Source organism: Micromonospora sp. NPDC093277, assembly GCF_044765245.1.
In the GTDB taxonomy this organism is placed as follows: domain Bacteria; phylum Actinomycetota; class Actinomycetes; order Mycobacteriales; family Micromonosporaceae; genus Micromonospora.
Map to the genome: position 1 here is coordinate 282,091 of NZ_JBIWJO010000006.1, position 196,952 is coordinate 479,042.

General features: G+C 71.7%; 146 protein-coding genes and 3 pseudogenes (1 of these 149 running past the window's edge). 87 read left to right on the forward strand and 62 right to left on the reverse strand.

Annotation, left to right across the window (positions count from 1 at the left end):
- The 18 genes from ACIRG9_RS15795 to ACIRG9_RS15880 all read left to right on the forward strand — a co-directional run.
- Positions 1 to 1,836, forward strand: partial view of an AAA family ATPase gene (locus tag ACIRG9_RS15795; RefSeq protein WP_402855633.1) — the 3' portion only. The gene continues 261 nt to the left of window position 1, outside the view; 1,836 of the gene's 2,097 nt are visible here — the last part of the coding sequence; its start codon lies beyond the left edge, outside the window; its stop codon occupies positions 1,834 to 1,836.
- 108 nt (positions 1,837 to 1,944) lie between these two features.
- Positions 1,945 to 2,700 carry a DUF4157 domain-containing protein gene (locus tag ACIRG9_RS15800; protein ID WP_402855636.1) on the forward strand — a complete coding sequence of 252 codons (756 nt, stop codon included), beginning with the start codon at positions 1,945 to 1,947 and terminating at the stop codon, positions 2,698 to 2,700.
- Positions 2,701 to 2,857: 157 nt separating this feature from the next.
- Entirely contained in the window at positions 2,858 to 3,829 is a 972-nt protein-coding gene (locus ACIRG9_RS15805; RefSeq protein ID WP_402855639.1) for a metallophosphoesterase, read from the forward strand.
- A gap of 484 nt (positions 3,830 to 4,313) precedes the next feature.
- Positions 4,314 to 7,880 carry a hypothetical protein gene (locus ACIRG9_RS15810; protein WP_402855641.1) on the forward strand — a complete coding sequence of 1,189 codons (3,567 nt, stop codon included), beginning with the start codon at positions 4,314 to 4,316 and terminating at the stop codon, positions 7,878 to 7,880.
- Between the two features lie 12 nt (positions 7,881 to 7,892).
- Positions 7,893 to 8,510, forward strand: a complete 618-nt coding sequence (locus ACIRG9_RS15815; RefSeq protein WP_402855644.1) for a hypothetical protein — start codon at positions 7,893 to 7,895, stop codon at positions 8,508 to 8,510.
- A gap of 140 nt (positions 8,511 to 8,650) precedes the next feature.
- Positions 8,651 to 10,186 carry a phage tail sheath family protein gene (locus tag ACIRG9_RS15820; protein WP_402855647.1) on the forward strand — a complete coding sequence of 512 codons (1,536 nt, stop codon included), beginning with the start codon at positions 8,651 to 8,653 and terminating at the stop codon, positions 10,184 to 10,186.
- A 24-nt stretch (positions 10,187 to 10,210) separates the two neighbouring features.
- Entirely contained in the window at positions 10,211 to 10,654 is a 444-nt protein-coding gene (locus ACIRG9_RS15825) for a phage tail protein (protein WP_402855650.1), read from the forward strand.
- A gap of 4 nt (positions 10,655 to 10,658) precedes the next feature.
- Positions 10,659 to 11,108, forward strand: a complete 450-nt coding sequence (locus ACIRG9_RS15830; protein ID WP_091118469.1) for a hypothetical protein — start codon at positions 10,659 to 10,661, stop codon at positions 11,106 to 11,108.
- A complete protein-coding gene (locus ACIRG9_RS15835) occupies positions 11,105 to 11,263 on the forward strand; it encodes a DUF6760 family protein (protein WP_089006791.1) in 159 nt (52 codons plus the stop codon). The genes ACIRG9_RS15830 and ACIRG9_RS15835 overlap by 4 nt, the downstream gene beginning before the upstream one ends.
- Before the next feature lie 4 nt (positions 11,264 to 11,267).
- Positions 11,268 to 13,832: a hypothetical protein gene (locus ACIRG9_RS15840; RefSeq protein WP_402855654.1), complete on the forward strand. Its 2,565-nt coding sequence runs from the start codon at positions 11,268 to 11,270 to the stop codon at positions 13,830 to 13,832.
- Positions 13,833 to 13,917: 85 nt separating this feature from the next.
- The gene (locus tag ACIRG9_RS15845) at positions 13,918 to 14,355 is read left to right on the forward strand and encodes a phage tail protein (RefSeq protein ID WP_402855656.1); all 438 of its coding nucleotides are present in this window, start codon (positions 13,918 to 13,920) and stop codon (positions 14,353 to 14,355) included.
- Positions 14,356 to 14,359: 4 nt separating this feature from the next.
- On the forward strand, positions 14,360 to 15,136 hold the full coding sequence (locus ACIRG9_RS15850; protein ID WP_402855659.1) for a LysM peptidoglycan-binding domain-containing protein: 777 nt from the start codon (positions 14,360 to 14,362) through the stop codon (positions 15,134 to 15,136).
- Positions 15,126 to 16,961 (forward strand): VgrG-related protein, encoded by a 1,836-nt coding sequence (locus ACIRG9_RS15855; RefSeq protein WP_402855662.1) that lies wholly within the window; start codon positions 15,126 to 15,128, stop codon positions 16,959 to 16,961. The genes ACIRG9_RS15850 and ACIRG9_RS15855 overlap by 11 nt, the downstream gene beginning before the upstream one ends.
- A gap of 32 nt (positions 16,962 to 16,993) precedes the next feature.
- Positions 16,994 to 17,275 carry a PAAR domain-containing protein gene (locus ACIRG9_RS15860; RefSeq protein WP_402855665.1) on the forward strand — a complete coding sequence of 94 codons (282 nt, stop codon included), beginning with the start codon at positions 16,994 to 16,996 and terminating at the stop codon, positions 17,273 to 17,275.
- A gap of 5 nt (positions 17,276 to 17,280) precedes the next feature.
- Complete coding sequence (locus ACIRG9_RS15865; RefSeq protein WP_402855668.1) at positions 17,281 to 17,691, forward strand: GPW/gp25 family protein; 411 nt, start codon at positions 17,281 to 17,283, stop codon at positions 17,689 to 17,691.
- Positions 17,691 to 19,646 carry a putative baseplate assembly protein gene (locus ACIRG9_RS15870; RefSeq protein ID WP_402855671.1) on the forward strand — a complete coding sequence of 652 codons (1,956 nt, stop codon included), beginning with the start codon at positions 17,691 to 17,693 and terminating at the stop codon, positions 19,644 to 19,646. The genes ACIRG9_RS15865 and ACIRG9_RS15870 overlap by 1 nt, the downstream gene beginning before the upstream one ends.
- Before the next feature lie 31 nt (positions 19,647 to 19,677).
- A complete protein-coding gene (locus tag ACIRG9_RS15875) occupies positions 19,678 to 20,202 on the forward strand; it encodes a phage tail protein (RefSeq protein ID WP_402855673.1) in 525 nt (174 codons plus the stop codon).
- The gene (locus ACIRG9_RS15880) at positions 20,199 to 21,470 is read left to right on the forward strand and encodes an NADase-type glycan-binding domain-containing protein (protein WP_402855676.1); all 1,272 of its coding nucleotides are present in this window, start codon (positions 20,199 to 20,201) and stop codon (positions 21,468 to 21,470) included. Before ACIRG9_RS15875 ends, ACIRG9_RS15880 begins: the two co-directional genes overlap by 4 nt.
- Here ACIRG9_RS15880 and ACIRG9_RS15885 read toward each other — a convergent pair.
- Positions 21,385 to 24,318 carry a BTAD domain-containing putative transcriptional regulator gene (locus ACIRG9_RS15885; RefSeq protein ID WP_402855679.1) on the reverse strand — a complete coding sequence of 978 codons (2,934 nt, stop codon included), beginning with the start codon at positions 24,316 to 24,318 and terminating at the stop codon, positions 21,385 to 21,387. The two genes, ACIRG9_RS15880 and ACIRG9_RS15885, sit on opposite strands and share 86 nt — an antisense overlap.
- 813 nt (positions 24,319 to 25,131) lie before the next feature.
- Here ACIRG9_RS15885 and ACIRG9_RS15890 point away from each other — a divergent pair.
- Entirely contained in the window at positions 25,132 to 26,229 is a 1,098-nt protein-coding gene (locus ACIRG9_RS15890; protein ID WP_402855682.1) for a glycoside hydrolase family 11 protein, read from the forward strand.
- Between the two features lie 615 nt (positions 26,230 to 26,844).
- Here the strand turns inward: ACIRG9_RS15890 and ACIRG9_RS15895 are convergent.
- The gene (locus tag ACIRG9_RS15895) at positions 26,845 to 28,428 is read right to left on the reverse strand and encodes a PQQ-dependent sugar dehydrogenase (protein ID WP_402855685.1); all 1,584 of its coding nucleotides are present in this window, start codon (positions 28,426 to 28,428) and stop codon (positions 26,845 to 26,847) included.
- Positions 28,429 to 28,618: 190 nt separating this feature from the next.
- Here ACIRG9_RS15895 and ACIRG9_RS15900 point away from each other — a divergent pair, with 190 nt between their 5' ends.
- The gene (locus tag ACIRG9_RS15900; RefSeq protein WP_402855687.1) at positions 28,619 to 29,164 is read left to right on the forward strand and encodes a YciI family protein; all 546 of its coding nucleotides are present in this window, start codon (positions 28,619 to 28,621) and stop codon (positions 29,162 to 29,164) included.
- Between the two features lie 33 nt (positions 29,165 to 29,197).
- On the opposite strand, the gene ACIRG9_RS15905 is transcribed toward ACIRG9_RS15900, so the two are convergent.
- The gene (locus ACIRG9_RS15905; protein WP_402855689.1) at positions 29,198 to 29,491 is read right to left on the reverse strand and encodes a hypothetical protein; all 294 of its coding nucleotides are present in this window, start codon (positions 29,489 to 29,491) and stop codon (positions 29,198 to 29,200) included.
- Positions 29,492 to 29,670: 179 nt separating this feature from the next.
- On the opposite strand from ACIRG9_RS15905, the gene ACIRG9_RS15910 reads away from it, so the two are divergent.
- The 3 genes from ACIRG9_RS15910 to ACIRG9_RS15920 all read left to right on the forward strand — a co-directional run bounded on the left by ACIRG9_RS15910 (position 29,671) and on the right by ACIRG9_RS15920 (position 32,084).
- The gene (locus ACIRG9_RS15910) at positions 29,671 to 30,027 is read left to right on the forward strand and encodes an ArsR/SmtB family transcription factor (RefSeq protein ID WP_402855692.1); all 357 of its coding nucleotides are present in this window, start codon (positions 29,671 to 29,673) and stop codon (positions 30,025 to 30,027) included.
- A gap of 74 nt (positions 30,028 to 30,101) precedes the next feature.
- The gene (locus ACIRG9_RS15915) at positions 30,102 to 31,742 is read left to right on the forward strand and encodes a SulP family inorganic anion transporter (protein ID WP_402856081.1); all 1,641 of its coding nucleotides are present in this window, start codon (positions 30,102 to 30,104) and stop codon (positions 31,740 to 31,742) included.
- Between the two features lie 30 nt (positions 31,743 to 31,772).
- Positions 31,773 to 32,084: a hypothetical protein gene (locus ACIRG9_RS15920; protein ID WP_402855695.1), complete on the forward strand. Its 312-nt coding sequence runs from the start codon at positions 31,773 to 31,775 to the stop codon at positions 32,082 to 32,084.
- Positions 32,085 to 32,192: 108 nt separating this feature from the next.
- On the opposite strand, the gene ACIRG9_RS15925 is transcribed toward ACIRG9_RS15920, so the two are convergent.
- A complete protein-coding gene (locus ACIRG9_RS15925) occupies positions 32,193 to 33,269 on the reverse strand; it encodes a glycerophosphodiester phosphodiesterase family protein (protein WP_402855698.1) in 1,077 nt (358 codons plus the stop codon).
- Between the two features lie 517 nt (positions 33,270 to 33,786).
- Between ACIRG9_RS15925 and ACIRG9_RS15930 the strand changes: the two genes are divergently transcribed.
- The 3 genes from ACIRG9_RS15930 (at position 33,787) to ACIRG9_RS15940 (ending at position 35,302) form a co-directional block, all read left to right on the forward strand.
- Positions 33,787 to 34,131 (forward strand): ArsR/SmtB family transcription factor, encoded by a 345-nt coding sequence (locus tag ACIRG9_RS15930; RefSeq protein ID WP_402855702.1) that lies wholly within the window; start codon positions 33,787 to 33,789, stop codon positions 34,129 to 34,131.
- Between the two features lie 113 nt (positions 34,132 to 34,244).
- A complete protein-coding gene (locus ACIRG9_RS15935; protein WP_402855705.1) occupies positions 34,245 to 34,367 on the forward strand; it encodes a hypothetical protein in 123 nt (40 codons plus the stop codon).
- An 11-nt stretch (positions 34,368 to 34,378) separates the two neighbouring features.
- Complete coding sequence (locus ACIRG9_RS15940) at positions 34,379 to 35,302, forward strand: siderophore-interacting protein (protein WP_402855708.1); 924 nt, start codon at positions 34,379 to 34,381, stop codon at positions 35,300 to 35,302.
- A 70-nt stretch (positions 35,303 to 35,372) separates the two neighbouring features.
- Here the strand turns inward: ACIRG9_RS15940 and ACIRG9_RS15945 are convergent, their stop codons facing one another.
- Positions 35,373 to 35,921, reverse strand: a complete 549-nt coding sequence (locus tag ACIRG9_RS15945) for a GNAT family N-acetyltransferase (RefSeq protein ID WP_402855710.1) — start codon at positions 35,919 to 35,921, stop codon at positions 35,373 to 35,375.
- Positions 35,905 to 37,953 carry a penicillin acylase family protein gene (locus ACIRG9_RS15950; RefSeq protein WP_402855713.1) on the reverse strand — a complete coding sequence of 683 codons (2,049 nt, stop codon included), beginning with the start codon at positions 37,951 to 37,953 and terminating at the stop codon, positions 35,905 to 35,907. The genes ACIRG9_RS15945 and ACIRG9_RS15950 overlap by 17 nt, the downstream gene beginning before the upstream one ends.
- A gap of 212 nt (positions 37,954 to 38,165) precedes the next feature.
- Here ACIRG9_RS15950 and ACIRG9_RS15955 point away from each other — a divergent pair, with 212 nt between their 5' ends.
- The 5 genes from ACIRG9_RS15955 to ACIRG9_RS15975 all read left to right on the forward strand — a co-directional run bounded on the left by ACIRG9_RS15955 (position 38,166) and on the right by ACIRG9_RS15975 (position 47,109).
- Positions 38,166 to 39,725: a pyridoxal phosphate-dependent decarboxylase family protein gene (locus ACIRG9_RS15955; RefSeq protein WP_402855715.1), complete on the forward strand. Its 1,560-nt coding sequence runs from the start codon at positions 38,166 to 38,168 to the stop codon at positions 39,723 to 39,725.
- A 49-nt stretch (positions 39,726 to 39,774) separates the two neighbouring features.
- On the forward strand, positions 39,775 to 41,070 hold the full coding sequence (locus tag ACIRG9_RS15960; protein WP_402855718.1) for a lysine N(6)-hydroxylase/L-ornithine N(5)-oxygenase family protein: 1,296 nt from the start codon (positions 39,775 to 39,777) through the stop codon (positions 41,068 to 41,070).
- Positions 41,067 to 41,669, forward strand: coding sequence for a GNAT family N-acetyltransferase (locus ACIRG9_RS15965; protein WP_402855721.1), 603 nt, complete (start codon positions 41,067 to 41,069; stop codon positions 41,667 to 41,669). Before ACIRG9_RS15960 ends, ACIRG9_RS15965 begins: the two co-directional genes overlap by 4 nt.
- Positions 41,666 to 43,501, forward strand: coding sequence for an IucA/IucC family protein (locus tag ACIRG9_RS15970; protein ID WP_402855724.1), 1,836 nt, complete (start codon positions 41,666 to 41,668; stop codon positions 43,499 to 43,501). The genes ACIRG9_RS15965 and ACIRG9_RS15970 overlap by 4 nt, the downstream gene beginning before the upstream one ends.
- A 137-nt stretch (positions 43,502 to 43,638) precedes the next feature.
- Positions 43,639 to 47,109 carry a phosphodiester glycosidase family protein gene (locus ACIRG9_RS15975; RefSeq protein WP_402855727.1) on the forward strand — a complete coding sequence of 1,157 codons (3,471 nt, stop codon included), beginning with the start codon at positions 43,639 to 43,641 and terminating at the stop codon, positions 47,107 to 47,109.
- Positions 47,110 to 47,164: 55 nt separating this feature from the next.
- Here the strand turns inward: ACIRG9_RS15975 and ACIRG9_RS15980 are convergent, their stop codons facing one another.
- Positions 47,165 to 48,439 (reverse strand): low temperature requirement protein A, encoded by a 1,275-nt coding sequence (locus ACIRG9_RS15980; RefSeq protein WP_402856084.1) that lies wholly within the window; start codon positions 48,437 to 48,439, stop codon positions 47,165 to 47,167.
- A gap of 223 nt (positions 48,440 to 48,662) precedes the next feature.
- Positions 48,663 to 49,625: an FAD-dependent oxidoreductase gene (locus ACIRG9_RS15985; protein ID WP_402855730.1), complete on the reverse strand. Its 963-nt coding sequence runs from the start codon at positions 49,623 to 49,625 to the stop codon at positions 48,663 to 48,665.
- Positions 49,626 to 49,731: 106 nt separating this feature from the next.
- On the opposite strand from ACIRG9_RS15985, the gene ACIRG9_RS15990 reads away from it, so the two are divergent.
- Positions 49,732 to 50,634, forward strand: a complete 903-nt coding sequence (locus ACIRG9_RS15990; protein WP_402855733.1) for a LysR family transcriptional regulator — start codon at positions 49,732 to 49,734, stop codon at positions 50,632 to 50,634.
- A gap of 177 nt (positions 50,635 to 50,811) precedes the next feature.
- A complete protein-coding gene (locus ACIRG9_RS15995) occupies positions 50,812 to 51,831 on the forward strand; it encodes a hypothetical protein (RefSeq protein ID WP_402855735.1) in 1,020 nt (339 codons plus the stop codon).
- 6 nt (positions 51,832 to 51,837) lie between these two features.
- On the opposite strand, the gene ACIRG9_RS16000 is transcribed toward ACIRG9_RS15995, so the two are convergent.
- On the reverse strand, positions 51,838 to 52,521 hold the full coding sequence (locus ACIRG9_RS16000) for a VOC family protein (RefSeq protein ID WP_402855738.1): 684 nt from the start codon (positions 52,519 to 52,521) through the stop codon (positions 51,838 to 51,840).
- Between the two features lie 171 nt (positions 52,522 to 52,692).
- Here ACIRG9_RS16000 and ACIRG9_RS16005 point away from each other — a divergent pair, with 171 nt between their 5' ends.
- From ACIRG9_RS16005 to ACIRG9_RS16015, 3 genes are all read left to right on the forward strand, one after another.
- Positions 52,693 to 54,183, forward strand: a complete 1,491-nt coding sequence (locus ACIRG9_RS16005) for a long-chain fatty acid--CoA ligase (RefSeq protein WP_402855740.1) — start codon at positions 52,693 to 52,695, stop codon at positions 54,181 to 54,183.
- A 215-nt stretch (positions 54,184 to 54,398) separates the two neighbouring features.
- The gene (locus ACIRG9_RS16010; protein WP_402855743.1) at positions 54,399 to 55,145 is read left to right on the forward strand and encodes a lysozyme; all 747 of its coding nucleotides are present in this window, start codon (positions 54,399 to 54,401) and stop codon (positions 55,143 to 55,145) included.
- A 114-nt stretch (positions 55,146 to 55,259) separates the two neighbouring features.
- Positions 55,260 to 55,931, forward strand: coding sequence for a peptidoglycan recognition family protein (locus ACIRG9_RS16015; RefSeq protein WP_402855746.1), 672 nt, complete (start codon positions 55,260 to 55,262; stop codon positions 55,929 to 55,931).
- Positions 55,932 to 56,037: 106 nt separating this feature from the next.
- Here the strand turns inward: ACIRG9_RS16015 and ACIRG9_RS16020 are convergent, their stop codons facing one another.
- Positions 56,038 to 56,421: an ADP-ribosylation/crystallin J1 gene (locus tag ACIRG9_RS16020; RefSeq protein WP_402855749.1), complete on the reverse strand. Its 384-nt coding sequence runs from the start codon at positions 56,419 to 56,421 to the stop codon at positions 56,038 to 56,040.
- 123 nt (positions 56,422 to 56,544) lie between these two features.
- Between ACIRG9_RS16020 and ACIRG9_RS16025 the strand changes: the two genes are divergently transcribed.
- Positions 56,545 to 57,126, forward strand: a complete 582-nt coding sequence (locus ACIRG9_RS16025) for an NADAR family protein (protein ID WP_402855752.1) — start codon at positions 56,545 to 56,547, stop codon at positions 57,124 to 57,126.
- A 28-nt stretch (positions 57,127 to 57,154) separates the two neighbouring features.
- Positions 57,155 to 57,670, forward strand: coding sequence for an NUDIX domain-containing protein (locus tag ACIRG9_RS16030; RefSeq protein ID WP_402855755.1), 516 nt, complete (start codon positions 57,155 to 57,157; stop codon positions 57,668 to 57,670).
- 97 nt (positions 57,671 to 57,767) lie between these two features.
- Here the strand turns inward: ACIRG9_RS16030 and ACIRG9_RS16035 are convergent, their stop codons facing one another.
- A complete protein-coding gene (locus ACIRG9_RS16035) occupies positions 57,768 to 59,813 on the reverse strand; it encodes a S8 family serine peptidase (RefSeq protein WP_402855758.1) in 2,046 nt (681 codons plus the stop codon).
- 466 nt (positions 59,814 to 60,279) lie between these two features.
- On the opposite strand from ACIRG9_RS16035, the gene ACIRG9_RS16040 reads away from it, so the two are divergent.
- The 3 genes from ACIRG9_RS16040 (at position 60,280) to corA (ending at position 64,310) form a co-directional block, all read left to right on the forward strand.
- On the forward strand, positions 60,280 to 60,861 hold the full coding sequence (locus ACIRG9_RS16040; protein ID WP_402855760.1) for a LemA family protein: 582 nt from the start codon (positions 60,280 to 60,282) through the stop codon (positions 60,859 to 60,861).
- 16 nt (positions 60,862 to 60,877) lie between these two features.
- Positions 60,878 to 62,755, forward strand: a complete 1,878-nt coding sequence (locus ACIRG9_RS16045) for a DUF2207 family protein (RefSeq protein WP_402855763.1) — start codon at positions 60,878 to 60,880, stop codon at positions 62,753 to 62,755.
- Between the two features lie 409 nt (positions 62,756 to 63,164).
- Positions 63,165 to 64,310, forward strand: a complete 1,146-nt coding sequence (corA, locus tag ACIRG9_RS16050) for a magnesium/cobalt transporter CorA (protein WP_402855765.1) — start codon at positions 63,165 to 63,167, stop codon at positions 64,308 to 64,310.
- Positions 64,311 to 64,400: 90 nt separating this feature from the next.
- Here the strand turns inward: corA and katG (ACIRG9_RS16055) are convergent, their stop codons facing one another.
- Both katG (ACIRG9_RS16055) and ACIRG9_RS16060 read right to left on the reverse strand, forming a co-directional pair.
- On the reverse strand, positions 64,401 to 66,632 hold the full coding sequence (katG, locus tag ACIRG9_RS16055; protein ID WP_402855768.1) for a catalase/peroxidase HPI: 2,232 nt from the start codon (positions 66,630 to 66,632) through the stop codon (positions 64,401 to 64,403).
- Between the two features lie 33 nt (positions 66,633 to 66,665).
- Positions 66,666 to 67,070 carry a Fur family transcriptional regulator gene (locus ACIRG9_RS16060; protein ID WP_402856087.1) on the reverse strand — a complete coding sequence of 135 codons (405 nt, stop codon included), beginning with the start codon at positions 67,068 to 67,070 and terminating at the stop codon, positions 66,666 to 66,668.
- Positions 67,071 to 67,290: 220 nt separating this feature from the next.
- On the opposite strand from ACIRG9_RS16060, the gene ACIRG9_RS16065 reads away from it, so the two are divergent.
- Together ACIRG9_RS16065 and ACIRG9_RS16070 are read left to right on the forward strand one after the other, a co-directional pair.
- Entirely contained in the window at positions 67,291 to 69,165 is a 1,875-nt protein-coding gene (locus ACIRG9_RS16065) for a Xaa-Pro dipeptidyl-peptidase (protein ID WP_402855771.1), read from the forward strand.
- Positions 69,166 to 69,445: 280 nt separating this feature from the next.
- On the forward strand, positions 69,446 to 70,528 hold the full coding sequence (locus ACIRG9_RS16070; RefSeq protein WP_402855774.1) for a trypsin-like serine peptidase: 1,083 nt from the start codon (positions 69,446 to 69,448) through the stop codon (positions 70,526 to 70,528).
- A gap of 49 nt (positions 70,529 to 70,577) precedes the next feature.
- On the opposite strand, the gene ACIRG9_RS16075 is transcribed toward ACIRG9_RS16070, so the two are convergent.
- From ACIRG9_RS16075 to ACIRG9_RS16105, 7 genes are all read right to left on the reverse strand, one after another.
- The gene (locus tag ACIRG9_RS16075; RefSeq protein WP_402855777.1) at positions 70,578 to 71,633 is read right to left on the reverse strand and encodes a hypothetical protein; all 1,056 of its coding nucleotides are present in this window, start codon (positions 71,631 to 71,633) and stop codon (positions 70,578 to 70,580) included.
- A gap of 273 nt (positions 71,634 to 71,906) precedes the next feature.
- Entirely contained in the window at positions 71,907 to 73,370 is a 1,464-nt protein-coding gene (locus tag ACIRG9_RS16080) for a hypothetical protein (RefSeq protein WP_402855780.1), read from the reverse strand.
- Between the two features lie 17 nt (positions 73,371 to 73,387).
- On the reverse strand, positions 73,388 to 73,945 hold the full coding sequence (locus ACIRG9_RS16085) for a hypothetical protein (protein ID WP_402855783.1): 558 nt from the start codon (positions 73,943 to 73,945) through the stop codon (positions 73,388 to 73,390).
- On the reverse strand, positions 73,942 to 74,484 hold the full coding sequence (locus ACIRG9_RS16090) for a hypothetical protein (RefSeq protein ID WP_402855786.1): 543 nt from the start codon (positions 74,482 to 74,484) through the stop codon (positions 73,942 to 73,944). The genes ACIRG9_RS16085 and ACIRG9_RS16090 overlap by 4 nt, the downstream gene beginning before the upstream one ends.
- Positions 74,485 to 74,639: 155 nt before the next feature.
- Complete coding sequence (locus ACIRG9_RS16095) at positions 74,640 to 76,799, reverse strand: BTAD domain-containing putative transcriptional regulator (protein ID WP_402855789.1); 2,160 nt, start codon at positions 76,797 to 76,799, stop codon at positions 74,640 to 74,642.
- Between the two features lie 301 nt (positions 76,800 to 77,100).
- Positions 77,101 to 78,138: a hypothetical protein gene (locus tag ACIRG9_RS16100; RefSeq protein WP_402855792.1), complete on the reverse strand. Its 1,038-nt coding sequence runs from the start codon at positions 78,136 to 78,138 to the stop codon at positions 77,101 to 77,103.
- Positions 78,139 to 78,521: 383 nt separating this feature from the next.
- A complete protein-coding gene (locus ACIRG9_RS16105; protein WP_402855795.1) occupies positions 78,522 to 79,052 on the reverse strand; it encodes an adenylate kinase in 531 nt (176 codons plus the stop codon).
- A gap of 212 nt (positions 79,053 to 79,264) precedes the next feature.
- On the opposite strand from ACIRG9_RS16105, the gene ACIRG9_RS16110 reads away from it, so the two are divergent.
- Positions 79,265 to 80,641 (forward strand): glycosyl hydrolase family 18 protein, encoded by a 1,377-nt coding sequence (locus ACIRG9_RS16110; RefSeq protein ID WP_402855798.1) that lies wholly within the window; start codon positions 79,265 to 79,267, stop codon positions 80,639 to 80,641.
- A 68-nt stretch (positions 80,642 to 80,709) separates the two neighbouring features.
- Here ACIRG9_RS16110 and ACIRG9_RS16115 read toward each other — a convergent pair whose 3' ends face one another.
- On the reverse strand, positions 80,710 to 81,555 hold the full coding sequence (locus ACIRG9_RS16115) for a DUF4253 domain-containing protein (RefSeq protein WP_402855801.1): 846 nt from the start codon (positions 81,553 to 81,555) through the stop codon (positions 80,710 to 80,712).
- A gap of 208 nt (positions 81,556 to 81,763) precedes the next feature.
- On the opposite strand from ACIRG9_RS16115, the gene ACIRG9_RS16120 reads away from it, so the two are divergent.
- Positions 81,764 to 82,444 (forward strand): lytic polysaccharide monooxygenase, encoded by a 681-nt coding sequence (locus tag ACIRG9_RS16120; RefSeq protein ID WP_402855804.1) that lies wholly within the window; start codon positions 81,764 to 81,766, stop codon positions 82,442 to 82,444.
- Positions 82,445 to 82,556: 112 nt separating this feature from the next.
- On the opposite strand, the gene ACIRG9_RS16125 is transcribed toward ACIRG9_RS16120, so the two are convergent.
- The 5 genes from ACIRG9_RS16125 to ACIRG9_RS16145 all read right to left on the reverse strand — a co-directional run bounded on the left by ACIRG9_RS16125 (position 82,557) and on the right by ACIRG9_RS16145 (position 87,876).
- Positions 82,557 to 83,759 (reverse strand): amidohydrolase family protein, encoded by a 1,203-nt coding sequence (locus ACIRG9_RS16125; RefSeq protein ID WP_402855807.1) that lies wholly within the window; start codon positions 83,757 to 83,759, stop codon positions 82,557 to 82,559.
- Positions 83,756 to 84,454: a GntR family transcriptional regulator gene (locus ACIRG9_RS16130; protein ID WP_402855810.1), complete on the reverse strand. Its 699-nt coding sequence runs from the start codon at positions 84,452 to 84,454 to the stop codon at positions 83,756 to 83,758. The genes ACIRG9_RS16125 and ACIRG9_RS16130 overlap by 4 nt, the downstream gene beginning before the upstream one ends.
- 73 nt (positions 84,455 to 84,527) lie before the next feature.
- Positions 84,528 to 85,910: an aldehyde dehydrogenase family protein gene (locus ACIRG9_RS16135; RefSeq protein ID WP_402855813.1), complete on the reverse strand. Its 1,383-nt coding sequence runs from the start codon at positions 85,908 to 85,910 to the stop codon at positions 84,528 to 84,530.
- Between the two features lie 39 nt (positions 85,911 to 85,949).
- Positions 85,950 to 86,960, reverse strand: coding sequence for a proline racemase family protein (locus ACIRG9_RS16140; protein WP_402855816.1), 1,011 nt, complete (start codon positions 86,958 to 86,960; stop codon positions 85,950 to 85,952).
- A gap of 19 nt (positions 86,961 to 86,979) precedes the next feature.
- Positions 86,980 to 87,876: a dihydrodipicolinate synthase family protein gene (locus ACIRG9_RS16145; RefSeq protein ID WP_402855819.1), complete on the reverse strand. Its 897-nt coding sequence runs from the start codon at positions 87,874 to 87,876 to the stop codon at positions 86,980 to 86,982.
- Between the two features lie 233 nt (positions 87,877 to 88,109).
- Between ACIRG9_RS16145 and ACIRG9_RS16150 the strand changes: the two genes are divergently transcribed.
- Genes ACIRG9_RS16150 through ACIRG9_RS16160 form a run of 3 tightly spaced genes read left to right on the forward strand, consistent with a single transcriptional unit; the run spans position 88,110 to position 91,041 of the window.
- Positions 88,110 to 89,306 (forward strand): NAD(P)/FAD-dependent oxidoreductase, encoded by a 1,197-nt coding sequence (locus ACIRG9_RS16150; RefSeq protein WP_402855822.1) that lies wholly within the window; start codon positions 88,110 to 88,112, stop codon positions 89,304 to 89,306.
- Complete coding sequence (locus ACIRG9_RS16155; protein ID WP_402855825.1) at positions 89,303 to 89,572, forward strand: (2Fe-2S)-binding protein; 270 nt, start codon at positions 89,303 to 89,305, stop codon at positions 89,570 to 89,572. Before ACIRG9_RS16150 ends, ACIRG9_RS16155 begins: the two co-directional genes overlap by 4 nt.
- Entirely contained in the window at positions 89,569 to 91,041 is a 1,473-nt protein-coding gene (locus ACIRG9_RS16160; RefSeq protein ID WP_402855828.1) for an FAD-dependent oxidoreductase, read from the forward strand. Before ACIRG9_RS16155 ends, ACIRG9_RS16160 begins: the two co-directional genes overlap by 4 nt.
- A 78-nt stretch (positions 91,042 to 91,119) precedes the next feature.
- On the opposite strand, the gene ACIRG9_RS16165 is transcribed toward ACIRG9_RS16160, so the two are convergent.
- From ACIRG9_RS16165 to ACIRG9_RS16175, 3 genes are all read right to left on the reverse strand, one after another.
- Complete coding sequence (locus tag ACIRG9_RS16165; RefSeq protein WP_402855831.1) at positions 91,120 to 93,717, reverse strand: M64 family metallopeptidase; 2,598 nt, start codon at positions 93,715 to 93,717, stop codon at positions 91,120 to 91,122.
- A gap of 95 nt (positions 93,718 to 93,812) precedes the next feature.
- The gene (locus ACIRG9_RS16170) at positions 93,813 to 95,894 is read right to left on the reverse strand and encodes a Xaa-Pro dipeptidyl-peptidase (RefSeq protein ID WP_402855834.1); all 2,082 of its coding nucleotides are present in this window, start codon (positions 95,892 to 95,894) and stop codon (positions 93,813 to 93,815) included.
- A 298-nt stretch (positions 95,895 to 96,192) separates the two neighbouring features.
- Positions 96,193 to 97,266, reverse strand: coding sequence for a GNAT family N-acetyltransferase (locus tag ACIRG9_RS16175; RefSeq protein WP_402855837.1), 1,074 nt, complete (start codon positions 97,264 to 97,266; stop codon positions 96,193 to 96,195).
- A 301-nt stretch (positions 97,267 to 97,567) separates the two neighbouring features.
- On the opposite strand from ACIRG9_RS16175, the gene ACIRG9_RS16180 reads away from it, so the two are divergent.
- The gene (locus ACIRG9_RS16180) at positions 97,568 to 99,247 is read left to right on the forward strand and encodes a Na+/H+ antiporter (protein ID WP_402855840.1); all 1,680 of its coding nucleotides are present in this window, start codon (positions 97,568 to 97,570) and stop codon (positions 99,245 to 99,247) included.
- A gap of 226 nt (positions 99,248 to 99,473) precedes the next feature.
- On the opposite strand, the gene ACIRG9_RS16185 is transcribed toward ACIRG9_RS16180, so the two are convergent.
- Positions 99,474 to 100,214 (reverse strand): YcnI family protein, encoded by a 741-nt coding sequence (locus ACIRG9_RS16185; RefSeq protein ID WP_402855843.1) that lies wholly within the window; start codon positions 100,212 to 100,214, stop codon positions 99,474 to 99,476.
- A gap of 183 nt (positions 100,215 to 100,397) precedes the next feature.
- Between ACIRG9_RS16185 and ACIRG9_RS16190 the strand changes: the two genes are divergently transcribed.
- Complete coding sequence (locus ACIRG9_RS16190; protein WP_402855846.1) at positions 100,398 to 100,601, forward strand: hypothetical protein; 204 nt, start codon at positions 100,398 to 100,400, stop codon at positions 100,599 to 100,601.
- A gap of 57 nt (positions 100,602 to 100,658) precedes the next feature.
- Here the strand turns inward: ACIRG9_RS16190 and ACIRG9_RS16195 are convergent, their stop codons facing one another.
- Entirely contained in the window at positions 100,659 to 101,342 is a 684-nt protein-coding gene (locus ACIRG9_RS16195) for an NBR1-Ig-like domain-containing protein (RefSeq protein ID WP_402855849.1), read from the reverse strand.
- A gap of 144 nt (positions 101,343 to 101,486) precedes the next feature.
- On the opposite strand from ACIRG9_RS16195, the gene ACIRG9_RS16200 reads away from it, so the two are divergent.
- Both ACIRG9_RS16200 and ACIRG9_RS16205 read left to right on the forward strand, forming a co-directional pair.
- The gene (locus ACIRG9_RS16200; RefSeq protein WP_402855852.1) at positions 101,487 to 102,188 is read left to right on the forward strand and encodes an SH3 domain-containing protein; all 702 of its coding nucleotides are present in this window, start codon (positions 101,487 to 101,489) and stop codon (positions 102,186 to 102,188) included.
- A gap of 963 nt (positions 102,189 to 103,151) precedes the next feature.
- A pseudogene (locus ACIRG9_RS16205) lies at positions 103,152 to 103,586 on the forward strand (NAD-binding protein); the annotation flags it as partial.
- 329 nt (positions 103,587 to 103,915) lie between these two features.
- Here ACIRG9_RS16205 and ACIRG9_RS16210 read toward each other — a convergent pair.
- The 3 genes from ACIRG9_RS16210 to ACIRG9_RS16220 form a co-directional block, all read right to left on the reverse strand.
- A complete protein-coding gene (locus tag ACIRG9_RS16210; RefSeq protein WP_402855855.1) occupies positions 103,916 to 105,307 on the reverse strand; it encodes a glycosyltransferase 87 family protein in 1,392 nt (463 codons plus the stop codon).
- On the reverse strand, positions 105,304 to 106,713 hold the full coding sequence (gene mptB / locus ACIRG9_RS16215; RefSeq protein ID WP_402855858.1) for a polyprenol phosphomannose-dependent alpha 1,6 mannosyltransferase MptB: 1,410 nt from the start codon (positions 106,711 to 106,713) through the stop codon (positions 105,304 to 105,306). Before mptB ends, ACIRG9_RS16210 begins: the two co-directional genes overlap by 4 nt.
- 126 nt (positions 106,714 to 106,839) lie before the next feature.
- Positions 106,840 to 107,505, reverse strand: coding sequence for a class I SAM-dependent methyltransferase (locus tag ACIRG9_RS16220; RefSeq protein WP_402855861.1), 666 nt, complete (start codon positions 107,503 to 107,505; stop codon positions 106,840 to 106,842).
- Positions 107,506 to 107,918: 413 nt separating this feature from the next.
- On the opposite strand from ACIRG9_RS16220, the gene ACIRG9_RS16225 reads away from it, so the two are divergent.
- Positions 107,919 to 109,250 (forward strand): hypothetical protein, encoded by a 1,332-nt coding sequence (locus ACIRG9_RS16225; RefSeq protein ID WP_402855864.1) that lies wholly within the window; start codon positions 107,919 to 107,921, stop codon positions 109,248 to 109,250.
- Between the two features lie 761 nt (positions 109,251 to 110,011).
- On the forward strand, positions 110,012 to 110,605 hold the full coding sequence (locus ACIRG9_RS16230) for a hypothetical protein (RefSeq protein WP_402855867.1): 594 nt from the start codon (positions 110,012 to 110,014) through the stop codon (positions 110,603 to 110,605).
- A gap of 347 nt (positions 110,606 to 110,952) precedes the next feature.
- Here ACIRG9_RS16230 and ACIRG9_RS16235 read toward each other — a convergent pair whose 3' ends face one another.
- The 3 genes and pseudogenes from ACIRG9_RS16235 to ACIRG9_RS16245 form a co-directional block, all read right to left on the reverse strand.
- Entirely contained in the window at positions 110,953 to 111,858 is a 906-nt protein-coding gene (locus ACIRG9_RS16235; RefSeq protein ID WP_402855870.1) for a hypothetical protein, read from the reverse strand.
- 118 nt (positions 111,859 to 111,976) lie between these two features.
- Positions 111,977 to 112,450: pseudogene (locus tag ACIRG9_RS16240) on the reverse strand (SigE family RNA polymerase sigma factor); the annotation flags it as partial.
- A gap of 461 nt (positions 112,451 to 112,911) precedes the next feature.
- Positions 112,912 to 113,724 (reverse strand): hypothetical protein, encoded by an 813-nt coding sequence (locus ACIRG9_RS16245; protein WP_402855873.1) that lies wholly within the window; start codon positions 113,722 to 113,724, stop codon positions 112,912 to 112,914.
- Positions 113,725 to 114,334: 610 nt separating this feature from the next.
- On the opposite strand from ACIRG9_RS16245, the gene ACIRG9_RS16250 reads away from it, so the two are divergent.
- Positions 114,335 to 117,580 carry a S8 family serine peptidase gene (locus ACIRG9_RS16250; RefSeq protein WP_402855876.1) on the forward strand — a complete coding sequence of 1,082 codons (3,246 nt, stop codon included), beginning with the start codon at positions 114,335 to 114,337 and terminating at the stop codon, positions 117,578 to 117,580.
- Positions 117,581 to 117,633: 53 nt separating this feature from the next.
- Here the strand turns inward: ACIRG9_RS16250 and ACIRG9_RS16255 are convergent, their stop codons facing one another.
- Entirely contained in the window at positions 117,634 to 119,022 is a 1,389-nt protein-coding gene (locus ACIRG9_RS16255) for an FAD-dependent oxidoreductase (RefSeq protein ID WP_402855879.1), read from the reverse strand.
- Positions 119,023 to 119,213: 191 nt separating this feature from the next.
- On the opposite strand from ACIRG9_RS16255, the pseudogene ACIRG9_RS16260 reads away from it, so the two are divergent.
- Positions 119,214 to 120,068, forward strand: a pseudogene (locus ACIRG9_RS16260) (IS5 family transposase).
- On the opposite strand, the gene ACIRG9_RS16265 reads toward ACIRG9_RS16260, so the two are convergent.
- Positions 120,026 to 120,283 carry a hypothetical protein gene (locus ACIRG9_RS16265; RefSeq protein ID WP_402855881.1) on the reverse strand — a complete coding sequence of 86 codons (258 nt, stop codon included), beginning with the start codon at positions 120,281 to 120,283 and terminating at the stop codon, positions 120,026 to 120,028. The pseudogene ACIRG9_RS16260 and the gene ACIRG9_RS16265 sit on opposite strands and share 43 nt — an antisense overlap.
- A 47-nt stretch (positions 120,284 to 120,330) precedes the next feature.
- Here ACIRG9_RS16265 and ACIRG9_RS16270 point away from each other — a divergent pair, with 47 nt between their 5' ends.
- The 5 genes from ACIRG9_RS16270 (at position 120,331) to ACIRG9_RS16290 (ending at position 126,487) form a co-directional block, all read left to right on the forward strand.
- Positions 120,331 to 120,897: a TnsA-like heteromeric transposase endonuclease subunit gene (locus ACIRG9_RS16270; RefSeq protein ID WP_402855884.1), complete on the forward strand. Its 567-nt coding sequence runs from the start codon at positions 120,331 to 120,333 to the stop codon at positions 120,895 to 120,897.
- 295 nt (positions 120,898 to 121,192) lie between these two features.
- The gene (locus tag ACIRG9_RS16275) at positions 121,193 to 121,777 is read left to right on the forward strand and encodes a PadR family transcriptional regulator (protein ID WP_402855887.1); all 585 of its coding nucleotides are present in this window, start codon (positions 121,193 to 121,195) and stop codon (positions 121,775 to 121,777) included.
- Positions 121,774 to 122,499, forward strand: a complete 726-nt coding sequence (locus ACIRG9_RS16280) for an ABC transporter ATP-binding protein (protein ID WP_402855890.1) — start codon at positions 121,774 to 121,776, stop codon at positions 122,497 to 122,499. Before ACIRG9_RS16275 ends, ACIRG9_RS16280 begins: the two co-directional genes overlap by 4 nt.
- Positions 122,496 to 124,961, forward strand: a complete 2,466-nt coding sequence (locus ACIRG9_RS16285) for an FtsX-like permease family protein (protein WP_402855892.1) — start codon at positions 122,496 to 122,498, stop codon at positions 124,959 to 124,961. The genes ACIRG9_RS16280 and ACIRG9_RS16285 overlap by 4 nt, the downstream gene beginning before the upstream one ends.
- A 680-nt stretch (positions 124,962 to 125,641) precedes the next feature.
- Positions 125,642 to 126,487: a S1 family peptidase gene (locus ACIRG9_RS16290; protein ID WP_402855895.1), complete on the forward strand. Its 846-nt coding sequence runs from the start codon at positions 125,642 to 125,644 to the stop codon at positions 126,485 to 126,487.
- Between the two features lie 46 nt (positions 126,488 to 126,533).
- Here the strand turns inward: ACIRG9_RS16290 and ACIRG9_RS16295 are convergent, their stop codons facing one another.
- The 5 genes from ACIRG9_RS16295 to ACIRG9_RS16315 all read right to left on the reverse strand — a co-directional run bounded on the left by ACIRG9_RS16295 (position 126,534) and on the right by ACIRG9_RS16315 (position 141,540).
- Complete coding sequence (locus ACIRG9_RS16295) at positions 126,534 to 131,603, reverse strand: DNA repair ATPase (RefSeq protein WP_402855898.1); 5,070 nt, start codon at positions 131,601 to 131,603, stop codon at positions 126,534 to 126,536.
- On the reverse strand, positions 131,596 to 133,617 hold the full coding sequence (locus ACIRG9_RS16300) for a flotillin family protein (RefSeq protein WP_402855901.1): 2,022 nt from the start codon (positions 133,615 to 133,617) through the stop codon (positions 131,596 to 131,598). The genes ACIRG9_RS16295 and ACIRG9_RS16300 overlap by 8 nt, the downstream gene beginning before the upstream one ends.
- Before the next feature lie 161 nt (positions 133,618 to 133,778).
- Positions 133,779 to 134,417 (reverse strand): hypothetical protein, encoded by a 639-nt coding sequence (locus ACIRG9_RS16305; protein WP_402855904.1) that lies wholly within the window; start codon positions 134,415 to 134,417, stop codon positions 133,779 to 133,781.
- Positions 134,418 to 134,499: 82 nt separating this feature from the next.
- Complete coding sequence (locus ACIRG9_RS16310; RefSeq protein ID WP_402855907.1) at positions 134,500 to 135,816, reverse strand: glycosyltransferase; 1,317 nt, start codon at positions 135,814 to 135,816, stop codon at positions 134,500 to 134,502.
- A gap of 237 nt (positions 135,817 to 136,053) precedes the next feature.
- Positions 136,054 to 141,540, reverse strand: coding sequence for a carboxyl transferase domain-containing protein (locus tag ACIRG9_RS16315; protein ID WP_402855910.1), 5,487 nt, complete (start codon positions 141,538 to 141,540; stop codon positions 136,054 to 136,056).
- Between the two features lie 293 nt (positions 141,541 to 141,833).
- Between ACIRG9_RS16315 and ACIRG9_RS16320 the strand changes: the two genes are divergently transcribed.
- From ACIRG9_RS16320 to ACIRG9_RS16330, 3 genes are all read left to right on the forward strand, one after another.
- Positions 141,834 to 143,816: an ATP-binding cassette domain-containing protein gene (locus ACIRG9_RS16320; RefSeq protein WP_402855913.1), complete on the forward strand. Its 1,983-nt coding sequence runs from the start codon at positions 141,834 to 141,836 to the stop codon at positions 143,814 to 143,816.
- A gap of 74 nt (positions 143,817 to 143,890) precedes the next feature.
- The gene (locus ACIRG9_RS16325) at positions 143,891 to 145,228 is read left to right on the forward strand and encodes an SWIM zinc finger family protein (protein WP_402855916.1); all 1,338 of its coding nucleotides are present in this window, start codon (positions 143,891 to 143,893) and stop codon (positions 145,226 to 145,228) included.
- The gene (locus ACIRG9_RS16330) at positions 145,225 to 147,879 is read left to right on the forward strand and encodes a DUF6493 family protein (RefSeq protein ID WP_402855919.1); all 2,655 of its coding nucleotides are present in this window, start codon (positions 145,225 to 145,227) and stop codon (positions 147,877 to 147,879) included. Before ACIRG9_RS16325 ends, ACIRG9_RS16330 begins: the two co-directional genes overlap by 4 nt.
- A 71-nt stretch (positions 147,880 to 147,950) precedes the next feature.
- Here the strand turns inward: ACIRG9_RS16330 and ACIRG9_RS16335 are convergent, their stop codons facing one another.
- From ACIRG9_RS16335 to ACIRG9_RS16350, 4 genes are all read right to left on the reverse strand, one after another.
- Positions 147,951 to 149,042 carry a hypothetical protein gene (locus ACIRG9_RS16335; RefSeq protein ID WP_402855922.1) on the reverse strand — a complete coding sequence of 364 codons (1,092 nt, stop codon included), beginning with the start codon at positions 149,040 to 149,042 and terminating at the stop codon, positions 147,951 to 147,953.
- A gap of 31 nt (positions 149,043 to 149,073) precedes the next feature.
- Positions 149,074 to 150,183, reverse strand: coding sequence for an SPFH domain-containing protein (locus ACIRG9_RS16340; RefSeq protein ID WP_402855925.1), 1,110 nt, complete (start codon positions 150,181 to 150,183; stop codon positions 149,074 to 149,076).
- Between the two features lie 155 nt (positions 150,184 to 150,338).
- Complete coding sequence (locus tag ACIRG9_RS16345) at positions 150,339 to 150,740, reverse strand: hypothetical protein (RefSeq protein ID WP_402855928.1); 402 nt, start codon at positions 150,738 to 150,740, stop codon at positions 150,339 to 150,341.
- Positions 150,741 to 150,913: 173 nt separating this feature from the next.
- Entirely contained in the window at positions 150,914 to 151,705 is a 792-nt protein-coding gene (locus ACIRG9_RS16350; RefSeq protein ID WP_402855931.1) for a rod shape-determining protein, read from the reverse strand.
- A gap of 300 nt (positions 151,706 to 152,005) precedes the next feature.
- Here ACIRG9_RS16350 and katG (ACIRG9_RS16355) point away from each other — a divergent pair, with 300 nt between their 5' ends.
- From katG (ACIRG9_RS16355) to ACIRG9_RS16365, 3 genes are all read left to right on the forward strand, one after another.
- Positions 152,006 to 154,201: a catalase/peroxidase HPI gene (gene katG, locus ACIRG9_RS16355; protein ID WP_402855934.1), complete on the forward strand. Its 2,196-nt coding sequence runs from the start codon at positions 152,006 to 152,008 to the stop codon at positions 154,199 to 154,201.
- A 62-nt stretch (positions 154,202 to 154,263) separates the two neighbouring features.
- Positions 154,264 to 154,908 (forward strand): YdcF family protein, encoded by a 645-nt coding sequence (locus tag ACIRG9_RS16360; protein ID WP_402855937.1) that lies wholly within the window; start codon positions 154,264 to 154,266, stop codon positions 154,906 to 154,908.
- Between the two features lie 296 nt (positions 154,909 to 155,204).
- On the forward strand, positions 155,205 to 155,486 hold the full coding sequence (locus ACIRG9_RS16365; RefSeq protein WP_402855940.1) for a hypothetical protein: 282 nt from the start codon (positions 155,205 to 155,207) through the stop codon (positions 155,484 to 155,486).
- Positions 155,487 to 155,506: 20 nt separating this feature from the next.
- Here the strand turns inward: ACIRG9_RS16365 and ACIRG9_RS16370 are convergent, their stop codons facing one another.
- Positions 155,507 to 155,677 (reverse strand): hypothetical protein, encoded by a 171-nt coding sequence (locus ACIRG9_RS16370; RefSeq protein WP_402855943.1) that lies wholly within the window; start codon positions 155,675 to 155,677, stop codon positions 155,507 to 155,509.
- Positions 155,678 to 155,702: 25 nt separating this feature from the next.
- On the opposite strand from ACIRG9_RS16370, the gene ACIRG9_RS16375 reads away from it, so the two are divergent.
- From ACIRG9_RS16375 to ACIRG9_RS16385, 3 genes are all read left to right on the forward strand, one after another.
- A complete protein-coding gene (locus tag ACIRG9_RS16375) occupies positions 155,703 to 156,224 on the forward strand; it encodes a CGNR zinc finger domain-containing protein (RefSeq protein ID WP_402855946.1) in 522 nt (173 codons plus the stop codon).
- 145 nt (positions 156,225 to 156,369) lie between these two features.
- Positions 156,370 to 156,603 carry a hypothetical protein gene (locus tag ACIRG9_RS16380; RefSeq protein WP_402855949.1) on the forward strand — a complete coding sequence of 78 codons (234 nt, stop codon included), beginning with the start codon at positions 156,370 to 156,372 and terminating at the stop codon, positions 156,601 to 156,603.
- A 68-nt stretch (positions 156,604 to 156,671) separates the two neighbouring features.
- Positions 156,672 to 157,073: a VOC family protein gene (locus ACIRG9_RS16385; protein ID WP_402855952.1), complete on the forward strand. Its 402-nt coding sequence runs from the start codon at positions 156,672 to 156,674 to the stop codon at positions 157,071 to 157,073.
- On the opposite strand, the gene ACIRG9_RS16390 is transcribed toward ACIRG9_RS16385, so the two are convergent.
- The 4 genes from ACIRG9_RS16390 to ACIRG9_RS16405 form a co-directional block, all read right to left on the reverse strand.
- Entirely contained in the window at positions 157,066 to 157,617 is a 552-nt protein-coding gene (locus tag ACIRG9_RS16390) for a hypothetical protein (protein WP_402855955.1), read from the reverse strand. The two genes, ACIRG9_RS16385 and ACIRG9_RS16390, sit on opposite strands and share 8 nt — an antisense overlap.
- Before the next feature lie 247 nt (positions 157,618 to 157,864).
- On the reverse strand, positions 157,865 to 162,841 hold the full coding sequence (locus ACIRG9_RS16395; RefSeq protein ID WP_402855958.1) for a carbohydrate-binding protein: 4,977 nt from the start codon (positions 162,839 to 162,841) through the stop codon (positions 157,865 to 157,867).
- Between the two features lie 14 nt (positions 162,842 to 162,855).
- Complete coding sequence (locus ACIRG9_RS16400; RefSeq protein WP_402855961.1) at positions 162,856 to 163,632, reverse strand: cobalt transporter; 777 nt, start codon at positions 163,630 to 163,632, stop codon at positions 162,856 to 162,858.
- Positions 163,629 to 164,345 (reverse strand): hypothetical protein, encoded by a 717-nt coding sequence (locus ACIRG9_RS16405; protein ID WP_402855964.1) that lies wholly within the window; start codon positions 164,343 to 164,345, stop codon positions 163,629 to 163,631. The genes ACIRG9_RS16400 and ACIRG9_RS16405 overlap by 4 nt, the downstream gene beginning before the upstream one ends.
- Positions 164,346 to 164,692: 347 nt before the next feature.
- On the opposite strand from ACIRG9_RS16405, the gene ACIRG9_RS16410 reads away from it, so the two are divergent.
- Together ACIRG9_RS16410 and ACIRG9_RS16415 are read left to right on the forward strand one after the other, a co-directional pair.
- Entirely contained in the window at positions 164,693 to 165,490 is a 798-nt protein-coding gene (locus ACIRG9_RS16410; protein ID WP_402855967.1) for an SAM-dependent methyltransferase, read from the forward strand.
- Between the two features lie 232 nt (positions 165,491 to 165,722).
- Positions 165,723 to 166,922 (forward strand): LCP family protein, encoded by a 1,200-nt coding sequence (locus ACIRG9_RS16415; RefSeq protein WP_402855970.1) that lies wholly within the window; start codon positions 165,723 to 165,725, stop codon positions 166,920 to 166,922.
- A 90-nt stretch (positions 166,923 to 167,012) separates the two neighbouring features.
- Here the strand turns inward: ACIRG9_RS16415 and ACIRG9_RS16420 are convergent, their stop codons facing one another.
- A complete protein-coding gene (locus ACIRG9_RS16420) occupies positions 167,013 to 168,263 on the reverse strand; it encodes an NRAMP family divalent metal transporter (protein WP_402855972.1) in 1,251 nt (416 codons plus the stop codon).
- A 150-nt stretch (positions 168,264 to 168,413) separates the two neighbouring features.
- On the opposite strand from ACIRG9_RS16420, the gene ACIRG9_RS16425 reads away from it, so the two are divergent.
- The gene (locus ACIRG9_RS16425) at positions 168,414 to 171,326 is read left to right on the forward strand and encodes a BTAD domain-containing putative transcriptional regulator (RefSeq protein WP_402855975.1); all 2,913 of its coding nucleotides are present in this window, start codon (positions 168,414 to 168,416) and stop codon (positions 171,324 to 171,326) included.
- A 59-nt stretch (positions 171,327 to 171,385) separates the two neighbouring features.
- On the opposite strand, the gene ACIRG9_RS16430 is transcribed toward ACIRG9_RS16425, so the two are convergent.
- Entirely contained in the window at positions 171,386 to 171,991 is a 606-nt protein-coding gene (locus tag ACIRG9_RS16430) for a hypothetical protein (protein WP_402855978.1), read from the reverse strand.
- A 298-nt stretch (positions 171,992 to 172,289) separates the two neighbouring features.
- Between ACIRG9_RS16430 and ACIRG9_RS16435 the strand changes: the two genes are divergently transcribed.
- Positions 172,290 to 174,773 carry a M14 family metallopeptidase gene (locus ACIRG9_RS16435; RefSeq protein ID WP_402855981.1) on the forward strand — a complete coding sequence of 828 codons (2,484 nt, stop codon included), beginning with the start codon at positions 172,290 to 172,292 and terminating at the stop codon, positions 174,771 to 174,773.
- 130 nt (positions 174,774 to 174,903) lie between these two features.
- Here the strand turns inward: ACIRG9_RS16435 and ACIRG9_RS16440 are convergent, their stop codons facing one another.
- On the reverse strand, positions 174,904 to 175,881 hold the full coding sequence (locus ACIRG9_RS16440; protein WP_402855984.1) for a hypothetical protein: 978 nt from the start codon (positions 175,879 to 175,881) through the stop codon (positions 174,904 to 174,906).
- Complete coding sequence (locus ACIRG9_RS16445; protein ID WP_402855987.1) at positions 175,878 to 177,320, reverse strand: hypothetical protein; 1,443 nt, start codon at positions 177,318 to 177,320, stop codon at positions 175,878 to 175,880. The genes ACIRG9_RS16440 and ACIRG9_RS16445 overlap by 4 nt, the downstream gene beginning before the upstream one ends.
- Before the next feature lie 124 nt (positions 177,321 to 177,444).
- Between ACIRG9_RS16445 and ACIRG9_RS16450 the strand changes: the two genes are divergently transcribed.
- Positions 177,445 to 177,855 carry a VOC family protein gene (locus ACIRG9_RS16450; RefSeq protein WP_402855990.1) on the forward strand — a complete coding sequence of 137 codons (411 nt, stop codon included), beginning with the start codon at positions 177,445 to 177,447 and terminating at the stop codon, positions 177,853 to 177,855.
- 193 nt (positions 177,856 to 178,048) lie between these two features.
- On the opposite strand, the gene ACIRG9_RS16455 is transcribed toward ACIRG9_RS16450, so the two are convergent.
- A complete protein-coding gene (locus tag ACIRG9_RS16455; RefSeq protein ID WP_402855993.1) occupies positions 178,049 to 178,480 on the reverse strand; it encodes a helix-turn-helix transcriptional regulator in 432 nt (143 codons plus the stop codon).
- 180 nt (positions 178,481 to 178,660) lie between these two features.
- Here ACIRG9_RS16455 and ACIRG9_RS16460 point away from each other — a divergent pair, with 180 nt between their 5' ends.
- Positions 178,661 to 179,908 (forward strand): MalY/PatB family protein, encoded by a 1,248-nt coding sequence (locus ACIRG9_RS16460; protein ID WP_402855996.1) that lies wholly within the window; start codon positions 178,661 to 178,663, stop codon positions 179,906 to 179,908.
- Here ACIRG9_RS16460 and ACIRG9_RS16465 read toward each other — a convergent pair.
- On the reverse strand, positions 179,834 to 180,634 hold the full coding sequence (locus tag ACIRG9_RS16465) for a DUF998 domain-containing protein (RefSeq protein WP_402855999.1): 801 nt from the start codon (positions 180,632 to 180,634) through the stop codon (positions 179,834 to 179,836). The two genes, ACIRG9_RS16460 and ACIRG9_RS16465, sit on opposite strands and share 75 nt — an antisense overlap.
- A 478-nt stretch (positions 180,635 to 181,112) precedes the next feature.
- On the opposite strand from ACIRG9_RS16465, the gene ACIRG9_RS16470 reads away from it, so the two are divergent.
- The 11 genes from ACIRG9_RS16470 to ACIRG9_RS16520 all read left to right on the forward strand — a co-directional run bounded on the left by ACIRG9_RS16470 (position 181,113) and on the right by ACIRG9_RS16520 (position 193,056).
- Positions 181,113 to 181,625: a flavin reductase family protein gene (locus ACIRG9_RS16470; RefSeq protein WP_402856001.1), complete on the forward strand. Its 513-nt coding sequence runs from the start codon at positions 181,113 to 181,115 to the stop codon at positions 181,623 to 181,625.
- Positions 181,626 to 182,690: an ABC transporter substrate-binding protein gene (locus ACIRG9_RS16475; RefSeq protein ID WP_402856005.1), complete on the forward strand. Its 1,065-nt coding sequence runs from the start codon at positions 181,626 to 181,628 to the stop codon at positions 182,688 to 182,690.
- A complete protein-coding gene (locus tag ACIRG9_RS16480; protein WP_402856008.1) occupies positions 182,687 to 183,523 on the forward strand; it encodes an ABC transporter permease in 837 nt (278 codons plus the stop codon). The genes ACIRG9_RS16475 and ACIRG9_RS16480 overlap by 4 nt, the downstream gene beginning before the upstream one ends.
- Positions 183,499 to 184,236 (forward strand): ABC transporter ATP-binding protein, encoded by a 738-nt coding sequence (locus tag ACIRG9_RS16485; RefSeq protein ID WP_402856011.1) that lies wholly within the window; start codon positions 183,499 to 183,501, stop codon positions 184,234 to 184,236. The genes ACIRG9_RS16480 and ACIRG9_RS16485 overlap by 25 nt, the downstream gene beginning before the upstream one ends.
- On the forward strand, positions 184,233 to 185,570 hold the full coding sequence (locus ACIRG9_RS16490; RefSeq protein ID WP_402856014.1) for an LLM class flavin-dependent oxidoreductase: 1,338 nt from the start codon (positions 184,233 to 184,235) through the stop codon (positions 185,568 to 185,570). Before ACIRG9_RS16485 ends, ACIRG9_RS16490 begins: the two co-directional genes overlap by 4 nt.
- A gap of 22 nt (positions 185,571 to 185,592) precedes the next feature.
- Positions 185,593 to 186,654 (forward strand): aldo/keto reductase, encoded by a 1,062-nt coding sequence (locus ACIRG9_RS16495; RefSeq protein ID WP_402856017.1) that lies wholly within the window; start codon positions 185,593 to 185,595, stop codon positions 186,652 to 186,654.
- Positions 186,651 to 187,193, forward strand: a complete 543-nt coding sequence (locus ACIRG9_RS16500) for an NAD(P)H-dependent oxidoreductase (RefSeq protein WP_402856020.1) — start codon at positions 186,651 to 186,653, stop codon at positions 187,191 to 187,193. Before ACIRG9_RS16495 ends, ACIRG9_RS16500 begins: the two co-directional genes overlap by 4 nt.
- A 27-nt stretch (positions 187,194 to 187,220) precedes the next feature.
- On the forward strand, positions 187,221 to 188,453 hold the full coding sequence (locus ACIRG9_RS16505) for a vanadium-dependent haloperoxidase (protein WP_402856023.1): 1,233 nt from the start codon (positions 187,221 to 187,223) through the stop codon (positions 188,451 to 188,453).
- A gap of 34 nt (positions 188,454 to 188,487) precedes the next feature.
- The gene (locus tag ACIRG9_RS16510) at positions 188,488 to 189,546 is read left to right on the forward strand and encodes an LLM class flavin-dependent oxidoreductase (RefSeq protein ID WP_402856026.1); all 1,059 of its coding nucleotides are present in this window, start codon (positions 188,488 to 188,490) and stop codon (positions 189,544 to 189,546) included.
- A 259-nt stretch (positions 189,547 to 189,805) separates the two neighbouring features.
- The gene (locus tag ACIRG9_RS16515) at positions 189,806 to 192,118 is read left to right on the forward strand and encodes a lantibiotic dehydratase (protein ID WP_402856090.1); all 2,313 of its coding nucleotides are present in this window, start codon (positions 189,806 to 189,808) and stop codon (positions 192,116 to 192,118) included.
- 233 nt (positions 192,119 to 192,351) lie between these two features.
- Positions 192,352 to 193,056 (forward strand): DUF4386 domain-containing protein, encoded by a 705-nt coding sequence (locus tag ACIRG9_RS16520; protein ID WP_402856029.1) that lies wholly within the window; start codon positions 192,352 to 192,354, stop codon positions 193,054 to 193,056.
- A 95-nt stretch (positions 193,057 to 193,151) separates the two neighbouring features.
- Here the strand turns inward: ACIRG9_RS16520 and ACIRG9_RS16525 are convergent, their stop codons facing one another.
- The 3 genes from ACIRG9_RS16525 to ACIRG9_RS16535 form a co-directional block, all read right to left on the reverse strand.
- Positions 193,152 to 193,670: a hypothetical protein gene (locus ACIRG9_RS16525; protein ID WP_402856031.1), complete on the reverse strand. Its 519-nt coding sequence runs from the start codon at positions 193,668 to 193,670 to the stop codon at positions 193,152 to 193,154.
- Positions 193,671 to 193,883: 213 nt separating this feature from the next.
- The gene (locus ACIRG9_RS16530) at positions 193,884 to 195,152 is read right to left on the reverse strand and encodes an ATP-grasp domain-containing protein (RefSeq protein ID WP_402856034.1); all 1,269 of its coding nucleotides are present in this window, start codon (positions 195,150 to 195,152) and stop codon (positions 193,884 to 193,886) included.
- Between the two features lie 216 nt (positions 195,153 to 195,368).
- Entirely contained in the window at positions 195,369 to 196,325 is a 957-nt protein-coding gene (locus ACIRG9_RS16535) for a sulfotransferase family protein (RefSeq protein WP_402856037.1), read from the reverse strand.
- Positions 196,326 to 196,952 lie beyond the last annotated feature (627 nt).

The following is a 196,952-nucleotide window of genomic DNA, read 5'->3' on the forward strand; positions in this document are numbered from 1 at the left end:
GCCGACGGACCGTCGGCGATCCGATCCGGTGACCGGTTGGCCGCCCTGGCCACCACGGCCGGGCTGACCCCGTTGGACGAGGCGCTGCTGCTGGTGGCCCTCGCCCCCGACGTGGACAGCCGGTTCGAACAGTTCTACGGGTACCTCAACGACGACGTCACCCGCCGCCGCCCGTCAATCGGCCTGGCGCTGCGGCTCTGCGGGCTACCCGAGGCGGCCACGTCGGCCCGGCTCCGGCTGGCCGCCGGAGCGCCGCTGGTCGACCTGGCGCTGCTGCGGGTGGACTCCCCCGACCGGCCGGTGCTCAGCCGCGGCCTGTGGGTGCCGGACCGGGTGGGCGGTTGGCTGCTCGGCACGGGCGCGCCCGAGCCGCTGCTGATCGGCCTCGCCGAACCGGTCACCCCGTCCGCGCCGTCGCCATCCGACGCGGAACCGCTCGGTCGCGCCCTGGATCGGGCCGGGGTCCGCCTGGCGTACCTGCGGGAGAGTCCCGGCGGCAGCGCCCGCGCGCTGGCGGCGGCCGCGCTCGACCGGGCCGGGCGTGGTGCCCTGGCCGTGGACCTGCCCCGGCTGGCCGCCGAGGCACAGCCGGCGGAACTGGCCACCCTGCTGGTACGGGAGGCGCTGCTCACCGGGGCCGGCCTGGTGGTCGGGCCGGTGCACGGCGGTGAACCGTGGGCCCTCTGGTCCCGGCTGACCGCCGGCCCGGCACCGGTGCTGGCCTACGGGACGCAGCCGTGGGATCCGACGTGGACGTCGCTGGCGCCACTGCAGGTGGACGTCGCGCCGCTGACCGCGGACGAGCGGGCGGCCGTGTGGCGATCGGCGCTGCCCGACCGGCTCGCCGACGGACTCGACCCGGCCGCCGCCACCGCGCAGTTCGTGCTGGGCGCACCGGCGATCCGGCGGGCCGCCGCGGTGGCCGTCCAACTCGCCGCCGCGTCCGGCGAGCGGGTCGACGAGGCGCACCTGCGGGCGGGCGCGCGTACCCAGAACGCGGCGGGCCTGGAGCGGCTGGCCCGGCGGATCGTGCCGGAGGTCGGCTGGGACGACCTGGTGCTGCCGGCACCGGCGCTGTCGCTGCTGCGCGAGCTGGCCGGGCGAGCCCGGCACCGGGACCGGGTGCTGCGCGAGTGGCGGATGCGCCCGGGCGGTGGGCGCGGGCACGGGGTGACGGCGCTGTTCGCCGGTGACTCGGGCACCGGCAAGACCATGTCGGCCGAGGTGGTCGCCGGCAGCCTCGGGCTGGACCTGTACACGGTCAACCTGGCCACCGTGGTGGACAAGTACGTCGGGGAGACGGAGAAGAACCTGGAGCGGATCTTCGGCGAGGCGGCCGGGGTGAACGGGGTGCTGCTCTTCGACGAGGCGGACGCGATCTTCGGCAAGCGCTCCGAGGTACGCGACGCGCACGACCGGTACGCCAACATCGAGAGCGCGTACCTGTTGCAGCGGATGGAGACCTTCGACGGGCTGGCGGTGCTGGCCACGAACCTGCGGGCCAACCTGGACGAGGCGTTCACCCGGCGGCTCGACGTGGTGGTGGATTTCCCCGTGCCCGACGAGGCGGCCCGGCGGGCGCTCTGGGACCGGTGCCTCGGTGACCGGGTGCCCCGTGACCCCGACATGGACCTGGACTTCCTGGCCGGCGCCTTCGAACTGGCCGGCGGCCACATCCGCTCCGCCGCGGTGACCGCCGGCTACCTGGCCGCCGAAGCGGGCCGGCCGGTGGGGATGGCCGAGCTGGTCGGCGCGGTCGGCCGGGAGTACCGCAAGCTCGGCCGGCTGACCCTGGAGAGCGAGTTCGGACCCTGGCTGCCGTTGGCGGTCGGCTGACTGCCCCTTCGGGCAGGCGGCGGTGCCCTCGCGACGGCCGGGCAGGGCTGGCCCGCTCCCCCGCCGAGGGTGGACGGTCGAAACAGGCCCGGCGTGAGGGGGTACACCATGCGCGGACACCGTGAATTCGACTCCGATTCGGCCGTACGCCCGGCCGGTGACCGTCCGGCCGGCGGCGAACGGGACAGCGAGTCGCTGATGTATGCCGCCGCCACCGCCAGCCGGCCCGACGTGCTCGGCGCGTCCGGGCTGCTCGGCCTGCAACGGGCGGTGGGCAACCAGGCCGTCGGCGAGCTGCTGGAGCCGACCGGGGACCGCTCCCCCGTGCACGACGTCGTCAACTCCGGTGGCGGGTCCCCGCTGCCGACCGACGTCCGGACGGACATGGAGACCCGCTTCGGCGGGCAGGACTTCTCCGACGTCCGGGTGCACACCGACGGAGCGGCGCACGAGTCGGCGAAGTCCGTCAACGCGCAGGCGTACACGGTCGGGTCGAACATCGTCTTCCAGCGCGACAGCTACGACCCGGCCTCGCCGACCGGCCAACACATGCTCGCTCACGAGCTGACCCACGTGGTGCAGCAGCGCAGCGGGCCGGTGGACGGCACCGACACCGGCGGCGGGGTGAAGGTCAGTGACCCGTCCGACCGCTTCGAGCGGGAGGCCGTCACGAATGCCGACCGGCTGATGTCCACCCCCGCCTCGCCCGCCTCGGCGCCGGCGGTCCAGCGGTCCGCGGAGCACGACGGGCACGACCACCCGTCGGTGCAGCGCGAGGAGGAGATGTCCGAGGAGGACGAGTCGGCGCAGACGTACGTGCAGCGGCAGGAGGCCGGCGAGGAAGAGGAGGAGGCGGCCGCGTAGGCGGGCCCGGATCTCAATCGCTTCCGGGTGCCCACCTTCGTGCGAGACGACGGTCGAACGCCTGGAGTCGAACCGTCGGCGGCGACGTCGGTTATTCGTCACCGGTTGGCCCTCGGTCGGTAACCCTGACGTGGCGGCGTTCTGCGGCAATCAGGTCATGAAACGTACTCTTGCCGCCGCCGTCGCGGCCGGTGCCGCGTTGGCCGGCGTCGTCACTCCCGCCGCCAGCGCCGCCCCCGGCGGTTCCGGACCCGCCGCTGCGGCCGCCGCGCCGGTGACCTTCGCCCTGCTCGGCGACACCCCGTACGGCGACGCCCAGCGGGCCGCCTTCCCTGCCCTCGTCAACCAGATCAACGCCGCCCCGGACATCCGGTTCGTGCTGCACGCCGGCGACATCAAGGACGGCTCCTCGACCTGCGACGACGCCCGGTTCGCGGATCTGGTCGACCTTTACGGGACGTTCGCCGACCCGTTCATCCTCACCCCCGGCGACAACGACTGGACCGACTGCCACCGCGCCGCGGCCGGCCGCTACCTCCCCACCGAGCGGCTGGAGGCGGTTCGCCGGACCTTCTTCCCGAAGCCCGGGTGGACCCTCGGGCAGCGGTCGACGCCGGTGCGGACCCAGGCGACCGACCCGCGGCACGCCGCGTACCGCGAGAACGTGCTGTTCGAGCGCAGCCGGGTCGTGTTCGCCGCCGTACACGTCATCGGCAGCGAGAACGATCTCGTGCCGTGGTCGGACCTGCCGGGCGGTGACCAGCCCGAGGTGCGCCTGGCCGAGTTCGCCGCGCGCAAGGCCGCGGCCCTGGACTGGATCGACACCACGTTCGACACCGCCGAGGCCAGCAACGCCGCCGGGGTGCTGCTGCTGATGCAGGCCGAGCCGACGGAGACTCCCGGATTCGCCGAGATCCGGGCCCGGATCGTCGAGCGGTCGCTCGCCTACGGCAAGCCGGTGCTGCTGGTGCACGGTGACGAGCACCGGTACGAGATCGAGCCGACCTACGCCGGGGTGGCGAACCTGACCCGCCTGGAGACGTTCGGGGCGACCGCGAGCGAATGGCTCTCGGTGACCGCCGATCCGCGCACCCGGGGCGTCTTCAGCTGGACCCCACGGACTGTGTAGACCGTCCTCCTCCGACACCAGCAAGCGGTTGTGTGCGTGCCTGCCGGCGCTGCCACAACCGCTTGCTGGCACTTATGGGCAATGACGACTGCCCTTCCCGTGACCCCTTGTGCCGCGAAGACTAACCAAAGGTCGCGAAGACTCGTTCTCACGGTGAGCTTTGGTGGCGTGTCCCGGTCGGGGGGTACGAGTGAAGGCACCGGCCGAGGAGCGTGACGGGCGTCGGGATGCCGTACGCCGCCCTGCCCTGCCAGTGTCGCAGCGGGCCGCGAGTGACCCGCCAGCCCTCGCCGAACCCGCGGTCGACCCTCAGCGAGAATCGCCGGCCCGGCCGATGAGCCCGGCCACGGCGCAGCGGTTGCAGGCCGCCGCCGGTAACCGTGCGGTTTCCGCCCTGATAGCGCAGCGACGGACGGCCTCGGCCAAGCCGGCCAAGCCAAGTCGCGCGGCGCCGACAGGCAGCCGGAAAGCCAGTTCGTCGGGGATGGCTTCGCCGACCGCCCAGCGGTCGGCGAAGGGATCGGCGACGACGGGCGACCTGGCCAGTACCGGTGGCGCTCTGACCGGCGAGGCGCCGGTGCAGCGGCTGGCGACCGATGCGGGTCCGGTTCGCCGTCCTGGGCCGCAGGCGGATCCGAAGTTCGCCACTCTGAAGGCGGATGTGCGGGGCAAGCAGGACCTGCTCGCCGCGCATCCGCCCGCAAAGTCGGAGGCGGCCAAGGCGCAGGGTGCGGCGAAGCCGCCGCAGGACGACAAGGAGGCCCAGGGCAAGGCGGCGAACGCGGAGAAGATGAATGCCGCGAAGCCGGGTGAGTTCGACAAGGCCGCGTTCGTTCGGGCGGTGAACGAGGCGATCGCGGCGCAGGCGCCGAAGAACCTCGACGAGGCCGACAAGTTCGGTGATTCGGGTAAGGCCGACGCGGTCAAGGGGCAGGTGCAGGGCCGGGTCACCGACGGTAAGAAGGCGTCGGCGAACGCGATCGAGACCACCACCAAGGCTGCCCCGGACACGTCGAAGGCGGTGGAGAAGCAGGTCACGCCGTTGGTGTCGGACAAACCACCGGCGACCCCGGGCACGCCGGACCCGGCGAAGGCCGTGCCGGACAAGGCCCCACCGGCGGCGACGGACTTCTCCGATGGGCCGAGGCAGGTCGACCAGCAGATGGCCGATGCGCAGGTCACTGAGGAGCAGTTGGCCAGGTCGAATGAGCCGGAGTTCACCGGGGCGTTGAAGGAGAAGAACACCGCCGAGCAGCACGCCGCCACCGCCCCCGGTCAGGTGCGGGCCGCGGAGGCGCAGACCCTGGCCGGGGCGAAGGCCGCAGCCGGGCAGGCGGGGGCGGCGGCGATGACCGCCCTCGCCACGGACCGTAAGAAGGCCGGCGCGCAGGTCGGGGCGGGCAAGGAGCAGGCGAAGTCCGCCGACGAGGCCAAACGGGCCAAGGTCACCGGCATCCTGCAGAAGGTCTTCGACGCCACGAAGACCGACGTCGAGGGCATTCTGTCCGGGCTGGACAAGAAGGTCGACGACCAGTTCAGCAAGGGCGAGAAGGCGGCGCGGGACGCGTTCACCGCCGAGCACAAGCAGCGGATGGACGCCTACAAGGACAAACGCTACTCGGGACTGCTCGGTAAGGGCCGGTGGATCAAGGACAAGTTCGCCGGCCTGCCGGAGGAGGCCAACCAGATCTTCGTGGTGGCCCGTAAGGGCTACGTCGACCGGATGCAGCAGGTCATCTCCGCCGTCGCCGACACCATCGGCGTCGAGCTGGGCCGGGCCAAGCAACGCATCGCCGCCGGCCGCGACGAACTGCAGGCCGAGGTCCGCAAGCTTCCGGCCGACCTGCAGGCGATCGGCAAGGAGGCGGCGGGCGAGTTCGCCGGGAAGTTCGACGAGCTGACCGAGCAGGTCAACAACAAGGGCACCGAGCTGGTGCAGACCCTCGCGTCGAAGTACAACGAGGCGCTCAAGTCGGTGGACGAGGAGATCGCCGCCGAGAAGGAGAAGAACAAGGGCCTGGTCGCCAAGGCCGTCGACGCGGTCGCCGGTGTCATCAAGACCATCATGCAGCTCAAGGACATGCTGATGGGTGTCCTGGCCAAGGCCGCGCAGGCGGTCATGGCGATCATCAAGGACCCGATCGGCTTCCTCGGCAACCTCGTCTCCGCCGTCGGCGCCGGGCTGAAGCAGTTCATCGCGAACATCGGCGAACACCTGAAGAAGGGCCTCGTCGGCTGGCTCACCGGCGCGATGGCCGGCGCCGGCCTGGAACTGCCCGCGAAGTTCGACCTGCGCGGCATCGTCATGATGATCGGCTCCCTGCTCGGCCTGACCTGGGCGGCCATCCGTGGGCGGATCGTCAAGCGTGGGGTGCCCGAACAGGCGATGGGCGCGGTCGAGCAGTCCGTGCCCCTGGTGCAGAAGGTCCAGGCCCAAGGGCTCGGCGGTATGTGGGAAGAGATCAAGGAGAAGGTCGGCGACCTGAAGGCCAACCTGTTCTCCAAGATCAGCGAATACCTGATCCCGACGATCCTGATGGCCGGCATCACCTGGATCATCAGCCTGCTCAACCCCGCCTCGGCGTTCATCCGCGCGGTCAAGATGATCATCGACTTCGTCACGTTCATCGTGACCCAAGGCGCCCAGATCATCGAGTTCGTCAACTCCGTCCTCGACGCCATCATCGCCATCGCCGGCGGCGGATCCGGCGGAGTCCCCGCCCTGATCGAGAAAGCCCTCGCCCGGTCCGTGCCGGTGCTGATCGGGGTCCTCGCCACCGTACTCGGCATCAGCGGCATCGCCCAGAAGGTCCAGAAATTCTTCAAAGCCCTCGCCAAACCCGTCATGAAAGCCGTCGACTGGGTCGTCGGGAAGATCGTCGGACTCGGCAAGAAGCTCTGGGCGAAGCTCAAGAGCAAATTCGCAAAGAAGGACAAGGGCCAGGACGGCAAGCCCGGCACGGCCGATGAACGGGCCGACATCGAGACACCAACGCGATTGGTCGAACCCTCGGCGTTCCACCTGAAGGAGCCAAGCCCGGCGTTGTCCGCCGAACTCGCGCACACCGCCTCGGGGCAGGTCATCCACCAGACCAGCGGTGACCCCAAGCAGGTGACCAAGTCGGTGCTCGCGCAGCACGGCGACGCCCGCTACGACAGGGCGAGCAAAACCCTGACCCTGCCGAAGGCCACGGTCGCCTCACCGGACTCCCTGTCGGCGCTCGGGGCCCAGATCGCGGCCGACACCGGGGTCTCGAAAGTGTCCGTCAAAAAGAGCAACCAGGTGGTCGAGATCCGGGGCGGAATCAACCCGGAGACCACGGTCGGCGTGGTCGCCGCCCCGCTCACCGAGCAGGAGGCCGTCCGGGCTGCGATCAGCGAACACACAGTCATCCCGTTCCTTGAGGCGATGGCCACGGGCCAAACGCTGGCGTTCACCAAGGACGGGGTGGCGGGCAGCATCGACCTTGCCGGGTTCGAGAAGGCGTGGAAAGACAAGAAACTCGCGCTGCACGTAAAGGACAAGTTCCGCGCCGTGCTGGACGGTCACCACGAGTGGGTCCCCAGCGACTACATCCTCGAAGTGGTGCTCAAACAGCACGCCGCCAACCTCGCGAACAATGGCGAGAAATGGATTGAGCTCCAGAACAAGATGCGGAGCAACACTTTCCAGGTCGTATTCAGCCCGGCCATGTCGCCACCCAAGAAGGTAACGGACAAACTCCCCGGCGACGCGGCAGAGCGCGCCTATTCTGTCCCCAACGGACACGTCGGCGCCGTCTACTATCCTACCGTGACCCGATCGAACCAGCGGACGACGGGCACGAAGGCTTTCCATGACGCCCTGCGGACCGCGTTTGAGAGTGGCAGCACCCCGCAGACCAGCGCGCAGGCGGCGCACAACGTTGCCAAGCAGTGGATCTGGAACTCCACACCCATCACCCCGGAGATCCACCCGGCATGCCAGGACAAGGATGGCAACCCGGTGACCCCGGCCGGGCAGTCCGCACACGCCCAGGCCATCGAGGCCCTCTTCCAGCAATTCATCTGACAGGAGCGCACGATGACCGATTCCGCCGAAGGCCGCCACCCCGTCAACGGCGACGCCGCCGCCGCCCGCTCGTGGATTGAGCAGTCCACGCTGCCGGATGAGGACAAGGCCGGCCTGCGCCGGTTCGTTGACCACTTCCCGTCGCTCACGTTCGTCAGGGAGGACAACGCCGCGCTGAGCCACTACGAGGAGACCGACGAAGTTACGCTGCCGCCGTGGTTCCGCGAAACCCGTTCGGCGCTCGCGTTCACGGTCCCCGGCGCCCAAGTACGCGTTGACGGGTTCCGCTGGGACGACTCACCGCGCTCCGACGACCAGGAGGACCACTGGTACGAGGTGGAGCCCGGCTACGTCAATGAGGAAAACCGCGAGACCATGTTCGACCTTGCGCGGCTCTACCCCATCGGCCAGTGGTTCGCCAATGACCGTTCGTACCTCGCGGTGGACCTGGAGGATGTCAGCAACCGCAGGATTCTGGAGTTCGCTCTGGAGGACCTGTGGGACGACGAGGCCAAGGGCGAGCCGCTGCGCGAGTCGACCTTCCCGGCCTACTCCTCATACGCCGACTTTCTCGGCCACGTCGTGGCCGTGAAGCTTCCGGACGGCACCCTTGTCGAGGCGCAGGACTGAGAGGACGCGACCCGCTGCCAAGGGCCCTGGTTCTGCGCCAAAGGGCAGCGAAAGCTTCCCGATCAAGCGGCCCGCCGGACGTTTGATCCGCAACGGGTACGCGGGACGCTCGACTCGACCCTGAGGGACGAGGAGGCGTGATGCCCAACTACCTGGCACCGGGCGTGTACGTCGAGGAAGTGGAGTCCGGCTCCCGCCCGATCGAGGGCGTCGGCACGGCGGTCGCCGCGTTCGTCGGCTTCGCCGCGCAGGGGCCGTTCAACACCCCGACTCTGGTGACCAACTGGAGCCAGTACTCGCAGATCTTCGGCGAGTTCGCCCCGGACTGCTACCTGGGCCACGCCGTCTACGGCTACTTCATGCAGGGCGGCGGGGCCGCGTACATCGTACGGGTCGGCGGCGACCGGGCCAGCGAGGAGGCACTGCCGACGGCGCCCGCGCCGGCAGCGATCCTCGGCACGTACCGGGTGGTCGCCCGCGCCCTGCCCGAGGGCACCCCGGAGGACGTCACGGTCGAGGTCGCCGACCCGCCGGAGGGCGCCGGCGAGGACCGGTTCAACCTGGTGGTCAAGCGCGGCGGCCAGGTGGTCGAGACGTTCGAGTCGGTGACCACCAGACGCGGCAAGGACAACGTGGTGACCGTGGTCCGCGAGCGGTCGAAGCTGATCACGATCGAGGAGGCGGCGCCGACCGGCCAGCTGGCCCGTCCGTCCGGCGGCGAGGTGGCCCTCACCGCCGAGCCGCCCACGGTCGGCGCGCCGGAGACGGTGTCGGCGGACGAGTACGTGGGTGACGCGGCGGAGCGTACCGGGTTCGGTGGCCTGGAGGCCGTCGACGAGGTGACCATGGTCGCGGTGCCCGACCTGATGGGGGCGTACCAGCGCGGCGCGATCGATCTGGAGTCGGTGAAGGCCGTGCAGTCGGCGATGATCGCCCACTGTGAGCTGATGGGTGACCGGATGGCCGTCCTGGACCCGCCGCCGGGCCTGTCGCCGCAGCAGGTCAAGGAGTGGCGCACCGACCAGGCCGGCTACGACTCGAAGTACGCCACGCTCTACTACCCCTGGATCAAGGTGTTCGACCCGCTGACCGGCACAAACCGGTTCATGCCCCCGTCGGGGCACCTGGCCGGCGTGTGGGCGCGCAGCGACGGCGCGCGGGGCGTGCACAAGGCCCCCGCCAACGAGGTCATCCGGGGCGCGGTCGCGTTGGAGACCCAGCTGACCCGCGCGGAGCAGGAGTTGCTCAACCCGCTCGGCATCAACTGCATCCGCGCCTTCCCCGGCAGGGGCATCCTCGTGTGGGGCGCCCGCACCCTGTCGTCCGACCCGGCGTGGCGCTACCTGAACGTGCGACGGCTGTTCAACTACCTGGAGGAGTCGATCCTCAACGGCACCCAGTGGGTCGTCTTCGAACCCAACGACGACATGCTCTGGGCCCGCATCCGCCGCACCATCAGCGCATTCCTGATCAACGAGTGGCGGCGGGGCGCGCTGTTCGGGCTCACCCCCGACGAGGCGTTCTACGTCAAGTGCGACCGCGAGACCAACCCGGCCGAGAGCATCGACGCCGGCCAGGTGGTCTGCCAGATCGGCGTCGCACCGGTGAAACCCGCCGAGTTCGTGATCTTCCAGCTGGCGCAGATGTCCGGCGGCACCAGCCTGGTCAACGAGTAGTCCCCGTAGCGTCAGGAGGCAGTCGTGCCGCTCCCCGATTTCGACTCCGCCGTCGGCCACTCGTTCGGCCTGGAGGTGGACAGCATCGTCATCCGCCAGATCACCGAGGTCACCGGCCTCAAGATGGAGCAGGACGTCATCGAGTACAAGTCGAACACCGCCGACGGCAAGTTCGTGGTCCGCAAGGCGCCCGGCGCGCCGAAGGCCGGCGAGGTCACGCTGACCCGGGGTCTCACCGCCGACAACAGCTTCGAGCGGTGGATCAAGGACTGCCGCTTCGGCAAGATGGGCGACGCCCGCAAGGGCGGCGCGATCATCGTCTTCGACTACGAGGGCATGCCGATCAAGCGGTACAAGCTCACCAACGCGTGGGCGAAGAGCCTGGAGATCAGCTCGCTCAAGGCCGGCGACACCAGCGTGCTCACCGAGAAGCTCGTGGTGACGTACGAGGCGATGGAGGTCGAGTAGCCTCATGCGCCGTACGTCCTCGCTCGTCCCACCGCCCGGCCCCGAGCTGGCCGAGCCGCCCGCCGTCGCGCCGCGGCGCGAGACGCTGCGCACGGAGTTCCCGTTCGAGCTGCCCCGCGGCTACGTGGACGGCTCCGGCACGGTGCACCGGGACGGGGTGATGCGGCTGGCGACCGCGCGGGACGAGCTGGTGCCGCTGCGCGACGACCGGGTACGGGAGAACCCGCCGTACCTCACCGTCGTGCTGCTCAGCCGGGTGATCACCCGGATCGGCACAGTGGTGGACGTGCACCCCGGCGTGGTGGAAGACCTGTTCGCCTCCGACCTGGCGTTCCTGCAGGACATGTACCGGCGGATCAACAGCGAGGGGCACACCCGCGCGAGCGTGGTGTGCCCGGAGTGCCAGCACCGCTTCGCAGTCGACCTCGCCGGTGGGCGCCTGGGGGAATCGTGACGTACGCGGCCGACCGCATCTACTCCGAGGTCGCGTACGTCGCATACCACTTCCACTGGTCGCTGGACGAGATCCTCGACCTCGAACACGGCGAACGGCTGCGGTACGTGGCCGAGATCGCGAGCATCAACACCCGGATCAGTCAGGGACGGTGACCCGATGTGGCCGTGGCGCCGGCGATCGCAGCGGACCGTGCAGCGGTCCACCGCCGACGCGCCCACCCCGGACGACGGCGAGACCGGTGGTGCGTCGGCGGGAGCCACGCCAACCGACGACGCGGCGGCGGGACGCACACCTGCCGGTGCCCCAACGCGTGGCCGGGACGAGCCGCCCGCCTGGCTGAGTCTGCCGCCGATCCAGCGGATCACCCCCGACGAACCGCGGCTGAACCTGCCGGACACCTTCACCGGCTCGCTGGCCGCCTGGCGCGACCCCTCGTACCTGGCTCCCCTCGGCCATGTCGTCGGAGCGGCCGAGCCGGCGGGCGTGCTGCACGGCGCGGCGGCGCCGGTCAGCGAGCCGACGCAGGCGGACCCGGAGCCCATCGGAGGGCCGCGCAGCGACGATCCCGCGCCGCTGCCGCTCGCGACCGCGGCGTCAGACACCGGAAGGCCCAGGCCCTCCCTGCAACGGCAGGTCTCCGGCCCGGCCCCGAGCCAACGCCAGGAAATCGCCTCCCCCGCCCCGGACCACCGGCAGTTCACCGACGCCTCGGCGCAGGAGCGTCGGATGGTGCCCGACCCGCCGGCCATGCCACTCCCGGTCCGGGCCGAACCGGTGGAGCCGGTGCCGGTCAGCCAGCCGGTGCCGCTCGAACCGGTGACGATGGAGTCCGTGCCGACGGAGCTGGTGCGGCCGGAACCCGTGCCGGCGGAGCCGGTGACGGTCAGTCGGCTGCTGACCGCGCCCCCGCTCGCGGTGGAGCTGCACCTGCCCACCGTTGACCGGCCGACCGACGCGTCCCAGCGGGCCGTCGATGCCGACCCGTCCGATGCCGTCGACGCGCCGGAGGTGCCGACCCTCGGGCGGGAGGTCCCGGCGGCAATGGAGGCGACTCCCGCCGAGCAGCGCGGCCCGGACGTGGCACCGCCCGCGCCGTCGCAGTCGGCGGGGATCGCCGGACCGCTGCCATCCGGCACCCGTCAGTTCGCGTCCGACCTGCCCGTGCAGCGGGTTCCGGCGGATGCCCCGAGGCCGCCCCGCCGGCTCGGCCTGGGCGAACCGATCGTGTCCCCACTGCTCCCACCGCCCGAGGCCGCGGCCCCGGCGAAACCCGACTCCACCGGCGCACGGGACGCCGCGCCGCTTCAACGCCTCCCGGCCGGGGACAGCACCCCGCCCCTGGCCCACCGGCCATCGGCCGGAGCGGACCAGGCAGCCATCGCGCCTGCAGCCGACGCTGGTGGACCGGACGGCGGGAGCGACGGCCCGGTGGAGAGCACGACGGCGCCGGGCTCGCAGACCGGATTGCTCGGCGAGGTCCCCGTCGCCCGCCTCGCCGCCGACGCCCCCACGACCGCCGTCGATCCGGGATGGGTCCACGGTGACTTCGAAACCGGTGGCGCCCCCTCCACGCCGGTCGGCGACCTGCCGGTCGCCGGCACGGCGACGGGCCGGACATCACAGGGCGGCACCGTGCGATCTGGCGACGACGCGGCGTCGGGCGGCGACCCGGCAGGATCGGGTACGGGTGGGTTGCCCGCGCAGACGTTCGTGCCGCCGGACGACGTACCCCCCGCCGGGGCGCACGTGGTGCCGCTGCTCGCTCAGCCACCCGCCCCGATGCCCTCCGGGATCGACGGAGTACCGGCCGAGACCGCGGATCGGGGCGGCCGGGCGGCGGACCCGGCCGGCAGCCGGGAAACCGGGGCACGAGGTCCCGACCTGCCGGTGGTGTCCCGCCTGGAGGCACCAGCGGCAACGTACCAGCCGGCGGTGGACTCGGCGTCCAGCCTGGTCGGCGGCTACGGCGACACGTCGGACGTGCGGGGCGACGCGGTCGGCGGCGGGCGACCCGACGGGGTCCCCGCTCCCCTGCCCCTGGTCGTGGCGCGGTTGGTCGGCGACCGCCCGGTACGGCTGCTCACCGGGGAGGTGCCCGCCATGCCCGCGCCGCCCGGCCGGAGCGTGCAGCGGGTGACCTGGCAGCGCGACGACGAGCCGGTATCCACTGTGGCGGCGTCGATCGCCGGGTCCGAACCGCAGCGCCCGAGCCTCCTCGCGGACGTGCCGGACCTGCCCGGCACCCCGGCGGCCGCCCACTCCGGACCGCCTGCGGCAGGCGGGCCGGCGCCGGTCCAGCGATGGGTGGGGGCGCTCCCCGGCTCGCCGCCGCCCGGATCACCCGCTCGGACGGGATCGGGAGGCGACAGCCCGCCGATGGCGTACCTCGCCGGCGGGCTGGCGTCGGCGGCTACCGCGCCGGACCGGGACCCACCCGCCCCGGTCCTGCAGCGGGCCGAGCCGGCCGAGGCACCGCCACCCGTCGAGGCGCCGCCACCGGCCGACGTACCGCCGGCCGCCGCGCCGGGCCCGGTCTCGACCCCACCGCCGGGCGGCGAGCCCGCCGCGGCCGGCCAACCGGCGCCACCAGGCGCGATGCCGGCCGGCGGGACGGAGCCGGAGGAACTGCTGAAGAAACTGTACGACCCGCTGCTGCGCCGGCTGAAGACCGAGCTTCGCCTCGACCGGGAAAGACACGGGGTGCTCGGCGGGCCGGGCTGACCCCGCCCGGCCCGCACGTTTCGTCGCAGGGCAGGACGGGCAGCGGCCAGGACCAGAGGACGCGCCGACCGACCAGGAGGTATGGATGGCCAAGGACGAGGTCGCCGTCGCGATCGCCTTCGTCGTGAAAATCGACGATCAGGATCTCGGCGCGTTCAACACCTGCGACGGGCTGGGCTGCGAGGTGGTTGTCGAGCAGCGGGAGGAGGGCGGCAACAACGGGCACGTCTGGCAGCTGCCCACCCGGATGAAGTTCTCCAACGTCAAGCTCTCCCGCCCGATCACGGCGGACAGCGTCAAGCTGATGCGATGGTTCTCCGGCATGGCCAACGGAATCAAACGCAAGACCGCCACCATCGAGGCGCGCACCCTGGAGGGCACCGTGATCGCCCGCTGGGGCCTGCTCGACGTCATCCCGGTGCGCTGGACCGGGCCCCAGCTCAGCCCGGACAGCCCGAAGGTGGCCGTGGAGACCCTGGAGCTGGCGCACCACGGCTTCTTCGGCCCCGGGACCGGGGGGTGACGGCGTGAGCGCTTCCCCGGTCACGTTCACCGCCGCGGGCAGCCCCGCCGGCCCGGGTGGCGGCGCGCCGCCGCAGCTGACGCACGCATACCTGCAACTGCACGAGCCGCCCCGCAACGGAGGAACGGCGAGCCCCGGCCCGCAGCTGGGCCGGATTCCGTTCCAGTTCAACCCGAAGGAGCTGGCGCTGACGAAGACCGCCAAGTGGAAGCGGGACGCGCAGCGCAACGCGCAGAAGAGCGGCGTGCCGGAGTTCACCGGCTCCGATCCGTGCAAGCTGACCCTGGAGATGTTCTTCGACGCCACCGACACGATGGACAGCTCGGTGGTGAAGCGGGTCGAGGAGCTGTTCGGCTGCTGTGTGCCGACCGACGCCAGCCGGCAGCAGAAAAAGGGGTCACCGCCGTGGGTGGTGTTCCACTGGGGCGGCATGGTCGGCTTCCCGTCCTTCGTGGCCAGCGTCAGCGCCAAGTACACCCTGTTCACCCCGGGCGGCACGCCCGTACGGGCGCTGTGCACGGTCGCCCTGGAGGAGATCTCCGGCGAGCAACCCGGGCAGAACCCGACCTCCGGAGCGCTGGCCGCCCGGGACATCCACGTCGTGGTCGCCGGAGACACCCTGCACTCGGTGGCCTACCGGGCATACGGGCGGGCCGGGCTGTGGCGGCAGATCGCCGAGGCCAACGAGATCGACGACCCGATGCGGCTGCGCCCCGGCACCGCGCTGCTGGTGCCCGCTCCGGAGGAACTGACCGCCCCGGGCGGTGCCCGTGGCCAATGAGCAGTTCGCCAACGCCCTCCTGGTCGAGGTGGGCGGCAGCCCGCTGCCCGCGGAGGTCGCGTCGCTGCTGACGTACGCGGCGGTGGACGACAGCCGCAACCTGCCCGACCGGTTCGTGCTGCGGTACCGGGACCCGGACCGGACCGTGCTGGCCAAGGGCGGGTTCGCCATCGGCGCGCCGGTGCGGCTCAGTGTGCAGACCTCCGACCCGGGCGGCCCCGCGCTGCTGCTCACCGGCGAGGTCACCGCCCTGGAGTGCGAGCTGGACGCCACCGGCACGTTCACCGAGGTTCGCGGCCTCGACCTGGCCCACCGGCTGCTTCGCGGCCGGCGGGTGGCCGCGTACCCGGGGATGAGCGTGCCCGACATCGTGCGGAAGGTGGCCCAGCGGGCCGGGCTGAGGGCGGGCCGGATCGATCCGGTGACCGGCATCGGGGGCGAGCCGGAGGCCCAGCTCAGCCAGGACAATGTCAGCGACTGGACGTTCCTGCACCGACTCGCGGAGCTGGTCGGTGCGCAGGTGACCGTGCTCGACGGGGAGCTGCACCTGCGGATGCCGGAGCCGCCCGCCGGTGCCCCGGACCCGTCGGCGCGGGCCACCCAGGACCCGCTGGTGCTGGAGTTGAACCGGAACCTGATCACGCTCCGCGCCGGCGTCACCGCCACCGCTCAGGTGCCTGAGGTGAATGCGCGGGGCTGGGACCCGGCCACCAAACGGGCGGTCAACGCGACCGCCTCCCCGAAGGTGCCGGGTGCCGAGGGGATCGGCGTGGATCCGGCCGAGTTGGGGAAGAAGCTGGGCAGCCCGCCGTACCTGGTGGCCGACCCGACCCTGGACACGGACGCCGCGGTCCGGCTGGTGGCCGGGGCGCTCGCCGGTGATCTGGGCGGCGGGTGCGCAGAGATCGAGGGGGTGGCGAAGGGCAACGCCCAGCTGCACGCGGGCACGCCGGTCGCGCTGGCGAACATCGGCGAGCCGTTCCAGGGCAGGTACGTGCTGACCAGCACCCGGCACGTGTTCAGCGAGCAGGCCGGATACACCACGGCGTTCACCGTTTCCGGCCGCTCGGACCGCTCGCTGTACGGGCTGACCGCCGGTGCGGCCGGGGCCGAGCGGGCCGGCCACGGGCTGGTCCCGGCGGTGGTCAGCGACGTGAAGGACCCCAAGAAGCTCGGCCGGGTCCGGCTCACCCTGCCGTGGCTGGACGAGACCTACACCACCGGCTGGGCGCGGGTCGTGCAGCCCGGTGCGGGTGCGGACCGGGGTGCCGTGCTGCTGCCGGAGGTGGGTGACGAGGTGCTGGTCGGGTTCACCGACGGCAACCTGGACGCCGCGTACGTCCTCGGCGGACTGCACAACGGCACCGACGCGCCCCCGAAGTTGGACACCGACCCGGTGGACGGCAGCAGCGGCCGGATCGCGGCCCGGGCGCTGGTCTCCCGTACCGGCCACCGGCTGGAGCTGCTGGAGGCCGGCAGCGGCCCGGACGGTGTGCTGCTGGCCACCGGGGACCGGAAGTTCACCGTGCGGCTGGACCGCACCGGCCGGCAGATCGAGATCGTCAGCGACGGCAAGGTGAGCGTCCAGGCCCAGAACGGGATCAGCCTGGACGCCGGCTCCGGGCCGCTGGAACTGGCCGGGCAGAAGGTCACCGTCACCGCGAAGGGCGATGTGGGAATAGAGGGTCAGGGCCGGGTGAGCGTCCGCGGCTCGGCCGGCGCGTCGGTGGAGGGCGCGACTGTGAAGGTCAACGGCCAGGGCGGCGCGGAGCTGACCGCCGGCGGCCCGGTCACGGTGCGCGGTGCCGTGGTGCGCATCAACTGAACAGCCGTCGGATCGACCGAAGGGAGAGTGCCGTGCCACCAGCCGCTCGCGTCGGCGACCCCACCGCCCATCCGGGGACGGTCGGCGGCCCTGGGGTGCCCACCGTCCTCATCGGCGGGCAGCCCGCCGCGACAGTGGGGACCATGCACGCCTGCGCCTTCCCGGGCACCCCGCCGCACCCGCCGTCTCCCCTGTTGCCGCCCGGGTGCCCCACGGTGCTCATCGGCGGCCAGCCGGCCGCGCGCCTCGGCGACCTCGCCGGCTGCGGCGCGCCGATCATCGCCGGCTGCCCGACCGTACTGATCGGCGGGTGATCCGCATGGCCACGGACTTCGTCGGCGCCGGATGGGCGTTTCCGCTGCGTACGGGCCCGACCGGCGGGATCGCCCTGGTGCGCGGGGACCGCGAGGTGGTGGAGAGCATCCGGCTGATCCTCGGTACCGCCCCGGGCGAGCGGCCGGGCCGCCCCGAGTTCGGGTGCGCCATCCACGAGCTGGCATTCGCCCCCGCCGACCCGTCCACCGCCGGCCAGATCGCCTACCAGGTGCGGCTGGCGCTGGAGCGGTGGGAGCCCCGCATCGAGCTGGACGACGTGCTGGTCGACTTCGCCGATGTCGCCAGCGGGACGCTGCACATCGACATCCGCTATCGGCTTCGTCAGGACAACGACCCTCGCAACCTGGTCTTCCCGTTCTACGTCATCCCCGCGCACGACCCCGGAGCCCCGTGATGGCCCTGCCCGCACCCCACCTCGACGACCGCCGGTTCCAGGACCTGGTGGACGACGCGAAACGCCTGGTGCAGCGGCGCTGCCCGGAGTGGACGGACCACAACGTCTCCGACCCGGGGGTGACCCTCATCGAGACGTTCGCGTACATGGTCGACCAGCTGCTCTACCGGCTCAACCGGGTACCGGACCGGCATTACGTGAAGTTCCTCGACCTGCTCGGCATCACCCCGTTCCCGCCGGCGGTGGCCTCGACCGACGTGACGTTCTGGCTGTCCGCGCCGCGCGACGCGCCGGTCGTCGTCCCCGCCGGCACCCACGTGGCGACCGTCCGGGCCGAGCAGGTCGAGCCGGTGACGTTCGAGACGCTGCGTGAGCTGACCGTGCCGCCGTGCCGACTGGTCCGGGTGGTGACCGTACCGGCCGGAGGCCAACCGACGGACCGGACGGGTGACCTGGGCGGCGCGGACCGGGTGCCGGCGTTCGCCGACCCGCCGGCGGCCGGCGACGCCGTGCTGTTCGGGCTCGACGGTCCGGTGCCCGGCTGCGCGGTGCTGCTCACCATGGACTGGATGGTCGCCGGACGCGGCGTGGACCCGACGAACCCGCCGCTGGTCTGGGAGGCGTGGACCGACGAAGGCTGGATGGAGTGCCCGGTGGAGCGGGACAGCACCGGCGCACTCAACCGGGCCGGCGAGGTGGTGCTGCACGTACCGGCCGGGCACGCCGCGTCGGTGGTGGCGCGCCAGCGCGCCGGCTGGCTGCGCTGCCGGTTGCGGGAGCCTGCCGTCGGGCAGCCGTACTTCCACGCCCCACCACGGTTGGGTCGGGCCGAGGCGGCCACCATCGGCGGGACCGTGGCGGCCTGTCACGCGGAGCTGATCGCCGGGGAGAGCCTCGGCGCGTCCGAAGGGGTGCCCGGCCAGCGGTTCACGGTGCAGCGAGCGCCGATCGTGGCGGCCGACGGCGCGGTCGAGGTGGAGGTGGGCACCGCCGAGGGGTGGCAGACCTGGCGCGAGGTGGCCAGCTTCGCCGACTCCGGGCCCGATGACCGGCACGTGTGCGTGGACCGAGCCGGCGGGGAGATCTCCTTCGGGCCGGCCGTGCGGCAGCCCGACGGCACGGTACGCCGGCACGGGGCGGTGCCGCCGAAGGGGGCGGTGATCCGGATTCCGGCGTACCGGACGGGTGGGGGGCGGCGGGGCAACGTGGCCGCCCGCGCGCTGAGCGTACTGCGCGACCCGGTGCCGTTCGTCTCCACGGTGACCAACCGGACAGCGGCCACCGGCGGGGTCGACGGCGAGTCGCTGGCCGAGACGTCGGTGCGGGGGCCGCTGACCGTGCGGACCCGGGAACGCGCGGTCACCGCGGAGGACTACGAGCAGTTGTCCCGGCAGGCCGCGCCCGAGGTGCTGCGGGTGCGGTGCGTGCCCGCCGGCGCCGACTCGGCCGCCGTGCGGGTGTTGGTCGTGCCCGCGCTGGGTGAGCACCAGGACGCCGACGACGACGCGGCCCGTTTCGCCGCACTGCGGCCCCGGGAGGAGACCCTGGAGCGGATCCGGTCCTTCCTCGACGCGCGCCGCTGCGTCGGTGCCCGGGTGCTGGTGGAGCCGCCGTTCTATCAGGGGGTGACGGTGGTCGCCCAGGTCCGTGCCCGGCCCCGGGCCACCGCGTCCGCCGCCGACCTGCGCCGTCGGGCGCTGCGGGCCCTCTACGACTACCTGGACCCGGTGCGGGGTGGGCCGGACGCCTCCGGGTGGCCGTTCGGCCGGCCGGTCCAGTCGGGTGAGTTGTACGCGGTGCTCCAGCGCGTCGACGGGGTCGACCTGGTGGAGGACGTCCGGCTGTTCGGGGCCGACCCGACCACCGGGGAACGGGGTGAAGCCGTGCAACGGCTCGAGCTCGGTGTCAACGCGCTCGCCTTCTCGTACGGCCACCAGGTGCGGGTAACCGGGTGAACAGCCGGTTCGCCGAGGTCAGGAGGGAACCATGCGGGGTTCGTTACCGGGGCTGGTCAGCCCGCACCCGATCGGGCAGCAACTGCCGGCGGTGTACCTGGAGGACGACTTCGCGCAGCGGTTCACCGCCGGGCTGGACGAGGTGCTGGCACCGATCCTGCTGACCCTTGACTGCCTCGACGCCTACTTCGATCTGGGGCTCGCCCCGCCGGACTTCGTGGACTGGCTGGCCGGCTGGGTGGCCGCGCCCCTGGACGGGGACCGGCCGCTGGACGTACGCCGGGAGCTGGTCCGGCACGCCGTGGAGGTGCACCGCTGGCGCGGCACGGCCCGTGGCGTCGCACTGGCGCTGCGGGTCGCCACCGGCACGCAGGTGGAGGTCACCGACAGCGGTGGGGTGACCTGCTCGGCGACGCCGACCGACACGCCGCCGCCCGACGAGGCGCCGGAGGTTCGGGTGCGGCTCCGCGGGGAGGTCGATGAGACGCTGGTACGCCAGGTCCTGGCGTCCGCCGTGCCGGCCCACGTTCGGGTGACCCTGGAGACACAGTCATGATCATCTGCGCGGAGTGCGGCGCGACCAACAGCGACGGCGACCAGTTCTGCGGCACCTGCGGCGAGTTCCTGCACTGGGAGGCGGAGGCCGGAACGCCGACCGCGCGGCCGGCCGAGGCCGGGGAACGTCCGCGGACGGAAGCAACCGGCGAACGCCCACGGACGGGATCAGCCGACGACCGCCCACGGAGCGGCGAGGGCGCGCCAGGACAGCCGGACAACAGCCGGACCGGCGGCGGGCGGACCGAGACGGGGCGGGCCACCGACCGGCCGGCGGAGCCCGAGGCCGACATCGCCTCCCACCCGCCGGCCGTCGCGACCGGCGTCCCCGTCGACGTGGCAGCGACCACCGGCCGGCCCGCCCCGGACGTGAAGCCCCGCCAGCCCACCGACAGCTCCGTCCCGACCGACCGGGCCGGCGGGGGTGTCCAGCCTGTTCCTCGGCAGCCCGGAGCGCCCGACCAGCGCGGGCAGTCGTCCGACGAGCGGGAGCCGGTGGACCCGGCCGACCTCCCGCCCCGCCCGGCGCGGCCCGGGCCGGTCTGCCCGTCCTGCGGCGTGGACAACGCCCCGGGCCGGCGCTTCTGCCGGTCGTGCGGTGCACAACTGGCCGCCGCGGTCGGGCCCGCACCGAAGCGCACCTGGTGGCAGCGGTGGTGGGACCGGCTTCGCCGCCGGACGCCCCGCCGACGTTCGCCGCGGGCTGACCGCCCCGCCGCCCGGGCGACCCGCCGAACGTTGCTGATCGTGCTCGCGCTCTGCCTGGTCGCGGTGCTGGCCGTCGTCGGGCCGCCCCTGGCGAGGCTGGCGGTGGAGGCGGTTCGCGACCGCATTCAGGACCCGGTGCCGCTGGTCCCGGCGGCGGTGACCGCGTCGTCGGAGGCACCCGGGGCCAGCGCGGCCCGGCTCACCGACGGGGCCACCAACCGTTACTGGGCGCCGAACGGGAAGGCCGCCGACGCCTGGGTGGAGGGCCGGTTCACCGAGCCGGTGCGGCTGCTCACCGTGGTGATCACCCCCGGCGTCAGCCCGCGACGACAGGCGTACCTCGCCGCCGGGCGGCCCCGCGCGCTGACCGTCGTCACCGTCGACGCCGACGGAAAGCAGCACGAGACGGAGATCGAACTGCGCGACGAGCCCGGCGAACAGCACTTCGACGTGGCGGCGTCGAACGTGGTGCGGATCAGGCTGGTGGTCCGGTCGACGTACGGGCCTGGGTTGATCCCCTCGGTCGCGATCGGGGAAGCGGAATTCTTCGGTCGACGCTGATCGAAGTGGACGGTGGGAATCCCGCGATCAGGGACGGGTCCAGCCCGAGGGAGACGAGCACGTCGGCGTACCGGCGGCGGGCGTGTTCGGCGGCGGCGGCATTGCCCGCCTGGTCGTGTGCGGCGATCAGCAGCCGCCAGCCGGCGTCGTGGCAGGGGTCGATCTCGACGCAGCGGGCCGCCATCGCCACCGCCGGTTCGACCGAGCCGGCCCCGCGCACGGCGACCCCGGCGTCCGCCGCCTCGCGCAGGGCGGCCTCGGCGAGCCGGGCGGCCGCGTCCGCCGCCTGCCGGCGCACGGTCTCCCGCTCGGCCACCACCCACTCCGCCGGGCCGTCCTCCGGCAACAGCTCACCGGTGTACGCGTCCACCGCCGCCCGCAGGTCGTCCAGCGCCCGCGGGTCGCGGGTGGAACCGCGCCGGGACGCCCGTTCCAGCGCCCGCCGGAACTCGGTGACGTCGCACCACCCGTCCGCGGGAAGAGCCAGCAGGTACGCGTCCCCGTCGCGATGCAGCAGTGTCTCCCTGTCGCCGGCCGGCAGGTGGGTGTCGAGGAACCGGCGCAGGCTGGACAGGGCGACGTGCAGGGTCCGGGTGGCCGTCGCCGGGTCGGTGTCCGGCCAGAGCCAGTCGAGGAGTCGGTCGCGGTGCACGGCACGGCCGGCGTGCATGGCGAGGATCCGGGCCACCGCCCGGGCCCGGGGGCGCAGCGGCGACCAGTTCAACGGCTCGCCGTGCAGGCAGACCCGGAAGCGGCCGAAGCAGCGTACGGTGAGCGGTGCCGTGTCCGGCGTGGCGGGCGACGGGTGGGGCTCCGGAGTGAGCCAGGCGGTCACCGCCGCCCGGGGCAGCCCGGCCTGTTCGGCGGCGGAGTGCACGGCGGACAGCGCGACCGCTCGGCCGGGTGCGGCGGGCACCCCCGCGGCCAGGGCGAGCACCCGCGCCCCCGGTACCCCGGCGCCCCGGGCGGTGCCCTCCGCTCGGCGAACCTCGACCTCGGCGTCTGGCAGCCGGGTGCGCACGGCGGCCAGGGCCAGCAGGGACTGCGCCCAGGCGGCGAGCACTCCGCTGTCCACCTCGCGGGCCCGGTCGAGCAGTTGGCCCGCCGCCGCCACATCCGGCCCGCCGCGCAGCGAGCGGGCCAGTGCGGCGCAGCCGGCCGCGAGCAGGGCGCCCCACCGGTCTCCCAGCCGGTCGCACTCCTCCACGACGGCGTCCGCCTCCTTGAGGTCGGCCTCCGCCCCGGCCAGGGCGGGCACCGCCCGGGCGAGTCGGGCCAGCCATGGCAGGCCGGCGTGGTCGGCCGCCAGGCCGACGGCGGCGACGGCGGCCGACGCCTGCTGATCCCCGCCGATCAACGCGACGGCGGCCCGGAGCAGCTGCCCGGCGAGGCCGACCAGGCCGGAGTGGCCGGGCCCCGCCCGGTCCAGGACGCGCAGCGCCTCGGCGGCGTGGCCGGCCAGCAGCAGCGCGCCCGCACGGACCAGCCCGTCCTCGGCGCCGGTCAGCCGCTCCGCCTCGCCGACGACGACCATCGGGTGCCGGCGGGTTGCGGTGCGCAGCCAGCCGGACCAGTGCCCGCGCCAGTGCGGGCCTTCCGGCAGCCAGGCCGTCACGTCGGCGCGCAGCGCCCGGCAGCGGGCCGCACCAGGCCCGCCGCCGAACATCTCCTCGGCGCGGCGTAGCAGTGGCACCGCTGCCGCCAGCTGGCCCTCGTTGATCCGGTGCTGGGCGTCGGCCAGCACCAGCCACGGGTCCTCGGCGATGAACCAGGCCGGCAGCAGGTCGGACCACGGGTCGAGGCCCCGCACGGCGACGGCGCTGCCGGCGGCGTCGAGCAGCCGGTGCACCTCGTGCCACAGCTGGGCCCGGGCGAAGCACCGGGCCGCCTCCAACGCCGCGCCCTCGTCGGCGAGCAGCCGCCCGGCGCGGGCGTGCCAGGCCCGGGCCTCGACCTCCCCCAGGTCTTCGACCAACGCCGTCGTCAGGTGGGCGCGCAACACCTCGTGATACGCGAAGGAACGGCCACCGTCGTGGGAGACGGTGAACGCCTGCCGGCGTTCCAGTTCCTCCAACGCGGCCTGCCCGGCGTCGGCCCCCAGCAGCCGATCGCACCGCTCGGCGGTGAGGACCTCGAACACGCAGGTACGGACGAGGAAGCGGCGCAGGGGCGGAGCCAGCTCCGCCAGCACCGTACGGGTGAGGTAGTCCCGAGACAGCGCCGAACGCATGGCCAGCGAGGCCACGGCGCGGCGCCGGTCGGGCAGCGGTTGACCGTGGGTGGAGAGGTAGTAGAGCTGCAGGCCGGCCGCCCATCCCCCGAGCCGCCGGGCCAGGGCCGCCACGTCGTCTGCGGGCAGCGGCTCCCGGTAGACGTCCCGCAGTAGCCGTTCGACCTCCCAGGTGCGAAAGCGCAACTGCTCGGCGTCGACGATGACGCAGTCGGAGAACTCGTGGCGGGCCAGGATCGGCGACGGGGCGCGGCGGGTGCCGACCAGCACCCGGACTCCCGCGCGGGTCAGGGCGAGCGCCCGATCCAGCAGCACCGTCTCCCCCGGTGAGCCCTCGATCAGATGCAGGTCGTCGATGACCAGCAGCCCGCCGTCGCCGTCGGGCAGCGCGGCGTCCATCCGGCGCAACACCAGCGCCGGGTCCGCGTCCGACGGCACGGTACGCAACCAGCCCACCGGTCCGGCCACGCTCGTCGCGTACTGGGCGAGCAGAGTGGTCTTGCCGGACCCCGCGGGGGCGACGACCAGGCCGAGGGAACGCGGCCGCACGTTCAATGAAGTGATCAGCCTCGATCGCACGAGGCTCAGCGACGGATCGCGGGCGGGTTCCGTCGGCACCACGCGCACCTCCCCGAGGCCGACATCCGTCGGACCGGCAGTCGTGATGGGACCACCGCTCATGGTAGCCAGCGAAGCGCTCCGACTGCGGTACGTAATCGGACACATACCAGTTGCTGGATCCCCTGTTTGACGCTCGAGTCGGATCCGGGCGGCGCCGACACCGCGGCCTCCGACACCTCGCACCAGCGCGCCAGGGCGGCGTTCGCGGTGGCCAGCACGGTCGCGCGGCGAGTTCGGGCCAGCGCCCCCGCCCGTCGGCTCCTGTGGAGACCACCGGCCGTCTGGTCGTCGACTCCGTTCGGGCTGATGTCGTGGGCGGTTCAGCGCCCGACGATCCGCCGCCCGTCCACCGCGCCCCACCGGCGAGCGTTCGAGTCGTTGGTGGACTCACCTCGAAAGCGACCGAGCGGCACACCCCGGGTGCGGGACGGCGACGGAGCTGGCGATGCCTGGCAGGTGACACGCGGGTGGCCCAAAAGGCTCGAATCCGGTCCGAAACTTTCGGAGGTATCGACGAAAATGTCAACCACCCGCGCGGCTCCAGTCGACGGATACATCATTTCGCGCTACGCGGGCGGGCCGAATGACCAGGCCGAATACCATCCGGGGGCAGCAGAGTCGACATACGAGTTTTCGCAACGCTTCCGGAAATTGTTGACAACCCCCCAGGGTGGACCAATACTGCCAGCATTGATGAGCTTCAACGACTGCCCGACCCAGGCCACCGCCACGCGCGACGGCAATTCACCACACCGTCGAGTCGCGTCGCACAGTCCTGGTCTTCGGGCCGATCTCACGAGAGGAGCGCACATGAATGACATCCCCACCCAGCCGAAGCGCCGTGGGCGCGACCGGATCAGGCTGCTCATCGGCAGTGCCTGCGCCGTCGTGCTGGCTGCGGCCTCGCTGACCGTGGCCGGCATCGCCCACGCCGAAGCCGACCGGACCGTCACGTCGAACTCGACCGGCACCCACAACGGGTACTTCTACTCGTACTGGAAGGACAACGGCAACGTCACCATGACCCTGGGCGCCGGCGGCTCCTACAGCGTCCAGTGGAGCAACATGAACAACATGGTCGTCGGCAAGGGCTGGAACCCCGGCTCCAGCCACACCGTGAACTACTCCGGCTCATTCAGCCCGAACGGCAACGGCTACCTCGCACTGTACGGCTGGACCAGAAACCCGCTCATCGAGTACTACGTCGTGGAGAACTTCGGCAGCTACAACCCCAGCTCCGGCGCCACCCGACTCGGCTCGGTCACCACCGACGGCAGCACCTACGACATCTACCGCACCCAGCGGGTCAACCAGCCCTCCATCGAGGGCACCGCCACGTTCTACCAGTACTGGAGCGTCCGCCAGTCGCACCGCAGCAGCGGCACCATCACCACCGCCAACCACTTCAACGCCTGGAAGAACCTCGGCCTGAACCTCGGCTCCCACGACTACCAGATCATGGCCACCGAGGGCTACCAGAGCAGCGGCAGCTCCAGCATCACCGTGAGCGAGGGCTCCGGCGGCAACCCCCAGCCGACCCCGACCACGGCCTCGCCGCGGCCGACGACGTCGTCGACCCCGCCGCCGAGCGGCGGCGGCGCCTGCCGAGTGACCAACGACGTCAACGCCTGGAACAACGGCCTGACCGACAACATCACCATCACCAACACCGGTAGCAGCGCCATCAACGGCTGGTCGCTGAAGTTCAACCTGGCGTCCGGGCAGACCATCACCTCTGGATGGAACGCCAACTACTCACCGAGCAGCGGTCAGGTGACAGCAACCAACGTCAACTTCAACGGCTCCATCCCACCGGGTGGTTCGACGACCATCGGCTTCCAGGCCACCCATAACGGCAACGGCGCCGCACCGACAGGATTCAGTCTCAACGGCTCCGCCTGCAGCTGAGCACCCCCGCTGTGCCGGGCCCGGTATCCCCGGGCCCGGCACTCTGCGTTCGGCCCGCTGACGAAGCAGCCCCCTCGCAACCCCAACGGCTGGCCCTGGGGACCGTGTGCGTGTGTGGGTGCGAGACTCCCCACGCACCGACGCCCACTTCACCGGACCTCGGCCGAGTGGCTCCACGTCCGACCTGCGCGGCGACCTTGTTGAACGGGCAGCGGTGGGTGACCGCCCGCGGCGGCAACGTCCGACCGGTGTCCCATGCGCGACCGGCAGGCGGACCCACCGTCGTACGTCGGCCGGCACCGCGTCCCGCGCGGGAGCGCCAGGTTGGGCGGCCACGGCACTCCGCGGTCAGCCCTGCGGGCCTGGGCCTGAGCCCGCGGTTCGAGCTGGGCTCGTTGACGGAATCCGCGCCCAGCCTGAGGGCCCACGCGCCCCAGCCGGAGCGGGTCTGCGCGCCTCAGCCCGAGGGTCACGGGAAGGATCGACCGACCCTGTCCCCACGACGGATCGGACCCTCGGGCTGCGAATCTGGACCACCACAAATACCGAACCTGCCTCGCCGCTCCCCTCCGCCCGAAGAGGACGAAGGGGAGCGGCGGGATCCTCGTGAGCGCGTCAGCGGCAGGGCTTGCCGTTGAGGGTGAAGCTGGTCGGCGCGGGGTTCGGCCCGGTGTTCGAGGCGAGGAAGCCAAACTCGGCGCTGCCTCCGGGTGGGATGTTCGGATTCCAGTCGGCGTTGCGGGCGGTCACCACCGCGCCCTGCTGGCTGCCCGTGGCGTTCCAGAAGGTGTCGGCGCGCTGCGTGGCGGCGAAGCTCCAGCCCACCGTCCAGCCGTTGATAGGCGCGGTGCCGGTGTTGGTGACAACCACCGTGGCGGTGAAGCCGGTCCCCCACTGCTGGTCGACCCGATAGCTGATCGCGCAGGTCGAAGGCGGGGCGGTGGTGCCGAACGAGATCCGGTGCAACTGACCGGGCAGGTCGTTGACCAGGTAGAGCTCGCCGTTGGCGTCCTGGCCCAGGCTGGTCGGCTGGATGGTCAGCTCAGTCAGCGCCCGGGTCGCGTACGCCCCGCCGGGGCTGGCCGGCGGGCGAACCACGAACGCCGTACCGGAGCAGTAGTCGGTGGCCAGGTACGTCCCGCCGGCGATGTCGGCGTACACCCGACCCCGGTAGACGAAACCGCCGATGATGGCGCAACCGTCGAACGAGGTGCGGTAGGAGTGCACCGGCTCGATGTAGGTGGCGCCGGCCTTGCACCGGTCGGGGTTGAAGATCTGCGGGCCCTCCCGGCAGGACCAGCCGAAGTTGGCTCCGCCCTGGTTCCCCGGCACGTGATCGATCTCCTCGAAGGTGCCCTGTCCGACGTCGGCGATCCAGAGCGAGCCGTCGCCACGGAGGTCGTGCGAGAACTTCCACGGGTTCCGGAGCCCGTACGCCCAGATCTCCGGCCGCGCCCCGGCGGTGCTGACGAACGGGTTGTCGGCGGGTACGCAGTAGTTCCGCCCGTTGCAGGAGCGGCTCACGTCCAGCCGGAGGATCTTGCCGAGCAGGGTGCCGAGGTTCTGCCCCGAGTTGAGTACGTCGTCGGCCCCGCCGCCGTCCCCGATGCTCCAGTAGAGATAGCCGTCCGGGCCGAAGGTGACGTTCCCCCCGTTGTGGTTGGAGAACTCGACGTGCGGCTGGGTCAGCAGCACCTGCTCCCGGGCGGCCGGGATCGGCGTCTGGCCAGCGGTGTCCAGGGTGAACCGGGACAGCGTCACGGTGCCCTCGGGCAGCGCGGTGTAGGTGACGTACAGGGTGCGGGTCTGGGTGAAGTTCGGCGAGGTGACCACGCCGAGCAGGCCGCGTTCGTTGCCGGAGGTGTCGACCCGGTCCCGGATGTCGAGCAGTGGTTCCGTCGCCAGCCCGGTGTCCGGGCGATAGACCCGGATCGTGCCCTGCTTCTCGGTGATCAGCAGCCGGCCGCTGCCGTCGTCGGGGGCGAAGATCGCAGTGGGTCGTTGCAGCCCGAAGGCGACCTGGGTGGTGCTGACCGTGAGCTGGTCGAGCGGCGGCACGGCGGCGGCCTCGACGCGGTCCGGCGCGGCCTGGACCGGCGCGGATCGCCCCGCCGCGGATGGCCCGGTCGCCACGAGCGGGGCGAGCAGGGCGGCCACGCCGGCGACGCAGAGCCGCCGGAGAGTAGAACGTCGCAGCATATTGACTCCCATCCCTTAACAGGACCGTAATGCCGTCGACGGCTCCAAAATCCACGTGTCCCGCAGTATGGGAACGCTCCCAGCGCCACTGGATCAGTGCCGCAGCGGTGGGACCTGCCGACCTGCCCGCCGCGGCACCGGTGTGGTCCCGTTCGCATCGACGTCCGGCATGGCGGCCAGACTCTGGGGCATGGAGTTCTTCTGCTACCACCGCGACCGGCCCGGCTCGATGGCGCTGCGCGACGAACTGCTGGCGGAGCACTGGTCCTACATGGACCGTTACTCGGCGGAGCTGATCGCTCGCGGCCCGACCCTTGCCGGTGACGCGGCCACCGGCAGCGTGCACATCGTCGACCTGCCCGATCCGGCCGCCGCGCGCGCGTTCGCCTTCGACGAGCCCAACTATCAGGCCGGCGTGTACCGGGACGTGCTGCTACGCCGGTGGCGCAACGTGCTGGGGCGTACCATGTGGGACTTTCCGGGAGGCCGAACCGGCGGCGACCGGTACCTGGTGCTCGGCCTCGGCGCGGGGCAGGCCGCCGACCTCGTGGTGCCGGCCGACCGGGACGAGCTGATCGCGTACGGGCCGTTGCTGTCCGACGACGGCAGCAGCTGGCTGGGTACGGCGGCGCTCGTCCGGGCACCGGATCCGGACCAGGCGCGTGCCGTGCTGACCCAGGACCGGTACGCCGACATCGAAGTGCACAACTGGCAGTTCGGCGGACGACGGTCGTGATCCGCGGCCGAGCTGATCCGCGCGGGCGGTCCTTCAGCTGAGACGGAGGTGGGCGGCCCAGAGCGCGCTGGCGCGGCCGGCGGCGGCGTCGACGAGGGCCACCAGCTCGGGCCGGTCGGGCATGGGGAACGAGACGTAGGTGCCACGTCCGCCACCGGTCGGCCGGCCGTAGGCCTTCGCCGCGAGGCGTCCGTCCGGGAGGAGCCGGACGTTGAGTGTGGTCAAGGTGAATTCCTCGCCGCGTCGGGTGTCGGTCCAGCGGAGCCCCTCCGGGATCGTCACGTTGATCGCCAGGGCGCTCACCTCGGGGAGCACGTCGCCGCTCATTGCCGCATCTTCGCACGCGGGTCGGCGCCCGCTGACGCCGCCGGCCAGCCGACACCGACCATCAACCGTCGTACGGCGAGTGCGGCGAGTGTTGCGGGTCACTTCGGCCGGGGGTCGCTGGGCTTGGCGATATGAAGAGGTCTTCAATTGCCTAGGCTGTCAGTCTGGCGAGAGGACGCGTGGTGCTGCCGCTGTACGAGAGGAAGGCGGAGTTCTTCCGCACGCTCGGGCACCCGGTGCGTATCCGGGTGCTGGAGTTGCTCGGTGACGGGCCGATGACCGTACGGGACCTGCTGGCTGACGTGGACATCGAGGCGTCGAGCCTGTCTCAACAGCTTTCGGTGCTGCGTCGGGCGGGGATCGTGACGTCGAGGCGGGAGGGGTCGGCGGTCATCTACGCCCTCGCCGGACCGGACGTCGCGGATCTCATGCGGGCGGCTCGTCGCTTCCTCACCGAGATGCTGGCGGGCCAGGCGGAGCTGCTCGAGAGCCTCCGCGGGGACGCCGGCGACGAGTCAGTGTCGGTTCCCCGGTGAGTGCCGCCGTGTTCGGCCGGTCGGCCTGGCGGCAGGTGGTTGCTCTGCTGCCGGGACGCGCGGACGTCGCGGCGATGCGCAGGCAGCCCCGCCGCGACCTGGTCGCCGGGCTCACCGTCGCGGTGGTGGCGCTGCCGTTGGCGCTGGGGTTCGGGGTGTCGTCCGGTCTGGGCGCGGCCGCCGGCCTGGTGACGGCGATCGTGGCCGGCATCCTCGCCGCGTTGTTCGGCGGGTCGAACCTGCAGGTGTCGGGGCCCACCGGGGCGATGACCGTGGTGCTGGTGCCGATCGTGGCGCGGTACGGGCCGGGCGGCGTGCTCACCGTCGGGGTGATGGCGGGCCTGATCCTGCTGGCGCTGGCCCTGCTCCGCGCCGGGCGGTACGTGCGTTACGTTCCGGCGCCGGTGGTGGAGGGCTTCACCGTGGGTATCGCCGCGGTGATCTTCCTGCAGCAGGTACCTGCCGCGCTCGGTGTGCCGACCCCGGACGGCGAGAAGGTCACGGTGGTGGCCTGGCGGGCGCTGGGCGAGTTCGCCGGCCAGCCACACTGGGCCGCGCTGGCGGTGGCGCTCGGGGTGGCGGCGGTGATGCTGGCCGGCGCGCGGTGGCGGCCCACGGTGCCGTTCTCGCTGATCATGGTGGCGGTGGCCACCGTGGTGGCGCAGCTGCTGTCGCTCGATGTCGCCCGCATCGGTGTCCTGCCCGCCACGCTGCCCAGCCCGTCGCTGGGCTTCCTGGACCTGACCGTGGTGCCGACCCTGCTCACCTCGGCGCTGGCGGTCGCCGCCCTGGCCGCACTGGAGAGCCTGCTGTCGGCGACCGTCGCCGACGGGATGACGGTGAACCAGCGCCACGACCCGGACCGGGAACTGTTCGGCCAGGGAGTGGCGAACCTGGTGACCCCGCTCTTCGGCGGCGTGCCGGCGACGGCGGCGATCGCCCGTACGGCGGTCAACGTCCGCTCCGGCGCCCAGTCGCGACTCGCCTCGCTGACCCACGCGATCACCCTGGCGGTGATCATGCTCGCCGCCGCTCCGCTGGTGGCGTACATCCCGGTCGCCGCGCTGGCCGGGGTGCTGCTGGCCACGGCGGTTCGGATGGTCGAGGTGGGCTCGCTGGCCGCCCTGGCCCGCGCGACCCGATCCGACGCGCTCATCATGGCGCTGACCGCGGTGGCCACCCTCGCCCTGGACCTGGTCGCCGCCGTCGGGATCGGCCTGCTCGTCGCCGCCGCGTTGGCCCTCCGCAAGATCGCGGGCGCGGCTCGGCTGGAGGAGGTCCCGCTCGACATCGCGGACCATCACCTCGAGGAGGCCGCCCTGCTCCGGGAGCACATCGTGGCCTACCGCTTCGACGGGCCGCTGTTCTTCGCGGCCGCCCACCGGTTCCTGCTGGAACTGTCCGAGGTGGCGGACGTACGGGTAATCATCCTGCGGATGTCGAGGGTGTCGACGATCGACGGCTCCGGCGCGCTGGTGCTACGCGACGCGATCGAGCGTCTCGAACACCGTGACATCACCGTCCTCGTCTCCGGTGTCCGCACGGACCAGGAGAAGATCCTCGACGCGGTCGGCGTGCTCGAACGGCTGGGCGCCGCTGGTCGCGTCTTCCCGGGCACGGCGGAGGCGATCGACGCGGCTCGCGCCCACCTGCGTCACACCGGCGTCCTGGCCACCGCCAAGCCGGACCTGGTCGACCCCGCCGGCCAGTCGTGACGGCGGAACTGCAGGAAGGCGAACGCGGAGATGGATCCGGCCCGGCGTGCGGCTTGGGAAGCCTATCTGGCGGTACGGGTCGGCCTGCTGCCCGACCTCGAGGTCCTGCCCGTGGGGGATCGTGGTGTCGCCGCGAAGCTGGCCGGGCTCGCGGTTCGCCTCCGTCAACAGGCTCCGCTGTGGCCCGCCTACGGTGACCGGCTCGTCACCGTGGTCACCCGCGCCCGTGAGCTGCAGCGCACCGGCGATCGCACCGGCCTGACCGCGCTGCTGCGGGTCATGCTCCGGTGGCTGTTCCGGCTCTCGCAGGGGGCGGCCCGGCTCCCCGGCAGCCAACACTGATGTCCACCGGGACCGGCTCGCTCCGGCGCTCGGCCGACCGTCGGCCCATCCAGACGACGCCTCCGGGGGCGGCGGGACCAACCGCACCCCGGAGGCTGTCGTGAGTGGTCAGCGCGCCTCGTACACCTTCGGCAGCCGCATGCCACGCTCGGCCATGATCTGCCGGACGTGGTTCGGGTAGTTCGTGATGATGCCGTCGATGCCCATGTCGATCAGCGCCTCGACGGTCGCCGGGTCGTCGCAGGTCCACGGGATGACCTTCAGGCCGCGGTCGTGCGCCGCCGACACCATCGCCTCGTCCACGTAGAAGCGGAAGCCCGGCTGGCCGATCTTGCCGTTCTGCGGGAACCCGTACACGGGGGACAGCGCCGTGACGCCCGGGATGGTGGCGGCGGCCTTCACGAAGTCGCCGTCGAAGTCGTCGGCGTCGAGGCCGCCGAGCCATGGAGAGGCGCCGGGCTGGCCGACCTGGAGGAAGTCGTAGTTGGTCAGCGCCACCAGCGGCCAGGTCGGTGCGAGCCGGTGCATCTCGTTCAGCGCGCCCCAGTCGAAGGACTGGATGGTGACCTGCTTCTCGATCCCGGAAGCGTGGATCTCCTCGTAGACGCGGCGGACGAACAGCTCGCGCGGCGCGGTCTGCTGCGGCGCGCCCGCCTCGACCTTCGTCTCGATGTTCAGCTTGATCTGGTTGGCGTGGTAGCTCTTGACGAGGTCCAGCACGTCCTTGAGCTCGACCATCCGGAAGCCCTTGATCTGCTCCTGCTCCGGGAAGTCGGGCAGCACCTGATATCCGCAGTCCATGGTCTTGAGCTGGGCCAGCGTCAGGTCCTTGATGTACTTGCCGACGTACGGGTACATCGGGTCACCGGGCGTGACCGGGGCGGTGTCGCGGCACTTCTGGGCACTGATCTGCCGGTCGTGGTTGACCACGACCTTCTCGTCCTTGGTGACGTGGGTGTCCAGCTCCAGCGTGCTGACGCCGAGACGCATCGCCTTGGCGAAACCCTCCAGCGACTCCTCGGTGGTCATACCGATGCCGCCCCGATGGGCCTGCAGGTCGAAGTGGGTCTTCTGCGGCAGCACGTTGTAGGGGTTGTTGGGCGACGCGGAAGCGCCGGTGGGTGCGGAGAACGCGGCGAGCGCGGGCACCACGGCCAGGCTCGCCAGAATGCGACGTACAGACATCAAATGACCTCAGCTCCATTTGGATCACATTGACGGCGCGACGCTAGCCCGCCCGGCCGGCCCGCTGTGTGGCCTCGGCATGATGGGTTTCTGAACGTACGCGAAACGCCGGTGCCGACAGCCGTCCCCGGAAAAGGCGGCCGGGAGTCGCTCGTGGACGGACAGGTCCACGGGCGTGGTGGGCCGGCACCCGACGCCTTGACGGCATGGCCCGCCGTACGAGAGATGGGCCGGCGGGCCATGCCGGACTGTGGGCCGTCGCGTGGCGAGGAAGCCACGTTCGGCGAGTGCTCCGTCGGCCAGGGGCCGCGGGTGGTCGATCGCCGGGCAGACCGGACCAGGTTCACCGACGCCGGTGCGGTGGTCGGCCTCCCGACGTCCTCACGACTTGCCAACTTTAGCAAGTCATGAGATTCAACTTGCTGCCGGTCACCAGGACGAGGAGCCGGCACAGGCCGGGCCCGCCCGAGTGAACGAACTGCGGATCGTAGCGTGTCTCCCAGAAAGGGGTGGGCCCGTGAGTACGCCGCTGTATCAGGCCAAGGCCGAGTTTTTCAAGACGCTGGGGCATCCGGCCCGGATTCGCGTGCTGGAGCTTCTCGCGGAGCGGGAACATGCGGTGTCGGAGCTGCTGCCGGAGGTGGGCATCGAGGCGGCGCACCTGTCGCAACAGTTGGCGGTGCTGCGCCGGGCGAACCTGGTGGTGACCCGCAGGGACGGTTCGACCGTCTACTACTCGATGGTCAGCCCGCAGGTGGCGGAGCTGCTGGCGGTGGCGCGGCGGATCCTGACCGAGGTGTTGACCAGTCAGGCCGAACTGCTGGGGGATCTGCGCGCCGCCGAGCGGGCCGACCCGGAGTGAACGAGCCGCTCGAAAGCAGCGGTGGGGTGGCCGGACCGGAAGGGCCGAGGTGAACTCGACGAAAATCCGAATACCTTGACAATGTCAACTAAGGTTAGGTTAACCTAACCCCCGTGAGTGGTGGGGGCAGCCGCGCTCCGGGGGACCGCGCCGCCGGCATGCCGCGGTATGCGTTGACCGAGGACGCCCTCACCGAGACGTACGGGATCCGCGTCGAGGGCCGGCCCGCGCATTGAGAAAGGCTGTCATGCCGAGCATTGTGTCCGTCGCGCCCTGGCGCGTCTTCAGCGTCGAGGTTCGCGCGCTGCGTCTGCTCAGCCCGTCGTTCCTGCGCGTCACCTTCGCCGGCCCGGACCTGGACCGGTTCGCCGACAACGGTTACGACCAGCGGATCAAGGTGGCGCTGCCGCTGCCCGGCAGCCGGGTGGCGGAGCTGCCGGACGGGCCCGACTGGTACCAGCGGTGGCGGGAGCTGCCCGCCGACCGGCGCAGCCCGGTCCGCACGTACACCGTCCGCGCGGTCCGTCCCCAGGTCCAGGAGGTGGACGTGGACCTCGTCCTGCACGGCGACGGCGGCCCGGCGACCCGCTGGGCGCGACGGGCCCGCCTCGGTGACCGGCTCGCCCTGGTCGGGCCCGACGACGGCTACCCGGGCGTGCACGGGGGCGTCGAGTTCCGGCCGCCGCGGGGTGGGACGCTGCTGCTCGCCGGGGACGAGACCGCCGCGCCCGCGATCTGCGCCATCCTGGAACGGCTGCCGGCCGGGGCCCGCGGCCAGGCGCTGGTCGAGGTGCCCGATCCGGGAGACGTACTGCCGGTGACCGCGCCGGCCGGTGTCTCCGTGACCTGGCTGGCCCGGACCGGCGGCGGACACGGCAGCCGCCTGGAGCCGGCCGTGACGGCGCTCGCCGCCGAGCTGCTGCCGGTCGCCCTCCCGGCCCTCGCGCCGACGGCTGCCGGCGGCCCCCGGACGCTGACCGACGTGGACGTGGACCAGGAGATCCTCTGGGAGGTACCGCCGCCGGCCGCCCCCGCATCGCTGTACGCGTGGCTGGCCGGCGAGGCGGGCGTCATCCGTCGGCTGCGCCGGCACCTGGTCGCCGAACGGGGCCTCGACCGGGGCGCGGTGGCGTTCATGGGCTACTGGCGGCTGGGCCGCGCCGCCTCCTGAACGGGCGGGCCCGCCGGCCCGCGCCGGCCGGGCCCGCCCGGCACAGCGCCCGCCGTCTGAGCAGGGCCGGTCAGCGGTCCAGGAAGAGCAGCTGGGCACGCTTGTCGGGCAGGTCGATCTGCGGACCGGGCACGAATCCGGCCCGGACCAGCCGGGCGATGGCCCGGTCGTTGCGGGCGTCCGGCTCGGCCACGATCCGTCGACGGGTCGGGTCGGCCAGCACGAACTCCAGGAACGCGGCGAGGACGGCACCGGTGAAGCCCGGTTCGACACCGCCGTCCGGCGGGGCGACCATCAGGTGGATACCGAAGTCACCGGGCTGGACCTGGTAGCACGCGCCCACCGGGTCGGCCGCCGGCTCGTACGTCTGGAACAGCCCCACCGGGCGGCCGTCGCGGTGGATCAGGTATGCGTGATGGGTGGCCAGCGAGTCCACGTAGGAGTAGATCTCCCGTACCTGCTCCCGGCTGGCGTCGCGCATCCCCCAGAACCGGGCCCGGTCCCGGGTCACCCAGTCGTGGATCAGGTCGACGTCGGTGGTCGGGGCGACCGGGCGGATCAGCACCTCCCCGAAGCCCTCGACGTGCCGCAGCCAGATCGGGTCAGTGGTCGTGGTCATGTCGCTCCTCGGTGAGCCGGTGCCAGTCGGTGACGACCGGGATGAGGTCGCCGCGCAGCCAGTACGGGGACTGGTCACGCTGGTGCGGGTCGCCGGGTATCCCGGAGGCTCCGAACGGGACGATCCACCGGCTGTCGTCGCGCCGGCCGAGGTCCCAGACGTAGCGGGCGGCGGAGGCCCGGAAGCAGTGGTGGGTGACGCCGGGCACGCTGGAGGTGGCCAGCACGCAGTCGTGGTCGCCCGAAAGGCCCGGCGTCGGCGCCGTGGGGTCGGGCAACGCCTGCCAGGGGGCGAGCCGGTGCAGTTCGCCCCAGGGCACCGGGGCCGTGTCCGCCGCCTCCTCGACGGCGATGCGGGCCGCGTCGGCCAGGTCGGTGGCGGGCAGCAGATCGGCCCGTAGCAGGGTCTCCAGGGCGAAACCGACCCTGGACGCCAGCGCCAGCCAGGGCTGGAAAATCGGCGGGTGGTGCGACGGGCCGGCCAGCGGGGTCAACGTCGGGTGGGCGGCCAGGCGGCGGACCAGGGCGGCCCGGACGGTGCCGAAGGCGGCGGCGTCAACGCTGTCGGCGCGCATCTCGCGGTCCCAGCCGAGCAGCCAGTCGCGCAGCGCGACCGCGGCCGGGCTGAGCCCGTCCAGGCCGGCGAGGAGGGCCAGGAGCGGTTCGGCCGACGCCAGCCGGGTGTCGGTGTGGACGCTGGTCAACTCCTCGGCCGACCAGTCCTTGCGGCTGGTCAGCAGTTCCCGGATCCGGTCCGCCCGGTGCGGTGGGGCGAACTCGACGCCGAGCGGCGTGGCGATCCCCCGCTCGTTCGCCATGACAGCAAGGTCGGCCACGTCGGCGCGGGGCATGGCGTGCCAGCCGCGCCACTCGTGCCCGGGTTCCCAGGCCGGTACGACCAGCAGCCCGTTGGCGCGGTCGCGGACCGGCACGGCCCCGGCGACCCGGTGCAGCAGGGCGCCCCCGGTGTCGGCGGCGAGCACCACGTTGACCGGTTCCACCCAGCGGTCACAGGCGGCGTCCACGTCGGCGACCCGGGTGGCGGCGAGCAGGGCGGGCAGCGCGGCGAAGCCGAGGTCGCCGCGGACCCGGGGCGGGTACCGGAGGCTGATCGCCAGGTCGGCGCCCGGTCCGCCGACGACGACGGGGCCGCGTCCGGTCTCGATCACCTCGATGTCGACCGGCTCGCCGCCGGCCACCTCGACGGTCTCGACGTGGGCCTGGGCGCGGCGCCAGCCGTCCGGGCCGAGCGCCTCGACGGTCCCGTCCCGGCGGCGCAGCCGTTCGGCGTAGAGATCCTGGTAGTCGGCCATGGCGTTGGTGATCGCCCAGGCCACCGTGCCGGTGTGGCCGAAGTGGGCGATGCCGGGCACGCCCGGCACGGCGAGGCCCACCACGTCGTACGCCGGGCAGGCGAGGCGGATCTGCTGGTAGACGCCGGGGTCCTCGATGTAGCGGTGCGGGTCACCGGCGACGATCGGCGCGCCGCTGGCGGTGCGTGTCCCGGTGAGCAGCCAGCCGTTGCTGCCGGCGGTGTCCGGGCCGTCGGTGGCGAAGCAGTCGACCGCGTGTGCGCCGAGGTGCCGGGCGACCTCGGTGCGCCAGAGCTTGGCCGGGAAGCCGGCGAAGAGGATGTGGTGGGCGAGCCAGACGGCCAGCGGGGTCCAGGGCAGCCACCGGCCGGGGGCCAGCCCGGTGGCGGCGAACTGCGGGGCCCGCCGGGCGCCCGCGACGAGGCCGGCGTTCACCCCGTCGACGTACGCCCCCAGCCAGGCGGCGGTGTCCGGATCGAGATTGTCGTGGCAGCGACGGGCGGTGTCGTCCAGTAGGGCCTGTCGGGCGAACCGGTCCCAGCCGACGGCGGCCGGGCCAAGGAAGGACGCGCTGGTCCCCTGTGACCGGTGCCGTTCCACCTCGATCTGCCAGGCCCGGTCGAGGGCGGTGACGCGGCCCTGGGCGAAGGCCAACGTGCGGGGATCGGCGGCGCGCAGGTGAGGTATCCCCCACGGATCGCGGTAGACGCGACACTCCAACTCGACTCCCCCTCCATTAGGTTTGCCTAACCTATGAAATCTCCGATGCGCGCGCAATCACGCGCGGCGCGATGACTCCCCGCGAGGCGGCGACAACTCCTTGACAGGAAGTTAGGTTAGGGTAACCTAACCCCGGCTCGCGCCGGCCGCCCGCTCCGGGCAGTCGGCCCGGCCGTTCCACCGTGTCCACGCGACCGTTGAGGAATCCGCTGATGACCTTCCAGGGGCACCCCGCCGAGGCCGTACCGCGCCCGACGCGCGGCCGGCCGACGGCCGCCCGCGCGCACCTGTTCCACCCGGGCACGGTCGACCGCTACCGGCAGCTGCTGGCCACCACGGTCGACCGGGTGGCCCACCGGGTCGCCGACGTCGACCGTCCCTTCAGCGGCGTCACCCCGGCCCGGCTCGCCCCCGAGGTCGACCGGGTCGACCTGGACCGACCGCTGACCGACCCGGCCGCCGCCCTCGACGAACTGGAGTCGGTCTACCTCCGCGACGCGGTGTGGTTCCACCACCCCCGCTACCTGGCGCACCTCAACTGCCCGGTGGTGATCCCGGCGCTGCTCGGCGAGGCGGTGCTCAGCGCCGTCAACTCCTCTCTGGACACCTGGGACCAGAGCGCCGGCGGGACGCTGATCGAACGCCGTCTGATCGACTGGACGGCCGACCGGATCGGTCTCGGACCCACCGCCGACGGGGTGTTCACCAGTGGCGGCACCCAGTCCAACCTCCAGGCCATGCTGCTGGCCCGGGAGGGGGCCGTGACGGCGATGGCCCGACCGCGCGAGGAACTGCTGCCCCGGCTGCGCATCCTCACCTCCGTGGCCGGGCACTTCAGCGTGCAGAAGTCGGCGAAGCTGCTCGGGCTGGCCCGGGACGCGGTGGTCACCGTCGACACCGACCCCGACCGGCGGATACGGACCGCCGCGCTGGCCCACGAGATCGCCCGCTGCCGGCAGGACGGCCTGATCGTGATGGCCGTGGTCGCCACCGCCGGCACCACCGACTTCGGCACCATCGACCCGCTCCCGGCCATCGCCGACCTGTGCCGGGCCGCCGGTGTCTGGCTGCACGTCGACGCCGCGTACGGCTGCGGGCTGCTGGTCTCGCCGACCCGCCGGCACCTGCTCGCCGGCATCGAGCGGGCCGACTCGGTGACCGTCGACTACCACAAGTCCTTCTTCCAACCGGTCAGCTCCAGCGCGCTGCTGGTCCGCGACCGCGCGGTGCTGCGGCACGCCACCTACCACGCCGACTACCTCAACCCTGAGCGGACGGCCGAGCGCATCCCCAACCAGGTCGACAAGAGTCTGCAGACCACCCGCCGATTCGACGCCCTCAAGCTCTGGCTGACCCTGCGAATCATGGGCCCGGACGCGATCGGGGCGCTCTTCGACGAGGTGCTCGACCTCGCCGCCGACGCCTGGCGGCTGCTCACCGCCGACCCCCGTTTCGAGGTGGTGACCCGGTCGCAGCTGAGCACCCTCGTGTTCCGGTACCTGCCGGCCGAGCACCACCTGGCCGACGACGCCAACCTGTACGCCCGCGAGGCGCTGGCCGCCTCCGGCGCCGCCCTCGTCGCCGGCACCAAGGTCGACGGGGCGCACTACCTGAAGTTCACCCTGCTCAACCCGGAGACCACCGTGGACGACATCGTCCACGTCCTGGACCTGGTCGCCGCCCACGCGAGCCGGTACGTGCGGACGAAGACCGCCGCCGAGGCGTCCGTGCCGCCGACCGAGGTCGCCGCCCAGCCCTGCCGCGTCGGCTGACCGCCCGCGTCCCCCGTTCCCGCGTCCCGCGCCCTGGAGAAAGAGCCGCATGTCCACCACCCACGACTTCGTCGCGATCGGCCTGGGCCCGTACAACCTCGGGCTGGCCTGCCTGGCCGAGCCGATCGCCGACCTGGACGGTGTCTTCCTGGAGGCCCGGTCGGAGTTCGACTGGCACCCCGGAATGCTGCTGGAGTCCAGCCGGCTCCAGACGCCGTTCATCGCCGACCTGGTCAGCCTGGCCGACCCGACCTCGCCGTACTCCTTCCTCAACTACCTCAAGGAGACCGGAAGGCTCTACCCGTTCTACATCCGGGAGAGCTTCTACCCGCTGCGCCGGGAGTACAACGACTACTGCCGCTGGGCGGCCGGCAAGCTGCCGGGCCTGCGCTTCGGCCACGAGGTCACCTCGGTGGAGCACCACGACGACGGCTACACCGTCCGCGCCACGGACGGCGCGACCGGCGAACCGGTGGAATACCGCGGGCGGCACCTGGTGCTGGGCACCGGCACCCCGCCCTATCTGCCGTCCGCCTGCGCCGGGCTCGGCGGCGACGCGATCCACAACTCACGCTACCTGGAGCACCGGGAAGCGCTGCGGGCCAAGGAGAGCATCACCATCGTCGGCAGCGGACAGAGCGCGGCCGAGATCTACCACGAGCTGCTCACCGACCTCGACAGCCACCACTACCAGCTCAACTGGGTGACCCGGTCGCCGCGCTTCTTCCCCCTCGAATACACCAAACTCACCCTGGAGATGACCTCCCCCGACTACGTGGACTACTTCCACGCCCTGCCCGAGCCGACCCGCTACCGGCTGGAGTCCGAGCAGAAGGGCCTGTTCAAGGGGATCAACTCCGACCTGATCAACGACATCTTCGACCTGCTCTACGCCCGCAGCCTGGACGGGCCGGTACGCACCCGGCTGCTCACCAGCACCGAGCTGACCAACGCCCGGTACGACGAGTCGACCGGGCACTACACGCTCGACCTGCGCCACGTCGAGCAGGAGCGGGACCTCACCCTGGAAACCGAGGGGCTGATCCTGGCCACCGGCTACCGCTATCAGATGCCGGAGTTCCTGGAACCGGTGCGCGACCGGCTCCGCCAGGACGCCCACGGGCGCTTCGACGTGGCCCGCAACTACACCGTCGACCACGCCGGACGGGAGGTCTTTCTCCAGAACGCCGGCACCCACACCCACAGCATCACCTCACCCGACCTGGGCATGGGCCCGTACCGCAACTCGTGGATCATCCGCGCGCTGACCGGCCGGGAGCACTACCCGATCGAGCGGCGCATCGCGTTCCAGGAGTTCGGCGTACCGGCGGGAACGGCGTCGTGACGACGGTCGTGTACCGCCGGACCGACCGGCGGCACGGCGCGTTCGCCCTGCGTACGCTCGACCCGGACGCGGACGCCGCGCTGCTGCACGGCTGGGTGACCCACCCGAAGGCTGCCTTCTGGATGATGCTCGACGCCGACCCGGCCCAGGTCACGCACGAGTACCGGCGTATCCACGCCCACCCGCACCACGACGCCTTCGTCGGCCTGTGGCGGGACCGCCCGACCTTCCTCGCCGAACGGTACGACCCGGCGCACGTCGAGCTGGTCGGCCGGTACGACGCGGCGGAGGGTGACGTCGGCATGCACTTCCTCTGCGCACCCACCGACACGCCGGTCCGCGGCTTCACCCTCGCCGTGATCACCACCGTCATGGCCTGGCTCTTCGCCGACCCGGCGACCCGGCGGGTGGTGGTCGAACCGGACGTGCGCAACAGCGCGGTGCACGCCCTCAACGCGGCTGTCGGCTTCACCGTCGTCGGCCCGATCGCCAAACCCGAGAAGGACGCCCTGCTCAGCGTCTGCACCCGCGCCATGTTCGAGAACGCCACCGGCCTGACCACCGGCGGTCCGGCCACCCCCGGAGGAGTCCCCGCGTGAATCCCGTCCCGTCCGCCGCTCCCGACCTGTCGCCCGCCCCGGACCGCTCGGTCACCCACCTGACCCCCGAGCACTGGGACCGCGCCAACCGACTGCTGGTCCGCAAGGCACTCGCCGAGTTCGCCCATGAGCGGCTGCTCACCCCCGAGCCGATCGGAGCCGACCGGTACGTGGTGCGTAGCGACGACGGCACCGTCGAGTACCGGTTCACCGCACAGGTGCTCACCCTGGAGCACTGGCACGTCCACCCGGACAGCATCACCCGGCACCGGGGCGGGCGGGAGCTACCGGTGGATGCCCTGGACCTCTGCACCGAACTGCGCGGCACGCTCGGCCTGTCCGACCAGGTGCTGCCCGTCTACCTCGAAGAGGTCACCTCGACGCTGGCCGGGACGGCGTACAAGCTCAGCCGGCCGCCGGTGCCCGCCGCCGAGCTGGCCCGAGCCGACTTCCAGGCCATCGAGACCGGCATGACCGAGGGGCATCCCTGCTTCGTCGCCAACAACGGACGGCTCGGCTTCGGCATCCGCGACTACCACCGCTACGCCCCGGAGGCCGGCCGGCCGGTCCGCCTGCTCTGGCTCGCCGCGCACCGCGACCACGCCACCTTCACCTGCACCGCGGACCTGGACTACGACACCCACATCCGGCTGGAGCTCGGGGACGAGACCCTGGCCCGCTTCGCCGCCACCCTCACCGGCCTCGGTCTCGACCCGGCCCACTACCTGCTCCTCCCGGTGCACCCGTGGCAGTGGTGGAACCGGATCTCGGTCACCTTCGCCGGCGAGGTGGCCGCCCGCCGGCTGGTCTGCCTCGGCGAGGGCCCGGACGAGCATCTGGCCCAGCAGTCCATCCGCACCTTCTTCAACGTCACCGCGCCGCACCGGCACTACGTCAAGACCGCACTGTCCGTGCTGAACATGGGCTTCCTGCGTGGACTCTCCGCCGCGTACATGGCGGCGACCCCAGCGATCAACGACTGGCTCGCCGACCTCCTCGACGGAGACGACCTGATCAGGTCCACCGGACTGACGATCCTGCGGGAACGCGCCGCGATCGGCTACCGGCACCGGCAGTTCGAGGCGGCCACCGACCGGTACTCCCCCTACCGGAAGATGCTCGCCGCGCTGTGGCGGGAGAGTCCGGTGTCGAACCTGCGGCCGGGTGAGCGGCCGGCCACCATGGCGTCGCTGCTGCACACCGATCGGGATGGCCGGTCGCTCGCCGCCGCGCTGATCGCCGAGTCCGGACTGTCCGCCGAGGAGTGGCTGCGCCGCTACCTGGACGCGTACCTGGTCCCGCTGCTGCACGCCTTCTACGCGTACGACCTGGCGTTCATGCCGCACGGCGAGAACGTCATCCTGGTGCTGGACGGCGGACGTGTGGCACGGGTGATCTTCAAGGACATCGCCGAGGAGATCGTGGTGATGGACCCGGCGGTGACGCTGCCCGAGCCGGTACGCCGCATCCAGGCGGACGTGCCGGAGGAGATGCGGCTACTGTCGATCTTCACGGACGTGTTCGACTGCTTCCTCCGGCACCTGGGCGCGCTGCTCGCCACCGAGGGTGTGCTCGCCGAGGCGACCTTCTGGGGGACCGTGGCCGGCTGTGCCGCCGATTACCGCGACCGGGTGCCCCACCTGGCCGACCGGTTCCGGCGGTACGACCTGTTCGCCGACGAGTTCGCCCTGTCCTGCCTCAACCGGCTCCAGCTGCGCGACAACCAGCAGATGGTCGACCTGGCCGACCCCTCCGCCGCCCTGCAACTGGTCGGCACCCTCCGCAATCCCGTCGCCGCCTGGCTGAAGTCGGATCGTGCGGGCACCGGCTGACCACGCCCGCAGAAACGACACAGAGATCAAAGTTCGCCAACTGTTTCGTGCGACAAGGGTGAATAGGGGCCTATGTTCCCAACATGACACGCCATCCCTCGCGCCGACGGTTAGCCCGTCCTGTCGGGCTGCTAGCCGTGTTCGCCGTGGTAGCCGCACCGCTGAGCACACCTCCGGGTGCGCTGCCCGGCGCCGGCCCGCTGCCCGCCTATGCCAACACCTCTGCCCTCGATCACGATCACGAGCACGAGAAGGAAGGACATCGCCCGCCCAGCGGTCCGGTCGTACCCGTACCGCCCGAGGACGGCGCGATGGTCGCCGCCGCCGCACCGGCGGCTGCGGACACTCCCTGGCTGCCGGTCAGCCAAAGCGCCGAGGAACTCGCCCCCGGCGTCACCTTCAGCCGCGACCGCAGCTATGACAGCGGCGGCTTCGTGGACAGCTTCCTGCTCACCACCGACCTCAAGGGCCCGACGAAGCCGAAGCTGCTCGCGGAGAGCGTCAGCGGCGCCCTGGTGCCCACCGAACTGGCGGACGCCTCCCGTGCCGTCGCCGGCACCAACGGCGACTTCTTCGCCATCAACGGCACCAACGCGCCGATCGGCGGTGCCGTCCAGGACGGCGAACTGATCAAGGCCGACCGTTCCGGCGGCGCCATGGTCGGGCTCGACGCCGACGGCGTCGGCCAGATCACCAACATGTTCCTGGAAGGCACCGCCACCGTCGGCACCCGCAGCTTCGAGCTGGGCGGCCTGAACAGCAACGGCGTACCCGCCAACTCAGCGGTGCTCTACACGCCGAAGTGGGGCCCGGGCGACCGCGGCTACGTCAGCAGCAGCGGTTCGGTTGCCGAACTCGTCATCAGGCAGGGCAAGGTCACCGAGGTGCGCCGGGCCAAGACGGCCGAGCCCGTACCGAGCGACGGGTACGTGCTCCTCGCCGCCGGCAGCCTCGCCAACGAACTCGCCGGCACCGCCCTCGGTACGCCGGTCACGGTCGACTACCACGCCCGCACCGACGCGCCCAACCCGTACTCGCTGGCGCTCGGCGCGCACCTGGTGCTCCTGCGGGACGGCGTGACCCAGCCGATCAACCCGAACGACACCAACAACCCCGCGCTCAAGCCGCGTACCGCCGTCGGCTGGACCGCCGACGGGAAGCTGCTCGTGTACGTCGCGGACGGCAGCTCCAGCCGCTCGCGTGGCCTGACCGCCTACGAGCTCGCCGACCGGATGAAGGCGATCGGCGCCGTCGACGCGGTGATGCTCGACGGCGGCGGCTCGACCCAGCTGGTGACCCGCCGCCACGGCGACTCGCAGGTCAGCGTCACCAACGTGCCGTCCGACGGTTCCCAGCGTCCGGTGCCGAACGGCATCGGCCTGATCGCGCCGAAGGGCAGCGGCGAGCTGCGCGGCATCGACGTACGGCTGCGCTCGGACCGGGTCTTCCCGGGCCTGTCCCGCGACGTCGCCGCCGCGGGCTACGACGAGATGTACGGGCCGGCACCGCTGGCCGGCGTGAAGTGGCAGTCGGTACCGGGCAGCCTGGTCAAGCCGGACGCGGAGCGGGGGCTGCGCGGATTCCACAGTGGCAGCGGCAAACTCGTCGCCAGGTCCGGTGGCATCCGGCAGGAGGTCGACCTGCGGGTGCTCGGTGACCTGGACCAGCTCGAGGCCGACGTGCAGGCGCTCGCCCTCGAACCCGGCGACCACCGGGACGTCACCGTCACGGGCGTCGACGCGGAGGGTTTCCGTGCGCCGATCGAGCCGCGCGACCTCACCTTCGACTACGACAAGTCGGTGCTCGAGATCAGCGCCCAGCCGAACGGCACGGTGCGGATCAGCGGCCTGGACACCGCCTCCGGCAGCGGCACCATCGTGACCGCCACCGTGCAGGGGCACGTGCTACGCATCCCGGTGACGATCGGCCTCTCGGACGTGCGGATGTCGTCGCTGGCGGACGCGAGCCAGTGGTCGTCGGCGGCGGTGCTGGCCAAGGCGAGCGTCACCACGGTCGACACCAGTGACCGTCCCGGCGCGGCGCCCGGCGAGAAGGGCCTGCGGCTCACCTACGACTACACCAACCAGGCGGCCGGCACCTCGGCGGCGTACGCGGTCGCGAAGACCCCGCTGGTGGTCCCGGACGGCGCCCAGCGCCTCGCTCTGTGGATCAAGGGTGACGGGCACAAGCACTGGATGCGGGCCATGATGCAGGCGCAGGGCTCGACGAACGTGCCGTTCACGTTCGCGGCCGAGGTCGACTGGACCGGCTGGAAGCGCGTCGAGGGCCTGATCCCGACCGGATTCAGCGCGCCGATCACAGTCAACCGGATCTACATCGTGGAGACGGACACCACCAAGCGGGACGCCGGCCAGCTCGACCTCGCGCTGCTCGACGCGCGCGTCGGTGTGGCGCTGGACGTGCCGGACGTACCGGACCAGCCGGACCCGGCGGTGCGCGAGCAGGTTGGCGTGCCGACGGACAGCCAGTCCGGATGGAACTTCGCGGTCCTCTCCGACACGCACGTCAACGCCGACGGCGGCACCACGTCGTACGCGTACACCCAGACCGCCCGGGCGATCGACGAGATCGTGGCGGCCGAGCCGGACTTCATCCTGCTCTCCGGCGACGCCGTGGACACCAACCGGCCGCAGGACTTCGCCCTGTTCCAGCGGCTGCTCGACGAGCACGTACCGGCCGACATCCCGCTCTACTGGGCGGTCGGCAACCACGAGTCGGGGGCGACGGCCGGCGGCACGCTCAACCAGTTCACCGCCTCGACCGGGCGCCCGACCCGGCAGGTCTTCGACCACGCCGGCACCCGGTTCATCCTGCTCAACAGCACCCTCGCCTCGCTGCGACTCTCCGACTGGTCGCAGGTGCCGTGGCTGCGGGAGCAGCTGGACGCCGCCAAGGCGGATCCCTCGATCTCCTCGGTGGTGGTCTCCACGCACCACCCGGTGCTGGACCCGACCGGCACCGGTGCGTCGCAGCTGTCCGACCCGTACGAGGCCGAGCTGCTGGAGCAGTGGCTGGCCGACTTCCGGGCCAGCTCCGGCAAGCAGGTCGCGCTGGTGACCGGGCACGCGCACACCGCGCACGTCCGGCGGGCCGACGGCGTACTGGAGTTCAACGCGCCGGTGGTCGGCAAGGTGCCCTACGGCGACGCCGGCCACGGCGGGTTCGCCGCCTGGTCGCTGGTCACGATCGACCCGAGCCGGGCGAAGGTCAACCCGGGCCGGATCGACCCGCAGGGCCTCGGCTGGTTCCGGGCGGACGTACGGCCGGTGCTGACCCGGGTGGAACTGCACACGCCGGAGCAGGTGGCGGCCGGCGAGACCGCGCAGGTGACGGCCAACGCGGTCGACGAGGGCCAGGGCGGGCGCAACGTGCCGCTGCGCTACCCGATGTCGGTGACGTGGGCCGGCGACGCGAACCTGGCGGTCGTCGAGGACGACAAGGCCCGGTCGCAGGCGCTCAAGAGCCCCAAGATCATCGCCGTGCTCGACATCCGGTCGGGCACGCTGACGGGCGTTCGGAAGGGAACGGTTCGGATCGCCGTACGGGCGGGGGCGATGGACGCCACCGCCACCGTCACGGTGAGCTGACACAGCCGTAGGCGCGGGCGGTGCCCCCGGTGCTTCGGGGCACCGTCCGGGACGGTCACAGGTGGCGTCGACGCCAGTCGCTCTCCGCCGATTCGACGGCGACCTGCTCCTCCAGCGCGAGCCCCCGGATCCGACGGCGCAGCCCGTCCTCACGCAGGGTCTCCACGGCGGTGGCGGCGATACAGAGCGCCGCCAGCATCACCAGCGCCACCAGTTCCGGCAGCCGGGCCGCCGCCGCCGCGACCAGGGCGATCACCGCCACCGCCCCCAACAGCGGCCAGTGCACGGTCCGCAGCGCCACGTACGCGCACGCGGCGAGGCTGAGCAGATAGAGCGCGACGCCGCCGTACAGGACGATGATCCGGAAGCCGCCGAGCGGCGCGCCCCAGGCCGGTGTGGTGGGCTCGGCCGCCTCGGTGAGCTGATCCTTGAGCCCGAGAGCGAAGAAGATGATCCCGGTGATCATCGGCAGGTGCAGGTACGTGTAGGCGTAGCGGGTCAGTCGCGCCCGGGTGGCCGGATCTCGGGCATGGTGCAGCACCTGCTCGACCCCGAAGGCCAGGGTGTCGAAGTACGCCCACCAGAGCGCTGCGGCGGTCGCGATGCCGAGCACCGCCGCGGTCATCACCGGCACGGTCAGCGGCGGCGCGCTGGCCCCCATCCATCCCACCCCCAGCGTGATGATCGACTCGCCGAGCGCGATCAGGATCATCAGCGCGTGCCGCTCCGCCCAGTGCCCGGCGGAAAGCACCGCCCAGTACGAACCGCCGAGCGCGATGCCCGCCACGTACTCGACCAGCACCGCCGCCGTCCAGAACCCGAGCTGCAGCCCCGTCGCCTGAGAGTGCTCGGCGACCCGATGCGGCACCTGCCCGGCGGCGACCAGCAGCGCGGTGGCGATCGCCGCCACGGCGGCGAGCTTCAGCCAGCGCCGGAACGCGGCCGGGTCGGATCGGGCCACCCAGCCGAAGACGGCGAGCTGCGAGACCCGCACCAGGAAGTAGCAGCCGGCGAAGATGAGCGGGCCGTTCAGCCCCACGGACTCCCCGACGAACGCCCGCGGGATGCTCAGCACCAGCAGGAAGATGCCGGCCACGGTGACGAAGCCGATCACCGGCAGCACGCCCCGGTCGGTGCGGACCATGTTGCCGAGACCGGCGAATCCGGTCCAGCACCACCAGAGCAACGCCAGCACCAGCAGGGCCCGGTAGAGGTCGATCCAGGACGGGTGGCTCGCGGTCAGGTGGGTGACATTGAGGAACGCCAACACGAAGACCAGGTCGTAGAAGAGCTCCAGACGGGTCCCCCGGGAGCCTGGCGCGCCGAGCATGATGATGCGCGACCAACGGCTGTCGCCGTTCGCCCTCACCCCGGCCGAACCCCCTGGCCCGGCCGGGGCTCTCTCAGGTCCGCCCACCGGTGTAGTTTCCCAACGACGGAGCCGCCGTGGCGTGCAGATCGGTCGATCAACACCGGAACGGGTACGGCCGCCGGCGATCATCGACGGTAGCCGACGGCTCCACCCGGTCGACGGCGGACGGGCGGCCGGCTGCTCAGCCGCCGAGGGCGAGGTCCGCCACCTCGGCGGCGCACCCCCAGGACAGGGTGACCCCCGCCCCGCCGTGACCGTACGCGTGCACGAGCCGGCTGCCGGGCGGGCCCGCCGGGTCCGGGTCCACCTCGACCCGGGGGCCGCCGTGCCGGGCCGGCCGCAGCCCGATCCGCTCGCCGAGCACCGGCGCGTCGGCCAGCTCCGGCACCAGCGCGACGCAGCGACGGCGGATCGCCGCCGCCGTCTCCGGGTCGGGCGCGGTGTGCCCCACCCCGGGCTGGTACGTGCCGCCGAGCACCACGTCGTGCCGGCGCGGATGCACGTACGTGATTCCGGCCGGGTCGTCCTCGTCGCGTACCGAGACGGTCAGCCCCGGGTTCGCCACCAGCACCAGATGACCGCGCACCGGCTGCACGGCCGGGTCGGCGGCGAGCCGGCCGGCGGCCAGTCCCGTCGCGTTGACGACCACCGGTGCGGTGTCGAACGCGTCGGCGAGGCACCGCACCCGACGGCGCAGCAACTGGCCGCCGCCGGCCTCCAGCCGCTGCCGCAGCCAGCCCAGGTACGGCGTCATCTCCACCGTCGGCGCGGTGAACCGCAGCAGCGCCGTGTACGGCGGTCGCGCCGGCTCGGCCACCAGGTCCCCGCACGCCTCCGCCCACCACGGCGGGCCGGCGTACGGCCGGCGCAGCAGCATCCGGGTCGGCCGGTCGACCACCCCCGGCACCCCGTCCGCCGCCTGGCGGCCCAGCTCCGTGTGCGTCTCCCCCGCCCAGCGCAGCACCCGCGGGTCCTGGTCGGTGTGGCTCGGATACCAGACCGCGGCGGCGACCGTGGACACCGTGTCCGCCGGGTCGTCGGCGGCCAACACGGTCACCCGCGCGCCCCGCCGGGCGAGGGTGACCGCCGCCGTCAGCCCGACGACCCCACCACCGACCACCACCACATCCGTCGTCGCCGTCATCGTCCGCTCCCCTCGCTGCCGTTGGACTCGGATCGTCGCCGTCTCGGCGGGCCGCCGTCCAAGACGGATCCGCCAGCCGGCGATAAGCGGCGCTTATCATCGATCGATGGACGACCCGCCGGCCCTGAACGCCTGGTCGGACCTGCGGCGGCTGCACTACTTCGCGGTGCTCGCCGAGGAACTGCACTTCACCCGCGCGGCCGCCCGGCTGCGCGTCGCCCAGCCCGCGCTCAGCCAGCAGATCCGGGCCCTGGAGCGTCAGCTCGGCGTGCCACTCGTGCACCGGACCAGCCGGGGCTGCACCCTGACGGAGGTGGGGGCGCGGGTCGCCGACGAGGCCACCCGGCTGCTCGCCGAGGTGGACGCGGGGGCCGCCCGCATCCGGGATCTGGTACGCGGGCGGGGTGGCCGGCTCCGGTTGGCGTACACCCGGTCGGCGCGCGGCGGCCGGGTCGACGCGCTGGTCGCCCGGTTCCGGGCCGCCCACCCGGAGGTCGAGGTGGTCCCGGAGACGGCCTGGACGGCGCCGAACGTGGCCGGGCTGCTCGCCGGCCGGCTCGACGCGGCGTTCGTCCGCCCGCCGGTCGACGAAGCGGCGCTGGCCTGCCGGACGGTCGACACCGAGGAGCTGTTGCTGGCACTGCCCGCGGGGCACCCGCTCGCCGCCGGCCGGCGCCGGGTCAGCCGGGCCGAGGTGGTCGACCTGCCCGCCGTCATGTGGCCACGCGACAACGGCCCCGGCATGTTCGACCGCACGATCGCCCAGGTCTGGCCGCACGGCGGGTTCCGGCTCGTCCGGCAGGAGCCGGACGACGAGCAGCTGCTGCGGGCGGTCGCGCAGGGGGATGTGGTCGCGGCCGTCCCCGCCGGTCGGGCCCGCGCGCTGCGGCTGCGCGGCGTACGGCTACGCCGCTTCACCGCGCCGACGCCCACCGTGGACGTTGCCCTGGCCTGGCCGCGCGACAGCACAAACCCGGCCCTGCGCCGCCTCCTCGCCCTGCTCGGCTGAGGCCGGGCCAGGTGTGCCCGCGCGGCTGCGGGCGGCTGGCCGTCCCCCTTGCTAGCGTGGGTCGACGTTCGTCGTCGTCGACACGTCCCGGCTGGTCCGCGCCGACGCGCGACACCCCTCGACCAGTCACCCGCCGCCGGAGGGTGGCACCGGCTGACGGTGCGGAGAAGGGGTGACATGACCGACGTGTCGGGCGGTAAGGCGAACCCGCCGAGCCGGCGGCCACGGTGGATCGACCGGGGGTGGGAGCAGGTCCGCCGAGCGGGCCCACGCCTGGTGGCGGCCAGGCGTACGCTGTGGGGCCATCTGTTGCCGGCGTGGCGGCGGCTGCAGGCGGCGGCGGAGGGCGAGGTGCTGTCTCCCCCGTCGGACGAGCTCGTCGAGTTCCGGGAGAGGACGGGCCCGATCACCGTCGCCGCGAAGGGACACATGTTCACGTTCGGCGTCCGGGCCGTGCTCACCTGGTCGGCGACCGGCCTGCGCTCGGAGACGTTGACCTGGTACGCGCGCTACTTCCTGCCGGCCGTGATCCAGCGGTTGCGGCGGGCCGCGGCGGACCGGGCCCGCGACCTGGCGCCGCACCGGGCGGGCGACCTGGAGGTGGCCCTGCAGGCGGCGTTCGCCGAGGAGGGACCGTGGCGGTACACGCACGGCGGCATGACCGTCGAGTGCCGACCGGAGGTGTGGGTACACCACGACGAGCGGGTCCGGCAGGCACTGCGGCCGTACTGGGAACGCATGATCGAGCTGGAGTGCCAGTACGAGCTGTACCTGAAGCGGGCCCGGTACGCCGAGGAGCTGAACCGCCGCTGGGTGACGATCGCGAAGGAGTTCGTCGACGACCCCGCCGGCGGTGAGGAGGCGAAGACGATCAGCGAGGAGCTGGCTCGGGCCCGGCGGCACATGGCCGCGGAACGGCAGGCCGCCGCGCGGTGGAGCGCCGACCTGATGCGGGACCGGGACCGTCAGGCGGGGCTCTTCGAGCCGTTCACCGCCATCGACATCGTCCCGCAACAGCCGTCCGGGCCGACACAGCAGGCGGGCGGGCCGGCGAAGGCGGCACCCGGGACGGCGAAGGATTCAGCCGGGACGGCGACCAGATCACCCGGGCGGACGAAGAACACGGCCGGGCGGGCCGCCGAGTCCCCGCCGGCCGAGGGCGGCGCGCCTCGGCCGGGTCCGGAAGAGCGGCACTGAGGCGGTTCAGCCCGGTGCCGTGTGGTGTGGCTGGGCCTGCCGGGCGCGCAGGAACGCGCTGAGTCCCGACCCGTCCTCGCTGGCCAGGAACGCGCCCCGCGCGCTGAGCAGGGTCTCGTCGGCGTGGGCCAGGCAGCCCCACACCGTGTCGCCCCAGGAGTCGGCGAGTTTCACCTCGGCCGGCGCCGCGCACGCCTCGCCGCGCGGGCCGCCGATCTGGCAGCGGGCCGGCGCGCCGTCCCGCTGGCTGACCCGCGCGGCCTCGCGGATCAACGAGAACCCGGTCTGCCGGCCGTCCTTGGGGCCGCGGGCCTGCTCGGGTACGGCCCGATGCTGTCCGAAAACGACCACGTTGCCGTCGGGGTCGGTGGTGCGGCACTCGCCACCCGGAGCGTGCTCGGGATATCCGGCCCGCTCGACGCTGTGCCCACCGGCGGTGAGGCGGTCGGCCGTCGCGGCCAGATCGTCGACGTAGAGGTAGATGAGCAGGGGCAGCTCGACGGTGATCAGGCGTGGGGTGATCGCGGCGAGCAGTAGGGTCAGCTCTCCGCACCGCAGGTACGACCAGCGGGACCCACCGTCACCGCCGCAGCGCAGCTCCGCGTAGCCGAAGAGCTCGTAGAAGCGTCGCGTGACGTCGGTGTCCGCGACGTACAGCACCGGCACCTGGGCCTGTACTCCGTTCCGCACTGCGCCACTCTACCCAAACCTGATCCGCAAATCACGTCTTGGGGATCGGGTTTTCCCCGGATGTCCGCGCCGCCCTCGGGCCGGGTCGACGCCGACTCGTACGGGCCGGTCCGCTCCGGCGGGCCGTACCGGTATCGTCCGGCACCTGAACGGTGCTTGAAGGAGCAGACGATGAACCTCGCCTCGATCCTGGTCGACTCGGCCGCCCGTGACCCACGGCGGCCGGCCCTCAGGCTGGGCGACCGGACGGTCAGCTACGCCGAACTGGACGACGCCTCGGCCCGGTGCGCCGCCTACCTGCGGGCGCAGGGGGTGGTCCCCGGTGACCGGGTGGCGCTGATGCTGCCGAACGTGCCCGAGTTCGCGGTCGGCTACTACGGCATCCTGCGCGCCGGCGCAGTGGTCGTACCGATGAACCCGCTGCTCAAGCCCCGGGAGGTCGACTACTACCTGGAGGACTCCGGAGCGCGCGGCATCCTCGCCTGGCACACCACCGAGCAGGCCGGCGTCGACCGGGCCGACGGGGTGAGCACCGTCGTGACGCCCGACGGGCTCGCCGCGCTGCTTGCCGGGTACGAGCCGGCGGCCGAGCTGGCCGAGCGGGCCGGCGACGACACCGCCGTCATCCTCTACACCTCCGGCACCACGGGGCAGCCGAAGGGCGCCGAGCTGACCCACGACAATCTGCGCCGCAACGTGGAGGTCACCGGGGCGACGCTGCTCGGGCTCGGCGCCGACGACGTGATGCTCGGCGCGTTGCCGCTGTTCCACTCGTTCGGCCAGACCGTCGCGCTGAACTGCGCGGTCGCCACCGGGGCCTGCCTGGTCCTGCTGCCCCGCTTCGACGCCGCGCAGGCGCTGGAGATCCTGGTCCGCGACCGGGCCAGCGTCTTCGCCGGAGTGCCGACCATGTACGCGGCGCTGCTGGCCGCCGCCGGCGACGACGAGCCGGACCTGTCCGCGCTGCGGACCTGCGTCTCGGGCGGGGCGGCGCTGCCGGTGGACCTGCTGCGCCGGTTCGAGGAGAAGTTCGGCTGCGTGATCCTGGAGGGCTACGGCCTCTCCGAGACCTCCCCCGTCGCCTCGTTCAACCATCCGGACCGGTCACGCAAGCCGGGCACCATCGGCACGCCGATCGACGGCGTGGAAATGGACGTGCGCACCGCCGACGGCACCCCGGCCGCCACCGGCGAGGTCGGCGAGATCGTGATCCGCGGGCACAACGTCATGAAGGGCTACTGGCGGCGGCCGGAGGCGACCGCCGAGGCGATCGCCGACGGCTGGTTCCGCACCGGCGATCTGGGCACCCGGGACGCCGACGGCTACTACCGCATCGTCGACCGCACCAAGGACCTGGTGATCCGCGGCGGCTTCAACGTCTACCCGCGTGAGGTCGAGGAGGTCCTCTACGAGCACCCGGCCGTCGCCGAGGCGGCGGTGCTCGGCACCCCGCACCCGGCCCTCGGCGAGGAGGTGGTGGCGGTGGTCGCGCTGCGCCCCGGGGCCTCCGCCACCCCGGAGGAGCTGCGGGAGCACGTGCGGGGGCAGCTCGCCGCGTACAAGTACCCGCGCGAGGTGTGGATCGTGCCGGCCCTGCCGAAGGGACCCACCGGCAAGATCCTCAAGCGCTCCATCACCGTCCCGCCGCCGGCTGCGGGCTGACTCGACCGCGCCCGCGAGCAGGTGCGGGCCTCCTCTCCCGCCCGCGCTGAGCCGGCGCCTGCGAGATCGAGGGCCGTCTGGCCGGCTTAGCACGGACGACACCGCAAGTTTGAGAGATGATCTTCCATGCGTCTATTGAAATTTGTCTCCAACCTGTGACCTAATACTGACAGTTCCTTTCACTGCCGCATCGCGGCTACCCCCAGGGAGGAAAAATGAAGCGTCCCCTGCGATCGGCGCTGCGCACGGCCGGCGCCGCCCTGTTCACCACCGTCGCCATGGCTGCCTCGGCCCTGGTCGGCGCGGCGCCCGCCAGCGCCGCGCCGGCCGGCCTGCCCGGCATGGATGTCTCCAGCTGGCAGGGCAACGTGAACTGGTCCGCCGCCTGGAACAACGGCGCCCGGTTCGCGTACGTGAAGGCCACCGAGGGCACCGGGTACACCAACCCGTACTTCGCCCAGCAGTACAACGGCTCGTACAACGTCGGCATGATCCGCGGGTCGTACCACTTCGCCCGGCCGGACGTCTCCACCGGTGCCGCCCAGGCCGACTACTTCATCGCCCACGGCGGCGGCTGGTCGAAGGACGGCAAGACCCTGCCGGGCGCCCTCGACATCGAGTACAACCCGTACGGCGCGACCTGCTACGGGCTGAGCCAGGCGTCGATGCGCAACTGGATCGCCTCGTTCGTCAACCAGTACCACACGCGCACCGGCCGGTGGGCCACCATCTACACCACCACCGACTGGTGGAGCACCTGCACCGGCAACACCTCGCAGTTCGCCGCCAACAACCCGCTCTGGATCGCCCGCTACTCCAGCAGCGTCGGCACCCTGCCGGCCGGCTGGGGCGTCTACTCCTTCTGGCAGTGGGCCGACTCGGGCACCTTCCCCGGTGACCAGAACGTCTGGAACGGCACCCTGGACCGGCTCAAGGTTCTGGCCTGCAACGGAACCTGCTGACCCGCTCCGGTGGCGGGCAGCCTCCGGCCACTCCGGCTCGGCGTCTCCGACGCCACGCCGGCCCCGGAGCAGCCGCCCGCCACCGGCGGCGTCCGTCCCGATGAGGAGGCCCTGATGTCCGTTCCCGTCCCCCGCCGGGCCGTGCTGCGCGGCGCGGTCCTGCTCGGCGCCGCCGCCGGCGCCACCGCGATCACCCAGTTCGGCAACCACGACGCGCAGGCCGTCGCCACCCGGGTCGACCAGCCGGATATCGCCAACTGCGCCACCTGGAGCGCCCGCCCGCCCTCGACCAACGTGAGCGTGGTGCAGAGCCGCCCCAACAAGATCATCGTCCATCACACGGCGTTCCCGAACACCACCGACTACAGCCTGGCGCAGGCCTACCGGAACTCGCGTGACATCCAGAACCTGCACATGGACACCAACGGCTGGCTCGACTCCGGGCAACACTTCACCAACAGCCGCGGTGGTTACCTGACCGAGGGCCGGCACGGCAGCCTGTACGCGCTGCTGCACGGGCAGACCATGGTCCAGGGCGCGCACTGCGTCGGGCAGAACAGCCAGGCCATCGGCATCGAGAACGACGGCATCTACCTCGACGTACAGCCGCCGAAGGCGCTCTGGGACAGTCTGGTGTGGTTCTGCGCGTTCACCTGCCAGCAGTACGGCATCGCGTCCAGCGAGATCTACGGGCACAAGGACTTCAACGACACCCAGTGCCCCGGCCTGCTGCACGCCCGGCTCCCCGAACTACGCAGCGCCGTCGCCGCCCGCCTCGGCGGCTGACCCCGCCCCCGCCCCCGCCCACGCCCACGCCCACACCGCCGATCATGGAGTTGTGGCAGGTGTTTCGCGGCATTAGCCGCTTTCGGGTACGACCACAACTCCATGATCAGCGCGAGCTGGCGGGGGTGGGGGTGGGGGTGGGGGTGGGGGTGGGGAACTTGTGGACGACCTCGATCGGGCCGACGAGGTGGGCGTTGAAGAGGGGCAGCTCCTCGGCGGGCACCCACAGTTCCCGGATGTCCCGGCCACCCACCTGGCGCACGGGGTAGCGGGCGGCGAAGTCGCGCTCCACCGCGAACCGGGTGACGTACCCGACGCCGGAGGCCGGGACGTTCCAGTCCCGGGCGATCATCACGGCGTACTCCTCGGTGAGCACCGGGTAGAAGATCGGCTGGTCCGGCAGCCGGGGCGGCCACTCCCGCCACTCGGACGCCTCGACCAGGGCCAACTCCTCCGGCCCGGTCGGCCGCCACAGCGTGATGGTCTCCACCGTCGCTCCTCCTCTCCGTACGCCCGGCGCAGGCTATCGGCGGCGGCACCCGCCGGGCCACCGGATTCGAGCCGGACGAAACGCGAAGGCGGAATGTCGGTGCCCTCCGGCAGACTGCCGATCATGTCGCCCCGATCCGCCGCCGAACTCGTCGCGACCGTCCGATCTGGACGGCGGGTGAAACTCCTGCACTTCTGGGGTCACCGCCCGCAGCGCGACGGCAGCATCGGCGCCGGTTGCCTGAGCCAGTGGTGGCCCGCCTCGTTCACCGTGGACGGCCGTGGGTACGCCACCGCCGAACACTGGATGATGTGGCACAAAGCCATTCTGTTCGGCGACGCGGAGCTGGCCGACCGCGTCCTCGCCGCCGGGCACCCGCAGCAGGCGAAGGCCCTCGGCCGGCAGGTGCGCGGCTTCGACGAGGAGACCTGGGCGGCACGCCGGTACGAGATCGTGGTGGCCGGCAACGTGGCCAAGTTCGGCCAGCACGAGGAGCTGGGCCGCTTTCTGCTCGGCTCCAGGGACAGGGTGCTGGTCGAGGCGAGCCCGATGGACCGGATCTGGGGCATCGGCCTGGCCGCCGACGACCCGCGCGCCGCCGATCCGGCACGGTGGCGGGGCGAGAACCTGCTCGGCTTCGCGCTGATGGACGCCCGCGCCGCGCTGCGCGACTCCCGGGCCGCAGGGCAGCGACGATCGCCGTGAGATGGTTGACCGGGTAACGTGCTGCGGCGTGACCGTCGCACCATACTCGTACTGCTCGTACTGCGGCGCCGCCTACCAGGCGGAGGCCGGCTGGCCGCGCGTCTGCGCGGCTTGCGGCGGCACGGTCTGGCGCAACCCACTGCCCGTCGCGGTGGCGGTGCTGCCGGTGCGGACGCCGACCGGGCTGGGCGTGGTGGTGGTCCGCCGGGACATCGAGCCCGCCCGCGGCCAGCTCGCGCTGCCCGGCGGCTTCATCGAGTACGGCGAGGAGTGGGACGTGGCGCTGGTCCGGGAGCTGCGCGAGGAGACCGGCCTGCTGGCCGAGGTCGGGCAGGCGCGGCTGTTCGCGGTGCACGGGGCCCCGGCCGGGGGCACCATGATGGTCTTCGGTGTGCTGCCCGAGCGGGCCATCGGGGACCTCCCGCCGTCGACGCCGACCGAGGAGGCCACCGAGTGGCTGGTCGTCACCGAGCCGGTCGAGCTGGCCTTCTCCACCCACACCCGGGTGCTCGCCGACTTCCTCGCCGGTCAGTCGCCGCGCTGAGCCACCGGGCCCGATCGGCGCGGGGCGGGGCCGGGCATCGCTGAGGCAACGGCGGTCCGGGGCCGAAGGCCCCGGACCGCCGTGGTGGCGCTGAGTCCTACTTGAAGGAGAAGGCGGCCGAGTGGGTGGTGCCGTCGATGAGGGTGACCTCCAGGCGCCCACAGGTGTTGGCCAGGGACTTGTCCGTCTTCCAGACGTACTGGTACTGCTTGCTGGCCGGGTCGTACGTCAGGCTGCTCGCGCCCGCGGTGACGGTTTCCACGGCCACCTCCTGCGTGGCCGACGTGTCACAGGTCGTCGCGCGAAGCTTGGGGAAGCCCGCGGCGAGAACGCCCAGGCCCTGGTCGCCACCGAGGCCGAACTTGACCGGGACGGCGCTGCCGGCCTTCACGGCGTTGACCTTGTCGGCGCTGACCGGCGCCCCGAAGGTGCGCCAGTCGTAGACGACCTGGTAGGTGACGCTGGCCGGGGCCGCCTTGTTGCCGGCCCGGTCGCGAGCGCCGGAGCAGGTGGCGGTGAAGTATCCGACGGCCGGTCCGCCGGTGACGGACAGCGTGGCCTCCGCGGCGACGCCGCTGTCACTGTCGGTGGTCGCGCAGCCCGGAGTCACCGGATTGCCGAGGGTGATCTGCTCACCCTGGCCGACCCCGGTGACCTTGACGGTCGGCGCCGTCACGTCCTCGGCCTCGGTGACCGCCTTGTAGGCGTTGACCAGTCCGTACCCGAAGAAGCCGTTGACGTTCGGGTTGTTCGGGTCAACCTTGCACCGGCCCTGGGTGTAGTCGGTGCCGGAGGTGGGGCAGGCGAGCGGGATGGCCTGCTTGCGCAGCAGCTCCGCGAGGTAGTCGGGAGTGGCCCCGGGGTGCTTCGACGCCAGCAGCGCGGCGACGCCGGCGACGTGCGGGGAGGCCATCGAGGTGCCGGAGAGCGTCCGGTAGCTGGCCACCCCGGTCGACGGCGAGGTCGAGTAGATGCTCGATCCGGGAGCGGCCACGTCCACGGCCCCGAGCCCGAAGCTGGAGAACGACGAGCGTGCCGGCTGCGTGGTCAGGCCCGGGTACCACGGCCCGACCGCGTTCGCGGGGGCGGCGGGCTGGGTGGTCGACGACACCGACACCACGTTGGGCAGTTCCGCCGGCAGGTCGAGGCAGCTCGGGTCGAGGGTGCGCCGGACCGGATTGGTGTCGTCCGGGCTGGTGGTGTCGACCGTCTTGTTGGCGAGGTCCTGGTTCTCGTTGCCCGCCGCGGCAATGTTCAGGATGCCGTGCTCGGTGGTGTAGTCCACCGCGCGCCGGACCGCTTCGACGATCGGAGCCTGGTCGGCCTGGCTCTCACACCAGTAGAGCCACGGGTCGATGTAGTAGCTGTTGTTCGTGACCTGGATGCCGTGCTCGGCCGCCCAGACGAAGCCGCAGATCGCGTACTCCGGGTAGATGAAGCCGTCCGGGTTGACGACCTTGATGGAGGCCAGCTTCACGCCGGGCGCGACGCCGACGATGCCGACGCCGTTCTTCGCCGAGGCGATGGTCCCGGCGACGTGCGTGCCGTGGTAGTCGGCGGTGATGCTGGTGGGCCGCCACGCGCCCGGCGTGGTGTCCGGAGCGCCGGTGCCGACGCAGTTCACCGACTTCGACTGGTCCACCACCGGGGCGAGGTCCTGGTGGTTGGCGTCGATCCCGTCGTCCAGGACACCGACGGTGACCGTCGAGCTGCCCAGGTTGACCTCGTGGGCCGCGCGCGCCCCGATGAGGATCATGTCGCTCTGCCGGGTCGCGTTCTCCATGGCGTCCGGCTCGTAGGCGTCGAGTTCCGCGGTCTCGTCCGTCATGGCGGGCAGCGCGGCGGTCCGGGTGGCGCCGGCGGAGTGGACGGCACCGCCGTGCGCGACGGACTTCACCTTCTGGGCGAACGCGGGGTCGGTGGAGCGGGCGATGACCACGCCGATCTGCGCGTACGAGGCCATCACCTGGCCGCCGGCCTCGGTGACCGCGGCGGCCGCGTCGGCCGTCTGCGCCTTGCCGAGGGCGTTGACGACATAGCTGAGGTTGGGACCGTCGGCCGCCGCGGCGCTTGGCGCGAGGATTGCACCGAATGCCGCTACGAGGCTGGTCGCGGTGGTGACGATGAGGGAACGTCTGCCCATCCTGGATTGCATTCCGGGCCTTTCGAAAGAGGGTGAGGGGGTCACCCGATCTTGAGTTGAGCGATCATAGGATGAATCTTTCCCGGAGCACACTCGGCTGGACGGCTGATGACCCTGCCCAGGTGGACGCCTAGATTCCGCGGCAGGTCAGGAACCGGGAAATCGAGATGCGCAAAAGAATTGGCCATGGCTCGTAGCCATGGTCGACCGCTCGTCCAGGGGCGGTCGGGACGGCAATCAGGCCCGGCCACCCGTTCGCCTGATGGCGCCGGGCAGCTCGGCTGCTCATGCTCGTGACAGTTGGGAAGCTGACGGCGGCAACCCGCCGCGGCCGGCGCGGTGTCAGGCGGGACAGCGTTCGGAAATCTTGCGCGGCCGGCAGTCCGATGGCTGACAGCCGCATGCGGCTACCGATTGCGCCCCCGCATCATGATGCGGACACGAAGATCCAATGTGGGAGTCACAGATGGGCAGTGGCGTCATTCTGGGAATTGTCGGCGGGCTGTTCTGCCTGCTCGTGGTGGTCGTGATCGGCTGGGCGCTGGCCGCGTACAACCGGCTGGTCCGGCAGCGCAACCAGGTGCAGGCGTCCTGGGCACAGATCGACGTCCAGCTCAAACGCCGGTACGACCTGATTCCCAACCTGGTGGAGACGGTCAAGGGCTACGCGGCGCACGAGCGCGGCACGCTGGAGGCCGTGGTCACCGCCCGTACCGGGGCGATCACGGCCGCCGGTACGCCCGGCGTGGCCGACCGCGCGGCTGCCGAGAACGTGCTGACCCAGGCGCTCGGCCGGCTCTTCGCGCTCGCCGAGGCGTACCCGGACCTGAAAGCCAACCAGAACTTCGCGGCGTTGCAGGGCGAGCTGGCGAACACCGAGGACAAGATCGCGTACGCGCGGCAGTTCTACAACAGTGCCGTCCAGACCTTCAACACCACCGTGCAGTCCATCCCCACCAACATCATCGCCGGCGTCGGCGGCTTCCGGGCGAAGGACTTCTTCGAGACCGCGGACGGCGAGCGCGCCCCCGTCCAGGTGCGCTTCTGACGGCGCGAGCACGGTGATGGACCGGCGCCTGCTCCTCGACCTGGCAGTGAGCGCGGTCGCGCTCACCGGCTGGTTCCTTGTCTACGGCCTCGTTCGGCTGGTCACCAGACCGGCCGGTCCGGCGCCCGCGCCGGCCACTCCGGAGCTCGGTTCCGAAGCGCCCGCCGTGGTCAGCCTGCTGGTCAACCGCTGGTCGGTCACCGAGGACGCGGCCGAGTCGACGCTGCTCGACCTCGCCGCCCGTGGCTTCGTCGAACTGCGCCAGCCGGGCAACGACCCGATGCAGACCACCCTGCACCTGCCGGCGGCGCCGCCGGACGACGGCGGGCTGCGGCCGTACGAGCGCCGGGTGCTCGACCGGGTGCGTGGGCTCGCGGTCAACGGCGTGGTGCCGCTCACCGCGCTGACCTTTCGGAACCAGGCGCAGGCCAGGGCGTGGAACAAGCGGCTGCGCGCGCAGGTCGTCGCGGATGCCCGGGCGGCCGGACTGTCCCGGCGTCGCTTCGGTCCGGCGGTGACCACCCTCCTGGTCGCCGCCGCGGTGGTCGCCGGGGTGGCCGTCGGTGTCGCCGTCCTGCACTACGGCATCTGGCACCAGGAGGACGACAATCCTGGTCTCGCCGCCGGCATCGTCACGTTCGCGGTGCTCACCGCCATCGCCGGGGCCTCCCCCGGCGAGCGCGACACGGCCCTCGGCCGGCAGGTGGCGGCGCGGTGGCTCGGCGTGCGCGCCTGGCTGCGCGGGCACGAGCAGTTCGACGAGTTGCCGCCGGCCGCGGTGGCGATCTGGGACCGCTATCTGGGCTACGGCGCTGCCGTCGGTGCGACCCGCCTGGCCAGCGCTGTCCTGGACCTCGGGATGGGCGACCGGTCGCTGGTCTGGTCGTCGTTCGGCGGCACGTGGCACCGGGTACGGGTGCGCTACCCGCGCTTCTTCGCCCGCTACGGCCGGACGGTGCCGAGGCTGTTGCTGCCCGCCGTGATCAGCATCGTGGTCGGCGCCTTCCTGTTGAAGGTGTTCGGCGGCTCCGTCGACCTCGTGCCGTCCACAACCGACCAGACGGACCGGGTGCTGGCCTTCGTGGCCGACGGCGTCGTCGCCGTGGCGCTGCTGTTGCTGGTGTCCGGGGGTTACCGACTGGTGCGCGGCCTCGCCGACCTCGCCGCCGAGCGCATCATCACCGGCGAGGTGCTCTGGTTGGAGGTGTGGCGCTCGACCGCGCAGCGCGACAACCAGCCGTCCCGGCCCTGGCTGCACTACCTGGCGGTGGACGACGGCACCGGTGACCGGACCACCGCCTGGGGATTGCCCAGCCAGTGGGCGGCCGGCTGCCACGACGGCGACACCGTGACGATCCGGGTGCGGCCCTGGACCCGGCGGGTGGTCAGCGTGTCGGTGGTCGGTCAGGGCCGGTCGCGACTGTTGACGGAGCCGGTCGGGGCCGACACCACCGATGGGCTGGCGCTGCCGAGGGGAGGCGGCGGGCCCGGACCGACCGATCCGGCTGCGCCACCGACGGAGCTCTTCACTTCCGAGGAGGTCGGGCAGGCGCTGGCCCTGCCGGTCCGGGCCGCCGAACGGCTCGACCTGCCGGGGCCACTGGCCGGTGCCCAGTTCTGTTCGGCCAGCGACGGCCAGCCCGTCCTGATCATCCAGGTGGTGGGCGGGGCGCCGGGACGGTGGATCTGGCGGCTCAACGCCCGGGGGCAGGAGCTGTCCGGTATCGGCGACGGGGCGTACACGTCCGGCGAGCAGGTCGTCATGCGGGTCGGCGACAGCACGGTGGTGGTGCGGGTCGTCGGCGGCGCGCGCGGGCGGGTCGGCCACCTGCCCTGGCTGGTGGCCCAGGGTGCCGCACGGGTGTCCGCCGGGCGCGGCGGGGCGACCACCTGACGGGAGACGACGCACACTTCGTCACTGCTGGGCGCCGGTGCGGCTCGACGGGGCCGGTAGGAAGATCGGGCCGGCCCCGGGCCGCTCAGCCGGCGCACCGAGGCTCGGCGTGGGCACCGCTGGTGACCGCCGACGGAGATGTTCCACCACCCGGACCATACGCGGTGCCTACCGGCCCGGCCTGCGGGTACACGTCAAGCGGCAACCACAGTGCGGTCCGGGCCGTGCGGGTAGACTGCGGCGCACGAAGGCGTGCGGCGGAGGGAGGTGGTACGCGATGGGCAGTGATCCCCCCAGTACCACCAGCATCCCGAGCCCCACCACCCCCGCGACCGCCGCCTAGCCAGCTGGTGCCGGCGGCGGACTGCCGGGGCGTGACCCCTCTCCATCCGCCCTGAGGGAGACCCGCATGCCCGCGAAGCGCCGCACGTTCCCGCTGCCCACCGGTCTGAGCCGCCGTCGGGCACGCATCGATCGGCCCGCTACCGACGAGCCGGCCCCGGACGTGGCCGCCGCTGCCATCGCCCCTCCGGACAGCCGGCTCATCGACAGCGCCGTCTACACCCGCGGCCACCGGTACGCCTCCCCGATCAGCCTTGCCGAGACCTACCAGTGTCTGCACGAGCAGGACGAGGCGATGGCCTGGATCGGGCTCTACCGGGCCAACGCCGACCAGATCGCCTCCCTGGCGGACGAGTTCAAGCTGCACCACCTGGCCGTCGAGGACGCCATCACCGCCCACCAGCGGCCCAAACTCGAACGCTACGGCGACACCCTCTTCGTGGTGCTGCGCGCCGCCCGCTACGACGACGAACGCGAAGAGGTCGAGTTCAGCGAGCTGCACCTGTTCATCGGACCCGGCTTCGTCATCACCGTCCGGCACGGTGAGGCGCCCGACCTCGCCGCCGTCCGGCGGCGGATGGAAGCCGAGCCCGAGATGCTCGCGCGCGGCCCGGAGGCCGTGCTGTACGCGATCCTCGATCAGGTCGTCGACGGTTACGCGCCCGTCGTCTCCGGCCTGGAGAACGACATCGACGAGATCGAGACCGAGGTCTTCGGTGGCGACCCGAAGGTGAGCCGCCGAATCTACGAGCTCAGCCGCGAGGTGATCGAGTTCCAGCGGGCCGCCCGCCCTCTCCTCGGCGTGCTGAACGCCCTCAGCATCGGCTTCGCAAAGTATGGCACCGAGGAGGAGCTGCAACGGTATCTGCGCGATGTCGCCGACCACCTCACCCAGGTCGTCGAGCGCGTCGACGGGTTCCGGCACCTGCTGCAGAACATCCTCACCGTCAACGCCACCCTGGTGAACCAGCAGCAGAACGAGGAGATGCGCAGCCTCACCGCCGCCAGCTACGAGCAGAACGAGGAGATCAAGAAGATCTCCTCGTGGGCCGCGATCCTGTTCGCCCCCACCCTCATCGGCACCGTCTACGGGATGAACTTCGAACACATGCCCGAGCTGAAGTGGCACTTCGGGTACCTGTTCGCGGTCGTCCTCATGGGCCTCGTGTGCACTGGCCTCTACCTCATCTTCAAACGCCGCAACTGGCTCTGATCCAACGCGGCCAGCGCCGGGGGCTGGCCGGTGTCGTGGCCGGCCCGGTCGTCCGGGCCGGCCCTCTGTGGGCCGGCCCGGACGGCGGGATCACACGAGGTCGAACCGGTCGAGGTTCATCACCTTGACCCACGCGTCGACGAAGTCCCGCGCGAACTTGTCCCGCGCGTCGTCGCTCGCGTAGACCTCCGCGAGGGCGCGTAGTTCCGAGTTCGACCCGAAGACGAGGTCGACGCGGCTGCCGGTCCACTTGACCTCGCCGGTGGCGGGGTCACGCGCCTCGAAGGTGTTCGCGTCCTCGGACGTCGCCGTCCACGTCGTGCCCAGGTCGAGCAGGTTGACGAAGAAGTCGTTGGTCAGCGTTTCGGGGGCCGCGGTGAGGACGCCCAGCGACGACCGCTGGTGGTTCGCGCCCAGGACGCGGAGACCGCCGACGAGGACCGTCATCTCGGGCGCGCTCAGGGTCAGCAGGTTAGCCCGATCCACCAGGAGGAACTCGGCCGGCAGACGGTGGCCCTTGCCGAGGTAGTTGCGGAACCCGTCCGCGGCCGGCTCGAGCGCGGCGAAGGACTCCGCGTCGGTCTGCTCTGACGAGGCGTCCGTACGGCCCGGCGTGAAGGGGACGTCGACGGTGTGGCCGGCGTTCCTGGCGGCCTGCTCCACGGCAGCGGAGCCGCCGAGCACGATCAGGTCCGCGAGCGAGACCTGCTTGCCCCCGGTCTGCTCGGCGTTGAACGCCTTCTGGATCTCCTCCAGGGTGTGCAGCACCCGGGCCAGCTCGTCGGGCTGGTTGACCTCCCACCCGTTCTGCGGGGCGAGGCGGATGCGTGCCCCGTTGGCACCGCCGCGCTTGTCACTGCCGCGGAACGTCGAGGCCGACGCCCACGCGGTGGAGACCAGCTCGGCAACGGTCAGCTCCGAGGCGAGGATCTGGCCCTTGAGGGCGGCGACGTCCGCGGCGTCGATGAGCTTGTGCGTCACCGGCGGCAGGGGGTCCTGCCAGAGCAGCGTCTCGGCCGGGACCTCCGGGCCGAGGTAGCGGGCGACCGGTCCCATGTCGCGGTGGGTCAGCTTGAACCAGGCGCGGGCGAAGGCGTCCGCGAACTCGTCCGGGTTTTCCAGGAAGCGCCGCGAGATCTGCTCGTAGACCGGGTCGACCCGCAGTGCGATGTCGCTCGTCAGCATCCGCGGTTCGCGGCGCTTGGCGGGGTCGTGCGCCTCGGGCACCATGTCGGCGCCGGCACCGTTCTTGGGGCGCCACTGGTGCGCGCCGGCCGGCGACTGCATCAGCTCCCACTCGTACGCGAAGAGGATGTGGAAGAACTCGTTGTCCCACCGGGTCGGGTGGTAGGTCCAGGTGACCTCGATCCCGCTGGTGATGGTGTCGGCGCCCTTGCCGGTGCCGAAGGTGCTCTTCCAGCCCAGCCCCTGCTCCTCCAGCGGGGCGCCCTCGGGCTCGGGGCCGACGTGGTCGGCGGGGCCGGCGCCGTGGGTCTTGCCGAAGGTGTGGCCGCCGGCGATGAGCGCGACGGTCTCCTCGTCGTTCATCGCCATCCGGCGGAACGTCTCGCGGATGTCCCGGGCGGAGGCCAGCGGATCCGGGGTGCCGTTCGGCCCCTCGGGGTTCACATAGATGAGGCCCATCTGCACCGCGGCGAGCGGGTTCTCCAGATCCCGCTCGCCGGTGTAGCGCTGGTCGCCGAGCCAGGTGGTCTCCGGTCCCCAGTAGACGTCCTCGTCGGGCTCCCAGACGTCCTCGCGGCCACCGGCGAAGCCGAAGGTCGTGAAGCCCATGGACTCCAGGGCCACGTTGCCGGCGAGGACCATGAGGTCGGCCCAGGAGATCCGCTGGCCGTACTTCTTCTTCACCGGCCACAGCAGACGGCGCGCCTTGTCGAGGTTCCCGTTGTCCGGCCAGCTGTTGAGCGGCGCGAAGCGCTGCTGACCGGCCCCGGCGCCGCCGCGACCGTCGCTGATCCGGTAGGTGCCCGCGCTGTGCCACGCCATCCGGATCATGAGCGGGCCGTAGTTGCCGAAGTCGGCCGGCCACCAGTCCTGCGAGGTCGTCAGAACCTCCGCGATGTCCTGCTTCACCGCGGCGAGGTCGAGGCTCTTGAACGCCTCGGCGTAGCTGAACCGCTCACCGAGCGGGTTGGCCACAACGGGGTTCTTGGCGAGGATCTTCAGGTTGAGCTGGTTCGGCCACCAGCCGCGGTTACCCCCGCCCTGGGTCGGGTGCGGGGCGCGCCCGTGCGCGACCGGGCAGCGGGACTCGCTCCCTGCGGTCGCGTCGTGGACAACGGCGTCGTGGTTCTCGGACATCAGATTCCTTCCGTGACGTGAGGCACCGAATGGTCAGGAATTGGCTATGGCACAACAAACGGGGCAGGTGCCCCAGTAGACGACCTCGGCCTCGTCGATCGAGAAGCCGTGGTCGTCGGACGCGGTCAGGCAGGGCGCCTCGCCGACGGCACAGTTGACGTCGGCGATGACGCCGCACGACCGGCACACGACGTGGTGGTGGTTGTCCCCGACCCGCGACTCGTAGCGCGCCACGGAGCCGGGCGGCTCGATGCGCCGCAGCAGACCCGCGACGGTCAGCACCCGCAGGACGTCGTACACGGCCTGGCGGGAGACCGTGGGGAGATCTCGTCGCACCACGCCGATGATCGAGTCGGTGTCGGCGTGCGGCTGCGCGTGCACCGCGTTCAGCACCGCCACCCGGGGACGGGTCACGCGCAACGCGGCCTCGCGCAGCATCTGCTGGAAGTCCAGGGGCGTGGCCACGTCCCAGAGTCTGGCTACTTTTCTGGAATGAGTCAAGAAAACGCGCCGACAATCACGCCGGGCCCACGCAGAGTCACGCACCGTGGGCGTTCAGGGCGCCCTCGATGGCAATCGTGATCGCCGGCCATCGACCGCGACAAGTGGCGCAACTAGCATGGTCAACTCCGGACCACCCCCGCCACGGGAGGAATCCATGCATCCACCGCGCTACCGCGCCCTCTTCGCCGCCACTCTCGCCATCACGACCGCCCTGGCCGTACCTGCGGCACCGGCCGGCGCCGCACCGGCGGCACCACCCGGCATCGTCGTCAGCGACGGGGTCACCCAACCGGTGTTCTCCCTCGCGGACGCCATCGAGGAACGGGTGTGGGTCGAGACGCCGCTCGACACCGACCACGACGGCGTGCTCGACCGGATCGTCGCCGACATCTCCCGCCCTCGGGAGACCGCCACGCAGGGCCTGAAGGTCCCGGTCGTCTTCGAGCACAGCCCCTACCGTCAGGGCACCTGGAACGACGTGCCATACCCGAGCGTGCTGGTGGACGAGCTGCCGCAGACCGGGCTGACCAGGCAGCTGCGCGCCGGGGCAGCGCCGGTCGGGATCCAGCAGGCCAAGGCCAACCTGCCCGGATCCCTCGACGACTACTACGTCCCGCGCGGGTACGCGGTCGTGCTCGGGCAGAGCATCGGCACCGCGGACTCCGACGGCTGTCCGACCAGTGGCGACATGGCGGAAACGCTCGGCGCGAAGGCCGTCATCGACTGGCTGGGCGGACGGGCACGGGCGTTCAACGCCGCCGGTGACCCGGTCACCGCCGACTGGACCACCGGAGCGGTGGGCATGACCGGCGTGTCGTACAACGGGACGCTGCCCAACATGGTGGCCACGACCGGCGTCGAAAACCTGAAGACCATCATCCCGGTCTCCGCGATCAGCAACTGGTACGACTACTACCGGGCCAACGGGCTGGTGGTGGCGCCGGGCACCTACCAGGGCGAGGACGTCGACATCCTGGCGCAGTACACCGCCGGCCGGGCGCGCGCCGAGGGCAGGTGCGCCGACGAGATCGCACAGCTGACCGCGGAACAGGACCGGGCCACCGGGGACTACAGCGAATTCTGGCGGGCGCGGGACTATCTGCCCGGCGTCAAGAACATCAAGGCCAGCGTCTTCGTTGTGCACGGGCTCAACGACTGGAACGTGAAGACGGAGAACTTCGCCGGCTGGTGGGACCGACTCGCCGCGGCCAAGGTGCCGCGCAAGATCTGGCTGCACCAGGGTGGCCACGGCGGCCCGGGTAACTCGGCGACGGTGACCCTGCCCGGTGGGCAGGCGTGGACCTACAAGGAGACCGAGAACCGCTGGTTCGACTACTGGCTGTGGGGCGTGCGGAACGGCATCATGGACGAGCCGACCGCGGTCCTGCAGCGGGAGAACCGTGCCTACACCACGTACGCCAACTGGCCGGACCCGGACGCGCGCGAGGTGACGCTGCGGCTGACCGCCGACAGCCCGACCGAACCCGGTGGGCTGACGACCGCCGGCAACTCGGATCCGCGCGTGCGGCAGTCCTTCGTGGACGAGGGCCGCACGACCGGCCCGGCCACCCTGGTGGCCGGTCCCGACGCGGCCAGCGACCACCGGCTGGTCTACCACTCGCCGGTGCTGACCCACGACGTACGCCTGTCCGGACGGCCCGAGATGCGGCTGCGCCTGTCGATCGAGAACCGCGCCGACGCGAACCTCTCCGTCTACCTGGTCGACTACGGCGCGCCCGGCTCGACCGCGGCGCCGTTCGTGGTGACCCGGGGCTGGATGGATCCGCAGAACCGGACCGGCTGGTCGCACACGACCGCGGTCAAGCAGGGCGTGATGTACGACTACCGATGGACCCTGCAACCGAAGGACTACGTCTTCGCGGCAGGGCACCGTATCGGGGTGGTCGTCTTCTCCAGCGACCAGGAATACACGCTGCTGCCCCTCGGCGGCACCCGGCTGACCGTTCAGCCCGGCGCGAGTCGCCTCACACTGCCGGTCGTCGGCGGCCGCGCGGCCCTCGGCTTCTGATCCGCGCCGCCGGCCCGGACGGCTTCCGAGCCGTCCGGGCCGGTGTGCGCCGTCCCGTCGGGGCGATTCCCCAGCGGGCGAAAGGCATCTCCGCACAATTCCCGTCAGCGTTTTCCCGCGAGCTCAACGCCAAGCCCCGCACACGCATCATTCATATTTATCAATGTGTGGTCTTCGGCCACACTTTCCTCCATCTGCTCAACAGAGCTTCCGCTGATGACGGTCAATGGATCCTTCGGCAGTATTCGGGTCCCGATCCGCTATCCGGAAGGTAGGGAACATGTCCACAAGACTGCTGCGCGGCCTCGCCGCCGTCGCGGTGATGACCGCGGCGACGCTGGCCACAGCGGGCACCGCGACCGCCGCCCCGACCACGCCCACCGCGTCGACCAGTGCCGTCATCGGAAGTCCCGCGCAGCTCAGCCCGGAGCTGGCTCGCACCGTCGCGGGCAACGACACCGACGCCCGGCAGCGGGCCCTGGCCGCGTACTGGACCCCGGCCCGGATGAGGGCCGCCAAGCCGGACACCGAACTCCCGTCGGTGAAGGCGGCGCTCGCCGACAGCACCCGGAACCTGGCGACGAGCGCCACCCGTCCGCAGGGCCCGTCCGGCGGTGTCGCACCGGCCGCGCCCGCCGTCGAGCCGAAGGCGAACGGGTCCACCGTCGCGCCGTCCGACCTGTCGACGCAGGCCTACTACCCCAACTACCCGGTCGGCCACCCGGTGGCCCGCACCTCCGGCAAGGTCTTCTTCACCCTCAGCGGCGGCAACTACGTGTGCTCGGCGACCATCGTGAACACCGAGGGCAAGTCCGAGGTGTGGACCGCGGGTCACTGCCTCACCGGCAACCGGGCGTGGGCGAGCAACTGGGCCTTCGTCCCGAACTACGCCAACGGTTCGGCCCCCTACGGCGTGTGGTACGCCACCCAGCTCTGGACGACCACGGCCTGGTTCAACAACAACAACGACTTCGCCAACGACGTCGGCTCGGCGGTGATGGCCCGCAACAGCGGCCAGCGGATCACCGACTACCTCGGCGGCCAGGGCATCGCCTGGAACTACCCGATCGGCCAGTCCGACTACGCCTTCGGCTACCCGGCGGCGTCCCCGTTCAACGGTGAGGTGCTCACCGCGGAGAACGGCGCCACCTACGACGGCGGTGGCGGCACCATCTACATGGTCAACTACATGACCGGTGGCTCGTCCGGCGGCGGTTGGCTGATGTCGTTCGACGGCAACTGGGGCTACCTCAACGGGCACAACGACTTCAAGTACAACGACCTCCCGCAGTACATGTTCTCGCCGTACTACGGCAACCAGGTGGCGGATCTGTACAACACCGTACGGAACCTCTCCAGCTGACCGCCGGAACGGAAGGCGCCGGGTCCGGTTCGGACCCGGCGCCGCTTCGCTAGCGCCCGGTCCGGCGGGACCTGGCCGTCCCGAGCAGGCCCGCGCCGACCAGAACCGCGCCCACCAGTACCAGCACTCCGAGTACGCCCGCAAAGCCCTCACCGTGGCGGGAGCCGGCGGCGGCCGGCGACGCCGTGACCGCCGTCGGTTGCGACGCCGTGGCCGGTCGTGACGATCTGGCGGGTTGCGACGTCTGGGCCGTTGGGACGCGGGGCGCCGGGTACCGGAGGATGGTGGGCCGGGTGCCCGCCGGCTGATCCGCGGTTTCCGAGACGGTGAGCAGAAAACGGCCGTCCGGGGTGTAGGCGATGGACTCGCCCTGCGGCTCGTCGGGCAGCGGGATGATCCGTGGGGTCCCGGAGGTCAGCGCGCCGACCACATCGCCGTCGGGGACGTCGAACTCGAACGCGTCGGCGTACGTGCGCAGCACCACCCGCCGCCCGTCCGGCGCGGTGGCGGCCCCGGTGACGACCGCGCGACCGAGGAAGCCGAACGGGTTGCTCGTGTTCGTGCCGGGAAGCCGCACCTGCCCGCGGCGCTCCATCGGCACCGTACCGCCCGGCACCAGCTCGCGGGTCGGGGCGTAGATGCCCGCCGCGCCGCCCTGTTTCGTGACGATCAGAGGCCGGCCGTCGGCGGTCAGCAGGAGCGCCTCCGCGTCGTGCGGCCCGTCGGGGTAGGTCAGCCGGTGCAGCAACGGCCGGGCACCGCCCGGCGCGAGCCGCCACACGCCGATGGTCTCCCGGGAGCGCCGGTTGTCGCCGACGTCGGCGATCCAGATCGTGCCGTCCGGCCCGAGAGCCAGGTCCTCCGTGTCGCGCGGCCGCGACGGATACCGCAGCGTCCGCACCACCCGGCAGTCGGTGTCGAGAAAGAAGATCCGCCGCCGGGGCTCCTCGTCGGCGCTGTCGTTGACCACGACGAAGCCACTCCGGGTGGCGGCCAGTCCGGAGATCTCGGTGAGCCGGCTGTCGCGCACCCGGCACACCGGCACCCCGCCCTCGGACGAGGGGCTCGGCGACGCTCCCGCCACCGCCGCGCCGGCCGGTGCCATGACACACGCGGCAACGGCGGAGCACGCCACCACCCGCCACCGCGCTGACCTCCGGCGCTCCCCCACGATGCCTCACTTCGCTCCCGCCGAGCCGCACCCGGCCGTCCGGCCGCCGGCCACGCACAGGTCCACGGCGTACACCGGTTGTCTGTGATGGATGATCCGGGTCGGGGGCTCGTGCTGCCAGTCTCGCCGCGTGTCGACGGCCTCGGCGGGGCGCGGGCAACGCGCCGTGTGGCGCGGCCCCGCCGGTGGACGGGGCCGCGCGTGGTGTCAATCCCGGCACAGGGGTACGTCGGGCTCCACGACCGTCCGGTTGACGATGTCCTTCTTGATGAGGTCGGCCTCCTTGGGGATGCTGACCTTCAGCACGTACTCGATCGCCTTGGTCAGCGGCTCCGACAGGCTGATGCCCTCGCCCGCCCGCACGGTGAGGACCAGCGTGGAGCCCCGGCACTTCACTCCCGGCCCCACGGGTAGTGGCAGGCCGATCCGGCCGGCCGCCGATCCGTTGGTCACCCCGATCGACGCCACGATGCCGACGAACGGCCCGGCGCCGGCGACCGGCAGCCCGAGCATGAGTCCGAAGCGGAACTCCGCGGCCACGACGATCCCCTCGACGCCGATCGAGACGCCACGGATGGACTTCACGATGCTGTCCTGCACGGAGAAGGTGGGCGTGAGGACGGTCGACTGGACGTAGCCGATCGGCCCGTCGAGCCCCCACTTGCCGGTGGCCTTGATGTTGCCGTTCTTCGCCGAGAAGCCCGTGGTGACGAGGAACTTGAACGTCTGCTTGAGGGTCGCCGGGAATCCTCCGATGATGATGGGCTGCTTCACCTCGATGGGAAGCTCGATCTTCGCCTTCTTGTTGTCCTCCAACCCGCCTTCGGCGCCGGCGGCGATGGTGATGGCGAGGCCCTCGACCCCGTCGATTCGGAACTGCGGGTTGGGGATCACGCCGTGGGTCACCCGGATGTCCCCCCACGCCCGGAGGTTCCGGAGCAGCAGTTGGATGTCGAAGTCGACCTTGAGACGCTTCACCGCTGTCGAGTGCGAGGCGGTCAGCCCCAGCTTCGACCGGTCCTTGTACGCCTCCACGTCCCAGTCGCCGACCTTCTGCTTGAGGCTCTTGGCCCCCCGCGCTCCCGGCTCGGGTGCCGGCGCGAGAACGATCGGCGGCACGGCGAGCCGGAAGTCGCCCGCGCCGATGGCGTTCACCCCGAGTCCGGTTGCCTGAGCGGCGTCCGGCACGACCGGTGTCGCGCCGGACGAAGCCTCGTCGACGACCTCCCCGAGCAGGTCGGGCAGCGGGCCGAAGGTCTGCGCCTCGACGTCCAACGGTTGGTCGATCTTGAAATGGCCGTCCCGCACCACATCGGTCAGCCGCACCGGCGCCAGGGTGACCGCCTTGTCGCGGCCCGACCGCTCGATCCTCACCACCCGGCCGACCGCCTCGCTCGTGGCGAACATGATCTTACCGGGCGCGACGTCCTTGATTCCTCGGGCGCCACCGTCGATCACGTAGGTGAAGCCGTCCTTGCTCACCGACCGGATGGCCCTGCTGCCGCCTTCCACGATCACCACATCCGGCTGGTAGACCACGGAACGGTCCGGCTTCGGGGCGTACCCGTACCGATCGTCGGTCGTGGCGTCGTCGCCGGGACCGAGCTTTCCGCACCCGGCGGTCAGCAGGACCACGACCAGTCCGAGCGTCGTCCACCTGCGCCCGCGCATGTTCGCCGCCACCCCGTTCACAGCCGGCCAGCCACCACCTGGATCAGGTCCTTCAGGGGTTTGTGGTTCTCCTTCGGGTCGTTGAGCTTCACCAGGCGGAGCGCGACCCAGGTGCCCGTCTTCTGGACGAAGACCTCACTCGCCTGCGTGTCCAGGTACGCCTCGTCGCCGACCCCGGACAGCGTCTCCATCTCGTGTCCCAGTTGGCGCTCGATGTCGAGCATCTTCTTCGCACCGTCGCCGACGTAGACCTCCACCTGGCCGGTCGGGCCGGTGGCCGGCGCCGTCCACGTGCAGCTCTGCTCGCCGGCCCGCTTGGGCTCGAGCTTGAGCCCGGCCAGCGCGACCGCCTCCTGGTCGGTCACCAGGTCACACGCCTCCGGTGCCGGCTTGTCGGGTACGGCCGACGAGACGGCCTCACCCGTGGGTTCCGCGGGCGCGGTCACCGACGTGTCACGGTCGGCGTCCGCCGCCGGGGACGGCTCCGCGGATCGTCCGCACGCCGACGCCGCGAGCAGCAGCACCGTGGCCGACGGCACGAGCAGCCACCGGCCGACACCCCGCCGCCCGGTCACTGGTCCCCCGTCGGGAGCTGCTTGGCGAGCCCGGGGCAGTGCTTCACGGTGTAGTCCGACACCGGCGGCATCGCCGTTTCGAGCTTCTTGGCGGTCGACCCGACTCGGGCGTAGGCCGCGGGATCCTCCACCATGCTCTTACCCGTGCTGTCGATGACCGCGGCGTAGAACTCGCCGAGCGCCATCACCTGGGTCCTGATCTCGGCCGGCGCCGCCGACTTCAGCTCCTTCAGCCGGGCCTGCGCCTGTTTCACATCGGCCTTGTGGTCGGCCGCGTCCGCCGCGAACAGGGGGTCCACGGAGTCGGTGAAGGCCTTCACCGCGTCGCACCAGCGACCGCCGCCGCCCGCCTTCTCCTGGCTTTTCGCGCCCCCGTCGTCCGCCTGACCGGTCGCGCCCCCGTCGTCGGCCTGAGCGGACGCGGCCGTGGCGCCGGCCCCGCCGGCGCCGCTCGCCGCCGGCGCCGAGTTGTCGGGCCCGCAGCCCGTCAACAGCAGCCCGAGCGCCAGTGCGGCGGCACTTCCCCGAATCCGTGTCATCGATCCCCCTCTGACGAGAGCGAGCTGACCGCCCGCATACGTCCGACCCTCCTGAAGGCACGGGCAGGTGCCGGCAGTCCGTTGCCGACAGCGACGCCCCGTCCGTTCACCTGAGGAGTCTGATCGGCGGTCTTCGGGGGCCGTTCAGGAATCGTTCAGGCGGGCCGCGCGGGCAGCGGGAAGGGTGCCGGCTCGACGTCTATCTCCCGCATCTGCGCGACGTACCCCTGGTAGCGGCGGTTGGCCTCGCCGTGTCGCCCGGCGGCGGACAACGCGCTGATCAGCCCCAGGTGGGCCGGCTCGTCGTAGCCGTCCTCACCCGTCAGCCGCAGGTACCAACCGATCGCCGCCTCGGTGCGATCCGATCGCAGACACCGCCGGGCGAGCCGGTGGATCGCTTCGCGATGCAGGTCCGCCAGGACGGCCCGGGGCTGCCGGACCCAGTCTCCGTTGGTCTCCCCGTCGTCGCAGAGATCGCCGGTGTACATGGCCACCACCGCCTCCAGGCGCCGCAGGAGCCGTACCTCGCCGTCCACCGGGATGCCGCCGCCTTTCGCGGCGTCCGCCGGGCTCGGGCCGCCGTCCCGCCGGGCCGTCGCCGGGCTCGCGCCGTCCGCCGCGATGGCCGCACGGGCCGCGTCGTGGAAGCGCAACGCGTCCACCGCGACGTACGCCGGGTTGATCCGCACGGTCGCCGGGTCGGTGGCGAGGTAGCGGTCCGCCGGATGCCGCCGGTCCGGATCGAGTACGCCTCGGACCGTCGAGATCAGCACCGACAGGCGGCGCAGGGCCACCTCGCCTCGGGCCTCCGGCCACAGTGCGGTGGCCAGGGCCTCTCGGGCAACCGGCTTCCCGAGCTTCCCGGCCACCATCTTGAGCAGATCCCGCGCCTTGCGGGACTGCCAGCTGCCCACCGGCACGAGTGTCCCGGCCAGCCGTACGGTGAAGTCGCCCAGGGTTTGCACCTCGACCTCGGGGACCGGCGCCGGGCCGATCGCCGCCAACGGGCCGGCGATCTGCCAGGCGCCTTCCTGTACGCCGATCTGATTCAGCCGTTCGTAGGCGATCTCCTCCGCCACCCGGTCGCCGGAGAGACGCGCCTGCAGTACGGCGTTGGTGGCGAGCGCGAACTCGTTGCCGAGTTCGGCCCAGATCGCCGCGGCTTCGACCAGGCTGGCGAGGAGCCGGCGGATCGCCCGGTTGGCGGTCGCCTCGGGGCTGGCCCGGTGGGCGGCGAGCGCGGCGAGCTCCATGGCCTCGGCCAGGCCCGCGGCGTCCCGGCGACGGCCCGCCTCTGACCGGACCTGTTCGCCGTACCGCAGAGCGGTCTGTGGATCGTCGGAGCAGAGTGCGACCCAGCCGGCGGCGAGTTCGGCGACCGTGGGTCCGGCGGCGCTGGGCATGGACAGGGCACGCTCGGCGTACTGTGCGGCCGCCGCCCGGTTGTCGGTGTAGCTGATCCGGGCGAGCCCCGCGCAGGCCTCGACCAGCACCTGTGCGTTGCCGTCCGGCTCGCCCATCGCCAGCGCCGCGTGGTAGGCGGCCACCGCCTGGCGGGCCGCGCCACGCACGCGATGCACCCGGGCGGTCAGCGTCAACCCGAAGGCCGCCAGCGGCGACCCGGCGCGCTGCCAGAGGGCCAGGGCCTCGTCCGCGTCGCTACGCGCGCGACGCAACTCGCCCAGCCCCAGCCAGGCCTCCGCCCGGTTGTGCAACGCCAGCGCGAGCAGCGTGTGCTGCCCGAGCAGCTCGCCGAGCCGGACCGCCTCGCGGAGCTCCTCGACGGCCGGCAGGTAGCGTCCCTCCTCCACCAGCCGTGAGCCGATGTTGCACCGGATCCGGAGTTGCTGGCCGAAGTCACCGGCTCGTTCGGCCGCCGCGAGCGCCCGCGCGTACGCGTGCTCGTTGTCGGCTCGATCACCGGCGCCGAACGCAGCCAGCGCCTGGGCCACATACGCCGCCGCCACCGCGGAGTCGTCCCCGCTCCGCTCCGCGACCCGGACCGCCTCCTCGGCGAGTTGCCGGGTCCGCACCTGATCGCCCTTGGCCCAGCGGGTCGCCGCCCAGCCGGCGAGCACCTGGGCCCGGTCCGCCAACGCCGATGGCTGATGCTGGTCCGTGGTGTCGACGGCCGCGCGCCGGTAGCAGGCGTCGGCCGCGTCGAACCGCCCTCGTTGGTGCAGCAGCACGCCGAGCCGCCAGGCCAGCGCCACGGGCAACGGCACGTCCGGCGGCACGTCCGCGAGATGGCGCAGAGCCTCGTCGTACCGTCCATCCTGTACGGCCGCCTCGATCGGGACGAGCACTCCGAGCATGTCAGAACCACCCGCGCCGGCGGCGACGGTGGGAGGCTGTCGCCCGGGCGGGACAACCCGCGGTCGCAGCGCCCACTACCGCTGGCCGGGTCGTCGCTGGTGGCCCGGCATGACGACCACGCCGATGCGGCAGCGGCCAAGCAGTCCGGCCGTGACCAGCCCGACGACGGGAACCCGAGAGCCCATCGCTTCTCCTTGAACCGGGGAGATGTCACCGATTTCCGAAGCATAGGCCGCCCGTGCCAATGGTGGATCAGTGCTACCTCGAATCCGCCGGAGGCCGGAAATGCGTCAGGAGGACCTACGGCTTGCCGACGATGTTCCAGCGGACCAGGCTGCCGCCCTCCGGCGGATCGTTCGGGGTGACGATGCCGCGCACGTCGCCGAGGAGTTGCCAGGAGGGCATGTCGTAACCGCAGCTGAGCCCGTCCCGCCCCTCGATCAACGGGTTCGGTGCCACCGACCAGGTCACGGCGTCGGTGCTCCGCGCGATGCCGACCACCGTCCTGGTGTCCGTACGACCGCACTCGCCACTGGCTCCCGAGAAGGCCTCGAAGATGATGTACCAGTAGCCGTCGGGCTCGCGGGTCATGTCCGCCTTGCCGACTCCGTAGTTGGCCCACTCCGGGGTCGGCGACAGGTTGATCTTCTGGCGGACGCCGGTGTATTCACGGTCCAGCGTGTCGAGGTGGACCACCCCGCGCAGCTGGTTCATCCGCCCGGTCGCATCGTGGCCGTGGAAGGTCAGAAGGTAGCCGGTCCCGTCCTTTTCGATGTCGGGCGTCCCGATCTCGTCGTCCCACGCGCCGACCGTTCCGGGGCTGAGCAGGAGCTTGCTGTTCGACCAGTCGCGCCCGTCGGTGCTGGTGACGTAGCGGACGGAGTGCAGGCTCCGTCCCTGCCCCGGGCCGGCGTAGTTCGGGTCGTGGTCCCGCTGCTCGAACACCATCACGAGGCGGTCTCCGTCGACGATGACGTCCGGCGCGTACACCCAGGTGCTTTCGACGCTGTCGTCGAAGCGGCAACTCTGACCCTGCTGAACGGTCTGCAGGGCAGGCAGCGGACGTCCTCCGTTCAGCGGCGTCCACGTGGTCCCGCCGTCGTTCGACGTCGCCATCGCCACGCCCTGTGGGATGGAGCACGCATCCCCCGCCGGGCTGACGAAGGTGCGGTAATACATCAGGTACTGCCCGTTCCAGATGACCGAGGTTGTCTCTGCGTGGCCGCCGATGGTGTCGGGAAACGGGGACCCACTCGGCCGGGACAGGGTCGCCGTCCCGTTGAACAGCTCGGCCGCCGTGGCCGCAGGACCGTTGTTCGCCAGATCTGGGTCGGACACAGATCCGAGTCTGGACCACGCCGCCGCCGGGTTGAGTGCGAACGGCCACGCACCGGCAATTCGACCTGTGATCGTCGCGATCGAAAGGACGACGAGTAGGCCGGCGGCCAAACCTCGCATCTTCTTCGTCATGTCTCTCCACGCCGCTTCGCACGCATCGGGGGCATTGTCGGGGAACCTGTTCAGGGCAACGCGACCAGCCGCGGTTTTCGCGCCGGCGGCCGGCCTTCCGGAGTACCGCGTGAAGGGTAGTGGGCGTAAACCCGAAACTGCGACCGCACGATTACGGACCGCAATTCGTCCTGTGCGAAATCGGCGGGCAGGAACAGGGGGCGGAGCGCGGTCCGTAACCGGGATGAACCACGCAGAGGTGGTCGTGGCTCTCAGCGGCGGGGCAGCCCGGCCAGCCAGCGGTCCAGGGCCGCCGGGGAGCGGAACAGCAGCACCTTCGGGCCGTGCGGGTCTGCCTGCCACGCCCGCATCCGGCGCCGCGCGCGCCCGAACGCCAGGACGTGCCAGAGCAGAATCGAGTCCCGGGACAGCACGCTGCCCAGCGACTCACGGTTGCCGTTGCAGATCTCCTCCCCCGTCGCCAGCCGGCGCGCGGTGCGGCGCAGCAGCCGCCAGAACGAGCGCCACCTCGGGTAGTCGAGGCCGACCACCAGGTCGGCGCGCGAGAGCGGAACATCCCGCCACCCGTGGTACGCGCCGTCGAGGATCCAGCGGTCCCGTCGGCAGATTCCCTCGATCCGGTTGCGCTGGCGCGCGACCGGCACCTCCACCCAGCCGGGTTCCCAGAGCAGGTCGTCGACCGGATACCAGGGCAACCCGAGGCGCTCGGCCAACCGTGCCGCGAGGGTGGACTTGCCGGCACCGTACACGCCGTAGACCAGGATCCGGGACGGTGCGCTCATCGCGGCAGCCTAGCCGAGGAGAGCCGACCTTGATCAACTCGACGGCGTCGTGCATCGAAAGACATCATTGACGGCTTAGTTAAGGCTCTTTAATATTTGGCCTACCTCGAGGAAGAGCACGTTGCCCACCCGTACGCCCGGCCCGGTGGCTGGCCCGTCCAGCGCCGGCCCGGGTGACACGGTGCCGCGACCCACCAACGGGAAGGCCCTCGATGTCCTCACCACGCCCCCACCGCCGTTCCGTCCTGGCCGCCGGCCTGATCGCACTGGCCACCGCCGGCGCCACCCTCGCCCTCACCCCGACCGCCGCCGACGCCGCGCTCCTGCCCAACAACTTCAAGAGCGTCGGTTACCTTCCGTCCTGGAGCGGCAGCGTCAACACCGTCCAGTACGGCAAGCTCACCCACATCAACTACGCGTTCGCGCTGCCCAACAGCGACGGCAGCCTGCGCCCGGTCGACAACACCAGCAAGCTCTCCTCGCTGGTGTCGCTCGGACATGCCAACAACGTCAAGGTGTCGATCGCGATCGGCGGCTGGAACGACGGCGACGACTCCGCGTTCGAGGCCCTCGCCGCCAACTCCGGCGCCCGCGGCGCGTTCGTCACCAACGTGGTCAACTTCGTCAACCAGTACAACCTCGACGGCGTCGACATCGACTGGGAGTACCCCGACCCGGGCGCCTCGGCCAACAACTACTCCCTGTTGATGCAGCAGCTGAGCAGCGCGCTGCACAGCCGCGGCAAGCTGCTCACCGCCGCCGTCGTCTCCGAGGGCTACTACGTGCAGGGCGTACCGACAGCGGTGTTCGGCTACGTCGACTGGCTGAACATCATGGCGTACGACGGTGGCAGCCCACACGCCAACTACGACTGGTCGGTCAACAGCGTGAACGGGTGGAAGTCGCGCGGCCTGCCCGCCGGCAAGGCGGTTCTCGGCGTGCCCTTCTACAGCCGGCCCGGCTACTACACGTACTCCGCCCTGGTCGGGATGGACCCGGCCAACGCCAACCGGGACTGCACCACGGCCGGTGGCGCGCAGCAGTGCTACAACGGCGTACCCACTGTCAAGCGCAAGACCCAGTGGGCGCTGGCCAACGCCGGCGGAATGATGAACTGGGAACTTTCCCAGGACACCACCGGATCGACCTCGCTGGTCAGCGCGATCTACGACACGGTCATGGGCGGCACACCGCCGCCTGGCGGGCGGACCGGCCCGATCACCGGCATCGCCGGCAAGTGCGTCGACGTCGCCGCGGCCGGCACCGCCAACGGCACCGCCATCCAGCTCTACACCTGCAACGGGACCGGCGCGCAGAACTGGACCGTGGCCACCGACGGCACGCTCCGCGCGCTGGGCAAGTGCATGGATGTGGCCAGCGGCTCCACCGCCAACGGGGCGAAGGTCCAGCTCTGGGAGTGCAACGGCACCGGCGCCCAGGTCTGGCAGGCCCAGTCCAACGGCACCCTGCGTAACCCGCAGTCGAACAAGTGCCTGGACGCCACCGACAACAGCTCCGCCGACGGCACCCGACTGCAGATCTGGGACTGCTTCGGCGGCGCCAACCAGGTCTGGCGCCTGCCGGCCTGACCTCGTCGGCGGCCCTCGCCCGCGCCCGCTCGGCCTGGCGAGGGCCGCCGCGCTCCCGGTGGCCCCGCTCAGGGGCGGTCGTGCAGGAACCAGGCGTCGCTGCGGGTCACGGCGAGCGCGAGCTCCCAGCGGCCCGAATCGAGACTGCCGCCCAGGGCCAGGAGCTGGCGGGCGAGCTGCCACGCCTGCTCGCCCAGGGCCGGCCGCCGTCCGACGACGAACTGCAACATCGTTCCCCAGGACGCCACCAGTTCGGCGTCCCACCGCTGTTCCCAATGCCGAATCGCTGCGGCGAGTCCCTCCGTGCCCTGTGGTCTCAGGGCGCCGAAGTAGCTGAGCCAGGCTGGGGCCAACCACTGCGTCGGGGTCGGCAGCAGCACGAGCTGAATCCCCTCCACCGGCGTGTACCAGTTCCGGGTGCCGACGAGCGACGCAGCTCTGCGCCAACCCCGTTCGATGGCGTCGGGGTCGCCCAGCAGTCGCTCCCACGTTCGGCGCTCGACCGCCAGCCGCGTCGCAGGCAAGGTCACGTCCCGGGCAACCCTCCGAGCGAAATCCTCGCCGAGCCCGTCGGGCAGCCACAGGTGCAGATCCTCCCGGCCCAACCGCGGGTCGTCTGTGCCCCGGCGGCGGAAGACGGTCCACGGGTCGACCGTCCGGGCCGCCCGGTCCAGCGCTTCGATCTCCTCCCTGGTCGCGTCGTGCCATTGCTCGTCGACGCTGGTGAGGACGGGCCACCGGCCGGTCTCGGGAGTGGCGGCCCGTGCTGCCCGCCAGGCGGGAAGGAGCTGGGTCGGCTCGATGCCGGTGACCACCCACGTCTCGCCGAGTCCTTCCTCGATCGGAAGCCCGTCCAGCACCGTCCCTCGCAACGCTGCAACGATTTCGTCGGGGTCGTCCAGCACAGTCGTCACGACGCGACCGTAACCCGCAGCGCCGACACCCTTCCCGTCCTGGAGATCGGCCGGCGGCGGGCTCGGCAGCCGCGGACATCGGATGATCTCCGACCAACTCGACCCATCCCAGCATAATAGACGCCTATTGATATCCATGCCCATAGATGCCATCCTGCTGGAAGCGCTCCCATGGCGATCCCGAGCACCCAAGAATGGAGGATGCACAGTGCGTTCACCCCAGCCCGATCAATCCGGCCGGCGATCCCGGTCAGCCCTCCGCCAGCCCGCTCGAGCGCTCGTCCTGCTGCTCACCATGCTGGTGGGCGTGCTGCCCTGGAGCGGCGCAGCCCAAGCCCACGGCACCATCGTCAGCCCGCCAAGTCGCGCCTACAAGTGCTGGCAGACCTGGGGAAACAACCACACCGACCCGGCCATGCAGCAACAAGACCCCATGTGCTGGCAGGCGTTTCAGGCCAACGCCGACACCATGTGGAACTGGATGAGCGCGCTGCGGGACGGCCTCGGCGGGCAGTTCCAAGCCCGCACTCCCGACGGGCAGCTGTGCAGCAACGCCCTGTCGAGGAACGACAGCCTGAACCGGCCCGGCGCGTGGAAGACGAGCAACATCAGCCGCAACTTCTCGGTACAGCTGTACGATCAGGCCAGCCACGGTGCTGACTACTTCCGGGTCTATGTGAGCAAGAACGGGTTCAACCCAACCACCCAGAGCCTCGGTTGGGGGAACCTCGACTTCATCACGCAGACCGGAAGATACGCGCCGGCGCAGAACATCACGTTCAACGTTTCGACCTCCGGCTACACCGGACACCACATCCTCTTCGTCATCTGGCAGGCATCGCACCAGGACCAGACGTACATGTGGTGCAGCGACGTGAACTTCGTCTGATCGGCAAGGACCGCAGCCGCGGCACTCTCCGGCCCGGGACCGTCGCGTCCTGGGCCGGAGACTCGGGTACGACGCGTTCTTGACGAGGGTGTGCGCCGACTCGCCCGAGCCGTCAGCGCACTACGCACCCATCCTTGACGACCGTGCGGTGTGGTGGGTGCGCCCACAGGATCGACGGGTCCTCGAACGGATTGCCGGGCAGGATCACCAGGTCGGCGCGCGCGCCCACGGCGATGCGGCCCAGGTCTGGCCGGCCGATCAGCTCGGCGTTGACGGACGTCGCGGAACGCAGGGTCTCGAGCGCCCCTTCGACCTCGACCTGCAGCCGCAGCCCGGTGAGTTGCTCGTCCTCCAGCCTGCCCATCAGATCGGTGCCGAAGCCGATCGGAACGCCGGCCGCCCGGGCCAGCTCGATCGCCCGCCGGCCGGCGGCCAGCACCTCGCGGTTCTTCGCCTGTCCGATCGGGGAGAGCCCGACCTGATCGCCGCGCCGGTCCATGGCGTCGTACGCGGCCAGCGTGGGCACGAGGAAGGCACCGCGCTCCGCCATGAGGGCGGCGGTGGGCGCGTCCAGCAGGTTGCCGTGTTCGATGGTGCGTACGCCGTTCGTCACGGCGTGCGCGATCGCCTCCGGCGAGTAGGCGTGGGCGGCGACGTAGCTGCCGCGCCGGGTGGCCTCGTCGGTCACCGCCTGGATCTCCGCCGCCGAATACTGCGGCACCCGGATCGGGTCGGTCGGCGAGACCACCCCGCCGGAGGCCATGATCTTGATGGCGTGCGCGCCCCGGCGGAAACGGTCCCGGACGGCGCGGCGCAGTGCGTCGACCCCGTCGACGATCTCGGCCAGGTGCGCGCCGCCGGCGCACAGGTCCCGATCACCCGGGCGGGGATCGCCGTGCCCGCCGGTCTGCGACAGCGCCGGTCCGGTGTAGAGGTAGCGCGGCGCCGCGACGAGACCCTCGGCGACGGCCCGCGCCAGACCGGGATCCCCACCCGCCACGTCGCGGACGGTGGTGAACCCTCGGCCGAGGGCGGCGGCGAGTCGGCGGGCCCCGGCCAGCGAGAGGTAGCTGAGCGGGCTGGACTCCAGCGCGATCAGATCCAGTTCCGTGCCGTAGGCGTGGAAGTGGGCGTCGATGAGGCCGGGGATGACCGTGCCACCGCGCGCGTCGAGCACCTCACCGGCCGGGCGGGTGGCGTCGTCGACCGCCACGATGACGCCGTCCTGGATGTGGATCACACCCTCGGCCAGCTCGGCCGAGACGCCGTCGAAGATGGCGGCGTTGACGACACTCAGCGGGTGGGTCGCGCTCATCGGGTGCGCGACCGAGGCCGGCGTGGGCGTTCCTCGCGGCCGGCCCAGCTGCCGCGCACGTGGCCGATGTGGGCATTCATCAGCCGTTCGAGGCCGCGCCGGTCGTTGGCCGCGATGAGGTCGAGCATCTGGAGGTGTTCGGCCGCCGAGGAGGCAAGTTCGCCGTTGGCGGCGAGCCGGGTGAGGCCGTACAGCCTCGTCCGGGACCGCAACTCGCCGACGAGCGAGACGAGGTTCGCGTTGCCGGCCAGCGCGAGCAGTTCCAGGTGGAACACCCGGTCGTGTTCGATGTACGCGATCAGGTCCTTCTCCTGCGCCGCCTCGACGATCCGTTGCGCCATCGGCCGCAGTCGGGCCAGGTCGTCGGCCGTCGCGACGGCGGCCGCCCGGATGGTCGTCGGCACCTCGAGAAGCTGCCGGATCTCGGTGATGTTGTCCAGTTCCTCGTCGGTGAGCTCGGTGGGCCGGAAACCCTTGTTGGGTACCGTCTCGACCAGGCCCTCCTTGACCAGGTCCAGCATCGCCTCACGGACGGGCGTGGGCGACACGCCGAACTGGGCGGCCAGCGCGGGGGCGGAGTAGATCTCGCCGGGGCGCATCTCGCCGGCGACGAGGGCCGCGCGCAGGGCGTGGGCGATCTGGCCACGCACGCTGCGCCGCGCCGCGAGCATCGGCAGGTCCAACGAATGCGCCATTACTGCATCCCCTCCGCCCGCAGGTCGGTCGGACCGGATCCAACCGCCCCACGGCACCCAGATCGTCTCGTGCTCACGTCGGCGCGACCGCCGTGGTGACCGTGTGCAGCGAAGTGTAGAACTCCTGCGCGGCCTTGCCCTGTTCGCGCTGGCCGAAGCTGGAGTCGCGCTCCCCGCCGAACGGCAGGTAGAAGTCCACGCCCGTGGTCGGAGCATTGATCTTGATCTGCCCCGCCGCCAGCCCGTCGGCGCACCGCAGTGCGGTGTCCAGGTCGTTGGTGAACACCGAGGCGCTCAGGCCGTAGCGTACGTCGTTCGCCGCGTCGATGGCCTCGGCGATGCTCCCGGCCCGGCTCACCGCGCAGATCGGGCCGAACACCTCCTCCCGCAGCAACAGGTGGTCGGCCGGCAGGTTGTCGACGAGGGTCGGTGCGACGAACCAGCCGGCGTCGGGTCCCGGGTGTCCACCGGTGAGGATCCGGCCACCGCTGGCCCTGGCGCTCGCCGCGGCGTCGAGCACCCGGTCCCGGGCGGCCTGGTCGATGACCGGGCCGACGCCGGTCGCGGGATCAGCCAGGTCGCCGAAGCCAAGCTCCTCCGTCGCGGCGACCAACGCCTCGGTGAAACCGGCCGGGTCGCCGACGACGATCACCCGCTTCGTGGCGGTGCACTTCTGCCCCGCGTAACCGAAGGCGGCGTAGGCGACCTGCCGGGCCACGGCGGCGACGTCCACGTCGGGCAGCACGATGGTCGGGTTCTGGCCCCCCATCTCGCACTGGGTGGCGACCCCCCGACCCGCCGCCGCCGACGCCACGAGACTGCCGACCGCGGCGGATCCGGTGAAGGAGACGACATCGCCGGCCGCGACGAGCGCCTGACCGGCCTCGGCGTCGCCGGGCAGCACGGCGAGCAGCCCTTCGGGGAGGTGCGGTCCGATCAGTTCGGCCAGCCGCAGCGCGGACGCCGTCGCCTGCGGCGCCGGTTTGATCACGGCCGCGTTGCCGAAGGCCAGCGCCGGCGCGGCCTTCCACAACGGGATCGCCAGGGGAAAGTTCCAGGGCGTGATCAGCGCCGCGATCCCGCGTGCCCGGCGACGGGTGTAGGTCAGCCCACGGCCGCCGCTGCTCGGCTCGTGGAGGACACCGATCGGATCGAACACCTGCTGGGCGTAGTAGCGCAGGATGGCCACGGACCGGGCGACCTCCCCGATCGCCTCGGCCCGCGGCTTACCGACCTCGCGCACCACCAGCGCGGCCAGCTCGTCCGTCGCCGCCGCCACCGCCTCGCCCGCGCCGTGCAGGGCGGCGGCCCGCTCGGCCGGGGGCGCGGCGGCCCAGGCACGCTGCGCCTCGCGGGCCCGGCGTACGGCCTGGTCGACGTCGGACCCCGTCGCCTCGGCCACCGTGACGACCAGATCGGCGGGGTTCTGCGGAGATGTGGACTGTACGACAGACACCGTGGGCTCCAGACATTCAATACCGGTGGGAGAGGGTGGTCAGAGCAGGAATCCGGCGGGAAACGGGTCGGTAGGGTCGAGGAAGTACTGCGCGGTGCCGGTGATCCAGGCGCGCCCGGTGAACATCGGGAGCACCGCCGGCCGGCCGGCGACGGTGGTGGAGTCGAGCAACCGGCCGACGAACCGGCTACCGATGATCGACTCGTTGACGAAGTCGGTGTGCAACGGCAGTTCGCCCCGGGCGTGCAACTGGGCCATCCGGGCCGAGGTGCCGGTGCCGCACGGTGACCGGTCGAACCAGCCCGGGTGGATGGCCATCGCGTGCCGGGAGTGCCGGGCGTCCGAACCGGGTGCCGCGAGATAGACGTGGCGGCAGCCGGCGATGTCCGGGTTCTCCGGATGCACCGGGTCGAGCTGCTCGGTCACCGCGTCCATGATGGCCAGTCCGGCGTCGAGCATCCGCTGCCGGACCCGGGCGTCCGCCGGGTCGAACGCGATACCGAGCTGGTCGAGCCCGAGGATGGCGTAGAAGTTGCCGCCGAAGGCGAGATCGAGGGTGAGCGCGCCGAGCCCCGGCACGTCGACCGTCGCGTCCAGTTCGTGCACGTACGCGGCGACGTTTCGCAACGTGACCGATTCGGCGCGCCCGTCGCGTACGGCGACCTCGGCGACCACCAGGCCCGCGGGCGTGTCGAGCCGGATCTCGGTCACCGGCTCGGTGACGGGCACCATGCCGGTCTCCACCAGCACGGTGGCCACCCCGATGGTGCCGTGCCCGCACATCGGCAGGCAGCCGCTGACCTCGATGTACAGCACACCCCAGTCGGCGTCGGGCCGGGTGGGTGGTTGCAGGATGGCCCCGCTCATGGCCGCGTGCCCGCGGGGCTCGTACATCAGCAGCGTACGGATGTGGTCGAGATGGTCGAGGAAGTACTGGCGACGCTCGGCCATCGAGCCGCCGGGGATGACGCCGACACCGCCGGTGATCACCCGGGTCGGCATGCCCTCGGTGTGCGAGTCGATCGCGTGGAAGACCCGGTTGGTACGCACCTGTCCACCGCCCCTTCCGCTACCGGCACCCGGCCGCGAGCGCCTTTTCGGTGGCGTCCCGCACGGCTCGCTGCTGCTCGTCGGTGAGCGGGAACCGGGGCGGCCGGCACCGTCCGCCGTAGCGGCCGACGATGTCCATCGAGAGCTTGATCGCCTGGACGAACTCCGTCTTCGAGTCCCAGCGCAGCAGCGAGTGCAGCGTCCGGTAGAGAGGCAGCGCGGTGGCCAGGTCGCCGCTGGTGACGGCGTCGAACAGTTGCACGCTCGCGCGCGGCAGCGCGTTGACGTAGCCTGCGATCCAGCCCCGCGCCCCGGCGAGGCACATCTCCAGCGCGACGTCGTCGGCGCCGACCAGCACGTCGAGGTCGGGGGCCACCTCGGCGATCTCGTAGCTGCGGCGGACGTCGCCGGAGAACTCCTTCACGCCCACGATCAGTCCCTCGCCGCTTAGCCTGGCGAGCAGGGCCGGCGTCAGGTCCACCTTGGTGTCGATCGGGTTGTTGTACGCCACCACGGGTATCCCGACCTTCGCGACCTCGCGGTAGTGCTCGACAACGGCCCGCTCGTCGGCCCGGTAGGCGTTCGGCGGCAGCAGCATGACCGCCGCGCAGCCGGCCTCGGCGGCGTCCTCGGCCCACCTCCGCGCCTCCAACGCGCCGTACGCGGCGATGCCGGGCAGCACGGTGAAGCCGTCCGGGGCGGCCTCGACCGCGGTACGCACCACGGCACGCCGCTCCCGCTCGGTCAGCGTCTGGTACTCCCCCAGCGACCCGTTCGGGGTCACGCCGTCGCAGCCCTCCGCAGCCAACCACCGGACGTGCTCAGCGAAGCGATCGAGGTCGACCTCCAGCCCGTCGTCGAAGGGCAGCGCCGTGGCGACCAGCACTCCGTGCCATGGCTTCAAACGCGTTTGCATCCGGTACTCCCTGTCCTCTGGCCGCATGTGTCCCGAACCGAAGCTGAACGACTGGCTGCCGTTGTCGCGGGGCGACCCGCACGGCAGCGAGGACGTACAATGTCACACTACAATAGCTTTGGAAAATGACTCCAGCCGCGACGCCGCCTCGAGGTGCACATGCCCGACGACCCTCCCGCGCCTGCCGGCGTGGCTGCGCGCCACCGCGTCAGTCGAGCGCCGGCGGCCGCGCCGTGACCGGGCACGAGCGCCGCACCGCCGGCCCGACCAGCCCCGACCTCGTCGTCGTCGGAGCCGGAATCGTGGGCGCCGCCTGCGCCTACCACGCCACGCTAGCCGGCCTTTCGGTCACCGTCATCGATCGAGGGCCGATCGCCGGTGGAACTACCGGAGCCGGCGAGGGGAACATCCTGGTCTCCGACAAGGAACTCGGCCCCGAACTCGACCTCGCGCTGCTGTCGAACCAGCAGTGGCAGGCCCTGGCCGACCTGCCGCTCGGCGGCACGACGTTCGGCGGCGCGGTGGAGCTCGAGACCAAGGGCGGCCTCGTCGTGGCAACCGGCCAGGCACCCCTGGACGCCATGCGGCGCCTCGCCGGAAAGCAACAGGCGCTCGGCGTCGAGGCGCTCGCCGTATCCGCGCACGAACTGCGCGAACAGGAACCACACCTGGCCGGAGACCTGGCCGGCGGCTACCTGTACCCGCAGGACATGCAGGTGCAACCGATGCTCGCCGCGGCGCACCTGCTCCGGCTCGCCCGGCAACGGGGCACGACCGTGCTGCCGCACCAACCGGTGACCGGATACCTGCGCGACGGCGACCGGGTGGTGGGCGTACGCACGCCACAGGGTGACATCTCCAGCGGCGCCGTCCTCAACGCCGCCGGCACCTGGGCCGGTGAACTCGCCGCCCTCGCCGCCGTACGGGTGCCGGTGGCCCCCCGCCGTGGCTTCATCCTGGTCACCGAGCCACTGCCGCCGATCATCCGGCACAAGGTCTACCTCGCCGACTACGTCGCCGACGTCGCCAGCGACTCCGCCGCCCTGCAGACCTCGACCGTCGTCGAAGGGACCCGCGCCGGCACCGTGCTCGTCGGCGCCAGTCGCGAGCGGGTCGGTTTCGACCGCGTGATCTCGCTACCCGCGCTCCGGGCGCTCGCCCGCGGAGCCGTGCGGCTGTTCCCCGAACTCGCCGGCGTCTCGGCGATCCGCGCCTACCGCGGGTTCCGCCCGTACTGCCCCGACCACCTCCCGGTGATCGGGCCGGACCCGCGCGCCCCCGGCCTCCTCCACGCCTGCGGCCACGAGGGGGCCGGCATCGGCCTCTCCATGGGTACGGGCCGACTCGTCGCCCAGGTCCTGACCGGCGACCGGCCCGACATCGACCTGCACCCGTTCCGGCCCGACCGCTTCCCGGAGGCCTCCGCATGACCAGCCCCGAGCCGTTCGACATCACGTTCGACGGCGCACCGATCGCCTGCCGCGACGGCTGGACGGTCGGTGCCGCCCTCACCGCCGCCGGTGTCCGGTCCTGGCGGACCACCCGGCACGGGCAGCGCCCGCGTGGCCTCTTCTGCGGCATCGGCATCTGCTTCGACTGCCTGGTCACCGTCAACGGGCAACCGTCGGTGCGGGCCTGCCTCGCGCCCGCCCGCCCCGGCGACGACGTACGCAGCCAGTCCGGGACCGGGCGATGAGCGTCCCCAGCGTCGACGTGGCCGTCGTCGGAGCCGGGCCGGCCGGCCTCGCGGCGGCGCTGGCCGCGGCCGAGGCCGGGGTGGTCGTGGCGCTCATCGACGCCGGAACCCGCGCCGGCGGGCAGTACTGGCGTTCCCCTGCCCCCGGTGCCGGCCGATTCACGCCAAGCACGCTGCACCACTCCTGGCGCCGCTTCACCGACACCACGGCCCGGCTGGACCGGCTCGCCGACCAGCGCAAGCTCCAGCGCTTCGCCGAGCACCACGTCTGGTCCGTCGAACGCGTCGACGACCGGTGGGCGATCCATTGCCTGGTGGGCCCGGAGCCCCGGCAGCATGCCGGCCGACCGCCGGTCACCATCCGCGCCCGCCGGCTGATCCTCGCCACCGGCGCGTACGACCGGCAGCTCCCCTTTCCCGGCTGGGACCTGCCCGGGGTCATGACCGCCGGCGGGGCGCAGGCGCTGCTGAAGGGCCACCTCGTCGTCGCCGGGACGACCGCCGTGGTCGCGGGCACCGGCCCCTTCCTGCTGCCGGTGGCCGTGGGCCTCGCTCGTCACGGCACCCGGGTCCGGGCCGTCGTCGAGGCCAACACCCCGCTCGGCTTCGCCCGCTCGCCCCGCGCGCTGCTCGGCGTCGCGAGCAAGGTGGGCGAGGCGACGGCGTACGCCGCCCAGCTCGCCCGGCACCGGGTCGCGGTACGGCACCGGCACATCGTCACGCGGGCCGTCGGGACCGACCGGTTGACCGGGGTGGTGATCGCCCGACTCGGCCGGGACGGACGGCCCGAGGCGCGCACCGAGCGGACCGTCGAGTGCGACCTGCTCGCCGTCGGGTGGGGCTTCACCCCACAACTCGACCTGCACCTGCAGGTCGGCTGCGCCACCCGGATGGACGTGGACGCGAGCCTGGTGGTGACCGTCGACGACCGCCAACGGACCACCGTCGACGGGGTCTGGGCCGCCGGCGAGTCCACCGGCGTCGGCGGCGCCGACCTCGCGTCGGTCGAGGGTGAGGTCGCGGGCCGGGCGGCGGCCGGTTCCCTCGGCGTCCGGCCCGACCCGGCCGCGCTCGCCCGGCTGTCTCGGCGGCGGGCCGCCCTCCGCCGGTTCGCCGAGGTGATGCACCGTGTCTACCCCGTACCGTCCGGTGCGCTCGACGGTCTGACCGACGACACCCTGCTGTGCCGGTGTGAGGAGGTGACCGTCGGGTCGGTCCGCCAGGCCGTCGACGATCTCGGCGCCACCGATCCGCGCACCGTCAAACTGCTCGCCCGCCCGGGCATGGGCTGGTGCCAGGGGCGGGTGTGCGGCTTCGCCACGGTCTGCCTGACCACCCGCCACCTGCGGCGGCCCCCGGCGCCGGAGGATCTGCGCGCCTTCGCCCAACGGCCGATCGCCGCGCCCACGACCCTGGGCCAGCTGGCGCTGTCGCCGGACGACGGCGATCCTGGCGGCACCGGCGGATAGCCGTCCGGTGCGACACTCTGCGCCAACGAGTGGTGGGCCGGCGATTGCCGGCCCACCACGTGCTCCCGTTGCCGTGCGTCACAGGGCCGCGCAGTCACCGCCCTTGGCGCCGTTCACCGTGTTCGGCGCGCCGAAGTCCTTGACCGTGGCGCTGTTGCCGATGCAGCTCAGCGACCCGTTGACCCGGCTGCCGACCAGGATCGGCCCGTAGTCGCCGGCCAGCCGGCTGAACCGCTCGTTGGCGGTCACCTGGACGTTGTCCGAGACGGTGAGCGCGCCGTTGAAGGTGCTGCCGGCGATCGTCACGTCCCGGGTGGTTCCGGTGACCCGTGAGTTGCCGTTCACGGTGCTGCCGAACAGCTGCACCGACCGGGCGCCGGCCGCCGCCAACCCGCCGTTGATCGAGCTGTCGCTGACCACCAGCGAAGCGCCCGGACGCACCGACACCCCACCGTCCACCTGAGCGCCCTTGAGGCAGGTCACGCCCTCGCCGGCCACGACCCGAGACTGCCGGCCGGTCAGCGTCCTCGTGCAGTCGGGCGACGAGCCCGGCAGCACGGTGGCCCGGTAGGCGCTCGGCTCGCCGATGTTGCCGGCCGCGTCGATCGCCCGGTGCTCGACCAGGTGCGTGCCGAAGCCCGGCACGAACCCGCCGCCCGGGTGGTCGTCGGGCAGGGTCTGCTCGAACGCCGCCTTCGACAGCCCGCCGGTACCGAGGTTGCCGTACGTCAGGGCCTTGATGTTCGTGCCCGAGTGGCGGAACTGGAACGGCGTCTCGGGCATCGGCTGCTCCGGGAACCCGAAGTAGTTGAACCAGCCGTCCTCGTCCAGCCGGAGCTGGCCGACGACGTACCGGTCCTCGTCGTAGCCGGTGTGGTCGTCCTGCGGGTCCAGCCACATGTCCCAGCCGTCGAAGTAGACCGGGTGCTCCATGCTGTCCGCGAGCCGGGTCAGCGGCGCCGACAGGGTACGCGGCGCGGTCGGCATCGCGTTGTCGACGGTCCATTCGATCCGGTCGGACACGCCACCCGGATCGGCCGGGTCGGTCACCGTGGCGGCCAGCTTGTGGGTGCCCGGCGCCAGCTTCAGCGTGCCGAGGTCGAGGGCGCGGCTGTTGTGCGGGTTCGCCAGCGTCTTGCCGTCGAGCGACCACGCGACACCGAGGATCCGGTCGTTCGGGTGGTTGGTGCGCACGTAGACCACCTCGTCGCCGGCGACCGGCTGGGTGTTCGGCGTGGAGCCGGCGATGGACGCAGCCGGCGACGACGGCGTCGCCTTGGTGTCGCCCACCGTCCACTGCCGGGTCTGCACGAACCGCGGCCCGTTGTAGCCCGAGTCCGTGGCCGCGTTCCCGGTCGACGGGTTGCGGACCCAGTCGATGCCGTCCGGCCCCACCGGGTCACGCACCTCGACGTGCACCACGGTCCCGGCGGGCAGGTTCAGCTCGCCGAGGTCGAGGTCGCCGCTGTTGTGGGTGTCGAGCACGGTGCCGTTCGGGCCACCGACCCGCCAGGTGACCTGCATCTCGTGGTAACGCGGCTGGCCGGTCTCGATCCACAGCACGCTGTCGGACGCCACGGTGCCCGGCGGGGTGTTCCGCACGTTCAACTGCCCGGAGTTACGCATCCCGGTCACCCGGGCGACCATGTGCTCAAGGCCGATCTGGTCGAAGTCGTACCCGATCCAGCGCATCATCGAGTGCTCACTTGGCCGGCGCTGGCCGCACGGGTACGTGCCGCCGCCCTCGTGCACCCCGATCGTGCCGCCGGACAGGCTCTCCTCGCCGACCCAGCGCCACCACTTCTTCTGGTCCTCGACCATCTTCTGCGCATCGCTGTAGATGGTGTGGTGGAAGCTGCTGGGCTCGCCGCCGGTGTAGCAGGGCCGCACCACGTCACGGGAGGAGTACGGGTACTCGTCGACCAGCGTGCCGAGCGAGTGGCCGATCTCGTGCAGCGAGATCAGCGGGCCCTGCGGGGAGCCACCCGAGGTCGTCGCCTGGCTGCCGCCGATCCCGCCGTACGTGAACGTGTTGAAGATCGCCAGGGTCTGCACGTTCTGCGCGGTACGGGGGATGCCCAGCACCGGCGCCACGTAGTTGTCGATGATCCGGTTGTGCGCCTGGCTGCCGGTCTCGCAGGGGTTGACCCCGGCCGGGTAGTACGCGGCGTAGCTCGCGCAGTCCTCCGGGGCACCGCCGTAGACGGTGCCGCGCGACAGCGGATCGCTGCACCCGTTCTGGAAGATCATGCGCAGGGCGGTGTTCTTGGCGTTGATCGGCCCTTCACGCTGGCCGGTGTCCCGGATCGTGCCGTCGGGGTTGCGTACCCGGCCGTCCGGGTCGCACCGGGCGCCGTAGTCGATCGAGGCGATCTCCACCGCGTACACGTTGATGTAGTCGCGGTAGGTCCGGAACGGTTCCGTGGCCCACATGACGGCCAGGTTGCGGTCCACGTCCGACAGGAAGAGCTTCTGCTGGTCCCACTGGTAGCCGTCACCGAGAATGATCAGATTGAGCCGTTCCGCCGCCGGCCCGGTGATCTGGATCGGATGCACCTTCGGGTCGGGCAGCGGCATCGGCGGGCCGTCCGCCGGAGCGCCGCTCGCCGGGCCGGCGCCGGTCAGCAGTCCGGCCACCAGGGCGAGCGCCGCGAGGGCCGCGAGTTTGAGTCTCACTGGCTGTCCACCTCACCTTCGTCCTTCGGCTTCCGTGGGCGCCGCCGTCCGACGTCGCGGCGCGCGGCACCCACGGAAGCTCCCGTACTGGTTCGTCACTTGCCGACGCGCGACCTGGCGGCGGCCGACACCACCGGTCCACGCTGGTCCGACGTGAGCACCCCGGCCGCGACCAGCTGGTCCACCACCGTGTTGACGTGCGTCACGAACTGCCCGTGGTTGGACCACCGCTCCCCGTCGAGGATGTGGTCGTTGATCGTGCAGTTGCCGGCCAGCGGGTGGTTGGGCACACCGCTGTCGACGCCGCCGACCAGCACCGTCGCCCGGGCGTCGGTGGTCGCGCAGATCGGCATCGCCAGCGGCCCGCCGACCACGGGCAGCCGCAGGGCCGTCGCGGCCAGGTCGACGTTGAGCACCGTGCCCGGGGCGGGCTGCAGGGTGAACTCGCGGTCGGTGGAGAAGACCATCAGGCCGATCCGGTAGCCCGCGGGAATGACCTGGTCGTCCGGCTGCAGCGGCACGGTCACCTCGACGAACTCCCCGGGCACCAGCGGCTCGCTCCGGGTGAGCGAGTGGCGGTTCTGCGGGTCGGCCCAGCCACGGGTGATGATGCTCGTCGTGCTGCTCTGCGTGCTCGACGTACAGCCCGACGCACCGGTCCACGGCAGCCGTACCAGGGCCACCGAGAGGTTCGCCGCCGGCTTGCTCGCGCTCATCCGCAGCGTCACCGTCGCGGTACCGGAGATGTGCACCGGCGCGGTGAGTTCCGGCGTCACGTAGAGCAGTCGCTGGTCGGACACGGTGGTGGCCAGGGTGCCGGCGTTGCAGGCGGTGTTGCCGGCGTCGACCAGGGACTCGACGCCGGTGCCGGGCCGCGCCAACGAGGTCAGTTCGCCGGTGGTGTTGCCACCGGGCTTCAGCACCATGGTGACCGGCGACGCGGCCGGGTTGGGGTAGTCCGCGTACGGGGTGAGCTGGCTGGCGCCGATCTCGTTACGCACCACCCAGGCCCGCGGGTCGTTCTCGACGCCGTTCTGCACGCCGTACAGGTAGCGGGTGAACCACCGGTTGCGCATGTCCAGCGGCGGGGCTCCCCCGTGTCCACCCTGGTGGTAGTACGCCTGCACCGGCGTGCCCTGCGCCTTCAGCGCCTCAAGGATGCGCACGCTGTGCTCCGGCACCACGTTCCAGTCGTTGAACGCGTGCGCCATCAGGGTGGCGGCCTTGACGTTCCCGACGACGTGGAGATAGTCCCGACCGGCCCAGAAGTCGTTGTAGTCGCCGGTCACCCGGTCCTGGAACCGGTTCATCTCGCCGACCCGGACCGTCTCGATGCAGTACGCCCGGCGCTCGGGGTAGCCGCTGTTGATGTAGTCGAACAGGTAGTCGATGTCCTCGCCGGCCCAACCACCGGGATTCCGGACGAGGCCGTTGGAGCGGTAGTAGTGGTAGTAGGACGTGTTCGGCGCGATCGGGATGATCGCCTCGAGGCCGTCGACACCGGTGGTCGCGGCGGCGAGCGGCAGGGTGCCGTTGTACGACGTACCGGTCATGCCGACCTTGCCGGTCGCCCAGCCCGTCGCCGAGACCTCCTGTCCCCCGTCGACGCTGGTGTAGCCCTTCGCCCGGCCGTTCAGCCAGTCGATCACCGCCTTCGGCGCCAGCGACTCGTTGGACCCCCCGACGGTCGGGCAGCCCTGCGACAGCCCGGTACCCGGGGAGTCGGAATGCACCACGGCGAAGCCGCGCGGCACCCAGGTGCTGACCTCGCTCGTGGACACCGACGTCCGGTTCGGTTGGTGGGCGATCGGTGGCGGCGAGATCCGGGCCGGCGGCTGCGCGCCGAGTTCGTGTCGTACGTCCCAGAAGTACTGGGCCTGGCTGGAGGCCGTGCCGGCGTAGTAGGGGCTGGTCTCGTAGACCACCGGCACCTTCAGGCCCTGTGCGGTCTGCCCCGGCCTGGTGACGTCCACGTGCATGCGGTCGAGCCGGCCGTCGCCGTCGGAGTCGAACTCGGTCTCCACCCACAGCTGCTGCCGGATCCAGCCGCTGGAGTTCGCGAACTCGGGAACGATCTGCGCCTGCCCGTCCACGAAGACCGGTCCGACCTCGTCGGGACCGGCAACCGCCGGACTGGCGAAACCCAGGGAAAGAGCCAGTGCCACCGCACCGGACACGGCGATGGCTCCCGGGCGCACCCTTCGTCGCACCATTGTGAGTCCCTCTCTGTCGTCTGCTGGCGTCGACCGGCGGCGGACCGCTCGCCACGGTCGGCGCTTGCGACCCGGCGGCCTTCATTCACCGATCTCTCTGTATCGGCCCGTCGACCGTAGCTGCCCGCCCGGAGCGGGAGCACCAGACACCTGACGAAACTTAGGCAGGGTTCAGGCCATCCAACGTCGCAACGGTGACGGGGCATCGCCGTTACGGAAGCGACCGGCTGCGGCCGTCCTCGACAGGGGCCGCTGCCGGCGGTCAGCGGGTGGGAGCGGTGATCAGGTAGGCGCCGCGCGGATCCCAGCCGACCCGCCAGCCGGCCGCCAGCGCCTCCTGCAGCACGCCGCCGACGGCGTGCTGCCAGGCGCTGGCCGCGGCCGGGTCGTCCCGGCGCAGCGCGGAGATGTCGGCCGGCACCGCGACCAGCGCGGCGGGCGCGACGGCCCAGGCCGGGTCGAGCACCGGCAGCCCGTCGGCGGCGGCGACCGCCCACACCGGCTCGGCGGCGCAGCCGGTGGGCACGGTCGGCTCGCCGGTGAGGTGCCAGGCCACGAGCAACCGGTTGTACGGCAGTGGGGTGGGGCTGTCGGCGTCGCGGAGACCTTCGTAGCCAGGCAGGAACGCCTCCACGGCCGCGCCGAGCCGGCGCAGGTTGAGGTTGGCGTTGACCGCGGCCATCGCGTCGAACGTCCAGCGGATCTCGGTGACGCCCCGCTCGTGGGCCCAGGCCCGCTGGGCGAGCTTCAGCGCGGTCGACACGCCTCGGCCGCGGGCGGCCGGCAACACCGCCATCGGGCCGGACTGCACCAGTGGCTGCCCGTTGGCGGTCCACCCCGGCAGCGCGAGCAGCACGCCGACGGGCACCTCACCGTCCCAGGCCAGCAGGACCGGCGAGCCGGCGGCGAGCAGGTTGCGCAGCAGGCTCGGCGGATAGAAGTGGTGTCCCGCGCCCGGGGCGAAGACCCCGTCGAGGACGCTGACCGCGGCGGCGACGTCGACGTGCGTGTCGACCGGGCGGATGTCGACGCCGGCACGGACGGCGGCCGCCGCGGCCGGGTCGGCCGGCTCCGGTGCCGGCGCCGGGCAGGTGAAGGCCACGACCGGATCGGCCAGCGGGTCGGGTGCGAACACCTGCCGGGTCGCGGCCTCGACCAGCTCGGTGATCGCGGCGGCGGTCTCCGCCGGATCGTCGGTGAGCACCTGCGATCCCTCATCGGGCAGCAGTTCGGCGATGACCTCGCCGAGGACGGCCTCGGGCACGTCGGCGGGGAGGACGTCGGCGACGATCTCGGCGAGCGGGCCGGCGACGGGGTCGGTGACGGGGTGGGACACGGGCGTGCTGCCTTTGGGGTGCGACGGGACGATGCGGCGACGCCGGTGTCCGGGCCGGGCGTCGGACGGCCACTGTCCCGGAACCGGGGGCCGGGACAGTGACCGGCCGGTGACGTACCGATGAAAACGTCACGACCGGCGCCGTCGACTCCAGCGGGTACGCTCCGGACGGCTGCATGCTGCGCGGCCAGCGCGGATGCGCCGCCGATGCCGTCACCTGCCGGCTCCGGCCGGACGATCCTGGCGGGCCGGAGCAGCGCCGTCAACTGGGAATATCCGCCGGAGAGGGAGAAGCAACCGGGTGAGCCACCAGACGATGTTGTTGTTCGTACTCGCCGCCGTCGCGGTCATCGTCGTCGTACGGTGGGTGGCCTCACACACCGGCCTGCCGGCCGCGGCGCTGCTGCCGCTGATCGGTATCGCGTACGCGCTGCTCCCGGGCCGCAACATCAGTCTTGATCCCGGCCTCGTGCTGACGGTCGTGCTGCCTCCGCTGCTCTACAGCGCGGCGCTGGACTCGTCGCTGCTGGGCATCCGCCGGAACCTGCGCATCGTGGTCAGCCTCTCGGTGGTGCTGGTGCTGCTCACCGCCGTGCTGGTGGGAATCGGTTTCCACCTGTTCGTCGCCGGGGCGACGCTGGCCGCGGGGATCGCGATCGGCGCCGCGGTCGCGCCGCCCGACCCGGTGGCCGCGCTCGCCGTGGGTCGACGGGTCAACCTTCCGCCGAAGCTGGTCACGATCATCCAGGGCGAGGGGCTGCTGAACGATGCCACCGCGCTGACCATCCTCAAGGTCGCCGTCGTCGCCGCCGTGGGCAGCGGATTCTCGTTCCCGTCCGCGGTCGGCCAGTTCGCGCTGGCGGCGGCCGGCGGTGTCGCGGTGGGCGCGGTCGTCGCCTGGGCGGTACGCCTGGCCCGGCCGCTCACCGTGGATCCGCTGCTGTCCAACGCCATCTCGCTCGCGACGCCGTTCGTGGCCTACCTGTTGGGCGAGGAACTGCACGTCTCCGGCGTGCTCGCCGTGGTGATCGCCGGACTCATCGTCGGCCACCACACGCCCCGGCTCACCTCCGGGGCCAGCCGGCTGCAGACCAGCGCGGTGTGGCGGCTGGTCGACTTCCTCCTCGAGGGCTTCGTCTTCCTGCTGATCGGCCAGCAGCTACCCACGGTGGTGCGGGGTCTGCACGAGTACGAGACCTCCACCGTCGTCGCCGCGGTCGCCGTGTCGGTCGGCGTGGTGCTGCTCCTGCGCCCCGCCTGGCTGGTGCTGACCCAGGTGCTCCCCCGCTCGCTGCACACCCGGCTGGGCGGCACCTCCGACGACGACGAGCCCGACGAGGTCGGCAGCACGCGGGAGGCCAGGCGGGCGGAACGCAATGCCCGTCGGCTGACCCGCCGCGAGGTCGTGGCGCTGAGCTGGTCGGGAACCCGGGGCGTCATCAGTCTGGCCGCGATCTTCACCCTGCCGCTGACCACCGACAGCGGCGCCCCCTTCCCCGACCGCAACCTGCTGCTGTTCTGCACGTTCGTGGTCGTTCTGGTGACCCTCGTCGGGCAGGGCCTGACGTTCGCGCCGCTCGTCCGGGCGATGGGCCTGCGCGCCAACGACAACGACCAGGCCCGGGTACGCAACGAGGCCCGCTCGGCGGCCGTCGAGGCGGCGCTGGCCCGCCTCGACGAGGTCGCCGTGGAGGAGCCGGACAGCATCGAGGCGGTCAATACCAGCCGCAACCAGTTGCAGACCCGTCTGGCCCGCTATCGTGGCCGGCTCGACCTGCTCCAGAGCGTCGAGTCGTCGGAGGCGCCCACGTCACCGGAGTACGAGGCGGCGCTGCGCATCCGCCGGGCCGCGATCGACGCCCAGCGGGAGGAACTCCTGCGCTGGCGCGACGCCGGCCGGCTGCCCGACGAAGGGCTCCGCATCCTGGAACGCGAGCTCGATCACGAAGAGTTGCTACTGCCGAAACGCGCGTCCCGCTGACCGGGGCGCCATCCGCACGCGGTCTCGGCGTGGTTGATGGTTGGCGACAGGGGCGGGAGATGCCACGAGGGCTTGGGGGAGTCTCCCGCCCCTGTCGCCAGTTGGATGCCGTCGCCATCTGGCACCCGTCTGGATCGCGCGGCCAGGGCCGCGCATCGTCACAGTCCGTATCTTCTACTTTTCAATACCTCATGGCCCGGGGCCTGGTCGGCGCCCCGTACGGAGGTCAGCCCGCCGCGGTGCCGGTCCCGGTCCGGCGTCGCCAGGCCAGCAGGCCGAAGGCCAGCCCGGCGAGGCCGGCGACCAGTCCGGCGATGCCGAGGGCGAGGGCCCATCCGGCCCGACCGTCCGCGCCGTCGCTGGTGTCGGCCTTCGCGGCGTTGTCCGAGCCGGTCGGGGTGGCGGCGACGTCCGTGGTGGGAGCCTTGGCGAGCTTGAGCACCGGGGCCGGGTGCTCGGCCTCGGAGCCGTCGGTGCTGGGCTCGTCGATCCAGCGGACGATCTCGCCGCTGGAGTAGGTCTGCAGCGCCTTGAAGATCATCGTGTCGGCCTCGGGCAGCGGACCGACCGAGATCTCGAACTCCTGGAACTGACCCGGCTTGATCGCGTTCGCCGTACCGTCGGCCGTCCAGGTGATCTTCGACGGCGCCTCGGTCACCTGACTGCCGTGCATCTCGATCGGGGTGGCGAGCTTGGTCTTGTCGACCTGCACGGTCCACCCGGCCATCGGCCGGACCGACACCGAGGCCACCGGCGTGTCGGCCGGCAGGGCGACCTCCAGCTTGGTCGTGCCGGCGTCGTCCCGCTCGTTCGGCACCCGGAAGGCGAGCTTGGCATAGCCGCCCTGGGTCGCCTCACGCGGATTGACGGTCACGTGCGCGGCCGCCACACCGACACCGACGGTCGCCGCGGCAACCGCTCCGACCACGCTCGCGGCCAGGAACCTGGCCACCGTTCGTGCACGCATCAGTAGAGACTCCTCGATCCTCAGTTCCGCGCCCGCCGGCCGGCGATCCGCACGAGACGGCCCACAGCCGCCCGCCCCTGTTGGTCGGATACGGGACCGGTCGAGTTCCCGGCGAGCGAACCGAGGACTTGAACATCGCCGTTTCCGGCGCGCCGAGCCCGCCGGCCGTGATCCGCTGCAGCAATGCCAGATGTTGCTGACGTCCCGATCGTGGGCGGACCGGCCGACGGACGCACCGCCACCGTGGAACTCGACGACCACGGGAACCCGCCCGCGGAGCTGCACCCCGGCGAGATCGACATCGAGGGTGACGGCCTCTACGTGCGGCAACCCGTCACCGGTTCCGGGCCGCCCTGGACGTACCGTTGGCAGGCGCCGGCCTCGTGACCGCTCCGGTCGGTGCCGGGTGCGGGCGGGCCTGATCGCCACGCTTGACGATCAAGCTCACCCGGGGCCGCCCCGACGCACGTCCCATTCGACGGCGTTGATGGTGCAGTGCAGCGGCCGCGACTGGGATCCGGGAAAGTAGAGCCGCCCCGTCGCATCGGTGATCTTGAAGTACGCCGTGCAGGCCGCCTCGACCCGCGGCGCGCGTAGCCGGATCCGGATCACCTCGTCGGCACCCGGTTCCACCTCGCCGAGCTGCACCCGGATCGGCGACTGGAGCCAACCGGCCACCCCCGGCGTGCCCTGCCGGGTCAGCCACCGGCCGCGCCAGGGCACCGGACCGGCGTTACGCACCGTCCAGGTCTTGTCGAACGCCTGGCCGCACGGCACCAGCGTGCCGTCCGGTGGATCCTCGTCCATCAGCAGACAACAGTCGGCCGGATCGTGGTCGACCGGCACCGTACCGCCGGCCGCCACCGGAAACCGGGCGGCTCCGGTCGTCCGGTGCAGCCGGGCGTCCCGCAACGACATCTCCCGGCCGACCCGGACCGCCGCCTCCAGGTCCAGGAACTGCCCGAGCAGGGCCTGCCCCGCCCCGAACGCCGTGTCGTACCACTCCACCAGACCGCGGCTGGGCTTGGTCAGCCCTCGCTCCACTCGGGACAGGTGCCCCTTCCCCCACCCGGACAGGGCCGCGGCCCGGGTCAGCGAGGTCTCCGCCGCCTCACGTACCTCGCGCATCCGCGACCCGATCACTTCACGCGCCTGTGCCGCCCGCATGTGAGTGCCTCCCCGCACGTTGCCTACCTCGCCAACCGGCCACCCGTCCCCGATTCTCGGCGGGACAGGCGCGTCATATCGGAATCTATAGATCGGAGATTGGACATGACACTGCTCGAGAGGCGGACGGGGACCAGGCGTTGGCTCGCCCGCACCGCGCTGGCGCTGCTCGTCACCACCGCCACCACGTTGGGCCTGGCGGCACCGGCTCTCGCCGCCACCGGCACCGTCCAGGCGGCCGGCGGGCTCAACGTCCGCTCCGGTCCGGGCACCGGCTACTCGGTGGTGGGCAGCGTCGCCAACGGCGCCTCGGTCAACATCGCCTGCCAGACGACCGGCGACTGGGTCAACGGCAACTGGGGCGCCACGAACATCTGGGACCGCCTGGCCAGCGGAGGCTACGTCTCCGACGGCTTCGTCTACACCGGCAGCAACGGCCAGGTCGCGCCGAACTGCTCCAACACCCGTGCCGACAGCGCGGTCGCCTGGTACGAGGCTCGGCTCGGCTCCACCGCGTACGAGGGCTACTGCGAGATGGCGGCCGAGAACGCGTACGGCCGGACCGGGGTCTACGCCTCCGCGATGGCGGACTGGAACGACGCGGTCGCCCGGGGCACCGCCCACCGCGGTGACCTGAACGCGCCCCGCGGCGCCCTGGTCTTCTGGAACATCAGCGCCCCCTACGGGCACGTGGGCATCTCCCGTGGCGACGGCACCTTCGTGGCGACCAGCGTGAACGGGCGGATCGGTTCGGCGCGGCTGCCCTACTACGCCAACTACCTCGGCTGGAGCTGGCCGAACTTCTGACCCCACATCGGACCGGGAACCGGACGCGCCGACGCCCTGACCGCCAGGGTCAGGGCGTCGGCGTCGCTGCGATCGGAGGGCCGACGAGCGCGGGCGGCCGCTGGCTACCATGCGGGTGTGCCCGATGACACCAGGCAGGGGTCCGATCCGGAGCCGCTGGGACAACGGTTCGTGGTCTGCGGGAACGGCGCTCTGGCCCGCCGGTTGGTCACCGAGTTGATGGACCGCTACGGCGGCGCCGTCACGGTGGTCCTGCCGTCGTTGACCGACAACCACGCGCCGGACATCGCCGAGTTCGGGCCGGAGACGGGCGCGACGGGACCGCGTCCGACCCTCGTCGTCGCCCGCCGCCTGACCGCCGAGGTGCTGGAGCGCGCCAGGGTCCGTGACGCCGCCGCCGTGGCGCTGGTCGGTGACGACGACGTGACCAACGTGGACAACGCGATGATCGTGCGGGAGGCGGCCCCGGATGTCCGGCTCGTCGTCCGGCTCTTCAACCCGGTGCTCGGCGAGGGCGTGGCCAGCATGCTCGGGGACTGCGCGGTGCTGTCCGGGTCGGAGATCGCCGCGCCGGCGTTCGTCGCCGCCACCCTCGGCGAGGACGCCCCGACCTACCTGCGGCTGCGCGACGACGAGCTGGTGCGTACCGCGAACCGGGCCACCCTCGACCCGGCCGCCGACGTCGTGTGCGGCCTGGCCGACACGACCGGTCCGGAGCCGGTCACTCTCCCGGCCGACCAGCAGGCCGCCGACCTGGTCCTGGTCCGCATGTACGGCCGGCACCGGCCGGAACCGCCACGCCGGCGCCCGCGCCTGCTGCGGACCGCCGCGCTGGTCTTCGGCCGCAACCTGCGGCTGGCGCTGGCCGCGGTGTTCGCGCTCTTCGTCGCCGGCAGCGTCCTTCTCGCGCATGCCCGCAAGCTGAACCTGGCCGAGGCCGGCTACCTGACTGTGCTCACCGCGATGGGCAGCGCCGACGCCGACCCGGCCGCGGGACCGATCGAGAAGGCGACCGTGGTGGTGCTGGCGATCGCCGGTGTCGCCCTGCTGCCCACGATCACCGCCCTGCTGGTCGACTCGTTGGCGCACGCCCGGCAGGCGGTGGCGTCCGGCGGGCTCACCGACCCGGTCGACGACCACGTGGTCGTGGTGGGCCTGGGCAACATCGGCACCCGGGTGATCGAGGAGTTGCACTCGCTCGGCATCGAGGTGGTCGCGGTCGACCGGGCGGAGTCGGCCCGGGGCGTGGCGGTCGCCCGCGGGCTGGGCCTGCCCGTGATCATCGGGGACGCGACCCGCCCCGAGACGCTGCGGGCCGCCTCGGTGCAGACCTGCCGGGCGTTGGTGGTGCTCACCTCCGACGACGTCACGAACCTGGAGACCGCCCTGACCGGGCGCTCGGCGCACCGGGCGCACCCCACCGCGTCCGGCACGGCGGTCGAGCCCCTGCGGGTGGTGCTCCGGCTCTTCGACCACGGCTTCGCCGAGCGGGTTCAGCGAACCTTCGGCATGCATCAGTCGCGCAGCGTGTCCTACCTCGCCGCGCCCGCGTTCGCGGCCGCGATGTTGGGCCGCCAGGTCATCGACACCGTCTCGGTCGGCCGCCGGGTGCTGCTGGTGGCCGACCTCCCGGTGGGCGCCGGATCGGACATCGAGGGCAGATACTGCCGCGACCTGTCCAGGCCGGGCGCGGTACAGGTCATCGCGATGCGCACCGGGCGCGCCGGTCAGACGATCTGGTCCCTGCCGGAGCGCCGGCCGCTGGTCCGCACCGACCGGCTGATCGTGGTGGCCACCCGCGCCGGGCTCGCCGCGCTGCTGCCCCGTACCGTGCCCAGCGCCGATCCGCCACCGCTGGCCGAGCCGGCGCCGATGCGCCTGCTGGGTCCTCCGGCGGCCCGCCCGTCCGCGCACTCGGCGGAGGCGGAACCGGCGTGACCTGCGCGCTCCGCGGTGTCGGGGTATCCGCCACCAGCGACCGGCAGGCCGATGAGCAGGCCGAGGGCGATCAGCACGTAGAGGTTTCCGCCGACCAGCGCGACCGCGTCGCCGCCGCCGTTGGCCCACACCCAGACCACGCCGCTGACCAGCACGAGGTAGCCGGCCACACCCAGGCCCAGCCGACGGCGGAGGTGGAGGTCGGACGGTGGCCACGGCAGGGTCGAGTCGGCGAGCACCACCAGCGCCGGAGCCAGCCAGACCAGGTGGTGCACCCAGGTGACCGGGCTGACCAGGCAGCCGACGATGCCGGTCAGCGCGAAACCGGCCCGGTCGTCGCCGACCCGGCCGGCCTGCCGGACCCGGACCAGCCACACCACCAGCACCCCGGCGACCAGGACGAGCCAGAGCAGGCGGTCCGGATGGGCCGGGTGGAGCCGGGCGACCAGCCCCATCAGCGACTGGTTGGAGACGTACGCCAGCTTGCCGACCCGGTCGGTGTCGAGCAGGGCCTCGAAGAAATACCGGCGGGAGGCGTCCGGGGCGAGCAGCGCGGTGCCGGCGGTCGCGGCGGCGGCCGTACCGGCGGCCACCCCGGCCGCCCGCCAGCGCCTGGTGATCAGCAGATAGCCGATGAAGACGGCCGGGGTGAGCTTGATCGCGGCAGCCAGGCCGGTGCCGATGCCGGCCAGCGGGTGCCCGCGCTCCAGCAGCCACAGGTCGACGTAGACCAGAGCGAGCAGCAGCAGGTTGACCTGGCCGAAGCTGACCGTGTCCCGCACCGGGTTGAGCGCGGCGAACAGGCAGGCGGCCAGCGCGAAGGCGAACCAGCGGCTCCAGCCGGCCCGCCGGGCCAGCGGATCCACCAGCAGGTGCAGCACGAACCCGGACGCCACCACCGTCATCGCGAGGCTGACCGCGATCGTCGGGTACCAGGCCAACAGGGTCATCGGCAGCATGCAGACCGCGGCGAACGGCGGATAGGTGAACCCGTATCCGTTGGTGGTGGTCCACTCGTAGAGGTCGCCGCCGCCCACCCAGTGGTTCACCGCGCCGTGGTAGACGCCCACGTCGAACCATCCGCGATGCCCGGGAACCACGGCGATGACCACGCCGATCAGCACGGCGAGCGCGGTGACGCCCAGGGCGCGACGCTGGTTCCGGGTGAGCTGTTCTGTCATCGTGGATCCATTTCCAGGGGGCGGTGGGGAATCAGCAGCAGGCGCAGGTAGCCGGCGGTGATCAGTCCGAACAGGACGCCGAGGGCCGCGAGCACGAACTGTCGCGGCTGGGGGCCGAAGCCGCTCGGCAGCGTGACGAAGGCCAGGACCACCGCCCCGATCGCGGCCACCAGGCGTACGGTGCGTCCGGGCGCGCCGGCGGCGATGGGCACCAGCCCCCACAGCCCGTACCAGGGCCGGGTGGCCGGACCGAGCAGGGCCGCCGCGGCGAGCACCAGGCCCAGGGCGTACGCGAGGCCGAGCGCGCGGCGCTGAAACCAGGCGTACGCGGTGGTGGCGACCGCGCCGAGCAGGCCGGCCCAGACCCAGAACCGCATCGGGCCGTCACCGGGATCCAGGCCGCCGGCCTGCATGACGTGCACCGTCGCCCGGCCCAGGGCGCTGGAGATCGACCAACTGTGCTTGTACAGCGGCGTGCCCAGCGCGGTCAGCCAGCCGTACCCGGTGCCGGTAGCCCAGGTGACGGCGATCATGGTGGCGGCCGCGGCCGCCGTGGTGCGCCAGATGGCAGACCAGCGGCCCTGCTGGCGCGCAGCGAGCACCGCCACCACCACCAGGCCGACCGCGGCCGGCGCCTTCACCAGCGCGGCGAGCGTCACCAGCACGACGGCTAGCAGGTACGACCGCTCGAAGGCCAGGCACACTCCGGCGACGAGCAGGCCGAGCATCAGCGCCTCGTTGTGCGCCCCGGCGATCAGGTGCAGCGGCACGAGCGGGTTGAGCACGCCCAGCCACAGCGCGGCGGCCGGGTCGACGCCGCAGTGCCGGGCCAGGCGCGGGACGAACAGCACCAGCAGCGCGACCCCGAGCAGCGCCACCAGCCGGAGCCCGAACAGGCCGAGCCCGAGCCCGGTGCCGGCGACGGCGGCCACCGCCGCGGACGTGCCGAGGAAGACCGGACCGTACGGCGCGGGCGTCTGCTGCCACATCTCCGGCACCTCGGCGGCCAGCCGCCCGCCGAGATGGGCGACGCCGAACCGGTAGACGTCGAGGTCGGCCAGCACCATCGCGCCCTGGGCGAGGTAGCTGTACGCGTCCCGGCTGAACAGCGGCGGGGTGAGCAGCAGAGGAGCCGACCAGCAGGTGAGCGTCACGACGGTGCCGCGCCGGGACGCCGACGGACCGCCGAGGTCGCGGCCGGCCCACCACCAGGCCACGACCAGCAGCGTCAGGCCGACGAAGCCGGCAAGCAGGGCCGGTCCGGCGTACCGGTACAGGCCGGTCAGCCAGGGCGAATCGGCGTCGTCGACGGGCAGCGCGCCGACCGCCAGTCCGGCGACGGCGAGGAGGGCCGCACCGCAGGCGCCGACGATCCGGTACGCCGGCACGGTGGGCGGGAGCAACACCCCCGCAGAATGCCGGCACTATCTGACCGGGAGGCGAGCGTTGGTTGATCGCCTCGCGGCTCCCAGGCGTCCTACAGCAAGACAGCCGGCCGTCCGGCCTGGTCGACGCCTCCCCGACGGCCGGTGTCAGCGCTGCTCGCGGCGCAGGACCAGCACGACGTGGTCGACGAGGGTGCCCGTCTCGCCGTCCGGGCCGGTGCCCGTCCGGTGCGCGGCCCCGAGCCGGTCGGTGTGCCAGCCGTCAGGGTCGAGGTCGAGTGCGGTCAGGATCTCCTCCGGGCTGGCGAAACGGGCGTGCGGGTGGCTCTCGCGGGCCCACGGCGGAGGTGCCCCGTGCTCGACGACCAGGAGCCGGCCGCCGGGCGCGACCGCCCGAGCCGCCGCGCGCAGCACCGACTCCCGGGGCAGTTCCAGCGGGGACTGGAGGAACTGCGCCGAGACCAGGTCGTACTGGCCGGCCGGGAAGGTCCGGGTCAGGTCGTGGCGCGCGGCGGTGATCCGGGATTCCACGCCGGCCCGGGTCGCGGCGGCGCTGAGCCGGCCCAGAGCGGTGGCCGAGACGTCGACGGCGGTGACCCGCCAGCCCCGCCCGGCCAGCCAGATCGCGTCGCCGCCCTCACCGCAGCCCAGGTCGAGCGCGGTGCCGGGCGGCAGCGGATCCACCACCTCGGCCAGGACGCTGTTCACCCGACCGCTCCACACCTGGTCGCGCTGTTGGTACAGCTCGTCCCAGAATCCGGCGGTCTCCGCGTCCACCGCCGGTTCGACCGGATCCGCACCGTGCTCGATCATGGTTCCCTCCTCGCCGGCGGACGGCCGCCGCCCCGGCCCGGTGATCGTGCGTCCTCGAAGCCCGGACGGCAAGGAACCTTGCCAGTTCGGCAAATTCCGGGTCCGCGCCTCGGCTCCCCTCTTCCTGCCCAGCCTGGCCTTGATCGAGTCCATGTGCGGTATGTGGTGGTCTCGGCGATGCTGGATTGCCCGCCCTGTGCGGCACATGGAGTGCTCGTTAGACGAGGCCGTTTCGGAGTGCGTAGGCGACGGCGTGGCAGCACGCTTGGCGGTGATCTCGCCCGGTGTTGTAGCCATCGGCGATCAGGCTGAGCACTTCGAATTCGCGGTCGCGCCACGGCACGCGCGGCCGGGGTAACCGAGGGTGGCAAGATGGTGCACACACCGTCTGTGAGATGCGGAGGGAGGCGTAGATGCCGCGTCATCCCGACACCCTCGTGGCCCCCAACGCACTGCTCACCAAGGCCCGTCAACGACTGCCGTCGCCGCAACGGCCTGGGCAATGCATGTCCCGCGCCGAACTCGCCGACAACGTCAACGCCGCGCTCCACCGGCTCTACCCACACAGGAACCTCACCGCGCACTATGTCGACCATCGCTGGATAGGCAAACTCGAACGCGGAGAACACCGCTGGCCCAATGAAGAACGCCGGGCCGGCCTACGGCATGTCCTCGGCGTCGCCAACGACGCCGCGATCGGCCTCTACAGCCCCCGGCGTACCAGCACAGCCACATCTGCCGACCACGACCGCGCCGCCCCGGATACCGCTTCCCTGACCGACCTGCTTCCGGTAGGCGACCTCCTCCAGGCCGTGATGCCCACCACCGGGCGGCGCATCGGCCACACTGCCGTCAGTGATCTCGCCGCCCGGGTCCACCGACTTCGACTAGCGGACGACGTCCTCGCCGGCGGCGATCTGGTCGTTCCCGCCTTCCGTGAGCTGAGGGCAGCACTGACGCTGTACCGGGAAACGTCCCACACCGAGTTGGTCGGGCACGGGCTGCTGGTCCAGGTAGGCGAGCTGGCGCAGATCGCGGGCTGGATAGCCTCCGACGCAGGGTTCACCGTCCTTGCTGAGCGCGCGTACCGGCTGGGCGCATCGGCCGCTCGGCAGGCCGGCGACCGATCACTGGCCGCGAACCTGGTCGGGTCGCTGGCTTACCAGCACGCGAATACAGGACGCGAACGAGAGGCCGTCGATCTCACCCAAGCAGCTCTGGATGAAGCCGGGCCGGAGGCACCCGCCGAAGTCCGAGCGCTGTTTCTGGATCGCGTGGCATGGGCCAACGCGCGTGTCGATGACCCACAGCCCGCCTTGCGTGCGCTCGGAGAGGCACACGAGGCTCTCCTTCGCCAGCGCGAGGGCGAGGCACCTAGGTGGGCATACTGGGTCAGCGATGACGAGCTGGACATCATGGACGCCCGCGTGTTCACGGAACTCCATCGGCCCCTCAAGGCCCTACCACTACTGTCGATGGCGCTGGAAGGGTACGACGCTACCCACGCCCGGGAGATGGCGCTCTATCTATCGTGGCTCGTCGTCGCCTATGCGGATGCCAACGAGCCAGAAGCAGCCGCCCGCGCGGCAGCGCGCATGCTTGATCTCACCGAAGATCTGCCGAGCGCGCGAACTGGCGATCGAGCACGCCTCGTGATGCAGAGAATGATCCCCTTCCAAGATGTTCCGGAAGTGCGTGCGCTGCTTGCGGAGCGCCACTGCGGTCACGATGCGCCTAGACCATAGCTGCCGCCTGTGACCTTCCGGCTCACCCGAAGCCCCGAATGTCGGAGGCTTACGACGCCTACGGCCGGTAGTGGCAGCGGCAGATGGGCAGGCCACCGACGTTGTCAGCCGGTGCGAGCTGTGGAACCAGACGCCGAGGCAGACCGGACCATGACGATGTCAAAGATTTGTCGGAGCTGATGTCGGCATCTGTCCCCACTGGCGACGGGCGTGGTCGCCCTTACCCGCATCGTGGCAAGCCGCAGACCACCCTCGGCGGCCCTGTTGCATTGGGTGCAACCATGTTCGACTACCACTTGGCCGGTGTGGCCTGCGGTTCACGCCCTTGCTGGCCGACGCCGCTCGCTGCCTGCGCCTGCCACTCACCGGGTGACCGCTGGTTCGTAGACGAGACCTACGTCAAAGATGGCGCCTACCGGGCGGTCGACCAGTACAACCTACCCGACGACGTGTTCCTAGACGGGGTGCGGAGGTTCCTTCCGCAATTTGTGGCGCGCGGGAGAGAATTTCTCGCCGACTTGGACGCCGCATACCCAGGACCTCGGTCGGAGCAGCTGTGACCGCTGCGGTGTGAACGAATGATCGCTTTCGGCTGAGCTGGACCATCAAGCGGGCTGAGCTGCTGGAACACTCCGTGGGTGTCCGTCTCCGTCCGCTGGCGTCCACATCCGTTGCCACTCAGTTCGTCACACCCATCGGGCAGGCTGGCAGCTCTGACTCAGGCCGGTGCAGCATCGGCCTCGCAAGCCTGGAGGGAAACCGTGGCGGTCACCGCCGATGATCTCGATGCAGCGATGTCCAGCGTTGTTGCCAGCCTACGACCAGCGGCCGGCCTGGACTGGTCCGCGCGGGCAGGCAGCCTGGAGTGGGACTGCTGGCACACCGCCGAGCACATCGGTGACTGCCTGATGTCGTTCGCGGGCCAACTCGTGGCGCGGCCGTTGAAGCGGTTTGTGCGCTTCATGGCGAACGCCGACAAGGATGCTTCCCCGGACGAGGTACTGGAGTTCGCCGATGCGGGTGGTCGAATTTTGGCAGCTACGGTACGCACGTCCGGACCGGATGTTCGGGCCTACCATCCCACTGGTCAAGCCGACCCGGAGGGCTTCGCCGCGATGGGGTGCGTGGAGACGTTGCTGCACGGCGATGACATCGCGCAGGGCCTCGGCCTCGCCGTCGATCCACCACGTGACGTCTGCACCCGGGTACTTGCTCGGCTGTTTCCCGAAGCGGCGCAAGAACTGACCGGGGTGGACCCGTGGGCGGCACTGCGGTGGTCCACCGGCCGGATCGAGTTGCCAGGACGTCCCCAGCTGAAGGAATGGCGCTGGCACGGTGCTCCGCTGGGCGAATGACCAATGAGACGCGATTAAGTCGGGGAGTCGCCCACGGGCCGTACATGCCGATCGAGGAGCAGTGGGCGGGTACTCGGCCGGGACAGACTCGTCGGATCCCACGGCACGCTGCATGCTGTCGGTGATGGCTCTCTGTGCGGTCATCCACGAGACCGGGGGACGGCGTACCGGCACCACTTTCGGGCCAGCCCCGCCGAATGCATGTACCGCCTGTCGTTGCCGCCCAAGAGGTCGACGCCCGCTGGCCGGTTGTGAAGCGCAGACCAGCAGGCGGGGTTGATCGACCTCTGCACGACGGGGAAGTTGACCGCGCTCGGGACAGGCTGCATGCACTGGCTGAGCCGGCGTCAGCTCGTCGTCGGCTCCGGTTTCCTCGCGGAGGATTCCGCGGTGACCACTACCTGCGAGACGTCGATGTGCATGGACTCGGCGACCCGTGCACGCCACAGGTCGAAGGTGGCGCGGTCGATGGCCGGTCCGGCATACGTGGCGCGTACCCAGTTAACCGGACGATTCTGTGCGTCACGTTTCTGCCCGCTGGCGTAGCCGCTGATGCCTGTCCCCTCGACGTTGATGACCGGTGGGCCGGAGGCGGCGGGGGCGGTGGCCGACACGGTGAACCAAAGGCCGGACACCTCGACGACCCGCGCGTCTTGCACGCCGTCGAGCTTTCGCAGGTTCGCGGCGGCGTGCTCCAACTCGGGTCTCGTGACCGACTGATCGATGGCGATGGCCGGGCCACCGACCGGAGCGTCGGGAAGGACCTGCCGCAAATCCTTGAGGTAGGAGAAGTCGTGATCCCCCGGGCCAAGCGCGGAGAACACCGCCGTACGGAACTCATTCGTGGAAGAAACGTCCGACGCCTCGCGTGCCACGTCCGGCGTCCAGCTCAGGATAGGGATTTCTGTCCAGTACTCGCGCAACGACGGGTCCAGGGAGGCGGTGGCCGACGCGGCCGGCCGCGGGCGGTTCTCGCCCCGGTCAGGCCCGACACCGCTGACGACCGCCACCCCGATCGCCAGGAAAAGGACGACCCCGAACGCGCCGGCCGTCGCGACTCTCGCGGTTCGGCGACGCCGTGCCAGACCCTGGACCAGGTCGTACGGCGGCACGAGCGCCCGGCGGGTCGCATCGTCGGCCGCGTCCTGCAGCATTGTCCCCAGGCCGGGCAGCGGGCTCTCCGGGGCAGGCTTGCCGACCACGGGGCTGTCGAGTTCGCGGTTCTCTCGGTCAGGATGTTGGCGTTCAGGCATGACGACGCTCCAAGGTTGTGATCTCGTCCGGTCGGCCGGACCGGCGCGGCTTGCCGGACCGCGGCTCGCCCGCGAGGGGCGTGGAGCCGGACTCCGGCCGGCTCCACGGATGCGAAGCGTCCGCATCTTGGAGGATCTGTCGCAGTGCGGTCCGCCCGCGCGACAGCCGGGCCTTGACCGTTCCGGACGGCACCCCGGTCTCGATGGCGACCTGATCGACGGACCGATCGCACAGGTGGTGCAGCACGATCGCGCGTCGCTGCTCCTCGGGTAGACGTTGCAGGGCCGCCACGATCAGCGGAGTCTCCACGCCGGGCGCAGGCACGTGTGTAGCCGGCCCGTGACGCCGCCACGCCGCCAACCCGGACCGCACGGAGCGCCAACGACTGACCGCGACCCGGCGGGCGACGGTTCTGATCCACGCCTCCGGCTCGTCCCCGTCGGCGAACCGGCGACGCCTGCTCCAGGCTCGAACAAACGCCTCTTGAACGGCGTCCTGCGCCTCCGCAAAGTCGCCGGTCAGCAGATACACCTGACCGACCAACCGCGCGAACGCCGATGCGTAGAACGCCCGGTAGTCGTCCTCTGTCACGCCGACACCCTCTCCTCGGTGGCTGCTCCTCCCACCCACGCAGCAGAGCGACGCCACGGTTGCATTGGATCGAGGAAAATCCGCGGACTACTTCACCCCGGGTTGACGAGGCCGCCGCCCACGGCAGGGCGAGATCCTGCCGCCGGGCGTCACAGCCGCAGAGCAACAGCGGCAACGGCCGGCGCGGCGCCCCAGTCGACGGCACGTGCGGCCCGTCAAGGGCTGCCTTGAAGGCGCGGGGAGGGTGTTTGTGCGGGGTCCGGCTCTCTGGTTCCCGGTACGCCATGGAGCGGCCCAGCTACGTGCTCACGGTTGGTTCGTCGGGCCGGTTTGAGGGCGGCGAGCCGAGATCGTGATAACTAAAGGGTGACTGCTTGGCGCCCGCATCACGGTCATGAGAGCAAGAGAGTGAGGTGGGCCACCGAGAGCCCACATTGCTCCCGGCGCCACGACGGCCCGCGCTATGCCTGCCGGGTCAGCGTGATCATGAGATCCTTGCCGTAGCCGTCGTTCGCATTGATGAGAAACGCGTCGCCATTCCAGTACACCGAGCAAATCTGGTGCTTGGCCCCGAAACTCCAGGACACCTGATACGTCTGAGCGTCCCTACCAACCTGCGCCGGCAGATCGCCACCGGTGTAGGTCTCGTCCACCACGTCGGGGTATTGCTTCCGCTCCTCGTCGTTGTACCGTCGAACGATACTCACCGATGCTCCCGACAACGTGTAATCGCCATGGGCTGCCAGTTCGATGCTCAGAATCCCAGGACTGATCGTCCATTTCCCGTCGCCGAGAGTCAGGGTCCCCGTCGGGCTCGTGCCGTTTTGCTTCGGGTCGGAAACCGCGATCGCCCACGTTCCCTTGGCGAACGCCTCCAAGGTCCGCGCGGCCACCGTCGGCTTCTTGCCGCCACCGGACTTCTCGGCTTGCCCAGTCCGGTCTGCGTTGCCGCTTGGTCCGGTCCGACTGCACGCGCTGGCCACGGCAGCGAGCGCACCCAAGCCGACGTACTTCAAGGCGGTGCGCCGCCCGACGATCGATGAGAACACCCGGAACTCGCGCCGCATCGAAGCCTCCCCGTCGACCGTGTACCGCGAGACTAGCTTCCATCGATTGATCGCGCTGTCCACCGTGCGGCCGTCGACATCGCCGCCTTCGAGATTCCAACATTGATGACGACGGCAACTCACTCGTCTCGGCCGAAGCAGATACGCCACACGATCGATGCTGGCCCGCTGGTAACGGAACGTCACGGTGGCCGCCAGCCCATTCATGTCGTTCTCGCTGGCAGGCGGCTGTCCGGTCTCGGGGGATCAACGGCGCGATTACCGCGCGAACGGAGATGCCGGCAGGTCGGGTAGCTGCGGGGCAGGGCCGCAGCCCTCGTGCCGGCCGAAACGCCCGAGTGAAACCCCCAGGTAGGTGCGCGCGCCCTCCTTCGTGGACGCGGTCCTGACCGGGCAGTAGTTCGAGCGCATGCCCGGCCCGTGCTGCTCCCCGGTCTGGAGGGCACCGTGCGCGGGAACGAGGAGGTCGAACCGACCGGATGAGCGGGCACACCGCAGGAGGTGCTGGCGGGTCCATCGCCGCATTCCGCCAACCCTGCCACCCGCCGACGGCCGCGGCGAGCAGGACGCAGACGGCCAGGGCGGCAACGCGAACCCAACTCCCCCGCTTCACACCGCCGGTGTCACCGGGCGTAGCAAATGGACCGTTGGCCGACCGGCGGCATTCCGAGCGCCTCGATGGGCCGTACCAGGGGTTTTCGGATCACGGGAGCTGTCGGGAATGCGACCCGACGGTTGGTTGCGCAACGCGTCAACGGGTCAACTCGTCTCTACAAGAGACGGTCAAAGCGGATCGTCCGAGTGAACGGGGAGGCGTATGCGTTCCAGCAGAACCAGAAGAGCGTTGCTGGCCGGGGGAATCGCCGTCGCACTGCTGACGGCCGCGCCCGGCACCGCGGGCGCCCGTCAGGCCGCCGCGCCACAGGCGGTCGAACCGGGGCCCGCCACGGCCCAGGCCCAGACGGTGACCCTGATCACCGGTGACCGGGTGACCGTGTTCGGCAACGACCGCCTCAGCGTCACACCGCGCAAGGGCGTCACGTTCCACAGCTACCGCACCGACGGGCACCAGTACGTCATCCCGTCCGACGCGATGCCGCTGCTGCGGGCGGACCGGCTCGACCGGCGGCTGTTCGACCTCACCGAACTGCTCGCGGCGCAGGCCACCCGCCCATCGTCGCTGGGGCTGATCGTCTCCGGCGCCACCACCGCGCCCGGTCTCTCCCCACAACGACGACTGCCTGCGGTGCGCGGCTTCGCCACCGAGACGGCCACCGACTCGCTCGCCTCCCGCTGGCAGGCGACCCGCAGCGGCCTGAAGGCGGGCAAGGTCTGGCTCGATGGCGTACGCCGGCCGGCGCTGGACCAGAGCATTCCGCTGATCGGCGCACCCGAGGCCTGGTCCGCCGGCTTCGACGGCGCGGGGGTCCGCGTCGCGGTGCTCGACACGGGCATCGACGTCACGCACCCTGACCTGGCCGGGAAGGTATCGGCCCGGCAGAACTTCACCGAGGGCGAGGAGGACGACCGCGACCACGTCGGCCACGGCACCCACGTCGCGTCCACCATCGCCGGCAGCGGTGCCGCCTCCGGCGGGAAGTACCGGGGCGCCGCGCCCGGCGCGTCCCTGCTCGACGGCAAGGTCTGTGTCGAGTTCGGGTGCCTGGAGTCCTGGATCGTGGCCGGCATGCAGTGGGCCGCCGAGTCCGGGGCGGACGTCGTCAACATGAGCCTCGGCGGGCCGAACACCCCCGAGGTCGACCCGCTGGAGGAGGCCGTCAACGCCCTGACCGCGCAGCACGGCACGCTGTTCGTCATCGCGGCGGGCAACGAGGGCGACGACGAGACCGTCGGGTCCCCGGCGACCGCCGAGGCGGCGCTGGCCGTCGCGGCGTTCACCAAGTCCGACGAGTTGGCCGACTTCTCCAGCCGGGGCCCCAGCGCCGACGGCTGGGCGGTCAAGCCCGAGATCGCCGCACCCGGCGTCGACATCGTCGCGGCGCGCAGCAAGGACGGGTTCCTCGGCGAACCGGGGCAGCTCTACATGCCGCTGGACGGCACGTCGATGGCGACCCCGCACGTCGCGGGCGCGGCGGCGCTGCTGAGCCAGGCGCACCCCCAGTGGACCCCGGCGCAGCTCAAGGCGGCGCTCATGGCCTCTGCCAAGCCGTCGAGCGGCGTCGGCGTGTTCGCGCAGGGCGCGGGCCGGGTGGACGTGGCCCGAGCGATCAACCAGCAGGTCACGACCACGCCGACGTCGGTGACGTTCGGGTTGCAGGACTGGCCGCACCACCAGGACGAGGTGCGCAGCAACGTCGTCACGTACCACAACGGCGGCAGCGCGGCCGTGACCCTGCGGCTCGCGCTGACCACCGACGCGCCGGACGGGATCTTCTCGCTCAGCGCCGACACGGTCACCGTGCCGGCCGGCGGGCAGGCGTCGGTTACGCTCACCGCCGACACCCGCGCGGGCGGAGACGTGACCGGTGGCCTCGGCGGTCAGGTCACCGCGACCGCGGCCGGCGTCTCCGTGCAGACGCCCTTCGGCGTGGTCCGCGACGAGCTCAAGCACACGGTGAAGTTCACCGCGACCGAGCGCGACGGCGACCCGGCCGAGGATGCCTTCACGGTGATCACGAACAAGGACCGGAACCGGGACTACGTGCTCTTCGGCGGGAGCGGCGAGCTGCGCCTGCCCCCGGGTGAGTATTTCGCGTTCAGCTGGATCAACGAGCAGGACGGGGACAACTACAGCACCTCCCAGCTGGTGTATCCGAAGCTGTCCGTCAGCGGGCCGCAGACCGTGTCGATGGACGCCCGTGGCGGGAAGGGCTTCGACGTCACGGTGCCCGCCCCGAACGCGGTGCCGCTGCTGGTGTCGTACGACGCGATCTACGCCGAGGGCGAGAACTTCGGTTACGACGTCGGGGTCCTGGCCATGGACTTCGGCTCGATCTTCACCAAGCTGGTCGGGCCCAGGCCGACCAAGGGCCTGGGTGGCCAGCTCACCGGCACCCTGGCCGAGGTTGACGACAACGACAATCCGACCGCCACCCCGTACGTCTACAACGTCGGCTGGCACAGCAAGAACGACCTGCTCGGCGGGCTGGTCAAGCACCTGCGGCCGAAGGACTTCGCCACGGTGACGGCCGCACACGCGGCGGCCGTGCCGGGCAGCAACGGCGTGAAACTGGCCTTCCTCGCACCATCCGACATCGCCAGCTCCGGCTGGGCGGTCGGCTGGCCCACCCCGCTGCCGTTCACCCGGACCGAGTTCTACGCGGGTGACGCGCCGTGGCAAAACGAGTTCAGGGCGGAACTGGCGGCCGAGGGCGACGAGTGGGCGGAGGCGCTCACCGAGCACGGCGCGCAGGCCACCTACCAGGCCGGCAAGATATACCAGGAGCAGTGGAACAAGGGTGTGTTCGGGCCGAGCGTGGCGTCGTTCTTCCCGGGCAGCGTGCCCGCGGCGCGCCAGGGCGACAGCATGTACGTCTCGCCCGCGCTGCTCGGTGACAGCCAGGGCCGGTCCGGTTTCGGTCAGATCACCTCGGGGCGCGGGGCGCTCTACCGCGACGGCAAGCTGATCGCCGAGTCCACCGAGGGCCCGGGGGTGTACACCGACGACGTCGACCCGGCCGGGGCGACGTTCCGTTTCGACGCCAGCCTGGAGCGCGACGCACGCCTGACCACCAGGATGTCGGTGAGCTGGACGTTCCGCTCGGCGCACACCGCCAAGCCCAAGGCGCTGCCGCTGACCGCGGTCAGTTTCGCGCCGCCGCTGGACGACCACAACGTCGGCCGGGCCGGCGGCGTGGGCGTCTATCCGGTGACGATCACCCAGACCGAGGGCTCGGGACCGGTGGCCAAGCTGACCGTGCGGGCGTCGTACGACGACGGGAAGACCTGGAAGCAGGTGCCGGTGCTGAAGCGCGGCGGGTCGTGGCAGGTGCAGGTGCCGCACCCGGCGGCGGGCGGCTTCGTGTCGCTCAGGGCGTCGGGCACGGACGCGAAGGGCAGCACCTTCGACCAGACCGTCATCCGGGCGTACGAACTGCGCTGATCACCGCACGAAGGGGGCCCTGGCGGGCGTGCCGCCGGGGCCCCTGGCCCCGGTCAGCGTGCTCGCCGGTTGGCACGCAGGGCGCCGAGCACCACGCCGGGAGTGGCCAGCGACCCGGGGTGCGCGCGCATCGAGACGACCTCGTTGAACCGCCGCGCGATCCGCACGTCCGTGGTGGTCGCTTTGACGATCTGCCGGCTGACCCAGCTGGAGAACCGGTACCCGCGCGGATAGGGCCCGTCGACGTGCGGCAGCGCCAGGTCGGCGGAGGTGGACATCGACCAGGCGGCGTCGATCACCACTTTCTGCAGGGCGAAGAACCGGCGTGCCGGCTCGCCCAGATCCGGGCCGGACCGCAGATATTCCGACAGGCAGGCCGCGTGCAGGGCCGCCGCGGTCATCCCCTGACCGTAGACCGGGTTGAACGACGCGACCGCGTCACCGACGCTGACGAGCCCGGCCGGGAGCCGCTTCGCCGCGTGGAACTCCCGCCGCCGGCTGTCGGCGTGGCGGTAGGTCTGCACGTCGCCGAGCATCTCGTTCCCGGCGACCTCGCCGAACTCCGGTGGGAACTGCTCCCGCAGCCGCCGGACGAAATCCTCCGGGGTACGCCCCGGGCGGTTCGCCCCGTACCCGGCCATCATGGCCATCCAGCGCCCGTCCTCGACGGCGAAGAACGCGGCACCGGCCACGTCCGACGACATCCTCGGACTGTGCAGCGCCAGGACGAGCGCGAGATCCGGATTCGTCTCCGGGCGTCGGAACAGCGCCGTCGCGTAGTTCAGGTCCACGGTCATCCGGCGCGTGACGGGACGATCCCAGCCGCCGTGCTCCAGCCACTCGGACAGCCGGCTCGAACGCCCCATGGCGTCCACCACGAGATCGGCGGACTCGACACCCGGCATCCCACCCACGTCGTAACGGGCCCCGCTGGTCACGGCGCCGTCGAACACGAGACCCGTGGCGCGGGCGGCGACCGCCTTGACGTTGGGCAGCCCGAGCACGTACCGGCGGATCAGGCCTTCCAGGAGCGGCCGGCTACCCGTCAGGCTGTCGGCGTCGTCGGGTACGACCACCTTCAGGCGGCCGTCGAGATAGTTCCGTCGGGCCGGGGGCGGGGCCTCCATCGCCCCCCGGGCCAGCGCCTGCTCGCGGAATCCGGGAAAGAGGCGTTCGAGTTGGAGGAAGCCGCCGGGCAGCAGCGCGTGCAGTTGCGTCCCCTGCGGCACGCCGGGCCGCTCGCCGCCTACCTGCAGGTCGTCCCGGTCGATGATCACGATGCTCTCCGCATGGTCGGACAGCACCCGGGCGGCCAGCAACCCGGCGACGCTGCCGCCGAGCACGACCGCCTTGCCGAGGACCGGGTACGCCTGTTCGGGTGGTCGCACCGCGTTCAGCGCGGCGAACACCCGGGCCGGGGAGCGGAACATCGTGCTCTCCAAGGGGTGGGAGGTTGTCCTGTCCACGCGAACCTGTCGGAGTCCACGCGATCATGTCGTGTGATTTGTCGGCGTCCGGACTTAGAGCGACCGGCAATAGGTAGGGCGCCTGAGCGGACGGACCCCGAGGTAGCAAGCAGGCACGGGTCCATTGATCATCGGAGTTCTCTACGCTTCGTGACCGATGGAGTCCCGTGCCCGCGCTGCCATCTTCGTTGTTCGAACCTGTCTGGGTCCAGTTCGCCGCGCTGTGGCCTGAGCAACCCGGGTTTGATCCGGCGCATCCGCTGGGCTGTCACCGGCGTCGGATCCCTGACCGGGTCGTGTTCGAGCACGTCATCGCCGCTTTGGTGCATGGTTCCGGCTATGAACGCGTCGCGTCGGATGCCTGCTCGGACCGGACGATTCGCCGCCGGCTGCGGTCGTGGGCCGAGGCCGGTCTCGGCGAGCAACTCCACGAGCTGGCCTTGGACGCCTACGACCGCATGATTGGCCTGGACCTGACCGACGTCAGCGCCGACGGCGCGATCACCAAGGCCCCGTGCGGTGGTGACCGGGCCGGCCGGTCTCCGGTCGACCGCGGCAAGGGCGGCATGAAACGCTCGACCGGCGTCGATGGCTACGGCATCCCGCTCGGGATCATCGGCGCCCCGGCCAACCGGCACGACTCCCCACTGCTGCGTGACACCTTCGCCGCGTGCAGCATCCAGTTGCGGCATCACTGGCCCGAACGGGTCACCGCACACCTGGACCGCGGCTACGACAGCAATCGAACCCGTGACCTGCTCAAAGAGATCGGCTTCGACGCCGAGATCGCCCGCAAGGGAGTGCCAGCCCCCGTCCAGATCGGCAAACGCTAGGTGGTGGAAAGGACCAACGCATGGATGAACGGCTTCGGCAAGATCCGCCGCTGCACCGACCGCAACGCCACAATCATCGACTTCTACCTGTACCTGGCAGCCGCGATCGTCACGATCCGTCAACTCATCCAACGCGCCCGCACGCTCTACCGCTGGGACACCCGACCCACCACCCGCAGGCTCAGGTAACACAGCAACGCCGTAGCACCAGACGCATCGTCGGAGAATGTGTCGACGCAAAGCCCAACGTCCGGTAGAGCGGCTCGCCATCTCGGGAAGCCCGTAAATCCACTCTCGTAACCCCCCCGCTGTTGATACCAGCCGAGGAGCGCCAGCATGCAAGCCCGCGAATAGCCACGTCTACGGCAGTCACGATCCGTGGCCACATTGAAGACGTACCCCACGTCGCCGCTGGGGTTGTCCGGACCACCCAGACGGTGCTGACGGGCTGTTGGACGGATTCGAGGTCGGTTACGTCGCCGAGGACGGTACGCAGCACCGGCTGCCGTTGACGGCCGTCTGGACCGTGCGGTTCGAGGCGACGGCCCCGGTGCGGCGGTTCACCGCGCGGAAGGAACAGCGGCACCTGCCGGGCCGGTGGTGGTCGGCCACCGATGGCGCCCACGTGGGCTACGAGTCGTGGCTGGAACGCAATCATGTGATGGCGTTGGACTTCGAACCGGCGGTGGTCGGGATCGCCTCGCAGCCGTTCTGGCTGTCCTGGCGCACGCCGGAGGGCCCGGTTCGGTCGCACGCGCCGGACTACTTCGCCCGCCGATCGGACGGTTCCGCGATGGTGGTCGACTGCCGGCCAGCGGAGCGGCGCCCGGCCAGGGACCTGGCCGCATTCGAGGCGACGCGGCGGGCGTGTGAGCTGCTGGATTGGGAGTACCGGCTGGTGGGCGCACCGGATGCGATCGTGACGGCGAACCTACGCTGGCTGGCCGGGTACCGGCATCCCCGCGAGGACGCGGCGAAGCGTTGGGGACTCCGCGCACTGGCAGAGGCGCCGGTCTAGCGCTGAGCAGTCCGACCGTGTCCATCGGGACGTCCCGGTCGAGAGTTCAGATGCCATCGGTACGCAGCCGGGTAACGGGTAGGCCGCGCCCTGCACCTGTCTGATCTTCGACGCGGGGCCAAGTTCCGCGATCAGCGCACCCAGGTCGGTCTGCGCACCGCTTCACAGCGGACAAGCCTGACGCCGAGACCCGCTTTCCGTGTCTACAACCAGAGCCGTGCTGCGCGACCGGGGCTGGCACGGCGGGTTGTATATCCAGTATAGTACCGGACATGATATCGAGTGTGGTGACGTCATGAGTGTCCGGCACGCCCTGCTCGCGCTGCTCAACGAGGGCCCCAAATACGGGCTACAGCTCCGCGAGGAGTTCGAGGCGCGGACCGGTGAGGTGTGGCCGCTGAACGTCGGCCAGGTGTACACGACCCTGCAGCGGCTGGAGCGGGATGGCCTCATCGAGTCGGACGACGACGCGGAACCGGGGCCGCAGAAGGGTTTCCGGATCACCGCCGCCGGTGCGGACGAGCTGGCCGGCTGGCTGCGCACGCCGCCCGACCTCGCGTCCCCGCCACGCGACGAGCTGGTGATCAAGATCCTTATTGCGGTACGGCTGCCGGGGGTCGACGTGCACGAGGTCATCCAGGCCCATCGCCGCTACCTCGTGGAGCTCATGCAGCAGTGGACCAGGCTCAAGGACGAGGAGGGCGACCTCGACCTCAGCCTGGGCCTGGTCGTCGACGCCGAGCTGTACCGGCTGGACTCCGTCGTGCGATGGCTCGACACCGCGGACGGTCGGCTCAAGCGCGCCGCCCTGGAACCACCGGTACCGGCGAAGACGCCGACCGGGCCGCAGCTTCGACGCAGGGTGGGGATCCGTCGATGAGCGGGGTGCTGGAGATGCGCGTGGTGTCCAAGACGTACGTGGACGGCTCCGCCGAGGTGCACGCGCTGCGCGAGGTCGACTTCACCGTCGAGCCGGGCAAGATGGTCGCGGTGATGGGACCCAGCGGCTCGGGCAAGAGCACGCTGCTCACCATCGCGGGGGCGCTGGAGCTGCCGACCAGCGGTGAGGTGCTCGTCGCCGGCCAGCCGCTGGCGAAGCTGTCCCGTGACGAGCGGAGCCGGCTGCGGCGGCGGGCCATCGGGTACGTCTTCCAGGACTTCAACCTGCTGCCCGGGCTCACCGCCGCCGAGAACGTGGCGCTGCCGCTGGAGCTCGACGGGATGTCGGCCGGCAAGGCGCGCGTGGCCGGCCTGCGTGCCCTGGAGGAGTTGGGTCTCGCCGACCGCGCGTCCCGGTTCCCGGACCAACTGTCCGGCGGTGAGCGGCAACGGGTGGCGATCGCCCGGGCGGTGGTGGGAGACCGGCGGCTGCTGCTGGCCGACGAGCCGACCGGCGCGCTCGACTCGGCCAACGGCGAGGCCGTGATGCGGCTGATCCTGAACGCCTGCAAGCAGGGGGTGAGCGCGGTGGTGGTGACCCACGACGCGCAGTTGGCGTCGTGGGCCGACCGGGTCGTGTTCATCCGCGACGGGCGCATCGTCGACCGCACCGCGCCCCGGCTCGGGCCTGATTCCGTGCTGACCGAGGGGGCGAGCCGATGAGCGTCGCGGTCGAGGAGCCGCCGTTGGTGCTCGGCACCGGCCGTGGTGGCATGCCGGCTCGGCGGGCCGTGGCGCGCTGGGCCTGGCGGCTGTTCCGGCGGGAGTGGCGCCAGCAGGTGATCGTGCTGATCCTGCTGGTCCTCGCGGTGGCGGCCACCACGGTGGGGCTGGCCATCGGCGCGGCCGCACCGTCGGATGCTTGGCTGTTCGGCACCGCCGACAACCGGACGACGCTGGGCAGCGCCGGCCCGCAGATCGACGCCGATCTTGCGACGCTGCGCAGCTCGTTCGGCATCATCGACGTGATCGAGCATTCAAAGCGGATCCGGGTGCCAGGCTCCGCGAACGGTCTCGACCTGCGCGCACAGGACCCCAACGGCCCGTACGGCAAGCCGATCCTGCGCCTGGACAAGGGTCGGTGGCCGCAGGGTCCGGCCGAGGTCGCGATCACCCAGCGCGCCATGAAGACCTTCAACCTGCACCTGGGCGGGACCTGGGACGCGGGTGGCACCACCCGGACCGTGGTTGGCCTGGTCGAGAACCCGCTCAACCTCAACGATGCGTTCGCCCTCGTCGCGCCGGGTCAGATCGCCGACCCGCAGCAGGTCGAAGTGCTGCTCAAGGCGTCCCGGTCGGAGTACGTCTCGAAGCCGCGCCCCGACGGCATGACGAACCAGCGCCGCGCCGACGATCAGAACACGGCCGCGGTGATGGTGCTCGTCCTGGCCACGATCGGGTTGGTGTTCGTCGGCCTGATGGCGGTGGCTGGCTTTACCGTGATGGCCCAGCGGCGGCTGCGGGCGCTCGGCATGCTCGGTGCGATCGGTGCGAGTCACCGCCACATCCGGCTCGTCATGCTGGCCAACGGTCTGGTCATCGGCGGAGTCGGCGCCCTCACCGGCGCCGTGACGGGGGTCGCCGGATGGGCCGCCCTGGGTCCCCTGCTGGAGCCGGTGCTGGGCCACCGCATCGACCGGTTCAAGCTGCCCTGGACACCGCTGGGCCTGGCCGTCCTGCTGGCCGTGATCACCGCGGTCCTCGCCGCCTGGTGGCCGGCTCGGGCAGCCGCGCGCATCCCGGTCGTCGCCGCGCTGTCCGCCCGACCGGCGCCGCCGCGTCCGGCGCACCGGTTCGCCTTGCTGGGCACGCTGCTACTGGCGGGTGGCCTGACCTCGCTCTACCTGTCCAAGGGCACGAAACCGCCGTACATCGTGGGTGGCGTGCTGGCCACCGCGGTCGCCCTGCTGCTCCTGGCCCCGGTCGGCATCGCCGCCATCGGCCTGCTCGCCCGGCACGCGCCACTGGCGCCCCGGCTGGCGATGCGCGACCTGGCCCGCTACCGGGCGCGGTCCGGCTCGGCGCTTGCCGCGATCGCGTTGGCCGTCGGGATCGCCGCCACGGTCGTGCTGACCGCCGCTGTCTCGGCGGCGAAGGCGGCGGCCCCGACCGGCGGCAGTCTGCCCGCGGACCAGGTCATCGTCTGGCTTGACCCGGGGCGGACGTTCGGAACGGTACCGGTCCTCACCGCCCAGCAGGAGGCCGACGCCCGCAAGCAGGTCGACGCGATCGCGGCCCGGCTGGGTGCCACCTCGGTGCTGCCACTGGCCGGCGCGGTCGACCCGAACGGCCCGATCGACCGGGAGAACAACGGCCGACCACTCGTCAACCTGGGCATTCCTCGCCAGGACGGCGACCACACCGTGGACAACGGCGGGGGCTCGATCTCACTGTTCGTGGCCACGCCGGAACTGCTGGCCTACTACGGGATCGACCCGGCGAGCGTCAACGCCGACACCGACCTGCTCACCTCGCGGTCGAATCTCGACGGGTACAAGCCGTTCCCCGTCGCCCGGAACACCGCCTGGGCGCCGAAACTGCAGCACGTCACGCTGCCCGACTACGGGTCCCTGCCCAACGTGCTGATCACCACGCACGCCATGACGGCGTTGCACGTGTCGACGGTACCCGTCGGGTGGCTGGTCAAGGCGCCGAAGGCGATCACCGCGGCGCAACTCGACACGGCCCAGCAGACCGCGGTGGGCGCCGATCTGAGCATCGAGTCCCGGCCGACCGGTACCGATGCGCAACGAGTCGCGGACGACTTCACCGCCGCCGGCATCGCCGTCGCCCTCGGCGTGCTAGCGATGACCGTCGGGCTCATCCGCAGCGAGACGAGCCGGGACCTGCGCACGCTGACCGCGGCCGGGGCTCCGCGGCGCACCAGGCGGGCGCTCACGGCGTCCACCGCGGGCGCGCTGTCGCTCACCGGCGCGGTCATCGGTACCGGCTGCGCGTACATCGCGCTGCTGGTCTGGTACCACCGGGAGTTGCACTGGCTGGCCCACCCGCCGCTGGTGAACCTGGCCGCGATCCTGGTCGGGCTGCCGATCGTCGCGTACCTCGGCGGCTGGCTGCTCGCCGGCAAAGAAATGCCGGCAATCGCCCGCCAGGCGCTCGACTGACACACCGCCGCTGCGTCACCCACGCGGGTGGCGCAGCGGCACGCTGAGCCGTTCTCCGATCGTCGGGTCGCGTCCGAGCGGCGGCGGAGCAGCAATGCGCCGTCGCGACCCGGCATGAATACGCGCCGATCCGGCGGAGAGGAGCCGACCGGGAGCGGCTTCATCCGCAAGTATCAACGCTGACCTGACCTGGGCCGCAACGGTGGAGCGACGGCCCGGATGCCGATTGCCGGCATCAGCCTCGTGCGGCCCTTCCAAGGCCCAGGAACCACGGGCAGTACCGTCCCGAGTGGCACCCGCAGGACTGAACGGGCGCCCCCGCGGCAGCTGTCCTGATCCTCCGATCAGGAAGATCCATCGATTCCGCCAACTCAACCTGGACGATCCACGCCCCAACCGTCCAAGGCAACATGGCGAGCAGCAGGTCGTTGAGAAGAAGCCGCGCCATCTCCATCCGGACGGGACAGAGGTGTGCTGGCTGTTCCCATGCCGTCGAACGGCCGGCGCGCGCACCGGCCGGATGGACCGGCCGGGCACTGTGACACCAGACGATCGTTGCACATGCGCCGAGCAGCGACCCAGCCCAATGTGGAGTTTCCGTCAGCAATCCGGCCGTCACCGCACCCGTCCGGTGGTTCAAACCTTTCGGAGAGCGTGCCGACGAGGCAGGATGATCCGGCATGAGAGCACTGCGTCGTACCCTGGCCGCGATCGTCGCGACGACGTTCGCGCTGCTGGCGACATCCGCCCCCGCGGCCGCCATCACCGGCGGCGAACCCGACGGCAACCGCCACCCCAACGTGGGCCTGATCCTGTTCTACGACGAGACCGGCCGCTACCGTTGCTCGGCCACGCTCGTCTCGCCGACCATCGTCCTCACCGCCGCGCACTGCACCCAGGGGACCCTCGGCAAGACCCTGGTCACCTTCGACTCGGTCATCGCCGAGGCGCCGCCGAGCCCGTTCCCGGTGGCGACGAACCCCGGCGCCGGCTACACGGCGCAGGAACTCGCCGCGGCGGGTTACCTGTCCGGCACGGCGTACACCCACCCGCAGTACTCGGACTTCACCGACCTGAAGAACTGGAACGACGTCGGCGTGGTCGTGCTGGACAAGCCGGTGACGGGCATCGCGCCCGCGACCGTGGCGCCCAGCGGCTACCTCGACCAATTCGCGCAGCCGAAGCTCAACAAGACCATCTTCGAGGTGGTCGGGTACGGCACCGAGGTCCGCAAGCCGGATTCGGGCCCGCAGAAGCCGGAGCCCATGAGCTACCCGCTGCTGCGCCGCTACACCACCTCCCCGGGGCAGAAGCTCACCCCGCAGATCCTGCAGATGAACGGCAACCCGAACGACGTCCACGGCGGCGGTGGCACCTGCTTCGGTGACTCGGGCGGCCCGTCCTTCCTCAACGGCTACCTGGTCACGGTCACCAGCTACGGCTACACGGACAACTGCCGCTACCTCGGCGGCTACCAGCGGGTCGACATCCCGGTGGTCCAGAACTGGCTCGCCACCGTCCGGTAATCCGCCGTCCCGGCGGGTGCCTCGCTCCGGAGGCACCCGCCGGCGGTCAGTCCCGGCCGGCCGCGCGGCCGATCGCCGCCTCCACCCCGCCGATCCGATCGGCGAGCAGACCCAGCGCGCCCACCGCGCGATCCAGCGGGTCGTCCGAGGTGCCACCGAGCGCCCGGGCCCGTTGGAAACCCGACTTCACCTCGGCCCAGCGACGGGCCTGCTCCGGCGTCAGCCGGCCCCGCAGCTCGGCGAGCTTGAGCAGGTTGGCCTCCGCACCGGCGGCCAGGGTCTGCGCCTCGCCCAGGTAGTGGTCGTCGACGACCGCCTCCAGTTCCTCGTCGGTGAGCACCGGGACGATCCGCTCGGCCAGCTTGTTCATGTTCCGGTACGAGCCCTGGAGCTGGAACGGCGGCTCGGTGCGGGAGTCGTCCGACTGGCCCGCCGAGGCGATGTACGCCTGGTTGTTGGCGAGCACCACCTGCTGCACCCGCAGCAGCTTGCGCAGCACCGCGACGATCTGCTCCAGTTCCACCGGCGCGTACGGGTGGGCGAGCTGATCCGCCCGGACCGTGTCGTCGCCCCGTGCCATCCGGACCAGCAGCTCGACGTCGCCGCGCTCCCGCCCGGCCAGCGGCGCCAGCACCGGATTCGAGGTGAGCGCGTTCTCGAGGTAGCTGAGCGCGAACACCTCCTCCCGCCCGGAGAGCACGTCGCCAAGGTTCCACACGTCGGCCCGGTTGGCCAGCATGTCGGGCACCCGGAACCGCCGCCCCGACTCGGTGTAGGGGTTGCCGGCCATGCACACCGCGAACCGCTTCCCGCGCAGGTCGTACGTGCGGGTCCGGCCCGCCCAGACTCCCTCCATCCGGCGCTGCCCGTCGCAGAGCGGGATGAACTTCTGCAGCAGCTCCGGGGAGGTGTGCTGGATGTCGTCGAGGTAGAGCAGGACGTTGTTGCCCAGCTCCAGCGCGAAGGAGATCTTCTCCACCTCCTGGCGGGCGGTCGCGTCGGGAGCCTGCGCCGGGTCGAGTGAGGTGACCGCCGCGCCCAGGGCGGGCCCGTCGACCTTGACGAAGACCAGGCCGAGCCGGCTGGCCACGTACTCCATCAGGGTGGTCTTGCCGTAGCCGGGCGGGGAGATCAGCAGCAGCAGGCCGGACTGGTCCACCCGCTTGGCGTCGCCCGTCGCGCCGAGCTGCCGGGCCAGGCTGTCGCCGATCAGTGGCAGGTAGACCTCGTCGAGCAGGCGGTTGCGGACGAAGCTGCTCATCACCGTCGGCCGGTACTCCGCCAACCGCAGCCGCTCCCGCTCGGCGGCCACCAGCGCGTTGCGCCGGCGCTGGTAGTCCCGGTACGCCGGCACCCGCTCGGTGCGGAACCGGCGGGTGCGGGCCAGCGTCTCGTCCACCCGAAGCGTGATCGCCGACTGGTCGATCCGCGGGTGCGCGCCGAGCAGCCCGCCGACCGTCTCCGACACGACTGCAGTCGCCTCGTGCCGCGGCAGTTCCGCGCCGCACAGCTCGACGGCGACCGCCTCCGGCAGGTCGTACCCGGAGAGCGAGCCGTCGTCGGTGGCGAGGAACGCGGTCAGCCACGCCTCGACGAGCTGGTGCCGGCTCGCCAGGTCGCCGTCGAGCGCCCGCAGGTCGTCGTCGAACTCCCGCGCCGAGGGCGACCCGGGGCCGCCGAGGGCGCGCCGGAACCGGTCGAGCAGGGCAGCCGCGCCGGCCCCGGTGCCGAAGGCGACGGGCCGCCGTGACAGCTCCTCGAAGAGGTACTCCCCCGCCAGGTCGGCCTCCCCGGCCGGCCCGGTCAGCCCGGCGTCGCGCAGGAACCGGCCGATCTCGGCGGCCAGTTCGGCGCGCAGCCGGTCGATCGCGTCATCGGCCCGCTGCGGTCCCGCCCCGGCGACCTCGCCGGCCTCGGTGTCGACGTCGGGCGGCGACGGCGGGTGGGCCGGGCGGCCGAACCGTTGCCTCGACCGGGCCAGCGAGGCGGCCCGGGCCGTCCACGAGCGTCGGGCCGGCTCGGTGGCGCCGAACCGCCAGAAGAGCTGCGCCGTGGCGCGGGCAGCCGGTGGGTAACGCAGGAGCCCCGCTCCGGCGTGCAGGCGCAGCAGCGCCAGCAGGATCTCGGCCGCGTCGTGATCGTGTACGCCGCCCTCGTAGCCCTCGTCGTAGCGGGCCTCGGCGTGCCGGCGGACCAACTTCCGCAGCTCGTCCACTTCGGCCGCCGCCGCGTGCAGCCCGTCCAGGGTGAGCCCGTCGCGGCCCGCCTCGGCGTCGGCCAGGATCGAGGTGGCCAGGTATTCCCCGCGGTAGACCTGCGGTGACTCCGAGACCAGCAGCTGGTCCCAGAACCGGTGGGTGCGCTGGAACTCCTCGTCCCGGATCGGGGCACGGTAGTCGGTGCCCGTCACCGCCACCGCCAACCGCCCGTCCTGCGGGACCACGGTCACGTCGATCGGCTGGGTGTTGACCGCGAACCGGTGCCGGCCCAACCGGATCGTCTCGCCGCCGTCGGCGTACAGGTCGAGTCGGTCGCGCAGCCCGCGGGCGGCCTCCTGCCGGGTGGCGCGGATCCGCCCGTCCAGCTCCTCGGCCCGGACCTGTTCGCCGAGCGTACGCAGCTCGTCGACGACCGCACGCAGCTTGCCCACCATCGGGTCGGCGGCGAAGTACGTGTTGATCTCGTCGAGCGATCCCAGGGTGGCGGTCCGGCTCCGCACGCTGACCAGGATGCGGTCCGCCGACGAGGCCAACCGGTCGGCGCGGCGGGCCCGCTCGTCGAGCAGCGCCTGCTTGCGTGACGAGAACGCCTCGTAGATCTCGGCCCGGCGGGTGGTCAGCTCGGCGAGGAAGTCGTCGAACTCGCCGAACCGGGATTCCAGGTCCTCCACCCGCAGCAGCAGCCGGCCCAACTGCTCGTCGCAGCGCTCGGCGGTGTCCGCCGCCGCCAGCGACCCGGTCACCGCCTGGCCGAGCAGCGCGAACTCGGCGGCGAAGCCCGCCCTGCCCTCGGCCTGCAGCAGCTCGCGGCGGCGGTTGTCCAGCACGGCCCGGGCCCGGTTCACCCCGCCGAGCACCTCACCGACGCGGGCCAGGATGCCGGTACGCACGGTCGCGTCGGCGATGTCCAGCCCGCCCACCACCTCGGTGATGGTCTGCAGGCCCTCGGCGCGTCCGGTGAGCGCGTCCCGGACCGTCTCGGACTCGGCCACCGTGCCGATCGCGGCGGCCTGCCCGGCGAGCCGGTCCACCTCGTGCTGGTAGCCGGCGAACGCGTCGTCCCGGCGCAGGAACTCCACCGCCCGGCGCCCGGCGGCGGCCAGTTCCTCGTCGAGCCGCGCGGCCAGCTCGTCGACCCGCTCATGGTCGACGTACCGCATCTCCCGCAGGGTCTCCAGGCGACCACGCGCCTGCCGCAACCCGCCCAACTGCGTCACCCAGTCGTCCGCGGTCAGCGGTGCCTCGCCGCGGGCACGACGGGCCAGCGAGGCGATCCGGGCGGCGCTGTCGTCCAGCGCGTCGCGCGCCTGTTCGGTCAGCGCCCGGACCTTCTCGTACTCGTCGAGGACCGTGGCCGCGGTGCGGCGCAGCTCGGCCAGCGGGGCCAGCAGGTCGCCGAGGTCGGCGTCGTCGAGCCAGTGGTAGTGGTCCACCGCCCGGGCGCAGGCGGCGATCAGCGCCTCGTACACCCCGGCCGACGGGGCGGTGCCGTCGACCATCCGGGCCACCGAGAGGCAGTCGGAGATGCCCCGGACGAGATCGGCGTTGCCGACCCGTTCCAGCGGCCCGGTCCCGGCCGGCTGCGCGGCGGCGTACGCGTCGGAGACGTACGGGGTCTGCCAGACCTGCATCGGGTGGACCCGGGTCGGCTCCTCGGAGGTGCCCCGGAACACCACCAGCGTGCCGTCGTCGAACAGCGAGAAGCCGTGGCACGGGATCGGTGCGGCCACCTCCTTGCGGATGGCGTTGTACGGCAACAGCAGGGAGCGTCCCTCGGCCCGGGCGTGGAAGACGTAGAGGACGTCCTCCCCGTTGGGCGAGCGGATGACCCGCTCGAACTCCAGTCCGGAGACGGCGGTGTCGAAGGTACGGGTGACCCCGGTGGCCAGGTGGTAGCCGCCGGCGAAGATGATCCCGTGGTCCTCGGGCAGCCGCTGGCAGGCCGGCCCGATCCCGTCGAGCCGGACCACCGTGCGGGTCAGCGTGTTGAAGACCAGGTGTCGCCACTCGGTTTCCTTGTACGGCCGCATCCGGAGCAGGATCAGCGGGCCGACCCGCGCCCAGTCGATGTCGGCGTCGGCGAGGCTCTGCAACGGCTCGTCCACCGGCTCGCTGTAGATGCCCTCGCCGGTCTCGGTGTTGTTCTCCACCTTGACCGTCAGGGTGCCGCCGATCGTCTCGACGAAGATCTCGTTCTGGATGGAGATGTGCGGGTACCGGCCCGGGACGTGGTCGTCCCGGGTGGTCTCGACCCACTCGAAGTCGTGCGTCGGCGGGAAGACGTGCTCCCGCTCGCCCCGGTTGTCGAGGTACTCGACGCCGCCGTCCGTGTCGACCCGCCAGCGCAGCACCCGGATGTCGTCGGTCTGCGGGCCGGTCTGGAAGACCGCCAGCAGCCGCCCGTCGAGGCGGCGCAGCTGCAACAGGCGGGTCTGCCGGTAGTAGCGGTACAACTCGCCGAAGTCGCGCAGGAACCCTGGATCGCGCAGCAGCCCGGGCCGCTCGTCCGGGCCGGCGGCGTCGAACCGGAACACAGCTCCGTCGGTGCCGGATTCCCTCGTGAAGCGGTGCAGCGAGAAGACGTCGTCGACCGTCGTCTCCGGCTTGAGACCGATGAAAACGTTGTAGCCGAGGAGCATCAGCCCGCCGACCGAGACGACGTCCCGCGACACACAGTTGTGCTCGGTCCGGATCCGCTCGGTGCTGAGCAGGCGCAGCTCGGCACTGCCGAAGACCTCCAGCCGCCGGGCGTTCAACGCCTCCGCCCGCCGGATCAGCTCGGCGGCCTGCCCGCTCAGCCGGTTCCGCAGCACCTCGTAGCTGCCGGCGTCCAGCCCCACCCCCGCCACCCCGGCCCCGGCGCGGGCGGCGCCGGGGCCGGTCACCGGCTCACTCACCGGCGCGCTGCCGCGGGCCGGCCAGGGCGGCCACCGGCGTGTCCGCCACGCCGAGGCGCTGCGCGGCCTTCAAGAGCTCCTGCAGCTTGCCCTGGTCGGTGCCGCCGGCACGCATCTGTTGCAGGAGGAACGCCGAGAGGGTGAGGTTCTGCACGTCGCCGGTGTTCAGCGAGCTGAGCATCCGGGTCAGGTCGTCGGTGAAGCTGGCGCTGCCGTCCCGCCACGGCCGCGTGAGGTCCTGTGCCACGTCGGAATGATTGACGAAGCCGTCCACGCTCTTGCCGAACGAGATCGAGTTGAGCAGCCGGTCGAAGAAGACGCTGTCCCCACCGACGATGTCGATGTTCGCCTGCTCCAGGCCGGTCGAGACCAGCTTCGCCTGTGCCTCGGCGACCTGCCGCTGGGCGTCCAGCCCGGCGAGGCGTACCTCCTTCTCCAGTTCGAGCCGGAGCCGGTACTCCTCGTGCCCGCGCGTGGCGTCGTCCAGCGCGGCCATCGCGGCGGCCTTGTCGGTGAGCCCCTCGGCCTCGCCCTTCAGCTTCTCGCGTACCGCGTCGGCGGCGGTCAGCGCCTTCTCGCGCTCGACGGCGGCCTCCGCGCGGCCGACCTTCTCGATCGCCTCGGCGCTGCGTTCGCGGACCTGCACCTCGGCCAGCCCGGCGGCAGCGGCCTCGGCCTGGTGTCCTTCGGCCAGGCGGATCTTCGCGCGGGCATCCAGCTCGGCGGCCTGCTGCCGCGCCTCGGCGAGCACCAGCTCCTCGCGGGCCTTGAACTTGGCGGCCGCCTCACCGGCCTCCGCCGCCTTGATGTCCTTGACCAGGTTCTCCTGGGCCTCGGCCTCGGCCTGGATCACCACCGCCTGGCGGGTGCGCTCGGCCTCCTCGACCACCCGCAGGCGCTTGATGTTCTCCTCCTGCTCGGCGACGGTCTTCTCCACCGCGATCCGCTCGCGGATCACCTCGGCCATCGTCCGCTTCTCCGCCTCGACCTCTTTGTCCTTGGAGATCGTGCTCAGCTCCGTCTCCCGCTGCCGGCTGATCACCTCCAGCATGCGGTCCTTCTCGATCCGCTCGGTCTCGATCGCGATGACCCGCTCCCGGTTCTTCTCCGCGACCGCGACCTCCCGGGCCCGGTTCTCCTGCTGGACGCCCAACTGCTCGTCGGTACGGATGTTCGCCGTCTCGGCCCGCAGCCGCTCCTCCGCCCGGACCCGGGTGACCTCCGCCTCCTCGCGGGCCCGCACCGTCTCGATCTCCCGGCGCTGCTTCGCCTCGGCGTCCGCCTGGCGCCGCTCCAGCTCCAGGATCGCCTCCCGCGCCTCGACGTTCTGGCGGGTTATCTCCTTCTCCTCGCCGCGCCGGAACTCGTTGGTCCGGACGTGCTCGATCGCGGTCAGCTCAGTGATCTTGCGAATGCCCTGGGCGTCGAGGATGTTCGCCGCGTCCAACTGGGACATCGGCGTCTGCTCCAGGAAATCGATCGCCGCGTCCTCCAGGCTGTAGCCGTTGAGGTCGGTGCCGATCACCCGGATGATCTGGTCCCGGAACTCGTCGCGCTTGGTGTACAGGTCGACGAAGTCGAGTTGCTTGCCCACCGTCTTCAGCGCCTCGGAGAACTTGGCGTTGAACAACTCCTGCAGCGTCTCCCGGTCGCTGGCCCGGGCGGTCCCGATCGCCTGGGCCACCTTGACCACGTCCTCGATGGTCTTGTTGACCCGCACGAAGAAGGTGATCCGGATGTCGGCCCGGATGTTGTCGCGGCAGATCAGACCCTCGTGGCCGGTCCGTTCGATCTCGATCGTCTTGACCGAGATATCCATGATCTCGGCCTTGTGCAGGACGGGAAGCACGACCGCGCCGGTGAACGTGACGTCGACCCGGCGGACCTTCGACACGATCAGCGCCTTGCCCTGATCGACCTTCCGGAACAACCGGCTGATCAGGAAGACCACGCCCAGGGCGACGAGGAGGAGGACGGCGAGCAGCACGCCGATCCCGGTGGCGATGACATCCATGGTTGAGCGCGCGGGGTTGATCCGCCCGGTACGAGCGGACCGATACCGCGCATCCTCCTTTCAACAGGGCGGGGCAGGGTGGGACGAGCTGGGTGGCCGAGGGGTGTCCGTCCGGTCCGGACCGGAGTGATCCGGATCGGACGGACGGTCACCGGCGGCGGTTACCTCGGTGCGTGCCGGGAATGGTCGGGGTCGAGGGCGAAGTCGCCGGGCGTCACCCAGAAGAACTCGCCCTCGACGTCGTAGTCGTAGATGAGCGCCGGACTGCCGGCGTGCAGCGGCTCGGCACCGGTCTGGCGCACCTGCACGGTCGCGGCGGATCCGTCGGCCGCGGCCACCTCCGCCTGGCCGAAGTCGGCGGTCACCCGGCCGGTACGAATGGTGCAGAGGCTGCCGACGAAGGCGTGCCGGCTGGACTCCGTACCGGCCTGGAAGAGGCGACCCAGGGGCACCGCGGCCAGGCGGGTCACCAGCCAGGCTGCGAGCGCGGCCACCAGCAACACCCCGACCGACACCGCGATCCGGGCCGCCGCGCCGAAGCCGAGCCCGTCGAGCAGCGCGCTGCCCGCCAGGCTGACGAACCAGGCCACCGCGACGAGCAGCGAGAACCCGATGGCGCTGGGCAGGCCGCCGAGCCCGAGACCGGCGAGGATGCCACCGGGCACCCCGTCGACGTCGAGGTCGTCCCCGAGATCCAGCACGCCGGTCAACACCAGGAGCCAGTAACCGACCACGACCAGCAGCAGGAAGCTGAAGAGCACGGTGGGGAAGCTGAGCGCCGCACCGAGAAAGCTGACCACCGCGCCCCCTCCGTATCCGGCGGATCGCACGCCCGCCGGCATCATGATCGTGACACGAGGTGTCAACGAGGGGGTGCCGCCGTTACGACGGCGCTGTCTCCTGGCCACGGGCCGCCGAGGCACCGCCGGCCAGCTCCAGGACGAGGTCGGCGGCCCGGCCTGCCCCACCCGCCTGCCGGAGCCGTTCGCCCCAGTGGCGGCTGCGCCGGGCGAAGGTGTCGTCGGAGAGCAGGCGGCGCAGCTTGGCGGTGATCTCGTCCGCTGCGAAATGCGGCGGCCGGTCGACGGCGAGCCCGACGCCGGCGTCCACGCCCCGTGCGGCAAGGTCGTAACAGTCCAACCACAACGGCATCGCGAACAGCGGCTTGCCGAAGTAGATGCCCTCGTGGAAGCCGTTCGCGCCGCCGTGGGTGACGAAGACCCGCACGTGCGGGTGTGCCAGCACCTCGGACTGGGACGGCAGCCAATCCTCCAGCCGGATGTGCGCGGGTAGCGGGCCGGGCAGCAGCGCCCGCTGCGCCGCCGGCAGCTTCCACAGCACGTGGTGTCGCGGGCCGAGATCCGCCAGCGCGGTGGCGAGCGCGGCCACCTGGTCGCGGGAGAGGACCGCGAGGGTGCCCAGGCCGACGTAGACCACCGAGGGGTGCTCGTCGAGCCACCTCGACAGGTCGCTGCCGGTGGTCGCGGCCGGCGCCTCGCGCTCGACCGCCGTCCCCAGCATGTGCAGATGCTTCGGCGCGGGGAACGGGTACTCGATGCCGAAGACCGAGTATCCGAAGACGGCCGCCGCCGCGGCGCTGTACCGCTCCAGGTCACCGAACGGGTTGGCGATGCCCAGCGACCGGCGGTACCACGCCGAGCCGAGCAGGTTGGTGCGGGTGAGCAGGGCGAGGTGGAGCCGGATCCGGAACGCCACGTTCGCCGCCAGCCGCGCCGGGCCCATCCGCCGCGGCAGGCCGGAGGTGGGCGTGGGGTAGCTCCACGGCAGGCGGCGCAGGTACAGCATGCTGACCGGGAACGGGACGCTGAGCACGAACGGCACCCGCCGGGTCATCGCCGCGTCGAGGGCTGGCAGGTGCAGCGCGTCGATCACCATCAGCCCCGGATCGAGCTTGTCGATCAGGTCAAGCAGCCACGGGTACTGCTCGCCGGTGACGGACGGGTGTTGGAGCAGCCGGGTCGCCGCGACGAAGCCGTCCGTGGTCCGCGGCCCCCTCGTCATCGCCGCGTAGACGGACTCGTCCGGGGTGTAGTAGGTGGGACCGGAAGAGACGAAGCCGACCGGGCTCGGCCCGGGAATCCGTTCCACCCGCCCCCTGGCCGCCTCCTCGGACGCGAACCACAGATCCGGTACGCCCCGATGGGACAGCTCCCCGGCGATGGCCAGCAGCGGGCTCATTTGGCCCGGCTGGGCAGGACTGGCGAAAAGGATGGATTTTTCGGATCCCAACGTGTTCTCCCCGTGACGTCTGGCTTTCACGATCGCAGACATCAGCTGGAGAGACTCTGGACAGCCTCCATGTGACCGGCGCCACGGTCGGTGGTCCTACCCGGTCGTCGCCGGCCCCAGGCGCCATCCGGACCAACGAACGGGCCGCCTGCCCACCATGAACGGTGGGCAGGCGGCCCGGCAGCGTCACGCGACCCCGAGGCCCCGCTCGATGGCCGCGATGATCTGCGGGCGCAGTTCCTCGGGCCGGATGATGGCGTCCACGGAGCCGACCTCGACCGCGCGCTGGATGCTGTGCACACCGTCGAACTCGGCGGCCACCTCACCCAGCTTCTCCGCCCGGACGGTGGACCGGACGTCCATGAGCTGCGTGACCAGTGCCGCCCGCTCCCCACCGGTCGCCGCGGCGACGCGCGACTCCAGTTCGGCCACCCGCGGATCCTTCGCCGTACGCGCGTTGACGTCGCCGGCGAACACGACGGCCGCCGCGGGCGCCCCGCCGATGACGGACGCGAACGAACCGTCCACGGCGAGCACCGTCATGCTCGGGTTGAGCGCCTTGGAGAACACCACGAATGCGCCGCCGTGGTACCGCGAGATGACGCAGAACACGATCGGTCCCTCGAAGTTCACGATCGCCCGGCCGATCTCCGCGCCGTACTCCAGCTGCAACTGCCGCATCGACTCCGGCGAGCCGTCGAACCCGGACAGGTTCGCCAGCACGACCAACGGCCGGTTGCCGCTGGCCGCGTTGATCGCCCGCGCGGTCTTCTTCGACGAGCGCGGGAACAGGGTGCCCGCGGTGTAGGTGTCCGGGCCGTCGGTGGGCGGGAAGCCGCGTCGCGGCACCGACCGGGACTCGATGCCCAGCAGGCACACCGGGATGCCGCCGAGGTGGACGTCCTGCACGACCGCGGTCTCGGCGTCGGCCATGCCCGCCCAACGCTCCAGGATCGCGTGGTCCTGGTCGGCCAGGGCCCGCATCAACGTACGGATGTCGAAGGCCTTCTTGCGATCGGGGTTGTGCTCCCGCGAGAAGATCTGACCGACGGTGATGAAGTCGCTGTCCGGCACCGAGTGCGGGTAGCCGGAGATGTCACGGTCGACCGGGTCGGACGTGACCGCCCGGCGCGGCCGGGTCTCGCCGGGCGCGATGTAGGTGTGGTCGTAGTGCGCCATCAGCACGTTACGGGCCGCCCGCAGGTCCGGCGCCCAGTACTGGGCCTGGCCGTTGGGGCCCATCACCCGGTCGTAGCCGCCGATGCCGAAGTTGTCCTCGGCCGACACCCCACCGGAGAAGTCCAGCGACTGCTTACCGGTCAGCACCATCGCCGAGTCCGGGGTCATCACCAGGATGCCCTTGGTGTGCATGAGCATCGTGGCCTCGGCGTTCCAGTACGGCTGGGCGCCCACGGTGATCCCGGCGACCACGATGTTGATCTCGCCGCCCTGCTGGGTGAACTCCACGATCCGCTTGAGCGCGGCGGCCACCCAGTCCATGTTCTCGGTGCCCGAGCTCATGGAGATCCGCGCGCCCGCCGACAGGGCGAACCAGTCCAGCGGCACGCGCATCCGCTCGGCCAGGTCGAGCGCGGCGATCACCCGCGCGCACTCCGGCTCGGCCAGCGCGCCCAGCGCCCTGGTCGGGTCGCCGAGCAGCACCACCCGCGTGACGCCCTCGGGGTACCGCTCCGTCGGCGTGGTCACCACGCCGGCGACGATGCCCGCCTTGTTCTGCCCCTTCGGCCGTTCGACCGGGGCCAGCTCACCGGAGTCGTCCAGGTCGTACTCGGTGAAGGTGCCACGCTGGCCGGCCAGCATGTCGGTCAGCTCGTACGGGTACGTCGTGCCGCGCCGCCGCGCCGCGAGCACCTTCTGCCGGTAGTCGTCGAGCGGCTGGATCGGCTCGTCGGTCGGCCCGGTGACCGACAGCTGCATGCCGGCGTCGTAGGAGACCCGCACCGCGATGTCGGTCAGCTCACCGGTGGCCTCGTCGCGCTGGCGGGCGAGGAAGAGGACCTCCTCCAGGCCGGCGCCGGCCGTCATCGGCAGCATGCGCTGGGCGACGGTGTTCAGCTCGTCGATGCTCAGGTCGTTCGGCGGCCAGACGTAGATGGTGATCCGGTTGGTGTCGAACCGCTTCCTCGCCGGCCGCTGCGCCTGAACCTTGCGAATCGCGTCGAGGCACGCGTCCAGCGCGCCCTCGAGGGCGGGCAGCGCGAGGATCCGGCCGTCGGCGTCGCGCAGCGGCGTCAGGTCGCGGACCTGGGCCATCGCGGTCAGCCGCTCGTCGGCCGGATTGTTCGGGGCGACGCAGTGGAAGAGGTAGACCTCCTCGTCCACCGACGGCAGCCGGGTCAGGTCGAAGTTGCGCAGCCTCGGCAGTTGCAGTCGCTCGGCAATCAGCGGGTGCAGCCCGCGGATGATCCGGTCCTCGCCGATGCCGGGCCGGAACGTGAACTGGTGGTGCATCGCCGTTCCGGTCGGCCCGGCCACCGACATCGTCACCCGCTGGAGCACGTCCAGCAGACCCGCACGGTCGACGATCTCCCGCAGGGCGGCGGCCATCGCGTCCGTGTCGGGCTGACCGGCCCAGGTCAGGTACACGTCGGCGACCGGCTGCTCCGAGTCCCGACGCGCCGAGCCGTCGGTGGAGTCCGGCTTCACCAGTCCGGCGACCAACTCCAGGGCCGCGGGCAGCTCGCCGAAGTCCGTGGCCGCCGCGATCAGCCGGAACCGCTCACCGTCGCGGTCGTACTCCGCGGTGAAGAACGAGTGGCCCCCCACCTCGATGGTTCGCGCGTCGCTCGCACCGCGATTGCCGTAGTAGCGGCGGCTGAGCACCTCCAGCATCGGGCCGTGGTCGGCGTCCGGCTTGCCGATACGCTGACCGAGCAGCCGGACCAGCGGCTCGGGCGAGGCGACCATGTTCGCGATCCGCTCGGCGCGGTCGGGCGCAGCGGGGTTCTTGTCGAGGTGGCGAAGGTGGCCGCGGACGCCCGCGTACACCTCGGCCCGCTTGCGGCGAAGCATCGGCTGGGCGACCCACCGGAAGACGATGCTGCGGGCCAGGTCGCCGACGACCGGGAACCGGAGCTGGGTGGCGAAGATCAGGTGCTCCAGCGCCTGCCCGACCAGGTCGCGCAGCCCGTCGCCGGGCAGCGGCTCGGTCAGCCACTGCTGTAGGAAGGTGACGATCACCGAGACGTCGGCCGACGCCCGTCGCTGCGCGAGGAAGATCCGGAACACGGCCTCTTCCAGCGCGGGCGTGCGCTCGAAGTCGTTGACGCCGTAGTGGGAGAGCACCCGGGCGAGGCGGTTACGGAAAGTGTCCGGCAGCGCGGCCCGATCAACGTCGAGGCACTGCAGGTACGCGTGGAAGTACTCACGCGGGCTGTGCACCCGGGTGTCGACCCGGGTCTCCTCGCCGACCGGCCGGTTGCGGCTGAGCTCGGACAGGTCGGCGAACACCTGCAGCAGCTCGACTTCTTCTTCGAGCGGGCGGTGGCTGAGCTCGGCCCGCGCGGCCAGGTAGGTGGAGAGCGCCCGGCGCTCGTCGCGGGGATCGAGGTCGTAGCCGAGCAGCAGGCTGCGCAGGTCGGCGATGCCGCGCGCGACCCGGGCCTCGGCGGAGAGGCCGGCCGGCTCGGGCGGCAGTTCCAGGTCGACGGCCTCGGCTTCCGCGGCCTCGCCGGCGTCGTCGTCGCCGACCGGTTCCAGGCGCATCAGCGGCGCACCGGTCTCCACCTGGCTGCCGACGGTGACCAGGCATTCGCGCAGCTTCGCCTTGAACGGCGCGCGCAGCACGGTCTCCATCTTCATGCTCTCCAGGACGAGCACGGGCGCGCCCGCCTCGACCTCGTCGCCGACCTCGAGCGGGGTCGCGACGACCAGCGCGGGCGCCGGGGAGCGCAGCACGCCGCCCTCGTCGCGGCTGACCCGGTGGGTGATCCCGTCCACCTCAACCAGGTGGATGGGTCCGTGCGTGTCGGTGACGAGCCGGAAACGCCGGCCGTTGACCAGGATCCGACCGGTGTGCTCGTCGAACCGCTCGAGTTCGACGTCCACGGTGGACACGTCCCCGATGCCGACACGGAACCGGCGCGGCCCGGTCTGCGCGACGCTCACCCGGTAGCTCGCGCCACGGAGCTTGAGGTCGATCGGTCGGCCGCTCTCGTGCTGGACCTGCGGGCGGCCGCCGTGCGCGGTGGAGAGCAGCCGCTGCCGCTCGACGAGCGTCTCGTCCTCGTACGCCTCGATCGCGGCCGCGGCCAGCGCGATGCCGGAGTGCTTGGTGGAGACCAGCCGGCCCTGCGTGCGGACCCGGTCGATCCAGCCGGTGTCCGCGCTGCCGTCGATCACCTCCGGCTGGTCGAGCAGGTCGAGCAGGAAGCTCTTGTTAGTGGCGCCGCCCTCGATGATCACCGTCGTCTCGGCGACCGCGCGCCGCAGCCGGCCGAGCGCCTCGTCCCGGGTGCGACCGTAGGCGATGATCTTGGCGATCATCGAGTCGAAGTCGGCCGGGATCACGTCGCCCTCGCTGACCCCGGTGTCCACCCGGACGCCGGGGCCGCTGGGCAGCGCCAGCCGGACGATCCGGCCGGGCGACGGCGCGAAGTCGCGGTCGGGGTCCTCGGCGTTGAGCCGGGCCTCGACGGCGTGCCCGACCTCGCTCGGGATCCGCTCGCCGAGCCGGCCGCCGGCCGCCACGTGGAGCTGGGCCTTGACCAGGTCGAAGTCGGTGGTGGCCTCGGTGATCGGGTGCTCGACCTGCAGCCGGGTGTTGACCTCGAGGAAGGCGAACAGCTTCTCACCGGGGTGGTAGAGGAACTCGACGGTGCCCGCGCCACGGTAGTTCACGGCCAGCGCGAGCCGCTCGGCCGCCGTCTTCAGCTCGCGCGCCTGCTCCGGGGCAAGTACGGGCGAGGCGGACTCCTCGATGACCTTCTGGTTGCGCCGCTGCACCGAGCAGTCCCGGACACCCAACGCCCACGCGGTGCCCTGCCCGTCGGCGATCACCTGCACCTCGACGTGCCGCGCGCCGGTGACCAGGCGTTCCAGGAACACCACGCCGCTGCCGAACGCGCGCTGGGCCTCCAGGCTCGTGCGCTCGTACGCCTCGGTGAGCTCCTCGTCGCTGCGGACCACCCGGATGCCCCGCCCGCCGCCACCCGCGGTCGCCTTGAGCATCAGCGGATAGCCGATCTCGGCCGCGGCACGCTTCGCCGCGTCCAGGCTCTCCACCGCGCCACGACTCCACGGCGCCACCGGAACGCCGACCTCCTCGGCGATCAACTTCGCGCCGATCTTGTCACCGAGCTCGCGCATCGCCTCGGCGCTCGGGCCGATGAAGGTGACACCGATCTTCTCGCACAGCTCGGCGAAGGCCGGATCCTCGGCGACGAACCCCCAGCCCACCCATGCCGCGTCCGCACGCGTCCCGACCAGCGCCCGCTCGAGAACGGCGTGGTCCAGGTACGGACGCGCCGACGCGGGCCCGAGGCAGTAGCTGTCGTCCGCCTCGCGAACGAAGGTGGCGCTGCGCTCGGCTTCGGTGTAGAGCGCGATTGTCTCGATCGGCGGGGCCCCGGACTCGGCATTGAGCTCGCGAACGGCGTGGATCAGCCGCATGGCGGCCTCTCCCCGGTTGACGATGGCGATGCGGCTGAACACCGAGTAACCCTCCCAAAGGTTCGATCCAACACAACGAGGACTCCCTCGGGCGGCGGTCCCCGTCACAACCTTCGCCGCTACCGGCCGGTATGTAACGGTCGAACCCACCAGCCAGGGAGGGCGAAGTTTTGTGGACACCCGCCAACTCGCCTTGTAGGCCATGCGCCGTCGAATCTACGGCAGTAACTGTCGGTGCCGAGACGGATACTACGGGCCATGCGGGCGCGCCGGTCGACAGCCGCCGGCCACCCCTGGCCAGCCAGCGAGTCCGTCCGTCCTCGGGAGGTACACCCATGGCAGAGACCGCGACCACGACCGGGCGGCGGACACCGGCCGAGCCGCCAGGCCGGCAACGAGCGGATTCGGTGCTGCCGGAGCTGCGCGCGATGTCGTGGGAGACCGGGGTTCGCGCCCGGGCGGAGACCGGCCTGTTCGCCGTGTTCGCCGACCTGCCCCGGCTGGTCCTGGCCGCCCTCGCGGTCAGTTGGCGCGCCGATCGCGTCCGGACGCTGGTGGTGGCGGCGACCACGGTCGGGGCAGGGGTGATGGCGGCGTTCGGGCTCCTCGCCACCCAGCGGGTGCTGGTGGAGCTCTTCGCGGGCGGACCGACCGCGGACAAGGTGGTCGCGGCACTCCCGGCGCTGGCCGCGCTGGCCGCGGTGACGGCCGTGCGGGCCGGCATGGCCACCACGATGGGGTATGCGCAGAACGGGCTCACTCCGAAGGTGGACCGGGAGGTCGAGCGCGGCCTGTTCGAGGTGACCACCGCGGTGCGGCTGGAGGCGTTCGACGCCGACGCGTTCGCCGACGACATGGAACGCGCCTCCCGCGGCGCGGACTCCACCACCTCGCTGGTGCAGGCGTCGGTGAACCTGCTCGCCGGGCTGGCCGGGCTGCTCGCCGTGGCCGTCGCCGTCGTGGTCGTCCACCCGTTGCTGCTCGCGGCGCTGCTGGTGGCCACCGTGCCGAACGCCTGGGCGTCCCTGCGGGCCGGGCACCTGCGTTACCAGACGTATGCGGCCGGCTCGGTACGCCGACGCCGGTTGTGGCTGCTGCACCGGCTGATGGCCGAACGGGAATCCGCGCCCGAGTTGCGCTCCTACGGGCTGCGCCGATTCCTGCTCGACCAGCACGACCGGGTGATGGGCGTGGAGACCGGTATCCAGCTCGCCCTGGCCCGGCGGGTCACCACGACCACCACCGTGGGATCGATGATCGCTGGGGTGGCCACCGCCGTGGTCTACGTACTGCTCGGGCTGCTGCTCGTCGACGGGCAGATTCCCCTCGCCGCCGCCGCGACCTGTGTCGTCGCGGTGCAGTCCGCCCAACGTTCGCTCTCCGTGGTCACCTTCCAGGTCGACCGCGTCTACACCGAGGGCCAGCACTTCCGCGACTACACCGGGTTCATAGCCCGCGCCGTCGCCTACCTGCCCGACGAGGCCACCGCCGCGACGGGCGACGCGCCGGACCAACTGCGTGAACTGGGCGTCGACGCCGTCAGCCTGCGCTACCCCGACCGCGACACCCCGGCCGTCGACCAGGTGACACTGACGATCCAGGCCGGTCAGACCGTGGCGTTCGTCGGCGAGAACGGCTCCGGCAAGTCGACCCTGGCCGCGATGATCGCCACCCTGCGAACCCCCACCGGGGGAAACATCCGCTGGAACGGCCGGCCGCTCTCCGAGTGGGACGTCGACGCGCTACGCGGCCGCATCGCGGTCGTCACGCAGGAATACCACAAGTGGCCTTTCACCGCCGCGACGAACATCGCCGTCGGCGACGTCGGGGCCGACCCGTGTCAGGACCGCATCGAGGCCGCCGCCGCCCGCGCCGTCGCCCACGACATGATCCGCGAGCTGCCGCACGGGTACGAGACGCTCCTCGACCGCACCTTCGCCAACGGCCAGGACCTCTCCGGCGGACAGTGGCAGCGGATCACCGCTGCCCGTGGCTTCCTCCGCGACGCCGAACTGCTGATCATGGACGAACCGTCCTCGGCCCTCGATCCCCGCACCGAGGACGCGCTCTTCCAGGCCATCCGTGACCGGCAGGGCCGCGCCACGACCATCCTCATCACCCACCGGCTCGCCAACGTCCGCCACGCCGACCGGATCTACGTCCTGCACCACGGCACCCTGGTCGAGTCCGGCACCCACGACGAACTCACGGCCGCCCGCGGACGGTACGCCGAGCTGTTCGCGCTCCAGGCGGCCGGCTACGACACGGCCCGGAGCGCGGCCACCCCGCCGGTGCCGCACCAGTCCACCGCCGCCTGACGGACACCCACGCCGATCCACATCAGATGGTCGACCCACCCGATCATGTCGGTGGGTCGGCCTACCTTGCCGGCGTGACCGCGACTCAGACCTACCGGTATCTCGCCTCCTCCGCCCTGGGGGACGGCTCCCTCGCACTGCAGACCAGCGGCGGCCCCGCCCCGAACCCCCGCTTCTTCCGTGGCTTCCTCACCACTCCCCAGGCGGCGGCCGTCGGCCTGCTGGCCGTCGCCGAGGTCGCCCGCACCCGGTACCACCGGCCGGTCAGCCCGGCCAGCCTCGACCCGGTCGTCACCGGCAGTCGGGACCGGCTCCGCTTCGAGTCGTTCTCCGGCTGCTGCGGGGTGTACGCGCGCCTCGACGCCCTGCCCGACGGCCTCGACGGCGACGTGGTGGAGCACGGCACCACCAACGTCGACGTCAACAACCCGCTGCGTGAGGCGCTGTCCCGGGTCGCCGGGCTGGACCCGCTGCACCTGTCGGTCGGCCCGGACGACCTGACCGTGTCCACCCTGGACGGCGCCGTGGTGGAGAAGAAGGTGCCGCTGCCGACGCGCTGGCTGCGCGGTTTCGCCGAGGTGCAGGTGCTGGCCGCCCGGTTCGAGCCCCGGGCGGAGATCCCGGCGGCCGAGGCGGCGGCGTTCCTGCGCCGACTGCCCACCACCGCGGACCGGTCGGTGCTCTGGGTGGTGCCGGCGGGACGCACGCTGCGACTGACCTCCCGGCCCGTGCCCGGGGCGGTCTGCCTGGCCGGGGCGAGCCGGCTGGTCGCCCTGCGCCCGATGCTGCGGTTCGCCCGGACCCTGCGGGTCTACGGGCCGACCGTGACGGCCGGCTCGGCGCCGCTGCCCAGCACGTGGGAGCTGGACACCGGGGCGTTGCGGCTGTCGCTCACCCTCTCCCCCGAGCCGTACCGGGGGTTCTCCGGCGAGGGTGCGGCGCTGACCGCGCTGGCCGGCGACGACGTGGTCGACGACGCCGACCTGATCTCCGCCCTGCTCTCCTGGGACCCGACGGTCGACGTGGACCGGCTGGCGGAGCAGGCCGGCATCGACGGCGACCGGGTCCGGGGCGCCCTGGCGCAGCTCGGCACCGCCGGCCGGGTCGGCTACGACGTCGCCGAGGCGGCGTACTTCCACCGGGTGATGCCGTACGACGCGGGCCGGGCCGAGCGGGACAATCCGCGCCTGGTCGGCGCGCGGGCGCTGCTCGACGCCGGGGCGGTGGAGGCGGACGGGACGGCCGCCACCGTCCGCAGCGGCGACCACGTCTACCGGGTTCGGCAGCTCCCGGACGGTGGCCTCACCTGCACCTGCCCCTGGTGGGCGAAGCACCGGGGGCAACGGGGGCCGTGCCGGCACGCCCTCGCCACCCGGATGCTGCTCACCGACCGGGTCGAGGTGTCGGCGTGAGGCGCGTGGATCAGCAACTGTTCGTCAAGAGCACCGAGCGCCGGCGGCGGGAGCTGGCGGCGGGCGGCACCAGCGACCTGTTCGAACTGGTGAAGGCGGGCTCGGCCGGGCTTGTCGCGGCGGCGCTGGAGGGGCTGCCCGAGCCGCGCCGCCGGGAGATCGGCGTAGCGTTGACCGACTGGTTCCGGCAGCAGGACCGGACCAGCTGGTGGACGACGGGCGAGAGCACGGCCCTGGCGGTCGCCGTGGTCGGCTGCCTGCCGACCGCCGCCCAGGCCGCCGCGATCCTCGGCCGTGCCTCGGTCAACCCGGACGGCAAGCGGGCGGCGATGCTGGTGTCGGACGTCGCCGCGGAGCGCGGCGTCACCTGGCTCGGCGACCTGGGCCACCGGCTGGGCGCGAGGCTCGGCCGGCAGGCGTCGATCGAGCGCTGGCGCTTCGTCGCCGCGCTGCTGCGCACCGCCGGGGCGCAACCGCCGGCCGACGACGCGTTCGTACAGCTCTGGCTCTCCTCGGTGGCGTTCCCGGACCACCGCAACTCGCGGCCCGTGCCGCTGGTCGACCGGCTGCGGGCGGACCCGTTCCGGGCGGTCATGCTGCCCCGGCTGTTCGAGGTGGACGGCCTCGGCACGACCATGATGTTCGACGAGGTCGTCACCACCTGGGAGGAACGGCGGCGGCACGCCCTGCCGGCCGCGCTGGCGCAGCTGTCCACCGAGGGCGTGCTCGACCGGGCGACGCTGATCGACCGGTCGATCGGCCGGCTGCTGCGGGGCGACCGGCCCGCCGCGCTCCGCGCCTTCACCGTCCTGCTCGACCTGCTCCGACCCACCACCGGCGAGGTCGGCGCGCGCACCACCGACTACCTGCGCCTGCTCACCGACGCGCCGGCGCCGGTCGCCACGATGGCCCAGAAGGCGCTGCGGGAGCTGCCCGACCTGGCCCTGGAGTCGATCCTCGACGCCTCCCGCGAGGTGCTGTACCGGCCGGACAAGGCCCTGGTGAAGGCGCAACTCACCTGGCTGGACCGGCTGGCCCGGCAGCACCGGGACCGGGCGGCGGAGATCGCCGAGGTGATCGCGGTCGCCGGCACGCACCCCGCCGTCGAGCTGCGGGACCGCGCGGCTGCCGTGGCCGCCCGGCACGGCCTCGATCTGTCGGCGGCGGATCCCGGCCCGGCGGTGGCCGCGCCACGCGGTGACGACCTCCCGGTGCCCGCGCCGGCCGCGCCGGCACCGGCTCCGATCACCGACGTGGACGAGCTGGCGGAGGAGGTCGCGGCCCTGCTGGGTACGCCGTCGCAGGGCACGCCGCTGGACCGCGTCCTCGACGGGTTGGTCCGGCTCACCGCGGCCGACGCCGTCCGGGTGCGCGCCGCCCTGGCACCGGTCATCGAGCGCCGACACTGGTCGTGGGGCGACGAACACCACTGGGAACCGCTGTGCCTCTGCGGCGTGGTGATGGACGTGCTCAAGACGGCCGGCACCGACCACCATCCCCGGCGGCGCCGCCGGTGGGAGTCGCTGCTCGCCGCCCTCCGTCGCAGCGACCGGACCGAGTCGACCCTGGTCACCACCGATCCCCGGGTGCCTCCGGTGCACCGGCTGCTGCGGGCCCGGCTCGCCGAGATCGGCGTGCACATCGGTGAGCCCGGCAGTCCCGGCCTGCTCGCCACCCCGACGTCGGCCAACGGCCTGCTCGACCCGTTGGCGCTGCTGGAACGGCTGGCCGCCCTGGGCGACCGGACGCCCTGGTCCTGGGACCTCACCCAGGCCCTGCTGCGGCTGCCCGCCGAGCCCGACGACGCGGTCGCCGACAAGGCTGCCGCGCTGGGCACGCCGGCCGGGGACCGGCTCGCCGGGTGGCTGCGCGGTGGCGGGCTGCCGCAGCCGGTGGCGCGGGCCACCACGGTCACCCGGCGGGCTCGCAAATCGGGATACGACTGGGAGTACGAGCTGCTCGCGGAGCGGCGACTGCTGGTCGAGCTGCGCCCGCCCGACGGGTACGACGACGCGATCGGGCTGCTCACCGGAGACCCGGCACCGATCGGCGTCGAGCACGGCGGCTGGCTCAACCTGTGGCCGTCGGCGCTGCCCGGGCACCGCGGTGTCGTGGCCGCGTCCGTCCTGCCGGCGGTGGCCGCGAGCGCGGACATGGACGAGAAGGGTGGCGCAGCCGTGCTGCCGCTGCTGGCCGAGTGCGCCGGGCCGGGCGGGGTGGCGCTGGACCTGGCCGTGGCGTACGGGCTCGGCGCCCGGCACGGCGCGGACCGGGTGGCCGCCGTGGACGCCCTGCTCACGCTGGCCGGGGCCGGGCAGTTCGACCCGACCGGCACGGGCCGGCGGCTCGGGGAGCTGGTCACCGGGGGGACGGTGAAGCCGACCCGGTTGGGCGAGCCGTTGCGCGACGCCGCCCTGGCCGGGGCGCCGCTGACCGTGTGGCGGCTGCTGGCCGCCGCGCTGCCCGCGCTGCTCGCCGCGCCCGGCCCGGTGCGCGGCCTGCCCGACCTGCTGACCCTGGCCAGCGAGACGGCGACCGCCACCGGCGTGCGGATCGAGGTGCCCGGCCTGGCCGACGTCGCCGAGCGCGGTGGGTCGGGCCGGCTGGTCACCGAGGCCCGCCGGCTGCACCGTGCGCTCGCCGCGGCCTGAGCCGGCCGGACGCGGCACGGGCGGGGTGCGGGAGTTGTTGCTCGCCGCACCCCGCCCGGTCGCCTGCCGGCTCAGCGGTTCAACACATACGCCAGCACTATCGCCGCGACCAGTGCCAGCGCGGCCAGCACCGCGGCCGTGATCTTGGCGGCGCTGTACGGGCGTTCGCCGATGACCTCGCCGGTCCGAGCGTTGACCAGGATCTGGTACGAGCGGCCGGCGTGCAGGTACGCGGCGATCCACACCGGCAGCAGGAGCAGTTTGTAGGTCACGTCCGAGTAGCTGGTGTCCACGGAGTTGACCCGCTGCTCGTCGCCGCCGATGTCCGACCGGCAGTCCCGCTCGATGACCGGCGCCATCCGCGCCTTCGCCTCGGCCAGCCCCGCCTCGGGCTCGGTGTCGTACCGCAGCGCGTGATACCCCGCCAGGTAGTCCCCGTGGTAGGCGATCGCCTCGGCCAGCGGCCACGGGGTCAGCTGGTCCAGCTTCTTCTCCGGCACGCGGGTCGTCGCGGGCACCAGCACGTCGTCGAATTCCCGGCGGACGGTGCCGCTCGCCGGGTACCACCGGGTGTGCCGCACCTGCCGGGTACGCGTCTCCTGCTTGCCGTCCACCGTCACCGTGTACGTCTCGGTGGTGTAGTAGTACTCGCCGCGCTGGCCCCGGTAGTCCGAGACGGTCCGCGCGTCGAACGTCCAGTGCGGCAGGTAGGTGCCCTTGAGCGTCTCCGCCTCGCTGACCTTCTTCAGGCTGTTCGGCGCGAACCAGCGGCTGCGGCACCACCCGCCCAGGGCGGTGCGCACGCCCGCCTGGTCCACCGCGAACGGCAGCACCGCCTCCGGCGCGATCAGCTCGACCGCCGCGGCGTCCGACACCAGCGGCGTGGCGCAGAACTGGCAGCGCTGGGCGAGCGCGTCGCTCTCGGTCCGGGCGCCGCAGCCCGGGCAGACGAACGTGTACGCGCCGACGCTGGCCGCCGGCTTGTGCGGCAGCGTGGCCAGCTCGGCGTACGGGTGCTCGCGCACCTCCCGGCCGGCGCCGGCGATCTCCTGCCGGTGCCCGCAGTACGGGCAGCGCAGCACCGCCGTGCCCGGTGCGTACTCCACCCGGGCACCGCAGCCCCCGCACTGGTACGACGGCGGGGAGACGGCTGTGTCGCTCATCGGGGCACCCTCCCGCTCCCGTGCTGAGCGCTCATTGCGGCGGCAGCGGCGGTGGGACGCTGGCCAGCACCGACGCCAGCTCCGGCACCTGCGAAGCCGGCTGCCACTGCGTCATGCCGGACCGCCAGACCAGCGTTTCCGGGCCCAGGGTGCCCGCGCCCACCTGCTCGGCCAGCCCACCGAGGTCGAACGGGCCCTGTCGCTGCCCGCCGACACCCACGTACCACTGCGTCTGGTTCGGCAGCGGCGGCGGCTCGGCGGCGCCCGGCGGCACGGGGGCGGGCTGGGTCCCCGCACCCGCCATGGCCCTGGCCACCTGCTGGCCCGCGGCCATGCCCATGCCCAGCCCGATGCCGGTGCCCGCGCCGCCGCCGGGGTTCTTCGCCGCCTCCTCCAGTGCGGTGGCCGCCTGGTAGCGGGTGAACCGGTCCAGGTCGCCGACCGCGCCCATGCTGGTCCGCTTGTCCAGCGCCTGCTCCACCTCCGGCGGCACGGAGACGTTCTCGATCACGAACTTGGGGATCGCGATGCCGACCTCGGCCAGTTCCTCGGTCAGCACGGCGGCCAGCCGCCGGCCGATCGCGTCCTGGTGCGCGGCCAGGTCCAGCAGCGGCACCCCCGCGGTGGCCAGCGCCCCGCCGAGTCGCCCCACGATGAGCTGGCGCAGGTATTCCTGCACCTCCTCGGTGCGGAACTGCGGATCCGTGCCGACCAGCTCCCGCAGGAGCTTCTGCGCGTCGACCACCCGCGCCGCGTACGCGCCGAACGCCCGGACCCGGACCACGCCGAACTCGGCGTCCCGCAGGATCACCGGGTTCTGGGTGCCCCACTTCATGTCGGTGAACTGCCGGGTGTTGACGAAGTACACCTCGGCCTTGAACGGCGAGTTGAAGCCGTACTTCCAGCCCTTGAGGGTGGAGAGGACCGGCAGGTTCCGGGTCTCCAGCGTGTAGGTGCCGGGGGCGAACGCGTCGGCGATCTGCCCCTCGTTGACGAACACCGCCGTCTGGGACTCGCGGACGACCAGCTGGGCGCCCATCTTGATCTCGTTCTGGTACCGGGGGAAGCGCCAGACGATCGTGTCCCGGCTGTCGTCCAGCCACTCCACGATGTCGACGAACTCGCCCCGGAGCTTGTCCATCAGCCCCACCGCGTCCCCCTCCCCTTCGCCGCCGAGCTCATCGGCGTCGGGGCGACGATAACAAGGCCTCACAAGCCCCGGCGGCATCGGTGACGCGGCCCCGCCGGGACGCGGGTACGCGGACTGCGGCCCGCGTACCCGCAGGTCACGGCCGGTCAGCCGCAGTTGCCCCAGCTGGTCCTGCCATTGGCCTGCCACATCGTGAAGTTCATGACCTCGCCCTCGTACATGACGCAGGCGCCCCGCGCGGGCCGCTGGATCGCGGCGTAGTACTTGTAGTTGTCCGAGTCGGTGACCCAGGAACTACCCTGGACCCGCAGCCTGGCGGAGACTCCGGTCGCCGATCCGACGGCCACCGCCTTGAGGGTGGTGACGCAGTTGTAGCCGGTCGCGCTGTTGTACATCAGGTAGACGTCGCCCACCTTGCTGCCACTGTCGGTGATCGTCCGGTGACCGTCGGAGACCTGGCTCCACGAGCCTCCGAAGTCGTTGCTGCAGGCTTGCGCCGCGGTGTACGGGTTTGTCGCGGCGTGGGCCGGCGACGCGAACGTCACCACCGCGACAGCTACCGCGAGAACCGAGGTCGACAGTCGTCGCGCCAGGGTATGCACAGAATCCTCCAAAGCTCCGGCACGGACATGGTGTCCCGCGCCTTGATCCACATCGGATGATCAACAGTACACAGTGGGGCAACTCGGCCATCGACAGCAGCCGGCGGATCGCCGGGGACTCAGTCGGTGGGGGTGACGTCGGTGGCCGTGAGCAGCAGACGCAGCCCGGTGAGCGTGGCCAGCAGCGGATCCGCGGGCACCGTGACGGACCGGCCGGTCAACGCGGCCAGGCGCGCGGCGGTTCCGGGCGACGCCGCGCCGCCACCGGTGATCAGGAGACGTCGCCGCCGCGCACTGGCGTCGTGGACACTCATGCGCCGCACGCAACGGGCGATCGCCGGGATCTGGTCGACGGGATCCGCCCCTTCGACACGTTCGGCGGCGGCGACGCTCCGGTCGACTATGCGGGCGACCTCGGTGCGGCCGAAGCCGATGTCGACCGTGACCAGATCGTCGTGTCCCGGATCGGGCCGGCAGGCCAGCGCGGCGGCCAACGGCTCCTCCACCGCGCTGACGCGTCCGCCCGTGGCCCGACGGACTGCGGCGACCAGCACGTTCTTCTGCCGCATCGTCGCCGTCGCGGGCACACCGACGAGCACCGGACAACCGGTGTCGTACGGGTGCCCGATGTCGGTCAGCAGGATCCGCAACAGCTGCACGCAGGCGACGAGGTCGCGCACCACTCCGTCACGTACCGGCCAGATCAGCGTCACGCCCTCGGTGGCCTGCGCGTCGAGCGCGGCCCGCCCCACGGCATGCCGGCCGCCGGGGCGTCGGGCGATGACGGCGGGCTCGCTGACCACCGCGCCGGTCACCGACGTCCACAGCCGGACCGTCGAGGTGCCCAGGTCCAGGGCGAGGCAGTGCCCCATGCCGGGACGGGCGTACGCGCCGGCAGCCAGCACGCTCACCACCCCCGCTCCGGCACGGACCGGGTGCGACATGTCATCGGCGCCAGCATCGGCAGCGGGCCTCGCTCGACGAGGTTGTGGATGCTGTGCCCGTCACGCATGCCGGACACCATAGCCCGACCCCGATCGGGACGGCTCCGTGGTCACTTGTCGCGGTGAGCATACCGATCGCGACGACGAGCGGAGGCCGCTCGCCTCGTGGCACCCTGCCAGACTTTTGACGCATTCAAGATAAAATCGGGGCATACCATACAGCAGAGCCACAAGGCCTGACCGAACCACGACAGGAGAGGGACTGACGTGCCTGAGCGCGGCAGCGAGAGCGAGAACCCAGCAATCCCCTCCCCGACTCTGAAGCCGAGTCGGCCGAGGACCAACCAGGACTGGTGGCCGAATCAGCTGAACCTGCAGGTTCTCCATCAGCACTCGCCCCGGGCCAACCCCATGGGTGAGGCTTTCAACTATGCGGAGGAGTTCAAGACCCTCGACGTCGACGCGCTGAAGCGGGACATCTTCGAGGTGATGACGACGTCGCAGGACTGGTGGCCGGCCGACCACGGCCACTACGGGCCGCTCTTCATCCGGATGAGCTGGCACTCCGCGGGCACGTACCGGATCGAGGACGGTCGCGGCGGTGCCGGCGACGGGGCTCAGCGGTTCGCCCCGCTCAACAGCTGGCCCGACAACGCGAACCTCGACAAGGCGCGCAGACTCCTCTGGCCGGTCAAACAGAAATACGGGCGGCAGATCTCATGGGCCGACCTCCTGGTCTTCGCCGGCAACTGTGCCCTGGAGTCGATGGGCTTCCAGACCTTCGGCTTCGGTTTCGGCCGGGAGGACGTCTGGGAGCCCCAGGAGATCTTCTGGGGGCCCGAGGACACCTGGCTCGGCGACGAGCGCTACAGCGGCGACCGGGAACTCTCCAACCCGCTCGGCGCCGTGCAGATGGGCCTCATCTATGTGAACCCGGAGGGGCCGAACGGCACCCCGGATCCGCTGGCCTCCGCCCGGGACATCCGCGAGACGTTCCGCCGGATGGCGATGAACGACGAGGAGACCGTCGCGCTCATCGCCGGCGGCCACACCTTCGGCAAGACCCACGGCGCCGGCCCCGCCGAATACGTCGGCCCCGAGCCCGAGGGGGCACCCCTCGAAAGCCAGGGTCTCGGCTGGAAGAACACCTTCGGCACCGGCACGGGCGCCGACACCATCACCAGCGGGATCGAGGTCACCTGGACCTACCACCCCACCCGGTGGGACAACGAGTTCTTCCACATCCTCTTCGGCTATGAATGGGAACTGACCCAGTCCCCCGCCGGCGCGCACCAGTGGCGGCCCAAGAACGGCGCCGGCGCCGACATGGTGCCCGAGGCACACGATCCGTCGAAGCGCCGCGAACCGCGGATGCTCACCTCCGATCTCGCGCTCCGGTTCGACCCGACGTACGAGCAGATCTCCCGGCGCTTCCTGGACAACCCGGAGCAGTTCGCGGAGGCGTTCGCCAAGGCCTGGTACAAGCTGCTGCACCGCGACATGGGCCCCGCGTCGCGCTACCTCGGCCCGTGGGTCCCGGAGCCGCAGCGGTGGCAGGACCCCGTCCCGGCGGTCGATCACGAACTGATCGCGGACGAGGACATCGCCGCCCTCAAGGGCCAGATCCTCGCCTCCGGGCTGTCCATCGCCCAGCTGGCCTCGACCGCCTGGGCATCGGCGGCGAGCTTCCGCGGCACCGACATGCGGGGCGGGGCCAACGGGGCGCGGATCCGCCTCGATCCGCAGAAGAACTGGGAGGTCAACGACCCGGCCGAGCTTGCCGCCGCGCTGCCGGCACTGGAGCAGATCCAGCGGGACTTCAACAACTCGGCGTCCGGCGGGAAGAAGGTCTCGCTCGCCGACCTCATCGTCCTCGGCGGGTGCGCGGCAGTCGAGCAGGCGGTCAGGAACGCCGGGCACGACGTCACGGTCCCGTTCGCACCGGGGCGTACGGACGCCGCCCAGGAGCAGACCGACGTGGAGTCGTTCGCCGTGCTCGAGCCGAGAGGCGACGGCTTCCGCAACTACCTGCGAGCCGGACAGAAGCTGTCGCCGGAGACCCTGCTGCTGGACCGGGCCAACCTGTTGACGCTGACCGCGCCCGAGATGACGGTCCTCATCGGCGGGATGCGGGCCCTGAACACCAACGCGGGCCGAACCCGGCACGGCATCCTCACCGACCGGCCCGAGACGTTGACGAACGACTTCTTCGTGCACCTGCTCGACCTCGGCACGGAGTGGAAGGCGTCCACCTCGGCCGAGAACGTGTTCGAGGGGCGGGACCGCGGCACGGGCGAGATCAGGTGGACGGCCACCGCCGTCGACCTCGTCTTCGGTGCGAACTCCCAGCTCCGAGGCATCGCCGAGGTGTACGCCAGCCGCGACGCGACGGAGAAGTTCGTCCGCGACTTCGTCGCGGCGTGGGTCAAGGTCATGAACCTGGACCGGTACGACCTCGCCTGACGCCGAAGGCCCCGGTCAGCGCGAACTGACCGGGGCCCGAGGCACCTCCGTACGCTGTAGCGATGCTGCCGAACGCGATCAGGTCGGATGTCGAGAAGCTGTGGGCTTACCACAACATGGGTCACAGCTTGCGACCGTGCGATGCGGGCATCGGGCTCGGCAGCCATGATCTTGGTGTAGCGATCATCGCTGCCGAACTGTTCCACCGGGACATGTACCCGTGGTTAGTATTCAGCGGCGCGAACGCGCCGACCACCATCGAGCGGTTTCCGCAGGGCGAGGCGGTCGCCTACCGGGACTACGCGGTAGAACACGGCGTGCCCGCCGATGCCATCCTGATCGACCCGACCGCGACGAACACCGAGCAGAACATCAAGTTCTCCCGGACGCTGCTGGAGGAGCAAGGGCTTGCTGTGTCCTCGGTGCTGCTGATGTCGCGGCCCTATCAGCAGCGCCGGGCGTACGCGACGTGCAAGAAGCTGTGGCCCGAGGTGGATGTGATCTGCTACTCGCGTCCGCTGACGCTGGACGACTACGTGACCAGCATCGGCGACACGAAGAAGGTCGTGGACATGCTGGTGGGCGATACACAGCGCATCGAGGTCTACGCCGAGCGGGGCTTTGCCATTCCGCAGCCGATGCCCGACGAGGTCAAGGAGGCGTTCACGCGTCTGGTGGCCGCAGGGTACGTGAGCCGCCTGGTGTAGGTCACCATTGCGGCGGCGAGGGCCGCACCCCCATCCGGTAGGCGAGGTCAAGGGCAAGCCTGGGCGGGCGCGGGCGGCTGAGGATGTCGCGAACCGCCATGCGAGACAGGCGGTGGTATCTGACTTGCTCGGGTGCGATCTGCTCGGCGTTAAGCAGCTCCGTCAACGCGTCGTTGATTCGGTTGTAGCGAACGTACGCACGAGCGACCTCAATCGCGTGGCGGACGCGTCGCTCGACGGGCAGCCGACTGGTGTCGGCGCGGGAGCGGTCCACCTCGAACCCAGCACTGTCGTGCGTGGATCCTGATCGGTGCGCCTGCTCGATCGTGGTTGCCCGCTGGCCCGGGCGGGAAACCTGGGCCCTGCGCGGAGCGCTGCGCCTGGACCTTACCGGGTTCGCACAGGTGCTCAACCTCGCCACCGCAACGGTGCTGGCCTGGGAGAGCCCGCCGTCACGTCTGCCACGCCTGACCGACCAGACCGCGCTGGACCGGGTGCTGGCGCGGGCGACCCCGGATGCCCGCGCGAGATTCCAGCTGTTGCTGCACGGCGAACAGCGCCAATCGGTCGGGACGTGACGCAGACGGATCCGGGGGCGTCAGCGACGCGGCCCGTACGCCGAGAGGAGCCGGGTCTCGACCGGTGTGCCGGCCTGCCGGCCGGCACGGATCCGCCACAGGCCGCAGTGGCAGGACTGGTAGTGCAGGGTCCCCTCGCTCGTCCGGTGCCGGGACCGGGTTCGCCAGACGTGCCCGTCGCTGTCGCTCATGTGCCCAGCCTGCTGTAATGGCATTATGCATCTCAACCCTTACGGGGCCGAGCCGGTGCGGCTGGCCGCCGACCTGGCGAACGACCCGCCGCGGTCGGTCGCGGAACTGGCCCGCCGATGCCGGGCAGCCGGGGTGGTGATGGACATGCCGGTACGCGACGACGATCTCCCGGTCGCCCTCCGGCTGGTCGAGGAGTGGTCTGAAATCGTCGACGCCGGTTCGGCGGACGAGCGCGCGGAGCTGCTCAACCGGATGCTCGCCAGCGCGTCGACGTACCCCCGGCTCACCGACCACGGCGACGGACGCTGGCACCTGCACTACCGGGACGACGGGGTGCCGCTGTCGGTGGTGCTCCGCGCCCTGATCAGCGTCGGCACCGCTCTGCACCTGACCGTCCGGGGCATGGACCGGCTGGGCCGGTGCGCCCTCGACGGCTGCCGGACGATCTACGCCGACCTGTCCCGGAACGGCCGGCAGCGCTACTGCTCGCCCCGCTGCGCCAACCGCGACGCGGTACGCCGGCACCGGGCCCGGATCGGCCCGTAGGGTCGAGCCCCACGCGTGCCGGTCGACCGCAGCCGGATCCACAATGGATGATACAGGCGATGCACGCACTCCGTTACCTTGGAACCGGCAGCACTCACTCCTGACGTACCCGTGGCCCAGCCCACCGGACCCGACAAGGAGACCCATGACCTTGGCACCTCCACCGCACCCGCCGCCGGCCACCGGTCTCCGGCGAGCCGCCGCGCCCACCGGCCTGATCCTGGGCCTGGGTGCCCCCACCTCCGACAACGGCTGGCTCGCCCTCGGCGGGATCGTGCTCGCGGTGATCGCTGCGGCGCTGGCCGTCGCCGAATGGCGACGAAGCCACCCGGACGAACAGGAACCGACCGAGGAGCAACCCGACGAGGGTTCCGCATGAGCGCCGCGGCCGGCCTGCTCGGCGGATAAGCAGTCGCGCCGGGCCCCGATCTTCGGCACGCTGGCCGGATGGTTTCCTTCATCTCGCACACCAGCGTCGACTGTGCCGATGCCTACGCCCTGTCGTCCTGGTGGCGGCTCGTGCTGGACTACACCGAGGATCCGGCGGATCCCAACGAGCCCGGCCACGAGGAGTGCATGATCCAGTCGCCGGACGGGCGGCATCGCCTGCTCTTCATCGAGGTGCCGGAGCCGAAGCAGATCAAGAACCGGATTCATTTTGACCTGCGCCCGCGGGAAGGCCTGCGCGACGAGGAACTGGCGCGGCTGGTCGCCCTCGGCGCGACCAAGGTCGACGACCGGCGGAACCCCGACGGGACCGGATGGGTGGTGCTGGCCGACCCGGAGGGCAACGAGTTCTGCATCCTGCGCAGCGAGGCCGAGGTGGCCGCCACCCGCGCTGTCAGCTGAAGGTCGACGCGGGGGTGAGCCGCCGCAGACGTCGGTTCCACCACCGGGGACGGGTGTGGGCCAGCCGCACCAGCCGCCGGTGCTCCCAGTGCTGGTAGGCGATGAGCAGCGGCACGAGTCCGAGCATGGCCGCCGACAGGCGTACGCGGGCGCCGCGGTTCTCGCGTGCGACGGCCAGCAGGCCGGCCACGCCGGAGCAGTAGAGGATCGGGTTGTAGTAGGGCATCAGCTCGGGTCCCAGCCCCTCGCAGTCCTCCAACCATGGGAGACCTGCTCTGGTGGGACGGGTCGGCCAACCGAGCAGGTGGGCCGAGACAGCGGCGAGGCCGAAGCCGTTGGCCGCGGCCAGCAGTTTGTCGGCGGAGGCGTCCCGAGTGCTCGCCACGAGGACGCCTCCGGTGACGGCGGTCCAGAACCCCGCGGCGGCGTACGGCCCGACGACCGAGGCGAGCGGCAAGCCCACGCCGGCGCCCAGCTCGAAGGCCACGTGCGCCGCCAGGCTGACCACGGTCAGTTGCGTCAGGGGCCGCCGAGTTCCGGTCACTGTCGGCCGAACGCGAGGTGTACGTTTCGCAAGCCCCGCCATTCCGCCTCACCCCTTCGTGGCAGCCCCGCCCCCGAATGTCCGACTTTGGGCCTATACCCCATTCACAGCGAGGCATTCGTCAGGCCGGCGGCCGACCGGACAGGGCTGGTGAGACTCTTCCCCGGCGTCTCGCCCGGGTCCTGGCCGGGAAACGACCACGCCGGCCGGGACCGTGTGGTCCCGGCCGGCGCGCTGGTCGTACCCGTCAGCTGATCAGCTTCCAGGGACCGTTCGGGTCACCCGGCGTCTGGTTGCGGGTGTACCACTTCGCCTCGTACACGTGCTTCTGGTACGTCACCCGGTCGCCGGTGTTGTACACCGTCGTCGGGGTCCACGCCGCCGGGCCGTTGTCCGGCGCCGGCGGGGCGATCTCCTCCCAGGGACCGTTCGGGTTGCCGGGCTGCTCGTTGCGGGCGTACCAGCGGGCCCGGAACTTCTTGTCCTGGTAGGTCACGACGTCGCCGGCGTTGAAGATCCGGGACGCGGTCCAGACCGTGACGCCGTCCTCGGTCATGGCCAGTTCCTGCCACGCACCGTTCGGGTCGCCCGGCTTCTGGTTCTTGCTCGCCCAGGCGGCCAGGTACGGCTTGCCCTGGTAGCTGACCTTGGCATCGGCCTTGTACTGCGTCGACGCGCTCCACTCCGGAGGCAGCTTCACCGTCACGGTGACGGTGGCCTGGGCCGGGTCGAGCTGGTCACTGCCCGAGTACGACGCGGTCAGCTTGTGCTCGCCGGCGGCCAGACCGGCCGGCAGCGGGAAGGTCGCCGTGTTGCCCGACAGCGTGACCGAGCCGCGCACCGTGGCACCCTCGCGCAGTTCGACGGTGCCGGTCACCGGCGCACTGCCCGCGGTGACCTTGACCGTCACCGTCGCCGCGGTGCCCCAGTCGGGCGACGTGGCCGTCGCCGTCACGGTCGGCTCGCCCTTGCGGGTACGGAACACGGCGGGCTGGGCCACCGCCACGCCGCCGTCGGCGCTCTTCGCCTCGACGATCCAGCCGTACGACGTGGCCGGCGCCAGCTTCGACCAGGTCACCGTGGCCGTCCCGTTCGCCGTCACCTCGTCCGTGCCGATGACGCCGGACGGCACGTACGCCGCCAGCGAGTCGGTGGCGAAGGACGTCTTGCGGGTGGTGAGGTCGACCGGCAGGGTCAGGTTGTCCTCCGCGCCGTTGTAGCGCGGCTTGGTCTGGCTGCCGTCCTGGCGGATGTCGTACTCGGTCGCCCCGTAGTTGTCGAGGAACGGCGAGTACGTGTCGATGTGCATCACGGAGCGGTCGACGTCGAACTGCAGCAGGCGCAGGAAGCTGGCGCCGAACTGGAGCCGGTCGCCCGCCTTGTGGTCCGGGGTGCCGTCGCCGTTGAGGTCGATGTTGCCGCTTCCGTCGACCAGGTTGGGCCAGAGCTCACCGGCCGACACCGTGTAGAACTGGTAGTCCGCCAGCAGCTCGACCACGTCGTGGGCGACGGTCACGCCGACCTTCGACTTCACGTTGGTGCCGACGCCGTGCTCGTGGCCGGCGAGGACCAGGAAGACGTTCGGGTTGTTCTCCACCACCTGCTTGTAGAGCGGCGAGCCGTCGGGCGCGGAGAACTCCGCTCCCCGGCCGTCAGGGTTGGTCGACGGCTTGAGGTAGTCGTGCGACAGCAGGATCCCGTTGCGGTCCTTGTACCGCTTGAAGATCGAGTCGGCCCACTTGGCCTCCGGCGCGGTGACGCCGTACGACAAGCCGACCGCGACGAAGTCCAGGCCGCCGGCCGAGAACAGGACGTAGTTGTTCTGGTTGTCCTTGCCGGGCGTCACGGTGCCGTCGGCGTTGGTCTTCTCGTCCCACGCGTGGTACTCGGTGCCCGCCGGCCACGACTCGGCCACCCCGTAGTACCGGTCGGCGCTGAACGTCTTGCTGAACCGGGAGTCGGGTCCGGTCTCGGCGCCGAGCTGGTCGTCGTGGTTACCCGCGATGACCTGGTTCACCACGCCGCTGTCGTCGAGGATCTTCTGGTAGCTGGAGGCGGCCGCCAGTTCCTTGTCGACCTGCTCGTTCAGGCCGGGCCGCTGCAGCGAGCCGTCCGGGTTCTTCGCCAGCGGGTCGTAGTAGTCGTTCTCGATGATGTCGCCGGTGTGCGCGGTGTACGCGATCTTGCGGCCGTCCTGGTTGTCGGCGATCCACTGGGTCGTGTCGCGGTACGCCGCCGCCCAGATCGCCTGCTCCTCGGCCGTCTCGATGTCCGACGGCTCCTGCTTGCCGTTCCAGTTGTCGTACGTGCCGCCGGCCGCGCCCTCCGTGAGGTACTGCGTGTCGGTGAAGTGCGCGAGCGCGAAGTCGTACGAGTCGGGGTCCTCGAAGTGGTCCTTGTCGTTCTGCGCGGACGAGTCGCGCGGCGACAGGTCGTCGGCGAACGGGTCCTCGCCGGTGACCAGGACATGCACGGCGCCGCCGTCGCGGTAGTCGTCGCCGAGCGGCGCGGCCAGCACGGTGTTCTGCTCGGCCGCACCGCGGGAACTGGTGAGCACGACCCACTTCTTGTGGGCCGGGTCCCACACGCGCAGCGCCACGACCCGCTCGGGATCGATGGTGCCCTCCCAGCGCAGGGTCGGCGTGGCGGCCTTGCCCACGTTCAGGTCGTACCGTTGGAACACCACGTCCCGGCCGGACGGGGTGTCGACGGTCTGACCGTCGAGCGGGCGCAGCGAGTCGACCTTGACCGTCGCGTCGTGCGCCACGTCGAGGGTGGTCGGCACCGCCGTCGCCTCGCCCTGGTAGCCGGCGGAGGGCAGGACGATGTCCGCCTTGGTGAACGTGGCGGTGAGCGGCACACCGTCCACGGCGGGAATGGCCGCCGAGAGCACGGCGGAGGGTTCGTTGCTGTCGGTCACGTTCGCGCTGAGCGCGGTCGGGACGTCCGGGATGTTCGCGCTGGTGAAGTGGATCTCCCGGGTGGCCGTGTTGCCGAGGGCGTCGGTCGCGGTGACGGCGATCGTGTGCGCCCCGGCGGGCAGGCCGTGGCCGATCTGGTCGCCCTGGGCGACCGGGTTGCCGTCCAGCGTGATCGCCGGCGTGCCGGCGACACCCGAGGCGTCCTTGATCTCGACGATCAGCGCCACGGTCGAGGTCAGCTTCTGGCCCTCGGCGGGAACGCTGCTCGCGACCACGGGCGCGTTGTTGTCGGTGGTGAAGCGCCGGGTCGAGGTCTTGTCACCGACGACGGCCTTGATGGTGTGCTCGCCGTCCGAGAGCTCGGTGGTGTCGACGTCCGCGCGCCGGCCGAGGGCGGGCAGCGGGTCACCGTTCGTGGCGGCGATGTCGAACAGGATGGTCTTGGTCAGCGTGGGGTTGTGGCTGCTGCCGCAGGTGCCGTCACCGATGTACACGGTCACGGGCTGGCCCGCGGGGTAGCTCGCCGAACCGATCGTGACGGTGCTCTCGGCGATCTCCCGGGTCAGCTGCGTCGCCTTGCCGTCCACCGGAGCGATTTCGAAGTCCCGCAGCGTGTAGTCGTCGTAGTTGTCGCAGCCGCCCGGCTTGGTGCTGCCGTGGTCGCTGCCGGCGACGAACTCGAGGACGTTGACGCCCGGGGAGAGCCACTCGTTGGGGAAGGTGAGCTCGGCGACCTCCTTCTCCCAGATGCCGAGGTCCAGCGGGATGCCGTTGATCAGCACCTTGTTGTCGTAGCCGTTGTCGCTGCCGTTACCGCCGACGAACACCCGCAGGTGCGCGTCGCCGCCGGCGCGAAGGGTCTCGATGGTGCGCGTCGTCGGCGCCCCGGCGACGTCGAAGTGGAACTCGGCCTCCTTGTTGGCGCCGCAGGTGCCGTCGCCCAACCCGAGCGAGGCGGCCGTGGTCACCGCCTTCGTCACCGAGGTGCCGTCGGTGGTGACGAGGTACGTCGTACCCGTGGTCACCGTCCCCGCCGTGCTGAGCGCGAGGTTGACCGTGCCACGGGTGATCTTGAAGTCGTCGTGGTTCGCGCAGGTCTGCCCGTTCAGGGTGCCGTTGTAGTCCCCGGTCTTGACCTGGACGACGTTGTCCCCGAGGTGCAGGTACCGGTGGGGGAACTCGATCGTCACGTTTTCCGCGCCGCTGACGCCGTAGTCGCCGCCGAGGTCGACGCGGTTGCCGTTGACCAGCAGGTAGTTGTGGTACTTCGCCTCGAGCGAGTTGCCCGCCTCGATCGTGAGGCCGAGGGTCGCGGTGCCCGCGGCGAGCGTCTCGGCGTTCTCCGCCGGGTCGTCGTCGACGGCCAGCGACTCGACGGTGCCGGCGTCGGCGTCACGCACGGCGGCGATCACCGGCTGCGTGCCGCGGACGAGCGCGCCGTCGGCCGGGGTCACCTTCGGCGCGCCGGCGGGCGCGTTGTTGACCCGGACGGTGACCTGGGTCGTGGCACCCGACTTGGTGGTCGCGGCGACGGTGTGGGTGCCGTTGGACAGCTTGGTGGTGTCCAGGTCGGCGCTGAGCCCGGCGGTGTTGCCGGGCTCGCCGGAGACGACGAAGGTCAGGTCCTGCGACAGCAGCCGGGACGAGCTGCCGCAGGTGCCGTCGCCGAAGGTGTAGCTGAAGTTGTTCTGCTCACCGTCGGCCACGACACCGAGCAGGCTCAGGCTGATGCTGCTCAGCGCGAAGTCGTCGTAGTTGGGGCAGCGCAGGCCTTCTCCGTTGGGCAACTGGTTCACGCCAACGGCATTGGCGTTGGTGGTGTCCACCCAGTTCCATCCGGCCCGCACGGTGATCTTGTTGACCCCGGAGTGCAGCCACGCGCCGGGGAAGTCGAGGGTGCCGCTGCGCCCGCCGGCAATGTTGGGGAAGAAGATCTGGTCGGCCTCGGCCGTGTGGTCGTTGACCGTGATGTAGTTGTGGTAGCGGGCCTCGGTGCCGTTGCCGCCCATGTCGAACCCGAAGTGCGCGGTACCCGCGGTCCGGTCGGCGTCCACGGTGTGGCCGTCGACCGACAGCGAGACGACCGAGTCGTCGTCGACGGTCGGTTCGGCGTTGACCTTGACGGTGCCTTCCAGCGTCTGTCCGTCACTCAGGTCGAGCACCGGCGCGCTGCCGGTGGCCGGCGCCGCGTCCGCCACGGTGGGGGCGAACGCGGCGGTCGAGCCGCCGACGAGCGCGACGGCCAGCATGGACGTGAGCAGACGCGCCCAGGTGCCGTCCCTGCGTTGCGGTAAAGGTGTCATGCTGCGGTATCTCCTTAACTGGCGGCGAAGAGGCGTATCGCGGCGACCGCGACCAGGCCGACGCCGAACAACGTGATGCCGGCGGCGGCGAGTACCGGGGCCACCCGGGTGGCCAGTCGTAGGACATTGCGCGACCGGGCGCCGCGGACGACCACCGAGCTGCCGGCGACCGCGAGCAGCCCGACACCGAACAACACGACGGCCATGCCGACGCCGAACGTCAGGACCAGCAGCAGCGCGAATCCGGCGCGCCCGATGAACAACCCGCTCGCCAGCACGAGGAAGGCGGCCGGCGACGGGGTGAGGCCCCCGGAGATGCCGAGCAGGAGCAGGCCGGGCCGGTTGCCGCTGGCGTGGTCGTGACTGTGCGGGTGGTGGTGATCGTGGGTGTGGGTGTGACCGCCGGAGTTGCCGCGAAGGTGCCGGCGTGCCAGCCAGAGGCCGGTGGCCAGCACGAGCAGGCCGGCGCCCAGTTGCAGCCAGCTCGTGAGCTGCTCCATCCGGATGACGTCCGAGAGGGACAGGAACGCCCACGCCACGCCGATCAACAGCACGGAGAGCGTGTGCATCACCGCCACCGAGCCGCCCAACCAGGCGGCGTCGCGGATCCTGCCCCGCGACCCGACGAGGTAGGCCGCGGCCAGGCTCTTGCCGTGCCCCGGCGCCACCGCATGGCCGGCACCGGCGACGAACGCGAGCAGGAACGCCAGCGGCGGCACGCCCGGTGAGTGGATCAGGTCCTGCAGCCGGTCCGAGACGGACGCGGCATCCACGACGAGGGCCGTTGTCATGCCACGGCCCGCCGCCGCCTCAGCCGCCGGGACAGCAGCAGCGCGGCGATCGCGACGAGCAGCCCGCCGCCGACCACGGCGGCGATCTGGACGGCGGCGCTGCGGCCGAGGTTCGTGCCGCCCGTCGCCGGCGCGTCGCCGAGGGTCCAGTCGTGGGAGAAATCCCCCGACCCGTACACCGCGCGCTCGCCGCCGGGGCCGGTGGCCATCGTCTGGTACGCCGGGTTGAGGTCGGTCAACATCCGTACCCCGACGGTGACCGTGCCGACCGGCGCGGGGCAGGTGTAGTCGATGCTCGCCCCCGTCCTGGCGAGGTCGACGGGCGGCTCGACGGAACCCGCGCACGGCCGTCCGCCACTGGCCACCGTGATCTGCTTCAGCAGGTACTCGGCGAACCGGGCGGACGGACCGACCGTCGTCGCGTCCGAGTCCTGGAAGAAGACCGCGCCGTCGAGCATGACCCGGTCCTGCGGCAGCAGGCCGAGCGCGACACCGAGCAGGGTCAGGTCGTCGAGGCCGCCGACCTTCCACCGCACGTGTACGACCTCGGGCCGGCCCTGGTCGGGTGCGATGGCCACGGTCTGTGGCGCACCGAACGGGTGCGCTCCCGCCGGGGTGGGCGCGGCGAAGAACGCCGCGACGAACGCCACCACCACCGCGAGGGCGCTCGCCGGACCGCGCCGGGGACGACGTCCGTATGGGGGCAAGAACAACGCTCCGGTGTGTCGGTACCTGTGCCACGCGGCAGACGCGACCGGAGCTGAGCCTGCCGAGCGTTCGAGAACACCACGGCGTTTCCCAACCAGCAGCAGTGAACGTTAACGTTAACAGTTAGTTGATCAGGCGAAGTCGAGCTTCTGCTGCTCACCGGACCGATCCACAGTCGACCGCCGCCGGTGTTAACGTCTCCGACGTGATGTCCGGGTGGATCCTGGGTTCGTGCGCGGCGGTGCCGCGTACCCGCCGGGCCGGCCCGAGCGGGGCTCGACAGTGGACGCGTCGCGGGTACGATGCCGGTCGGTGGCCTACGCTCCGACGATCCCCTCGACAGGAGGCTGGCATGGCTGGCGCGGATACCGAACTCGCCGAGAAGATCCAGTCCGACGTGCCGCACGCGGCGCGGATCTGGAACTACTGGATGGGCGGCAAGGACAACTTCCAGGCCGACCGGGCAGCCGGTGACGCCGTCGCCGAGGTCTACCCGGAGATCGTCGTCATGGCGCAGCAGTCCCGCCGGTTCCTGGTGCGGGCCGTGCGTCACCTGGCCGCCGAGGCGGGCATCCGGCAGTTCCTGGACATCGGCACCGGCCTGCCCACCATGCAGAACACCCACGCGGTCGCCCAGCAGATCGCGCCCGAGTCACGGATCGTCTACGTGGACAACGACCCGATGGTCCTCGTGCACGCCCGGGCCCTGTTGACCAGCACGACCTCCGAGGGCGTCACCACCTACGTGCCCGCCGACTACCACGACCCGGAGGCGATCCTCGCCGAGGCGGCGCGGACGCTGGACTTCGACCAGCCCATCGCCGTGATGTACATGGGTGTGATGGGCTACGAGCCCGACCTGGACGTGGTGCGCTCGATCGTCGGGCGGACGATGAACGCGACCGCCTCCGGCAGCTACCTGGTGCTGTGGGACGGCACCGACACCAGCCCGTCGGTGGTCGCCGGTGCCGAGCGGCTGGCGCAGAGCGGCGGCGTGCCGTACATCCTGCGCAGCCCGGAGGAGCTCGCCACCTGCTTCGAGGGGCTCACCATGGTGGAGCCCGGCCTGGTGCCCATTCCGCTGTGGCACTCCGACGACCCCAAGGACGAGGGCATCGACGCGTACGGCGCCGTGGGCCGCAAGCCCTGATCGTCGCGGACCTCGACAGGCCGGTCCCGATGATCTCGGCCGGCCGGCCCTGCGCCTGATCGACGTCGGCCGACGGGGAGGCGGGGTCACAAACGGACGTGCGCTCGCCGGGCCGCCCCGGCGAGGGTGATCTTCTGGCCGGCCCGGCGGCGAACTGGTGTCGAAAACTGCCCGTCGCTCAGATGTCAGTTTCGGAAGGTACCCTTGCAGGCCCCCGACGACTGGATATGACGTGCCGTACACCTCGCAGAACGCCGCGCAACCGTCGCGAGCCCGCGCCTCGACGCCGTCCTCCCCTGGTGACGGCGCCAGGAAGCGCCGCCGCAGCCCGCTCTGGGCGCGGCTGCTGCTCGTCATGGGCGTGACGCTGATGGTGATCAGCGGGGTGGGCGTGGTGGGCGTCAAGGGGTTGGTCAGCGCGGCGACCAGCAACGTCACCCAGCAGAACCTGCTCGGGGCGGCCAACACGGAGCGCAAGCACGTGAGCGTCACCGGGGCGAAGAACATCCTGCTGGTCGGCCTGGACCGCCAGGGTGACCAGATGCGGTCCGACTCGATCATCCTGCTGCACATCCCGGCCGCGCACGACCGCGCGTACCTGATCTCCCTGCCGCGCGACACCCTCGTGCACATCCCCGCGTACGACAACGGGAAGGTGCCCTACCGCGGTGGCGACAACAAGATCAACGCTGCGTTCGCGTACGGCAGCCGGGGTCTGACCGACCACGAGGCCCTCTCGCACGGTTTCGAGCTGCTCAGCCTGACGATCAAGGAGGTGACCGGGATCACCCCGGACGCTGGCGCGATCATCGACTTCCAGGGCTTCAAGCAGGTCGTGCAGGTGTTGGGCAAGGTCTGCATGTACGTGGACGAGGACACCACCTCCATTCACATCGGCCACACGGCGGACGGCAAGAAGGCCGCCCCGTACGAGATCAACACGGATGGGACGGTGCGTCGCAAAGTTCCCGGGGTGACCGCGAACTTCTACCCCAAGGGCAACCACTGTTTCACCCCGTCCGAGGCGCTGGACTTCGTCCGCCAGCGGGACCTGCTGGCGAACAAGGACTTCGACTACGGCCGCCAGCGCCACCAGCAGCAGTTCATCAAGGCGGTGGTCAAGCAGGTGATGGACCAGGGCCTCAGCTCGCCGACCAAGTTGCCCGGGCTGATGGCCGCGGTCGGCAAGACGATGACCGTCGACGGCGGTGGCATCTCGCTGGAGGACTGGGCCTTCGCGATGCGGGGCATCAACCCGGACGACATGGTCACGATCAAGACCAACAACGGCAAGTTCAACAGCAGGTCGGTGCCGGGCGTGGGCAGCGCCGAGATCCTCAGCGACACCAGCATTCAACTGCTGGAGGACGTCAAGAACGACACCGTGGACAACTTCGTCATGGCCCACCCCGACTGGGTCGCCGCGAGCTGACACCAACCACAGCCGCCCGAAACGAGGACCGCGGCAGCCAACGGGGCAGGTGTGGCCCGATCGGGACGTATCAGCCAGAGGCCGGGCCGATCACGCGCCGGTCGCAAGGAACACGACGCTGATGGCGGCGATGGCGGCGGTGAGACCCCAACCGACCCCGGCGAGCCAGCCGGGGATCCGGTGCGCACCCATCACCCTCGGGTCGCGGGCGAGCTTGATCAGAAAGGCCAGCGAGATCGGGGTGCCGATTCCGCCCGCGAGGCTGGCCAGAAACAGCAGCCGGATCGGGTCGAGCCCGGACAGCACGGCGGCGACGCTGAGCGCAAGGGTGAGCGCGAGCACCAGATAGAAGCGGGGTGCGTGGCGGGCGGGCTGGGACAGGCCGCGGCGCCAGCCGAACTCGGCGCCGACGATGTAACCGGTGGAGGCGGCCAGGATGGGCAGCGCCAGCAGGGTCGACGCGAGCATGCCGATGGCGAACAGGTACGCGGCCCCGGGCCCCGCGACGGGTTCGAGGGCACGGGCGGCCTGTTCCGAGGTCTCGACCTTGGTGCCCTCGCGACCGAGCGTGGCGGCGGTGGCGACCTGGATGAACCAGAAGATCGCCACGGCCACGACGACGGCCGCGGCCGACTGGATGGCTTGGAAACGCAGCCGGGAGACGGGCGGGCGTTCCTCCGCGTGGGAGATCGACTGCCAGACGTAGACATAGCTGGTCAGGGTGGTGCCCAACAGGGCGAGCGCGGAGGTGATGTGGAGCTTGTCGAGCGGCAGCGCGGGGACGAACGTGCCGCGGGCGACGGCGTGCCAGTCGGGACGGGCGAGCACGGCGGCGACACCGAAGGCGATCAACACGAGCATGACGTACTGCAGGAGCCGCTGCACCTTGTGAAAGGCCCCGGCGAGCAGCAGAACGAGCACCGCGGCGGCCAACGGCAGGGTCCAGATCCGCCAGCCGACGCCGGTGAGCAGTTCCAGCGCCGCACCCCCGGCGGCGACGTCGGCAGCCAGGGTGAACAGGTTCACCGCGACGATCGACACGAGCAGCAGCAGCCGCGCGGGGCGGCCGTACCGCAGGACGACCAGGCCCTGCAGGTCGTGGCCCGTGACGACGCTGATCCGCGAGGCGATCGTCAGCACGCCCGCCACCAGGGGAATCAGCAGGACGGTCAACCACGCCAGCGAGTAGCCGGTGGTGGAGCCGATCACGGACATGGTGCCCACGGTGGTGGGGTCGACGTCGGAGACGGCGGCCACCAGCCCGTTGCCCAACCCCGCGGTCAGCACCAGCAGCCGCCCCCGCCCACCACCGTGCTGCGGGGAACTGGGCGGGGCGGTCATGCCGCTCGTTTCCCCGCCGCCTGATGGACAAACATGCCCGCCTGGGCGACCTGTCGGGGTCCGTCCACCACCGCATCACCTGCGCGGCCGGCTGTCGGGGGTCCGACTCGTCGGGCCGCGCCCGGCGCTCCGGGGGCTACCGTCATCGCCGTGCCGCCGGATCTGAGACCGCCCGCGGCCGGGGGCGCCGTGCAGGTGCGGCTGCTCGGTCCGGTGGACATCACGGTGGCGGGCACGCCGCGGCCGGTGCCCGGGCTACGGCGGAAGGCCGTGCTCGCCGCCCTGGCCCTCCAGCCGGGGCAGCCGGTCAGCGTCGTCCGCATCATCCAGGTCACCTGGGACGGCAGGGCGCCGGCGACCGCGGTCAACACCCTTCAGAGCCACGTCTCCTACCTGCGCCGGGCGATCGGCCTGGGTACCGCCATCGCGGCCCGGCCGCCCGGCTACCTGCTGGACGTCGGAGCCGACGGCACCGACTTGCAGGTCGCCACCGGGTTGATCAGGCAGGCCCGGCGCTCGGCCGACCCCGCGGCGGCCGCCTCCCGGCTACGGGAGGCGCTCGCGCTGTGGCGCGGACGGCCACTGGCCGACCTCGCCGGCCTGACCTGGCTCGACGAGCAGGCGCAGTGGTTGGCGACGCTCCGGCTGGACGCCGTGCACGCGCTCGTCGAGGCGCGCCTCGCCCTGGGCGAACACGCGCAGCTCGTACCCGAACTGGAGCGGCTGACCGGGCAACATCCCTACCACGAGGACCTCCAGGGCCACCTGATGCTCGCGCTGTACCGCGCCGGTCGACCCGCCGACGCGCTCGCCGCGTACCGGCGGTTCCGGCGGGTCCTCGGCGACGAACTGGGCACCGATCCGGGCCCCGCGCTGCGCCGGCTCGAAGCCGCGATCCTGCGGCAGGACGCCGGCCTCGACCCGCCACCGCTCCCGGCCCAGGCCACCGGCGCGGGCGGTGGGTCCGCCGCGTCGGCGGGGGCGGTACCCGCGCAGCTGCCCCTGGCCCTACCCACCTTCAGTGGCCGAGTCGGCGAGCTCGCCCTCCTGGACACCGTTCTCGCCGGGGCCGCCGCGAGGTCGCCGACGGTGATGATCACCGTGGTGTCGGGGACCGCGGGGGTCGGCAAGACGGCCCTCGCCGTGCAGTGGGCGCACCGGGTGGCGGGCCGGTTCCCCGACGGGCAGCTGTACGTGAACCTACGCGGCTTCGACCCCGCCGGGTCGGCGGTGCAGCCGGCGGCGGCGCTCCGTTCGTTCCTCGGCGCGCTCGGCGTCCCGGCCGACCGGATCCCGGACGGTCTGGCCGATCAGGCCGCGCTCTACCGCTCCGCGCTGGCCGGCCGGCGGATGCTGGTCCTCCTGGACAACGCCCGCGACGTCGAACAGGTCCGGCCACTGCTGCCCGGCGCACCGGGATGTCTGGTGGTGGTGACCAGCCGCAGCGAGCTGACCCCGCTGGTGGTGGTCGAGGGTGCCCACCCGGTGCCCCTGGACCTGCTCTCCGCGCCGCAGTCCCGGGACTTGCTGGTCCGCCGGCTCGGGGCCGATCGGATCGCGGCCGAGCCGCGGGCGGTGGCGGACATCATCGCCCGCTGCGCGCGACTGCCCCTCGCGCTGGCCGTCGCCGCCGCCCGGGCCGCCACCCGCCCACACCTCTCGCTCGGGGCGCTGGCCGCCGAGCTGCGCGCCGCCACCCCGGTACTGGACGTCCTGACCGGCGGGGACGCGTCCACCGATGTCCGGGTTGTCCTGTCCTGGTCGTACCAGGCGTTGAGCGAGGACGCCGCGCGGCTGTTCCGGCTGCTCGGCCTGCACGCCGGCCCGGACCTCGCGCCACCGGCCGCGGCCAGCCTGGCCGGCATCCCGCTGCGCCGGGCGTACGCCCTGCTGGCCGAGCTGACCGGCATGCACCTGCTCGCCGAGACCACCCCCGGCCGGTACGCGTTCCACGACCTGCTCCGGACGTACGCCCTGGAACGGGCGCACGCCGCGGACGACGGGCACGACCGGGCGGCGGCGACCGGCCGGCTCCTCGACCACTACCTGCACACCGCGCACGCCGCCGCCCGGTTCCTGGACGTCATCCGACCCCCGATCCCGCTGGACGCGGTGCCGGCCGGTGTCACGGTCGGGAGCATCCCCGACCCGGAAGCCGCGCTGGGCTGGTTCTCGGCCGAGTACGGGATGCTTCTCGACGCCGCGCGGCAGGCCGCCCGGGCCGGGCACGACACGCACACCTGGAAGCTGGCCTGGACCCTGAGCACGTACCTCGTGCGGCAGGGACACTGGCACGAGCAGATCGACGTGCACCACGACGCGCTGGCCGCCGCCCGTCGCCTGGCCGACCCGCTCGGTCAGGCCAACGCCCGACACGGCCTCGGCCTCGGCCACACCCGGTCCGGCAGGTTCGACGAGGCCCACCCGCACCTGCTCGCCGCCCTGGAGCTGTTCGGCAGCGCCGGTGATCGGATCAGCCAGGCGCTCGTGCTCGACAGCCTGACCTGGCTGGCCGAACGGCAGGGCCGGCCGGCCGACGCGCTCACGCACGCGGAACACGCCTATCGGCTCGCCCAGGACACCGGCGACGCCGCCACGCAGGCGCGGCACCTCAACGCCATCGGCTGGTGCCACGGCCTGCTGGGTGACCACCGGCAGGCGGTCGCGTACTGCACGTCGGCCCTCAACCTGTTCCGCGGGCTCGACGACCGGAGCGGCCAGGCGGCGACCTGGGACAGCCTCGGCTACGCGTACCGCCATCTCGGCGTCCCGAAACGGGCCGTCGACTGCTACCACCGGGCGATCGACCTGTATCGCCAGCTCGCCGACCCGTACAACGTGGCACTCAGCCTCGCCGACCTCGGCGAGATCCACGACGACGTCGGCGACCGGCGGACCGCCCGGCGGGTCTGGCAGGAGGCGCTGTCCATTCTCGACGGGCTCGCCCATCCGGACGCCGAGGGGATCCGGGCGAGGTTGGCCGCCGGGGCCACCCTCTCGGGTGCCGGATCGGCGGGTGGGCCATCGGGCCGCTCGGCTCCGCCCGGGTCCGCCGACGCCTGACGGCCGACCCGGTGGCTCCGCACCGGATCGGCCGTCGGCGGCCCGTCGTCAGCCGGGCCTCACCACCGGATGGTGATCGTGCACCACGGCGGGAACAACTTGCACTTGAAGGTGATGCTGAACTTCGGCCTCTTGCGGCTGGTGAACTCCACCGTGGGCGCCTCGGTGCCGGCCTTGTCGGCGAGCTCGGCGATGGACGTCTTCTCGGTCAACTCCCGGGTGGTGTAGAGCTCCTTCCCGTCCTCGGTACGCACCACGGCCTGGTCCGGCTCGTACGGGTCGGGCGCGCCGACCGCGTCGAGGATGTACTTGACCTCGCCGGCCCGGATGTCCCCCGCACGTCCGTCGATCACCGCCTCGTCGACCCTGACACCGCCACGGCCGTCCACCGTGATCACGTCGGCGGTCGCCGTCATCGGCGAGTCGAAGGGGTACCACCCGAAGTGCCAGTCCCCACCCTGGCAGTGGAACAGCCCGTAGGTGGTGCCCTCGGGCACGTAGACGATGGTGACGTTGCCCTTGTCGTCGACGTTCTCGACCGGGCAGTCGGTGGCCTTCGGCGAACCCGGTTTGTCGTCCTGGGCGTTGGCCGTGCCCGGCGCCGACAACACCACGGCGGCGAGTACGGCGAGCGCGATCCATCGCGCGCCCGTCCTGCGAATCATGTGCCCTCCAGTTTGTACGTGACCGGGTGACCCGGTCGCCACCAACCACCGTGGCTGCACGGGCTGGAACGGCGCTGATGCGGCGCTGAAACCCACGCGACGCGGGCGGCGATCGCAGCGCTGCGACGCGACGGCGACCGCCGGATCCACCGCGTCACGCGACTCAAGTAATGCTCAAATCCGGCTCGGTCGATCAATGGTCACCAAAGGACACCCCTACGCTCCCCTCAGTTCCAGCCGGTCCCATCGCTGTTGGCCACCACATCAACCACGACGCCACAAGCAGAAGGAGGGAAGAATGCGACGCACACAACAACTGCGCATCGCGCTTCTCGCGCTACCCGCCCTGGTGGGGAGCGTCCTCATGGCAACCACGCCCGCGGGCGCGGATCCCGCGGAGTCGACAACCAAGGCGGGCTCGGAGCGATCCCACCTCGAGGATCAGGAGCCGGTACGCCTCGCGCGTATCCAGCTCACCGGTGCCGACATGCTGGACAAGGTCGTCGCCGCCGGCTTCGACCTCGAGCACGGCCTCCGGCGGGTGCCGACCGGTATCGAAGGCGAAGCGGTGGTGACCGCCGAGCAGGTCGCCGAGCTCAAGACGATGGGCGTCGAGATCCTCGGCGACGACGAGAGCTTCGCGTGGAGCGACGAGGCCGACGGCGGGCTCCAGGCCTCCCGCGCCCAGGCCGTGCAGCCGCTCAGCCACGAGCAGACGGTACGGGTCGTCCGCGCCGACTGGTTCACCACGAAGGGCCAGGGTTTCCTCTACGTCGAGGCGCGGACCACCGACGGGCAGCAGACGAACCCGATCGTCGGGATGCAGCTCGAGAACGACTCGGGCCCGAGCACGTCGTTCGGCTTCGCCCGGACGATGAGCCGGTTCGTCGACTCCGGTCAGTACATGTTCCACCGGAACCTGTTCAAGCTCGACGCGCGCCCGAGCCAGATCCGGGTCACGAGTTCGACCGGCGGCGTCGCCACCGGATTCGTCTCCAACTGGCTCGAGGACGGCACGCCGCCGCTGACGGCGACGCCGGGCTACCGGTCGGACTTCGTCGACGGTTACCGGACTCCGCAGCAGCTCTACAGCCGCGCCGAGGAGATCGCCCGCCAGTACCCGAAGATCGCCGAGATCATCTACCTGCCGAACCAGACGAACGGCTACCAGCGCAAGGCGCAGGCCACGATCGGCGGCACCGGGCAGGCGGCGGTGGTCGCCAGCTCGGCGGCGTGGGGCCACGAGGGCGGCAACGACATCACCGTCGACTTCGTGAACCGGTCGGGGGCGAACCTTCCGCTCTCGGTCGAGGTCAACGGCAAGGCGGTCCGCGTGCTGCTCGCGAAGGACGCCTCCGGGGCGCTCGCGAGCACCGCCGCGCAGGTGGCGAACGCACTGAAGTCGCAGTCGGGCGGCCTGATCGACCGGGCGCACCCGTACCGGACCAACGCGGGCACCGGCATCGTCCAGGCGACGCCGGTCCCGGTGGCCCTGACCGACTTCCTCGACGAGAAGCGCGCCGGCGCGCCGGCGGGCGACGTGCCGCGTGGCCCGGCCACGATCCCGGTCCTGCGGATCGGCAAGCACCGTGACGGCAAGAAGCCCGGTGTCCTGATCCAGGCCCAGGACCACGCCCGCGAGTGGGTGCCGGCGACGACGTCGCTGGAGGCTGCCGAGCGCCTGGTGCACAACTACGGTTCCGACAAGGAAACGAAGAACATCGTCGACAACACCGACGTCTTCCTCATCCTGTCCAACAATCCCGACGGGGCGAACTACAGCTTCTACAACTTCGCCTCGCAGCGCCGGAACATGACGAACCACTGCCCGGACACCGACGCCGATCCGGCCCGGCGCAACTCCTGGGGCGTCGACCTGAACCGGAACTACCGGGTCGGGTCGGGTCACGACGGCTACTCGGGCGCGTCGACCAGCTGCGTCAGCGACACCTACCAGGGGCCGGAGAAGCTCTCCGAGCCCGAGTCGAAGAACATCATCTGGCTGGTCGAGAAGTACCGGAACATCAAGTTCATGATGTCGGTGCACTCCAACGGCGGCCAGCTGTTCTGGCAGCCCGGCGCCTACATCGCGGACGGGCGGATCACCACGCCGCGCCCGCCGCTGGGTGACGAGGCGTTCTACTGGCAGTCGGCCGGCCGGATCCTCTCGCAGGTCAAGGCGCACCGGGAGACCGTCGTCACGCCGGAGAACGTCGGGGGCTCGTCGGACGTCCTCTACTCCTCGGCCGGCAACGTACGCGAGGACCTCTACTTCAACTACGGGATCTACGCGTTCGGCTGGGAGGTCGGCGGCTCGGTCTACAACCCGGCCACCGGCAACTGGCAGGGCGGCTCGTTCCAGCCGGCGTGGGCGGGAGACCCGAACCTCGTCAGCGGGCACGCCGAGACGATGGAGTACGCCAACGGGATCGTGGAGATGTTCCGGATCGCGGCGGAGTGGGGCAAGGACAACAAGAAGCCGACCTCATCTCTGGTGCCCGGAGCGGGGAAGTACGTCGGGTCCGTCGACGTACGCTTCGAGACCAGTGAGCCGGCCACCGTCTACTACACGACGGACGGCAGCCGCCCCACCCTCGAGTCGCCGCGCTACCAGGCGACCGAGTTCCGTGAGCCGGGGCAGGTGTTCCACGTGACCGAGACGACCACGTTCCGCTGGTTCTCCGTCGACGTCGCCGGCAACATCGAGCAGAACTACGACCCGACCAAGAACGACACACGCAACAACTACCGCGAGGCGACGATCACCGTCGTCGAGCAGTAGTCCCGCCCGTTGACCATTGCCTCGTCGGTGGGGTTCCGCCCACCGACGAGGCGATGTCGGCGCGGGGTGGCCCGGTCGTCAGCGGTCAGCAACCAGCTTGCCGAACGCCCCGGTCAGCCGGCAGCACGGTTCAGGGCTCGGCTCCGGTCAGCGCCCAGACGTTGACCAGTAGCGCCGCGCCCGCGGCGGCAGCCAGCGGCACGGCGACGCCGCCGGCGAACAGGATGCCCCAGAGCCCGCCGAGTGCCGCACCGATCAGGGCGAAGATCACCGCGCGCCCCCACCACCGCCGGTTCCCGGGCAGCGACGCCCCGGCCGGGAGGATGACGAGATCGTGCAGGTTGCCGTCCACATCGAAGCGTTCCTCCAGCACCACCCGCTTCGGTGGCTGGTGCCGCAGCCGGCCGATGGGAACCAGCCGGACCTGGCCGGGCAGCTCGACGACCACCCGGCGCTTCGAGGAGACGTCACCGTGGACCGTGACGGGGACGGCACCGCTCACCGAGTCGACCACCGGGTGCCACATGACCCGCTGCCAACGGTCCGGGTCGTGGCGTCGGTCTTCCGCCAGGGCGATCCAGGTGCTGTTGCCGACCGAGATCGGCTGGCCGTCCGGTCGCTCGCCCGACAGCACCGACGCCGTCATGAGGCGACGGGACCGCCCCGCGGCGCGTCGGAACAGCAGTCCCCGCAGCATCCAGCCGAGAACCACGAGTACGGTCACGAAGCCCGCGATCACGATCGGTGCCACGAGGTCGTCCGCCTCGCTGGTCTCGTCCGGGTCGGCCGGGAAGCCGCGGGGGGCGAGCTCGGCCGGATCGTAGGCGACCGGGAAGGTCTGCCCCTTCGGGTACCGGTCCGTGCCGTAGATGCCGAACCGCTGCACGTGCTCGCGCCCGGTGTTGTCCACCCACCGGACCCGGATGTCTCCGGCGTCTCCGATGCCGTCCTCGACGACGGTGCCCTCGGCGACCGTGGTGGCTCGTTCCTCTGCGCTGACGTACCGTTGCGCCTGCCAGCCGAGTACGGCCGCGATGACGACGAATCCGAGCAGCGCGGCGGCGAGCGCGAGCAGCGCGACCCGAAGAACCGGCCGTCGGGGACTCATCGCACCGCCCGCTCGTCGAAGGTCGGGAGCAGTTCCCGTATCCCGGCCGGGTTGGCGCTGTCGACGGCGTGCCGCACCAGCGCTTCGACGTCGAGCGGCGCGCCGGCAGGGCCGAGCAGCACGCGCGCCGTCCACCGGCTGGCCCGCGACCAGCCGGCATCCAGGAGCGCCCCGGCGACCACGCGGCCGAGACAGTCGACCAGAACGTCGCGTCCGGCGACGGCCCGCATCGGTCGCGGCACCTTTCCGATCTCCGGGTCGATCGCCCGGGCCAGCCTCACCCAGCTGCCGTCCGCCACCGCGTCGGCCGCGACGGCCACCGCCCCGCGTACGGAGTCCTGTCCGGTCACCTCGACGAGATGCGCCGCTGCCTCCCGCAGGCCCACCTCGAAACGTTCCGGTTCGAGGTCGAGGAGCCGGACCGGTCGCAGCCCGTCCGGGCCGTCCTCGGAGCTGACCAACTCCCGCACGCACCACCGCCGCAGCCCGTCCGCGTCCCGCAACGGGACCGGCGCGCCAGCGTCCCAGCCCAGGCCGGGATGCTCGGGCAGCGCGGCGAGGCGGACGGCCAGCGGGGGCGCGAGCGCGATGGCCATCGGCAGGTCATCGTCGGCGGCCGCTGCCGCCAGGCGCGGCGCGACGTACGGGTCGGCGAGCAGGGCGTCGAGTGCCTCGTACAGATCCTCCGGGTAGGCGCCGTCCTCGTCGAGCACCTCCGCCGACGTTTCGCCGAGCAGGTCGAAGGCCTCGGAGACGGTGCCGAGCCGGGTGAGGGCGTCGCGCACCGCCGAGGTCCCCGCGACAGCGGCGGCGTCCGCGTCCGCAGCCAGGGCCAGCGGCCAGGTGCGGGCCTGGCTCGCGCGCAGCAACCGCTCGACCACGGCGGCCGGAGCCCGGAACCGGCCCTCGATGCTTTCCAGCAGCGAGTCCCGCGCCCCGAGCAGCAGCCTGGTGCGCCGGTCACCCGCGTGCTGCTGGTACGCGAACTCGCGGGCCAGGACGGCGGCGAGTTCGGCACCGGTGAGCCGGCGCGCCAACGGCAGGCCGAGGAACACGGTGAAGGTGCGGAACCCCGCAGACTTCGTACGCAGCACGCCGACGTCCGGCTCGGCCACGATCCGGACGAGCAACGGGAAGCGGAAGCCGATCCGCTCGGCGACCTGCCGCACCAGGGTGGCCAGCTCGGGTTCCGCGGCCGGACGCACGGCGTGGCCACGGAGTCGTGGCCGCCGCGTCACCGTGCCGATCACCGCGAACCCGATCACGGGCAGCGCGATCCACACCAACGGCACCCAGTCGCGGAAGATCACCAGGGCGGCGAGCACCGCCAGGCCGATCAGAACAGGGGTCAGATTTGCCGCGACGGTCATCGCTGCGACGAGCGCCCAGTCGCGTACCGGCGACCGGCGGGCGGTGGGAGGGTCTGCGGCGTTTCCCATGTCTCCCTCTGCGGCCAGGGACATCGAGGATATGTCCCCGCCGCCGTCGCCGGAAGGCGCCACGTTGACCAGACCGATCAGGAATCAAGAACCCGGGTCATGGGCCGCAGATAGCGTTACCGCCATGGACATCACCATTCACGCGGCCTTCCTCCCGCAGAACGACCCGGATGCCGCCCTGGCCTTCTATCGCGACGCCCTCGGCTTCGAGGTCCGCAACGACGTCGGGTACAGCGGCATGCGCTGGATCACGGTCGGCCCGCCCAACCAGCCCGGCACGTCGATCGTCCTGCACCCGCCGGCCGCCGATCCGAGCATCACCGACGACGAGCGTCGCGCCATCGCCGAGATGATGGCCAAGGGGACCTACGGCATCATCACCCTGGCCACCACCGATCTCGACGGCACCTTCGATCGGCTGCGGGCCAGCAACGCCGAGGTCGTCCAGGAGCCGACCGAGCAGCCGTACGGGATCCGCGACTGTGCCTTCCGCGATCCGGCCGGCAACCTGGTCCGCATCAACCAGCTGCGCTGAGCCGTCCGCTGATCGCCGATCCGGCCCGCACCCGGCCGGGCCTCGGGCACGATGCCTGCGTCGCCGAGCGCCCGGCAGCCAAGGTTCTCTCGCTCCCTTTGGACCTGATGTCGTGAACGAATCACGCACTCGGCCGGGTCCCGCCTGATTCGGCTGTGCGATCAGGTCCAAAGGACCCGACCACGCGAGCGCCCTAGCGGGGCGGGGCGGGCTCCCGGCTCCTGATCGGTCGCATGACCTGCTTGGCCAGGCAGCCGGGAATGCCCGCGCCGTCCTCGGCGGCCAGCCGGCGATAGGTGCTCGGCGGCATGCCGACCAGCTCGGAGAAGCGCGTGCTGAAGGTGCCCAGCGACGAACAACCGACCGCGAAGCAGACCTCGGTGACCGACAGGTCACCGCGTCGCAGCAGGGTCATGGCCCGCTCGATGCGCCGGGTCATGAGGTAGCTGTAGGGCGACTCGCCGTAGACGGCACGGAACGCCCGGCTCAGGTGCCCGGCCGAGAGGTGTACGCCGCGCGCCAGCGCCGCCACGTCCAGCGGCTGCGCGTAGTCCCGGTCGATCCGGTCGCGGACGCGGCGGAGCAGGGCGAGTTCACGCAGGCGCGGGTCGGGTGTGGCGGTCACAGCTGACAGCCTGCCTGGTGGGCCGCCGCACTGCCCACTTGATCTTCAAATCGGGCGAGTTCGCGCACCGAACGCGGCATTGCCGGTGTGGGGCGGCTCACTCCAGGCGACCGGCAGCGAACCGGCGCACGGCTCAACCCGTACCCCATGGGATGCGGGCCTCTCCGTAGGGTGGACCGCGTGGCAGACCCTGTCCTCTCCGCGGGCGGCTCCGCGACCCGGAACCCGCTCACCCTGCTCACGCTCGACGAACTGCGGCAGCGCACCAGCGTGAAGTGGCGGATGCATCCGCCCGACGTGCTGCCGCTGTGGGTCGCGGAGCAGGACGTGCCCCTCGCTCCCCCGGTGGCCGACGCGCTCCGCCGCGCGGTCGACCTCGGCGACACCGGCTACCCGTACGGGACGGCGTACGCCGAGGCGCTCGGTGACTTCGCCGCCGGGCGCTGGGGCTGGCACACCTTCCGGGTCGACCACACGACCGTCGTACCCGACGTGATGATGGGGATCGTCGAGGTCCTCCGGCTGGTGACCGACCCGGGCGACGCGGTCGTGGTCTGCCCTCCCGTGTACCCGCCCTTCTACGCCTTCGTCAGCCACGCCGAACGGCAGGTGATCGAGGCCCCGCTCGGACCCGACCTGCGGATGGATCCCGCGGCTATCGACGAGGCCTTCCGCCGGGCCCGGGCCCTCGGCCGCCGTCCGGCGTTCCTGCTGTGCAACCCGCACAACCCGACCGGCGTCGTCCACCGCCGCGACGAACTCGAGGCCGTCGCCGAGCTGGCCGACCGGCACGGCGTGCGGGTGCTCTCCGACGAGATCCACGCCCCGCTGGTGCTGTCCGGCGCGCGCTTCACCCCGTACCTCACGGTGGCCGGGGCCGAGAACGCGTTCGCCCTGATCTCCGCCTCGAAGGCGTGGAACCTCGCCGGCCTCAAGGCGGCGGTCGCGGTCGCCGGGCCGCGGGCCGCCGCCGACCTCGCCCGGATGCCCGAGGAGGTCAGCCACGGGCCCAGTCACCTGGGCGTCATCGCGCACACCGCCGCGTTCCACGCCGGCGGGGAGTGGCTCGATCTCCTCCTCGACGGCCTCGACGCCAATCGCACGCTGCTGGCGGCGCTGCTGGCCGAGCACCTCCCGTCCGTCACCTACCACCGACCGGAGGGCACCTACCTCGCCTGGCTGGACTGTACTGCGCTGGGAATCGACACGGAGCAGCCGGACGGCGGACCCGGGGTGGCCAGCGACCTCGCCGGGCCCGCGAGGATGTTCCTCGACCGCGCCCGGGTCGCCCTCAGCTCCGGGCATGTCTTCGGCACCGGCGGGACCGGCTTCGTACGCCTCAACCTCGCCACCTCACCGGCGATCCTCACCGAGGCCGTCACCCGCATGGGCCGGGCGGTCGACGGGCACCAGGCGGCGGAGGATTGAGCCCTCGGGTGCCCGGCTACCGTGCTCCGGCACCGGCCCGACCAGCCGACGGACCGCCTCACCCGCGGGCTGGACCGCGCCGGGAGCCGGTCCCGCCGCCGCCGGGTTCGTGATTGCCCGCAGGCCCAGGCGCAGCGTGCCGAGCAACAGCAGCAGGGCGACCTCGCCCAGCGCGACGGCCCGTTCGATCAGCCCGAGGTACGGCCGCAGCGGTGAACTCGCCAGGTAGGCGGAGACGAACGGAACGAGGGTGACCAGGCAGACCGTGGCGGTCACCGCCACCACCCGGGCCCCCGGTCCGCACCGCCGCCGGGCCGTCAGCAGCGCGCCGAGCGGCAGGCCGAGCAGGGCGATCACGGAAGCCCACTTGTGGATCTCGCCGGTCATGGTGTTCGGCGCCCCGACCGGGTCGCGCGGAAAGACCGTCAGGATCACCAGACCGAGGCACCAGGCGGCGTAGCAGGCGGTGGCCGGGAGCACGGCTGCCTGTCGCCGCCACAGCAGCGGGCCGAGCAGGCACACCGAGCCGGCGGCCAGCACCAGAACCGCCGTGTCGAAGATCCAGCCGTCGGGGGCGAGCGCGTAGTCGCTGATCGTGTCCGCGACCGGGCTGAGCCGGTTCACCAGCACGTGCAGCAGGGCGAAAAGCAGCAGCGCCAGCGCGGTGGTGGCCAGGCCGAGGATGCGCAGACCTGCCGGCGCCGCCACCACCCGAGACGATGACAAGGGCACTCCCCTATCCCGACGGCGATGACAAGGGCCTCTGCCGGCGACTGCCGGCGACAGAGGCGCAGGCGCATACCCGCTGTCCGGCGAAGTACGCCACCCGCTCGACGGGATTCGGGGCCGCGCGCCGGCCTCCGCCCGCCCGGGTCGTGCGCGATCACCGCGCCCGGGGGCGTCCCAGTGGTTAGAACTCCTATTTTGCTGGTAGGAATTATGGGTTAGCCTCGAAGGCATGATCAGCCAGCAGCCCCCGCTCGACGGCACCGCGATCGCGGTGTCGCGGGGTTGTTGCCGTGGCTGGACCGGCGCGCGCGGCTGCTGCCGCTGAGCGCGCATCACTGACTTCTCCCCAACCGCCGCGCCGCCGGCTCGACGACGACCGGCAGCGTTTCCGCGACCCCGATCAACGGCCGCCTGGTGCCGCGCACCCATCTGCGGGGATGGCGCGTACCCATCGCTCCCGATCAGGAGGAAGGTCATGTCCGTCATCGCCCAATCCACAGCTCCGGTCGACCCCGACGCGTTCCGTGCCCTGCTGCGCCGGCAGGCCGCGTCGGTCGCGGTGGTCACCGCCGCGGGTGACCCGCCGGTGGGATTCACCGCCACCTCGTTCACGTCCGTGTCGCTGCGCCCACCGCTGGTGTCGTTCTGCCTGGCGCGCTCGTCGTCGAGTTGGCCGACCGTCGCCGGCGCGCGGCACGTCGCGGTGCACCTGCTCGGCGAGGGCCAGCGCGAGGTGGCGCGGACCTTCGCCACCAGCGGTATCGACCGCTTCGCCGCGCACTCCGGCTGGCGGCGCGGCCCGTACGGGGTGCCGCTGCTGGACGAACCGGTCGCCTGGCTGCTGTGCCGGGTGACCCAGCGGGTGCCCGCCGGCGACCACGCCATCGTGCTGGCCGAGCCGCTGAGCGGCCACCACGGCGACGGGGCACCACTCCTCTACCACATGGGGCGGTACGCCGCCCTGCAAGCAGCCACGAAGGAGCCGTAAGTGAAGCCGCCATCCATCCTGGACCGCCGGACGTTCCTCTCCGCCACCCTCGGCGTGGTCGCGCTCGGCGTGACCGCGTGCGCCGGCGACGAGACCCCGGCCGCGACGCTGGCCGCCGGCGCACCGTTGCCGGAGTCCGTACCCGAGGGCACCAAGCTCGTCATCGGTGACAAGGAACACCAGAAGGCGATCGAGTTCTCCGGCGAGGCGGAGAAGTTCACGTTCGAGGTGGAGTGGGCCAACATCAGCGGTGGCCCGCAGACCCTGGAGGCGTTCCGCGCCGACGCCCTCGACGTCGGGTCGGTCGCGGACATCCCGCCGATCCACTCCCACTGGACGGGCATCCCCACCAAGATCGTCGCGTCGAAGTTCCGCCAGGACCCGCTGAACCACGCCATCTACCGGCTCGGCATCGCACCCGGCGTCACCGTCGCCGCCCTCGCCGACCTGCGCGGCAAGAAGATCGCGTACAGCCCGGGGCAGGCGCAGGGCGCGCTGGTGCTGCGGGCGTTGCACAAGGCCGGGCTGACCAAGGACGACGTCAAGCTGGTGGAGCTGCCGAGCACCGGCGACGTCTACGTGACCGCGCTCGCCAGCCACCAGGTCGAGGTCGCCCCGATCGGGGGCGTGCAGATCAGGCGCTACGAGACCAAGTACGGCAGAAACGGCGCCACCACGATCGCGCACGGTCTCCGGGACGACCCCGGTCACCTGTACGTGCCGGTCACCGTGCTGGCCGATCCGGCGAAGGCGGCCGCGATCCGCGAGTACGTACAGGCGTGGGCGCGCGCCTGGCGGTGGCGCGAGGCCCACCCCGACGAGTGGATCGAGCGGTACTACGTCAAGGACCAGGGCCTCACCACCGACGACGGCAGGTGGCTGGTCGAGAACGCCGGCGTGGCCGACATCCCGGCGAGCTGGACTGAGGCCATCGCCCGCCACCAGGAGACCATCGACCTGCTGGCCAAGGAGACCGGCAACAAACCGTTCCGGGCCGAGGACCTGTACGACCGGCGGTACGAATCGGTCGCCGCGGACGCGCTCGCCGCGGGAGTGGCCCGGTGACCGCCTCGGTGCTCACCCGGCCCCGGCCGGCGGAGGTCACGCCCGCCCGCCGGCCGCGGCGCCGGCTCAAGCCGGGCCGCCCGGTCCGGTTCGGGGCGGCGATCGGCCCGCTCCTGCTCCTGGCGCTGTGGGCGCTCGGCTCGGCGGCCGGCTGGCTCGACTCTCGTACCCTGTCGGCGCCCTGGACCGTGGTGACGACGGCGGGTGACCTCATCGCGGATGGCCGCCTGCCGGAGCACCTGGCCGTATCGGCCCAGCGGGCCGGTCTCGGGCTCGTCATCGGGACCGGCATCGGTACGGTGCTGGCGCTCGTCGCGGGGCTGAGCCGGTGGGGCGAGGCGATCCTCGACGGACCGATCCAGATCAAGCGGGCCGTGCCGGCGCTCGCGCTGGTGCCGCTGCTCATCCTCTGGCTCGGCATCGGCGAGCAGATGAAGGTCACCACGATCACGCTGGGTGTCTTCGTGCCCGTCTACATACACACCCACAACGGGTTACGGACCATCGACAGCCGCTACGTCGAGTTGGGCGAGTCGCTGCGGCTGCGGCGTGGCGTCTTCGTCCGCCGGATCGTGCTGCCCGGCGCGCTGCCCGGGTTCCTGCTCGGCATGCGGTTCGCGGTCGTGGCCGCGTGGCTGTCCCTCGTGGTAGTCGAGCAGATCAACTCGACCAGCGGGATCGGCTACATGATGGATCTGGCCCGCCAGTACGGCCAGACCGACATCATCATCGTCGGGCTCGTGCTGTACGGGCTGCTCGGGCTGCTGTCCGACGGTGCCGTCCGGCTCGTGCAGAGAAGGGCGCTGTCGTGGCGACGCACGCTGGCGGGCTGACCGCGACCCGCACCGTACGCGTCCAGGGGCTGGTCCGTGGCTTCGGTGACCGTACCGTCCTGGACGGGCTCGACCTGGAGATCGGCGCGGGTGACTTCGTAGCCCTGCTGGGTCGCAGCGGCTCGGGCAAGAGCACCCTGCTGCGTGCGCTCGCCGGCCTGGACGGCGACGCGACGGGCGGCGGCCTGGTCGACGTACCGGGGCACTCCTCGGTCGTCTTCCAGGACGCCCGGCTGCTGCCCTGGCAGCGCGTCCTGGACAACGTCGTCCTCGGCCTGCGCGGGCCGGACGCACGCCAGCGGGGCCGCGCGGCGCTCGCCGAGGTGGGCCTGGCCGGGCGCGAACGGGCCTGGCCCACCGAGCTGTCCGGGGGTGAGCAGCAGCGGGTGGCGCTGGCCCGGGCGCTGGTGTCCGAGCCCGAGCTGCTGCTGGCCGACGAGCCCTTCGGGGCGCTGGACGCGCTGACCCGGCTGCGCATGCACGACCTGCTGCGCGAGTTGTGCGCCCGGCACCGGCCCACGGTGCTGCTCGTCACCCACGATGTCGACGAGGCCGTCACGCTGGCCGACCGGGTGCTGCTGCTCGACACCGGCCGGATCGCGGTCGACCTCCCCATCGACCTGCCGGCGCCCCGGTCGCACCGGCAACCGCAGTTCCTCGCCTACCGGGACTCCCTGCTTGGGGCGCTCGGCGTCGAACAAACGGAAGGATGATCATGCTGCACCTCAACGCGTTCCTGATGGGCGTCGGTCACCACGAGGCGGCCTGGCGGCTGCCGGAGAGCGACCCGTACGCGCAGACCGACGTCGAGCACTTCACGCGCCTGGCCCGCATCGCCGAGCGCGGCAAGCTCGACTCGCTGTTCCTCGCCGACAGCCCGGCGCTATGGAACAGCATCGGCCGGCGGCCGAGCGGCACCCTCGAACCGACCGTGCTGCTGACCGCCCTGGCCGGCGCGACCCGCCACATCGGTCTGATCGCCACCGCCTCGACGACGTACAACGAGCCGTTCAACCTGGCCCGCCGGTTCGCGTCGCTGGACCACATCAGCGGCGGCCGGGCCGGCTGGAACATCGTCACCACCGCCGGCGTGCAGGCGGCCCGCAACTTCAACCTGGAGGAGCTGCCCGCCCACCGGGACCGGTACGAGCGGGCCGCCGAGTTCATCGAGGTGTCGCGGAAACTCTGGGACAGCTGGGACGACGCCGCGCCGCTCGGTGACAAGGACGCCGGCCGGTGGGGCGACGACGACCTGCTCTACCCGCCCGAGCACACCGGGCGTTACTTCCGGGTGGCCGGCCCGCTCAACGTGCCCCGCTCGCCGCAGGGCTACCCGCTGCTGGTGCAGGCCGGTTCGTCCGAGGACGGCAAGGAACTGGCCGCCAACTACGCCGAGGCGGTCTTCACCGCCCAGCAGACGCTCGCCGAGGCGCAGGCGTTCTACCGCGACCTCAAGGGGCGTACCGTGCAGGCCGGCCGCGACCCGGACAGCATCAAGATCCTGCCGGGCATCGTGCCGGCGATCGGCGCCACCGAGTCGGAGGCCCGCGCGCTGGAGGACGAGCTGGACCGGTTGATCAAGCCGGAGTACGCCCGGCAGCAGCTCGCCACCACCCTGCGGGTCGATCCCGAGGACCTGGACCTGGACCAGGAACTCCCCGCCGACCTGCCCAGCGAGGACGAGGTCGAGGGTGCCAAGAGCCGGTACACGCTGATCGTCACGCTGGCCCGGCGGGAACGGCTGACCGTACGCCAGCTCATCGGCCGGCTCGGCGGCGGGCGCGGGCACCGCACCTTCGCCGGCACGCCGGAGCAGGTCGCCGACGCCATCGAGGAGTGGTACGGCAGCGGCGCGGCCGACGGCTTCAACATCATGCCGCCGGTGCTGCCGTCCGGGCTGGAGGCGTTCGTCGACCACGTCGTGCCGATCCTGCAGCGCCGGGGGCTGTTCCGCACCGAATACACCGGGAGCACCCTGCGCGACCACTACGGGCTGCCCCGCCCGGCCAACCAGTTCGCCCGGCAGCCCGCCACCGCGTCCCGCTGATCCCGAAAGAAAGGAAGAGAACATGGTCGAGCACCGGCCGTTCGGTCGCACCGGCGTACAGATCAGCTCGCTGACGCTGGGGGCGATGAACTTCGGACAACGCGGCAACCCGGACCACGACGACAGCATCCGGATCATCCACCGGGCCCTCGACGAGGGCATCACCGCCATCGACACCGCCGACGTCTACTCCCAGGGCGAGTCGGAGGAGATCGTGGGCAAGGCCCTCGCCGGTGGACGGCGGGACGAGGTCTTCCTCGCCACCAAGTTCCACGGCCAGGTCGGCGACAACCCGCACCACCGGGGCAACTCCCGTCGCTGGATCATCCGGGCGGTGGAGAACAGCCTGCGCCGGCTGCGTACCGGCTGGATCGACCTCTACCAGGCGCACCGCCCGGAGCCGGACACCGACTTCGACGAGACCCTCGGCGCGCTCACCGACCTGGTACGCCAGGGGAAGATCCGCTACCTCGGCACCTCCACGTTCGAGCCCTCGGCCATCGTGGAGGGCCAGTGGATCGCGCGGCGGCGCGGGCGGGAACGGGTGGTCAGCGAGCAGCCGCCGTACTCGATCCTGGCCCGCGGTGTCGAGCGGGAGGTGCTGCCCGTGGCCCAGCGGTACGGGCTGGCGGTGATCCCGTGGAGCCCGCTGGCCGGCGGCTGGCTCTCCGGTCGATACCACGCCGGGCTGGAAGCCCCGATCTCCCGTCGGGCCGACCGGTTCCCGGCCCGGTTCGACCCGAGGTTGCCGGCCAACACCGCCAAGCTCACCGCCGTCGACCAACTCGCCGCCCTCGCCGACGAGGCCGGGCTGTCGCTGATCCACCTGGCGATCGCGTTCGTCCTGGAACACCCGGCCGTCACGTCGGCGATCATCGGACCGCGCACCCTGGCACACCTGGAGTCGCAGCTCGGCGCCGCCAAGGTGACACTCCCCCGCGACGTGCTGGACCGCATCGACGCCATCGTCCCGCCCGGCACCACCCTCAACCCCGCCGACACCGGCTACCAGCCACCGGCACTCGACCCGGCCCAACGCCGTCGCGGCGGGTCGCCGGCACAGCCGACGGGGGTGGCCTGGTGAGCGGCGGACCGTCGACCCCGGAAGTCGTCGTGCTGGTCGGTAACCCACGCGCCGGATCGCGGACCCGAGGCGTCGCCGAAGCCGTGACCAGGGCACTACTGGACCGGCTGGGCTGGTCGCCGGACGCTGTCCAGGTACTGGAGCTCGCCGAGATCGTCGGGGTGTCCTTCGGACCGGAGCCGGCGTACGGGGCGAAGGCCGGACCGGACCCGTTCGCGGCGGTGCGCTCCGCGCGGCTGCTGGTCGTCGCGACACCGGCGTACAAGGGCAGTTTCACCGGGCTGTTGAAGGTCTTCCTGGACCAGTTCGGGCACCGGCAGCTGGCCGGCGTCACCGCCGTGCCGCTGGCGGTGGCCGCCTCGCCCGCACACGCCGAGGCGGCGGCGTCGGCCCTGCGCGACGTCCTGGTCGAACTGGGTGCGAAGGCGTCGACGCCGCTGGCCGTACCGGAGTCCCAGCTGGCGGACGCGCCCGAGATCGCCGCCGAGTGGGCCGACCAGCACACCGACCCGATCACCTCCGTCTCCTCCCCCGCCTGAGGGCGGCACTACCCCCGGAGATCTCCGATGACGTTCCCGACCATCCGCGGCTGGCGCCGGAGCCTCGCCGCGATCGCCGCCGCCGCGCTGCTGGCCGGCCTGCCGGTCGCCGCGCCGGCAGCCGCCGCCCCGATCGACACCGCCCTGCAGTGGTACGACACCACCGCGGCCACCATCGCGACCAGCACCCGGCCGCAGGTCACCAACAGCCGCGCGTGGGCGATCAGCTGGCTCGCGGCCGCCCGCGCGGTACGCACCACGCCGGCCGGACCCGCGCGCCACTACCAGGACGCCGCGCTCGCGTCCGCCGTCCACACCGCGCTGAGCACCCTGATCCCCGAGGGCACGCCGGCCCTCGACGCGGCCCTGCGGACCACGTTGGACCGCATCCCCGACGGGCCGGCCAAGAACCGTGGCGTGGCCGCCGGGCAGGCCGAGGCGCGGTCGCTGCTCGCCCAGCGGGCCGGCGACGGGCTCGACCCGGCCTCCGTCAACCCGGCGTATCCCGCGCCTGACCCGGGGCCGGGCGTCTGGCAGCCCACCCCACCGAGCTTCACCGCAGCCCAGCAGGCCGGAACCCGGTTCGCCACGCCGTTCCTGCTCGACCGCGCGGACCGGTACCGGCCCGGGCCGCCGCCCGCGCTGGGCTCGGCGCGCTACCGTGCCGACCTGGCCGAGGTCCGCGCGTACGGCGCCGCCGACAGCACCGTACGCACCGCGCGGCAGACCGACACGGCGACGTTCTGGCTCGGCTCCTCGCTGACCCTCTACACCGGGATCCTGCGCGCCGCGCTCGCCCAGTCCACCGGGCCGGTCGCGTGGCGGGCGAGCCTGGTGGCCGTCTTCCACGTCGCGCTCGTCGACACCCAGATCGCCACCTCCGACGCCAAATACGCCTACCTGCGCTGGCGGCCGGTCACCGCCATCCGGACCGCCGACGGGGACGGCCAATGGACGCCGCTGCACGAGACACCCGCGCACCCGGACTACCCCAGCGGGCACAACACCTACGCCGGTGCCGCCGAGCAGGTGCTCACCGCCCTGTTCGGGGCACGGGCCCGGCAGCCGTACACGATCACCAGCCCCAGCCAGCCCGGCGCCACCCGCACCTACGTCGACTGGCGACGGCCCACGGAGGAGAACACCGACGCCCGGGTGTGGTCGGGCATCCACACCCGGGCAGCCGACGAGGCCGGCGTCCGGCTCGGCCGGGACGTCGCCGCGAACGCCGTCCGCAACGCGCCACGGCTGTTCGGCTGACCACTCCCCCGTTACCCAGAGCAGGAAGATCACGATGACATTCCTCTGGTACATCCCGAACCAGGTCCAGCCCGGCCATCGCGGCGACGATGCCGTCGAGCACCACAACAGCCTGGAGACCCTGACCAGCCACGCCGAGGCCCTCGAGGAACACGGGTGGGCCGGCGCGCTCATCGGGACCGGCTGGGGCCGGCCCGACACCTTCACCGTCGCCGCCGCACTGGCCGCCCGGACGGCGACCTTCCAGCCGCTGATCGCGATCCGGCCCGGCTACTGGCGGCCGGCGAACTTCGCCTCGGCCGCCGCGACGCTGGATCATCTCACCGGCGGCCGGGTGCTGGTCAACATCGTCTCCGGCAAGGACAACCTGCCGGCGTACGGCGACAGCGAGGGCGAGCAGGCCCACCGCTACGCCCGCACCAAGGAGTTCCTGCAGGTCGTGCGCCGGCTGTGGACCGAGGAGAACGTCACCTATCAGGGCGAGCACTTCCAGGTCACCGACTCCACCGTGGCGCTCCGGCCGATCGTCGACGGCACGCGTAGACATCCCCGCCTCTACTTCGGCGGCGCCTCGCCGGCCGCCGAAGAGGTGGCCGCCACCGAGGCCGACGTCCAGCTCTTCTGGGGCGAGCCGCTCGACGGCGTGGCCGAGCGGATCGAGCGCCTCGAGCTGCTCAGCGAGAAGCTGGGCCGCGAGCACGCCCCGCTGGAGTTCGGCCTGCGGGTCACCACGCTGGTGCGGGACACCACCGAACAGGCGTGGGCCGACGCCGAGGCCAAGGTCGCGAAGATGGCACAGGGCGCGGACGGCGGCACGCGCCACCCGAACTGGCAGGCCGCCGTCGGCCAGCGGCGGCTGCTCGACCTCGCCCAACGCGGTGAGGTGCTCGACGACAACCTCTACACCACCCCGGGCCGGTTCGGCGGCGGCGGAGCGGGCACCACCTGGCTGGTCGGCACCGCCGAGGAGGTCGCCCGGTCGCTGCGCAGGTACCAGGCCCTCGGCATCACCCACTTCGTGCTCTCCGACACGCCCTACCTGCCGGAGATCAAACGCCAGGGCGACCAACTGCTGCCGCTGTTGCGCGACTGAGCGCCACCGGGCGGCGGTGCCCGGACCGGACGGCACGGCCGGCCCCGGTCCGGGCGGCCGTCCCGGGCCGGGGCGGCGTCAACGTCGGCTCGGCGTCGGCGTCGGCGTCGGCGGGGAGACGAACGCGCAGCCCGTCCTTCCCTGGCGCCCGGTCGGCGCGGCGACAAGGGTGCAGGGTGGGCACGCCCGCTCGGCCGTGCCGTCCAGCCACCACCCGTCCGGCGTGCCGGGCGCGGAGCGTGTGGAGGTGAGCACGGCCATGTCCGCGGAGATCCTGTTGGGTGACGGTCAGTGGCGGTTGTGGTCCCAGTTCGCGCTGCGGGGACCAGGCTTCCCGGTCGCCGGCGTCCTGCGCCTCGCGCCGCTCGGCCTGGCGGATGCCGCCGACCGGTTCACCCCCGGGCGGAACCTGTCCGGACCCGACTGGGACGGGTTCCTGACCGACTTCGCCGACGCGGCGGTCCGTACCGCGCGGGAACTGCAGGACGTCGCCGGGTCGGAGCGGTTCCAGGCCGCCCTCGCGTGGCAGAACCCGGCGTTGCTGCGTACCGGGATCAAGCCGTTCCTGGACTGGTCACCGACGGCGGCGGGGCGGACCAGCATGCCCCGGCAGCGCGAGGAACTCGTCGCGCACTACTGGCAGCGGTTCTGCGTCAAGAACGACACCATCGGCTTCTTCGGCCCGGTCGGCTGGGGCACGCTGGACCCCGGCGTACGCGGCCTCACCGTGACCACCGGCACCGGGCTGATCGCCGATTCCAACGTCTACTTCTCCAGCTGGGCCGTCGACACGTTGGCCAAGGCCATCTCGGAGGAGGCCGCCCTGGGCGAGTGGATCCCGCCCCGACGCCAGCCGTTCGTCCGCGCCACCGAGGACTCGATCCTGGTGCCGGGCCGGCCCGCACAGCCGGTCGAGCCGCTGCACCGGGCGGTCTTCGTCCGCTGCGACGGGATACGGCAGGTCGCCGAACTCGCCGCCGAGGTCTCCGCCGGGCTCGGCCGGACGGTCGCCGTGGCCGAGGTCGTCGAGGCGCTGGAGCACCTCGCCGCGAAGCGCTGGATCGCGTGGCGGCTGGAGGTCCCGGCCGACGCGTATCCCGAGCGGCACCTGCGCGCCGCCCTCGACCGGATCGGCGATCCGGGACTCCGTGGGCGTGCGCTGGCCAAGCTCGACGCGCTGGAACACGCCCGCGACCGGGTACGCGCGGCGGGCCAGGACGGCGCCCGGCTCAGAGCCGCGGTCACCGCGCTGGAGGAGGACTTCGCCGAGCTGACCCGATCGCCGGCGCAACGGCAGAAGGGCACCCGTACGGCGTCCTGCCGGGCGTTGGTCTACCTGGACTGCCGGCGTTCCGCCACGGCGGTCGTCGGCGCCCCGGTCCTCGACGAACTGGGCCCGCTCGGGCTGTGCCTGACCGCCGCGCGCTGGGTGACCGGCCGGTTCGCCGAGTTCATCGGCGCCCGCCTGCGGAGGGTCCACGACGACCTGCTGGCCCGGACCGGCCGGGTCGACCTCAACACGCTCTGGCTGGCGTGTCTGCCCATCCCGCACCCGGAGGCGGCCGAGGGCATCGCGGAAATCCAGGCCGAGCTGCGCGAGCGGTGGGCGAAGATCGTCGGCGCTCCCCCCGGCGTACGCCGGGTCCAGCTCGCCTGGTCCGACCTCGCCCCCGAGGTGGAGGCGGCGTTCGGGGACGCCGGCCCCGGCTGGGAACTCGCCCGCTACGTCAGCCCGGACGTCATCATCTCCGCGCCCAGCGCCGAAGCGGTGAGCCGGGGAGACTTCGAGTTGGTGCTCGGCGAGCTGCACCTGGCCCTGAACACCGTCGGCGCCTCGCTGTTCGTGCGGCAGCACCCGGACCCGGCCACGCTGCTGGCGGAGACCAGCCGGGACTTCCCCGACCCCCGGATCCTGCCGATGCTGCCGAAGGAGCAGCTGCCCAGATGGTCCGCGCGCAGCCAACCCACCCTGGTCCGCCCCGAGGACTACTACCTCGGGCTGGTGGACTGGACCGCCGACCCGCACCGTCCGCGTACCGTGATGAGCGCCGACGTCCCGGTGCTCGACCGGGACGGCCGGTTGGTGGTCGTGCTGCCCGACGGCGCGGAGTTCGACCTGCTCGAGGTGTTCGGCTTCGCGATGACCAACCGGGTGCTGGACCGTTTCAACCTGCGGCCGGACGCGGACCACTCCCCGCGGGTGACCATCGACCGGATGGTGGTGACCCGGGAGGCGTGGCGGTTCGGGGCGGGCACGCTGGAGTTCGCAGACGAACGCGACGAGGCCCGGCGGTTCGTCCGGGCCCGGTGGTGGCAGGCCGAGCACGGCCTGCCGCGCTTCGTCTTCGTGGTCCTGCCCGGCGAGCCGAGGCCGTTCTTCGTGGACTTCGACGCCCCGGTGTACGTGAACATCCTGGCCAAGGCGGTGCGCCGGCTGGCCCGCAAGGACCCGGGGGCGCGGCTGAACGTGACGGAGATGCTGCCCACGCCGGCGCAGACCTGGCTCACCGACGACCGGGGCGACCGGTACACCTCCGAGCTGCGGCTGGTGGCGGTACACCAGCATCGGTAGACGAGTAGTTCCGAATCGGGTCGGTGGTCGGAGGCGATCAGTGACCGAGACGATCATCGCCTGACCCAGGTGTCCGAAGCAGCGGATCAGGGTCATGCGTGGCGCGCCGGCGACCCCCTGGTTCCATCGACGCCGCGAGGATTGCCCGAGTGGCCGATTCGCCTTCGCACCGATCCGCAGGAGGGTGATCCATGGCCATCATCGATTGAACGACGGTGACGAAGGAGCCCCGGATGGACTCGTTGAGGAGGACCGCGCTGGTCGCGGGCGGGTTCTACGTGCTCACCTTTGCCTCGATTCCGACCCTCGCCCTGTACGGTTCGGTGCACGACGCGGACTACATCGTCGGCAGCACGTCGGAAACCCCAGACGTCATCGGTGGCGTCCTTGAGGTGATCGTTGCCCTCGCCTGCATCGGCACCGCCGTCGTTCTGTACCCGGTGGTCAAGCGGCAGGGCGAAGCCCGAGCGCTGGGCTTCGTCAGCGCCCGGATTCTCGAAGCCGCCAGCATCTTCGTCGGCGTCGCGAGCCTCCTGACGGTCGTGGCCCTGCGGCAGGCCGGAGCCGGAACAGATGCGTTGGTCACCGGCCAGGCGCTGGTCGCCTTCTATGACTCGATCTTCCTTCTCAGCCAAGGCCTCATTCCGGCCGTGAACGCCCTGTTGCTGGGGTCCCTGCTGTACCAGTCACGCCTCGTGCCACGGGTTCTTCCTGTGCTCGGACTCGTCGGGGCGCCCCTGCTCGTCGTTTCCGACGCCGGCATACTGTTCGGCCTCTGGGACCGACTGTCGCCGGTGACGGCGATCGCGACCATCCCCATCGCGGTGTGGGAGTTCTCGCTGGGCGTCTACCTGATCGTCAAAGGCTTCAGGCCTTCCCCGGTCACCGCAGGAATGGTCGCCGCCAGCACCCGGCCCGTACAGGACGCGGCCGTCTAACCGTTGCGGGCTGGGAGGTCGTTCCCGGCCCGCTCCGCCCGTACGGCTGGCCGGCCGCTCGCGCCCGGCGGGCGGGCGCGGCGGCGGCCGGGAGATCAGGACGAGAAGCGGTCGAACACGCCGGGCCGATCGGTCGCGGCGAACCGGCTGCGGACCTGGGGCCGGCTGGCCAGGAAGAGGAGCGCGACCGCCACCAGCGCCTTGGCGACGTTGATCGCCCACATCCACCAGGGGAACGGCTGGAGCAGGGTCAGGCCGGAGCTGAGCAGCACGATTACCGAGATGAAGACCACCTGACGGTACGCCTTTCGCTGGCCCCGCTGCAGCCCGCGGATCACCCACAGGTAGGCGAGCGCGACCAGCGCCACGGGTAGCACGCGGGACCACGCCGAGGAGCGCAGCGCCTCTCGGGCGGCGGCCAGGTCGGTGCCGGCGGGCAGGTCAAGGTGGGCGAGCTGGTAGTCCAGCAACTGCTCCCGGAAGACCAGCATCAGGACAGCAAGCAGGGCGCTCAGGGCCAGGTTGGCGATCATGAGCACGATCATGCGGCGCACCTGCGGCGGCGTGGCCGTGGCGGCGTCGGGATCGGTAACGGGGGTGTCGGGGGTCGTCATCGGCAGGTATGAGATCACACGGCGCCTTCCCGCGCTGCCCCGGTATCCCGCCCGTCCGCTCAACCGGTGAATTCCCAGGCGACCGTGCGCAGCGCCCTTGGCAGCTCCGCCGCCAACGCCGCGGTCCGGTCGACGAGCAACTGGGCCGCAATACTGCCGAGCAGGGTCTGGTGGGCGGTCCGGTGACCCCGGACGGCCGACCGCCGCCGCTGCCTACCCGACCTCGCCGTTGATCCAGGGTGACCCATGATCGTCCGTTCGATGTGGTCGCCAGGCTAGATCGATCTTGCGGCGCTCGTGGCGCCCCGGGCCGGGTGAGTATCGTGTTGGCGCATGGTCGATCCCCAGGTGCTCCAGGATGACCCGCATCGCCACGTTGTACGCATCGGCGATACCGTGCGCCGTCCGATGCACCCGTGGTCGCCGACCATCCATGAGTTGCTGCGGCACCTGGAATCGGTCGGTTTCCCCTACGCGCCTCGGCTGCTCGGTGTCGACACGGACGGCCGAGAGGTTCTCACCTACCTCGACGGCGAGTCGGGTGGCGCCGCGTGGTCCAAGGTCGTCGAGGATGCCGGGCTGATCGCGATGGCCCGCCTCCTGCGGGATTACCACGACGCGGTACACGGCTTCCGCCCGAACGCCAAGTCGGGGTGGGCGGCCAGTGCTGGCAGGTTCGACGCCGACGACCTGGTCTGCCATGGTGACTTCGGGCCCTGGAACCTGGTGTGGCGGGGCATCGCGCAACGCGAGATCCGCAGTCACGAACGGCAGGCCCAAGGCCCGCATCGGGGCTTCCACGGCCGTCAGGTCGAATTTTGTGGGTGGCTGGTGCTCCGGGGTATCGGGGTGCGCGGTGACCAAGCGGCAGAAACCCTCGACCCACCACGTCCGCACCTCCGCCCCGACGAACGACTCGAACCGGCGCAACACAAAGCCGCCGGCGAAGTCGTCACCGCGCAACTGCCGAAACCGGCTGGCCACCCGCCATGCCGCGTCGTGATCGGTCACGTCCGGAATGAACGACGCCTGATGCCAGTAGTGCTTCATCGACTTGGTGTAGTCACGCAGCACCGCCGGGCCGGTGCCGAGGGCCGCGCACGCTTGGAGGAAGTTGCCGCGATCGTCGCCGGAAGTCCAGACCGACTGCGGAGTGTGGCCTTCGATCGCGGAGTACCACCCGGGAAGCTCATGCGCCCGCCGGTAGTGCTCGGGGCTGGTCCGCACGGTCACGCCGCGACCCGCGAGGGCTCGCACCAGTGCCGCGTGCTGTTCACTTCGCAGCATCCACCCCCGGTAGACCGCGTCCGCACTCTGGGGAACCCTGTCGACGGCGGCCCCGTCCGTCTGTCCGCGAACGACAGCGTCGTGGTCGATCACAGCGACATCGATTCCGGCCTGGCGGGCCGCTTCGGCCTCGTCGGCGAAGTGCTCGTCTGGCCGGCGGGGGCGCAACACATCGGCGGGCACCAGCAACATCATCCAACAACGATCAGCTAAACAGCCGACGAACGCATCCGATAATCCACCCGGACCGCGCAGCCGATGCCACCCGGCGAGACTGGCGGCGCCGCAGGGAAGCGGTCGAGGCCGGACGCAGTCGCGAACGAGTGGTCCGCGATGCGGTTCGGCTGAAGCAGCGTCACCGGGCGTTCGAGGGGCGCGACACGACGACGTCAAGGTGGAGAGCCGGAGCCGTCACTCATATCCCATGGCCGGGATGACCTTGCCGAATGCTGCTTCGATGAACTCGCGGGTTTCGTTGTCGAATTGGTTGTTGCGGCTCGTCAGCTTGTGCGACTGAAACGTTGAAGAGGTGACGAAGTCGTCGACATCGAGCCGCTCGAACAGGGCGCGGCGCTGCCCGGGCCAGTCGGCTGCGAGATCTTCTGCTTTCACCTCGATGTATCGCCTGCCCGTCAGGTCGACCGTGTTCTTCCAGGTGAGCCATCGGTGGTAGACCGGCATGAGGTAGGCGAGCGCGCCGTCGACGGTGGGCGGTGCCCATGGCTGGGCCAGGTGGGATGCGAGCACTGAGACCGGGTGACGCTTGATGTGCACGATGGTCGCCTCGGGGACCAGTTCCCAGAGGAACTCCATGCACAGCAGGTTGAACGGTGTCTTCTCGCACCAGGTCGGCTTGCCCGCGTCGGTGGCTGCTCCGCCGAACATGGTGTCGATCAGGCCCCGCAAGATTCCGAGCAGCTCGCTCCGGTCGCTGAAATACCTGGGAAGTATCCGCCGGCGGCTCAGCGGTTCGAACGGCCCGGCAGGCCGGTCAGCATTCCCGAAGCCTTCCGCGGGCGCCGGTTCGTCATATGTGCACGCGATCAACTTCGGCCAGAGCTGTTGCACCGCGTCCCGGTAGCGCCGCTCGCCGACCAGCTCGGGAACGGTCTTGCCGCGATCGTCGCGCCGGCCGGGCACTCGTACGGTGAGGAAGTCGCTCAGCCGATGCAGGGCGTCCTCACCAACGGTGGGGTCGTACCGATCGGTGAGCGCGTCGGCCAGGTCCCGCAGGCCGCCCGGGTCGACGAGAAACCGGGTCTCCATGGGAATCCGATGGATCAGCGGATGTTCGCCGATGATGTCGGCGATCCGTGACGTTCCCGAACGACCCGTACCCGCGACGAAGATCGGTGAGGGGAAAGTCATGGCGAGCAGTCAAACTCTCAGCCCGGCGCCCGTGCAAGCCATTTACCTCCTTCAGCCGCTGCTACGGGCCGGACCAGCACCCGCCGGACGGTCACCCGGTCAAGCGCCCCGTCAGGTGAGCGTGTGGCGGGCTCGTCGCGGGCAGCCCCCCGTGCAGGGTCTCGAGCTGGCGCCCTCCCCTGCTTGGCCCGCAGGGGTTTGCGTCGATGTAGTTCAAAACAGCGGACAACTTCCGCTCGTCGGCACGATCGGATGAAGGGCCTCCACGAAGGGGTCTGCCGCGGTGGGTAAGCACTCGGTCGGCGGCAGAAGCGTGCACCTGGCCTTGTTCGCGGATCATGGGAGGATGAGTGCTCACCTGTCCTGGACCGGGTAGGAGCTCGCCGTGGGTGTCGAAGTGGAACCGGGTCTTGCCGGTCTTCTCCTCGGGGGCCATACAGGAAGAAGCAGACCCTCTTTCCCGAAGTGCATAGGGCGACCTTGGCGAACCAAGAGCCAATGCCATTAAGTTAAGGCGTCTGGGCAGGCCAGCTTGGGTATGGCGGGTCGGTTGTGGCGGGTGATCTTGTCGGTGGGTCGTTTGACGCGGTAGGAGTTGTGGCGGGCGCGTTTGATGACGCGGGGGCA

What these genes read in the sequence shown, in the direction of transcription:
- ACIRG9_RS16125 (WP_402855807.1), bottom strand. Translation starts at nt 83,759, where the DNA reads ATGAGCGCGACCCACCCGCTGAGTGTCGTCAACGCCGCCATCTTCGAC.
- ACIRG9_RS16285 (WP_402855892.1), top strand. Translation starts at nt 122,496, where the DNA reads ATGAGCGTCGCGGTCGAGGAGCCGCCGTTGGTGCTCGGCACCGGCCGT.
- ACIRG9_RS15995 (WP_402855735.1), top strand. Translation starts at nt 50,812, where the DNA reads ATGACCGACGTGTCGGGCGGTAAGGCGAACCCGCCGAGCCGGCGGCCA.
- ACIRG9_RS16095 (WP_402855789.1), bottom strand. Translation starts at nt 76,799, where the DNA reads ATGCTCGGAGTGCTCGTCCCGATCGAGGCGGCCGTACAGGATGGACGG.
- ACIRG9_RS16360 (WP_402855937.1), top strand. Translation starts at nt 154,264, where the DNA reads ATGCTGCCGAACGCGATCAGGTCGGATGTCGAGAAGCTGTGGGCTTAC.
- ACIRG9_RS16490 (WP_402856014.1), top strand. Translation starts at nt 184,233, where the DNA reads ATGATCATGCTGCACCTCAACGCGTTCCTGATGGGCGTCGGTCACCAC.
- ACIRG9_RS16395 (WP_402855958.1), bottom strand. Translation starts at nt 162,841, where the DNA reads ATGACACCTTTACCGCAACGCAGGGACGGCACCTGGGCGCGTCTGCTC.
- ACIRG9_RS16070 (WP_402855774.1), top strand. Translation starts at nt 69,446, where the DNA reads ATGTCCACAAGACTGCTGCGCGGCCTCGCCGCCGTCGCGGTGATGACC.
- ACIRG9_RS15960 (WP_402855718.1), top strand. Translation starts at nt 39,775, where the DNA reads ATGTCCACCACCCACGACTTCGTCGCGATCGGCCTGGGCCCGTACAAC.
- ACIRG9_RS16025 (WP_402855752.1), top strand. Translation starts at nt 56,545, where the DNA reads ATGTCGCCCCGATCCGCCGCCGAACTCGTCGCGACCGTCCGATCTGGA.
- ACIRG9_RS16060 (WP_402856087.1), bottom strand. Translation starts at nt 67,070, where the DNA reads ATGCTGCGCGAGGCCGCGTTGCGCGTGACCCGTCCCCGGGTGGCGGTG.
- ACIRG9_RS16525 (WP_402856031.1), bottom strand. Translation starts at nt 193,670, where the DNA reads ATGACGACCCCCGACACCCCCGTTACCGATCCCGACGCCGCCACGGCC.
- ACIRG9_RS16535 (WP_402856037.1), bottom strand. Translation starts at nt 196,325, where the DNA reads ATGACTTTCCCCTCACCGATCTTCGTCGCGGGTACGGGTCGTTCGGGA.
- ACIRG9_RS16220 (WP_402855861.1), bottom strand. Translation starts at nt 107,505, where the DNA reads ATGATCGAGCACGGTGCGGATCCGGTCGAACCGGCGGTGGACGCGGAG.
- ACIRG9_RS16300 (WP_402855901.1), bottom strand. Translation starts at nt 133,617, where the DNA reads ATGGATGTCATCGCCACCGGGATCGGCGTGCTGCTCGCCGTCCTCCTC.
- ACIRG9_RS16200 (WP_402855852.1), top strand. Translation starts at nt 101,487, where the DNA reads ATGACACTGCTCGAGAGGCGGACGGGGACCAGGCGTTGGCTCGCCCGC.
- ACIRG9_RS16010 (WP_402855743.1), top strand. Translation starts at nt 54,399, where the DNA reads ATGAAGCGTCCCCTGCGATCGGCGCTGCGCACGGCCGGCGCCGCCCTG.
- ACIRG9_RS15890 (WP_402855682.1), top strand. Translation starts at nt 25,132, where the DNA reads ATGAATGACATCCCCACCCAGCCGAAGCGCCGTGGGCGCGACCGGATC.
- ACIRG9_RS16470 (WP_402856001.1), top strand. Translation starts at nt 181,113, where the DNA reads ATGTCCGTCATCGCCCAATCCACAGCTCCGGTCGACCCCGACGCGTTC.
- ACIRG9_RS15955 (WP_402855715.1), top strand. Translation starts at nt 38,166, where the DNA reads ATGACCTTCCAGGGGCACCCCGCCGAGGCCGTACCGCGCCCGACGCGC.
- ACIRG9_RS15980 (WP_402856084.1), bottom strand. Translation starts at nt 48,439, where the DNA reads ATGCTCGGCGCGCCAGGCTCCCGGGGGACCCGTCTGGAGCTCTTCTAC.
- ACIRG9_RS16005 (WP_402855740.1), top strand. Translation starts at nt 52,693, where the DNA reads ATGAACCTCGCCTCGATCCTGGTCGACTCGGCCGCCCGTGACCCACGG.
- ACIRG9_RS16190 (WP_402855846.1), top strand. Translation starts at nt 100,398, where the DNA reads ATGCCAGATGTTGCTGACGTCCCGATCGTGGGCGGACCGGCCGACGGA.
- ACIRG9_RS15805 (WP_402855639.1), top strand. Translation starts at nt 2,858, where the DNA reads ATGAAACGTACTCTTGCCGCCGCCGTCGCGGCCGGTGCCGCGTTGGCC.
- katG (WP_402855768.1), bottom strand. Translation starts at nt 66,632, where the DNA reads ATGTCCGAGAACCACGACGCCGTTGTCCACGACGCGACCGCAGGGAGC.
- ACIRG9_RS16090 (WP_402855786.1), bottom strand. Translation starts at nt 74,484, where the DNA reads ATGACACGGATTCGGGGAAGTGCCGCCGCACTGGCGCTCGGGCTGCTG.
- ACIRG9_RS15905 (WP_402855689.1), bottom strand. Translation starts at nt 29,491, where the DNA reads ATGAGCGGCGACGTGCTCCCCGAGGTGAGCGCCCTGGCGATCAACGTG.
- ACIRG9_RS15800 (WP_402855636.1), top strand. Translation starts at nt 1,945, where the DNA reads ATGCGCGGACACCGTGAATTCGACTCCGATTCGGCCGTACGCCCGGCC.
- ACIRG9_RS16445 (WP_402855987.1), bottom strand. Translation starts at nt 177,320, where the DNA reads ATGGGAAACGCCGCAGACCCTCCCACCGCCCGCCGGTCGCCGGTACGC.
- ACIRG9_RS16310 (WP_402855907.1), bottom strand. Translation starts at nt 135,816, where the DNA reads ATGAGCCCGCTGCTGGCCATCGCCGGGGAGCTGTCCCATCGGGGCGTA.
- ACIRG9_RS16145 (WP_402855819.1), bottom strand. Translation starts at nt 87,876, where the DNA reads ATGCAAACGCGTTTGAAGCCATGGCACGGAGTGCTGGTCGCCACGGCG.
- ACIRG9_RS15945 (WP_402855710.1), bottom strand. Translation starts at nt 35,921, where the DNA reads ATGACCACGACCACTGACCCGATCTGGCTGCGGCACGTCGAGGGCTTC.
- ACIRG9_RS16160 (WP_402855828.1), top strand. Translation starts at nt 89,569, where the DNA reads ATGAGCGTCCCCAGCGTCGACGTGGCCGTCGTCGGAGCCGGGCCGGCC.
- ACIRG9_RS16505 (WP_402856023.1), top strand. Translation starts at nt 187,221, where the DNA reads ATGACGTTCCCGACCATCCGCGGCTGGCGCCGGAGCCTCGCCGCGATC.
- ACIRG9_RS16320 (WP_402855913.1), top strand. Translation starts at nt 141,834, where the DNA reads ATGGCAGAGACCGCGACCACGACCGGGCGGCGGACACCGGCCGAGCCG.
- ACIRG9_RS15830 (WP_091118469.1), top strand. Translation starts at nt 10,659, where the DNA reads ATGCGCCGTACGTCCTCGCTCGTCCCACCGCCCGGCCCCGAGCTGGCC.
- ACIRG9_RS16250 (WP_402855876.1), top strand. Translation starts at nt 114,335, where the DNA reads ATGCGTTCCAGCAGAACCAGAAGAGCGTTGCTGGCCGGGGGAATCGCC.
- ACIRG9_RS15810 (WP_402855641.1), top strand. Translation starts at nt 4,314, where the DNA reads ATGGCTTCGCCGACCGCCCAGCGGTCGGCGAAGGGATCGGCGACGACG.
- ACIRG9_RS16380 (WP_402855949.1), top strand. Translation starts at nt 156,370, where the DNA reads ATGACCTTGGCACCTCCACCGCACCCGCCGCCGGCCACCGGTCTCCGG.
- ACIRG9_RS15920 (WP_402855695.1), top strand. Translation starts at nt 31,773, where the DNA reads ATGGATCCGGCCCGGCGTGCGGCTTGGGAAGCCTATCTGGCGGTACGG.
- ACIRG9_RS16015 (WP_402855746.1), top strand. Translation starts at nt 55,260, where the DNA reads ATGTCCGTTCCCGTCCCCCGCCGGGCCGTGCTGCGCGGCGCGGTCCTG.
- ACIRG9_RS15925 (WP_402855698.1), bottom strand. Translation starts at nt 33,269, where the DNA reads ATGTCTGTACGTCGCATTCTGGCGAGCCTGGCCGTGGTGCCCGCGCTC.
- ACIRG9_RS16290 (WP_402855895.1), top strand. Translation starts at nt 125,642, where the DNA reads ATGAGAGCACTGCGTCGTACCCTGGCCGCGATCGTCGCGACGACGTTC.
- ACIRG9_RS16450 (WP_402855990.1), top strand. Translation starts at nt 177,445, where the DNA reads ATGGACATCACCATTCACGCGGCCTTCCTCCCGCAGAACGACCCGGAT.
- ACIRG9_RS15895 (WP_402855685.1), bottom strand. Translation starts at nt 28,428, where the DNA reads ATGCTGCGACGTTCTACTCTCCGGCGGCTCTGCGTCGCCGGCGTGGCC.
- ACIRG9_RS16045 (WP_402855763.1), top strand. Translation starts at nt 60,878, where the DNA reads ATGGACCGGCGCCTGCTCCTCGACCTGGCAGTGAGCGCGGTCGCGCTC.
- ACIRG9_RS16225 (WP_402855864.1), top strand. Translation starts at nt 107,919, where the DNA reads ATGCCGCGTCATCCCGACACCCTCGTGGCCCCCAACGCACTGCTCACC.
- ACIRG9_RS15990 (WP_402855733.1), top strand. Translation starts at nt 49,732, where the DNA reads ATGGACGACCCGCCGGCCCTGAACGCCTGGTCGGACCTGCGGCGGCTG.
- ACIRG9_RS15875 (WP_402855673.1), top strand. Translation starts at nt 19,678, where the DNA reads ATGCGGGGTTCGTTACCGGGGCTGGTCAGCCCGCACCCGATCGGGCAG.
- ACIRG9_RS16420 (WP_402855972.1), bottom strand. Translation starts at nt 168,263, where the DNA reads ATGACCGCCCCGCCCAGTTCCCCGCAGCACGGTGGTGGGCGGGGGCGG.
- ACIRG9_RS16410 (WP_402855967.1), top strand. Translation starts at nt 164,693, where the DNA reads ATGGCTGGCGCGGATACCGAACTCGCCGAGAAGATCCAGTCCGACGTG.
- ACIRG9_RS15900 (WP_402855687.1), top strand. Translation starts at nt 28,619, where the DNA reads ATGGAGTTCTTCTGCTACCACCGCGACCGGCCCGGCTCGATGGCGCTG.
- ACIRG9_RS16280 (WP_402855890.1), top strand. Translation starts at nt 121,774, where the DNA reads ATGAGCGGGGTGCTGGAGATGCGCGTGGTGTCCAAGACGTACGTGGAC.
- ACIRG9_RS16375 (WP_402855946.1), top strand. Translation starts at nt 155,703, where the DNA reads ATGCATCTCAACCCTTACGGGGCCGAGCCGGTGCGGCTGGCCGCCGAC.
- ACIRG9_RS16110 (WP_402855798.1), top strand. Translation starts at nt 79,265, where the DNA reads ATGTCCTCACCACGCCCCCACCGCCGTTCCGTCCTGGCCGCCGGCCTG.
- ACIRG9_RS16185 (WP_402855843.1), bottom strand. Translation starts at nt 100,214, where the DNA reads ATGCGTGCACGAACGGTGGCCAGGTTCCTGGCCGCGAGCGTGGTCGGA.
- ACIRG9_RS16035 (WP_402855758.1), bottom strand. Translation starts at nt 59,813, where the DNA reads ATGGGCAGACGTTCCCTCATCGTCACCACCGCGACCAGCCTCGTAGCG.
- ACIRG9_RS16065 (WP_402855771.1), top strand. Translation starts at nt 67,291, where the DNA reads ATGCATCCACCGCGCTACCGCGCCCTCTTCGCCGCCACTCTCGCCATC.
- ACIRG9_RS15880 (WP_402855676.1), top strand. Translation starts at nt 20,199, where the DNA reads ATGATCATCTGCGCGGAGTGCGGCGCGACCAACAGCGACGGCGACCAG.
- ACIRG9_RS16520 (WP_402856029.1), top strand. Translation starts at nt 192,352, where the DNA reads ATGGACTCGTTGAGGAGGACCGCGCTGGTCGCGGGCGGGTTCTACGTG.
- ACIRG9_RS15840 (WP_402855654.1), top strand. Translation starts at nt 11,268, where the DNA reads ATGTGGCCGTGGCGCCGGCGATCGCAGCGGACCGTGCAGCGGTCCACC.
- ACIRG9_RS16105 (WP_402855795.1), bottom strand. Translation starts at nt 79,052, where the DNA reads ATGAGCGCACCGTCCCGGATCCTGGTCTACGGCGTGTACGGTGCCGGC.
- ACIRG9_RS15845 (WP_402855656.1), top strand. Translation starts at nt 13,918, where the DNA reads ATGGCCAAGGACGAGGTCGCCGTCGCGATCGCCTTCGTCGTGAAAATC.
- ACIRG9_RS16510 (WP_402856026.1), top strand. Translation starts at nt 188,488, where the DNA reads ATGACATTCCTCTGGTACATCCCGAACCAGGTCCAGCCCGGCCATCGC.
- ACIRG9_RS15940 (WP_402855708.1), top strand. Translation starts at nt 34,379, where the DNA reads ATGCCGAGCATTGTGTCCGTCGCGCCCTGGCGCGTCTTCAGCGTCGAG.
- ACIRG9_RS16340 (WP_402855925.1), bottom strand. Translation starts at nt 150,183, where the DNA reads ATGGACAAGCTCCGGGGCGAGTTCGTCGACATCGTGGAGTGGCTGGAC.
- ACIRG9_RS16245 (WP_402855873.1), bottom strand. Translation starts at nt 113,724, where the DNA reads ATGAATGGGCTGGCGGCCACCGTGACGTTCCGTTACCAGCGGGCCAGC.
- ACIRG9_RS16040 (WP_402855760.1), top strand. Translation starts at nt 60,280, where the DNA reads ATGGGCAGTGGCGTCATTCTGGGAATTGTCGGCGGGCTGTTCTGCCTG.
- ACIRG9_RS16400 (WP_402855961.1), bottom strand. Translation starts at nt 163,632, where the DNA reads ATGACAACGGCCCTCGTCGTGGATGCCGCGTCCGTCTCGGACCGGCTG.
- ACIRG9_RS16155 (WP_402855825.1), top strand. Translation starts at nt 89,303, where the DNA reads ATGACCAGCCCCGAGCCGTTCGACATCACGTTCGACGGCGCACCGATC.
- ACIRG9_RS16130 (WP_402855810.1), bottom strand. Translation starts at nt 84,454, where the DNA reads ATGGCGCATTCGTTGGACCTGCCGATGCTCGCGGCGCGGCGCAGCGTG.
- ACIRG9_RS16440 (WP_402855984.1), bottom strand. Translation starts at nt 175,881, where the DNA reads ATGAGTCCCCGACGGCCGGTTCTTCGGGTCGCGCTGCTCGCGCTCGCC.
- ACIRG9_RS15870 (WP_402855671.1), top strand. Translation starts at nt 17,691, where the DNA reads ATGGCCCTGCCCGCACCCCACCTCGACGACCGCCGGTTCCAGGACCTG.
- ACIRG9_RS16430 (WP_402855978.1), bottom strand. Translation starts at nt 171,991, where the DNA reads ATGATTCGCAGGACGGGCGCGCGATGGATCGCGCTCGCCGTACTCGCC.
- ACIRG9_RS15915 (WP_402856081.1), top strand. Translation starts at nt 30,102, where the DNA reads ATGCGCAGGCAGCCCCGCCGCGACCTGGTCGCCGGGCTCACCGTCGCG.
- ACIRG9_RS16195 (WP_402855849.1), bottom strand. Translation starts at nt 101,342, where the DNA reads ATGCGCGAGGTACGTGAGGCGGCGGAGACCTCGCTGACCCGGGCCGCG.
- ACIRG9_RS15820 (WP_402855647.1), top strand. Translation starts at nt 8,651, where the DNA reads ATGCCCAACTACCTGGCACCGGGCGTGTACGTCGAGGAAGTGGAGTCC.
- ACIRG9_RS16515 (WP_402856090.1), top strand. Translation starts at nt 189,806, where the DNA reads ATGTCCGCGGAGATCCTGTTGGGTGACGGTCAGTGGCGGTTGTGGTCC.
- ACIRG9_RS16435 (WP_402855981.1), top strand. Translation starts at nt 172,290, where the DNA reads ATGCGACGCACACAACAACTGCGCATCGCGCTTCTCGCGCTACCCGCC.
- ACIRG9_RS16210 (WP_402855855.1), bottom strand. Translation starts at nt 105,307, where the DNA reads ATGACAGAACAGCTCACCCGGAACCAGCGTCGCGCCCTGGGCGTCACC.
- ACIRG9_RS16080 (WP_402855780.1), bottom strand. Translation starts at nt 73,370, where the DNA reads ATGCGCGGGCGCAGGTGGACGACGCTCGGACTGGTCGTGGTCCTGCTG.
- ACIRG9_RS16370 (WP_402855943.1), bottom strand. Translation starts at nt 155,677, where the DNA reads ATGAGCGACAGCGACGGGCACGTCTGGCGAACCCGGTCCCGGCACCGG.
- ACIRG9_RS16530 (WP_402856034.1), bottom strand. Translation starts at nt 195,152, where the DNA reads ATGATGTTGCTGGTGCCCGCCGATGTGTTGCGCCCCCGCCGGCCAGAC.
- ACIRG9_RS16075 (WP_402855777.1), bottom strand. Translation starts at nt 71,633, where the DNA reads ATGGCACCGGCCGGCGCGGCGGTGGCGGGAGCGTCGCCGAGCCCCTCG.
- ACIRG9_RS16235 (WP_402855870.1), bottom strand. Translation starts at nt 111,858, where the DNA reads ATGCCTGAACGCCAACATCCTGACCGAGAGAACCGCGAACTCGACAGC.
- ACIRG9_RS16495 (WP_402856017.1), top strand. Translation starts at nt 185,593, where the DNA reads ATGGTCGAGCACCGGCCGTTCGGTCGCACCGGCGTACAGATCAGCTCG.
- ACIRG9_RS16385 (WP_402855952.1), top strand. Translation starts at nt 156,672, where the DNA reads ATGGTTTCCTTCATCTCGCACACCAGCGTCGACTGTGCCGATGCCTAC.
- ACIRG9_RS15865 (WP_402855668.1), top strand. Translation starts at nt 17,281, where the DNA reads ATGGCCACGGACTTCGTCGGCGCCGGATGGGCGTTTCCGCTGCGTACG.
- ACIRG9_RS15985 (WP_402855730.1), bottom strand. Translation starts at nt 49,625, where the DNA reads ATGACGGCGACGACGGATGTGGTGGTGGTCGGTGGTGGGGTCGTCGGG.
- ACIRG9_RS16335 (WP_402855922.1), bottom strand. Translation starts at nt 149,042, where the DNA reads ATGAGCGACACAGCCGTCTCCCCGCCGTCGTACCAGTGCGGGGGCTGC.
- ACIRG9_RS15815 (WP_402855644.1), top strand. Translation starts at nt 7,893, where the DNA reads ATGACCGATTCCGCCGAAGGCCGCCACCCCGTCAACGGCGACGCCGCC.
- corA (WP_402855765.1), top strand. Translation starts at nt 63,165, where the DNA reads ATGCCCGCGAAGCGCCGCACGTTCCCGCTGCCCACCGGTCTGAGCCGC.
- ACIRG9_RS16275 (WP_402855887.1), top strand. Translation starts at nt 121,193, where the DNA reads ATGAGTGTCCGGCACGCCCTGCTCGCGCTGCTCAACGAGGGCCCCAAA.